At 59.7% G+C, this 213,557-nt stretch carries 182 protein-coding genes, 2 tRNA genes and 4 pseudogenes; 82 read left to right on the forward strand and 106 right to left on the reverse strand.

Going from position 1 to position 213,557, the window contains the following annotated elements:
• Positions 1-303: 303 nt before the first annotated feature.
• From QRN31_RS23465 to QRN31_RS23495, 7 genes are all read left to right on the forward strand, one after another.
• A complete protein-coding gene (locus QRN31_RS23465; RefSeq protein ID WP_285434834.1) occupies positions 304-1,284 on the forward strand; it encodes a quinone oxidoreductase family protein in 981 nt (326 codons plus the stop codon).
• Positions 1,285-1,298: 14 nt separating this feature from the next.
• Positions 1,299-2,147, forward strand: coding sequence for a TauD/TfdA dioxygenase family protein (locus QRN31_RS23470; RefSeq protein ID WP_285434836.1), 849 nt, complete (start codon positions 1,299-1,301; stop codon positions 2,145-2,147).
• Positions 2,148-2,233: 86 nt separating this feature from the next.
• A complete protein-coding gene (locus QRN31_RS23475) occupies positions 2,234-3,286 on the forward strand; it encodes a beta-keto acid cleavage family enzyme (RefSeq protein WP_285434837.1) in 1,053 nt (350 codons plus the stop codon).
• Positions 3,287-3,372: 86 nt separating this feature from the next.
• Positions 3,373-4,701 (forward strand): MFS transporter, encoded by a 1,329-nt coding sequence (locus QRN31_RS23480; RefSeq protein ID WP_285434838.1) that lies wholly within the window; start codon positions 3,373-3,375, stop codon positions 4,699-4,701.
• Positions 4,698-5,360 carry a DsbA family oxidoreductase gene (locus tag QRN31_RS23485; protein WP_285434840.1) on the forward strand — a complete coding sequence of 221 codons (663 nt, stop codon included), beginning with the start codon at positions 4,698-4,700 and terminating at the stop codon, positions 5,358-5,360. The genes QRN31_RS23480 and QRN31_RS23485 overlap by 4 nt, the downstream gene beginning before the upstream one ends.
• Positions 5,357-5,683, forward strand: a complete 327-nt coding sequence (locus QRN31_RS23490) for a Rieske (2Fe-2S) protein (RefSeq protein ID WP_285434842.1) — start codon at positions 5,357-5,359, stop codon at positions 5,681-5,683. Before QRN31_RS23485 ends, QRN31_RS23490 begins: the two co-directional genes overlap by 4 nt.
• The gene (locus tag QRN31_RS23495) at positions 5,680-6,690 is read left to right on the forward strand and encodes a YeiH family protein (RefSeq protein WP_222586599.1); all 1,011 of its coding nucleotides are present in this window, start codon (positions 5,680-5,682) and stop codon (positions 6,688-6,690) included. The genes QRN31_RS23490 and QRN31_RS23495 overlap by 4 nt, the downstream gene beginning before the upstream one ends.
• A 250-nt stretch (positions 6,691-6,940) precedes the next feature.
• On the opposite strand, the gene QRN31_RS23500 is transcribed toward QRN31_RS23495, so the two are convergent.
• On the reverse strand, positions 6,941-7,957 hold the full coding sequence (locus QRN31_RS23500) for an AraC family transcriptional regulator (protein ID WP_285434844.1): 1,017 nt from the start codon (positions 7,955-7,957) through the stop codon (positions 6,941-6,943).
• A gap of 258 nt (positions 7,958-8,215) precedes the next feature.
• Here QRN31_RS23500 and QRN31_RS23505 point away from each other — a divergent pair, with 258 nt between their 5' ends.
• The 8 genes from QRN31_RS23505 (at position 8,216) to ppk2 (ending at position 20,429) form a co-directional block, all read left to right on the forward strand.
• Positions 8,216-8,797 (forward strand): RBBP9/YdeN family alpha/beta hydrolase, encoded by a 582-nt coding sequence (locus QRN31_RS23505; RefSeq protein WP_285434845.1) that lies wholly within the window; start codon positions 8,216-8,218, stop codon positions 8,795-8,797.
• Positions 8,798-8,928: 131 nt separating this feature from the next.
• Positions 8,929-10,944: a DUF1302 domain-containing protein gene (locus QRN31_RS23510; RefSeq protein WP_285434847.1), complete on the forward strand. Its 2,016-nt coding sequence runs from the start codon at positions 8,929-8,931 to the stop codon at positions 10,942-10,944.
• 39 nt (positions 10,945-10,983) lie between these two features.
• Complete coding sequence (locus QRN31_RS23515; protein WP_285434848.1) at positions 10,984-12,342, forward strand: DUF1329 domain-containing protein; 1,359 nt, start codon at positions 10,984-10,986, stop codon at positions 12,340-12,342.
• Between the two features lie 68 nt (positions 12,343-12,410).
• Positions 12,411-13,481: a WD40/YVTN/BNR-like repeat-containing protein gene (locus QRN31_RS23520; RefSeq protein WP_285434849.1), complete on the forward strand. Its 1,071-nt coding sequence runs from the start codon at positions 12,411-12,413 to the stop codon at positions 13,479-13,481.
• 31 nt (positions 13,482-13,512) lie between these two features.
• Positions 13,513-16,005 (forward strand): efflux RND transporter permease subunit, encoded by a 2,493-nt coding sequence (locus tag QRN31_RS23525; protein WP_285434850.1) that lies wholly within the window; start codon positions 13,513-13,515, stop codon positions 16,003-16,005.
• Positions 16,006-16,071: 66 nt separating this feature from the next.
• Positions 16,072-17,850, forward strand: a complete 1,779-nt coding sequence (locus tag QRN31_RS23530) for an acyl-CoA dehydrogenase C-terminal domain-containing protein (protein WP_285434851.1) — start codon at positions 16,072-16,074, stop codon at positions 17,848-17,850.
• 37 nt (positions 17,851-17,887) lie between these two features.
• Complete coding sequence (locus tag QRN31_RS23535; RefSeq protein WP_285435048.1) at positions 17,888-19,552, forward strand: fatty acid--CoA ligase; 1,665 nt, start codon at positions 17,888-17,890, stop codon at positions 19,550-19,552.
• Between the two features lie 55 nt (positions 19,553-19,607).
• On the forward strand, positions 19,608-20,429 hold the full coding sequence (gene ppk2 / locus QRN31_RS23540) for a polyphosphate kinase 2 (protein ID WP_285434853.1): 822 nt from the start codon (positions 19,608-19,610) through the stop codon (positions 20,427-20,429).
• Between the two features lie 10 nt (positions 20,430-20,439).
• Here the strand turns inward: ppk2 and QRN31_RS23545 are convergent, their stop codons facing one another.
• The 4 genes from QRN31_RS23545 to QRN31_RS23560 form a co-directional block, all read right to left on the reverse strand.
• A complete protein-coding gene (locus QRN31_RS23545; RefSeq protein WP_285434855.1) occupies positions 20,440-21,087 on the reverse strand; it encodes an MliC family protein in 648 nt (215 codons plus the stop codon).
• 147 nt (positions 21,088-21,234) lie between these two features.
• A complete protein-coding gene (locus QRN31_RS23550) occupies positions 21,235-22,572 on the reverse strand; it encodes an NAD(P)/FAD-dependent oxidoreductase (protein ID WP_285434857.1) in 1,338 nt (445 codons plus the stop codon).
• Positions 22,573-22,647: 75 nt separating this feature from the next.
• Positions 22,648-23,595 carry a dihydrodipicolinate synthase family protein gene (locus QRN31_RS23555; protein ID WP_285434859.1) on the reverse strand — a complete coding sequence of 316 codons (948 nt, stop codon included), beginning with the start codon at positions 23,593-23,595 and terminating at the stop codon, positions 22,648-22,650.
• Positions 23,596-23,655: 60 nt separating this feature from the next.
• Positions 23,656-24,582: a 4-hydroxyproline epimerase gene (locus QRN31_RS23560; RefSeq protein WP_285434860.1), complete on the reverse strand. Its 927-nt coding sequence runs from the start codon at positions 24,580-24,582 to the stop codon at positions 23,656-23,658.
• A gap of 251 nt (positions 24,583-24,833) precedes the next feature.
• On the opposite strand from QRN31_RS23560, the gene QRN31_RS23565 reads away from it, so the two are divergent.
• From QRN31_RS23565 to QRN31_RS23590, 6 genes are all read left to right on the forward strand, one after another.
• Entirely contained in the window at positions 24,834-25,637 is an 804-nt protein-coding gene (locus QRN31_RS23565) for an AraC family transcriptional regulator (protein ID WP_285434862.1), read from the forward strand.
• Between the two features lie 43 nt (positions 25,638-25,680).
• Positions 25,681-26,607 carry a Gfo/Idh/MocA family protein gene (locus QRN31_RS23570; RefSeq protein ID WP_285434864.1) on the forward strand — a complete coding sequence of 309 codons (927 nt, stop codon included), beginning with the start codon at positions 25,681-25,683 and terminating at the stop codon, positions 26,605-26,607.
• Between the two features lie 133 nt (positions 26,608-26,740).
• Complete coding sequence (locus tag QRN31_RS23575; RefSeq protein WP_285434865.1) at positions 26,741-27,769, forward strand: chemotaxis protein CheB; 1,029 nt, start codon at positions 26,741-26,743, stop codon at positions 27,767-27,769.
• Between the two features lie 239 nt (positions 27,770-28,008).
• Positions 28,009-29,730 carry a type I secretion system permease/ATPase gene (locus QRN31_RS23580; RefSeq protein WP_222586632.1) on the forward strand — a complete coding sequence of 574 codons (1,722 nt, stop codon included), beginning with the start codon at positions 28,009-28,011 and terminating at the stop codon, positions 29,728-29,730.
• Positions 29,723-31,093 carry an HlyD family type I secretion periplasmic adaptor subunit gene (locus QRN31_RS23585; protein WP_285434868.1) on the forward strand — a complete coding sequence of 457 codons (1,371 nt, stop codon included), beginning with the start codon at positions 29,723-29,725 and terminating at the stop codon, positions 31,091-31,093. The genes QRN31_RS23580 and QRN31_RS23585 overlap by 8 nt, the downstream gene beginning before the upstream one ends.
• A 2-nt stretch (positions 31,094-31,095) precedes the next feature.
• Positions 31,096-32,445 (forward strand): TolC family outer membrane protein, encoded by a 1,350-nt coding sequence (locus QRN31_RS23590; protein WP_285434869.1) that lies wholly within the window; start codon positions 31,096-31,098, stop codon positions 32,443-32,445.
• A gap of 556 nt (positions 32,446-33,001) precedes the next feature.
• Here the strand turns inward: QRN31_RS23590 and QRN31_RS23595 are convergent.
• The 12 genes and pseudogenes from QRN31_RS23595 to QRN31_RS23650 all read right to left on the reverse strand — a co-directional run bounded on the left by QRN31_RS23595 (position 33,002) and on the right by QRN31_RS23650 (position 51,549).
• The gene (locus QRN31_RS23595) at positions 33,002-38,617 is read right to left on the reverse strand and encodes a putative Ig domain-containing protein (protein ID WP_285434871.1); all 5,616 of its coding nucleotides are present in this window, start codon (positions 38,615-38,617) and stop codon (positions 33,002-33,004) included.
• Positions 38,618-39,888: 1,271 nt separating this feature from the next.
• Entirely contained in the window at positions 39,889-42,177 is a 2,289-nt protein-coding gene (locus QRN31_RS23600; RefSeq protein ID WP_285434872.1) for a hypothetical protein, read from the reverse strand.
• Positions 42,178-42,232: 55 nt separating this feature from the next.
• Positions 42,233-42,307: transfer RNA gene (locus QRN31_RS23605), tRNA-Lys, on the reverse strand.
• Positions 42,308-42,900: 593 nt separating this feature from the next.
• On the reverse strand, positions 42,901-43,938 hold the full coding sequence (locus QRN31_RS23610; protein WP_285434874.1) for a GGDEF domain-containing protein: 1,038 nt from the start codon (positions 43,936-43,938) through the stop codon (positions 42,901-42,903).
• A gap of 135 nt (positions 43,939-44,073) precedes the next feature.
• Positions 44,074-44,211, reverse strand: a complete 138-nt coding sequence (locus tag QRN31_RS23615; RefSeq protein ID WP_285434875.1) for a hypothetical protein — start codon at positions 44,209-44,211, stop codon at positions 44,074-44,076.
• Positions 44,207-44,314 (reverse strand): annotated as a pseudogene (locus QRN31_RS23620) (transposase); the annotation flags it as partial. The gene QRN31_RS23615 and the pseudogene QRN31_RS23620, both read right to left, overlap by 5 nt.
• 266 nt (positions 44,315-44,580) lie before the next feature.
• Positions 44,581-45,966, reverse strand: a complete 1,386-nt coding sequence (locus tag QRN31_RS23625; protein WP_285434876.1) for a GntP family permease — start codon at positions 45,964-45,966, stop codon at positions 44,581-44,583.
• A 295-nt stretch (positions 45,967-46,261) separates the two neighbouring features.
• Entirely contained in the window at positions 46,262-47,107 is an 846-nt protein-coding gene (locus QRN31_RS23630) for an amidohydrolase family protein (RefSeq protein WP_285434877.1), read from the reverse strand.
• A gap of 28 nt (positions 47,108-47,135) precedes the next feature.
• Positions 47,136-48,425: an MFS transporter gene (locus tag QRN31_RS23635; RefSeq protein WP_285434878.1), complete on the reverse strand. Its 1,290-nt coding sequence runs from the start codon at positions 48,423-48,425 to the stop codon at positions 47,136-47,138.
• A gap of 135 nt (positions 48,426-48,560) precedes the next feature.
• A complete protein-coding gene (locus QRN31_RS23640) occupies positions 48,561-49,292 on the reverse strand; it encodes a GntR family transcriptional regulator (protein WP_285434879.1) in 732 nt (243 codons plus the stop codon).
• A gap of 218 nt (positions 49,293-49,510) precedes the next feature.
• Positions 49,511-50,881, reverse strand: a complete 1,371-nt coding sequence (locus QRN31_RS23645; protein WP_285435050.1) for a heavy metal sensor histidine kinase — start codon at positions 50,879-50,881, stop codon at positions 49,511-49,513.
• Positions 50,878-51,549: a heavy metal response regulator transcription factor gene (locus QRN31_RS23650; protein ID WP_285434881.1), complete on the reverse strand. Its 672-nt coding sequence runs from the start codon at positions 51,547-51,549 to the stop codon at positions 50,878-50,880. The genes QRN31_RS23645 and QRN31_RS23650 overlap by 4 nt, the downstream gene beginning before the upstream one ends.
• 150 nt (positions 51,550-51,699) lie before the next feature.
• Here QRN31_RS23650 and QRN31_RS23655 point away from each other — a divergent pair, with 150 nt between their 5' ends.
• From QRN31_RS23655 to QRN31_RS23665, 3 genes are read left to right on the forward strand one after another with little or no spacing between them, the layout of a single operon-like run.
• Positions 51,700-52,203 carry a GlcG/HbpS family heme-binding protein gene (locus QRN31_RS23655; protein ID WP_285434882.1) on the forward strand — a complete coding sequence of 168 codons (504 nt, stop codon included), beginning with the start codon at positions 51,700-51,702 and terminating at the stop codon, positions 52,201-52,203.
• Positions 52,204-52,213: 10 nt separating this feature from the next.
• Complete coding sequence (gene uraH / locus QRN31_RS23660; protein WP_285434884.1) at positions 52,214-52,624, forward strand: hydroxyisourate hydrolase; 411 nt, start codon at positions 52,214-52,216, stop codon at positions 52,622-52,624.
• A gap of 37 nt (positions 52,625-52,661) precedes the next feature.
• Entirely contained in the window at positions 52,662-52,892 is a 231-nt protein-coding gene (locus QRN31_RS23665; RefSeq protein WP_285434886.1) for a hypothetical protein, read from the forward strand.
• Between the two features lie 135 nt (positions 52,893-53,027).
• Here QRN31_RS23665 and QRN31_RS23670 read toward each other — a convergent pair whose 3' ends face one another.
• Positions 53,028-53,966: a LysR family transcriptional regulator gene (locus QRN31_RS23670; protein ID WP_285434887.1), complete on the reverse strand. Its 939-nt coding sequence runs from the start codon at positions 53,964-53,966 to the stop codon at positions 53,028-53,030.
• Positions 53,967-54,085: 119 nt separating this feature from the next.
• Here QRN31_RS23670 and QRN31_RS23675 point away from each other — a divergent pair, with 119 nt between their 5' ends.
• Positions 54,086-54,313, forward strand: a complete 228-nt coding sequence (locus tag QRN31_RS23675) for a DUF2790 domain-containing protein (RefSeq protein ID WP_285434888.1) — start codon at positions 54,086-54,088, stop codon at positions 54,311-54,313.
• A gap of 21 nt (positions 54,314-54,334) precedes the next feature.
• Here the strand turns inward: QRN31_RS23675 and QRN31_RS31675 are convergent.
• From QRN31_RS31675 to QRN31_RS23695, 4 genes and pseudogenes are all read right to left on the reverse strand, one after another.
• Positions 54,335-54,736, reverse strand: a pseudogene (locus QRN31_RS31675) (methyl-accepting chemotaxis protein); the annotation flags it as partial.
• Between the two features lie 485 nt (positions 54,737-55,221).
• The gene (locus QRN31_RS23685; protein WP_285434890.1) at positions 55,222-56,490 is read right to left on the reverse strand and encodes an OprD family porin; all 1,269 of its coding nucleotides are present in this window, start codon (positions 56,488-56,490) and stop codon (positions 55,222-55,224) included.
• A gap of 50 nt (positions 56,491-56,540) precedes the next feature.
• Entirely contained in the window at positions 56,541-57,749 is a 1,209-nt protein-coding gene (locus QRN31_RS23690; protein ID WP_285434892.1) for a benzoate/H(+) symporter BenE family transporter, read from the reverse strand.
• 19 nt (positions 57,750-57,768) lie between these two features.
• Positions 57,769-59,112 carry an aromatic acid/H+ symport family MFS transporter gene (locus tag QRN31_RS23695; protein ID WP_285434894.1) on the reverse strand — a complete coding sequence of 448 codons (1,344 nt, stop codon included), beginning with the start codon at positions 59,110-59,112 and terminating at the stop codon, positions 57,769-57,771.
• Between QRN31_RS23695 and QRN31_RS23700 the strand changes: the two genes are divergently transcribed.
• A complete protein-coding gene (locus QRN31_RS23700; RefSeq protein WP_285434896.1) occupies positions 59,111-59,356 on the forward strand; it encodes a hypothetical protein in 246 nt (81 codons plus the stop codon). The genes QRN31_RS23695 and QRN31_RS23700 overlap by 2 nt on opposite strands.
• A gap of 235 nt (positions 59,357-59,591) precedes the next feature.
• Here the strand turns inward: QRN31_RS23700 and QRN31_RS23705 are convergent, their stop codons facing one another.
• Entirely contained in the window at positions 59,592-59,831 is a 240-nt protein-coding gene (locus tag QRN31_RS23705; RefSeq protein WP_285434897.1) for a DUF3079 domain-containing protein, read from the reverse strand.
• Positions 59,832-59,981: 150 nt separating this feature from the next.
• On the opposite strand from QRN31_RS23705, the gene QRN31_RS23710 reads away from it, so the two are divergent.
• The 5 genes from QRN31_RS23710 to QRN31_RS23730 all read left to right on the forward strand — a co-directional run bounded on the left by QRN31_RS23710 (position 59,982) and on the right by QRN31_RS23730 (position 63,515).
• Positions 59,982-60,320: a hypothetical protein gene (locus QRN31_RS23710; protein ID WP_285434898.1), complete on the forward strand. Its 339-nt coding sequence runs from the start codon at positions 59,982-59,984 to the stop codon at positions 60,318-60,320.
• A gap of 87 nt (positions 60,321-60,407) precedes the next feature.
• A complete protein-coding gene (locus tag QRN31_RS23715) occupies positions 60,408-60,938 on the forward strand; it encodes an iron transporter (RefSeq protein WP_285434899.1) in 531 nt (176 codons plus the stop codon).
• Positions 60,939-61,271 carry a cupredoxin domain-containing protein gene (locus tag QRN31_RS23720; protein ID WP_285434901.1) on the forward strand — a complete coding sequence of 111 codons (333 nt, stop codon included), beginning with the start codon at positions 60,939-60,941 and terminating at the stop codon, positions 61,269-61,271.
• Positions 61,272-61,293: 22 nt separating this feature from the next.
• The gene (locus tag QRN31_RS23725) at positions 61,294-62,148 is read left to right on the forward strand and encodes an FTR1 family iron permease (RefSeq protein WP_285434903.1); all 855 of its coding nucleotides are present in this window, start codon (positions 61,294-61,296) and stop codon (positions 62,146-62,148) included.
• Positions 62,136-63,515 carry a 4Fe-4S binding protein gene (locus QRN31_RS23730; RefSeq protein ID WP_285434904.1) on the forward strand — a complete coding sequence of 460 codons (1,380 nt, stop codon included), beginning with the start codon at positions 62,136-62,138 and terminating at the stop codon, positions 63,513-63,515. Before QRN31_RS23725 ends, QRN31_RS23730 begins: the two co-directional genes overlap by 13 nt.
• A 32-nt stretch (positions 63,516-63,547) precedes the next feature.
• Here QRN31_RS23730 and QRN31_RS23735 read toward each other — a convergent pair whose 3' ends face one another.
• The 12 genes from QRN31_RS23735 to QRN31_RS23790 form a co-directional block, all read right to left on the reverse strand.
• The gene (locus QRN31_RS23735) at positions 63,548-65,167 is read right to left on the reverse strand and encodes a methyl-accepting chemotaxis protein (RefSeq protein WP_285434905.1); all 1,620 of its coding nucleotides are present in this window, start codon (positions 65,165-65,167) and stop codon (positions 63,548-63,550) included.
• 93 nt (positions 65,168-65,260) lie between these two features.
• Complete coding sequence (locus tag QRN31_RS23740) at positions 65,261-65,956, reverse strand: anaerobic ribonucleoside-triphosphate reductase activating protein (protein WP_285434906.1); 696 nt, start codon at positions 65,954-65,956, stop codon at positions 65,261-65,263.
• Entirely contained in the window at positions 65,953-66,120 is a 168-nt protein-coding gene (nrdD, locus tag QRN31_RS23745) for an anaerobic ribonucleoside-triphosphate reductase (protein WP_216744469.1), read from the reverse strand. The genes QRN31_RS23740 and nrdD overlap by 4 nt, the downstream gene beginning before the upstream one ends.
• Before the next feature lie 32 nt (positions 66,121-66,152).
• Positions 66,153-68,168 (reverse strand): ribonucleoside triphosphate reductase, encoded by a 2,016-nt coding sequence (locus QRN31_RS23750; RefSeq protein WP_285434907.1) that lies wholly within the window; start codon positions 68,166-68,168, stop codon positions 66,153-66,155.
• Between the two features lie 295 nt (positions 68,169-68,463).
• Entirely contained in the window at positions 68,464-69,456 is a 993-nt protein-coding gene (gene moaA / locus QRN31_RS23755) for a GTP 3',8-cyclase MoaA (protein WP_285434908.1), read from the reverse strand.
• A 24-nt stretch (positions 69,457-69,480) separates the two neighbouring features.
• Positions 69,481-70,440, reverse strand: coding sequence for a peptidylprolyl isomerase (locus tag QRN31_RS23760; protein WP_285434909.1), 960 nt, complete (start codon positions 70,438-70,440; stop codon positions 69,481-69,483).
• A 10-nt stretch (positions 70,441-70,450) separates the two neighbouring features.
• Complete coding sequence (narI, locus tag QRN31_RS23765) at positions 70,451-71,131, reverse strand: respiratory nitrate reductase subunit gamma (protein ID WP_285434910.1); 681 nt, start codon at positions 71,129-71,131, stop codon at positions 70,451-70,453.
• Positions 71,124-71,879: a nitrate reductase molybdenum cofactor assembly chaperone gene (gene narJ, locus QRN31_RS23770; protein ID WP_285434911.1), complete on the reverse strand. Its 756-nt coding sequence runs from the start codon at positions 71,877-71,879 to the stop codon at positions 71,124-71,126. Before narJ ends, narI begins: the two co-directional genes overlap by 8 nt.
• 2 nt (positions 71,880-71,881) lie before the next feature.
• Entirely contained in the window at positions 71,882-73,420 is a 1,539-nt protein-coding gene (gene narH / locus QRN31_RS23775) for a nitrate reductase subunit beta (protein ID WP_123366640.1), read from the reverse strand.
• A gap of 1 nt (position 73,421) precedes the next feature.
• Complete coding sequence (locus QRN31_RS23780; protein ID WP_285434912.1) at positions 73,422-77,195, reverse strand: nitrate reductase subunit alpha; 3,774 nt, start codon at positions 77,193-77,195, stop codon at positions 73,422-73,424.
• Positions 77,196-77,264: 69 nt separating this feature from the next.
• The gene (locus QRN31_RS23785) at positions 77,265-78,662 is read right to left on the reverse strand and encodes a NarK family nitrate/nitrite MFS transporter (protein WP_285434913.1); all 1,398 of its coding nucleotides are present in this window, start codon (positions 78,660-78,662) and stop codon (positions 77,265-77,267) included.
• A complete protein-coding gene (locus QRN31_RS23790) occupies positions 78,640-79,944 on the reverse strand; it encodes an MFS transporter (RefSeq protein ID WP_285434914.1) in 1,305 nt (434 codons plus the stop codon). Before QRN31_RS23790 ends, QRN31_RS23785 begins: the two co-directional genes overlap by 23 nt.
• A gap of 304 nt (positions 79,945-80,248) precedes the next feature.
• Between QRN31_RS23790 and QRN31_RS23795 the strand changes: the two genes are divergently transcribed.
• The 4 genes from QRN31_RS23795 (at position 80,249) to QRN31_RS23810 (ending at position 83,929) form a co-directional block, all read left to right on the forward strand.
• Positions 80,249-82,051, forward strand: a complete 1,803-nt coding sequence (locus tag QRN31_RS23795) for a HAMP domain-containing protein (RefSeq protein WP_285434915.1) — start codon at positions 80,249-80,251, stop codon at positions 82,049-82,051.
• On the forward strand, positions 82,048-82,695 hold the full coding sequence (narL, locus tag QRN31_RS23800) for a two-component system response regulator NarL (RefSeq protein ID WP_285434916.1): 648 nt from the start codon (positions 82,048-82,050) through the stop codon (positions 82,693-82,695). The genes QRN31_RS23795 and narL overlap by 4 nt, the downstream gene beginning before the upstream one ends.
• Positions 82,696-82,781: 86 nt before the next feature.
• Complete coding sequence (locus tag QRN31_RS23805) at positions 82,782-83,456, forward strand: Crp/Fnr family transcriptional regulator (RefSeq protein WP_017338877.1); 675 nt, start codon at positions 82,782-82,784, stop codon at positions 83,454-83,456.
• A gap of 74 nt (positions 83,457-83,530) precedes the next feature.
• Positions 83,531-83,929: a putative zinc-binding protein gene (locus tag QRN31_RS23810; protein WP_285434917.1), complete on the forward strand. Its 399-nt coding sequence runs from the start codon at positions 83,531-83,533 to the stop codon at positions 83,927-83,929.
• A 123-nt stretch (positions 83,930-84,052) separates the two neighbouring features.
• Here the strand turns inward: QRN31_RS23810 and ubiT are convergent, their stop codons facing one another.
• The 7 genes from ubiT to norR all read right to left on the reverse strand — a co-directional run bounded on the left by ubiT (position 84,053) and on the right by norR (position 90,703).
• Positions 84,053-84,523 carry a ubiquinone anaerobic biosynthesis accessory factor UbiT gene (gene ubiT, locus QRN31_RS23815; protein ID WP_285434918.1) on the reverse strand — a complete coding sequence of 157 codons (471 nt, stop codon included), beginning with the start codon at positions 84,521-84,523 and terminating at the stop codon, positions 84,053-84,055.
• Complete coding sequence (locus tag QRN31_RS23820) at positions 84,517-85,407, reverse strand: U32 family peptidase (protein ID WP_285434919.1); 891 nt, start codon at positions 85,405-85,407, stop codon at positions 84,517-84,519. The genes ubiT and QRN31_RS23820 overlap by 7 nt, the downstream gene beginning before the upstream one ends.
• 10 nt (positions 85,408-85,417) lie before the next feature.
• Positions 85,418-86,413 (reverse strand): ubiquinone anaerobic biosynthesis protein UbiU, encoded by a 996-nt coding sequence (ubiU, locus tag QRN31_RS23825; RefSeq protein WP_285434920.1) that lies wholly within the window; start codon positions 86,411-86,413, stop codon positions 85,418-85,420.
• Positions 86,414-86,535: 122 nt separating this feature from the next.
• A complete protein-coding gene (locus QRN31_RS23830; protein WP_285434921.1) occupies positions 86,536-87,771 on the reverse strand; it encodes a molybdopterin molybdotransferase MoeA in 1,236 nt (411 codons plus the stop codon).
• A complete protein-coding gene (gene moaB, locus QRN31_RS23835; RefSeq protein WP_285434922.1) occupies positions 87,768-88,322 on the reverse strand; it encodes a molybdenum cofactor biosynthesis protein B in 555 nt (184 codons plus the stop codon). The genes QRN31_RS23830 and moaB overlap by 4 nt, the downstream gene beginning before the upstream one ends.
• Before the next feature lie 115 nt (positions 88,323-88,437).
• Complete coding sequence (pdxH, locus tag QRN31_RS23840; RefSeq protein ID WP_285434923.1) at positions 88,438-89,085, reverse strand: pyridoxamine 5'-phosphate oxidase; 648 nt, start codon at positions 89,083-89,085, stop codon at positions 88,438-88,440.
• 88 nt (positions 89,086-89,173) lie between these two features.
• A complete protein-coding gene (gene norR, locus QRN31_RS23845) occupies positions 89,174-90,703 on the reverse strand; it encodes a nitric oxide reductase transcriptional regulator NorR (RefSeq protein WP_285434924.1) in 1,530 nt (509 codons plus the stop codon).
• Between the two features lie 155 nt (positions 90,704-90,858).
• Here norR and ytfE point away from each other — a divergent pair, with 155 nt between their 5' ends.
• Positions 90,859-91,533, forward strand: a complete 675-nt coding sequence (ytfE, locus tag QRN31_RS23850) for an iron-sulfur cluster repair protein YtfE (RefSeq protein WP_285434925.1) — start codon at positions 90,859-90,861, stop codon at positions 91,531-91,533.
• Positions 91,534-91,607: 74 nt separating this feature from the next.
• Here ytfE and QRN31_RS23855 read toward each other — a convergent pair whose 3' ends face one another.
• On the reverse strand, positions 91,608-92,045 hold the full coding sequence (locus QRN31_RS23855) for a hypothetical protein (RefSeq protein ID WP_140678151.1): 438 nt from the start codon (positions 92,043-92,045) through the stop codon (positions 91,608-91,610).
• A gap of 28 nt (positions 92,046-92,073) precedes the next feature.
• Entirely contained in the window at positions 92,074-93,264 is a 1,191-nt protein-coding gene (locus QRN31_RS23860; protein WP_285434926.1) for an NnrS family protein, read from the reverse strand.
• Positions 93,265-93,837: 573 nt separating this feature from the next.
• Between QRN31_RS23860 and QRN31_RS23865 the strand changes: the two genes are divergently transcribed.
• Positions 93,838-94,521, forward strand: coding sequence for a Crp/Fnr family transcriptional regulator (locus QRN31_RS23865; RefSeq protein ID WP_008156275.1), 684 nt, complete (start codon positions 93,838-93,840; stop codon positions 94,519-94,521).
• Between the two features lie 5 nt (positions 94,522-94,526).
• Complete coding sequence (locus QRN31_RS23870; protein WP_502942518.1) at positions 94,527-94,718, forward strand: protein DnrP; 192 nt, start codon at positions 94,527-94,529, stop codon at positions 94,716-94,718.
• 17 nt (positions 94,719-94,735) lie between these two features.
• Here the strand turns inward: QRN31_RS23870 and QRN31_RS23875 are convergent, their stop codons facing one another.
• The 6 genes from QRN31_RS23875 to QRN31_RS23900 form a co-directional block, all read right to left on the reverse strand.
• Positions 94,736-96,577, reverse strand: a complete 1,842-nt coding sequence (locus QRN31_RS23875) for a nitric oxide reductase activation protein NorD (RefSeq protein ID WP_285434928.1) — start codon at positions 96,575-96,577, stop codon at positions 94,736-94,738.
• A 79-nt stretch (positions 96,578-96,656) separates the two neighbouring features.
• Positions 96,657-98,084 (reverse strand): cbb3-type cytochrome c oxidase subunit I, encoded by a 1,428-nt coding sequence (locus QRN31_RS23880; RefSeq protein WP_285434929.1) that lies wholly within the window; start codon positions 98,082-98,084, stop codon positions 96,657-96,659.
• 3 nt (positions 98,085-98,087) lie between these two features.
• Positions 98,088-98,528 (reverse strand): c-type cytochrome, encoded by a 441-nt coding sequence (locus tag QRN31_RS23885; protein WP_010460184.1) that lies wholly within the window; start codon positions 98,526-98,528, stop codon positions 98,088-98,090.
• A 157-nt stretch (positions 98,529-98,685) separates the two neighbouring features.
• The gene (locus tag QRN31_RS23890) at positions 98,686-98,943 is read right to left on the reverse strand and encodes a cytochrome C oxidase subunit IV family protein (protein WP_285434930.1); all 258 of its coding nucleotides are present in this window, start codon (positions 98,941-98,943) and stop codon (positions 98,686-98,688) included.
• 10 nt (positions 98,944-98,953) lie between these two features.
• A complete protein-coding gene (locus QRN31_RS23895; protein ID WP_285434931.1) occupies positions 98,954-99,541 on the reverse strand; it encodes a cytochrome c oxidase subunit 3 family protein in 588 nt (195 codons plus the stop codon).
• Complete coding sequence (locus QRN31_RS23900; protein ID WP_285434932.1) at positions 99,525-100,328, reverse strand: CbbQ/NirQ/NorQ/GpvN family protein; 804 nt, start codon at positions 100,326-100,328, stop codon at positions 99,525-99,527. Before QRN31_RS23900 ends, QRN31_RS23895 begins: the two co-directional genes overlap by 17 nt.
• A gap of 199 nt (positions 100,329-100,527) precedes the next feature.
• On the opposite strand from QRN31_RS23900, the gene QRN31_RS23905 reads away from it, so the two are divergent.
• From QRN31_RS23905 to QRN31_RS23955, 11 genes are all read left to right on the forward strand, one after another.
• The gene (locus QRN31_RS23905; RefSeq protein WP_414922215.1) at positions 100,528-102,216 is read left to right on the forward strand and encodes a cytochrome D1 domain-containing protein; all 1,689 of its coding nucleotides are present in this window, start codon (positions 100,528-100,530) and stop codon (positions 102,214-102,216) included.
• A 24-nt stretch (positions 102,217-102,240) separates the two neighbouring features.
• Positions 102,241-102,555 (forward strand): c-type cytochrome, encoded by a 315-nt coding sequence (locus QRN31_RS23910; protein ID WP_285434934.1) that lies wholly within the window; start codon positions 102,241-102,243, stop codon positions 102,553-102,555.
• Between the two features lie 16 nt (positions 102,556-102,571).
• Positions 102,572-102,898, forward strand: coding sequence for a c-type cytochrome (locus QRN31_RS23915; protein WP_285434935.1), 327 nt, complete (start codon positions 102,572-102,574; stop codon positions 102,896-102,898).
• On the forward strand, positions 102,895-104,073 hold the full coding sequence (locus tag QRN31_RS23920; protein WP_285434936.1) for a cytochrome D1 domain-containing protein: 1,179 nt from the start codon (positions 102,895-102,897) through the stop codon (positions 104,071-104,073). Before QRN31_RS23915 ends, QRN31_RS23920 begins: the two co-directional genes overlap by 4 nt.
• 1 nt (position 104,074) lies before the next feature.
• Positions 104,075-104,530, forward strand: a complete 456-nt coding sequence (locus QRN31_RS23925) for an Lrp/AsnC family transcriptional regulator (RefSeq protein ID WP_285434937.1) — start codon at positions 104,075-104,077, stop codon at positions 104,528-104,530.
• The gene (gene ahbB / locus QRN31_RS23930; RefSeq protein WP_285434939.1) at positions 104,530-105,045 is read left to right on the forward strand and encodes a siroheme decarboxylase subunit beta; all 516 of its coding nucleotides are present in this window, start codon (positions 104,530-104,532) and stop codon (positions 105,043-105,045) included. The genes QRN31_RS23925 and ahbB (QRN31_RS23930) overlap by 1 nt, the downstream gene beginning before the upstream one ends.
• Positions 105,038-105,481 carry an Lrp/AsnC family transcriptional regulator gene (locus QRN31_RS23935; protein ID WP_285434940.1) on the forward strand — a complete coding sequence of 148 codons (444 nt, stop codon included), beginning with the start codon at positions 105,038-105,040 and terminating at the stop codon, positions 105,479-105,481. Before ahbB (QRN31_RS23930) ends, QRN31_RS23935 begins: the two co-directional genes overlap by 8 nt.
• The gene (gene ahbB / locus QRN31_RS23940; RefSeq protein ID WP_285434942.1) at positions 105,456-105,959 is read left to right on the forward strand and encodes a siroheme decarboxylase subunit beta; all 504 of its coding nucleotides are present in this window, start codon (positions 105,456-105,458) and stop codon (positions 105,957-105,959) included. The genes QRN31_RS23935 and ahbB (QRN31_RS23940) overlap by 26 nt, the downstream gene beginning before the upstream one ends.
• Before the next feature lie 26 nt (positions 105,960-105,985).
• Positions 105,986-107,164, forward strand: a complete 1,179-nt coding sequence (gene nirJ / locus QRN31_RS23945) for a heme d1 biosynthesis radical SAM protein NirJ (RefSeq protein ID WP_285434943.1) — start codon at positions 105,986-105,988, stop codon at positions 107,162-107,164.
• A gap of 70 nt (positions 107,165-107,234) precedes the next feature.
• A complete protein-coding gene (gene cobA, locus QRN31_RS23950; protein ID WP_285434944.1) occupies positions 107,235-108,062 on the forward strand; it encodes a uroporphyrinogen-III C-methyltransferase in 828 nt (275 codons plus the stop codon).
• Entirely contained in the window at positions 108,059-109,552 is a 1,494-nt protein-coding gene (locus QRN31_RS23955) for a nitrite reductase (protein ID WP_285434946.1), read from the forward strand. The genes cobA and QRN31_RS23955 overlap by 4 nt, the downstream gene beginning before the upstream one ends.
• A gap of 264 nt (positions 109,553-109,816) precedes the next feature.
• Here QRN31_RS23955 and QRN31_RS23960 read toward each other — a convergent pair whose 3' ends face one another.
• The 22 genes from QRN31_RS23960 to QRN31_RS24065 all read right to left on the reverse strand — a co-directional run bounded on the left by QRN31_RS23960 (position 109,817) and on the right by QRN31_RS24065 (position 135,083).
• Positions 109,817-110,560 carry an SDR family NAD(P)-dependent oxidoreductase gene (locus tag QRN31_RS23960; protein WP_285434947.1) on the reverse strand — a complete coding sequence of 248 codons (744 nt, stop codon included), beginning with the start codon at positions 110,558-110,560 and terminating at the stop codon, positions 109,817-109,819.
• Between the two features lie 110 nt (positions 110,561-110,670).
• Positions 110,671-111,174: a nitrous oxide reductase accessory protein NosL gene (locus tag QRN31_RS23965; protein ID WP_285434948.1), complete on the reverse strand. Its 504-nt coding sequence runs from the start codon at positions 111,172-111,174 to the stop codon at positions 110,671-110,673.
• A 33-nt stretch (positions 111,175-111,207) separates the two neighbouring features.
• Positions 111,208-112,038 carry an ABC transporter permease gene (locus QRN31_RS23970; protein ID WP_285434949.1) on the reverse strand — a complete coding sequence of 277 codons (831 nt, stop codon included), beginning with the start codon at positions 112,036-112,038 and terminating at the stop codon, positions 111,208-111,210.
• Entirely contained in the window at positions 112,035-112,958 is a 924-nt protein-coding gene (locus tag QRN31_RS23975; protein ID WP_285434950.1) for an ABC transporter ATP-binding protein, read from the reverse strand. The genes QRN31_RS23970 and QRN31_RS23975 overlap by 4 nt, the downstream gene beginning before the upstream one ends.
• Positions 112,955-114,244 (reverse strand): nitrous oxide reductase family maturation protein NosD, encoded by a 1,290-nt coding sequence (locus QRN31_RS23980; protein WP_285434951.1) that lies wholly within the window; start codon positions 114,242-114,244, stop codon positions 112,955-112,957. The genes QRN31_RS23975 and QRN31_RS23980 overlap by 4 nt, the downstream gene beginning before the upstream one ends.
• Before the next feature lie 27 nt (positions 114,245-114,271).
• Positions 114,272-116,194, reverse strand: a complete 1,923-nt coding sequence (gene nosZ / locus QRN31_RS23985) for a TAT-dependent nitrous-oxide reductase (protein ID WP_502942519.1) — start codon at positions 116,192-116,194, stop codon at positions 114,272-114,274.
• Between the two features lie 53 nt (positions 116,195-116,247).
• The gene (gene nosR / locus QRN31_RS23990) at positions 116,248-118,365 is read right to left on the reverse strand and encodes a transcriptional regulator NosR (RefSeq protein WP_502942520.1); all 2,118 of its coding nucleotides are present in this window, start codon (positions 118,363-118,365) and stop codon (positions 116,248-116,250) included.
• 175 nt (positions 118,366-118,540) lie between these two features.
• Positions 118,541-119,929, reverse strand: coding sequence for an oxygen-independent coproporphyrinogen III oxidase (hemN, locus tag QRN31_RS23995; protein ID WP_285434956.1), 1,389 nt, complete (start codon positions 119,927-119,929; stop codon positions 118,541-118,543).
• Positions 119,926-121,296 (reverse strand): oxygen-independent coproporphyrinogen III oxidase, encoded by a 1,371-nt coding sequence (locus QRN31_RS24000; protein ID WP_285435053.1) that lies wholly within the window; start codon positions 121,294-121,296, stop codon positions 119,926-119,928. Before QRN31_RS24000 ends, hemN begins: the two co-directional genes overlap by 4 nt.
• 116 nt (positions 121,297-121,412) lie before the next feature.
• Entirely contained in the window at positions 121,413-121,856 is a 444-nt protein-coding gene (locus QRN31_RS24005) for a CopD family copper resistance protein (RefSeq protein ID WP_285434957.1), read from the reverse strand.
• A gap of 262 nt (positions 121,857-122,118) precedes the next feature.
• The gene (locus tag QRN31_RS24010) at positions 122,119-123,729 is read right to left on the reverse strand and encodes a gamma-glutamyltransferase family protein (RefSeq protein WP_285434958.1); all 1,611 of its coding nucleotides are present in this window, start codon (positions 123,727-123,729) and stop codon (positions 122,119-122,121) included.
• A gap of 82 nt (positions 123,730-123,811) precedes the next feature.
• Entirely contained in the window at positions 123,812-124,591 is a 780-nt protein-coding gene (locus QRN31_RS24015) for an amino acid ABC transporter ATP-binding protein (RefSeq protein WP_056739793.1), read from the reverse strand.
• A 2-nt stretch (positions 124,592-124,593) separates the two neighbouring features.
• Positions 124,594-125,367, reverse strand: coding sequence for an amino acid ABC transporter permease (locus QRN31_RS24020; RefSeq protein ID WP_285434962.1), 774 nt, complete (start codon positions 125,365-125,367; stop codon positions 124,594-124,596).
• A gap of 12 nt (positions 125,368-125,379) precedes the next feature.
• Positions 125,380-126,186: an ABC transporter substrate-binding protein gene (locus tag QRN31_RS24025; protein WP_285434963.1), complete on the reverse strand. Its 807-nt coding sequence runs from the start codon at positions 126,184-126,186 to the stop codon at positions 125,380-125,382.
• A 74-nt stretch (positions 126,187-126,260) separates the two neighbouring features.
• Positions 126,261-126,929 carry a GntR family transcriptional regulator gene (locus tag QRN31_RS24030; RefSeq protein ID WP_285434964.1) on the reverse strand — a complete coding sequence of 223 codons (669 nt, stop codon included), beginning with the start codon at positions 126,927-126,929 and terminating at the stop codon, positions 126,261-126,263.
• Positions 126,930-127,173: 244 nt separating this feature from the next.
• Entirely contained in the window at positions 127,174-128,265 is a 1,092-nt protein-coding gene (gbdR, locus tag QRN31_RS24035; RefSeq protein WP_285434966.1) for a choline metabolism transcriptional regulator GbdR, read from the reverse strand.
• Between the two features lie 95 nt (positions 128,266-128,360).
• Positions 128,361-129,770, reverse strand: a complete 1,410-nt coding sequence (gene gabP / locus QRN31_RS24040; protein WP_285434967.1) for a GABA permease — start codon at positions 129,768-129,770, stop codon at positions 128,361-128,363.
• Between the two features lie 266 nt (positions 129,771-130,036).
• The gene (locus QRN31_RS24045) at positions 130,037-131,257 is read right to left on the reverse strand and encodes a multidrug effflux MFS transporter (RefSeq protein ID WP_285434968.1); all 1,221 of its coding nucleotides are present in this window, start codon (positions 131,255-131,257) and stop codon (positions 130,037-130,039) included.
• Positions 131,254-132,102: an alpha/beta fold hydrolase gene (locus QRN31_RS24050; RefSeq protein WP_285434970.1), complete on the reverse strand. Its 849-nt coding sequence runs from the start codon at positions 132,100-132,102 to the stop codon at positions 131,254-131,256. Before QRN31_RS24050 ends, QRN31_RS24045 begins: the two co-directional genes overlap by 4 nt.
• Positions 132,103-132,135: 33 nt before the next feature.
• Positions 132,136-133,428, reverse strand: a complete 1,293-nt coding sequence (locus QRN31_RS24055; RefSeq protein ID WP_285434972.1) for an NAD(P)/FAD-dependent oxidoreductase — start codon at positions 133,426-133,428, stop codon at positions 132,136-132,138.
• A 57-nt stretch (positions 133,429-133,485) separates the two neighbouring features.
• Positions 133,486-133,908, reverse strand: a complete 423-nt coding sequence (locus QRN31_RS24060) for a RidA family protein (protein ID WP_285434974.1) — start codon at positions 133,906-133,908, stop codon at positions 133,486-133,488.
• Positions 133,909-133,943: 35 nt separating this feature from the next.
• The gene (locus QRN31_RS24065) at positions 133,944-135,083 is read right to left on the reverse strand and encodes an ornithine cyclodeaminase family protein (RefSeq protein WP_285434975.1); all 1,140 of its coding nucleotides are present in this window, start codon (positions 135,081-135,083) and stop codon (positions 133,944-133,946) included.
• Between the two features lie 185 nt (positions 135,084-135,268).
• On the opposite strand from QRN31_RS24065, the gene QRN31_RS24070 reads away from it, so the two are divergent.
• A complete protein-coding gene (locus QRN31_RS24070) occupies positions 135,269-136,096 on the forward strand; it encodes an AraC family transcriptional regulator (RefSeq protein WP_285434977.1) in 828 nt (275 codons plus the stop codon).
• Between the two features lie 109 nt (positions 136,097-136,205).
• Here the strand turns inward: QRN31_RS24070 and QRN31_RS24075 are convergent, their stop codons facing one another.
• The 9 genes from QRN31_RS24075 to QRN31_RS24115 form a co-directional block, all read right to left on the reverse strand.
• Positions 136,206-137,147, reverse strand: a complete 942-nt coding sequence (locus tag QRN31_RS24075) for a helix-turn-helix domain-containing protein (RefSeq protein ID WP_285434978.1) — start codon at positions 137,145-137,147, stop codon at positions 136,206-136,208.
• 75 nt (positions 137,148-137,222) lie between these two features.
• The gene (locus QRN31_RS24080) at positions 137,223-138,002 is read right to left on the reverse strand and encodes a 2-keto-4-pentenoate hydratase (RefSeq protein ID WP_285434980.1); all 780 of its coding nucleotides are present in this window, start codon (positions 138,000-138,002) and stop codon (positions 137,223-137,225) included.
• Entirely contained in the window at positions 137,999-139,606 is a 1,608-nt protein-coding gene (locus tag QRN31_RS24085) for a bifunctional 3-(3-hydroxy-phenyl)propionate/3-hydroxycinnamic acid hydroxylase (RefSeq protein ID WP_285434982.1), read from the reverse strand. Before QRN31_RS24085 ends, QRN31_RS24080 begins: the two co-directional genes overlap by 4 nt.
• Before the next feature lie 62 nt (positions 139,607-139,668).
• Positions 139,669-140,271 carry an amino acid synthesis family protein gene (locus QRN31_RS24090; RefSeq protein ID WP_285434984.1) on the reverse strand — a complete coding sequence of 201 codons (603 nt, stop codon included), beginning with the start codon at positions 140,269-140,271 and terminating at the stop codon, positions 139,669-139,671.
• Positions 140,272-140,281: 10 nt separating this feature from the next.
• Positions 140,282-140,740, reverse strand: a complete 459-nt coding sequence (locus tag QRN31_RS24095; protein ID WP_018927858.1) for a VOC family protein — start codon at positions 140,738-140,740, stop codon at positions 140,282-140,284.
• 11 nt (positions 140,741-140,751) lie between these two features.
• A complete protein-coding gene (locus QRN31_RS24100; RefSeq protein WP_285434986.1) occupies positions 140,752-141,792 on the reverse strand; it encodes a YCF48-related protein in 1,041 nt (346 codons plus the stop codon).
• A 12-nt stretch (positions 141,793-141,804) separates the two neighbouring features.
• Positions 141,805-142,599, reverse strand: a complete 795-nt coding sequence (locus tag QRN31_RS24105) for an SDR family NAD(P)-dependent oxidoreductase (protein ID WP_019578593.1) — start codon at positions 142,597-142,599, stop codon at positions 141,805-141,807.
• A 26-nt stretch (positions 142,600-142,625) separates the two neighbouring features.
• On the reverse strand, positions 142,626-144,116 hold the full coding sequence (locus QRN31_RS24110; RefSeq protein WP_285434988.1) for an aldehyde dehydrogenase family protein: 1,491 nt from the start codon (positions 144,114-144,116) through the stop codon (positions 142,626-142,628).
• A gap of 11 nt (positions 144,117-144,127) precedes the next feature.
• Positions 144,128-145,669, reverse strand: a complete 1,542-nt coding sequence (locus QRN31_RS24115; protein ID WP_285434990.1) for an acetolactate synthase large subunit — start codon at positions 145,667-145,669, stop codon at positions 144,128-144,130.
• 248 nt (positions 145,670-145,917) lie between these two features.
• On the opposite strand from QRN31_RS24115, the gene QRN31_RS24120 reads away from it, so the two are divergent.
• The gene (locus QRN31_RS24120) at positions 145,918-146,676 is read left to right on the forward strand and encodes an IclR family transcriptional regulator (protein ID WP_285434991.1); all 759 of its coding nucleotides are present in this window, start codon (positions 145,918-145,920) and stop codon (positions 146,674-146,676) included.
• Between the two features lie 49 nt (positions 146,677-146,725).
• On the opposite strand, the gene QRN31_RS24125 is transcribed toward QRN31_RS24120, so the two are convergent.
• The 4 genes from QRN31_RS24125 to QRN31_RS24140 all read right to left on the reverse strand — a co-directional run bounded on the left by QRN31_RS24125 (position 146,726) and on the right by QRN31_RS24140 (position 152,463).
• Positions 146,726-148,051 (reverse strand): alginate export family protein, encoded by a 1,326-nt coding sequence (locus QRN31_RS24125; RefSeq protein ID WP_285434992.1) that lies wholly within the window; start codon positions 148,049-148,051, stop codon positions 146,726-146,728.
• A 91-nt stretch (positions 148,052-148,142) separates the two neighbouring features.
• Entirely contained in the window at positions 148,143-149,492 is a 1,350-nt protein-coding gene (locus QRN31_RS24130; protein ID WP_285434993.1) for an aminotransferase class III-fold pyridoxal phosphate-dependent enzyme, read from the reverse strand.
• Positions 149,493-149,494: 2 nt separating this feature from the next.
• Positions 149,495-150,925, reverse strand: a complete 1,431-nt coding sequence (locus QRN31_RS24135; protein WP_285434994.1) for an aldehyde dehydrogenase family protein — start codon at positions 150,923-150,925, stop codon at positions 149,495-149,497.
• Positions 150,926-151,014: 89 nt separating this feature from the next.
• A complete protein-coding gene (locus QRN31_RS24140) occupies positions 151,015-152,463 on the reverse strand; it encodes an APC family permease (protein WP_285434996.1) in 1,449 nt (482 codons plus the stop codon).
• Positions 152,464-152,808: 345 nt separating this feature from the next.
• On the opposite strand from QRN31_RS24140, the pseudogene QRN31_RS31680 reads away from it, so the two are divergent.
• The 3 genes and pseudogenes from QRN31_RS31680 to QRN31_RS24150 form a co-directional block, all read left to right on the forward strand.
• Positions 152,809-154,002, forward strand: a pseudogene (locus tag QRN31_RS31680) (PDC sensor domain-containing protein); the annotation flags it as partial.
• Positions 154,003-154,320: 318 nt separating this feature from the next.
• Positions 154,321-154,860: pseudogene (locus tag QRN31_RS31685) on the forward strand (methyl-accepting chemotaxis protein); the annotation flags it as partial.
• A gap of 98 nt (positions 154,861-154,958) precedes the next feature.
• Complete coding sequence (locus tag QRN31_RS24150) at positions 154,959-156,464, forward strand: MFS transporter (RefSeq protein WP_285434998.1); 1,506 nt, start codon at positions 154,959-154,961, stop codon at positions 156,462-156,464.
• A gap of 42 nt (positions 156,465-156,506) precedes the next feature.
• On the opposite strand, the gene QRN31_RS24155 is transcribed toward QRN31_RS24150, so the two are convergent.
• The 3 genes from QRN31_RS24155 to QRN31_RS24165 form a co-directional block, all read right to left on the reverse strand.
• Positions 156,507-157,955 carry an APC family permease gene (locus QRN31_RS24155; RefSeq protein ID WP_285435000.1) on the reverse strand — a complete coding sequence of 483 codons (1,449 nt, stop codon included), beginning with the start codon at positions 157,953-157,955 and terminating at the stop codon, positions 156,507-156,509.
• Positions 157,956-158,122: 167 nt separating this feature from the next.
• Entirely contained in the window at positions 158,123-158,863 is a 741-nt protein-coding gene (locus QRN31_RS24160; protein ID WP_285435001.1) for an IclR family transcriptional regulator, read from the reverse strand.
• Between the two features lie 60 nt (positions 158,864-158,923).
• The gene (locus QRN31_RS24165) at positions 158,924-159,898 is read right to left on the reverse strand and encodes a helix-turn-helix domain-containing protein (protein ID WP_285435002.1); all 975 of its coding nucleotides are present in this window, start codon (positions 159,896-159,898) and stop codon (positions 158,924-158,926) included.
• Between the two features lie 217 nt (positions 159,899-160,115).
• On the opposite strand from QRN31_RS24165, the gene QRN31_RS24170 reads away from it, so the two are divergent.
• From QRN31_RS24170 to QRN31_RS24185, 4 genes are all read left to right on the forward strand, one after another.
• Complete coding sequence (locus tag QRN31_RS24170; protein ID WP_285435003.1) at positions 160,116-161,492, forward strand: aspartate aminotransferase family protein; 1,377 nt, start codon at positions 160,116-160,118, stop codon at positions 161,490-161,492.
• A gap of 29 nt (positions 161,493-161,521) precedes the next feature.
• A complete protein-coding gene (locus QRN31_RS24175; protein WP_285435004.1) occupies positions 161,522-162,976 on the forward strand; it encodes an aldehyde dehydrogenase family protein in 1,455 nt (484 codons plus the stop codon).
• A 107-nt stretch (positions 162,977-163,083) separates the two neighbouring features.
• Complete coding sequence (locus QRN31_RS24180; RefSeq protein WP_285435005.1) at positions 163,084-163,647, forward strand: cytochrome b; 564 nt, start codon at positions 163,084-163,086, stop codon at positions 163,645-163,647.
• Between the two features lie 231 nt (positions 163,648-163,878).
• Positions 163,879-164,202 carry a DUF190 domain-containing protein gene (locus QRN31_RS24185; RefSeq protein ID WP_285435006.1) on the forward strand — a complete coding sequence of 108 codons (324 nt, stop codon included), beginning with the start codon at positions 163,879-163,881 and terminating at the stop codon, positions 164,200-164,202.
• A gap of 120 nt (positions 164,203-164,322) precedes the next feature.
• Here QRN31_RS24185 and QRN31_RS24190 read toward each other — a convergent pair whose 3' ends face one another.
• Entirely contained in the window at positions 164,323-165,660 is a 1,338-nt protein-coding gene (locus QRN31_RS24190; protein ID WP_285435007.1) for an alginate export family protein, read from the reverse strand.
• A 238-nt stretch (positions 165,661-165,898) separates the two neighbouring features.
• Here QRN31_RS24190 and QRN31_RS24195 point away from each other — a divergent pair, with 238 nt between their 5' ends.
• From QRN31_RS24195 to QRN31_RS24250, 12 genes are all read left to right on the forward strand, one after another.
• Positions 165,899-166,291 carry a DUF6152 family protein gene (locus tag QRN31_RS24195; RefSeq protein WP_285435008.1) on the forward strand — a complete coding sequence of 131 codons (393 nt, stop codon included), beginning with the start codon at positions 165,899-165,901 and terminating at the stop codon, positions 166,289-166,291.
• A gap of 67 nt (positions 166,292-166,358) precedes the next feature.
• Positions 166,359-167,141, forward strand: coding sequence for a hypothetical protein (locus tag QRN31_RS24200; protein WP_285435009.1), 783 nt, complete (start codon positions 166,359-166,361; stop codon positions 167,139-167,141).
• Positions 167,142-167,174: 33 nt separating this feature from the next.
• Positions 167,175-168,683, forward strand: coding sequence for an alpha/beta hydrolase domain-containing protein (locus QRN31_RS24205; protein WP_285435010.1), 1,509 nt, complete (start codon positions 167,175-167,177; stop codon positions 168,681-168,683).
• 21 nt (positions 168,684-168,704) lie between these two features.
• Positions 168,705-169,193 (forward strand): DUF6644 family protein, encoded by a 489-nt coding sequence (locus QRN31_RS24210; protein WP_285435011.1) that lies wholly within the window; start codon positions 168,705-168,707, stop codon positions 169,191-169,193.
• A 32-nt stretch (positions 169,194-169,225) separates the two neighbouring features.
• Positions 169,226-169,714, forward strand: a complete 489-nt coding sequence (locus QRN31_RS24215; RefSeq protein ID WP_285435012.1) for a DUF6644 family protein — start codon at positions 169,226-169,228, stop codon at positions 169,712-169,714.
• Between the two features lie 182 nt (positions 169,715-169,896).
• Positions 169,897-170,463, forward strand: coding sequence for a DUF6162 family protein (locus QRN31_RS24220; RefSeq protein WP_285435013.1), 567 nt, complete (start codon positions 169,897-169,899; stop codon positions 170,461-170,463).
• Positions 170,460-171,392 carry a metal ABC transporter solute-binding protein, Zn/Mn family gene (locus QRN31_RS24225; protein WP_285435014.1) on the forward strand — a complete coding sequence of 311 codons (933 nt, stop codon included), beginning with the start codon at positions 170,460-170,462 and terminating at the stop codon, positions 171,390-171,392. Before QRN31_RS24220 ends, QRN31_RS24225 begins: the two co-directional genes overlap by 4 nt.
• Entirely contained in the window at positions 171,389-172,093 is a 705-nt protein-coding gene (locus tag QRN31_RS24230; RefSeq protein WP_414922230.1) for a metal ABC transporter ATP-binding protein, read from the forward strand. The genes QRN31_RS24225 and QRN31_RS24230 overlap by 4 nt, the downstream gene beginning before the upstream one ends.
• The gene (locus QRN31_RS24235; RefSeq protein WP_285435016.1) at positions 172,093-172,998 is read left to right on the forward strand and encodes a metal ABC transporter permease; all 906 of its coding nucleotides are present in this window, start codon (positions 172,093-172,095) and stop codon (positions 172,996-172,998) included. Before QRN31_RS24230 ends, QRN31_RS24235 begins: the two co-directional genes overlap by 1 nt.
• A gap of 11 nt (positions 172,999-173,009) precedes the next feature.
• Positions 173,010-173,990 (forward strand): metal ABC transporter solute-binding protein, Zn/Mn family, encoded by a 981-nt coding sequence (locus tag QRN31_RS24240; RefSeq protein ID WP_285435017.1) that lies wholly within the window; start codon positions 173,010-173,012, stop codon positions 173,988-173,990.
• Positions 173,991-174,002: 12 nt separating this feature from the next.
• The gene (locus QRN31_RS24245) at positions 174,003-174,344 is read left to right on the forward strand and encodes a hypothetical protein (protein ID WP_285435018.1); all 342 of its coding nucleotides are present in this window, start codon (positions 174,003-174,005) and stop codon (positions 174,342-174,344) included.
• Positions 174,345-174,352: 8 nt separating this feature from the next.
• A complete protein-coding gene (locus QRN31_RS24250) occupies positions 174,353-175,177 on the forward strand; it encodes a DUF4198 domain-containing protein (RefSeq protein ID WP_285435019.1) in 825 nt (274 codons plus the stop codon).
• Between the two features lie 35 nt (positions 175,178-175,212).
• Here the strand turns inward: QRN31_RS24250 and QRN31_RS24255 are convergent, their stop codons facing one another.
• Complete coding sequence (locus tag QRN31_RS24255; protein WP_285435020.1) at positions 175,213-177,108, reverse strand: sigma-54-dependent Fis family transcriptional regulator; 1,896 nt, start codon at positions 177,106-177,108, stop codon at positions 175,213-175,215.
• Between the two features lie 243 nt (positions 177,109-177,351).
• Between QRN31_RS24255 and QRN31_RS24260 the strand changes: the two genes are divergently transcribed.
• Together QRN31_RS24260 and QRN31_RS24265 are read left to right on the forward strand one after the other, a co-directional pair.
• Complete coding sequence (locus QRN31_RS24260) at positions 177,352-179,175, forward strand: NAD(P)/FAD-dependent oxidoreductase (protein WP_285435021.1); 1,824 nt, start codon at positions 177,352-177,354, stop codon at positions 179,173-179,175.
• A gap of 328 nt (positions 179,176-179,503) precedes the next feature.
• A complete protein-coding gene (locus QRN31_RS24265) occupies positions 179,504-180,025 on the forward strand; it encodes a cupin (protein WP_285435022.1) in 522 nt (173 codons plus the stop codon).
• 341 nt (positions 180,026-180,366) lie between these two features.
• On the opposite strand, the gene QRN31_RS24270 is transcribed toward QRN31_RS24265, so the two are convergent.
• The 3 genes from QRN31_RS24270 to QRN31_RS24280 all read right to left on the reverse strand — a co-directional run bounded on the left by QRN31_RS24270 (position 180,367) and on the right by QRN31_RS24280 (position 183,079).
• Positions 180,367-180,996, reverse strand: coding sequence for a dTMP kinase (locus tag QRN31_RS24270; protein ID WP_285435023.1), 630 nt, complete (start codon positions 180,994-180,996; stop codon positions 180,367-180,369).
• 142 nt (positions 180,997-181,138) lie between these two features.
• Complete coding sequence (locus tag QRN31_RS24275; RefSeq protein WP_285435024.1) at positions 181,139-181,357, reverse strand: hypothetical protein; 219 nt, start codon at positions 181,355-181,357, stop codon at positions 181,139-181,141.
• 777 nt (positions 181,358-182,134) lie between these two features.
• Positions 182,135-183,079 (reverse strand): sensor domain-containing diguanylate cyclase, encoded by a 945-nt coding sequence (locus QRN31_RS24280; RefSeq protein WP_285435025.1) that lies wholly within the window; start codon positions 183,077-183,079, stop codon positions 182,135-182,137.
• Positions 183,080-183,655: 576 nt separating this feature from the next.
• Here QRN31_RS24280 and QRN31_RS24285 point away from each other — a divergent pair.
• Positions 183,656-187,042, forward strand: coding sequence for a bifunctional diguanylate cyclase/phosphodiesterase (locus QRN31_RS24285; protein WP_285435026.1), 3,387 nt, complete (start codon positions 183,656-183,658; stop codon positions 187,040-187,042).
• 40 nt (positions 187,043-187,082) lie between these two features.
• Here the strand turns inward: QRN31_RS24285 and QRN31_RS24290 are convergent, their stop codons facing one another.
• The 5 genes from QRN31_RS24290 to QRN31_RS24310 form a co-directional block, all read right to left on the reverse strand.
• Positions 187,083-188,273, reverse strand: a complete 1,191-nt coding sequence (locus QRN31_RS24290) for an MFS transporter (protein ID WP_285435027.1) — start codon at positions 188,271-188,273, stop codon at positions 187,083-187,085.
• 69 nt (positions 188,274-188,342) lie between these two features.
• Positions 188,343-190,625 (reverse strand): heavy metal translocating P-type ATPase, encoded by a 2,283-nt coding sequence (locus QRN31_RS24295; RefSeq protein WP_285435028.1) that lies wholly within the window; start codon positions 190,623-190,625, stop codon positions 188,343-188,345.
• A 211-nt stretch (positions 190,626-190,836) separates the two neighbouring features.
• Positions 190,837-192,213: an MBL fold metallo-hydrolase RNA specificity domain-containing protein gene (locus tag QRN31_RS24300; protein ID WP_285435030.1), complete on the reverse strand. Its 1,377-nt coding sequence runs from the start codon at positions 192,211-192,213 to the stop codon at positions 190,837-190,839.
• Positions 192,214-192,311: 98 nt separating this feature from the next.
• Positions 192,312-193,232: a universal stress protein gene (locus QRN31_RS24305; RefSeq protein ID WP_285435054.1), complete on the reverse strand. Its 921-nt coding sequence runs from the start codon at positions 193,230-193,232 to the stop codon at positions 192,312-192,314.
• 74 nt (positions 193,233-193,306) lie between these two features.
• A complete protein-coding gene (locus QRN31_RS24310) occupies positions 193,307-193,552 on the reverse strand; it encodes an Lpp/OprI family alanine-zipper lipoprotein (protein ID WP_285435031.1) in 246 nt (81 codons plus the stop codon).
• A 286-nt stretch (positions 193,553-193,838) separates the two neighbouring features.
• On the opposite strand from QRN31_RS24310, the gene QRN31_RS24315 reads away from it, so the two are divergent.
• From QRN31_RS24315 to QRN31_RS24345, 7 genes are all read left to right on the forward strand, one after another.
• Positions 193,839-194,585 carry a helix-turn-helix domain-containing protein gene (locus QRN31_RS24315; RefSeq protein WP_285435032.1) on the forward strand — a complete coding sequence of 249 codons (747 nt, stop codon included), beginning with the start codon at positions 193,839-193,841 and terminating at the stop codon, positions 194,583-194,585.
• 92 nt (positions 194,586-194,677) lie between these two features.
• Positions 194,678-195,646, forward strand: a complete 969-nt coding sequence (locus tag QRN31_RS24320; protein ID WP_285435033.1) for a ribose-phosphate diphosphokinase — start codon at positions 194,678-194,680, stop codon at positions 195,644-195,646.
• A gap of 1 nt (position 195,647) precedes the next feature.
• On the forward strand, positions 195,648-196,487 hold the full coding sequence (locus QRN31_RS24325) for a polysaccharide deacetylase family protein (RefSeq protein ID WP_285435034.1): 840 nt from the start codon (positions 195,648-195,650) through the stop codon (positions 196,485-196,487).
• Complete coding sequence (locus QRN31_RS24330; protein ID WP_285435035.1) at positions 196,484-197,755, forward strand: putative glycoside hydrolase; 1,272 nt, start codon at positions 196,484-196,486, stop codon at positions 197,753-197,755. The genes QRN31_RS24325 and QRN31_RS24330 overlap by 4 nt, the downstream gene beginning before the upstream one ends.
• Before the next feature lie 41 nt (positions 197,756-197,796).
• Positions 197,797-200,097 (forward strand): serine hydrolase, encoded by a 2,301-nt coding sequence (locus QRN31_RS24335; RefSeq protein ID WP_285435055.1) that lies wholly within the window; start codon positions 197,797-197,799, stop codon positions 200,095-200,097.
• Between the two features lie 106 nt (positions 200,098-200,203).
• Positions 200,204-200,857: a hydrolase gene (locus QRN31_RS24340; protein ID WP_017338794.1), complete on the forward strand. Its 654-nt coding sequence runs from the start codon at positions 200,204-200,206 to the stop codon at positions 200,855-200,857.
• A gap of 64 nt (positions 200,858-200,921) precedes the next feature.
• Entirely contained in the window at positions 200,922-202,244 is a 1,323-nt protein-coding gene (locus QRN31_RS24345; RefSeq protein WP_285435036.1) for an OprD family porin, read from the forward strand.
• Positions 202,245-202,252: 8 nt separating this feature from the next.
• Here QRN31_RS24345 and QRN31_RS24350 read toward each other — a convergent pair.
• The 7 genes from QRN31_RS24350 to fdnG form a co-directional block, all read right to left on the reverse strand.
• Positions 202,253-202,348, reverse strand: a tRNA-Sec gene (locus QRN31_RS24350).
• Positions 202,349-202,354: 6 nt separating this feature from the next.
• Positions 202,355-204,262 (reverse strand): selenocysteine-specific translation elongation factor, encoded by a 1,908-nt coding sequence (gene selB / locus QRN31_RS24355; RefSeq protein ID WP_285435037.1) that lies wholly within the window; start codon positions 204,260-204,262, stop codon positions 202,355-202,357.
• On the reverse strand, positions 204,259-205,680 hold the full coding sequence (gene selA, locus QRN31_RS24360) for an L-seryl-tRNA(Sec) selenium transferase (protein ID WP_285435038.1): 1,422 nt from the start codon (positions 205,678-205,680) through the stop codon (positions 204,259-204,261). The genes selB and selA overlap by 4 nt, the downstream gene beginning before the upstream one ends.
• A gap of 50 nt (positions 205,681-205,730) precedes the next feature.
• Positions 205,731-206,657, reverse strand: coding sequence for a formate dehydrogenase accessory protein FdhE (gene fdhE / locus QRN31_RS24365; protein ID WP_285435039.1), 927 nt, complete (start codon positions 206,655-206,657; stop codon positions 205,731-205,733).
• A gap of 4 nt (positions 206,658-206,661) precedes the next feature.
• A complete protein-coding gene (locus tag QRN31_RS24370; RefSeq protein ID WP_285435040.1) occupies positions 206,662-207,315 on the reverse strand; it encodes a formate dehydrogenase subunit gamma in 654 nt (217 codons plus the stop codon).
• A complete protein-coding gene (fdxH, locus tag QRN31_RS24375) occupies positions 207,312-208,247 on the reverse strand; it encodes a formate dehydrogenase subunit beta (protein WP_285435041.1) in 936 nt (311 codons plus the stop codon). Before fdxH ends, QRN31_RS24370 begins: the two co-directional genes overlap by 4 nt.
• Positions 208,248-211,313, reverse strand: a complete 3,066-nt coding sequence (fdnG, locus tag QRN31_RS24380) for a formate dehydrogenase-N subunit alpha (protein WP_285435042.1) — start codon at positions 211,311-211,313, stop codon at positions 208,248-208,250. It lies immediately after the preceding gene.
• Positions 211,314-211,667: 354 nt separating this feature from the next.
• Here fdnG and QRN31_RS24385 point away from each other — a divergent pair, with 354 nt between their 5' ends.
• Both QRN31_RS24385 and QRN31_RS24390 read left to right on the forward strand, forming a co-directional pair.
• On the forward strand, positions 211,668-212,822 hold the full coding sequence (locus tag QRN31_RS24385; RefSeq protein WP_285435043.1) for a MalY/PatB family protein: 1,155 nt from the start codon (positions 211,668-211,670) through the stop codon (positions 212,820-212,822).
• 296 nt (positions 212,823-213,118) lie between these two features.
• The gene (locus QRN31_RS24390; RefSeq protein ID WP_285435045.1) at positions 213,119-213,409 is read left to right on the forward strand and encodes a hypothetical protein; all 291 of its coding nucleotides are present in this window, start codon (positions 213,119-213,121) and stop codon (positions 213,407-213,409) included.
• Here the strand turns inward: QRN31_RS24390 and QRN31_RS24395 are convergent.
• Positions 213,373-213,557 (reverse strand): hypothetical protein (locus QRN31_RS24395; protein ID WP_285435047.1); only part of this gene is annotated, 185 nt, incomplete at its 5' end. The genes QRN31_RS24390 and QRN31_RS24395 overlap by 37 nt on opposite strands.

The following is a 213,557-nucleotide window of genomic DNA, read 5'->3' on the forward strand; positions in this document are numbered from 1 at the left end:
GAGCCTAGGCGAGGCACCGAACGTCAGGGGCAAAAGCGCTTGGTTACTTGGCGCTTTTCCAAGTAACCCGCTGTAAGAGCGGAACCAATAGCCGCCGTTACCGCAAAAACGGATATGTACCGAACCCCAACCCAACCCAACCCAACCCAAAAAGCACCAGCCCGAAAGCAGCCCCCCCTTTGTCATGAAATGAAAAGTCATTGTCGTCTGATGAGAAGCGGGTCATCAACCCGCGGCCTACAGTCCAATCAACGCAAATCGGCGCATTACGCTAATAAAAATGCAGATTGGAGAATAAAAGGCATGGCCAAAGCCATACGCTTCTACGAAACAGGTGGTCCCGACGTCCTGCGCTATGAAGACATCGAGGTCGGCGAACCTGGCCCGGGTCAAGTTCGTCTCCGCCAAGTGGCTGTCGGACTGAACTACGCCGACACCTACTTCCGCAATGGCACCTACCCGATCCCACTGGCAAACGGCATGGGCGTCGAAGCCTCAGGTGTGGTCCAGGCAGTCGGCGAGGGCGTGACCCAGTTTGAGGTCGGTGATCGCGTCACCTATACCGGCTTTCTCAACACCCTGGGCGCCTACAGCACCGAACGCCTGATCCCGGCCTCGGCATTGATCAAACTGCCGGAAACCATCAGCTTCGAGACCGCTGCCGCCATGACCATGCGCGGGCTGACCTCGGCCTACCTGATGCGACGCATTCATGCCTTCAAGGCCGGCGACACTATCCTGCTGCACGCTGCCGCCGGGGGCGTCGGCCTGATCGTTTCGCAGTGGGCCAGGCTGCTGGGGCTGACGGTCATTGGCACGGTATCCACCGAAGCCAAAGCTGAAATCGCCAAGGCGCATGGCTGTGACCACGTCATCAACTACAGCCACGAGGACGTTGCCGGGCGCGTTCGCGAACTGACTGACGGTGTTGGCGTCAACGTGGTGTTTGACAGCGTTGGCAAGAACACCTTCATGGGCTCGCTCGACTCGCTCAAGCGCCGTGGCCTGATGGTGTGCGTCGGCACCGCCTCCGGCCCGATTCCGGCCTTCGACCCGGTCCTTTTGGCAATGAAAGGCTCGCTGTTTCTGACACGTCCGGCGCTAGCCGACTACATCGCCGACCCTGCGGAAAAAGCAGCCTTGGCAGGTGAGCTGTTCGACCACGTCGGCAACGGTCGAATCAAGATCGAGATCAACCAGCATTACGCCTTGCAGGATGCCGTACAGGCGCACCGTGATCTGGAATCACGCAAGACCACCGGCTCGTCGATTTTCGTCATTTAAGGGAGCCTGCTGCCATGAAAGTCGAACAACTGACCAGCAACATCGGCGCGGAGCTGATCGGCGTCAACCTCGCCGACGCCATCCATGACGACGGTCTTTTTGCCGCGATCCGCGCCCAACTGCTGACGCATCGAGTGGTGTTTTTGCGCGACCAGGACCTCAGCCGTGCCGAGCACGTGGCGTTCGCCCGTCGTTTCGGCGAACTGGAGGACCACCCGGTGGCCGGCAGTGACCCGGATCATCGGGGGCTGGTGCGCATCTACAAAAAGCCCGACCAGCCGATGGACCGCTACGAAAACGCCTGGCACACCGACGCCACCTGGCGCGACGCGCCGCCCATGGGTTGTGTGCTGCGTTGCGTGGAATGCCCGCCGGTGGGGGGCGACACCATGTGGGCGAACATGGTCGAGGCTTACGAGCAGTTGCCTGACGATGTGAAGACAAAAATTGCCGACCTGCGTGCCCGGCACAGCATCGAGGCCAGCTTCGGCGCGGCCATGCCGATGGAAAAACGCCTGGCGCTCAAGGCCCTGTACCCGGATGCCGAACACCCGGTGGTGCGCACCCACCCGGAAACCGGCGAGAAAGTGCTGTTCGTCAACGCCTTCACCACCCACTTCAGCAACTACCACACCCCCGACAGGGTGCGTTTCGGCCAGGACGCCAACCCCGGCGCCAGCGAGCTGCTGCGCTACCTGATCAGCCAGGCGTACATCCCCGAGTATCAAGTGCGCTGGCGCTGGAAGCCCAACAGCATCGCCATCTGGGACAACCGCAGCACGCAACATTACGCCGTCATGGATTACCCGCCGTGCCATCGCAAGATGGAACGCGCCGGGATCATCGGCGACAAGACTTACTGATCGACCGTCTCTGCATTCGCACTCATCACTGCGCCCACCGGGCACGATCCCGGCTGGGCGGACAATCATAAAAACAGGAGTAACTCATGCAATTCTTCGACGATTCCCTGCACCCGGAAAACATGGAAAAGGTGGTCATCACCGTGGCCCCGTACGGCCCGGAATGGATGCCTGAAGACTTCCCCGAAGACATCCCGCTGACCATGGATGAGCAAGTGCAGAAGGCGGTCGATTGCTACGAGGCCGGTGCCACCGTGTTGCACCTGCACGTACGTGAACTGGATGGCAAAGGCTCCAAGCGCCTGTCCAAGTTCAACGAGTTGATCGCCGGTGTACGTGAAGCCGTGCCGGACATGATCATTCAGGTCGGTGGCTCGATTTCCTTCGCTCCGGAAAGCGATGGCGAAGCTGCCAAATGGTTGTCCGACGATACCCGCCACATGCTGGCAGAGCTGACGCCCAAGCCGGATCAGGTCACGGTGGCGATCAACACCACCCAAATGAACATCATGGAATTGCTCTACCCGGAATACCTGGAAGGCACGTCCCTGGCCAACCCGGCCTATCAGGCGGCCTACAGCGAGATGACCGTGCCGGCCGGCCCGGCCTGGGTTGCCGAGCACCTCAAGCGCTTGATGGACAACGGCATTCAGCCGCACTTCCAGCTGACCGGCATGCACGCCATGGAGACCCTTGAGCGCCTGGTGCGCAAAGGCGTCTACAAAGGCCCGTTGAACCTGACCTGGATCGGCATCGGTGGCGGCTTCGATGGCCCGAACCCGTTCAACTTCTTCAACTTCATCCATCGCGCGCCGGATGGCTGCACGCTGACCGCTGAATCGCTGCTCAAGAACGTGCTGCCATTCAACACCATGGCGTTGGCCATGGGGCTGCACCCGCGTGTGGGCATTGAAGACACTATCATTGATCACAAGGGTAAGCGGTTCAGCTCGGTGCAGCAGATCGAGCAAACCGTGCGCGTCGCCCATGAATTGGGTCGCGAGATCGCCACCGGCAAAGAAGCCCGTGAGATTTACCGCATTGGCGTGCAGTACCCGAGCATCGAAGCAACCCTGTTGGCCAATGGCATGGCCCCCAACCGCAAGGCTGGGCAGAAAGGTGTTCCGCAACGCGGTTGACCGGCAGCGCGGGCGGGAGCTGGCCTCCCGCTCGTTGCATTGCACAACGCTCGATAACAATAAAAACAACGTTTCGAGGAGGCTTCATGGCCTTTCACCCAATCGCTGCAGACGATGACGACGTTGCTGTCGGCGTTGCGCGGCCGTACGCCTGGATCGTCTTCGCCCTGACGTTCGGCCTGTTGATTTCCGATTACATGTCGCGCCAGGTGCTGAACGCGGTGTTCCCGATGCTCAAGGGCGAATGGGCCCTGAGCGACGGCCAGCTCGGCTTGCTCAGCGGCATTGTTGCGTTGATGGTCGGGCTGCTGACGTTTCCGCTGTCGTTGATGGCTGATCGCTTCGGTCGGGTCAAAAGCCTGGCGTTGATGGCGTTGCTGTGGAGTCTGGCCACACTGGGCTGCGCGTTGGCGCAGGATTATCCGCAGATGTTCATCGCCCGTTTCATGGTGGGCGTCGGCGAGGCCGCGTATGGCAGCGTCGGCATCGCGGTGGTGATTTCGGTCTTCCCCAAGCACATGCGCGCAACGTTGAGCAGTGCGTTCATGGCGGGCGGCATGTTCGGATCGGTCCTGGGCATGGCGCTGGGCGGTGCAATAGCGGCCAAGCTGGGCTGGCGCTGGTCGTTCGCCGGCATGTCGCTGTTCGGTCTGCTGCTGGCAGTGCTTTACCCGATCATCGTGAAAGAAGCGCGCATCGCGCCGCAGCGTGCGACCAATGCGATGAACAAGGTCGAGGTCAAGGTCAAGCACCCGTTGCGCACGCTGTTTTCCACCCGCTCGGTGATTGCCACCTATGTCGGCAGCGGCTTGCAGTTGTTCGTCGGCGGCACGGTGATTGTGTGGATGCCCAGTTACCTGAATCGTTACTACGACATGGGCACGGACAAAGCCGGAGGCATGGCGGCAATCATCGTGTTGTGCAGCGGGGTGGGGATGATCCTGTGCGGCATGCTCAGTGACCGTCTGTGTCGCCATTCCCCGGAGCGCAAGGTGGCCTTGGCCATCGCTTATTGCCTGGGCAGTTGCATGCTGTTGTCGGTGGCGTTCGCCATGCCGGCCGGGCCCGTGCAATTGGGACTGATCTGCCTGGGCATGCTGATCGCGGCAGGCACCACCGGTCCCGCCGGGGCAATGGTTGCCAACCTGACCCATTACTCGGTGCACGGCACGGCGTTCGCGACCTTGACCCTGGCCAACAACATGTTGGGGTTGGCGCCGGGGCCGTTCATCACCGGTCGCGTGTCCGATGTGATCGGTCTGCACGCCGCTTTCCAAATGGTGCCCCTGGTCAGCGTGCTGGCGGCGGGCGTGTTCTTTTATGCCATGTGCCATTACCACAAAGACATCGCTCGATTGAGGGATGAGCGCGTCAATGACGTGCCGGGCACAGCGGCGTGTGAGGTGAAGTTGTGAGTCGTCGTTTACAGATTGATGTGTTTTTCGATTTCATCTGCCCCTGGTGCCTGATCGGCAAGCGCCAACTGGAGCATGCGCAGGTACAGTTTCGCAATCGCTATCCGGATGTGCAGATCGCCACCGCGTGGCATGGGGTGCAGCTACTGCCCCAATTACCGGTAGAGGGTGAACCCTTCGCTGATTTCTATCGCAAGCGTCTGGGTAATGCCCACGCGGTAACCACGCGCCAGGCTCAGGTACAGCAGGCTGCCCGTGAGGTTGGACTGGCCATTGACCTCGGCCGCATCGCGACGATGCCCAACACCGCTGACGCCCATCGTTTGTTCGAGCGTGCCAGTGCGCTGGGTAATGCCATTCAGCGTGAAATGTTGCTCGAACGGCTGTTCGCCGCTTATTTCCGCAAAGGCGAAAACCTCGGTTGTCGTGAGACGTTACTCGCCATTGCCCACTCCTGCGGCATCGATACGGACAGGGTGCTCGATTGCCTGAAGGGTGACGGCACGCCCTTTGACGGATCTCCCGGCGCCACCAGTGGCGTGCCGGGCTTTCGGTTCGACGGCCGCGTGACCGTGGTCGGTGCACAACCCGCTCAGGCGCTGCTCGGGGCCATGAACGAAGCGCTCAAGGAAAGTGATCGCGAGCGGCAACCGGCATGATCAGGCGTATTCGCGTCCCTGCCGGCAAACACCCGCAGGTCGGTGCCCGTGCGCTGTTCGAGTTCGAAGACAAAAGTCTGGCGTTGTTCAACGTCGACGGGCAGTTGTTCGCCATCGACGACAGTTGCCCGCACCAGGGCGCCTCGCTCTGTGGCGGGCGCCTCGATGGACGACTGATTCAGTGCTGCGCCCATGGATTGCGCTTCGATCTGGCCAGCGGCTACTTGCTCAATTCCAACAAACTCAAGGTCGCCAACTACCCGGTCGAGGTAGTCGACGGCCACACCTTTATCGTCATCGCTCCCGAGGAGTCCGCGCCATGAGCGCTATTGCTCTCACCCGAATCCACAGTCGAACGCGCGAATTGGCGCCTGGGTTCATCGTCAGCCTGATCGTCGCGGCGGCCGCTTCCTTTTTGTCCGAGCATTACGGTGCGCCAGTGATGCTGTTCGCCTTGTTGCTGGGCATGGCGCTCAACTTTCTGGCGGCGGACGGCGCATGCAAGGCCGGCATCGAATTCACTGCCCGCAGCGTATTGCGCATCGGCGTGGCGTTGTTGGGCATGCGCATTACCTTGGAGCAGATGGTCGCGCTGGGCTGGAAACCGGTAGCCCTGGTGGTGATTTTGGTGGTCGTGACCATTGGCGTCTCGGTGATCGCAGCCAAGGCGCTGGGCTTTCAACGTTTGTTCGGCATGCTCACCGGTGGCGCCACGGCGATTTGTGGTGCTTCAGCGGCGTTGGCGCTGGCCGCTGCATTGCCCAATCATCCGCAGAAAGAGCGGGCCACGCTGTTCACGGTGATTGGTGTGTCGGCGCTATCGACCCTGGCAATGATCGTCTATCCGATGATTGCCAACTGGCTGTCGTTGTCGCCTCAAGTGGCTGGTGTGTTTCTGGGGGCGACCATCCACGATGTTGCCCAGGTCGTGGGCGCCGGTTACAGCATGTCCACCGAGACGGGCGATACGGCGACGGTGGTGAAGTTGATGCGCGTGGCCATGCTGCTGCCGGTGATCGTCAGCGCTGCCATGATTACCCGCCTGCAAGGCGCCGACCCGACAGGCAAACGGCCGCCGTTGTTGCCGTGGTTCGCGGTCGGTTTTCTGCTACTGGCCTGTATCAACAGCACCGGCTGGATTGCCCCGGTGGTGCAGGGTTCGGTCAATGAACTGTCGCGCTGGTGCCTGGTGGTGTCCATCAGTGCGCTGGGCATGAAAACCCGGCTCAAGGAACTGGCGTCAGTGGGCATCAAACCCATTCTGTTGATGGTGGGGGAGACCGTCTTCCTGGTTGTTCTGGTGCTGCTGTTGCTGCGCTGGGGGATGTAACACAGCCGCCGCATTGCGTTCACTCCGACGGACTGCGGCACTCGACCGGGGTCAAAAGCACCGGTTCTTTTGCGGCGACTGTACTAACAGTCGCCGTTTTTTTTACGTGAAGATCGTTCCCACGTCGAGGCGTCGAACCGTCCGCGTGGGAATGCAGCCCGTGACGCTCCGCGTCACTGGACGCGGAGCGTCCCTTGAGGCATTCCCACGCGGAGCGTGGGAACGATCAATCAACAGCTCCTAAAGACGTTCAGCGTTTTGTAGAGTCGGTCTTTTGCGTGCTGCGCCAGGTGGCCGGCGGCATGCCGAACTGGGAGATGAACCAGCGGGTGAACGAGCTCGCCATGGAATAGCCCAGCATGTCGGCGATGCGGCCCAGCGAGTAATTCGGGTTCTCCAGATAACGCAGCACCAGGTCACGGCGCACTTCATTGATCAGGTCGTTGAAGGCGCAGCCATCGTCTTTCAGGCGACGTTGCAGGGTGCGCACGTTCATGCCCTGGGTCTGGGCAATCTGTTCGATGGTGGCTCGGCCCATCGGCAGCAGCAGGTAAATGGCCTTGCGCACTTCGAACAGGATCGACGGCCCATCGTGGTTCTGCAGCGAATCGAGATAGCGCTGGGCATAACGCGCCATGGCCGGGTCGGCATGCGGATTGGTCATGTCGAGGCTGGCATCGGGGCAGACAATGCCATTGAACTCGCTGCCGAACTCCAGATTGCAGCCGAACAGGCGACGATGCAGTTGCAGGTTGTCGGGAGGCTGGTGTGTGAAGTTGACGCTGTAGGGGTGCCAGTGCGCGCCGAGCAGGGCGGCGCAAAGCCGGAACATCACGCCGATGGCCAGTTCGTTTGCCTGGCGACAGGGCATTGGCGACTCGGTCACCACTTCCTCGCGAATGATCACCATCTTGCCGGCTTCCTCAACGAAGATCGCCAGCGAATCGTTCATGAGGTGGCGGTAATGCACCAGCACCTGCAACGCATCGCGCAACGTTCGCTGGTGGGTAAGCAGCAGGCTGACGACCCCGAAGTCCGAGAGCTGACGTGACTCGGCCATGCTCAGGCCGAAGGTCTGACAGCCAGTGGCGACGGCTGAATCCTCCAGCAGACGCACGGCCGAATCGATCGGGATGCGTTGCTCGGGGGCTTGCAGTCGGGCCTTGCTCAGGCCGACGTTCGCCAGTAAATCGTGCGGGTTGAGCCCCAGGTAGTGGGCCACTTCCAGGTAGTTGGTCAAGACGGCGGCGCGAACAAGCTTTGGCATGCGAAGGTCTTCCCTGGTGTGGTCCCGGTGGAAATCAGCGGGGCGACTATAGCCAGCACACCATGAAATGCAAAGTTTTTGAAGCCGCCTTTTTGCCTTCCACATGACCGTCAATCCGGGGTCGTGGCGCTGTCATCAAAAGAAAAGTCGCTGTCGTCAAATGAAAAGCGCAGCGGTGGCGGGCTCTTTAATGTCGGACCAACAAAAAGATTCTGGCGAAACAGCCAGTCGAGTCATCGTGAAGGCGAAGGTGTTGAAGTGGACAAACTGCAAACTGCCGCAACCGTTCTGATCGTACCGGGTCTGCGTGACCACGTTGCCGAGCACTGGCAAACGCTGCTGGAAGCCCGGCTGAGCAACGTCCGTAGTGTCCCGCCACTGGAAACCGACAAGCTCGACTGCGCGGCCCGCGTCCGGGCGATCCAGCATGAGCTGGCGCAGATCGACGGGCCGGTGATTCTCGTTGCCCACAGCGCCGGTGTGCTGATGGTCGCGCACTGGGCTGCTCTACATGGCACGGCTCGGCACAGCGCCCCGATCAAGGGCGCGCTGCTGGCCGCGCCGCCTGACCTCGATGCCACCTGGCCGGCGGGTTACCCATCCCCTGAAACCCTTCAAACCCATGGCTGGGCTCCACTGCCTGCCGGCGCACTGCCTTTTCGCAGCATCCTCGCGGCCAGCAGCAATGATCACCTGGCCAGCCTCGAAGCCGTTACCTGCATGGCCCGCAACTGGGGCAGCGAGGTGGTCAATCTCGGCGAGGTCGGCCACCTCAATCCTGCATCGGGTTTTGGCCATTGGCCGCAAGCCGAGGCACTCATTCTGGAACTGGATCGCTAGTCAGGCACCTGGCCGGTCGGCACACGTCCGGCAATTGCTCTAACGCGTGAACACAACGCAAGCCCTCTCACCCGGGCCTGTGCAAGGAAAGCTGCGCTTAAAAACAAGTACAACATGGCGGAGACACCGTAATGCATAACAATAAGAGTCACGGCCACACACTTCCTTCACCTCGCAGTCTGCTGACGCTGGCGATCCTGGCGGCATCCATGCCGGCCGCCCACGCCGTCGAGCTGGACACCGGCAACCCTGACTGGGCCGTGCGTTTTGATAACACCGTCAAGTACAACTACGGGGTGCGCACCGAAAACGCCGACAAACGCATGCTCGGGACGCCGAACAACAACGACGGCGATTACAACTTTCGCAGGGCCGGCACCAACATCACCAACCGCGTCGACCTGCTGACCGAAATGGACGTGGTCTACAAGGACCACATGGGTGCCCGCGTCAGTGCCGCCAGCTGGTACGACAAGGCCTATGAAAACACCGGTTCCAATTCCAACCCGTTCGTCAACGGCAATGGCGATACCTCCGGGCTGGTCGCCAATGACCCGCGCCTGGCGGCGGTGACACGCGACAATGTCGGCAATGGCAGCCCGCATCTAAGCCACTACGCCCAGCGTTACTACACCGGTCCTTCCGGGGAAATCCTCGATGCCTTCGTGTTCTACAGCACCGAAGTGGGGGAGGAGTCGCTGTTCAGCATCAAGGCCGGGCAACACAACGTGTTCTGGGGTGAGACCATCCTCAACCCGGTGCATTCGATCAGCTACGGCCAGTCCGGCCTGGACCTGGCCAAACTGGCAGCGTCCCCCGGCACCGAAGCCAAGGAACTGTTCGTCCCGCGCAACCAGGTGTCGATGACCTTCACCATCAACCCCGAATTGACCGTCGGTGCACAGTATTTCCTCGATTGGGACGCCGCGCGTCTGCCTGAAGCAGGTACTTATTACGGCGGTTCCGATCTGGTGGGCTTCGGCGCGCAGTCGTTCCTGCTGGGCAACACCAACTCCATCACCCCCGGCAGCCCGTTGGGGTGCGGCCTGGCGCCGTGCAATGCATTGACCAACGTGCGCCGTGGCGATGACCTGACCCCGCGCAATTCAGGCGATTGGGGCGTCATGGCCAAGTGGTCGCCCGCGTGGCTGGATGGCACGCTCGGCGTCTACTACCGCCAGACCTCGGACATCTTGCCGCAAGCCTGGCTCGACGCCCGTGGACTGAGCTCGGCCAACCCCAACGGCACGCCGCCAGCGGGTCAGGTGCCGGCGGTCGTCAACACCCTGAACTCGTTGAGCACGGCCACTTATCAATTGGCGTATTCGGACAAGATCGATATCTACGGCCTGAGTTTGTCCAAGGACATTGGCGGCGTCAGCGTCGGCAGTGACCTGAACATCCGCCACAACATGCCATTGGCCAGTATCCCGGCGATCGTCAGCACCAACAGCCCATTGGGACTCGGTCAAGGCCTTGGCTTGCTGCCGCCGCGCACGGCGGCCACCGGCGTCATCTACGACACCCCGCACGATGGCGACAGCATGAGCGCCACCGGCGACACCTTGCACTGGACGCTCAACGGCCTGATGACCCTGCCCAAGACGCCGGTGTTCGACTCGGCGGTCCTGCTTGGTGAGCTGTATTACAGCAACCTGCTCAAGCTCGATGACAAGAACGCCGCGCTCTACAAGGGCAAGAGCACTTACCGCGGTGTCGATGCACCGACCCGCGACAACTGGGGCATTGCGGTCAACTTCACGCCGACCTGGTACCAGGTGTTCCCTGGCGTCGACATGAGCATGCCGATGTCCGTGAACGTCGGCCTCGACGGCGTTTCACCGGTTTCGGGCGGTGGCGCCAAAGACACCGGCAACTATGCGTTTGGCGTCGGTGCGGCGGTCTACAACAAGTACTTCGTCGACCTCAAGTACGTCGACTCTTTCGGCAAGGCTGACAAGTGCAACGTCAGTGGCAACAGCACCGGCGCGGCCAACGCCGGCAGTGGCGACGGCTCCACGCCGAACGCCTTCAGCGGTAACGAAAACTACGCGTGCTTCGCCGGTGGCTATTCAGCCTTCTCGGGCGGCGGTGCGACCACCGAAGACCGTGGCGCCCTGTACCTGACGCTGAAAACCACCTTCTGATTCACCCAATGCTTAAACACTAAGCAGGAGATTGATCCCATGAAATTCGTGCAAACTCTGCTCGCCGCTTCATTGGCCCTGGCCGCTGTCGCTCATGTTCAAGCCGCCGTGTCGGCGCAGGATGCGACCAAACTCGGTAGCAGCCTGACCCTGATCGGCGCCGAAAAAGCCGCCAACGCCGACGGTTCCATTCCCGCCTACGCTGGCGGTCTGACCACGGCCCCGGCCGGTTTCAAAGCGGGCGACAGCATGCGCCCGGACCCTTTTGCCAATGAAAAACCGCTGCTGGTCATCAATGGCAAAAACGTTGATCAGTACAAGAACCTACTCAGCGCTACCACGGTAGAACTGGCCAAGCGTTTCCCCAGCTACCGCGTCGATGTCTATCCGACCCATCGCACCGTGGCCTTGCCGCAAGCGGTGCTCGATAACAGCCTGAAGAACGCCAATGGCGCCAAATCCCTTGAAGGCGGATTGGCCATCGACAACGTCTTGCCCGGCGTGCCGTTTCCGATTCCGCAATCGGGCAGCGAGGCGATGTGGAACTTCCTGCTGCGTTACCAGGGCGTCAACATCAACTCCAAGTACGACTCCTGGAACGTCGACTCGGCCGGTGTGCCAAGCCTGGCCACCACGGGGCAGGCGTTCATTACCTACCCGATCTACGAAAACATGGCGCAGCCCATCAGCAGCGCCGACGTGTACTACCAGATGAAGCTGTATTACACCGGCCCCGCGCGCCGTGCTGGCGAGTCGATCATGCTCAAGGACGCCGCCAACCCGCTGGCGCAGCCACGCCGCGCCTGGCAATACCTGCCCGGCCAGCGCCGCGTCAAACTGGCCCCGAACCTGGCCTACGACACGCCGAATCCGGGAACCGCCGGTGCGGGCACTTACGATGATGTGTTCGTGTTCAACGGCGCACTGGATCGCTACGACTGGAAGCTGGTCGGCAAGCAAGAAATGATCGTGCCGTACAACACCTACAAACTGACCTACGCCCAGGATCCGAAAAGCCTGACCACCCCCAATCACCTGTCGCCCGACTTCGTGCGCTGGGAGAAACACCGCGTGTGGGTAGTGGAGGGCAACCTCAAGCCGGGCGCACGTCACGTCTACCAGAAACGTCGCTTCTACCTCGATGAAGACAGCTGGGCCGCACTGGCCTCCGACCAATACGACGCCCGTGGTCAGCTCTACCGTGGTTCCTTCGCGTTCCTCAGCCAGAGCTATGACAAGCAGGTGCCGGACTCCACGCCGTTCATGATCTACGACCTGGTCGGTGGCTCCTACAACATCAACGGCGTGGTGGGCCCTTACGGCGGCATCCGTTACATCGACTCTCTGTCCAAGGCGCAGTGGTCGCCGGAGTCCCTGGCGGGGGCCGGCATTCGCTGAAGCGCCGTGTTTCAACGCCGGGCTGCACACGATGTGCTCCCGGCGCAGCTTTTTCATGAGGACGCAGTATGTGTTCGTACAAAAAGTATCGGCAGTTGGCGCTGGGCCTGACCCTTGCCCTGTTGCACGGCTTTACCCAGGCGGCCAGTTACATCGACGTGCTAGACCTGCCAGCCAAGGCCAGTGTCTTGGCGGTACGCAGCCCCTTGCTGGGCGTGACTCGCGCAGGGGCGCGGCTGATCGCCGTCGGACAGCGTGGCCACATTCTCTATTCCGATAATGGCGGCAAAGACTGGCAGCAGGCCGCCGTGCCGGTGAGTGCCGACCTGAATGCCGTCAGTTTTCCTGTGGCGGCGCAAGGCTGGGCGGTCGGCAACGACGGCGTGGTGCTGCACTCCAGCGATGGCGGCCTGACATGGCGCAAACAACTGGACGGTCGCCAGATCGGCGAATTGCTGGTCAAGCACTATGGGGCGTTGGCCAGTGCCGAACCGGCCAATGAACAATGGGCCACCCGAGTCGAGGAGGGCCAGCGCCTGATCGAAGAGGGCGCCGACAAACCGCTGCTCGACGTGTGGTTCGCCAATGAAAAAACCGGTTACGTGGTGGGTGCATTCAACCTGATCCTGCGCACCGACGATGGCGGCCAGCACTGGATACCGTTCCAGGACCGCACCGATAACCCGCAAGGCTTGCACCTCAATGCCATCGCCGCCACAGGCGACGCGCTCTACATCGTTGGCGAGCAAGGCCTACTGCTCAAGTGGGATGAATCCGCGCAGCGTTTCGTGGCGCTCGATTCGCCCTATCAGGGCAGTTTTTTCGGGGTGATCGGCAAGCCTGGCGAAGTGTTGGTCTACGGCCTGCGCGGGCATGTGTTTCGCAGCATTGATGGCGGGTCCAGCTGGACGCCGCTCAACACCGGTCTGCAGGTCAGCATCACGGCTGCCACGATGGACGCCAAGGGTCGATATCTGCTGTTTAGCCAGGCAGGACAAATGCTGGTCGACGCAGGCGATTCGCGACTGACGTCAATACCTCAGCAAAATCCGGCCCCTTCGGCCGGCGCCGTCAGCACCCCTGACGGCACGCTGGTGTTGGTCGGCAGCCGTGGTGCCCGGGCACTGAACATCAAATAAGAACTGGACTCATTAGAGCGAGTACCCTGACATGGGCAACCTCAAGCAAGACACCATGCCGGTGATCCGCCACTTGCGTGACTTCGATCGGCGCTCGGGCAACCGGCTGGAGCGCTGGGTGTTCAATTACCGTCCGCTGTTCATGCTGTGCATGACGCTGGTCACGCTGCTGTTGGGCTATATGGCGGTCACCCGCCTGGAGCTGCGCCCCAGCTTCGAGAAGATGATTCCGCAGAGCCAGCCCTACATCCAGAATTTTCTGGAGAACCGCAAATCGTTGCGTGGCCTGGGCAGTTCGGTGCGAGTGGTGGTGGAGAACACCCAGGGCGATATCTTCGACCCCGATTACCTGGCCGTACTCAAACAGGTCAACGACGACTTGTTTCTCTCCGAAGGCGTTGATCGGGCCTGGATGAAGTCGTTGTGGAGCCCGGCGGTGCGCTGGAACGAGGTGACCGAGGAGGGCTTCCAGGGTGGCCCGGTGATGCCCGATGCATACCGCGGCACGTCCGAAGACATCGACCAATTGCGCCAGAATATCAATCGCGCTGGCATCGTCGGCAGCCTGGTGGCCAGCGATTTCAAATCGAGCATGTTGATTGTGCCGTTGCTGGACAAGGCTTCGGCCACCGGTCAGGGCATCGATTACTACGCCTTCGCGCAGCGGCTCGAAACGCAACTGCGTGACAAGATCGAATTTGCCGGCGACAGCCAGGCACGCAAGGCCGGGGAGGAGGGCAAGGGCAAGGGCAAGTACAGGGTCCGTGTGATCGGTTTCGCCAAGCTGATCGGCGACCTGATCGATGGCCTGATCCAGGTGATGATGTTTTTCGGCCTGGCGGTGGTCACCTCGTTCGTCATCATTTACCTCTACACCCGTTGCCTGCGCAGCACGCTGCTGGTGATTGTCTGTTCGCTGACCGCAGTGGTCTGGCAACTGGGCATCGTCGCCTGGCTGGGGTATGCCATCGATCCGTATTCGGTGCTGGTGCCGTTCCTGATCTTCGCGATCGGTGTGTCCCACGCGGCACAGAAGATGAACGGGATCATGCAGGACATCGCCCGTGGCACCCATAAACTGGTGGCGGCGCGGTACACCTTCCGGCGCCTGTTTATCGCGGGGGTCACTGCCTTGCTGGCCGATGCGGTGGGCTTTGCGGTGTTGATGCTGATCGACATTCCGGTGATCCAGGACCTGGCGATCACCGCCAGCATCGGCGTCGCCGTGTTGATCTTCACCTCACTGTTGCTGATGCCGGTGGCGCTGTCGTACATCGGCGTCGGGGCGAAGGCGGCTGAACGGGCGCTGAAGATCGACACACGCGCGGCGCAGAGCCGAGGCTTCGGCAAGCTCTGGGATTTTCTCGACCGCTTCACCACGCGCAAGTGGGCCACGGGCATCGTGCTCGGAGCCGTGGCGTTGGGCGTCGCAGGCTTCATGGTCAGCCAGCACCTGCAAATCGGCGACCTCGACAGTGGCGCCCCGGAGCTGCGTGCGGACTCGCGTTACAACCGTGATAACGCCTACATCACCAGCCACTATGCGCTGTCCAGCGACCTGTTCGCGGTGATGATCAAGACGCCGCCCGAAGGCTGCCTCAACTACCAGACACTGATCCTGGCCGACCGTCTGGCCTGGGAACTTCAGCAGTATCCGGGCGTGCAAGCGACTTCATCGCTGGTCAATGCCGTGCGCCAGATCACCGCCGGTTCGTTCGAAGGCAACCCCAAGCTCAACAGCATCCAGCGCAATCAGAACGTGCTGAACTACGCGGCACAACAAGCCTCGGTCAACGCACCGGAACTGTTCAATACCGACTGTTCGGTGATGCCGGTCATTGCCTTTCTCAAGGACCACAAAGCCCAGACGCTGGACGCCGTAGTGGCCATTGCGGACAAGTTCGCGAGGGACAACAGCACGGCCGATCGCCAGTTTCTGCTGGCCGCTGGCACCGCCGGCATTGAAGCCGCCACCAACATCGTGGTGCGTGAAGCCAACCACACGATGCTGCTTTACGTTTATGCGGCGGTGACGCTGTTCTGCCTGATCACCTTCCGCAGCTGGCGTGCCACGCTGGTGGCGCTGTTGCCACTGGTGCTGACCTCGATCCTGTGCGAGGCGTTGATGGTGATCATGGGGATTGGCGTGAAGGTGGCGACGTTGCCAGTGATCGCACTGGGGGTCGGGATCGGCGTCGATTACGCCTTGTATTTGCTCAGTGTGCAGCTGCATTACCAGCGCCAGGGCCTGCCATTGGCCCAGGCTTACCGCAATGCGGTGTCCTTCACCGGCCGGGTGGTGGGGCTGGTCGGCATCACCCTGGCGGCGGGCGTGGTGTGCTGGGCCTGGTCGCCGATCAAGTTCCAGGCCGACATGGGCATCCTGCTGACCTTCATGTTCCTCTGGAACATGCTCGGTGCGCTGATCCTGATCCCGGCGCTGTCGCATTTCCTGCTGCGCAACATTCTCCCCATTCCAACGATGTCCACCGAACGTACGGCGGAACTGATCGGCACTCCCTGAACCAGGGGCCACTTCCATTGACCAGGGCAAGTTGAATGCCCTGGCATTTGCCTGAGGATTTCAATCATGTCTGATTACAAAGCACCCTTGCGTGACATGCGTTTCGTACTCAACGAAGTGTTCAATGTTTCCCGATTGTGGTCCGCCATGCCGGGCCTGGCCGACGTGGTGGATGAAGACACCGCCAATGCGGTCCTTGAGGAAGCGGGCAAGATCAGCGCCGAGCTGATCGCACCGCTCAATCGCAGCGGCGACGAGCAGGGCTGCTCCTGGAACGACGGGGAGGTGATTACCCCAGACGGTTTCGGCGTCGCCTATCGGGCCTTTGCCGAAGGTGGCTGGGTGGGCGTGGGCGGTGATCCAGTCTATGGCGGCATGGGCATGCCCAAGGTGATCGGCGCTCAGGTCGAGGAGATGGTCAATGGCGCCAACCTGTCATTCGGCCTGTACCCGATGTTGACCGCCGGCGCCTGCCTGGCGATCAACGCCCACGCCAGCGACGAACTGAAAGCCAAGTACCTGCCCAATCTGTACGCCGGCCTCTGGACCGGGTCCATGTGCCTGACCGAGCCGCACGCCGGCACCGACCTTGGACTGATTCGCACCAAGGCCGAACCCCAGGCCGACGGTTCCTACAAGGTCAGCGGCACCAAGATTTTCATCACTGGCGGTGAGCATGACCTGACCGAGAACATCATCCACCTGGTCCTGGCCAGGCTGCCCGACGCGCCTGCAGGTCCCAAAGGTATTTCGTTGTTCCTGGTGCCCAAAGTCATGGTCAATGCCGATGGCAGCCTCGGGCAGAAAAACGCACTGTCCTGTGGCTCTATTGAACACAAGATGGGGATCAAGGCCTCGGCCACCTGCGTGATGAACTTCGACGGCGCCACGGGCTGGATCGTCGATGCGCCGAACAAGGGCTTGGCGGCGATGTTCACCATGATGAACTACGAGCGTCTGGGCGTCGGTATTCAGGGCCTGGCGACCGCTGAGCGCTCTTATCAAAATGCACTGGCCTACGCCCGTGACCGTTTGCAAAGTCGTTCGCCGAGCGGCCCGCAAGCGAGTGACAAGGTGGCCGATCCGATCATCGTCCACCCGGACGTGCGTCGCATGCTGCTGACCATGAAAGCCTGCAATGAAGGCGGCCGGGCCTTCTCCACGTACGTGGCAATGCAACTCGACATCGCCAAGTTCAGTGACAACCCGGACAAGCGCAAACGCGCCGAGGCGCTGGTGTCGTTGCTGACGCCGGTGGCCAAGGCGTTCCTCACCGATCTTGGGCTTGAATCCACCGTGCACGGCCAGCAAGTGTTTGGCGGCCACGGCTACATTCGCGAATGGGGCCAGGAACAACTGGTGCGCGATGTGCGGATCACCCAGATCTACGAAGGCACCAACGGCATTCAGGCGCTGGACCTCGTCGGACGCAAGATCGTCGGCAGTGGCGGGGCGCTCTACAAGCTGTTTGCCGACGAGATTCGCCACTTCAGCGCAAACGCCTGTGCCGACCTCGCGCCATTCACCCAACCACTCAATGCGGCCCTGGACAACCTCGACGAATTGACCGCCTGGGTGCTGGACCGCTGCACATCCAACCCCAATGAAATCGGCGCGGCGTCAGTCGAGTATCTGCACGCCTTCGGCTACACCGCTTATGCCTACATGTGGGCACGGATGGCCAAGGCCGCGGTTGGCAAGGAGGCGCAGGACGATTTTTACGCGAGCAAGATGGGCACCGCGCGTTTCTATTTCGCGCGCCTGCTGCCACGCGTCCAGTCATTGGCCGCGTCGGTCAAGGCGGGCAGCGATTCGCTTTACCTGCTCGATGAAACGCAATTCTGACGTGGCCGCCACTCAACAGACTCAGGAAGACCTCACAGTGGTAACGACAAAAATAATCGCTCCCGCGCCAGGCGCCTACGCCTATCCGCTGCTGATCAAGAGCCTGCTGCTCTCGGGGGCGCGGTACTCGCCCGATCAGGAAATCGTCTACGCAGACAAGCTGCGCTACAGCTACCGAACGCTGAATCAGCGCATCGAACAATTGGCCAACGCGCTGACCCAAGCGGGCGTCAAGGCCGGGGATACGGTGGCGCTGCTCGATTGGGACAGCCATCGGTACCTGGAGTGTTTTTTTGCCGTGCCCATGCTGGGTGCGGTGTTGCATACGGTCAACATCCGCCTTTCGGACGAGCAGATTCTCTACACCATGAACCACGCCGAGGATGACCTGGTGCTGGTGCATGATGATTTCCTGCCATTGATGGAGCGGATTCACGATCAGCTGACGACGGTCAAAGGCTACATCCAGCTCAGTGACACCGACACGCCAGCGACCGGGCTCCCGGTGCTGGGGGAATACGAAAACCTGTTGGCGCAGGTGGAGCCGCACTTCGAATTCCCGGACTTCGATGAACACTCGGTGGCGACCCTCTTCTACACAACCGGCACCACCGGTAATCCCAAGGGCGTTTACTTCAGTCACCGTCAGTTGGTGCTGCATACGCTCAATGCCGTCGGCACGTTGGGGGTGTATCAAGGCGCGCCGCTGTTACGTTCCGACGATGTCTACATGCCCATCACGCCGATGTTTCATGTGCATGCCTGGGGCGTGCCTTATGTCGCGACACTCATGGGCATCAAGCAGGTCTATCCGGGACGCTACGAGCCCAATCAGTTGGTCAGGCTGTACCGCGAAGAAAAGGTCAGCTTTTCCCATTGCGTGCCCACCATCCTGCAAATGATCCTGGGGTGCGACGAAGCGACCCGGACCGACTTCACCGGCTGGAAAATGCTCCTGGGCGGCAGCGCCTTGACCCAAGGGCTGGCGTCCCAAGCGACGGCGCGTGGGATGCGTGTCCATAGCGGTTACGGGATGTCGGAAACCTGTCCGTTGCTATGCGTGACCCACCTGCGTGACGCCGAACTTGAACAGCCAGCGCAAGCGCAGGTAGCGGCTCGCATCAAGACCGGCGTGGCGGTGCCGATGGTCGACCTGAAAATCATCGATGCCTGCGGCAATGAGGCACCTCAGGATGGCGAAGCGCTGGGGGAAATTGTGGTGCGGGCCCCCTGGCTGACCCAAGGCTACCTCAAGGATCCGGACCAGGGAGCGCAACTGTGGGAGGAGGGCTGGATGCATACCGGCGACATTGCCTCCATCGACGCCTTGGGCGTGATCGAGATCAAGGACCGGATCAAGGACGTCATCAAGACCGGCGGGGAGTGGATCAGCTCACTGGAACTGGAAAACCTTCTCAGCGAGCATCCCGCCGTGACCTCGGTGGCGGTCGTCGGCATTCCTGATGCGCAGTGGGGTGAACGGCCAATGGCGTTGGTGGTGTGTGCAGCGGGAGAGCGTATTACCCCGGACATGCTGGTGGCGCATCTGCATCAGTACGTTGAGCGCGGCTATATCAACAAGTGGGCCATTCCCAAGCAAATCAGGGTCGTGACCGATATTCCGAAAACCAGTGTGGGGAAAATCAACAAGCGCTTGATCCGGGAACTCGAACTGAGCCAGCAAGCACTGGACATTGGCTGATCTGGACTAGACTCATGCGATTAGGTCAGTGACTTACTCGCGTGAGGCCTTGGACATGGCAAAGGAAAAAAAGCGCAGCAAAAAAAGCGATACCGACGAATCCCCAAAGATGACTAACAAGGAGTACCTGAGCGAACTGCGACGCTTGCACGTCGAGCTCGTGAAGCTGCAGGAATGGGTGCAACACAAAGGCATCAAGGTTTGTATTGTCTTCGAGGGCCGCGATGGTGCCGGCAAGGGCGGGACCATCAAGGCGCTGACCGAACGGGTCAGCCCGCGCGTCTTTCGGGTCGTGGCGTTGCCTGCACCGACCGAGCGCGAAAAAAGCCAGATGTATGTGCAGCGTTACCTGCCACATCTGCCTGCAGCGGGCGAAATAGTGATTTTCGACCGCAGTTGGTACAACCGCGCCGGCGTCGAGCGAGTCATGGGCTTTTGCACAAAGGAGCAGGTCGACAGTTTCCTCAAGGCCATCCCCCTGGTGGAGCGCGCGATCGTCGATTCGGGGGTGATCCTGCTCAAGTATTGGCTGGAAGTGAGCCCCGAGGAGCAGACACGCCGGCTTGAAGAGCGCATCAAGGACGGACGTAAAATCTGGAAGTTGACGCCGATGGACCTGAAGTCTTACAGCCGTTGGTACGACTATTCGCGTGCCCGGGACGACATGTTCAAGGCGAGCGACACCGAACATGCTCCCTGGCTTGTGGCCAATTCCAACGACAAGCGCCGGGCTCGTCTGAACATCATTACCGACTTGCTCAGCCGGATTCCTTACAAGAAGGTGCCGCGAGAGAAAGTGACGCTGCCCCAACGGCAAAAACCCGGAAACTATCGCGAGCCGGATCATCCGTTGAGACGAGTGCCTGATAAATTCTGAGGGCCCGCGATCAGCCGGTTGGTTCGGCCGTACAACTCATCGTCCCTGAGCCAGGCTTCTGGAAAACTGCAGTATTGTCGGTTTGCCAGAAGCTGTAGCTCCCCAGTACATCCTTGCCGATGTAACGGGTGCCCACGTCACTTTGCACCTGGCTCAGGGTGATCGAGGTGTTTGCCCATTTCAGGTACACGGTACCGGGCTGGGTGATAAAGAAGGTGGCGGCCATCAACCCATTCAACCCGGTACATCGAAACGCCAGGGGGCCTTCGGTCAATCTGTCGGGGTCCTTGGTCCGCACAATGGCCGAACCCTGGCGCAGCTGGTGCGCGCGCTCTGCATAACTGCGGATGACGCATGTTTTTGGCACAGGGTCGGAGGCACACTGATTGCGGGCATCAAGCCAGAACTGCTGGTCGATGATGACTTTGTCTGGCGGCGGTGTTGAACGCTCATCCGTGAGCGCCAGACGATAAAGACGCATCATTTCAACGTCCATCTGCGCCAGCAGCGGGTCGCGACAGATCAGCTTTTCGACGGTTGCCTTTGCCGTGGCGCAATCGAAACTGGTTTTGAAGGACGCCGCGTTGGCACAGGTGCTCGTCGCCGCGCACAAACTGGCAGCGAGCAGACAGGTGAAAAGGGTCGCGACCGTTTTCATGCTGGCTTCACCCGAATCATTGCGTGATGCGCAGATTGCCGTGGGACCTCTCTGTGCGTTGAACAGTCATTCGTTCGCATAGGGTGTATCGCAGTGTAAGTCAGTGCTCGAAACTTGCCACTCCCGCCCGGCAGCGGGTGTTTTTTTTCAGAATCGATCCAGCTTGTAGGGGCCGATGGACGGCAACCCATGGGAAGGAGGCACAGCCGCAGGCAAGGCGAGCTGAGCGATCAGTTCGGCGGTCACCGCCGCCTGCGTCAGCCCAAGGTGCTGGTGACCGAAAGCCAGCAGGACCTTGCCGTCGCACACCCGGTCGATGATCGGCAGGGAGTCGGGCAAGGAGGGCCGAAACCCCATCCAGGGCGAGGCTGCCTGCGCATTCAAGTCCCGCGTAAACAGGCCGGCACTCAGGCGATGCAACTGCCAGGCGCGTTGCATGGCCGCAGGCCGCTCAAGACCGGCGAACTCGACGGTGCCGGCCAGTCTCAGCCCATCAGTCATCGGGGTCATGATGAACTTGCGCTCCAGCGAGGTGACGGCGAAAGGCAACCGCTCATGCTCATGAGGCAACATCAGGTGATACCCGCGCTCGGTGTCCAGCGGCACCTGTTTACCGGTCAACGCTGCCGTCAGCTTTGCCGAGTGGGCGCCGCAGGCGATCAGTACCCGATGCGCCGTCAGAGGGCCTTGATCGGTGATCAGCGAGACGCCGTCCGAAAGGAGGCGGGCGCCGAGGATCTGTTGCCTGAGAAAATGTACGCCGCTGGTTTTCGCAGCCTCCACCAGTTCGCAGACAACCCGGTAGGGGTCGAGAAAATGACCCGTTTGCGGAAAAAACAGTCCGCCCTGAATTCGTTCGCTGAGTTGCGGCGCTGTCTCGCGCACTCTCGTGGCGGTCCAGTAGTCGACCGGCACTGCTTGATGTTGCATCCGCGCCTGCAGCGCTTCGATTGCCTGGCGCGACTCGGGGCGTTCGAACACCAACAATGAACCGTCCTGGCGTAGCAGATCGGGGCGGGCAATGTCGTTCAGCAATCGGTGCCAGGCGCCAAGGCTGCTTTCGTTGAGGGCGCGCAGGCCGGACACGGTCCGTTGAAAGGGAGCCGCACGCAGATTCAACAGCAACCGCGTGAACCAGGGCAGGGCGCGCGGCAGGTATCTCCAGTCCAGGCGCAGCGGGCCCATCGGGTCGATGAGCATGCCGGGCAGGCGTTTGAGGATGGACAAGTCGGCGATGGGAAACACCTGTTCGGTCGCCAGGTGCCCGGCATTGCCGAACGAGGCGCCCCGGCCAGGGTCTTGCTGGTCGACGACCACCACCCGCAGGCCTTGGCGCGCCAGCCGAAGGGCGCAGGCGACACCGATGATGCCAGCGCCGACCACGGCAATGTCCGGGGTGTCGGTGGCGGGTCCGCTCGCCCGGGTCCCTTGGTGGCGAGCGGTGTTGGCGTGCTCACCGATCAACGTTTGGCCTGTCACAGTCATGGCGCTTTCCTGGCGATGAGGTTAGCCCCGGCGGCGAAGCCGGGGGATGACGCAGTGGACTCGGTCAGGGTGAACTCAGGCGACGTTGTGTTCTGCCGACCAGTGCTTGTACCACTGGCGAAACAACGCGTACTGGTTCTCGGCGTAATGCCGTTGGGCATCGCTCAACACATCGGTTTCGTTGAAATGCAGGGTGTATTCCTTGTCGCCATTGAGCACCATCAGGTGCTTGTAATAGAGCACCAGGTCGCAGCCCTCGTCGAAGGACGACAGCACGGCCAGCGCCGATTCCAGTTCGGTGGCCAGGCGGCGGGCCTTGGCGTCGCCCTTGGCCGCTTGCTTGCTCAATGTCACCAGTTGCAGCACTTCACGCGGTAGCGCATTGCCGATACCAGTGATCGCGCCAGTGGCGTTGCAGTTGACGAAACCATGGACCACCTGGGTGTCGACGCCGACCATCAGGGTGACGTTATCGTCCGCAGAGGTAATGTTCTCGGCGGCGTAGCGCAGGTCGGCAGCACCACCAAACTCTTTGAAGCCGATGAGGTTCGGGTGTTCGCGGCGCAATTCGAAAAACAGGTCTGCACGGGTGGCAAAGCCATAGTAAGGGCTGTTGTAGATCACCGACGGCAATTGCGGGGCCGCCTGCAGAATGGCTGAAAAGTGCGCTTTTTGTGCGGCAGGCGAAGCTCCACGGGAGAGCACGCGAGGGATCACCATCAGGCCATGGGCGCCGACGCTGGCCGCATGGGCCGCGTGGGAAATCGCTTCGCGGCTGTTGACGGCGCCGGTACCGACGATGGTCGGAACGCCTGCGGCGACCAGACGTGCCACGCCTTCCTGGCGCTCGGCTTCGGTCAGCAGCGGCCAATCGCCCATGGACCCGCAATACACCACCGCGCTCATGCCGATATCAACCAGTTCGCGCCCCTTGGCCACCAACGCATCAAAGTCGGGTTTGCGTTCGGCGGTGCAGGGGGTCATCAGCGCAGGAATGCAGCCAGTGAAAATGCTATCGCTCATTTGTTCAGCTCCTTGACGCGTTTATTCGAATGACGGAAAGGTGAAGTGTCGCGTGATCGCTCAAATGCCCCACGCGAAGGGATCCTGTTCGTCGATCAACAGTGTGCTGTCGGCGGTCATGAAAGCTTGGCCGGTAATGAACGGGCGGATGCGCTCGCCTTCCCATTCGTAACTGCCAACGAACTGGCTGCCGGTGATGCTGGCCTGGACCCAGCGCTCGCCGGCGGCCAGTTTTCCATCGGCGGCCAGGCAGGCCAGTTTGGCGCTGGTGCCGGTGCCGCAGGCCGAGCGGTCGTAGGCTTTGCCAGGGCACATGACGAAGTTGCGGCTGTCGGCGTGCTCGTCATCGGCAAACAGTTCGACATGGTCGATCAACGCGCCGCCTTCGCCGTGGATGCCTTGGGCCTCCAGCGCCTTGAGCATCGCCCAGGTGTATTCGGTGAGCGCCTCGACATTGTCCAGTTGCAACACTTGCCCGTGGTCGGACACCAGGTAGAACCAGTTCCCACCCCAGGCGATGTCGCCGAACACGCGGCCGTGTCCGGGAATATCGACCGGGACTTGCTGGCGGTAGCGGTAAGCGGGCACGTTGCGCAAGGTCACCGTGCCGTCTTCATGCAGCGTGGCGTCGACCGGGCCGACCGGCGTGTCGATCTTGTGCACACCGGGCGCAATGTGGCCCAGGTAGTGCAATGAGTTGACCAGGCCGATGGTGCCGTGACCGCACATGCCGAGGTAGCCGGCGTTGTTGAAGAAGATCACGCCACACGTGGCATCCGGCGAGACCGGTTCACAATACAGGGCGCCGACCAACACATCGCTGCCACGGGGCTCCAGCAGGCAGGCTCGACGCCATTGGTCGTGGTGATCGCGCAGGGCATCACGCTTCTCGACCATGGTCCGGCCGGGCAGTTGCGCAAAGCCTTTCATCACCAGACGGGTCGGTTCGCCGCCGGTGTGGGAATCAATGACGTGGATGCGTTTCATGAACGTGCCTTCGCCTGACATAGCGTCGCCTTTTTGTGAGTTGTTGGATCGGCCGGTGTGCATGCAATGGCCACAGCGTGAGCGTGTCAGGGCGTTTGTGATTGATGTTTTGCGCAGGTACGGATGACGAAATCGGCACAATGCGCCTGCTCGATGCAGCCAAATTGCGGGCACCTCGACACGGCATCCGCCTTGGGTCAATCTGCGCAGCGAAGGCTTTTGTCTACTCAGAGAAAGGGGGAACAGGATTCATGACGCAGAACGCCTTAGCGATCCTGTGCCAAGGGAGCGATCTGAATCGTCCCGACACCCTCGATGAATTGCTGGCGGGCGTGGCGTTTCTGTTACCGATGCTGGATGTGATCCCCAATGCCGCGATCTTTATCAAGGACCGTCAGGCGCGCTATGTCATGGCCAACCGCACGCTGGTCCAGCGCTGCGGCTTGAAGCAGTTGCAGCCGTTGCTGGGGAAAACCAGCGCCGAGGTGTTTCCTGCACAATTGGGGCCGGGTTACACCGAACAGGATCGCCGTGTTCTGGAGCAAGGCTTTGTCCTGGAAGACCAACTGGAGTTGCACTTGTACGGCAGTCGGGAGCCGGGTTGGTGCCTGACGCATAAACGACCGTTATACAACCGTAGCGGCGAAATCATTGGCCTGGCAGGGATTTCGGTCGACCTGCAATCCGCCAGCGATACCCACCCGGCGTACCAGCGACTGGCGGCGGTCGATCAATACATCCGCGCGCATTTCAATCGCCGTGTCACCTTGGGCGAACTCACGCGCATCGCCGGGATTTCAGTGGCGCAACTGGAAAGGTACTGCAAGCGAGTGTTCCACCTGACACCACGGCAGATGATCCAAAAGGTTCGCCTGGAGCATGCGCATCGTCTGTTGCACACCGATATTCCGATCACCGACGTGGCCTTGCAGTGCGGCTATACCGACCACAGTGCGTTCACCCGTCAGTTCAAGGCATCCACCGGGTTCACGCCGCGCCAGTATCGGCAGGCAACCCGGCACATCAGCGATGACTTCCCCGCTGTACAAACGTAATCTTCCCAATCCGCGTCCCTATAAGAAAAATCAGGAGTCATTGATGCAACCGATCCGTCTCGGTCTGGTGGGCTATGGCAAGATTGCCCAGGACCAACACGTTCCCGCCATCAACGCCAACCCCGCGTTTCAGTTGGTGTCTGTCGCCACCCAAGGGCAGCCCTGCGCCGGCGTCGAAAATTTTAAGTCTTTAAGCGAGCTGCTTGAAAACGGCCCGCCGGTTGATGCGATTGCCTTTTGCACTCCACCGCAAGGACGATTCGCGCTGGTGCAACAAGCCCTGGCCGCCGGCAAACACGTGCTGGTAGAAAAGCCGCCGTGCGCCACGATGGGTGAAGCGATGGCGTTGGTGAGTCAGGCGCAGGAGCAGGGCGTCAGCGGTTTGTTCGCCTGGCACTCACGTTACGCCCCCGGCATCGACGCCGCCCGTCACTGGCTGGCCACCCGCACCCTGCAAAGCGTACAGATCGACTGGAAGGAGGATGTGCGCAAGTGGCACCCTGGCCAGGCATGGATCTGGCAACCCGGCGGCCTGGGTGTCTTCGATCCCGGCATCAATGCCTTGTCGATAGCAACCCATCTGCTGGCGTTGCCGCTGTTTGTCGAGTCCGCTGAATTGCGCGTCCCCAGTAACTGCCAGTCGCCGATTGCCGCGTCCATCAAGATGTCTGACGCGCGTCACCTCGATGTCCGTGCGGAGTTCGATTTCGACCACGGCCATGATGAGCTCTGGAGCATCGAGATTCGCTGCACCGAAGGCACCTTGCGCCTGGACAACGGTGGCGCACTGTTGAGCATCGACGGCGTGCCTCAAGCCGTATCGGAGGAGGGCGAGTACGCCGCGGTGTATCGACATTTTCAACAGCTGATAGGCGATAAAGTCAGTGACCTGGACCTGCAACCGTTGCGCCTGGTTGCCGACAGCTTTTTTGTAGGCAGTCGCGTGTCGGTCGAGCCGTTTTACGATTAGCGGTTGCGCTTGTTAACTGCTCGCAGTCTCTAACTATTGGGTCGGTTGCTCAGAGGGCACCAGACGCAAGAGCTACTCTTGATTGTGTACGTTGCCAATGGCAGGCGGACTCATTTCGAGCGGGAGGCGCCTTGTGACTGATGAACTTGATGCCGGTGTGCGAAACATTGTCGTTATCGGCACGTCGGCGGGTGGTGTTCAGGCGTTGATCGCCTTGTTTGAAAATCTACCTGCCGACCTGCCCGCGGCCTTTCTTGTCGTGATGCATATTCCCGCTCATGAACCCAGTGTCCTGCATAGCATTCTTGCAAGGGTGACAAACATGCGGGTCGTGGCGGCCCAGGAGGGGCAGCGGATTGAAGCGCGCACAGTCTATGTCGCCATTGCGGATCGGCATCTGATGATTACGGAGGATGGGATACGCCTGACGCGTGGGCCCAAGGAGTGTCGTGCCCGGCCCGCTGTCGATGTGCTGTTCCGCTCAGCTGCGGTGAATTACGGCGCTCGGGTCATTGGCGTCATTCTGTCCGGCGCATTGGATGACGGCACGGCGGGAATGTGGGCGGTTAAGGATCGGGGTGGATTGACCTATGTGCAGGCCCCTGGCGAAGCCATGCAGAGCTCGATGCCCGACAGCGCAATTGCGCATGTGAACATTGATCTTGTCGGCCCGGCGGCAGTGCTCGCCACCGCACTCTGCAAAGCGATCGGTAGTCCGATAGCTGATCAGCAGACACACGAGGTAAAAACCCGTCATGTGATCGAAAGCGTTATCTCCTTGAAAGGAAATGGTCTCGAAGCAGGTGTCATGGGATTAGGTAAGGTTTCCCAATTCACCTGTCCTGATTGCCACGGCGTGTTGGTGCAAATCGAAGAAGGCACCATCGTCAGATTTCGTTGCCACACGGGTCATGCCTTCTCGATGAAGTCGTTGATTTGCGAGGCCAACGAAGCCATCGACACGGGACTGTGGGACACATTGAGGGCGGTGGAGGAAAGAATCCTGCTGCTGCGTCAAATGGCTGAACAGGCGGCAACTGTTGGCGCTGCCAATGACGCCGCCGAATGCACTCGACAAGCTGATCTGGCTGAAAAACGCCTGACGCGACTGCGTGAATGGGTGCTCGATCCCAAGCTCTTTGGTCACGATGACGATAAATAAGTTCTACCGCCAAGCGACCTTGGCACTGTGCAAAACTCCCGCCCGTCACTCGCCTGAATACCCAGCCTATAGAACCTGCACTAACCCGTAGATGCGTTGTCAGTTATTGGCGCCTGTAGCGACGAGGATCGTCTCTGATGGCGGCACGTCAGACTAAATTTAGTGTTTCGTCTCTTTTGGCAAAGCGCTCGCGATGGATTGCGTCCTGGACCGACTAATCCTTTTACGAGCGAGTTTCCATGGGTTTGCTTCTTGATCCGCGTCATGACATTGATGCCGCTTTACTCAGCTATCGCCGGGTGTTCTGGTCGTTGGCGCTGTTCAGCGGTGTGATCAACCTGCTGGTGCTGGTGCCTTCGCTCTACATGATGCAGGTGTACGACCGGGTTCTCACCAGCCGCAACGAAACCACCTTGTTCATGCTCACCCTGATCGCCCTCGGACTGTTCATGTTCAGCGCGCTGATCGAGTGGGTACGCGGCGAGGTGATGATCCGCATGAGCGCGGGGCTGGACGATGCCTTGGGCGAGCGGATTTTCGACGCTGCCTTCGCCCGTAGCCTGCGCGAGCACAACGCCAACCCGGCGCAGGTGCTGATCGATCTGGCGACGCTGCGGCAGTTGATCACCGGCCAAGGCCTGATTGCGTTGCTCGATGCGCCTTGGTTGCCGATCTTTCTGCTGGTGGCGTTCATTTTTCACCCCTGGTTCGGCGTGCTGACGCTGGTGCTGGCCCTGGTGCTGATCGGTCTGGCACTGTGGGGCGAACTGGCGACCCGGACGCGTCTGGGCGAAGCCAATCGACTGAGCGTGCAGTCGTCGATTTACGTCAACAGCACGTTCCAGAATGCCGAAGTCATCCAGGCCTTGGGCATGCTCGGACCATTGCGCCAGCGCTGGAGCCTGCTGCAGCAACGCATCGTTGCCGCCCAGGCCCATGCCAGCGACCGTAGCGCACGTATCACCTCGGCGACCCGTTTCGTGCGCATCTCCGGGCAATCGCTGGCCCTGGGCCTGGGCGCGTTGCTGGTGCTCGAAGGCCAGTTGTCAGCGGGCATGATGATCGCCATGTCGCTGCTGTTGGGGCGCGCCCTGGCCCCCGTGGAGATCGCCATCGGCTCGTGGAAGCAATTCAACTCTGGCCGCCAGAGTTATCAGCGCCTGAGCCAACTCCTTGCCCAGCACCCGCGCGACCGTCTGCGCATGCCGTTGCCGCCGCCCACCGGCGCGGTGCGTCTGGAGCAGGTGCATGTTGGGCCGCCCGGAGCCGTGCAACCGATCCTGCGGGGAATCAATTTCAGCCTGGTCAAAGGTGACGTGCTCGCCGTCGTCGGCCCCAGCGCCAGCGGCAAATCCACGCTGGCCAGGGCGCTGGTCGGGGTCTGGCCGGCCATGGGCGGATCGGTGCGCCTCGACGACGCCGAGATCAGTCAATGGTCTCACGACGCCTTGGGCCCGTACCTCGGCTATCTGCCGCAGGACATCGAACTGTTCGACGGCAGTGTGGCCGACAATATCGCCCGCTTCGGTGAGCAGGATGCCGACAAGATCATCGCCGCCGGCCGTCATGCGGGCATTCACGAGATGATCCTGAGGTTCCCCAAGGGATACGACACGCCGTTGGGCCCCGGTGGGCTTGGATTGTCCGGCGGGCAGAAGCAGCGCCTCGGCCTGGCTCGCGCACTCTATGGGCTCCCGTCGCTGATCGTGCTCGATGAGCCCAACTCTAATCTCGATGAAGCAGGCGAAGTGGCACTGGTTCAGGCCATCAGTGCGCTCAAGGCAGCTGGCAGCACTGTGGTGCTGATTACCCATCGGCCGAATGTGCTGGCGGTGGTCGATCACATTCTGGTGCTCAAGGACGGCACTCAACACGCATTCGGTCCACGGGACCGGGTGCTCAAGGCGTTGATCCCGGGGCCCAAACCGGCAGCAGTCAAGGAGACTGGCGAAGATGCATGATCTGACCCCCGGGAAACCAACGTACAGCGAGCAGAGGCCGAGCGTGCGTGGCAACGCAACACCGCCCGGCGCGAACACCGACGCGGTGAGCGCGGCACGTTATGGCGTGGGATTCCTGGTCCTGGCGCTCGGCGGTTTCCTGCTTTGGGCATGTCTGGCGCCGCTTGACCAAGGTGTAGTGGGTAGCGGCACCGTTGTGGTGGCGGGCGAACGCAAAGCGGTGCAGTCGTTGGTCGGCGGCGTGGTGGAAAAACTGCTGGTCAGCGACGGCGACCGCGTCACCCAAGGGCAGTTGCTGGTGCAGCTCAACACGGTGCAGGCGCAGTCACAACTGGACGTGACCCGGGGCAAGCTTCTCAACGACCGCAGCGTCGAGGCTCGGTTGATTGCCGAGCGCCTGGGTTCAGCCGAGATCCAATGGCCCGCCGAACTGCTGGAACATGCCGACGAGCCGCGGGTCAAGGCCGCCATGGCATTGCAGAGTCAGTTGTTTGCGACCCGTCGCGCAGAACTGGGCAGCCGCTTGCAGATCATCGAACACGAAGCCGCGGCATTGCAGCAGCAATTGCTCGGCTACGAAGGCGTCAAACGCAACTACGACACGCAGATGCGCTTCCAGCAGCAGGAGCTGGAAGGCCTGCGTGATTTGGCGCGTGAGGGCTACGTGCCGCGCAACAAACTCTTCGAGGCCGAGCGCAACGCCGCCCAATTGGCCGGGCAGATTGCCTCCGGGGTCGGCGATGTCGGCAGGACTCGCCAGTCGATCAATGAAAGTCGACTCAAGGCCTTGCAGGCACAGCAGGAATTTCGCCGCGATGCCGAAGTTCAGCTCAGCGAAGTCTCTGCCGAGGCGTCAGGTTTTGCTGACCAGATCCATGCTTTTCAGTTTGAAGTCGACAACGGCGCGATCCGTGCGCCAGCGTCCGGACAGGTCATGGACGTCAGCATTCATACGGTCGGCGGCGTTGCGCAGGCCGGTCAAACCCTGATGCAGGTGGTGCCGCTGGATGCGCCTATGGCGATTACCGCGCGTTTCGAGCCGTTGATGGCCAACAAGTTGCGCCCGGGGCTGCCGGTGCATGTGCATTTCACGGCGCTGCAACGGGTGGATACCCCGACCGTCATTGGCACTGTCACCACAGTGTCGGCAGATCAGTTGATCAATGAACAGACCCACCAGCCGTACTTTTCCGCCAAGGTCGAAATTCCCGCCGACACCGTGGCCTCGCTACAAGCCGCTGGCCTGCTGGTGCGTCCCGGCATGCTGGCTGATGTGACGGTGGTCACCGGGGAACGCACCTTGATGAACTACCTGATGAAACCCTTACGCGAACGCTTGCTCGCAGCCTTCAAAGAGGAATGAGCATGACCGTACGGTTCCGTTATAGCGCCCGCTTGTTGCTGAGTCTTTGTACCGGTTGGGGGGCGATCAGTTCTGCCGCGGCGACCCAGGAGGCGCTGAGCCTGACCGCCGCGTACGATGCCTCGCGCATCAACGACCCGACCGTGCAATCGGCCGCTCATGCCTATGATGCGTCGACGCATGAAGAGGCGATTGGCCGCGGCGGCCTCTATCCGCAAGTGTCGCTGACGTCGCGCTATGGCTACGGCGGTCGTACCGATGGCGGCAGCGACACCAGCTACGTCAACAGTAACGATTACCAAGCGAACAACGTCACCCTGGCGGCGCAACAACCGCTCTACGACAAAGGGCGCTGGGCCGCATATCAGGAGGGCAAGGCGCGGGGGCAGTTGGGTACGCAGCTATTCGACGTTGCCGGCCAGACCTTGTACGACAGGGTTGCCAAAGGCTATTTCGATGTCGCCCGGGCCGAGAACGAGATCAAGTTGATCGCCCAGCAAAAGACCGCCATCAATGGGTTGGTGACGCAAAGCAAAAAGCTTTACCAGGGCGGGCAGGGCGCGATCACCGACATTGATGAAGCCCAGGCGCGGCTCGATCTTGTCGAAGCCCAGGAGGCTGAAGCCCAGGCTCGCCGCGTGGCTGCGTTGCGGGCGTTGTCCGGTCGCGCCAGTGTGGCCATCGAAGACATCCAGTCGATGCGCGAAGAACTGCCCACCGGCAACCCGATTCCGCCGGAGCGGGATTTGCCGTACTGGACTGCAATTGCCCATGATGCCAACCCCGAGCTGGCAGCCCGGCTGGCGGCGGTGAAAGTCGCCGAAGCGCAGGCCGACAGCCAGCGCGCCGGGCATTATCCGACGTTGTCGCTGACCACCCAGCTCAGCCGCCAGGAAACCCGTCAGTATCAGGAGCAAGACCCGCGGCAGGATTCGTATTACGTGGGGGTTCAGCTGGAAATTCCGTTGTATCGCGGCGGTGCGGTACGCGCCTCGGTGGCGAAAGCCGAAGCGCAAGTGGCCGGCGCCCAGTCCGACTATGACGTACAACGCCAACAATTGGCCGAGGACATCGAGACCGATTATCTGGGCGTGGTGGCCGGATTCGCCAAAAGCAAGGCGATGCTGCGGGCGGTGGAGTCCAATCAGCGAGCACTGACTTCGACGGAAAAGGGTTTCCAGGGGGGAGTTCGGTCGACGGTGGATATTCTTGATGCACAGCAGAGGGTGTTCCAGGCGCGCCGAGATTTGCTCAACACCAAGCTCGACATGCTGCAAAGCTATGTCAGCCTGCACACCCACACTGGCCAGATGAACCGAGCGGTACTGGAACAGGTGCAAAATCTGTTCTGAGGAATGAAGCGGGGGGAGAGATTGACGCCGGTCTGCGACCCTAATCCTCTGAAAACGGGCTTGCTCACGAAGACGGTGGGTCAGCTTGTATCCACGCTGGATGTGCCGCCGTCATCGCGAGCAGGCTCACTCCCACATTTTGATCTGTGGTTGTCCTCGATTTCCCGAGCGCAGCAAACCCCTGTGGGAGCGAGCCTGCTGGCGATAGCGGTGGGTCAGCTTGCATCCACGCTGGATGTGCCGCCGTCATCGCGAGCAGGCTCACTCCCACATTTTGATTTGTGGCTGTCCTCGATTTTTCGAGCGCTGCAACCCCCTGTGGGAGCGGGCTTGCTCGCGATAGCGGTGGGTCAGCTTGTATCCATGCTGGATGTGCCGCCGTCATCGCGAGCAGGCTCACTCCCACATTTTGATCTGTGGTTGTCCTCGATTTCCCGAACGCTGCAACCCCCTGTGGGAGCGAGCTTGCTCGCGATAGCGGTGGGTCAGTCAGCATCCATGCTGGATTGGCCACCGTCATCGCGGGCCGGCTCGCTCCCTCCGGTTGTGGATTGACTCAGGCGGTGAAATCGCTGGCGTGCAGATCCTTGACGCCTACCAGTTGAATTTCGAACTCGGGGGTGGCGTCGGCGTTGACGCTGCCGTAGAGAATGCCGTCGGCAAAGCGCAGTTGGCCGGTGGCGTTGGCTGGGTCGAAGGCGTTGCTGCCGATGAAGGTAAAGGCGTCAACAGCGGCGGTCAGCGGGTTGGCGTCCAGTCCGGTGAAATCCAGATGGTCGCCCTCGATGCTCTTGAAGCCGTTGATCACATCGCGTGAAGCACCGACGCCCATGTCCGACAGCGCACCAAATGCATAGGTGTCCGCGCCAGTGCCGCCGGTGAGAGTGTCGGTGCCTGCACCGCCGATCAACCGGTCATCGCCCGAACCACCCACCAACGTATCGTTGCCCGCACCACCGTTCAGAACGTTCGCGGCGCTGTTGCCCAACAGATTGTCGGCGTAGGCACTTCCCGTCAGGTTTTCGAAGAACTTCAAGGTGTCGAGCCCGGAGCCCCCGGTGTCTTGTTGCGCTGACGTCGAGAGGCTGACGGTAACGCCAGACAGGGCGCGTTCAAAAGACACGGTGTCATTACCCTCGCGCCCGTCCAGCACATTGTTGCCGGCTCCGGCGAACAGCGTGTTGTCCAGCGCGTTGCCCGTGCCATTGGCGGCGCCGGGGCTATCGATGTACAGATTCTCGATGTTGGCGCCGAGGGTATAGGCCGCCAAGCTGCTGTGTACGCTGTCGATCCCTCCCGGCACTGCATTGCTGTTGGTCTCGATCACGGTGTCGTTGGCGTTGTCGACATAGTAAGTGTCGTTGCCATCGCCGCCACTCATGCTGTCGGCCCCTGCGGCACCATTGAGCACGTTGGCGGCGGCATTGCCGGTGATGAAGTTGCGCAGCTCATTGCCGGTGCCGTTGATGTCCGACACACCGGTGAGTACCAGATTTTCTAGATTGGCACCCAGGGTCCAGCTGACCGAGGCTTGCACCGTATCGATCTGCGAAGGCGAGGCGTTGGTTTCCACCACGCTGTCGGCCGCGTTGTCGACCACATAGATGTCGTTGCCATCGCCACCGGTCATGGAGTCGGCGCCCAGGTCGCCATCCAGTGTGTCGTTGCCCGAGCTGCCCACCAGGGTATCGGCCTGGTCGGTGCCGGAGATCATCCCGCCCTGGTTCTGAGCGTTGTCGAAAATATCCTGCACGCTGTTGTTGTCGTTGGCATTGCCTTGAAAACCAAGGTCACCGGCGATGTAGTCGGCCAGGCGCTGGCCAACGATTTCCGCCGATTCCTCGTGCAGGTGCCAGACGTCATCGGGATACACCAGCGGATCGACTTCATAACGCAAGGGCAGGTCGGTGTAGTCCACCGCCAGCTTGACGTCGGTGCGCTCGGCGGCGATCTCCTCCTGGACGGCGCGGACATAGCCAACCCCTTCGACGATCGAAGCAATCTTTTCTGCCGAATAACCCCGGGCACTCGCCGCATCCTCTTGGTAGTGGCCGGTTTCCATCATGTACACGCTGAAGTTGCCGAACTGGGCATGCAGGTAATCAAACACGTTCATGGTCGCGGCCTTGTAGGCTGCGGCTGCCGCTGTTTTGTCCGTGGCGCGGCCGATCTCCTGGGCGGCTTCCTCGCCCTGGCCCCAAATGATGCCCATGGTGACGTTATCGATCGATTTCAGTTCAGTGAGCTGGTCCCCCAGCAAGGCGACGGCACGCAACAGCGCAGGCCCGGGTTGGTTGGTGTCGGTCAACCACCAGCACAAATTGAGCTCCTCGGCGCCCATGGTCGACAGGCCGTTGACCGTGCTACCACCCACCGCGATGTCGATGCCATTGCCATCGGCATCGGTGAATTGGCTGCGCACGTCGTAGGTGGTGTAGCGGTCCAGGTCGTTGACCAGCATCGAGGTGCCGGACTGATTGTCGTCCTCCGTCATGCGCAGCAAGCGCGCGTTGGATTGGCCGAGGGTGGGCAGGTAGAGAATGTCTTGTTGCGCGCGCTCGCCGAACACGAAGTCGCTGGCGGTCAGGGTGTTGAGGTAGTTGCCGTTGAGGGCGATTTCAAAACGGTTGCCATCGGCATCCGCATCGGCTGACTTGACGTAGGTCTTGTCGCCGGCCGCATTGAGGGTCATGTACAGCGTGTGATTGCTGCCATCGCCGAGACCGAGAAAGCCCAGGCCCGACACATCGATCTTGTCGACGCCTGCGGTGAAGTCGTAAATCGTGTCGGTGGCCGTAATGCCGCCGGCGTCGTAGTCGCGATAGCTGTCGAGCGAGTTGCTGTAGCGGAAGGTATCGGCCCCGTCGCCGCCGTACAGCGAATCGCGACCGGCACCGCCGTCGATGATGTCCGCGCCGGCACCGGCCTTGATCGTGTCGTTGCCACCGAGGCCGAGGATCAGGTCCGCGCCCGCCGTGCCGTTAAGCGTATCGGCGTTACTGGTGCCGGCGATGGTGTTGGCCGGTGCATCGGCCACCGCCAGGGCGAAGCTGTCGCTGACCGAGGCGCCAGAAGGATCGGTGGCCTTGACCAGTACGTTGTAGTTGCCGGACGCCGTGCTGATCGGCGTTCCGGTGAACGTCAGGCTGGTGGCGTTGAAACTCAGCCAGCCGGGCAGGGCGCTGCCATCGGCGAGGGTCGCGGAATAGACCAACGTATCCTGATTGGCGTCGGTGAAGCTGTCATGGGTCACGGTGTAGTTGAACGGCGTGCTTTCGGTGGCGTTCTGGTCGAGCAGGGGAATGGCCACCACCGGCGCTGCGTTGCTCGGAGTGTTCTGGTCGGCGAAAACAAAATGACTCGCCGTCAGGCTGCTCACCAGGTTGCCCGCCAGCGACAATTCAAAACGGTTGCCGTTGGCGTCGGCGGTGAGGTCCTTGAGGTAGGTGCGGTTGCTCGATGCGCTGTAGGTGACTTGCAGCGTGCCGTTCAGGCCGTTGCCCAGGCCCGTGTAGCCGAGCGTCGATACATCGATCTTGTCCGCTGTCACGTCGAAATCGAGGATCTGGTCACTGACGCTGGTGGAGCTGGTGCGGTAACTGTCGAGTGTTGAGGTGTAGCGGAACACATCGGCACCCGCGCCGCCGGTGAGCTTATCCGCCCCGGCGCCACCGACCAGGATGTCGTTGCCCGCGCCGCCATTAAGCGTGTCGTTACCGGCGCCACCGAACAGTTGTTCGTTGGCAGCGGTGCCGGTCAGCGTGTCGTTGTTCGGCGTGCCATTGATCACCGTGGGTGAGGCGGGAACATCCTGCACGGCGAGGGTAAAGCTGTCGCTGACTGTGGCGTTGCTGCCGTCACTTGCAGTGACCTGGATGGAGTAAGTGCCCGATGCGGTGTCGCTGGGTGTGCCGCTGAGCGTGCGAGTGGCTGCGTCGAATGTCAGCCAGCCGGGCAGGGCGCTGCCATCGGCCAGTTTGGCGGTGTAGCTGAGGCTGTCGTTATCCGGATCGGTGAAGCTGGTGGCCGGTACTACGTAGCTGAATGGCGTGTTTTCGGTCGCGTTCTGATCCAGCAACGGTGCCGCCAGCACGGGTGCCTGATTGGTCGCAGACGCGGTGGCGAAGACGAAGTTGGCGCCGGTCAGCTTGTCGAGGTAGTTGCCGTCCAGCGTCACTTCGAAGCGATTGCCATCGGCGTCGGCATTCAGTGATTTGATGTACGTCTTGGTGCCGGCACTGTTGAGCGCCAGGTACACGGTGTTGTTCTTGCCATCCCCAAGGCCGGTAAAACCGATGGCCGAGAGGTCGATCTTGTCGGCGCTGATATCAAAATCGGTGATCACGTCGCTAAGGTTGGCGCCACCGGTGTTGTAGTTGCGGTAACTGTCCAGGCGACTGGAGAACACAAACGTGTCCGCTCCGGCGCCACCGGAAAGGCTGTCCATGCCGGCACCGCCGTCGAGCTTGTCATCGCCCGCGCCACCACTGAGGTTGTCGTTACCCGCCAGGGCAAGCAACGTGTCGGCCGAATCGCTGCCCAGCAATGAGTCGCTGGCGCTGGTGCCGGTGACTACCCGATTGAAGATGAAATTACTGGCGGTCAGGGTGCTGGTGAGGTTGCCCGAGAGAATCAACTCGAAGCGATTGCCGCTGGCGTCGGCGTCGTAGTCCTTGATGTAGGTGCGGTCGTTGCTGGCGCTGTAGCTGACCTGCAGGGTGCCGCCACGGCCATTGCCCAGTCCGGTGAAACCGAGACCGGCGAGGTCGATCTTGTCCTGGGTGACGTCGAAGTCTGTCACGGTGTCATCGAAGCTGGCGGTTGCGTTGCGGTAGCTGTCGGACTGAGCGGCAAAACGGAACGTATCGGCGCCGGTCCCACCGGTGAGTTTGTCGATGCCGGCACCGCCGACCAGAATGTCGCTACCGGCCCCGCCATTGATGATGTCGTTGCCGGCACCGCCGTAGAAAATCTCGCTGTCAGCACTGCCCAACAGGGTGTCGTTGCCAGCCGTGCCTTGCACGGTGGTCATCGGCACCGTGTCGCTGACGTAGCTGCCGTCGCCATAGACCAGCGTGGCACTCTTGCTGGTGTGACTGATGGTGTTACCGATGATGGCGTTGCGATCGGTGCCGTCTTCATTGCGCTCAGCAACACCGTAGGTCGACAGGTTGCTGCCGCTGATGATGTTGCCCTGGATGGTGTTGTCGCTGCCGTTGAAGTACTTGCCGGACACGCCCAGGGTGTCGTCGTAGGACTGGAGAATGATCTCCGGTACCGGGTTGCCCAGGGAGTTGTTGTTGAGCGTGTTGTCGATGATCTCGACGTGGTTGCTGCCGTAGATGCGGACACCGGCGCTGGCATTGTCATGAATGTCGAGGCCGCTGACGGTCACATCGCTCGACAGTTTGATCAGCACCCCTTCGGCGCCGTTGCCATACACCTCGCCACCGGTAATGGTGATGTTGCTGGGGGAGGGGATGTTCTCGCTACCACGTTGCACCACGATGCCATTGCCGCCGTTGTTGTAGGCGACGTTATTGGTCAGGGTAAAGTCGTGGGTGCTGGTGACGACGTTGAAACCATGCCGGTCGTTGTCGTAGGCGACGTTGTTTTCAAAGGTGCTGTCGCTCAGAAAGTCAGCGACGAAGCCGTCCAGGCCATTGCCGTGGGACACGCTGTTCTTGATGACCATGTTGACGGTCTGCTCGTGGGGATCGAAACCGTACCCGGAGCAATCCTTGATCTCGACACTGTCGAGGGTGACGTTGGAATCGTAGCCTTCTTTACCGGGAATAAAGCCATTGAACCAACCGTCGATCTTGCCCGTGGTGCTATCGCGGTTGCCATCGATGGTGAGGTTGCTGATGCCGAAATCGTGGGTTTCCTCGCCATAGGCAGAGCGGATAACCCCCGTGATTTTGGTGTCGGAGCCATCAGCCACCTTGACGTTGGTGGAACCCATACCGTCGCCGTACAGATAGACGTTGCTCTTGAGCATCAGGCAGCCGTCGGAGGGTTCCACACCTCCCGAAACGATATAGGTGCCGGTCGGCATATACACCTGTCCGCCGCCTGCGGCGGCGGCCGCATCAATTGCGTTTTGTATCGCCGCCGTGTCGTCTGTGAGGCCATCTCCTTTGGCGCCAAAATTTTGTACGTTAAAAATCATGAGCTTATCTCCGTATCAGGCTTAAATCGCAGCAGATGCCAATATTCCATCGACGACCACTGTGTTATGACCCAGAGACACGCAAAAGTTTTGACCGCGCATCGGAGAAGCGTCAAAAAACCAATATTACTGATCAGCGGTTGTGAAGTATTTTTACGCATTAACTTTATTTTGACGCTTTTTCAGTAAGCGGAATACGCTGAAACGAGGGCGACCGCGTGAGCTTTGACTTGAGTTCATAAAGCTATGAGGCAGTTCAAGGGGAGGGAGGATGGGAGATAGAGGCGGGCATACAAATCGGTGACAAGGTCTGATGTTGGTTTGCTTTGAAAGTATTAGAGCATTAGCTCTACTAAATGGAGGTTTAGTTGAGCTGTACTTTTTGAGCGATGAATTTGCGCCTTGGACAGATCTGAAGACTGATTTGCAATCAACGGCGTTGCTAAAATAGGCGTCATCGCAGGCAGTGGAGCTTGGAGCTATCTTGATTTCAAAGGCGTCGATCCCGAACATTCTGAAAATCAGTTTTCCGAATTGTTAATCACCGTGGATTTCACCGTGTTTTTGACCAAGGCCAATTCTTGAGCAGCGACATTGTCTTTTTGCATTAATCCATTCAAAGCGGAAACTGATAATGAATCCGTCGCAGCGGGGATTTTCGTGGCTGTTGCAAAATGATTGTCCGTGAAATCCCTGTACCAACGCCAAGTTGAACGCAGCAGATTTCACACAGCAGCGTGCGCGAAGACGGACCTGAGAGATTAGTAAAGCCACAAAGAACAGTCACTCACCAAAACATCTTTATTAAGCTAATGAAATAGCGAGTTCGGGTTTGGTGAACGACCACGTCAATAAGACTGACATTTGAAGCCTGCAAGGAAACGCGCCGGCTTGGTCAGTGAAGTTTTCATACCGGAACCAGAATGAACGGATGATGGAGCATCAACGCAGGCCAACCGTTCAGATTAGAGTACGAAAGCGCTTTATTGAGGTGGGGACGAAACCATCGTTCAACAGATTTATTCCCGAGCGCTTTGACAGGAAGATCTGCGCGCAACCGGGCTCAATTGGAAATATCATGTTACGTGTAATGTATATTATGTTAAATTATGTGTCTGTGCGGAACTTTCTATGCTTGTGCTTGAGGTCACGCGCCACCACTTTCCGATTTATGCATGAAAGTTTTGCCCCGTCAGTACAAGAAATCGAGCCGGATATACAGATATCGCTTTTGAGGCGTTCAAGCACGCCTCATCGATACAGCCGAGCGTTTAACTGATGTCATTCGTTTGCGGCGGTAACAACCAATGTCGTTCGGTGGTCCATCCGAGAAATACCTGAGCCCCCTCACTTATCTGGCGGTTGAGAGTCAACGGGAGTCCGGAAGCTGCCACGCGCAACCCCATAATTGCCGGTAGAAATCTCTCCTGGAATGCAATGGGTTGAGCCGCGAGATGAGCTTCGATGCTATCGATTGCGCAACGCCTCTCGGCGTCATCCAGCATGGATAAAAAAAACACCATCTGGCGCCAGGCATAAGCGGTATTTTTGAGCATCACCAAGCTTGAGTGATAGAACTTGATTTTCATCTGCTGCCGCATGCATATCCATTGGAAGCACTCCTGAGCAAGTGAACCCAAGCGATGATGTAGCAGCGCTTTCAAACCGAGATCACCAAATAGAAGCGAAAGGTTTTGCGTCGTCAAAATCTGTTGTTGCTCGATGATTCTGCCGTTGGTTGCTGAATGCCATCCATCCAAGGGTGCATTAGCCCGCTGTGCGCACAGGTTCGCCAATGCGTCACTGGTATCCAAGTCACGCTGAAAATAGTTTCTGCTCTTTGATTTCGGCTTATCGGGAAGGATCGCCAGTTGGTTCGTGTCGATGTCGTAATAATGGGCGTAAAGGGTGCCATCTATCAACGAGGCCGCTCGCCTGGCTGTTTCCACGAATTTATTCGAAAAGGTTCCCATGAAAATGTCCGCCGCGACCTCCTCCACAAAAGGAAGATCCAGCTTCGCCGTGACAGCAAGCGAACCAAACTCCTGAAGTAGCTTGTTCGGAAGGATTGCCTGAGGGAAAGCAGCGAGGGTTGTTGCCGAGGACTCGATCAAGGCTTGTCTGGCTCCCTCAACGGCGACAGTGTGTGCCTCTCGTTCACCTTCAACGGCCGCCACCCAAGGCAACTCACTGATTTTGACTTGGCTCTGTAGGTTGAGCAGCAGCAATGAACGGCGTCGCCGAAAAGCACGATACGTTGCGATAGACAACGTGCGCAGTGTAGTATCGCGAAATCCAGCACTGCAGATTTCGGCCGTCATCGCTGGCAGTACTCGCGCCACGGTATCCCCAGATGTGATCAATCCCTTGTCAATCAACTGACTGATGGTTCCCGTTCGACAGCGCTCGAGGCGTCGGCGAACTGCTGGTGGAATGGCGACACCTGCTTTCAGCGAGTATGCCTTCGCCTCCTCACTGGTAATCGGCTCCAACAGGGACGAAAAATCAGAGATGCCTTCCGAGCTCGTATAGCTGTTCAGACGCTCAGAAACCGCCTTGGCGATCAGATGATGCTCGGGTGCGTCCACCTGATGGCGCTGTATGGCTCGGCTTTGTAGATGATCTTCGGATTCGGGATGACCATGTTTGCACACGAAATCATTGACGATCCGCCGAATACGTCCGACTTGACGCCCTGTCAGCGAGGCTGGGTCACGGGAGCAGAGCCTTAGCAACGTGTACAACTCCCCTACCCGGCCCATGAAAGGTTCAACGTTGAGGATGTCATTGCTACCGGTGGCATCGAACTGACTACTTAACTCATTCGCATGCTCAAGCCAGCCTTCAGGATATTGCCGACAAGGCCAATCATCCTGGTACGTTAAGAGGAAGAGCGAGATAGCTGCATCGTAGAAAGGCAACCGAGTCACGACCACATGTTTTTGCACTGCCAGACGCTGCTGCGCAGGGAGTTTTGAAAGCAGCTTTTTGATATCGCCGACATCGAAGATCTGCACTTCCACCGCAGCGAGTGGTAGCCCGTCTGAAGCCATTGGAAAGAAACGCAGTTGCTCAAAAAAAGTTGCGATCGACTCAATCAGTCTGCGTGCTTCCTCCGTGCGCTGCTGTCCCAATAGCCAAGCCACGTACAGTAGCGCTGCCTCTTCTGGTACATCGATCCGATAGTCGCTGTTCACCAGTTGCTTTTGCAGTGCTTCGATCCCCTCATCCGTAAGGTGCCAGGTGTTGAGATCAAGTCGTTCAAAACCAGGGCGGATGCCTGGGATTGAGGCGGCCAGCCGCCGCTCGTACTCGGTCAGTGCACCACCGGCCAGATACTGTCCAGTGGCCAAACCACCCGTGACTACCTCCAGTGTGACCCATTCAGGCACATCCACGAGTGGTATACGCGAGCCATACAACGCGGTGCCCTGCACCATGTGTTCGACCACCTGCTGCCAGCGCTCAATCCGTTCGCGCGCTTTCTCAGTGTCTAGACCCGATGCGGTCAATGCTCGAGATAACTGAAAGACCGCATAACCGGCGTTTATGCCGGCCATTGCATCCGATTCCCTATCGTGCCTGGACATATGTCCTTCTGACCCTGCGATGTAGTGGGTCCGGGGGCTGGATTCGAACCAGCGCCCACCCGGTTAAGAGCCGAGTGTTCTACCGCTGAACTACCCCGGAACAGAGCGCACATTGTCTACTCGCAACGAACGAATGTGAAGATTGAAAACGTTGCCGTTCGTGACGCATATAGAGATTACTTCCCTTCGAAAATATTGGCGTAACTTCCTCCCTCCCCCCGCTGCAATGCCACAGGCAACTGGATTTGTGCAGATAACCGCTGTTTGCACCGCTGCGGTCTGAACAGTCGGTCATGAACAAGTTTTGGAGAGCACGCGTTGTTTTTCTAATCCAAACCCTTAATTTAAAAAGACTTATTGGAGCCATGAACATCTGACATCGCCCACTTGTTAAATGATGTATCTGAATAGAACATCGATGTTGTTCATTTTCACGATTCTGTGTCGGTTTTTTCACGTTAGCTTATGGTACTGCCAGCGTTACCTTGCTTGGATCGCCCACAGCTGGCCTCCAGCGCAAGCCAGTGAGTCTTATTACTTTGAGACCATACATATCTCGAGCGTCTTCTCAATTGGTGCTTCTCCGAAGGCTTGTCGCTATTGAGTCTGCGCGCTTGGGATCTACACCGTTATGGGGAGTTCTTTAGCGCTCCTAGCGCTTTTGCGCTTGCAGTAAGTGTCCGAACCCCAGTTTCAGTTCACTCGGTTGCGCCCGCTACGCTTGGCTCGATAGAGCGCATCATCAGCACGAGTTAAAAGGCTTTCCACATCGTCACCAGCTTTGGCGAGGGCGACACCAAAGGACGCAGTTACAGTGTCGAGCACCTTATCCGTGCCACGAGCCTTAATCCGCAGCGACTGAATTTTTAGGCGCAATTGCTCTGCAAATGTGTGAGCACTGGCGAGCTCAAAACATTCCTGCAGGACTACGCAGAACTCTTCACCACCATAGCGTGCCACCCGGGCCTGAGGTGGGAGCGAGTTCCGTAACACCTGACCAACATGCACAAGTACCCGGTCGCCCAAAGGGTGACCATACTGGTCATTGAACTGCTTGAAATGATCGATATCCAGCATGATCAACGCCACCCCTTGAGGTGCGTCTTTCAGCAATTGCTCCAACAGACGAGTGAAAGTGGATCGGTTCAACACCTTAGTCAGGCCATCCAGCGTCGCGTCCAATTGCGCTAGCTCCAGTTTTTCTCTTAGGCTCTTTATCTCCTTTTGTGCAGAGTGCAATTGAGAAAGAAATAGCGCTTGCTGATCCTGCATGAGCTGGGTGCTTTGTTGCAGTTCGTTGAGTATGGCCGGTAACCTCTTGTCAACCGGCTCTTCGAGCATTTCCAGGCAATGCCAAAGACTGGTTTGAAAGTTGACGCTGCCATTCATGCTACGCGAGACATCGCGCTCCATATTGTCGACCAGTTTGATCGCTTGTTGTTGCCCTGCCCGCGCCTCCTCCAATTCGTCACGAATGATGTAGTCGCGAAAAAGCTTCGTAGCGGATTCTGCAGGGAAACAGTCGAAGTCTTTGACCATCCTGTCCAGATGGCGATTAAGCTCTGGCTCCTGACCTTTGCTGTAGGTGTACCAGAGAGCATAGTGGACGGGATTTGGTGGAATGTTGTGACGCACCATTAGTGGTACGGCCTGCTTCAGCAGAGCCGCCGCCTCGCGGGAGTCCTCTGGATACAGCGCTAGGGCAGTCGCACGCGTCTCTGATTGGCTCATAACGTCACTATGGTTGGTTTTATTGGCATATATGAAGTCGGGCGCAGCATATCCTTACGCACACCAAGAGGCCATATACAATGTATGCCTACTTCCTGTTGGATTAGCTATAGACCGAACATCACATTGCAATTCTTATGCGTTCAAACCGATCCAGACATAGATACCCACGTAGACGCCAACACCAATGATCAGCGCGTTGGAAATCGAAAAGGGATCGTAGCTTCGTACTCCCCCGCTGCCTGCGTTCTTGTTGATTACGGAATCAGGCATAGAGGCTATGCGTCGACACGCCGAGACGTGCCGCTACATCAGCAACGGTTACTTGATTGACCGCTTGGATTTTGAGTTCTTCGGGGTAACGCGGGTTGCTCATGGCACCTCCTAATTGGCCTCAATTTAAGGCAAAGAGGTGTCTACGAAACCCGGGGCGATTCAGTGTGTGGTTTTTTGTAGACCTTCACTTGGCGTGGCTTACGGGTGCCAACACTTTAGGGTTATAGCCGAGTAAAACGCTCCATGCTTACCACCGAACACTGAGCATTCAAGTTCGATGGTAAAACACCCTGTAGAACGTAACTCTATCTCCCACCCTCGACTAACTCGCTCGGGCACGGTTGCTACCTGCGAACAGATCCTGACTCAAGTCACCTTGACAGCCGCATTCAACATCAACACCACAATCAAACCGACCACGGCTACGATGGATTGAACCACTGAAATGGTCTTGGTGGCTTCGCCCATAGTCATGCCGAAGGATTCCTTCACCATCCAGAAGCCCGCATGGTTCGCGTAGTTGAAGAACAGCGAGCCGCAGCCTATGGACAAGGCAAGCAGAGGCAGGTTGAGGCTGGGATCAGCACCTGCAAGCGGCGCCAGCAAGCCAGCAGCACCAACGATACCTACGGTGGCAGAACCGGTAGATACCGAGAGCAACATCGCGATCAACCAACCCAAGATCAGCGGAGGGAACGCAGACTGCTGAGTCAGGTGCACAATGGCATCGCCCACCTTGGCGCTGGTCAGCAGCTCCTGAAAGGCACCACCGCCGGCGATGATCATGATGATTGAGGCGATTGGCTTGAGGCTCTTGCCCAGGGAGTCGCGCAATTGCCCCGCATCGCCGCCCCGTGCGAGTACCAGACTTGCCCCTGCGAACAGCACGCCCAGGAGCATGGCTATCAGGGGATTGCCCAGGAAACTAGCTATTTTCAGGATCGCATTGTCCTTGGGTAATACCATCTCAGCGACGGCATGAATCAGCATCAGGATCGCCGGTAGCAAGGCTGCCAGCACGCCAAGGCATATGCTGGTGCTTGGTTGATCGTCGGCTTTTTCAGCCAGGGTGAACTGATCCAGCAAAACCTGATCGGGCCGAGTGCTCATGCGCGGCGAAATGAATGCGCCATAAAGCGGGCCGCCTAAAATCATTGCAGGAATAGCCGCAAGGAAGCCATAGAGCATTGTGGGCCCAACCGAGGTTTTGAGCGCGGCGATGGCCGTCAAGGGGCCAGGGTGTGGCGGTACCATCCCGTGCATGGCTGCGAGTGCCGCAATCACCGGAACACCCACATACACATACGCTGAACCTTTGAAGCGAGCCTGGCTTTCCAGCTTTCGCGCCACGCTGAATATCAGCGGCAGCATGATGACCAAGCCCACTTCGAAAAACATGGGAATGCCAATTACAAATGCCACCATCATCATGGCCCAAGGAATCATCCGATCCGATGTTCGCTTGAGGATGACCTCGGCGATCTGCTCTGTGACGCCTGCGTCAGCAAGAATTTTGCCTAGCATCGCTCCAAGCGCGATTACGACCCCTACTGCCCCCAGTGTCTTTCCGGCGCCGGTGATCAAGTGGGAGACGATGGTTTCTGGCTCCATACTGGTTGCAAAGCCAACGCCAACGGAAACTACTAGCAGGGCCAGGAGCGGGTGCATTTTGAGACGCGACACGATGAGCGCCACCAGCACCAGGACGCTCACCAATGCGGTCAGTAAGAGGTCTACATCTAAGGGAGTCATGAAAGGATCTCGGTTGGGCTGGCGCTCAAGCTGCACTCAGATTTGAAAGAGAAGTTTGAAACCGTAACGCCTGTCGGCGCACGCGATAAACCAAACATCGTTTGGGTGCTTTTAACTTCGGCATTGGATGACGTGTTCATGGAAACCACTCTCTTGTAATTGGAATAGCTGCTATTACGCAGAACTTCTCGATGCGGCACGAGAGGTTTGACTGCAACGTCGCACTTCGAACGCTCTGTATGTATTCGTTTAAATGGGTGAGATGAATGGTCATCTGCAAATGCAGGCGTAAGTTTCAGCTTTCGCCTTTTGCAAAACCGAATAACCTTCGAGGGGCTTGCACCAGCAACGAATAGCTAACCTGCGTCGAACACTCCAGGGCTTGCAACTGATCGACTACGGTGCTGAAACCGATGCTTTGCTCATGCTGCGTATGCGGCCAGTCGCTGCCCCACACCAACTGGCGAAGGCCGAAACTTTGTTCCAGCAGCGGTAATGCCATTCGAGCGAAATTGATGTTCTGTTGAGGCGTACCTCCCAAACGATAGATTCCCGATACCTTCATCCAGATCGAACCTTTCGATCCCAACTCCAGTAACTCGCAAAACCCGGGCTGATCGACGCCCGAATTGGCATCCGGCCGACCAAAGTGATCAATCACCAACTTCAAACCGAACGGCGTCAATTGATGGATCAGTCCCGGCAGATCCTTTACCTCCCGATGCAACTCGACATGCCAGTCAAGATCAGCAATGTGGCTGAAAAACTCTCTCCAGGCACTGTTACGAAAATCAGGTAACGCCTTACCCATCAGGTTCAAGCGAACCCCGACCACGCCCATCTGATCCATGTCATTCAACATGGCTCGACTGACGCCTGGCTCCAGCACAACCACGCCTCGCAACTGCTGCGGCGCTTGCTTCAACGCCGCCAGCAGGTAGCTGTTGTCGGTGCCGAGAAAGCTCGGTTGCACCAATACGCCATGACTCAGACCATGAGCGTGCAAGTGCGTCAGATACTGCTCAAGCGTGGCGTCGTAATCAGGGGTATAGCGCCGTGCACCGACCAGACATAGATCACGGCTAAACACATGAGCATGGGAGTCGATGCCGGTGATCGGCGTAGAACAGGTGTCAGTCATAGCGTTCATCTATAGAAGGTAAAGGGCATCAGGCCCGTGCACTCTCGTTGCCGTTGACCGTTGCTGGCACCGATGCACTCGAAGCTTCGAGGCTGCGTCCACGGGTTTCCGGCAGACAAAGTGCCGCGATCACCGCCACGCCATAGGCAATCCCGGCGTCGATACCAATCGCAGACCCAAGCGACATGGAGTCGCTCATGTGACCGACCAGGAACGGGAACACCGCGGAAAGCACTCGGCCAAAGTTGTAGCAGAAGCCCACACCGGCACCGCGTACATCCGCCGGGTACAGCTCGTTGAACAGTGCGCCAAGGCTCGCGGGAATACCGGCCGCGAAAAAGCCGAGCGGGAACCCCAGGAACAGCATCTGGGTATTGGTTAGCGGTAGGAACACATAACTCTGCACAGTGACGACACAGCAAAGCGCAAACAGCACGATGTTTTTGCGTCGGCCAATACGGTCAATCAAAAAACCGCTGACTACACACCCACACCAGAACGCGAAGATGATCACCGCCAGGTAGCCGCCCGAGTTCAGCACGGACAAGTTGCGCTCGGTCTTGAGGAACGTCGGCAGCCAGGTCATCACCGCGTGATAACCACCGTGTGCACCGAGCCCCAACAGACCACCGAACAGCGTTACGCGGATCAACTCGGGGCGGAAGATGCCTGCCAAGGATTTGAAGAAACTTTGCGGGATGGCGTTTTCTTTTTGCAGACGCTGGAAGCTGTCCGGTTCCTCGACGTTGCGACGAACCCAGATAATCAGGAACGACGGTAGCAGCCCGACCAGGAACATCACGCGCCACGCCATGTCCTGGGGCACGAAGGTGTAAATCAGCGTAAACACCCCGACCGCCAGCCCCCAACCCACGGCCCAAGCGCTTTGGACAGTGCCCATCACTTTGCCGCGATACTGCGGATTGATGGTTTCGGCCATCAAGACCGCACCGGCTGCCCACTCGCCGCCGATACCAAAACCCTGGAGCGCCTTGACGATCAAGAGCTGGTTAAAGCCGGTGACAAACGCGGAGAGAAAGGTAAAAAAGGAGAACCACAAAATCATCCACTGCAGCGTACGCACCCGGCCGTAGCGGTCGGACAACGTCCCCCCTACCCAGCCACCGATAGCTGAAGTGACCAGAGTCACTCCGCTGATCAGCCCCGCGTCTCCCTTGGTCAGAGCAAAGGCGGCGATCAACGCTGGAATCGCCAGGCCAAACATTTGTACTTCCAGTGCGTCGAGCGACCATCCGCCGAAGCAGGCCCAAAACGTTTTGCGCTCCCGAGGAGTGATTTGGCGATACCAGCTGAACATGATTCTTATCCTTATAAGTGGAACGGGAGGCAGCCGAGAACAAACCGCGCCGCTACGGGCCAGTCGTGGTAATCAAAACAATGAAATCAGCAACGACCGAGTCGTCGCTGAGCGATCCGCTATCCAGGCAAGGGCTTAGCGGATGTCCACGCTGTAGCGGAAATGCTCGGCATGTCCGCGAGAGCGTCGCCACTCCAGCGGAGTTCCGGCGTAATCACGCGCCAGGCGCTCAATTACTACTACAGGGCTGTTGATCGGGACTTGCAGCAATCGCGCGTGCACCTCATTCACCGATTCGGCGGTGAGCGTTTCTTCGGCAGACGCGACGACCTGGCCGCAAACTTCTTCGTAGATCGGATAAAGCAGTGGCCCTTTGCGGCTCAGGTCGATCTCCAGCAGCGGCTGGAAGCGGTTGCGCGGCAGCCAGATTTCTTCAGCAAGTACCGGCTTAACATCCAGCAGACGTACGCGAACAATGCGGATCACTGGTGCGTCGGCAGGCAAGCCTAACGCCTGGGCCACCGCCGAGGGCGCAGCGACCGGCTCGATCGACAGGATACGACTCTCCGGCACCTGGCGTTCGCCGGCAGCGGTCTGAAAACGGAAGAAGCGAAACAGCGAAGATTGAAACTGCGGCCGGCGAATGAAAGTGCCTCGGCCTTGCTGACGTTCCAGGATGCCCTCACTGACCAGCGCGTCGACCGCTTTGCGCACAGTGCCAGTGGACAGTTGGTATTCCGCGGAAAGCGTGGCTTCGGTGGGAATGGCTTCTCCCGGACGCCAGCGATTGTTGGCGATTTGCTCTGCCAAGTGGTCACGCAGGCGTTGGTAAAGCGGCAGGCGAACATCACTGGAGAGAGCATTCATAGACTTTATTCACCTTGTTATCTATTCATCTATATGAATCTTGTGGCGAGTATTTCCTCAGACGACTTGGCTGTCAAGAAGAGGCACGGCCTCTTGCTGACGAATGGTGAACCATCGCCCGGTAAGCCTACGTCAAGCCAGCTCTGTGATTCGCAATGTCGACTGTCCCAATCCCTTCAAAACCAAGCAGATTTTCCTGCGGTGAAATGCCATTAATTTCAGGCTTCTCTAATTAGAAACTCCAAGTGAAAGCTCGTACCGGCTTCAGTGCTATCAACGGATACGCTACCGCCATGCAGTAGCATAATTGAGCGGACAATAGCCAATCCCAAACCACCAGAGTCATCGGGCTGATTACGTGATGGGTCGCACCGGTAAAAGCGCTCAAACAATCTCGGCAGATGCTCTGCAGCAATTGGCTCGCACTGGTTGCGCACGGTGATTTCGAATCTGTCCTTCGAAATCTTGCTGGTGACCGTCACTGCAGACGCGGAATTGCCATAGCGCAGTGCATTCGCCAGCAGGTTAGCCAATGCTCGACGAATCAAGGCTGGATCACCCAGCAACTGACCTTGTGCCTGGTTTATCAGTTGCACATTTCGCTCTTGCGCCACCCCTTCGAAATACTCACATAGTTGCTCAATCAGATCGTGCAGGTTGATTGGCTCAAATTCCACGCGAGCGTTGGGTTGCTCGGTGCGAGCGAGAAACAACATGCTGTCTATCATTCGCGCCAACCTTTCATACTCTTCCTGATTGGAAACCAGCAAGTTCTGATAGTCCTCGATAGAGCGACTGCGCCTCAGGGTTTGCTGGGTATGTCCCATCAGGTTGCCGAGTGGGGTTCGCATCTCATGGGCGAGGTCTTCCGAGAAACGTGAAAGCTGGGCGAATCCGTCTTCAAGGCGTGCCAGCATCTGGTTGAGCGCACTACAGAGCAATTTCAGCTCATTCAGTTCATTGAATTCATCCAGCCGTAAATGCAGATTCTGCACATCAATCCCGGCAGCGCGCTTGGCCAACAGGCGCACGGGGCGCAAGCCTCGCTGACTCACCCACCAGCCTAATGCGAAAGCCAGCAGCGCGCCGACCGACATGGCCAGCCAGAGTTTGAGGCGGTAAGCCCCCATCATCTGGTCGCGCTCGCCCAATAACTTGCCGGCGATCAGGGTCAAGCGTCGATCACCCTGCACAACATTCCGCCAGGCGAGCCGCACTGACTCCGAAGGGTGACCATCACCGAGGCGAGGCTCTGGTGCAGCCGGCAAATTTGGCAAGGTCATATGCACTGGGTTGATTTCGATCAGCACCTTACGGTTGTCATCGACGATCCATAGCAGATTGTCGCGATTGCCCAGCATGTTTTCGTAAAGCTTGGGCCGACCTTGCAATTGCTCGATGCTATCGCTATCGCTGATCAACGCCTGCATTCGTTCCAGGCGCCCCAGCAATGCCTGGTCATCGCGCCAGGCAATCTCCCGCTGTAGCGATTGATAAAGGTAAAAACCAATGGAGCCCAATAACACTAAGCTGACCAGTGCGAACATGATGGCCAGGCGCAGGCTCAGGGTGCGCGGAAATAGTTTCAGGATTGCACCTCGAGCATGTAACCGATGCCACGCACTGTGTGAATCAACTTCAGCGCGTAAGGATCGTCAACCTTGGCCCGCAGTCGACGGATAGCGACATCCACCACATTGGTGTCACTGTCGAAGTTCATCTGCCAGATCTGGGAGGCAATCAACGAACGCGATAACACCTCCCCTTCACGACTGAGCAGCAGATGCAGTAACGCGAACTCCTTGTTGGTCAAGGTAAGGCGCTCGCCATTGCGCGTTACCTTGCGTCGCAGCAAATCCAGGCTCAGGTCACCAGCGACAAAATGCTCAACCTCGCGAGGCGGGCCACGGCGCAGCAAAGTGCGAACGCGTGCCAGCAACTCGGCATAGGAAAAGGGTTTCACCAGATAATCATCGGCCCCCAACTCCAGTCCTTTGACCCGATCATCCACCGAATCGCGTGCGGACAGGAACAGCACTGGGGTTTGCCACTTACGCCGGATGATTTGCAGCAATTGCCAGCCGTCCAACCCAGGCAGCATGACATCCAGAATGATCAGGTCGAACTCACTCTCCTGTGCCAAATGCTGGCCATCCAGCCCGTCAAGGGCGATCTCCACCACATAACCCGATTCAGTCAGGGCTTTGCGCAGGTAATCCGCCATTTTCGTTTCATCTTCAACCACCAGGATACGCATTCTTTCCTCCACGACTGGAGCACAGGCTAGCCCGCTTCGCTGATTTCTCACATTACATATTGGTAATCAGGCGGCAATCATCCTGACGGGGTGGGCTGGTCATGATGTCTGGCAATGACTCATACAGACTCAACTCACCAAGGAAACAGCATGCGTACAAGCCTATCGACTTCATTGCTGATGACACTCGCAATGAGTTCTGCGTTCGCCGTTGCAGGCCCGGATCAAGTTGCTCAGCGCAAGGACGTGTCACTTGCAATGGCCAACGATTTGCTGACTGCCGCGCTGACAGCCTGCCACGCCGATGGCCGCACAGCCGTTGCCGCAGTGGTTGACCGTGGCGGCAATCTGGTTGCCGTGCAACGCGATGACAATGTCGGCCCGCACAACACGTTAGCCGCGCAACGCAAAGCCTATACCGCCCTGTCGACGAAGACTTCGACGCGACTCTTGGCGGAGCGTGCGCGCAGTACTCCCGATGCTGAGAACCTCAATACCGTTGCGGAATTGTTGCTGCTGGGTGGAGGCGTGCCATTGAAGTTCGATGACCAGATCATCGGCGCCATCGGTGTGGCCGGTGCGGGTGGCGCTGCAAACGATGAAGGTTGTGCAGAGGTCGCCATCAACAAAGTTCTACCTGTCGTTAAAAACTAAGGACATCACCATGAATGTATTGAAAAGCTTATTCGCTGGCGCTGTATTGAGTGCCCTTTCAACTCTTGCATCAGCGGCCGCAAATCCATTGAGCGTGCATGTACTGAACTTGCAAGATGGCCTCCCCTCCCCTGGTGTCACTGTCACGTTGGAAAAACAGGATGGGAAAAACTGGGACATGCTCAACAGCGCGGCAACCAACGAGCAAGGTCGTATCCCCGGTCTGTATCCGGAAGGTCGTGGTCTGGAGAAAGGTACCTACCGTGTCACCTTCAAGACTGGTGAGTGGTTCAAGGCGCACAAAACGTCCAGTTTCTTTCCGGAGGTACCCGTCATTTTTGAGGTGGACGGTACCGTTCCTCACTATCACATCCCGCTGCTTCTCAGTCCTTACGGTTTCTCCACATACCGAGGGAATTGATGGGTAAGCAATATCAAATGGCGCCGGTGAAGGCCTGGTGGATCTGGAAAGCCTGAAAGCCAAAGCCGAGAACACCGGTAAACGCATGAAGCTGGGCGAGATCGGCGTGTTGTTTCCGCGGCCGCATGCGGCTCGCTCAGCACTGCGCGCAAGCCCCCTATTACTTAGGCTTGCTATGCCCAGTCGCTGGAAATACAGATGTGCATTCATCTGCTGCGCCAGTATGTACGGTGTGACCTCAGAGATAGCGATCAAGCGTCTCGCCTGACAAACCTCCAACGCGACCCGCTTCAGCAATACATCAATTCACGCCTGTCCTGCCCGATTTCGCTCAAGGACATTGCCGCCACCGTTGACCTGAGCCCGTCGTATTTTGTACGGGTGTTCGTGGAGCAAACTGGCGCTAGCCCACTCCCCAATACCGAACATCGTTCGCTATGACCTCATGTCCGGAAAAAAGCCCGGGCAGCTCTGCCTTGAGAAAGTCCACCCATGTCCTCACCTTGGCATCCAGAAAACGCTTGGAAGGATAGAGTGCATAGACGTTGCGCTCCCTGAGCCGGTGATCGCCCAGCAGGCGCAGCAACGTGCCCTCGCGCAGCGACCGGGTTGCGGTGTAGAACGGCAGCAGGCTGATGCCCATCCCGGCCTCCGACGCATTGACCATCGCCTCCGGAACGTTACTCTGGAAGGTCTTGCCGGGCACCACTGAATGCTCGCCCTGCTCGTTACGAAAGACCCATTCATCGCCGTACAACGGGTCGAGCATGCGCAGGCAGCTATGTTCATTCAGTTGTTCGGGATGGGTGGGCAGACCCCGACGCGCAATGTACGCAGGCGATGCGCAAGGCATGCTGAAGATGCGCCCTACCGCTTGGGCAACCAATTGTGAATCTGCCAATTCCTGGGCAATGCAAATGACCACGTCGTGCCCGTCTTCAAGGGGGTCGGGGTTGCGTTGCGACAAGGTCAGCTCAACCACAACGTCCGGATAGAGCTCGCAGTAGCGGGCAATGAGCGGCGTCATCAGTACCCCCAGCCCGGTCAAACAGTGCAGGCGCAACCGGCCATTGGGCTCCAGGTGAGCTCCACGCGCTTCTGCGGTAGCCTCGGCCATGTCGTCCAGTATTTGCCGCGCCCGCAACAGGAAACGTTCGCCAGCTTCGGTCAGGCTCAAACGTCGGGTGGTGCGCTGCAGCAGACGTGCCTGCACGTGCTGCTCAAGATCGGCCACCAGCCGAGACACTTGCGCCGTGGAAAAGTCCAGCGCCTGTGCGGCGGTGGTAAAGCTGCCTGCGTCGGCTACACGCACAAATACCCGCAGGCTGTTAAGCAAGTCCATGAATCCTCCAACGACAACGACTGTTGCATCTGACGTAACGCTGCATCAAGCACCGCCCTCTTTATCCCTATCTGTAGAAGAATAGAATTGACTCATCGAAACACGACGGAGAAAAAACCATGAAGACCTTGTTGAGCGTACTGTTGGCCCTGACCACAACCGCCGTTATGGCCGCCGAAAGCAACCCGGCCACAACACCTTCAAACCTGGATATCGCGAAAGTCATCTCGGTAACTGATACCTCGACCGCCTGCGAAGTTGTCCCGGCGACCATGGTTTACATCGACCATCAAGGTGAAACCCACAAGTTTTCCTACCAGGTGATGGGCAGTTGCTCGGGCGTTTGAGAGACAGCAAAAACACCTTTTTCAAACCGCTATCCGGGTTGCCTCAAGTGCCAACTCGTGCAAACTGGCCAAACGCTGCATGACGCGTTCAACCACTTCCAGTCTGGCGACCGCGCCACTGCGTAACTCCCCCATCGACTGCAACGCGACCTCGGTCTTGTCCAGGCCTGAACGCGTCGAAACGGTAAGCTGTTCAAGGCCCTGACGGGCATCCTGTGCTGTCTTCTCCAGGCCTGTGGCGATCTGCCGGATCTGCGCACTGGAGTCCGCTGCCTGGCGCGACAGATTGCGCACCTCGTCCGCCACTACAGCAAAACCTCGGCCATGATCACCGGCCCGCGCGGCCTCGATCGCGGCATTGAGCGCCAGCAGGTTGGTCTGCCGGGCGATGTCCTGAATGCTGCCCACAATCGCACCGATGCGAACCGACTGGCTGCCCAGCTCATCGAACACCTGATCCAGACGCTGCAGGTACTGATCAAGATCCCCCAGCACGGCAGCCGAAGACTGCATGCTCGCAGCACTTGCCTGTACCCGTTCGCCCGCGCCACGCGCCAACTGGTTGGCAAAGCGCATGTCCTCTTCAGTTTGCTGCACCACTTCAGTCAGGTGTTCAAGTGCCACCTTTACTTCAGCGCCCGGCCAAGCGGGCTCGACCACGGGCAATGACGGTAGCGGGACCGGCGCACCGGACACCACGAGATCCGGCTCCCGCTCCACGAGCACTTCAATCACCCGCACTGGCTGACGGTGAAAAAGCACCGCTGCCGCCAGCAGCAACAGGTTGATGATGCCGGCATACATCAGGTGCATGCCGTTACCGGCAGCGAGCAGCACCACAGCGCTGCCAGCTGCAAACAGGGTCAATCGCGCCCAGACTTTATTGCTCATGCTCGCCTCCAGGTCTTTCACAGCAACGTCCAGGTGTAACTCAGGATCAGCCGGTTCTCATCGATATCGGTGCGGTAATTGGAGCGCGCCATGGCATTGCGAACCCGAACGCCAAGCCCTGCGAAGGTGCCGCTCTGCACGACGTAACCGAGGTCAAGGTCGCGCTCGCGGTCCTTGCCTTCAAAGCCCTTGCCGGTGTCTACGTTGTTGCCGGTGATGTAGCGCACGGTACTGGTCAGGCCCGGGACGCCGAGGGCGGCGAAGTCAAAGTCGTAACGCGCCTGCCACGAGCGCTCATCGGTGGAGGCGAACTCATAGGTTGGCACTTCGTTGCCCAGCGGCGAGATGTTGGCAAATACCCGAGGAAACGCGCTTTCACCGTACATGCCCTGGTAGCCGACGTAGAAGGTATGGCCGCCGTACTTGGCCGACAACAGGGAGAAGAACGCCTGGTTGTCGATATTGCCCAACAGCTTCTTGCCATCCTCCCTGGCATCGAAATAGCCGAGGTTGGCGCCCAGGGTCCAACTGCCCAGGGGGTGGCTGTGTTTCAGGCCAAGGAAGCCTTGCTGGTAGATGTCTTCCAGTTGCCCGTACCAGGCGCTGATGCTGGTGTGTTTGTCGTTGAAGGCGTAATCGCCGCCACCATAGTTGAAGGCGTCACTGCTGGCCTGACGCTGAGGCAAGTAGCCGAGCATCGCCTGCATCTTCTCGTCGCCGGCCTCGTTGCGCAGGTGAGTGGAGCTCAGATGACCGCCTTGTAACGTAAGGCCATTGATCTCACCGGATGTGATGCTCGCCCCCTGGTAGCTGGGCGGCAGCAGGCGGATGTCACTGAAATACAGCACTGGCAAGTTGGGTTGGAGCTCGCCAACGCGCAGTTCGGTCTTCGAGTAACGCAGCTTCAGCGTGCCTTCCAGACGGCTGTAGTCATCGGCCGCGCGGCCATCGCTGTGCACCGGCAACAGGCCGGTGTTGACCCGGTCCGGACTGCTGTCGAGCTTGAGCCCGAGAAGGCCGATGACATCGACGCCAACACCGATCGGTCCTTGGGTGTAGCCGGACTTGGCATTGAGGATAAAACCCTGGGCCCATTCCTCCGCCTTCGACTGCCGGTTGGCGCCGACAATGTCCGAGTAGTCCCGACTGAAGTAGTAATTGCGTGCCTGCAAGGTGGCGGTGGCACCCTCGATAAATCCGCCCTCGGCGGCCATCAGTTGGCTTGAACACCCCAAGGCGACAGCCGTGGACAATAACGTACGAGTTGTATGAATGGTTTGCTTCATCGGTGTGCTCTTATTGTTGTTATGAATAGGTAAGGCGTGGCGAATACAAATCAGCGCGCCACCTCGCTGGTGCTGCTGGAGGATGCAAGGGGGGAGCGCCGCGTACTCGACAGCAGGTGCGCGGCCATGCCGAAAATCAGCCCCCAGAACGCGGCGGACAAACCAAACAGCGACATGCCCGAGGCGGTAGTCAGGAACGTCACCAGCGCCGCTTCGCGGTCATTGGGTACGGCCATGGCATTGGTCAGGGCTCCGGCAATTGCAGCGAACAGAGCCAGGCCCGCCAGGGCGGCGATCAGTTCTTTGGGGAAGGCGGCAAACAACGACACGAGAGTCGCACCAAAGATGCCCAAGACCAGGTAACAAAGGCCGCCGACCACACCGGCGACATAGCGTTTGCCCGGGTCTTCATGGGCCTCGCGGCCAGTGCAGATGGCGGCAGTGATCGCCGCCAGGTTGAGGCCGTGGCAGCCAAACGGCGCCAATAGCGCCGTGCCCAGCGCGCTGCTGGCGATGATAGGGCTGGCCGGCGTGGCGTAACCCGAGGCGCGCAACACCGCCATACCCGGAACAAACTGCCCGGTCAGGGCCACCATCACCAGTGGCAAGGCAACGTTCAAGGTTGCACCAAGGCTGAATTGCGGGCTGACCCAAACCGGCGTTGCCAAGCCAATTACCAGCGCTTCGCGGTGCAATTGGCCGGTCAACATGGCGATGACACAGCCCACCACCAGTACCGCCATCACCGCGTAACGCGGCATCAGCCGTTTGCACACCAGGTAGGTGGCGAACATTGCCAGCACCAACCCGGGTTTGCCTTGCAATGACACGAACAGCCCAGTGCCAAAACGCAACAGAATCCCCGCTAGCATTGCCGCCGCGATGGCCCCGGGCAGCTTGCTGATAACACGGTCGAAGGCGCCCGAGATGCCGACCAGGAAGATAATCACACTGCTCAACAGATAGGCGCCGACAGCCTCGTTCATCGAGATGCCCGGCAGCAACGCCACCAGCAGCGCCGAGCCGGGTGCCGACCATGCAATGATGATCGGCACGCGGTAACGCAGGCTCAGGCCGATACCCAGCAGCGCACTGCCAATGGAGATCGCCCAGACCCAGGACGACAGCAGTTCGCGAGACAGATGCGCGGCGTCCGCCGCCTGGAAAATAATCACCAAGGGCCCAGCATAGGAGATTATCGTGGCAATAAAGCCTGCAACCGCAGCAGACAGCGAAAAGTCGCGCATCAAGTCTTTCATCAAACAGCTCCTTGCAGACTCAGGCCTTGGCCGCCGACAGCGGCGCGGTAACGCTGGCGGCGTTTCGCTCACTGCTGATGGCATAGAAGGTCATGGCGAGGGCGGCTACCGCACCCGGCAGAGCGAATGCCATGAAGTTGAGTTGCAACGGCAAACTGATTCCCAGCAACGCGCCGCCCAACAACGGGCCGACAATCGCACCGTTACGACCGATCCCCGACGCCCAGCCAAGCCCCGTGGAGCGAATGGCCATGGAGTAGAACTGCGCGGCACAGGCATACAACAGGATTTGCGAACCGATGGTGGTAGCGCCAGCGATAGCGATCAGCAGGTACAACACAGGGGGCGGACTCTTGAAGCCGAGCAAGGTGATTGACACCGCGGCAATGGCGAAGAACACCGCCAGAACCCTTGGAAGGTTGAGCTTGTCGCCCAATACGCCACCGCCGACCGCACCGAAAATCGCGCCGAAGTTCAACACCAGCAAGAAGGACAGGCTTGAACCCAGGCTATAGCCGGCGTTGGCCATGAGTTTCGGCAGCCAGGAACTCAGGGCGTAGACCATCAACAAGCAGCAGAAAAACGCCAGCCAAAGCATCAGCGTGCGCAAGGCTCGGCCTTCGCGAAACAGCTGCAGTACCGGCGTGCCGGTGCCCTTCACTTCCGCCATGAGCAAGGTATCGCTGGCCTGGGCAACATAGGCCGGATCAACGCGCTGCAAGACAGCACGCGCTTGCTCGTTGCGGCCTTGGCGCAGCATGAAACCCACCGATTCTGGCAGGAAGTACATGATCAACGGCAGCAGCAATAACGGCAGCCCCGCCACATAGAACACTGCCTGCCAACCGAAGCTGGGAATAAGCACGATGCCCAGGCCCGCCGAGAGCATGCCGCCCACCGAATAACCGCTGAACATGATGGCGACCAAGGTGCTACGAATTTTCTTCGGCGCGTATTCGTTCATCAGCGCCACCACGTTGGGCATTACGCCGCCGATGCCAAGGCCAGCAATAAACCGGCAGATGCCAAAGGTCGTGGGGCTCGTGGCAAAGCCGTTGAGCACGGTGAAACCGCTGAAGAGCATCACGCAAAGGGTGATGGTTTTCTTGCGCCCGATCTTGTCGGATAGCGGGCCGAAAAACAGCGCGCCGAACATCATGCCAAACAGCGCATAACTCCCCAACGCCCCAGCTTCCAGCGGGCTCAACCCCCACTCTTTCATCAGCGTCGGCAAGACCACCCCGTAGATCACCAGGTCGTAGCCGTCGAAGATGATGATCAGGGCGCACCAGAACAACACCATCCAGTGAAAGCGGTTGAAGCGAGCGTTGTCGATAACCTCGTGCACATCGATTTTTCGCATGACATTGGTCTCTTGTTGTTTTTTTTTATTGTTCGTTCAGGCGTACCAGCGGGATGCCGCAGGCGGCACACGCAACGCTCCGCCGATGGCGGCCGCATTGTTACGTGCCATGCACAGGACTGTTACGCAGGATGCAAATGAAGGGTATTGGGACCGGCAGAATGGCAATATCCGCTTTGCGCAGATCGCTATCCGTTTTGTGCAGAAGGGGGATATCGGAGTGTTGCTTCTTACCGAGAACTGAAACTGATCGGCGTGTTCAACCACGCCAGCTCATTTTTTCGAGCCGACGCTCAGAGGCGTTTGCCCTGCCGCGAACCACTGACTTGAATTCGGCTTCGTCACGCGTCGGCTATATTCGACGCATCATTTTTACGACTAGAACATTTCATTCACGGGTCTGAAACTCATGGGGTGACTCCACCATCAATGCACCTCATCGTCGGCGTGCACGCCAACTGCACCGGACTGGCAACCCGCTACTCGCTCTGACTGCCAGTCCAGGTGTCCGCTACGTCATCTGACGGCTTGTCAGTAGTGTTGAGCTGATCAATGCCCCAGTCACCAGGCAGATGCCAATCCTCGCCGAAAAGTTCGGCCGGATGCATCGTACGGTCGGAGCCATTGCCGCAGGCCAGGGACTTCGCCGGGCAATACCGGTCGCATCCCCAACAGATCCGTTCGGGGTGCTTGGGGTTTATTGGGAAGTTCTTGGCCATGCCGATCTCCGGTCATTGGGAGGCGTTCTTCCAACCTACAGCCCTTACGCAAGGTCAGCCTTGATGCACATCAAGAATCGACGGTTGCGCTCACCTCCTCAGCAATCCTGGGACTAAGCTGACACCTCAATAGACTTGGAGACATCTCTCATGCTCAATAGAAACCCTTTCCCAAGCAGCCTATCGACGTGGGACGGTCAGGGCGCCGCAACATCCCTCGATGACGAAGCGTTTACCGCTCCGCCCGCCATGACGAACGCTGAACTGGTTCACCTGCGTGTCCGGGTGATTGCCCTGGAGAACCTGGTTATTGCCCTGCTGGCCGAAGGCACGGCACATCAGCTCGCGGTTGCTCGGGAGATGGCCACCTACATTTCCCCCAGACCCGGTTTTACCCAGCATCCGCTGACCATTCACGCAGCCGAACAGATGACCCACAGTGTCGAGCGCGCCCAGCGATTTCGCCAGCGTGACGAGCCACCGGTTTAATTGCTCGAAACTTGATAATAATCATTATTGTTTGCAGTAAAGCTTCCTAGACTCTGGCTCCTACTCGCCAATGCCCAGGAAGACATCATGCGTATCCCCTGTTCGCTGTCGCTTGCCCTGCTTTTGCTTACACCGCTGGCTCACGCCAAGGAATACCCAATCGGTGAACCACAGTTGTGCCCCGGGTTGGAAGTCGGGGCGGTGTACTTGCAGCCAATCGAGATGGAGCCTGCCGGAATGATGCGGGCCACCGCAGATTCCGATGTGCATCTGGAAGCCGACATTCGCGCCACGGCGGACAATCGACAGGGCTTTCAGGAAGGCAGTTTTGTGCCCTACCTCAGTGTCTCGTTCCAGCTGAAAAAACAGGGCAACGAGAACGAGCTCAAAGGCGATTTCCACGCCATGGTCGCCAATGACGGCCCGCACTATGGCGACAACGTAAAGCTGCTCGGTCCAGGCAAATATCAACTGACCTTCACCGTCCTGCCACCCGGCGGTCATGGATCCCTTGGCCGCCATACCGATAAGGAAACCGGCGTAGCGCCATGGTTTGAACGCTGCGAATTGCACTATGAGTTTGTCTACGCCGGTATCGGTAAAAAAGGCGGTTATTAAATGAAGCGCCTGCACATTGCCTGGCTGGTATTTGCCGGAGCAGTGTTGCCATTGACGGTTTATGCCGAGTTGCCCAGCTACGAGCTGAGCTTGCGCGATGGCCACTTCACTCCGGCCGTAATGGAGGTACCGGCCGGACAGCGCTTCAAGATCATCCTGAAAAATATCGGTCAAGGGCCAGCAGAGTTCGAGAGCACGCCATTGCGGGTTGAAAAAGTACTGTCGCCGGGAGTGACGACTTTCGTCGTCATACACCCCCTCGGGCCTGGCCACTACCCCTTCTTCGACGAGTTCAATCCGCAACTGCCCGAGGGCGGCATCCTCGCGAAATAGCCCGTTCAAACACGGAGTTCCCATGAATCAATCAATGTTCATTGTCTGGCGCGAAAGCGTCGAGGCGCTGCTGGTGATCGGCATTCTCCAGGCCTGGGTCAGCCAGCAGCCCAAGGGTGATCGACTGGCGAAATACTTGTGGGTAGGTGTGGTGCTGGGGTTGATGCTTTCGGGCCTGCTGGCAGTGTTGATTCTGTTTGCCGGTGAGGCTATGAGCGGCTCAGCCAGTGAATGGTTCCAGGCTGCACTGGCGCTAGTTGCCAGCCTGTTGATGGTGCAAATGGTCGGCTGGATGAATCGCCACGGACGCACGCTCAAACAGGATTTGCAACGCCACGCCGACAGCCATCTGGCCCGACAAGGCGGCTTGGGCCTGTTGCTGCTGGCCATGCTCGCCGTCAGCCGCGAAGGCAGTGAAACGGTGGTCTTTCTCTATGGCGCCGGGGCGCGTTTACGCGGGCCGCAACTCGGTTTGTTTACCATCGGCGGCGCAATGGGACTGGCGCTGTCGGCGCTGACCATTGCCCTGCTGCACAGCAGTCGCCGGTTCATTTCGTGGCAGCGATTCTTTGCCATCAGCGAAGCTGTTTTACTGCTACTCGGCGCGGCATTGCTGGTCAGCGGCACCGAGCGAATTGGCGGTCAATTACTCGCCATGGATTTACCGCAGGTGATGTACAGCCTCGTGGGTGATGCGCTTTGGGACAGCAGTGCCTTGCTCAGCGACAGCCATGGACTGGGTAGTTTTCTCGCAGGTTTTGCCGGCTATCGCGCGACGCCCAGCGGCTTGACGTTACTGGTGCTGGCCGGTTATTGGCTGACCGTCGGCGGTTGGCTGCATCAACGGGCTGCGGAAAAAGTCCCATGCCTGAGCTGAGTCGACACAATCGTTTACTCCAGCGACTGGGCGACGGCATGCGTCGCCATGCGCCCGTCATTCGTGCCGTGCAGTGGGCCGTTGTACTGTTCTATGCCTTGCTGTTGGTGTTACCGGCGCTGTTGCCGCTGCCGGACAGCCAGGCACGGATGCTCGATAACCTGACCATGCTCGCGCAGTTTTTGTTCTGGGGAATCTGGTGGCCGTTCGTGCTGCTGTCGATGGTGATGTTCGGCCGCCTCTGGTGTGGCGTACTGTGCCCGGAAGGTTCGCTCAGCGAATGGGCCAGCCATTATGGCCGAGGCATGGGTGTGCCGCGCTGGCTGCGCTGGGGCGGCTGGCCGACGTTGGCGTTCTGCCTGACGACCCTCTACGGCCAGTTGATCAGCGTCTACGACTACGCCCAGGCGGCGCTGCTGATTCTGGGCGGCTCGACCGTCGCCGCAGTCGTCGTCGGGTTCATGTTTGCCCGGGGCAAGCGGGTCTGGTGCCGTTACTTGTGCCCGGTCAGCGGCGTGTTCGCCCTGCTCGCCCGCCTGGCGCCCGTGCATTTTCAGGTCGATGAACAACGCTGGATGGAAAATGCCGCGCCGCGCCTGCCGCCGCCCAACTGCGCGCCCTTGCTCGATATCCGGCGTATGCGAGGCGCCAGTGACTGCCACGCCTGCGGACGCTGCAGCGGACAACGCGGCGCTGTTCAGTTGATCGCCCGCTCCAGCAACCAAGAGATTGTTCACGCCACGGCGCAGACGCTGTCACCGTGGGACGCGCGCTTACTGCTGTTCGGTGTGATCGGCCTGGCCATGGGCGCATTCCAGTGGACGGTCAGCCCCTGGTTCATCGCCCTCAAGCAAACTTTCGCCCAATGGCTGGTCGAGCACGACCAACTCTGGGCCCTGCAGGACAACGCGCCGTGGTGGCTGCTGACCCATTACCCGCAGCTCAACGACAGCTTCAGCTGGCTCGACGGTTTCAGCATCGTTGTTTACTTGAGTTTGAGTTCGCTGGTGTTCGGCACCGTGTTGATGACTCTCCTGCGCCTGGCAGCTCGACTGGCACAAGATCGCGCACTGTATTGGCCCCTGGCGCTGACACTCACGCCCCTGGGTGGTGCGGGGTTGTTTCTCGGGCTGTCGGCCACGACGGTAAAACTGCTGCGCTACGAAGGTCTGCTGCTGGAGTGGGTCCAACCAGTCAGAGCTTGTTTGTTAGTGGCCGCGATGGGCTGGAGCCTGCTGCTGGGCTGGAAACGCCTTAACCGCGAAGACCTTTCCCTGGCCCGGCGCGGCTTTGCCAGCGCTTGCCAGTTACTGGCCATCGGGACGGTTGGATGTGGCTGGTGGTTGCAATTCTGGGGCTGGGCCTGAGCCTCCTGAGTCACCACCACCCACCTTATTCACTAGACCTTAAAGCGAGCCACGGTCTGGTGCAGCGCACCGGCCATCTGCGCCAAATCGTGACCTGCGGTGTGGGTATGCTGAGCACCGAGCAAGACCTGCTCGGACAAGTTACGAATCCCCATCAGATTGCGATCCACCTCCCGCGCCACCAACGCCTGCTCTTCCGTGGCACTGGCAATCATCAGGTTGCGCTCGTTGATCTGCGAGATTGAGCGTGTGATCTCATCCAGCGCATCACCCGAGCGTTGCGCCACTTCCAGGGTAGCCCGCACCAGGTTGCTGCTGCTTTGCATGGCGGTCACCGCATGGCCGGTATCCAGGCGAATGTTGCCAATCATCTGCTCGATTTCCTGGGTGGACTCCTGGGTGCGATGCGCCAGGGCGCGCACTTCATCGGCGACCACGGCAAAACCGCGCCCGGCATCCCCCGCCCGCGCTGCTTCAATGGCCGCGTTTAGGGCCAGCAAATTGGTCTGCTCGGCGATGCTACGAATCACGTCCAGCACCTTGCTGATGTCCTGCACCCGTCCCGCCAGTTGCTCGATGCGTTGTGCGGTGTCGGTGACGCCATCGGCCAGTGCGCCAATTGAAACCACGGTTTCCTGAACCTGTTCGCGCCCGCGCTGTGCGGTTTGCTCGGACTGCCGCGAGGCCTCGGAGGTGCTCACCGCATTGCGCGCCACTTCATCGACCGCAGCGGTCATCTGGTTCACCGCGGTGGCCGCCTGCTCGATCTCCAGCCCCTGCAATTGCAGGTTGCTGCTGGTCTGGCTGCTGACCGCACTCAGCTCTTCGGAGGAACTGGCCACCTGGTCCACTGAGGTCGCGATGTGCCTGACCATGGCATTCAGACTTTGCTGCATCTGATGCATGTTCATCATCACGCTGTCGCCGACACTAGAGTTCACGGGCACCTGAATCGTCAGGTCGCCCTGAGCGATCTGACTCAAAAACCGTGCGGCATCATCCGGCTCGCCACCCAGTGGACGGGTCACACTGCGCGTGACGATCACCGCTGCAGCGATGACCAGCGCCACACAGAACAAAAACAACCCGAGCATGTTGCGCCGGGCATCGCCGTACAGTGCCTGCGCCGACTGTTCACGGTCGGCGAATATTTTGCCCTGCAGCGCCATCAACTGATCCAGGCTGCCATAAACCTCGCGTTCGGCCGGCACGACCTTTTGTTTCAGCTGTGCCATGGCGTCATCGAAGGCCCCTTGCCGGATCAACACCTGCACTTGAGTGAACGCCGCAACGTAGGCTTCGCGATTCTTTTTCAGCGCGGCGTAAGCGGCTTTACCCTCGGGCAAATAGAACAACGGTTCAAGCGTTTCGAGTGCCTGAGTGATCTGTTTCTTGGTGGTGTCAATTGACTGCTGCACTTGCTGATTGTCTTTGTCGATCAGTAGATCCCGTGTGTTCCTGGCGTTATCGCGCACGCCGGTGGCAATGACCATGATCGGATCGATCTTCGGCCAGTCCTGCTTGACGATCACCACCGCCTGCTCCTTGAGCGTTGCCAGATCGTGTAACGCGTAAAACGCCATGCCCATCAGCGCCAGCGGCGCGATGGCAAAGCCAATGACGATACGTTGTGCCGTCGTTAATTTGGCCATATCAAATGCTCCCCGTTTGATACCTGCCGATTGGCAGCGCATTTGAAAACCTAATGATGGATGTTCCTGTTAAACGTTTAACCTCAGCCTCGGTTACCCCCGTAACACGAAGGCTGGAAACAACTCGCGCAGGGCCTCCCATAAGTCAGGTAGCAAGGCTTGTGCCGAAATGCTCGGCAGCTGCGGATCGAACATCCGCTCGGTGCGAACCAGTTGCACGGCGAAGCGCTTGACGCCGAGTTCGCTCAAACGCTTGGCGAGGATCAGCAGGCGCGCCGGCTCGAACAGATGCCAGTGCACGGTGGTGCGACATTCGTAGTCGACACCGCTGCCCAACAGATGCTCAAGGCTGCGCCAATTCGCCGTTCCGCTGCCCTCGACCCGGGTGATGACCTGGCAATCCTCGGGTAATGCCTTGACATCGAAACCGACCCAATCGGCCCCGGTTAGTGCCTTGGCGAACGCCGCAGGTTTGATGCCGGCGCTGTGCAAACCGATGCGAAATCCCATCGCCCGCACTTCATCCATGGCGTCGAGCAAACCGTCCTGCAAGGTGGGCTCGCCGCCACTGAACACCACCGCATCGAGCAAGTCCTGGCGCCGTTGTAGAAATGCCAACACCCGCCGCCAATCCACTTCGTCTGTGCCACGAGGCGGAATCAGCTGCGGGTTATGGCAGTAACGACAACGCCAGGCGCATCCCTGGCAAAACAACACGCAGGCGAGCTGTCCCGGATAGTCGATAGTGGTCAGGGGCACCATGCCCCCGACCCGAAGCGTTCGACTCATTGGCGCCCGGCCAGCGCTGCGCTTTCAGTGAAGTGCACCCGCTCGCGGTGCTCCGACTGTTTGCCCGGATTGAACGCCGACACAGGGCGGTGATAGCCCATCACCCGGGTCCAGACTTCGCAGCGTTGACGTTGAGCCTGGGGCAATATTTGCGATGCAGTCATGGTGTAGCTCCTTGCAGTTGAGTGGATCGAAATCAATGAACGGTGCCGAGCTTCTGTTCTTGAAGCAGCAGTGCTTCGTCGCACTTGGGGCAGAACTCATGCTCGCCATCGAGGTAGCCGTGCACTGGGCAGATGGAGAATGTCGGGGTCACGGTCAGGTACGGCAGGCGAAAGCGGCTTAGGGCTTTGCGCACCAGTTGCTTGCACGCCTCGGTCGAAGAAATCCGTTCGGCCATGTACAGGTGCAAGACCGTGCCGCCGGTGTATTTGCACTGCAGCTCGTCTTGGAGTTCCAGCGCCTCGAAAGGGTCTTCGGTGTAGCCCACGGGCAGTTGCGAGGAGTTGGTGTAATACGGCGCCTGCGTGCTGCCGGCCTGGAGAATATCGGGATAGCGCTTGAGGTCTTCCTTGGCGAAACGGTAGGTCGTGCCCTCGGCGGGCGTCGCTTCCAGGTTGTACATGTGGCCGGTTTCCTCCTGGAAACGCAGCAACGTGGCGCGCACATGATCGAGCATCTTCAGGGCAAACTGCCGGCCGTACTCGGTGTGCATGCCCTCCTCGTCGCCGGAAAAATTGCGCAGCATTTCATGCATGCCATTGAGGCCGATGGTCGAGAAGTGGTTACGCAGGGTCCCGAGGTAGCGCTTGGTGTACGGGTACAAACCGGCATCCATGTGGTGCTGGATCACCTTGCGCTTGACCTCCAGGCTCTCCATCGCCAGCTCCATCAGCGTGTCCAGGCGCTTGAGCAGACCACTGGTATCGCCCTTGAACACATAGCCCAGACGGGCACAGTTGATGGTCACTACACCAAGCGATCCGGTTTGCTCCGCCGAGCCAAACAAACCGCCACCCCGCTTGAGCAACTCGCGGACATCCAGCTGCAATCGGCAGCACATGGAACGCACCTGATTGGGTTGCAGATCGGAATTGAGGAAGTTCTGGAAATACGGCAGGCCGTAACGCGCGGTCATCTCGAACAGCCGGTCGGCGTTTTCACTGTCCCACGGAAAGTCATGGGTGATGTTGTAGGTCGGGATCGGAAAGGTGAACACCCGCCCTTTTGCATCGCCGGCCTGCATTACCTCGATGTAGGCACGATTGAGCAAATCCATTTCGACTTGCAGGTCGCCATAGGCAAACGGCATTTCCTCACCACCGATGACGGGTATCTGCTCACGCAAATCCTGCGGGCAAACCCAGTCGAAGGTCAGATTGGTGAAAGGCGTCTGTGTGCCCCAGCGCGACGGTACGTTGAGGTTGTAGATGAACTCCTGGATCGCCTGGCGCACCTCCTGAAAACTCAGCTGGTCCTTGCGCACATAGGGCGCGAGGTAGGTGTCGAACGAGCTGAACGCCTGGGCGCCGGCCCATTCGTTTTGCAGGGTGCCGAGGAAATTGACCATCTGCCCCAGGGCACTGCTCAAGTGCTTCGGCGGACCGGCTTCGACTCGCCCTGGCACACCGTTGAGCCCTTCGTGCAACAGGGTGCGCAGCGACCAACCGGCGCAGTAACCGGCGAGCATGTCGAGGTCGTGCACATGCAAGTCCGCCTCGCGGTGGGCCTGGCCGATAGCTTCGCTGTACACCTCGTCCAGCCAGTAGTTGGCGGTGACCTTACCCGACACGTTCAACACCAGACCGCCCAGTGAATAACCCTGATTGGCGTTGGCCTGAACCCGCCAGTCTTCTCGATCCAGGTATTCGTTCATCGAGGTCGCCACTTCGACCATGGTCCGGCGGTCGCGGCGCAAACGCCCGTGCTGTTCGCGATAGACGATATAAGCACGCATGGCGAGGAAAAAACCGGCGTCCATCAGTACCCGTTCAACACGGTCCTGGATTTGCTCGACATGCAGCCTCGGCACCCCTTCGAGCCTTGCCAATACCGCGTTAAGCAAGGCTTCAACCTCAACCTCGCGGTACTCCCCCGTCGCCTTGCCGGCGGCGATCAATGCCTGACGGATTTTGTCGGCATCGAAGGCGACCTGACTGCCATCGCGTTTGTGCAAGCGGTTACTTCCTACGGCGATCAGCGTGCTCTGCATTTTGCCTCCAGACACTACATATAGACTTAATAAAACTTAAAACCACAATATGCAGTGAAGACTACGGACAAAGTGCTGATCTGCAATTGATCGACATCAAGATTTTCGGGTGAAAGAAACGCCCGAATGCAGGGTGGATAAAAAACACTTAGGCCAGCGAAGAACCAATGTGGGAGCGAGCTTGCTCGCGATGACTGCAGCACATTCAACAGTGATGTCGACTGGTCTACCGCTATCGCGAGCAAGCTCGCTCCCACATTTGATTTGCTGTGTTTTAGGGACCGTACAGGTCGGTTCAACCGCCGCTCATGTTCATGAACCTGACAATCTGCACCTCCCCGTCGGGACTGAAATCGTGACGCAGCGGCTTGCCGCGCAAGGCCTTCTGCACCGCATTGATCACCGGTTGATCATCCAGCGGATAGCGGCGCAGCAATCCACGCAAATCCAGAGAGTCTTCCTGGCCCAAGCACAGCAACAGCTTGCCTTCAACGGTCATCCGCACCCGGTTGCAGCTGCCGCAGAAGTTTTGGCTGTTGGGTGAAATGAAGCCGATCCGGGTCTCGGGATGGCGTTCCAGACGCACATAACGCGCCGGTCCGCCGCTGTTCTCGGTGCTGTCGAGCAACCGATGCTGGCTGGCGATGAGCGTGCGCACTTCGTCGCTGGAACAGAACGATTCGCCCCGGGAGCGACCGACGTCGCCCAAGGGCATTTCTTCGATGAAACTGATATCGATGCGCTGGTCGATGGCGTATTGCACCAACGCCGGGACTTCATCGAAGTTGCGTCCCTTCATCACCACGCAGTTGAGTTTGATCCGTTCAAACCCCGCATCCCGCGCCGCTTCAATGCCGCCCAGCACCCGATCGAGGTCGCCATTACGGGTGATCGCCCGAAATTTCTCCCCATCCAGACTATCGAGGCTGATGTTCATCCGTTTGACTCCGGCATCGACCAACGGCCGTGCCAGACGGCCCAGCTGCGAGCCGTTGCTGGTCATCACCAGTTCGCGCAAACCGGGCAACGCGGCGATGTTGCGGCACAGTTGGACAATGCCGGGGCGGATCAGCGGCTCTCCGCCGGTCAGACGGATTTTGCGTACCCCCAAGCCAACGAACAGTGTCGCCAAGCGTTGCAATTCTTCCAGGGTGAGCACCTGCTGACGCGGCAGGAACGTCATGTTTTTCGCCATGCAATACACACAGCGAAAATCACAGCGGTCCGTCACCGACATCCGCAGATAATCAATCTGCCGCCCAAAACCATCCTGCATCACAGCGTTCATCACATCTCCCGGATTGCCCAAGGCTCATTGCACCAGCGGTGAGTCGGCACCCTGTAAGTGGATGCCACGAATATCCGCCGCACCGATCAGGGTTTGCAGGTATTGCACCAGGGCTTTTTGCCAGACGCCTTGCTGTAACTGCGTGCGAATCGCCGTCGACACCACTTCATAGGGCAACGGCACGCCTTCGATGCGTTGATCGACGCTGATCACATGCCAGCCGTAGCGGCTTTCCAGCGGTTTACTGACCAGGCCCGGTGCCAGGGTAAACAACTGACGTTCCAGTTCAGGCACGGTCTGGCCCTTGCTGATCTGCCCTAAAGAACCGCCCTGAGCCTTCGACGGGCAGGCCGAATAATTCAGCGCCAGCTCGGCGAAACTGCCGGGAAATTCATCCAGTCGCTGCAGCAGGACTTCGGCCTGACCTTTGGCAAGTTCACGGGCTTCGACATCGTCCGGCGCGCACTCGAGCAAGATGTGCCGCACCGCCAGCAACGGTGCGCTGTGGAAGCGTCCGCGATTGTTTTCGTAGTAACGCAAGCTCGACTCCTCGTCGCACTGCGGCACCTTCACCTCGCGTTCGAGCAGCAAGCGCGTGGCTGCTTCTTCTTCGTTCTCACCGGCACCGATCTCCAGCGACACACCGAGCTCGGTGATGCGCTGTTGCAGCAACTCGCGGATCACCAGCGCCCGGGCGGCCAGGAAGACCGCCTCCTCGCGGCTTTCGGCCGGGTGATATTGCAACTCCTGCGCCATCGCCTCCGGGGTGATCGACACCTCGTTGACGCGGATGATCGGCCACTCCTGTTCGCTGCTGGCGATCAACTGCGCCGGGGCGTCATCAGCCGCCGCGGGCTCAACCGGCAGCGCTTCAAATTGCGCCTGAACGACCGGCGCGATGTCGACAGCGGCCTCCACTTTTTTTGAAGAGCCGCAGCCACCGCTGCCCCCGTTACCGCCACCACATCCGCATCCACCTGACATGACTGTCTCCTCAATACTTCTGACGAACGATTTGATAACGACGCCCCAGGTACCAGATCGGTGCGCTGATCATGTGTACGAGACGGGTGAAGGGGAACAACACAAACAGGGTCAAACCCAGAAATACATGCAACTTGTAGGTCAGCCCGACCGGCGCAATGGACGCCGCCGCTTCCATCGGACGCAACAGCACGGTGTTCTGCGCCCAATCGGCGAGCATCACCATCACCGAGCCATCCATGTGCTCGGTGGACGCGACGATGGTCAGCAGCCCGAGCAGCAATTGCGCCAGCAGCACCAACAAAATCAGGATGTCCGAAGGACTGGAAGTCGCACGAACCCGAGGGTCGCTGAGCCGCCGGTTGATCAGCATCAGCAGGCCAATCAGGCACAACAGGCCGAAAAGTCCGCCCGAGACCATCGCCAGCAATTGCTTGTTTTCAGTGCTGATCACATGGTGATAAACCGACGCGGGCGTCAGCAGGCCGACGAAATGCCCGGCCAGCACGAACAACACACCAATGTGGAAGAAGTTGCTCGCCACGCGCATGCCGCGCTGATTGAGCATCTGGCTCGAGCCGGCCTTCCAGGTGTACTGCGACAGATCGAAGCGCGCCCAGCTGCCAATCAGGCAAATCGCCAGGGCGACGTAGGGATAAACCCCGAACAACAACAGGTTCCATTTAGACATTGCCGACCTCCTTGGCCGGCACGGCGGCCGGCCCTTCATGCTGAAAATCCACCCAGTGCAACGGCACCGCGCTTTCTTCCCGGGCCTTGCCCGGTGCGCTTGGCAGCGAACTGCAACGGTCCTGCTGTTCGGCCTGGAGGAAGTCCACGGCCTCCTCCTCCCAGATCTTGTCGAGGGCTTCGAGAGAGTCGTCGCGAGGTTCCGCCGCGACCTGAGCCCGCAGGTCGGCGACCGCTTGATGCGGCTCGGCCCCGGCAATTTGCAGCAGCGCCCGGAAGCAGCTGGCATAGGCGCTTTCGCGCTCTTCCAGTCGCGCGGCGAGCAAGGCCAGCAAGTGCGAAACATCCGCCAGGCCCTCGCGGGCCTCGATGTCTTCGCGAGTGGACAGGAACTCCAGGTACAGCGGGATGAAATCGGGCAGCTCCTTGACGCCGATGGCAAAACCGGCGGCTTCGTATTGCGCCATCATGTCGACCATGGCCTGTCCACGGTCGCGGGATTCGCCGTGCACATGCTCGAACAACAGCAGTGACAACGAACGCCCCCGGCCGAACAGCGCACCGTAGTGCTCCTGCCCGTCCATCAGGTCATTGGTGCAGATCAGTTCGAGCAACTCGAATAACGCTCCGCGCTGCTTGGGGCTGATTTCCCGGGACTGGATAATCGCTTGCTCCAGTTCGTCGCGACCACCGATCAGCGTTTCGGTCGGGTAATCGAGCAGCAGCGAAATCACTTTAAGAATTTGCATGCTTATTCCTCCCACAACTGAACGGTTTTCAGGATGTCGCGACGATTGGCTTTCTTGGCACCGAACATGTTGGTGTCGGAGCTGCCGCTGCAACCGCTGCCGAAGCTGAAACCACAACCTGAGCGTTCGGCGAAGGCGTCACTCATGGCGTCTTCACGGTGCGCACTCGGCACAACGAAACGGTCTTCGTAGTTGGCGATCGCCAGGTAGCGATACATCTCTTCGACCTGGGCCACGCTCAAGCCGACATCCGCCAGCACTTGCAGGTCCTGCACACCATCGACTTGCTCGGAACGTTTGTAGGCGCGCATCGCCAGCAAACGTTTAAGTGCACGCTTGACCGGTTTTTCATCGCCCGCCGTCAGCAGGTTGGCCAGGTACTTCAGGGGAATACGCAGGCTGTCGACATCCGGGATCACCCCGTTCATGCCCACGGTGCCGGCAGTGGCGGCGTTCTGGATCGGCGACAGCGGCGGAACGTACCAAACCATCGGCAAGGTGCGGTATTCCGGGTGTAGCGGCAGCGCCAGTTTCCAGTCCACGGCCATTTTGTAGACCGGCGAACGTTGCGCGGAATCGATCACCGATTGCGGCACACCGTCTTCCAGAGCCTGGCGAATCACCGCCGGGTCATTCGGATCGAGGAAAATTTCCAGTTGCTTCTCGTACAGATCCTGTTCGTTGGCGGTGCTCGCCACTTCGCTGATGCGGTCGGCGTCATACAGCAACACACCGAGGTAGCGGATGCGCCCGACACAGGTTTCCGCGCACACAGTCGGCATCCCGGCTTCGATACGCGGGTAGCAGAAGATGCATTTCTCGGACTTGCCGCTTTTCCAGTTGAAATAGATCTTCTTGTACGGGCAGCCGCTGATGCACATCCGCCAGCCACGGCATTTCTCTTGGTCAATCAGGACGATGCCGTCTTCTTCTCGCTTGTAGATCGCCCCGCTCGGGCAGGCCGCGGCGCATGTCGGGTTGAGGCAGTGCTCGCACAGGCGCGGCAAATACATCATGAAGGTGTTTTCGTACTCGCCGTAAATGTCCGCCTGGATCTTGTCGAAGTTCTTGTCCTTGCGACGCTTGGCGAATTCGGTACCGAGGATTTCTTCCCAGTTTGGGCCCCACTCGATTTTCTCCATGCGTTTGCCCGAGATCAGTGAACGCGGACGCGCGGTGGGTTGATGCTCGCCCAACGGCGCGGTGTGCAGGTGCTGGTAATCGAAGTCGAACGGTTCGTAGTAGTCGTCCAGGCTCGGCAGGTCCGGGTTGGCGAAAATGTTCGCCAACACGCGGAATTTACCGCCAATGCGCGGGTTGATCGTGCCGTTGGCGTTGCGGATCCAGCCGCCCTTCCACTTGTCCTGGTTTTCCCATTCTTTCGGGTAGCCGATGCCGGGTTTCGATTCGACGTTATTGAACCAGGCGTATTCCATGCCTTCGCGGCTGGTCCAGACGTTTTTGCAAGTGATCGAACAGGTGTGGCAACCGATGCATTTGTCCAGGTTCAGAACCATGCCGATTTGTGAGCGAATCTTCATCTCAGTTCTCCTCGATATCGGTCGGCAGGGGACGCGGCAGGTCATCGCCGGATGAACCATCGAGCCAGTCGACTTTGGACATTTTGCGCACCACGACGAATTCGTCGCGGTTGCAACCGACGGTGCCGTAATAGTTGAAACCGTAAGCTTGCTGGGCGTAGCCGCCGATCATGTGGGTCGGCTTGAGCACCACGCGGGTGACCGAGTTGTGGTGGCCGCCACGAGTCTTGGTAGTTTCCGAACCAGGCACGTTCACGATCCTTTCCTGGGCGTGATACATCATCACCATGCCGTCCTTGACCCGTTGGCTGACCACCGCGCGAGCGGTCAGCGCACCGTTGATGTTGAAGCACTCGATCCAGTCGTTGTCTTCGATACCGGCGCTTTTCGCGTCGTTCTCCGAGAGCCAGACAATCGGCCCGCCACGGCTGAGGGTGAGCATCAGCAGGTTGTCGCTGTAGGTGCTGTGAATGCCCCATTTCTGGTGCGGGGTGATCCAGTTCAGGACGATTTCCTTGTGGCCGTTGCTGCGCTTGCCTTTCACCCCTTCGATGGTGCGGGTGTTGACTGGCGGCCGATAACTCATCAGTTGCTCGCCGAATGCCTGCATCCACGGGTGATCCTGGTAGAACTGCTGGCGACCGGTGATGGTGCGCCATGGGATGCCTTCGTGAACGTTGGTGTAACCGGCGTTGTAGCTGACGTGATCGTCTTCGAGCCCCGACCAGGTCGGGCTGGAAATGATCTTGCGCGGCTGAGCCTGAATGTCGCGGAAGCGTATCGCCTCGTGGGCCTTGGACAGCGCCAGGTGGCTGTGGTCGATGCCGGTGAATTCCGACAGCGCAGCCCAGGCCTTGACCGCCACTTGGCCGTTGGTTTCCGGTGCCAGGGACAGAATCACTTCAGCCGCATCGATGGCCGTGTCGATTTTCGGACGGCCCTGACTGATACCGGCATCGCCTTCTTTGTGATTGAGTTCACCGAGGAATTTCACTTCGTCTTCGGTGTTCCAGTTGATGCCTTTGCCGCCGTTGCCGTGTTTCTCCAGCAATGGCCCTAGGGACGAGAACTGCTTGTAGATGTTCGGGTAGTCACGCTCGACCACATGCAGGTTCGGCGCGTTCTTGCCTGGCTCCGGTGCCACTCCAGCGCTTTTCCAGTCGGTGCCGCCAAACGGTTGGGCCAGTTCGCCGACGCTGTCGTGCATCAACGGGATGGTCACCAAGTCCTTTTCAACGCCCAGATGCCCTTCGGACATGCTGGAAAACGCCTTGGCAATGCCTTTGTAGATTTCCCAGTCGGAACGCGATTCCCACGCCGGGTCGATGGCAGCCGACAACGGGTGAATGAACGGGTGCATGTCCGAGGTGTTCATGTCGTCTTTTTCGTACCAGGTGGCGGTCGGCAACACGATGTCGGAATAGACGCAGGTCGAAGACATGCGGAAGTCCAGTGTGGTGACCAGGTCGAGCTTGCCTATGGCGCCCTCGTCCACCCATTCGGCTTCTTCGGGTTTGCAATCGCCGACCTGACCGATGTCTTCGTTCATGACTCCGTTCTTGGTGCCCAGCAGATACTTGAGCATGTACTCGTGGCCCTTGCCCGAGGAGCCCAGCAGGTTGGAACGCCAGATGAACATGTTGCGCGGGAAGTTGACCGGGCTGTCCGGCTGTTCACAGGAGAAGCGCAGCGAACCGTCCTGCAGCGACTTGACCACGTAGTCTTTCGGGTCCATGCCGGCCGCAGCCGCGTCGCGGCAAATGTGCAAAGGGTTAGTGTTGAGTTGCGGTGCGCTGGGCAACCAGCCGGCGCGTTCGGCGCGGATGTTGTAATCCAGCGCATGCTCAGGGAATTGTGATTTATCAGCCAATGGCGAGAGCACGTCGTGCATGCTCATCTTCTCGTGCCGCCACTGCGAACTGTGGGCGTAGAAGAAGCTGGTGCCGTTCATTTGGCGAGGCGGACGGTTCCAGTCCAGGCCGAACGCCAATGGCAGCCAGCCGCATTGCGGACGGAGTTTTTCCTGACCGACGTAATGCGCCCAACCGCCACCGGTCTGACCGACACACCCGCAGAGCATGAGCATGTTGATCAGCCCGCGGTAGTTCATGTCCATGTGGTACCAGTGATTCATCGCCGCGCCGACGATGATCATCGAACGGCCCTTGGTCTTGTCGGCGTTGTCGGCAAACTCACGGGCAATCTGGATGGCTTTCTCACGGCTGACGCCAGTGATCTGCTCCTGCCACGCCGGGGTGCCAGGCACCGAGGCGTCGTCGTAATCCTTGGCCACATTATCGCCGCCCAGGCCACGATCAATGGCCAGGTTGGCGGCCGACAGGTCGAACACGGTGGCGACTTTGGCCACGCTGCCGTCCGCCAGCACCACGTTATGCACCGGCACGCGGCGGTATTGCACGGCATCGCCGGCCACGTGCTGGAAGTGCTCGTGGGACTCGCCGGCAAAATACGGGAACGCCACTTCGGCGACGTCATCGCCGATCAGGCTCAGTTTCAGATCGATTTCACGGCCTTCGCCGCCTTCACGAGGGAGGATGTTCCACTTGCCCTTCTCGCCCCAGCGATAACCGATGGAACCCTGAGGGGACACCAGTTCGCCGCTGACATCGAGGGCGATGGTTTTCCATTCCGGGTTGTTTTCCTGGCCGAGGTTGTCGGTCAGGTCGCTGGCACGCAGGAAGCGGTCCGGCTGATAACCGGCGCCCGGGGCCTTGTCGACCATTTGCTTGAGCAGCACCAGCACCGGCAAATCGGTGAAGCGCTTGGCGTAGTCGGTGAAATAGGCGCTCGGTTTGTCCAGGTGGAATTCTTTGAAGATCACATGGTTGAACGCCTGGGCCAGCGCCGCATCGGTGCCTTGTTTAGGGTTCAGCCACAGGTCGGTGAGCTTGGCGACTTCCGAGTAATCCGGGGTGATTGCCACCGTCTTGGTGCCTTTGTAACGGACTTCGGTAAAGAAGTGCGCGTCGGGGGTACGGGTCTGCGGGACGTTGGAGCCCCAGGCAATGATGTAGTTGGAGTTGTACCAGTCGGCCGATTCCGGCACGTCGGTCTGCTCGCCCCAAACCATCGGCGAGGCCGGTGGCAAGTCGCAGTACCAGTCGTAGAAGCTCAGGCAGGCGCCGCCAATCAGCGACAGGTAACGCGAACCTGCGGCGTAGCTGACCATCGACATGGCCGGGATCGGCGAGAAGCCGACGATCCGGTCAGGGCCGTATTGCTTGATCGTATAGACGTTGGCCGCGGCAATGATCTCGTTGACTTCCTCCCAGTTGGAACGAATGAAGCCACCCATGCCGCGTTTGCTTTTATAGGAGTCGGCCTTGGCCTTGTCCTCGACGATGCTGGCCCAGGCTTCGACCGGCGCCATGGTTTGCCGCGCATCGCGCCAAAGCTTGAGTAACGGCTTGCGGATTTTCGGGTACTTGAGCCGGTTGGCGCTGTAGATGTACCAGCTGTAACTGGCACCACGCGGGCAGCCACGGGGCTCATGGTTCGGCAGATCGTTACGGGTACGCGGGTAGTCGGTCTGCTGGGTTTCCCAGGTGATCAGGCCGTTCTTGACGTAAATTTTCCACGAGCAGGAACCGGTGCAGTTCACCCCGTGGGTGGAGCGCACGATCTTGTCGTACTGCCAGCGCGAACGGTAGACATTCTCCCAGTCGCGAGACTCTTTGCGAGTCTCACCATGACCGTCGGAAAACTCGTTTTGCTTGCGGTTGAAAAACCGCAATTGATCCAGTAAATGACTCACGGTGTAGTCCTCTCAGGCTTTGTCGCGGGGTCTGTGCCCCGCCCACGCAATGGTTGGATTCGGCTCGACTCAGCAGGGTGTCGCGGCGCCTTTGCGCGCGTAACACCACCACGTCACCACGATGCAGCTCAGGTAAAAGCCGACGAACATGTAGAAGGCCATCTCCGGGCTGCCGGTCAGGGCCATCGAAGTGCCGAAGGATTTGGGAATGAAGAACGCACCGAAGGCGCCCATGGCCGAACTGAAGCCCAGGACGGCGGCTGACTCTTTGCCGGCATTTTTCAGCGCTTGTTCGCGCACGGCGGCTGGTTTTCCGGCAGAGGCTTTTTCATGCTGGGTGCGGAAGATCACCGGGATCATGCGGAAGGTGGAGCCGTTGCCGACGCCCGTGGTGATGAACAGCAGCATGAACAGGCCGAGGAAGCCGTAGAAGTTGCCGCCCTGGCCGCTTTCAGGAAGGAAGTGCAGAACACCGAAGACCATCACGATCATCAGCACAAAGTTCCACAAGGTCACCTTCGCGCCGCCGAGCTTGTCCGCCAGCCAGCCACCCAATGGACGCACCAGGGCACCCACCAACGGGCCGAGGAAAGCGAATTTCAAGGCAATGACGTCAGGGAACGAGGTTTTGATCAGCAGCGGAAACGCGGCGGAGAAACCGATGAACGAACCGAAGGTCGCCAGGTACAACCAGCACATCAGCCAGTTGTGTTTGCGTTTGAAGATGACGGCCTGTTCGCTAAAGGAAGCGCGGGCACTGGACAAGTCATTCATGCCGAACCATGCCAGTACCGTCACCAGGATAATAAACGGCACCCAGATGAAGCCGGCGTTCTGCAACCACAACTGGCCGCCGTCCGGCAGTGCTTGCGGCGAGCCGCCCATGAAACCGAACACACCGAAGGTAATCACCAACGGCACACAGAACTGCATCACCGAGACGCCCAGGTTACCCAGCCCGGCATTGAGGCCAAGGGCCGTGCCCTGCTGCGACTTGGGATAGAAGAAACTGATGTTGGACATGCTCGACGCGAAGTTGCCGCCACCAAAACCGCAGAGCAAGGCAATCAACACGAATACGTTGTAGGAGGTGCTCGGGTCCTGCACGGCGAAGCCCATCCAGATCGATGGCAGCAGAAGCGACGCTGTGCTCAGGGCGGTCCAGCGACGGCCACCGAAGATCGGCACCATAAACGAATAGAAGACCCGCAAGGTCGCCCCGGACAGGCCCGGCAACGCCGCCAGCCAGAACAGCTGGTCGGTGGTGAAAGTGAAGCCGATGGCGTTCAAACGCACGATCACCGTGCTCCAGACCATCCACACCGCAAAGGCCAGCAGCAGCGCAGGAATGGAAATCCACAAGTTGCGCGTGGCGGTCTGTTTGCCGCTACTTCCCCAGAATGCGGGGTCCTCTGGGCGCCAGTCATGAATGACCGGGCCTTTGTCAGGCTTTTGCAGAACGGACATGTTCTTCTCCTAGGGCAATGCTGGAAATCGGGGACGGTGTCAGCAACGGCGCTTTACCCAGCACCGGGCTTTTGCGTATTTCGCTGAAGTACATCCAGGTGAGGGAGACCCAGACCACGCCGTACATCAACATGAAGCAGGAAGAGCGCACTCCGGTGAGGTCCACCAGGGCGCCGAACAGGATTGGCAACACGAAGCCGCCCAGGCCACCGGCAAGGCCGACGATGCCGGACACTGCGCCCATGTTTTTCGGGTAGTCGTTGGCGATGTATTTGAAGACCGAGGCTTTGCCGAACGCAAAGGCGGTGCCCATGATGAACAGCAGCACGGTGAACAGCGCGGGGCTAAGGCCGATGTGGAAATCCACCGGGCCGTTGAGGGTCTGCACTTGCAGTTGGGTTTGGGGATACGAGAGCAGGAACAGGCAGATCCAGCTGACCCACAACACCCACCAAGTCACGCTTTGTGCACCCCAACGATCCGACATCCAGCCGCCAACGGCACGCAGCACGCCACCGGGCAGGGAAAAACAGGCCGCCAGCAGCGCTGCGCTTTGCAGGCTGAAACCGTATTCCTGCACGTAGTATTTGGTCATCCACAGCGCGAGTGCGACATAACCACCGAAGACGATCGAGTAGTACTGGCAGTAGCGCCACACGGCCGGGTCCTTCAGCGAACTCAATTGCTCACGCAACGTGGCACCCGAGGCACTGCGGTGGTCCTTTTTTTCGGCGCTGAGGAACCAGAACAACAGCGCGGTAATAAAGAGGATTGCGCTGAAGACTTTGGGCACGAGCTGCCAGCTGCCGGCAGCAATCAGCGCCGGGGCGAGAAACTTGGTGACCGCAGCCCCGGCGTTACCCGCGCCGAAGATGCCCATCGCGAAGCCTTGATTTTCCTTGTCGAACCATTTGGCGACGTAGGCAATCCCCACCGAGAACGAGCCGCCGGCCAGGCCGACGAACAAGCCCAGCACCAGGAACTGCCAATAGGCGGTGGCGTGACTGATCAGGTACAGCGGCGCCACGCAGGCCAGCATCAGCAGAAAGAACACGCTGCGACCGCCAAAACGGTCGGTCAAAAGGCCCAGCGGCAAACGAACCAGCGAGCCGGTCAGCACGGGGGTCGCGGCCAGCAGGCCGAATTGGGTTTCGTTGAGCTGGAGCAGTTCCTTGATCGGCACCCCGAGCACGGCGAACATCATCCAGACCATGAAACACACAGTGAAGGCCAATGTGCTCATGCCCAGCACCAGGCCTTGTCGTACACGGGGTTCGGTCACAATGCTCTCCAGTCAGTTAGCCATGGCGGCAGACTAGAGAGGCGAACCCCGCAAAAACTTGATCCATGTCAACGAAGCCCATGGGGACACAGGCCTATGCTTGTGCGGTCTACCTCTAAGGAGGTAGTACAGGAAAACCCTAAAACCGTTTGTTTATCACCGTCTTAAGGTTTTCTGCCAAGGTTTTTGCTGACAAGGATCAGTCGACAACTCTTTAGAGGTAGCGCGCCCGGGATCGGCAGCCAAACCCTACCCTGGGGTTCCACATGCTCTGTTTTCCTGAATTTTTCCGGGACCTGCGCTGGTGATGCGCTGGTTGCGCAGCTCACTGCCCGCTCGCGCCGGGCTAGCCGTAATCCTGATCGCTGTGCTCGCCCTCGCCAGTTCGTTGAGTGCCGGACTGATCGCCTGGTTCAGCCAGGGCGATGCTGCCGCCATCAACACCGCAGGCTCGGTGCGCATGGAGACTTACCACCTGAGCTGGAAACTGGCGGCAGGTGCAACCGGCGAAGAAATCTTCGCCATCTCCGACAGCCTGCAAACCCGTCTCAACAGCCAGTCACTCAAGGCAGTGCTGGAAGATGGCCCGACCACTGCGCTGCAAATCAGCTACGGGCAAATTCAGCAACAATGGGGCAAGGATTTGCGTCCGGCACTGGAGCGTGGCGATGCCGCCTATTTTCAGGTCCAGGCCCTGCCCTTCATTGAGCAACTGAACCAGTTCGTCGACCTGTTGCAGCGCCAAAGCGAACAAAAGCAAGGCTGGCAACAAGTCATCCAGGGCCTGGCCCTGTTCACCACCCTGTTCGTCCTGCTGATCGGGCTGTACGAATTGCAGTACGGCGTCGTTACCCCCCTCAAAGAGTTGGTGGATGCTACCCAACGCTTTCGTCGCGGCGATTTCAAGGTGCGGGTCAACCATCAGTCCCAGGACGAACTGGGCGAGCTGGCCATGAGTTTCAACGCCATGGCCGAGACGATCGAAGATTCGCACCGCACCCTGGAGAGTCAAGTCCAGCAAAAAACCCTGAACCTGCAGCAAGCCAATGCCGCCCTCGAGTTGCTGTACCAGAGCAGTCGAAGCCTCGCCACTCGCCTGGCCAATGCCGAAGGGCTGGACGAGTTGATTCGGCGCTTCCAGCAACGTCTGCCCGGTTTACGCCTGTCGCTGTGTCTGCAAGGACAATTGCAGGCACCGGCCCAGCAATTGCTCGCTCTGCATGGTGCGAACATCCGTGAGGTCTGCGCCAGCAGCGACTGCGCCACGTGCCAGAAGCATCACAAAGCCAGCCCGCAGACCTTCAGCATCAGCAACCAGGGCAGTGAACTGGGGGAGCTCAAGGCGCATTTTGTCGACGGCCATCCGACGCAAGCCTGGGAAACCCAGTTGATCCAGGCCCTGGCCAACCTGATTGGCACCTCGCTTTCGCTCAAACGCCAACGGGAACAGGATCATCGTCTGCTGCTGCTCGAAGAGCGCACGATCATCGCCCGCGAGTTGCACGACTCGCTGGCCCAGGCCCTGTCGTACATGAAGCTGCAAGTCAGCCGCCTGCAAACCCTGATGCGCCGTGGCGAACCGATGGAAACCCTGGAAAACGTCACCGCCGAACTGCGCGAAGGGTTGAACAATGCCTACCGCCAGTTACGCGAACTGCTGACCACCTTTCGCTTGCAGATTCACGATGCAGGACTGGTGCAGGAGCTCAAGGACACCGCCGAGGAGTTCTCCCGGCGCGGCGAGTTCCAAGTGCACCTGCACGTCGATTCGTTGGCCTTTCAGTTATCGGCCAGCGAGCAGATCCACATTTTGCAGATCACCCGCGAAGCGCTCTCCAATTGCCTGCGCCACGCCCACGCGCAAAACGCCTGGCTGCAACTGCGACAGGACGGTGAAACCGTCAGGCTCATCGTCGAAGACGACGGGCGTGGCTTCAGCGGCCACGTCGACCAACGCGAACACCACGGCCTGAACATCATGGATGAGCGAGCTCGCAGCTTGCGCGGTCAACTCAAAATAGTGTCCCGGGAACCGCAAGGCACCCGCGTTCAACTGGAATTCCAACCGGAGTTTCTCGGACAGCAAACAGAAGGCAGCATCACATGACATCGTCCCTGCAACACACCATCCTGTTGGTCGACGACCATCCGATGATGCGTCACGGCATCCGCCAGATGCTCGAACTTGAAGATGATTTCCTGATCGTAGGTGAAGCCAACAACGGTGAAGAAGCCCTCGTTCTGATCGAGCCGCTGCAACCGGATCTGGTGTTACTCGACAACAACATGCCGGTGATGAATGGCATTGAAACCCTGCGCCAGTTACGAGCGATGCATTACACCGGTAAGGTGCTGCTGTTCACGGTGTCGGACGCCGAAGACGATATTCGCGACGCACTGCGCCTGGATGCCGACGGCTACCTGCTCAAGGACATGGAGCCGGAGTTGTTGATTCAGTACATCCGCAATGCCTTGGACGGCGAATTGGTGATCAGCCCAGGCCTGACCCAAGTCATGGCCCAGGCGCTGCGCTCACCGCAACGCCAGACCATGGTGGAACTGACCGAGCGTGAACGTCAGGTGCTGAAAACCATCGCCAGCGGCTTCAGCAACAAAGTCATCGGGCACAAGCTGGGCATCACCGAAGGGACGGTCAAGGTTCACGTGAAAAACCTGCTGCACAAACTTGGCTTGCGCTCGCGGGTAGAGGCCGCGGTGTGGGCCATGGAGCACCTGCGCAATGCAAGCTGAGGGGCATGCCTCTTTGGAGGTAGGCCGCTAGAGGCATAGGTCAGCGGGCCGACGCTCTCTACTATGAGCGTCAGCGGAGGTACGCCATGCTGACCCACCCTTCCATCGTTTTAACGTTGCGCCGTCACCATCTGTTCAGCCAGCTTCCGGAGAAAATCTTCGAGGAAGTCTGCGGCCTGGCGATGCTCAAGCGCCTGAGCTGTCACAGCACACTCATGCACCAAGGGGATCCGGCCAAGCGTTTTTTCCTGCTGGTCAGCGGCCAGATCAAGTTGTATCGGCTCACCGGCGAAGGCCAGGAGAACCTGGTGGAGATCATCCAGCCGGGCCAGACCTTTGCCGAAGCCTTGCTGTTCAGCCAGGCCCGTCTGTACCCGGTCAGCGCCACGGCGCTGAAAGACAGCGTGCTGGTGAGTATCGAGGGCAACCACTACCGCAACGCCCTGGAAGACCAGCCGAAAGTCTGCCTGGCGATACTGGCGAGCATGAGCGTTCACCTGCACCTGCGTCTGCGTGACATCGACACCTTGACCATGGCCAGTGCGAGCCGTCGGGTCATCAATTTCCTGTTCCAGGAACGCAACCCCGTCAGCGGCTTGATTGTCTTGCAGGTGTCCAAACGCCTGGTGGCTTCGAAGCTGGGCATTCAGCCGGAAACCTTTTCGCGGATTTTGCACCGCCTGGTGGACAGCGGCCTGATCGCGATGGAACGCCGCAATATCAGCATCCTCGCCGAAGAGGATCTCGCGGCCTTCCAATAGACGGAATTGACCGCAGTCAATGCGCAATGCCACCAGCCTTGCACACTGAAAGAGTCCATCCATGGAGAGCGCTCATGCCCCGTTCAACCCTGCCGCTGATTTATGCCTGCTCAGGCTGTTCCAACGTCGCCCAACTGGCCAATACCCTCGCCGTGCGGCTTGATCGCAGCGGCCTGGCTGAAATGTCCTGCATCGTCGGAGTCGGTGGGCACGTGTCCGCGTTGGTCAACAAGGCCCGCTCGGGACGGCGGATTTTTGCGCTGGATGGTTGCCCGTTGCAATGCGTTGAAAACTGCCTGAAGCAACATGGCTTGCACGCGGATGTGCACTTGATTCTTAGCCATTACGGGTTGCGTAAGCGTTATGGCGAGGACTGCACGCAGACAGAGAGTGATGAGTTGTTTGAAGAGATCAGGCAGTTGATTGCGAGTGATGCTCTCCAGCATGAAAGGCTGAAGGAAACGACGACCTGAAAAACAACCATTTTCTAATGTGGGAGCGAGCCTGCTCGCGAAGGCGGTTTGTCAGCCAACATCCATGTTAAATGGACTGGCCCCTTCGCGAGCAGGCTCGCTCCCACAATTGATCTGTAGGGGTCAAACCGCCGCCAAGCCCTTGCCTGCCCGCTCCAGATTGCGCCACAGCCACACAGGCAACACGTCGGGATCGAGGCTGTCGATCAGGTTCTTCAGCGCCAGCCCCAACTCCGTATCGCCCTCGATCACCAGGCGCCGGCGAAAGAACAGCGTGTCCGGATCTTCCTGACGGCTGGCCAGCAACAAAAACTCTCGCCAGTTACCGCTGATGGTTACATCCGCTGTGGCGTGTTCGGCAATTCGTAGCCCTTCACGGGTCAGTGTCAGGAACCACGACAATCCCAGGTCGGGGATCCGCAGGCACAGCCAGCGCCCGCGCAACACTTCAAACTCGCCATCGCGCAACGGCTCGGCGAGGCAGCGATTGAGCGCCTGCTGCAACGCCAGGCGCTGCACCACAAAGGGCACCCGACGTACCAGCGGCAGTAACCGGTCGGCACCTTTCAACAGCCATTTTTTTCGGTTCAACACAGGCCGACCTCCTCGACGCGCAACATGCCGGCCTGGCCATGCCAGTATCCATTACAACCGTCGACGAACACCGGTGGTGTCTCACCCAAACGCACCCGTTGATAGGCGGCAATGACTTCGGCCATGCCTTGAGCACGAGGGCTCAGGCGCAACAAATCAGCGCCGCAGGCCACCAGCCCCGCATAATCCGCCAGCAGATTGGTCACCTCGGCCGACATCGTTTGAATGCCGTTAATGGTGAACAGCGCCTGCCCTTCCTGACTGGTCAGCGGCAGGCCGTCGGGATAGTTGATGCAGCAAAACTGGCAGTCGTCCTTGGGCCGGTTTTCCGCCCGGGCGGTGAAGCAGCGTGCGGAATAGGCCAAGGGCAAATGTCCGTAGGCGAAGATCTCGACTTCCGGAACCGTACGGCCCAGCTCACGTACCTGTTCGATCACGTCACCGATCAATGCAGCCGAACACTCTACCGGCGGCACCCAACGGGTCATCCCGCCGTCCAGCAGTTGCGCGAGGGTATGGCCGTTGTACACGTTGAGCGCTGGCCCCCCCACAAACGGCAACTTGCGCTGGGCCAGAAACTGCACCGCCCCCATATCGTTGGCCTCCACCAACAACTGGCCGTTGTCGCACAACCGGCGCAGGCTGGAGAGCTCGGACGCCGCTTCGATCAGCGTCAGGCTGGAGATCACCAGCTGCGCCTGGCTGCATTCCTGCAATTCGCGCCCCACGCCCAACCATTGATCCAATGAAAAAGACCGGCGTTTCGAGCACACGGTTTCCCCCAGGTAAATCACGTCCAGCGGCAAGGCCGACATCTCGGCGTAGAAGTGACTGAGTTGTTCTTTGTCCCAATAGAACAGGACCGGTCCTAGGCTGAGCTTCATGTCGCCTCCCTCATTGCCATGATCGATGGTAAGCACCCAGAGTGGTCTGGCTGCCCTCGGACAAACCGGCGAGTACCCGACGCCATTCGTCCTTCACCCGAAAATTGCCCGGCGAGCCGCGGTGGGCATCCAGTGCCGCACGCCAGACGCGGGTCACTTGTTCGACATAGGCCGGGCTGCGTTGGCGGCCTTCGATTTTCACCGCTGCAACGCCGATGGCCGCCAATTCAGGCAGCAAATCCAGGGTGTCGAGGCTGGTGGGTTCTTCCAGCGCATGAAAGCGTTTACCACCGACCAGGAAGCGGCCTTTGCACAAGGTCGGGTAACCGGCGGGTTCGTCAGGGGTGTAGCGGTCGATCAACACTTCACTGAGCCGTGCGCTCAAGCCTTCGGCGTCATCGCTCCAGCGCACGGCCTTGGCCGGCGAGCAGACACCGCACAGGTTCGGCGACTCGCCGGTGATGTAGGAAGACAGATGGCAACGTCCTTCGGCCATGATGCACAAGCTGCCGAAGCCAAAGACTTCGATGGGCACCGGGCTGCTCGTGGCAACCTGACGCACCTGTGCCAACGACAACACCCGTGGCAGCACCGCGCGACGAATGCCATAGCGCTGCGCATAGAACTCCAATGCGGCGGCATGGGTTGCCGAGCCTTGGACCGACAGGTGCAACGCCAGTTGCGGATACCGCTGGCTGGCGTAGTTGAGCACGCCGGGGTCGGCGGCGATCAGCGCATCCACGCCGAAATCGGCAGCGCGATCAACCGCGCGTTGCCAGCGTTCCCAGCCTTTGGGTTGCGGGTACGTGTTGACCGCGACATAGAGTTTGCGTTGGTGCTGGCGGATGTGCGCGACGGCGGCGTCGAACTGTTTGTCGTCCATATTGAGCCCCGCGAAATGTCGGGCATTGGTGTCATCGCGAAAACCGACATAAACAGCATCGGCGCCTTGGCGCACCGCCGCTTTTAGCGCAGGCAGGTTCCCTGCCGGGCAGACCAGTTGCATGGGTAATCCTCATGGAAAAACGCGTCTGGACCCTCCCTCGATGCCTGTGGCGCAGCGATCGAAAAAGGCGCTGCCAGTCTAGCGAGACCGGCAGACACAGCCTTGACGGTAATCAATTGCCCTCAATGCATCAGTTCGGCAAAGGGCAGGAACATCACGTTGTCGTGCTTGCGTACTTGCTGTTCGCACTCGATCACTGCCAGCCCATCGGCCCAACACGCGGCGGTCAACATGGCAGAGCTTTGTTGAGGGTGCAGTTCGACGCTCAAGTGGCCGTTGGCATCAGGCGTGAGCCTTGCCCTCAGGTACTGCCGGCGCTTGTTGCGCTGCAACCAGTCGAACCCGGCCGGCACGCCCAATGGCACCGGCAGCACGTCACTCACGCCCTGAGCCCTGAGCAGGAACGGACGCACCACCACCAGCGCGGTAATCAGCGCCGCCGAAGGATTGCCCGGCATGCCGATCCAGGGTTTGCCGGCCACTTCGCCGAAGGCCAGTGGTTTTCCCGGCTGAATCGCCAGCCGCCAGAAATCCAGGCTGCCCAGTTCTTCGATCGCCTGTTTGAGATGGTCTTCCTCACCCACCGAAACGCCACCGGAACTCAACAGCAGGTCGCACTCCGAAGACGCCAGGCTCAAGGCATGCCGGCTCGCCGCCAGCTCATCGGCCATGACGCCATAGTCATGCACCTCGACGCCCCAACCGCTCAATAACGCTGCGAGGCAGTAACGGTTGCTGTTGTAAATCTGTCCGGGCGCCAACGGATCGCCCGGTTCACGCAGCTCGTTGCCGCTGCTGAGCAGGCACACCTGCAACGGCCGATAGACCTCGACCCGCGCAATACCAGCGCCGGCCAGCAACCCCACTTCCTGTGCACGCAAGCGCTTGCCGGCCTTGAGCAACAGATCGCCTCGACGGACTTCTTCGCCCTTCTTGCGCACGTGATCGCCAACCTTCACAGGAGGGAACCCGACGCGCTCGGCCTCGATCCGGCAGCGCTCTTGGGGCACCACCGTGTCGGCACCCGGAGGCAATGGCGCACCAGTAAAAATCTGCACCGCCTGCTGCGCGATCAAGGGCGAGTGTGCCGAATCGCCTGCCGCAATCCGCCCGCCAATCGACAAATAGCCACCCTGCGGCGGGAGGTCAGCGGCCCTGAGGGCAAAGCCGTCCATGGCGCTATTGTCCCAGGCCGGCAGGTTCACCGGGGAATGAATATCCGCCGCCAGCACCCGCCCTAAGGCTTGATCCAGACTGACCCTTTGCATCGAAGGCGGCGGCGGTGCCAGCTCCATCAAACGGCTGATGGCCTCGTCCACGGGCATCAGATGGCCAAGGTCGCACACCCGACCGGTCATGAACGTGGCTCGCAGAAGTCGATGGCCCGCGGCCCTTGCGGTTTCAAATGCGGGGCGAAATTGCAGGGGCCGGTGCGGCTGTCCAGTTGTTCGAGCAGGATCTGGTTCCAGGCGGTTCGGCAGGCACCCGGCGAGCCCGGTACGCAGCACACCAGCACGCCGTTGCTCATCCCCGCCAATGCCCGGGATTGCAGGCTGGACATGCCGATTTCCGCCAGGGACACCTGACGGAACAGTTCGCCGAAGCCTTCCACGTGTTTATCCAGCAACGGCAGGACCGCTTGTGGAGTGTTATCGCGTGCGGTGAAACCGGTGCCGCCGGTCATCAACACCACTTGCACCGAGGGGTCGGCGATCCAGTGGGAAACCTTGGCGCGGATCTGATAAATGTCGTCCTTGACCAGACCTCGATCGATCAGTACGTGCCCGGTGGTTTGCAGCAAATCGGTCAGGGTCTGTCCCGAGGTGTCGGTGTCAAAGGTGCGCGTATCGCTGATGGTCAGCACGGCAATGTTCAGGGGTTCAAACGTGCGTTGCGCCAAATGGGCCATATCCAAGCCTTCCCGTAAATGAGGGTATGGGACAAAGCCTGAACTGGAATTCCCAATGAGCCTATTCCTCAAAGGAGGTACCTCTACAGGTTCTGCATACGTGTGATCATGGATTTCAAGGCGCCAGGCGGCTGCGATGCCAAGTGCCGTCGCGCAACCGGTAATCGAGACGGTCATGCAAGCGGTCGGCACGGCCTTGCCAGAATTCCAGGCGATCAGGCTGCAAGCAGTAGCCGCCCCAATGCTCGGGCCGCGGCACGGTCTGGCCGGCAAACCGTTGGGTGGTTTGTATCAACAGCGATTCAAGCTCGGTCCGATTGGCCAGCGACCGACTTTGCGGTGAAGCCCAGGCGCCCAGACGACTGTCCTGCGAGCGGGAATCGAAGTACGCATCCGACAGCGCCGGGGCGAGCCTGGAGACCTGGCCTTCGATACGCACCTGACGCTCCAGTCCCGGCCAGAAAAAAGTCATGGCCGCATGCGGGTTGGCGGCCAGTTGCTGGCCCTTGTCACTCAGATAGTTGCCGAAAAACGTGAAGCCTTCATCGCTGAAGCCCTTGAGCAACAGGACCCGGCAGTGCGGGCGCCCTTCACTGTCGACGGTCGCCAACACCATACTGTTGGCTTCGACAGGCGCGCGCTCGGTGTCGCGGGCCAGTTTCATCCACTGTCGGAACATGGCCAGCGGGTCGTCCAGCGCAGCCTCGTCTTGCAGGCCAAAAAGGGTGTAGTTGCGGCGCATCTGTGCCAGGGAAAGGGGCATGACGGTGATCTCCAAAAAGGTTCTACCCAGTGTGCGAGACACCGCGCAACATCACCTTGACCACCATCAACACTGAGCATGCCCCGCCTTATTTGAGGCGCAGACGCCGCGCCAGTTTGTGCAGGTTGCTGGGATCGACTTCCAGGATCCGCGCGGCGCTGGCCCAGTTATCCCCGGACAGGCTCAAGGCCTGGAGAATTTTCTTGCGCTGGTAATCGTCGACCGCTTCCCCCAGGGGCTGGAACGGCGCCTCAACCGTTTCGTCCAGAGGACTTTCGACGACCGCGCCCTGCCCGCCCATGGCGCTGTCGAGGTCCAGAATCTCTGGTTCCAGCGTCATGATCAGGGTGCGACTCGTGCCGCGGCTGAGCTGCTTCAGCGCGGCTCGGCTGATCACATGTTCCAGCTCGCGCACGTTGCCTGGCCAACTGTAAGTCAGCAGCGCTCGCTCGGCAGCCGGCGACAGGCGCAAACCGCGCAAGCCAAGTCGCGCCCGATTCAGTTCAAGGAAGTGCCCGGCCAGCATCAACACATCGTTACCCCGTTCGCGCAGCGGCGGAATCGGCACCGGGTAGACCGAGAGCCGGTGATACAGATCGGCCCGAAACAAGCCGTCGCGGATGCTGTCCGGCAGGTGCCGGTTGGTCGCGGCGATGATGCGTACATCGACGTGCAACGGCTTGTCGGCGCCGAGGCGCTGGATCTCGCCGTTCTGCAGGGTGCGCAGCAGTTTCGCCTGCACCGCCAATGGCAATTCACCGACTTCATCGAGAAACAGCGTGCCTCCGTTGGCGGCATCGAAACGTCCGGCACGGTCACTGGTGGCGCCGGAAAACGCACCTTTGACATGGCCGAACAATTCACTCTCCGCCAGAGATTCCGGCAAAGCGGCGCAGTTGACCTGCACCAGCGGCTTATGACTGCGACGCGACAAGCGATGCAAACGCCGAGCGAACAGCTCTTTGCCGACGCCGGTCTCGCCCAGCAGCAACACCGGCAGCTCGGAATCGGCCAGTACATCCAGCTCATTGAGCAACTGGTGCAGCACTTCACTTTGCCCGAGGATTTCGCCTTCGTCCGTGGGCCTGCGTACGTCTTGAATATCGCTGCGGGACAAGCGCAGGCTGCGGTTTTCCTGTTCCAGTCGGGTGACTCGTACGGCGGCTTCGATCTGCAAGGTGCAACGCTTGAGCTCCTCCCGCGCATGGCTGTCGAAGGTCCCGGCGTGCAGCGCATCGAGGGTGATCGCGCCCCAGATGCGCCCCTCCACATACAGGCTCACGCCCATGCAGTCGTGCACTGGCATCGGTTCGCCGGCATGTTCGTCAAGCAAGCCGTCATAGGGATCCGGCAGGCGACTGTCGGGCTCGAACCAGGTGGGTTCGCGCGACGCCATGATCGCCGCCAGCCGCGGATGCTGGGCGATGACAAACCGGCGCCCCAACGCTTCATGCACCAGCCCGACCGTCGCGACGGGCCTGAGGCTGTCGTCATCCAGACGCAATAAACCCACGGCGCCACTGTTGAAGTACTCGCGCAGGGTCTGGACCAATCGTTGCAACCGCACGGCATTGGGCAACTCGACAATCAGGTCGGCCGCCAGGCTTTCACGCAGCATGGTAGTTATTACCCTCTATGGTTGGATTCACCCTAAAGCGTCCGGGTGTCTATCACCACAACTAAAAATTAAGCCATATTTTTCAATAGTTTATATATGGCATGCCGAATGCACTGAGCCTGGAGAACTGTTGAAATCAAAACAAGGAACCCCTGATGAGCCTGACTCTATTGGAACAAAGCCTCGGCCAGCTGGCCTGCGACATTCCCGGCGCCACGCGGATTTTTCACACCTTCAAACTCGACTTCTGTTGTGGCGGGCATAAAAGCCTGCGTGAAGCGGCTGCGGGCAAAGACCTCGACCCCGTCCCGATTGCCGATGCGCTGCACCGGCTGCAAGACACCGGCGAAACCCAGCACGACTGGCGAAACGAACCGTCAGAGCTGCTGATCGCCCACCTTCTGGCGCGCTACCACGCTCGCCACCGCGAACAACTGCCGGAACTGATTCGCCTGGCCCGCCGCGTCGAGCAGGTCCATGGTGCGCGCAGCAGCTGCCCCAACGGCCTGGCGGATCTGCTGACCGACATGCAACAGGAACTCGAAGGCCACATGCTCAAGGAAGAACAAGTGCTCTTCCCGATGCTGCAACAAGGCATTGGCCCTCAGGCTGCACCGCCGATCCAGGTGCTGCGCTTTGAACATGATCAACATGGCGAAGCATTGGAAAGGCTGCTCGCGCTGACCAACAACATCACTCCGCCGGCCGACGCCTGCAACACCTGGCGTGCCCTGTATCGCGGGCTGCTGGAGTTTCGTGATGACCTGATGCAACACATCCATCTGGAAAACAACGTGTTGTTCGTCAATGCCCTTAAACCTCGCCACTGATCGATTGCCGCTCACACCCGACCCGCGCCAACCCATCGGTTGACGCGGGTTTGTCTGTCAGGGATGTCGGGCGATCAACCGTGCCAATAGAACATGGCCTTGGCCAGGATCACGATCAAGACCATGTGCCCGAGGATGCTGCGGCGAATCCAAGTGGCGCGGGTCGTGGTAAGGCGTGCGCTTTTCAGCCAGTACGCCAGCAGGAAGTAATGGCCGATGATGCTCAAGGCCAGCAATATCTTCAGGCTCAGCAACGTGCCAAAACTGCTCGCCAGCGGTTGACTCAATACGCCACGGTGTTGCCACGCCAGGCTGATGCCGGCGCCATACAACAGCAACACCACGCCATGCAACACCTTACGCGAACGCACTGCAATCGCTTGATCGGCGCCCGTTTGCGCGCTAACCGCCACCTGCTGGCGGGCGTTATGCCAGATCACCACCTCGAAAAACAACGTGCCGATGAAGGCAATCGCCGCCAGCAAGTGAGTGACCAGTAAAAAGGGATACATCACTGGCAGCCTCCATCAGTTCACGTGGTTAGCCCGGATGACCGTCCACCCTGGACCGCAACAGCATCGGCCCATAACGCCAGGCATACAGTGCAAACGCCAGCGTCCAACACAGGCCGGCCAGCCACAACGCCGGCAAGGGGAAAAACAGGATCAACACGACCCGGCTCAAACAGGCCAGGTTGAGCAAAATGAACGCCAGCGTCATGCCCGACGGCGGTTCCAGCGCACGGCCGGTGTGGCCCAGGCTGACCCGCGCAATCATCGCCAGCACCAGGCCGCCTATTGCGCCTATCGTCAGGCAATGCACCGCCAGACTCGGGTTAATCGGCACACCGAAATGCCACAGCGCCATGCCTAGACAGGCCACCGCCAACCAGGCATAAGCCAGGTACAACGACCACAGCAACGGCACGCGCCACAGGGCACGATCATGCCAGCGAACCAGGCGTACCAGATGCCCAGCGGCCAACCCGGCGAACAACAGGCCCACCCAGAGATTGGGGTCGAGTGCAGGTCCCGCGGCATACAACAACGCCACCAGCGGTGAGCCAATCAACAGCAGCCAATCCAGCCACGGCCAGGGAGTCACACCATCGACCTTGCCGAGGCCGCGCTGGATGAAAAACGGAATGACGCGGCCGCCGATCAAACCCATCATCGCCGCCACCAGCCAGAGACCGGTCAACACGCCTTGACGCTGCCAGCCTTCATGACCTGCGACCAGGCCGAACAGGGACAAGCCGTCGGCCGCCGCTAACAACACCAGCACCACCACAATCGGGTAGTTACGTTTCTGCCGCACCTTCCACAAGGTGAAACCCATGAGCGCGGCCAGCGCCAGCGGGAACGCCAGTTCCAGCACCCCCAACACCGGCAACGGTGCATTGACCAGCCAGGCCACGCGCGCCAACAACCACAGCAACGCCAGCACGGCCAGCGGGTGCCCGCTGATGCCGGGGCGACCGGTCCAGGTCTGCACCGCCGTCAGCAGAAAGCCCGCGATGATCGCCAGGCCGAATCCGAACAGCAATTCGTGTCGATGCCAGCCCAGCCAGCCACCGGCCGGCTGCCAGTCGGAAAACACACCACTGAAGGCCGCCAGCCATAGCGGAATGACCAGCACCGCCAGCAGGCAGCCAGCGAGGAAAAATGGCCGAAAGGCCAAACGTAATAGCGGCGCGATAGCCATCGCTTTACGGCGGTCGAGCACTTGCATAAAGCCACTCCTTTACCTTGCTGCTGACCTGACGCCAACCCACAGGCGTCTAGGCAAGTCCGGGGGCAATCATCGGGTATTGACGATTGATTGCCTTTGTCGCAGATCAAGTGTGCAAAGGGCGTGCCCTGCAGCTTTCCCGTATTCCTGTGGCGAAGACCTTTGCCCTTGTGGGAGCGAGCCTGCTCGCGATGACAGCGGTACATTCAGCATCCATGTCGGCTGGCCCGCCGCTATCGCGAGCAGGCTCGCTCCCACAAGGGCGTTTGACTTAGGGTACAAATGACCGTTTTAGGGTTGTTTAAACCCTAAACCTCGTGGTCGTTTTTACCCTCCCATCTGACAAACCCAGTAAACAAAGGCCTCCGGGCATGGCCCGCGTCTTGCTCAATGGTTCAGGAATTAAGGAAACCTTGATCCTTCTCGATCCCCAGGAGTCGTCATGAAAAAAGTCATCCAGCCATTGGCCTGGTTTGTCGTGTTGACCTCGGTGCTGGCGTTGGCCAGCGGTGTCTCGCTGGGCCTCGTTTGACTAGATCGTCATCCCCTTCTCAAACTTCAGGATGAATTCTTATGGTGCTTCATCGCGTCCATCACCAGATTCTGCGCAGTCATCACTTATTCGAGCCGTTGAACGAAGAACAGCTGGATGAGTTGATGAGTACCAGCCATTTGCTGAGCATCGACAAAGGTGAACCGTTGTTTCGCCAGGGCGAGCCGGCAGACTCGTTCTATTTCGTGATTGCCGGCGCGGTGAAAATCTATCGCCTGACGCCCGACGGGCAGGAGAAAGTGTTTGAGGTGATTGGTGACCGGCAAACCTTCGCCGAAGCGATGATGCTGATGGACACCCCAAACTATGTGGCCTCGGCCGAAGCGATCTGTCCCACTCAGCTCTATCGGTTGTCCAACAACACCTACATGCGCCTGCTGCAAAGCAACAGCCGCCTGACCTTTGCGCTGCTCGGCAAGCTGTGCGTTCGTTTGCATCAACGGGTCAACGAAATCGAAACCCTGTCACTGAAAAACGCCACCCACAGGGTCGTGCGTTATCTGCTGACACAACTGGTGCGCCAGCAAACCGTTGACAGCCAATTCGAACTGCCAATGGCCAAGCAACTGATTGCCGGGCATCTGTCGATCCAGCCGGAAACCTTTTCGCGGATCATCCGTCGCCTGATCGATGAAAACATCATCACCCAGGACGGCCGCCAGATAGCCATTCTCGATCGCCTGCGCCTGGAACAGTTCGAGTGAGTGCCATGCCCGTCTGTTTGTATTGCCAACGCACCAACCCCGCACAAGAAACCGAGTGCCGCCAGTGCGGCATGCCCCTGCCGGCATTGGCCGCACGCGCTGCGCAACGTCGGCTGCGTCGGTTCATGTGGTTCTGCATCGGCCTGACGATCTTCTGCGTGACGATGTTTTTCTGGCTGCCACGCAGCATCAGTTGATGCTGCGTGCTCCCCCTTCAAGGTTGGGTCAACTGACGATACAACTGCGGCAAGCGCAGGGGTAATTGCTCGGGCTGGCGGATCAAGGTGTAGCCATTGGCGCCGAACATGTAAGGCAGGTAATCCCCGGCCTCGCGATCAATCGTGATGCAAAACGGTGTCAGCCCCTGGCGCCGCGCCTCCAGCACCGCTTCGCGGGTGTCTTCAACACCGTAACGCCCCTCATACAAGTCCAGATCATTCGGCTTGCCATCGGTGAGCAGCAGCAACAGTTTGCTGCGGCGCTTGCTCTTGCCCAGCAGTTGGGTGGCCTGGCGGATGGCGGCGCCCATGCGGGTGTAGTAACCCGGCTTCAGCCCCTGAATGCGGCCTCGGGTGTTGTCGTCATAACGCTGGGTGAACGACTTGAGTTCCTGCATGCGCACTTGCTGACGACGCAGTGAGGAAAACCCGTACAGGGCGAAGTCATCACCCAGCACCGACAAGGTTTCGCCGAACAGCAGCAGACTGTCGCGGATGACATCAATGACCCGGTGTTCATCGTTCAGGTGCGCATCGGTGGACATCGACACATCGGCCAGCAACAAGCACGCCAGGTCGCGGCGGGTCTGGCGTTGTTCCATGAACAGACCGCGCTCGGCGCACTGGCCATGCTCGCGTTCAACGTGAAAATCCAGCCAGGCCTGCATGTCCAGTTCAGACCCTTGAGGCTGCTGGCGTAACCATTGGCGATCGTTGCGCAGGTGTTCGAACTGACGCCGCAGGCGGTGCGCCGAGTTTTTCAGCCGTGGCGGCAATGGTTGCGCCTCACAGTCGCGGGGCACCATCATTTGTAGATTGACGAAACTGTCCTGCATTTGTTTTTTGCGATAGTCCCACTCCGGCAACTTGATGCCCTCGCCCAGGGGAATATCGTCGACATCAGCCGGCGGCAAATCCAGGTGCAACTTGAGGCCGCCGCCCTTGCGCAGACGGGTGCGCGACAGGCTCAGTTCGTCCAGGTCTTCGGCGACTCTGGCGGCGTCCGGATCTTCGCTATCGTCCGACCAGCGATCCAGGTCCACGTGTTCGGTCCAACTGAACAGGTTCTCCAGACGCACGATTAACAACCCACCATCGCGGTTGCCTTCATCGATCCGCTTGGCGCGTTTGCTTCCGCCTTTCTGTTCGCCGGGCGGGGTCGTCAGCGATTCTTCCGACTCATCACCCAAGTCAGCTGCCTGCGGGTTGGCGAGGTTTTGCGGCGGGTACAACCACAGCGGCAGCGGCCATGCGGCCCGTTCGCTGCGGGGGAAATGTTCGACACTCCCGGGCTCGCGCAACGCCTGGCATAACGCCCGTTCCAGGGCCGCTTCGCCACGACTCAATGTGGCCGGATCCGGACGCAATTGCAGGTGAGCATCGACCAGGCGTTTGTACCGGGCACGCAACGCGGGATAACGCCGCAACAGCAGTTGCGTCCAGCGTTGATTGTCCCGTCCCCAGTGCCGCATCTGACCGGCCTGCGCCGCGAGCAATGCGAGCCAACGATAGAGTTCCTCGTTCAGTGCGACTTCAGGAAACACCGCGAGGTTCGACGGCAGACGAAGGTTGCTTGCATCACACCACGCCAGGGGCACTTGCTTGCAGGTGCCGGCGATCTGTTGCAACACGTTGCGGCGCAACAGCAGATCGCGGTCGCTGGCGGCTTCCACACCAACACCGTTGGCGCCGCCCATGGCGCGGAACAACAGCGCCAGCGGGCGTTGCTGGCTGGTCAGTTCGACGCGCGCCTCGGGGAAATCCGGGCTGGCACGTCGGGTGATGAAGCGGTGCCAGACACTGCCTACCCATTCTTCCAGCTCGATGGTAAAGGCCATGACAGTTGCCCTTTTCTGTAAACCACAAAAACGGCCCGCTGTATCAGCCGGGCCGACCTTTTCTAGCCGTTACACCGGCTCATGAAGGAACCACCGCAGCCGGGGCGCGCAACGCTGCGCGGCCACGTTGCTTGAAGCTGAACAGGTAACAGAGCAGTCCCGCAAGGAAACCCAGACCGGCGCCGAAACGGGCCCAGAACAGCACCTGCAGATGTTCGACAGTGGCCATGAATGGCAACGCGACACCATCGACTTGCCAGCGTTGAAGGTAAACCTGAACAACTCCGGCTGCGGTGAGGAACAGCGTGATCATCACCATCGACAGGGTCATCAACCAGAAGCCCCGGATTTCGAGGGTCTGTGAGCGCTCATCGCCTGCTTCACCCAAGCCGCGCAGTCGTGGCATGGCGTAGCTGATCAAGGTCATCACGATCATCGCGTAGGCACCGTAGAAAGCCAGGTGGCCGTGCGCCGCTGTCAGTTGCGAACCGTGGGTGTAGAAGTTGACCGGAGCCAGGGTATGCAAGAAGCCCCAAACACCAGCGCCGAAGAACGCTGTGACGACGGTTCCCTTGGCCCACAGGGTGGCGGCACGGTTCGGGTGTTGCCGGCGACGCTTCTTAACCATGCTGAAGGCGAAGATCACCATGGCCAGGAAAGGCAGCGGTTCGAGTGCAGAGAAAATCGAGCCGACCCACAACCAGACCTCCGGCGCACCGATCCAGAAAAAGTGGTGACCGGTGCCGATGATCCCGGTAATCAGCGCCATGGCGATGATCACATAGAGCCATTTCTCCACGACTTCCCGGTCTACACCGGTGATCTTGATCAGCACGAACGCGAGCATCGAACCCATGATCAGTTCCCACACGCCTTCCACCCAAAGATGCACCACCCACCACCAGTAGAACTTGTCACGGGCCAGGTTGCCTGGGTTGTAGAAGGAGAACAGGAAGAACACCGCGAGCCCGATCAACCCGGTCATCATCACCATGCTGACGGTGGTCTTGCGACCTTTGAGCAGGGTCATGCCGATGTTGTAGAGGAAGCCCAGGCACACCACCACAATGCCCATCTTGGTGATGGTCGGTTGTTCCAGAAACTCCCGGCCCATGGTCGGCAGCAGTTCGTTGTGGGTCAGCCTGGCCAGGCCGGCATACGGCACCAGCAGATAGCCGAGGATCGTCAACACACCCGCGGCGGCAAAGACCCAGAACAGGATGATTGCCAGTTTCGGACTGTGCAGTTCGCGGTCGGCTTCTTCTGGAATCAGGTAATAGGCAGCACCCATGAACCCGAACAGCAGCCAGACGATCAGCAGGTTGGTGTGCACCATCCGCGCCACGTTGAAGGGAATGATCGGGAACAGAAAGTCCCCTATCACGTATTGCAGGCCCATGATCAAACCGAACAGCACCTGACCGAGAAACAGGATCAGAGCAAACACGAAGTACGGTTTGGCCACGGCTTGCGAGGCGAATTTCAGATGCGGATTAGCAATGCTCATCGCTTAGCCCTCCTTGTTTGGCGGCCAGCCATTGGTGTTGATGTTCGAGCTCCATTTGAGGAACTCGGCGATGTCATCCACCTCCTGGTCACTCAATTTGAACTGTGGCATCGCGCGCCGGCCCGGTACGCCCAGCGGCTGCATTTTCATCCAGGCATGCAGGAAGGGTTTGAACCCCGCCTCCCCGCCGCGACGCTGGAACACGTTGCCCAGTTCAGGCGCGAAGTAGGCGCCCTCGCCCAGCAGCGTGTGGCAGCCGATGCAATTGTTTTGCTCCCAGACCAACTTGCCGCGCACCACTGATTCGGTGAGCTGCGCTTCATTGCTGCGGGCCGGAAAGGTCTGTTCCGTGTGATAGGTCAAGGCCAGGAATATCAGGAAGAAGAAGATGCTTCCCCCGAAGTAGATATTCCTGGCCATGCCTTTGGTGAAGGTCTCTGACATGGTCGCTTCCTCTTTGCTTGGCCCGTCCATGATAGGAAGCGAAGGGTTGAAACCTGCTTGATGGCGATCAAGAAAGCCAGATGGTTTTGGTCGGGTATTGTCCACAACGCAGATCGAATGTGGGAGCGGGCTTGGTCGCTCCCACATGTGTATTCCTTCAGCGGAACGACAGCAGTGTCATCCCGATCACCGTCGCCAACACCAGCGCCCAGCTCAACATCAACCGGCGCCACAGTCGCGGCGCGTGGCGCATCTCCATGAAGCCGTCGGTGATCAGCCACGCCTTGCCCACCGCCACCAGCAAGATGGCCAACGTCAACAGCGATGTCGCGCCAACGTGGGCCAACGCCACCGTGCACACACTTAACGTGGCAAGCGCCGCCCAACAGACCAGCAATACCCTGGAAATAGACATGAGAACCTCGTCAACTCAGCACGTAGACCAGCGGAAACAGCATGATCCAGATCAGATCGACCATGTGCCAATAGAGCACGCCGGATTCAAACCCGCTGCGTTTGCTGGCGTCGTACAGGCCACGGCGGCAGCGCTCCGCGAGCCACCCGAGAATGACCATGCCGAGCAGTACGTGGAGAAAATGAAAGCCGGTGAGGATCCAGTAGAGGGTGAAAAAGGTGTTGTGCTCCATGCCCAGCCCCGAGGCGAGCAAGTGCCGGTATTCCTTGAGTTTCAGCACCACGTAGACACTGGCGACGAGCAACGCCATCAGCAGGAAGACCGCACCGTGGCGCGGCCGTGAGTGCCTGACGTGCTCTTGCGCCAGCGCGGCGAACAGGCCTGCGGTGAGCAAGCTCAGGGTCATCGCCAACCCGGTTGAGGTGTTCAGCAACAAACGGCTTTCGCTGAACATCTGCGGCTTGAGTGCCTGGGTCACGGCGAACGCCAGGATCAGGATGGCGAACACCGACAGCTCGGCCAGAATGAAAAACCACATCGCCAGATCGCCCGGCAATTGACGGCGAGAGACGCCCGCGGACTCAGCCAAAGTGGACATCAACCACGTCCATCAGCGCGGCAACGGTCAGCGGATCATCGCTCAGCGGCTCGGCCAGGCAGGCCATGCACGCCTCACGCGGGTTCATGCCGGAGCGGATCATGCGCGCGGTAAAAATCAGCAGCCGCGTTGAGGCGACCTCTTCCAGGTCATGTTGATCGAGCCGGCGTAGCGCCTGGCCCAATCGCACCACTTGCGCCGCCAGCGCGTTGTCCACCTGCGCCTCCCGGGCGACGATGCGTTCCTCGTCGGCCACCGGGGGATAGCCGAAACGCATCGCCACGAAACGTTGGCGGGTGCTGGGTTTCATGCCTTTTAGCAGGTTCTGGTAACCGGGGTTGTAGGAGACCACGAGCATGAATGACGGCGGCGCCTTCAGCACTTCGCCGGTGCGCTCCAGAAACAGCTCGCGGCGATCGTCAGCCAGGGGATGCAGTACGACCACGGTGTCCTGACGCGCCTCGACCACTTCGTCGAGGTAACAGATGCCACCTTCGCGCACCGCGCGGGTCAGCGGTCCGTCCTGCCACCAGGTGCCCTGGGCACCAATCAGATGGCGGCCGATCAGGTCGGCCGCGCTCAGGTCGTCATGGCAAGCCACGGTGTACAGCGGCAGTTTCAGCCGATGGGCCATGTGCTGGACGAAGCGGGTTTTGCCGCAGCCCGTCGGGCCCTTGATCAGCACCGGCATGCCATGACGCCAGGCTTGTTCGAACAGCGCCTCCTCATTATTGAGCGGTTGGTAGAAGGGTTCGATCGGGTGATCGCAAGACTGGATACGGTCCATGGGCTGCCTGTTCCAAAAGCGGATTCAAGGAACACGCTACGGTCCCCTGCGACAACCTGGCAAGTGAGATGGCCGGCAAACTTGATCGTCGTCAAGCGAACATTGGCCTGCTCGGGCATAGCCTTGCACGGCACTAAGAACCTGCGTTCTGCGCTGCCGTTTCAGCACATCGCAAAGGTCTTGCCTGAGGAGAAATGGAATGCTGATCAGCAATAGAAAAACGTTTGCCCTGACCCTCGCCACATTGTGTTCGTCACTGGCTCTGGCAGTGAGTCATGCCGCCAGCGCTGACGAACCCGCCGCCGCGACCAACCCGCCCATGGTCAAAACCGCCGGCGCTCCCGACATGAGCCAGACCGAGTTCGACTCATCCAAGGAAATCTACTTCCAGCGCTGCGCAGGCTGCCACGGCGTTTTGCGCAAAGGGGCCACGGGCAAACCGCTGACGCCGGACATTACCCAGAGCCGCGGGCAACCGTACCTGGAGGCCTTGATTACCTACGGGTCTCCGGCGGGCATGCCGAACTGGGGAACGTCCAATGCGCTGACCAAGGATCAGATCACGGTCATGGCCAAGTTCATTCAGCACACGCCGCCGACGCCACCGGAATGGGGCATGGCCGAGACGTTGAAAACCTGGAAAGTGCTGGTCAAACCCGAGGACCGTCCGAAGAAGCAGTTGAGCAAACTCAACCTGCCGAACCTGTTTTCAGTGACGTTGCGCGATGACGGCAAGATCGCCCTGATCGACGGTGACAGCAAGAAGATCGTCAAGCTGATCGAGACCGGTTACGCGGTGCACATCTCGCGCATTTCTGCTTCCGGTCGCTACCTGTTGGTGATTGGCCGGGACGCCCGGATCGACATGATCGACCTTTGGCCCGTGGAGCCGACCAAGGTCGCCGAAGTCAAAGTGGGCATCGAGGCGCGCTCGGTCGAGACCTCCAAGTTCAAAGGCTACGAAGACAAATACACCATCGCCGGTTCTTATTGGCCGCCGCAATTCACCATCATGGATGGCGAAACCCTTGAGCCCAAGCAGATCGTTTCGACCCGAGGCATGACCGTCGACAAACAGGAATATCACCCGGAGCCTCGGGTCGCGGCGATCATCGCCTCCCACGAATGGCCGGAGTTCATCGTCAACGTCAAGGAAACCGGCAAGGTGATGCTGGTCAATTACCAGGACATCAAAAACCTCACCGTCACCTACATCGATGCTGCACCCTTCCTGCATGACGGTGGTTGGGACAGCACGCACCGCTACTTCATGACCGCCGCCAACAACTCCAATAAGGTCGCCGTGATCGACTCCAAGGAGCGCAAGTTGACCGCGCTGGTGGACGTCGGCAAAACCCCTCACCCGGGTCGCGGCGCCAACTTCAACCACCCGACCTACGGCCCGGTCTGGGCCACCAGCCATCTGGGTGATGACGGCATCTCGCTGATCGGCACCGACCCGACCAAACACCCGCAATACGCCTGGAAGCAGGTCGCCTCGCTGAAGGGCCAGGGTGGCGGATCGCTGTTTATCAAAACCCACCCCAACTCTCGTCACCTGTACGTCGACACCACCCTCAACCCGGACGCCAAGCTCAGCCAATCGGTGGCGGTGTTCGACATCGACAAACTTGACGCCGGCTACACCGTGCTGCCCATCGCTGAATACGCGGGCATCAAGCAAGGCGCCATGCGCGTTGTGCAACCGGAATACAACAAGGCCGGCGATGAAGTCTGGTTCTCCGTGTGGAGCGGCCAGGCAGATGAGTCGGCGTTGGTGGTGATCGACGACAAAACACTGAAGCTCAAATCCGTCATCAAGGACAAACGACTGATCACACCCACCGGGAAGTTCAACGTCTACAACACCCAACACGACATCTATTGAGCTCCATCAATGCAAGGAAACACCATGAAAAACACTCTGTTTTCACTGTTCGCCCTGACCGCTGCGCTGAGTGTGCAGCCGGCCATGGCCCAAGACGCGCTGGAGTTGTTCAAGAGCAAACCCTGCGCAGCCTGTCACTCCATCGACACCAAAATTGTCGGCCCGGCGCTCAAGGATGTAGCGGCCAAGAACGCTGGCGTATCGGGGGCCGTGGACACCCTCGCGGGCCACATCAAGAACGGTACACAAGGCAATTGGGGCCCGATGCCCATGCCGGCAAACCCGGTCACTGAAGAAGAAGCAAAAATTCTCGCAACCTGGGTACTGACCCTCAAATAACCGCCTGGAGGGCGCCATGATGGTTTATCGACACGCAGTGATGCTGGCGGCCCTCCTACTCATTTGCGCCACCGCGGTTGCGGCGCCCGACGCCCAGCGTCAGGCGCAACTCGAACACCTGCTGACCCAGGACTGCGGCGCCTGCCATGGGCTGCACCTGACGGGCGGGCTGGGTCCCGAACTGACCCGCGCAGCGCTGGCCGGCCAGTCCAGGGACAGCCTGATTGCCACCGTCGCTCAAGGCCGGCCCGGCACCGCGATGCCCGGTTGGGCGCCATTGCTCAGCCCCGGCGACATCCGCTGGCTGGTCGATCTTCTTCTCCAGGGATATCCCGCACCATGATCCGTTCAATCCTGTTCTGCGCTGCAGCCGGGCTGTTGTTGTCCGCTTGCGTTCAGCCACCGTTGCGTGGCACTGGTGACCTGGGCGTGGTCGTGGAGCGCGCCACCGGCAGCGTACAAATCATCGAAAGCGATACCCGCACCGCGCTGGCGCGGCTCGAGGGTCTCGGCGACCTGTCCCATGCTTCAATGGTGTTTTCACGGGACCAGCGCTATGCCTATGTGTTCGGGCGTGACGGCGGCTTGAGCAAAATTGATTTACTGACCCGGCGCATTGATCATCGGGTCATCCAGGGTGGCAACAGTATCGGCGGCGCCATCAGCCAGGACGGCAAGCTGATCGCCGTGTCCAACTACGTGCCCGGCGGGGTCAAGGTGTTCGATGCCGACACCCTGCAACTGGTGGCCGATATTCCTGCCACGCCTCTGGCCGACGGCAGCAAACGCTCGCGGGTGGTCGGGCTGGTCGACGCGCCGGGGCAACGTTTTGTCTTCAGCCTGTTCGATACCGGCGAGATCTGGACCGCCGATTTCAGTCAGGGCAGCACCCCACGAATCAGCCGTTTCACCGGCATCGGTGAGCAACCCTACGACGCCCTGATAACTCCCGATGGGCGCTACTACATGGCCGGCCTGTTCGGTGAAGACGGCATGGCGCAACTCGACCTCTGGCATCCAGAGCGCGGTGTGCAACGGGTGCTCGGTGATTACGGTCGCGGCCAGGCGAAACTGCCGGTCTACAAGATGCCGCACCTGGAGGGCTGGGCCGTTGCCGACAACCAGGCGTTCGTGCCCGCCGTCGGCCGTCATCAAGTGTTGGTGATGGATTCACGCACCTGGCAGCAGACCGCTGCGATTCCGGTGGCCGGTCAACCGGTATTCGTCACCTCGCGCCCGGACGGTCGGCAGCTGTGGGTGAATTTCGCCTACCCGGACAACGACCGCGTGCAAGTCATCGACACCGAAACCCACGCCGTGGTCGCCGACCTGAAGCCGGGGCCGGCGATCCTGCACATGGAATTCACCGCACGTGGCGACCAACTGTGGCTGTCATTACGCGACGGCGACCAGGTTCAGGTGTGGGATCCGTACAGCCTGAAGCTGCTCAGCAGTCTGCCGGCCGCCGCGCCAAGCGGCATCTTCTTCAGCAGTCGCGCGCAGAAAATGGGGTATTGAATTGAACCTTGAACTGCTCAGCCGTCAACTGATCGACCGCTTCCAGCACGGCATGCCGCTGTGCCCGGCGCCGTACAAGGAGATGGCCAAGATTCTCGGTTGTCGAGAATCGCAAGTTATGGCTTGCCTGGAGGAAATGGACCGGGCCGGCACCCTCTCACGGATCGGCCCGGTGTTCGAACACAGCCGCGCCGGGGCCAGCACCCTCGCCGCCTTTGCCGTGCCCGCCGAACGCCTGCAACAAGTCGCCGAACGCGTCAGCCAATATCCCGAGGTCAATCACAACTACGCGCGGGAGCATTTCTACAACCTGTGGTTTGTGCTGACCGGCCCCAATCGTCAGCACATCGACCGCGTGCTCGAAGAACTAGAGAACGACACCGGCCTCATGCCGCTGGACCTGCCGATGTTGACCGCCTACCGCATCGACCTGGGCTTTGCCCTGGGAGAAAACTGATGAACCCGGGATTGAGCCCCAAACAGGCGCTGGCGCTGCGCCGACACCTTGAAGGTGGATTGCCGTTGGTATCGCGTCCTTATCAGGCCCTCGCAGAACGGATAAATGCTGACGAACACCAAGTGCTGGAACAAATGCATCAGTGGAGCGAACAAGGGCTGTTTCGCCGCATCGGTCTGGTGCTGCACCACCGCGCGCTGGGCTTTACCGCCAACGCCATGCTGGTCCTGGACGTTCCGGACGCGCTGATCGACGAAGTCGGCCAGCGGCTGGGGCGAGCGCCGGGCATCAACCTCTGCTATCAACGGCCCCGGCGCTTGCCGCAATGGCGGTACAACCTGTTTTGCATGGTGCATGGGCGTCAACGTGATCAGGTCCAGGCGCAGATCCAGGCATTGCTGGAAGAACATCTACTCAGCGACCTGCCCCATCAGCTGTTGTTCAGCACCCAAGTGTTCAAGCAGTGCGGCGGACGTTTTGCGCCCTCGCGAACAGGAGCGCCTAACCATGGATGACCTCGACCGTCGACTGATCAATCGGTTGCAATTGGGCCTGCCGCTGGTGCGCCACCCATGGCAAGTGCTGGCGGCCGAACTGGACAGCAGCGCCACCGAACTGCTCGACCGCCTCCATGTCCTGCTCGATGACGGGGTGCTCACGCGCTTCGGCCCGATGTTCGACATCGAACGACTGGGCGGCGCCTTCACTCTCGCCGCACTGGCGGTGCCGGAAGAGCGTTTCGACGAGGTCGCCGAGCAACTGCAAGCCCTGCCGCAAGTGGCGCACAACTACCGACGCGAACACGCCTGGAACATGTGGTTCGTCCTCGGTTGCGCCACTGAACAAGCGATCGCCGAAACCCTGCAGCACATCGAAACCCTGACCGCCCTGCCGTTGCTCAACCTGCCCAAAGAGGAGACCTACCATGTCGGTCTGTATTTCCCGGTCTGAAGACACCCTTGCACAGCGTCTGATCGTGTTGACCCAGGCCGGCCTGCCGTTGCTGGACGACCCTTGGGCCTGGCTTGCCGAACAACTGGGATTGAGCATCGAATCCACACTGGACCTGCTCAAGCGCTTGCAGGCTGAAGGCGCGATCCGGCGGATCGCCGCGGTGCCCAACCACTATCGACTGGGCTACCGTCACAACGGCATGACGGTCTGGGATGTGCGAGATGTGGACATGCCGCGCCTCGGTGCACTGATCGGCGCGCAACCCTTCGTCAGCCACTGCTACCGCCGCCCGCGCCGAACCGGCTGGCGCTACAACCTGTTCGCCATGGTCCACGGCCGCAGCGGCGATGAAATTGACAGTTACCGCGAGCACCTGCGCTATCTGCTGGGCGACGCGTGTGCCGCCGAAGAGATGCTGGTGAGCAGCCGCATCCTGAAGAAAACCGGCTTGCGTCTGCCCACCGCTTCGAACTGAATACGTCCCGACTCAAGGAGAGTTGCATGTTGAGGATCAGCCAATACCTGCGTGCGCTTGCCGGCCAGGCGCCTGCCCCCAGAACCAGTCCACCGGGCATACATCGGCCGCCGGTGGTGATCTGGAACTTGCTCCGGCGCTGCAACCTGACCTGCAAACACTGCTACGCCACGTCCGCCAACAGTGTCTTTCGTGACGAACTGGACACGGCCGCCGCGCTAACAGTGATCGACGACCTGCACGAGGCCGGCGTCAAGGTCCTGATTCTTTCCGGCGGCGAACCGCTGCTGCGCGAGGATCTGTTTGTGCTCAGCGCCTACGCCCGGGCCAAGGGCTTCTTTGTAGCCTTGTCCACCAACGGCACGCTGATCGACGAGCACAACATCGGGCAGATCAGCTCGGCGAACTTCGACTACGTCGGCATCAGCATCGATGGCCTGGAAGCCACCCATGACGCCTTTCGCCAACTCAAGGGCAGTTTTGCCCGTTCCATACAGGCGATCCGGCTCTGTCGCGAACAAGGGATTCGCGTCGGCCTGCGCACCACCCTGACCAGGGAGAACCACCCGCAATTGCCCCAACTGCTGGCGCTGATGCGCGAGTACGACGTGCAGAAGTTTTATCTGTCGCACCTCAATTACAGCGGTCGCGGCAAACGCAGTCGTCAACTCGACGCGCAAAAGCAGATGAGTCGGGACGCGATGACGCTGATCTTCGAGCGAGCCTGGGACGACATCCAACTGGGCCGCGACAGTGACTTTGTCAGTGGCAACAACGATGCCGACGCGATTCTGCTGCTGCAATGGGCCGCACAGCGTCTGCCGGAGCATTACCCGCGCCTGGAAAACATGCTACGCGCCTGGGGCGGCAACGCTTCGGGCAGTGGTATCGCCAATATCGACAACACCGGCGAAGTGCACCCGGACACCTATTGGTGGCAGCACTCGGTGGGTAATGTGCGGCACACGCCGTTCCGCGCGCTGTGGCTGGACCAGCCGGATGCTCTGCTGCTGCGATTGCGTGAGCATCCCCGCGCGGTCGGTGGCCGTTGCGCTCACTGCCGCTGGTTGCCCATCTGCAACGGAAATACCCGCACCCGCGCCTGGGCCGAGGGAGATCTGTGGGGCCAGGACCCCGGCTGCCATCTTAGCGATGACGAAATCGGCGCGCCGCCGCCCACGCCCCTCGCTTGCCTCAGCCACTGAATCGTCCGTCCGGCAAACCACCTGACCAAGGTTGGGGCCGGCGAACCTGATGAAGCCTCAAGGACGTCCCATGCACCCATCGATTATTTTACCGGCCGCGCTTATGTCCCCGTTCAGACCGGGCGAAGTCGCCCTGGTAGGCGCCGGTCCCGGCGATCCACGCCTGCTGACCCTGCGCGCCTGGAGCCTGTTGATGCAGGCCGATGCCGTGGTGTACGACCGTTTGATCAGCCCTGAACTGCTGACGTTGATCCCTCTGGCCTGCGCCAGGCATTACGTCGGCAAGGCCAGCGGCTGCCACAGCCTGCCCCAGGAACAGATCAACGAACTGCTCGCCGACCTTGCCGATCAAGGGCAGCGCGTGGTGCGGCTAAAGGGCGGCGACCCGTTCATCTTTGGTCGCGGCGCCGAGGAGCTTGAGTACCTTTTGCAACGCGGCGTTGATTGCCAGGTTGTCCCGGGCATCACCGCCGCTTCCGGTTGCAGCGCCTACGCGGGCATTCCGCTGACCCACCGGGACCTGGTCAACTCATGTCGATTCATCACCGGCCATTTGCAACGCGATGGCGAGTTGACGTTGCCCTGGAGCAGCCTCGCCGACGGCAGCCAGACCCTGGTGTTTTACATGGGGTTATCGAACCTGGCGATTATCGCCCGGCGCTTGATCGAAGCCGGAATGGCCGCCGACACACCGGCGGCACTGATCAGTAACGGCACCCGCCGCGACCAGCATGTCGCCCGTGGCCTGTTGCACCAACTGCCGACCCTGGCACTGGATTGCCCACCGGGCATCCCGACGCTGACGGTGATTGGAAAGGTGGTCGATCTGTTCGCGGCGCAGCACATGGAATACCCGGCGCGCCTCTACCCAAAACCTCCACGCAAGGTGGCGCTATGAGGCGCCTGGTGCTTGCCCAGTTGTTATGCATAAGTGCGGCGCAGGCTGGCGCAGCGGTTCCGGCACTCGAACAAGCGGCGCACGACTACCAACTACACTGCCAAAGCTGCCACGGCGCCAACCGTTTTGGCGCGGCGGGACCGGCGTTGCTACCGCAGAGTCTGAGCCGGATCAAACCGGACGAAATTCGCAGCGTGATCCAGAACGGTCGCCCCGCAAGCCAAATGGCCGGCTATGCCAACGTGTTCAGCCCGGCACGGATTGACGCGCTTGTGGACTACCTCCAGCAACCGCCCGCCACCGCGCCCACCTGGAGCAATGACGCCATTCTCGGCAGCCACTCGCTGCTCGCGGATGTCAGCAAGCTGCCCAACACGCCCCAGCATGGTGCCGACCCGCTGAACCTGTTCGTGGTGGTGGAGGCCGGCGATCATCACATCGACATCCTCGACGGTGATCGTTTCGAGGTGCTGGCGCGTTTTGCGTCGCACTTTGCCGTGCATGGCGGGCCGAAGTTCTCGCCGGATGGACGCTTCGTCTACTTCGCCTCGCGTGACGGCTGGATCAGCCTGTATGACTTGCACAACCTGAAGCTGATCGCCGAGGTCCGCGCCGGTCTCAATACCCGCAACCTGGCGGTGAGCAAGGATGGTCGCTGGGTGCTGGTGGGCAACTACCTGCCGGGCAACCTGGTGGTGCTGGATGCCCGCGATCTGTCACTGGTCAAAACCATCCCGGCGATCGGCGAGGACGGCACCGCGTCAAGGGTCAGTGCGGTGTACTCCGCCCCGACACGGGACAGCTTTATCGTCGCGCTCAAGGACGTGAAGGAAGTGTGGGAACTGTCCTGGGCCGGCACCCCGGATTTCGTGCCGCGACGGATCCACGCTGGGGATTTTCTCGACGATTTCTCCTTTTCCCCGGACTACAAACAGTTGCTGGCCACCTCGCGCAAGGCCCAGGGCGGTCAGGTGATCGACCTCGACAGTGGCAAGGTGATCACCGATATCGCGCTGCCGGGCATGCCGCATTTGGGCTCGGGGACCTATTGGAAACGTAACGGTGAGTGGGTGTTCGCCACGCCGAACATCAGCAAGGGGCTGATTTCGGTGATCGACATCAAGACGTGGACACTGATCAAGGAAATCCCGACCCTGGGGCCGGGCTTCTTCATGCGCAGTCACGTCAACTCACGGTATGCCTGGAGCGACGTGTTCTTCGGGCCGGACAACGATGCAATTCACCTGATCGACAAACAGACCCTGGAAATTGCCCACACCTTGCGCCCGATACCCGGAAAAACCGCGGCTCATGTTGAGTTCACCCGGGACGGCCGTTTCCTGCTGTTGAGCATTTGGGCCACCGACGGTGCGCTGATTGTTTACGACAGCAATACCCTGAAGGAGATCAAACGCATTCCGATGAACAAGCCTTCGGGCAAGTACAACGTGGGGAACAAGATTGAGTTTGCCGAGGGGACTTCGCATTAGGCCTTGGGGGTATATCCGTTTCTTTGGTAACGGCGTCTATCGGTTTCGCTTTTAGCGAGTCACTTTGGAAAAGCGTGTACGGACCGGACACAAACGCCCCAAAGTAACCAAATGTATGGTCAGCCCATCTTCTGCCACCCAGTACTGATGAACGGTAAATCGAGCTTGCGCTTAATGATTCCTGATCGTTCCCATGCTCTGCGTGGGAACGATCAACATCTACAGCATCGCGAGCAGGCTCGCTCCTGCATGTACTCCGCCCCTTCAGCCCAAGGTATAGCCGTTATCGACTTTCCAGTCCTGACCGTAGACACCCCGAGCACCCTGCGACAGCTGAAAGACAATCACATTGGCCACCGCCGCCGCATCGAGAAAATGGCCAGGCAACAGACGTTTACCAAGGGTGTCAGCGACGTCGCCGAGCTCCCCCTCGCTCAACCCAAGGTTGTCCCACATCGCCGTCGCGGTCGGCCCCGGGGAGACCAGATTGATTCGCACATCAAAACTCGCGAACTCAACGGCCAGTGTCCGCGCCTGAGCCACCAGTGCAGCCTTGCTGGCAATGCAGGCAGCCAACCCGGGAAAGCTCAAACCGGTGAGGAAGCTCCCGACAAACACCACCGAAGCAGGGTTCGCCAGTTGCCCACGCAACGCCGCCAGGGTATTCAGCGCACCGGCACCGTTGACCGCCCACTGTCGCTGGAAGGCCAACATGTCCAGACTGTCGGCCATTTCGGCGACTCCCGCGTTGGGCACCAGATAGTCCACGGGGCCCAGCGCCGCCGCACGCTCGGCCAGCTCGCCCAAGTCTTGCTGATTCGTGACATCCCCGGCAAACCACTGCAACCGATCGCCGTAGATGTGCTGCAAGGCCGGTAATTCACCGAGGGTCCGCGACATCGCCAGCACCTTCACGCCCCGTGGCAACAGCGCAGCACACAAGGCCAGGCCAATCCCGGAACTGGCCCCCGTGACCACCGCCAATCGATCCTGAAACTCGGTTTTCATCATGTTCTCCTGGGCATCGCGGATGCCAAGCACTGGGGACGTAGCGAGCCCCTATCTTTGAGCAGACAGAAAAAAACCGACTTGACGGCGATCAGGCTTTTTCGACAGCGTCAGGGTTGCTGCAGCAGCCCCGGAGTGATTTCGCTGAACCGCAACAAGCGACCACCCTGTTGCGCGATAAGCTTTTCAGCGGCCTCGCGACTGGAGAAGGACGCCAACACCACACCCATGGCGCCTTTGAGCTGGGTGCCGACCACGTAAAACGCATCTCTGGCATCGATCAGGTGGGCGTCATCCGGCGCGTTCCACGGACTGCGGCCCATGTCGTGGACATACAGTTTTGCATCGCCGTGATGGTTTTCCGGTTGCAGCCACCAACCGATCATTTCCGCCGTGGAGCAGAACTTCTTCACCCCGGCCCGCTCGACGACTTCGCCCTTGGGTCCTGGGAATCCGTTGATGATCATCCCGCAGACATGGCATTCATCACTGGGATGAAAGGCTGTGGCGGCGCTGCTGTAGGTGGCTTGCGCCGGATTGTCACAGGCCGTCAGCAACAGGCACATCATCAGGCCCGCCACCGCGCGCATTGTCGTCAGATAAAACGTACTCATCGTCAACTACTCCAAAACTATCAAAGTGAAAACTCATGTCGCCCGGCGACGAAACAACAGCCAGGCCGAGCCCAATGGCACCGCCACCCACAACGACAGGCACAGCCAGAGCATCGCGCCCGGCATCGGCAAATCGCTGCCCAGCGTCAGTACACCCGTGGTGCCCGCGCCGGGCTCAAAACCGGAGAGATTGATCAGGCGGTAGATGTCGGCCGGATTGAGCAGCAGTAACCAGGGCAGCACTTTCGGGTTGAACTGCCCTTCGCTGAGCACCAACAGCGCCAGCAGTGCCAGGTCGAACACCAGCACGAAGAAGAACCACACGCCCAGCGCCAACCCGGCGGCCGTGGATTTCTCGGCCGACACACTGCTCAGCACATAGGCCAGCCCCAGAAACCCCCAGCCCAGCAGCGTCGACGACGCAATGAACCGGCCAAAGGCCCAGAGCAGCAGGCTCAGTTCGACATCGTCCACCAGCACGGCGATGGCCAGCATGGCGCAGCCGAAACCAATCAGTGTCGCCAGCGCCAGGATCAACCCGTGGCCGACAAACTTGCCGAGCAGAATCTGCCCGCGACCCAACGGGTACGTCAGCAACAGCAGCAACGTGCCGCTTTCGTCCTCGCCGACGATGGCGTCATAGGCCAACAGCAACGCAATCAACGGCATCAAAAACGTTGCCAGACTGGCGAGGCTGGCGATGGTGGCCGGCACCGAGGTGAAACCCAATTGCCCGGAGGCCGCGGCGCCCAGCCAGGCGATGCCGATGGCCAATACCGCGAACAGCACACTGATCGCCAACAACCAGCGATTGCGCAAACCGTCGCTGAATTCCTTGCGGGCCATGTTCCAGACAGCGTTCATACGGCCTCCCCGATCGGCACCGCACCGGCCCGGCTCATGTAGTAGCGGTAAATGTCTTCCAGCGACGGCTGATGGATTTCCACGTCGGCCGGTTCGTCTTCATTGAGCAGTTGGCGCAACAGCCCGAGCTTGCTGCCATTGAGCGCGGCCACTTCAAGCCCTTCGACGCCCCAGCGCTCGGTGACGTGCCCGGCGTTGTTCCAGCGTTGCTGCAAGGGCCCGGCGTGCTTCAGGCCGTTGGCGCGAATCAGCGTCGGCAACCCCGCTTCCTCACGCAGACTGTGGAGACTGCCGAGAGCCAGCAGGCGTCCCTGGGTCAGAATCGCGGCGCGGTTGATGTGCGCCTCGACGCCCGGCAATACGTGGGAGCAGAGAATGATGCTGGTGCCCTGGCTGCGCAGACGATCGAGAAAGCGATAAAGGTCCTGGGTGGCAATGGGATCGAGGCCGACGGTCGGCTCGTCGAGCAGCAACAAACGCGGCTCGCCGAGCAGCGCTTGCGCCAGCCCCAATCGTTGACGCATGCCTTTGGAGTAGGTCTTGACCCGCCGATGCGCCACACCGGCCAAGCCGACTTCCTCCAGCAGTGCGTCCACTTGAGCGGACGCGGCACCTTTGAGTCGTGCGAAATGGCGCAAGGTCTCAACACCGCTCAGCTGTGGGTAAAAGGTCACGTTCTCCGGCAGATAACCGAGCAGGCGCCGCACGTGCGGATCACTGGGTAAACGGCCGAACACCCTGACCTGCCCTTCGCTGGCCTGGAGCAGGCCGAGCACCAGTTTCATGCTGGTGGTCTTGCCCGCACCGTTGTGCCCGAACAAGCCCAGCACTTCACCTTCCGCAAGGCTGAGGTTGAGCTGATGCAGCACGGTGGTGTGCCCGTAGCGCTGGCTGACGCCTTGGATGTCGACGACGTTCATGAGGTGGGCTCCTGGGTCAGGCTTGGCGTGGGTGACTTCATCAGAGGATGGCTGTCCAGGACACCCGGCGATTTCATCACCGCAAAGGCCCGTTGCACCCAACGCAGCAACTCGATGCCGGGGCTGTTCATCAACAGCCGCACCTGCGGGTACAGCCACAGCAGCCGGTCGACGTTGTCATTGGGTTCGTAGGCGATATCGCCCAGACCATCGCTGTTGCGATCCCAGCCCAGGTAATCGCTCCAGTAGTTGCCGCGGCCATCCGCCGACCATTCCTGCAAGCGGGTGGCGACATACTTGACCTGCCGTTGATTACCGACAAAAGCATTGTCGGCGATGCGGTTGTCTTCCGAGCCGGCGGTGAGGTGAATGCCCACGGCGCTGTGCTCAAAGTGGTTGTGTTCGATGCTGTTGAACAGTGAGTTGTAGATGAACAACGCCTTGCCCTCGGCACCGCTGATCATGCTGTCGCCGGTCGAGCCGTCGCGCACGTCAGTGACGAAGTTGTCACGCAAGGTTGAATAGGTGATGTAGTTCATCAGGATTCCGTAGTTCTGATCCTGTTCGGAGCGATTGCCAATCACCGTGAGCTTGCGGCTTTGCATCAGGGCGTAGCCGGTGCGGGTGCGACGGGTAGTGTTGCCGATCAGTTGGTTATCGTTGGCGAACATGTAATGCACGCCGTAACGCAGGTCTTCCAGGGTATTGCCCTGCAGCAGGTTGCCGTTGGAAGTGTCGATGTAGATGCCATCGCGGGTATCGCGCACCTGATTGTCAATGACCTTGGCGCCATGCACCGCATACAGATGAATGCCATTGCCGCGATCCTGGGAGCGCATCGCCGGATCCCCCTGAATACGGTTGTCGATCAGGCTCACATCCTGAGTGCCATCGACCCAGATACCGAACCCCTGGCCTTGCAGGCGATTGCCTTTGATTACCGCGCCATGGGCTTTGGGCTGGATAAACACCGCCGCATTCATTGCCGTGAGGTCGTGCCCCCAGTCCAGAAAGGTGCAGCCCTCGATGCCGACATCCGGCGCACTGATGATCAAACCGTTGCCCTGCCCCTCCCCCTGGAACACCGCGCCCGGCTCGCAAAGAATCTGCATTGGTTGATCGACGCTGAACGAACCACGGTATTCCCCCGCCGGCAGGTGCCAGCGTTGATCGGCGTCCACCTGAAACGGCAACGTGTTGATGGGTTGCACCGCCAGCGCGCTGCCGGACATCAGCAGGAGCGCAAGCGCAATGACCTCCACCGGGTTTCCCTTGCTCTGAGTCATTGCTTCGCTCCTGTCGACGGGCAACGGTCAGGCCTTCTCGACCTTCATGCGGCCGACCATTTCCATGTGCAGCGCATGACAGAACCAGCTGCAGTAGTACCAGTGCAGGCCGGCCTTGTCGGCGGTGAAGGTAATCGAAGACGTCTGCTGCGGGCTGATTTCCATGCTCACGCCATGGTTGGTCATGACAAAACCGTGGGTCACGTCTTCGATCTGGTCGATGTTGGTGATGGTCACGGTGACTTCGTTGCCCTGCTTGACGGTGAATTCCGACAGGCCATAGGCCGGGGCCATCGAAGTCATGTAGACGCGGACTTTGTTACCGTCGCGGATGACCTTGTTGTCGGTCTCCAGCTTGATCCCGTCCTTGGCGGCGATGGCCACGGTTTCGGCGAAAAACAGATCGTTGCGGTCCCAGATTTTCTTGGTCTTTATCTGGTCGCGGCGGGCCATGACGCAGTCGTGGGGTTCGGCGAAAGCCGGGCCGTCGTGCACCAGCTTCATTTCCTCGCCGGAGATATCGATCAACTGGTCGTTCTCTGGGTGCAGCGGTCCGGTCGGCAGGAAGCGGTCCTTGGAGAACTTACTCAGGACCATCAGCCATTGGCCGTCGGCGTCTCTGGTTTCCGTCAGCGAGGCATGGTTGTGGCCCGGCTGGTATTGCACGTCAAATTTCTGCTTGATGTAGTTGACCTTCTCGCCGGTGTACGCGCGAATGGCCTCCTCCACGTTCCACTTCACCACCTGGCTGTCGATAAACAGCGTGGTGTAGGCATTGCCGCGGCCATCGTAGGTAGTGTGGAGCGGGCCCAGACCCAGTTCCGGTTCGCCGACTACCACGTCGCGCGGGTCCTTGAATTTGTCGTCGAACAGATCATCCAGCTTCGCGGTGGCGATGATCGTGCAGGTAGGCGAAAGTTTGCCAGCGGCAATGAAGTACTTGCCATCGGGTGTCATGTTGATGCCGTGCGGGTTCTTCGGCACCGGGATGTAACGGGTGAACGCGCTGTCCTTGCCTTCGTCCTTGCGACCGTCGACCACTGGCACTTTTGAGCCGTCGAGGGTGATGAACTTGCCCGCCTTGATCGCGGCTTCGATGCGCGGGATGTTGAACACCACCACCCAGTCGCGCTCGTTGCGCATCATGCCGCCCAGGTCGTAGGCCTTCTCCGAGTTGTAACAGGTGGACGCTGCGTATTTGCCGGTGTAGTCGGCGTCGGTGTTGTCCAGGTTGCCGTCGACAATGACCTGGAAGGCCATCTCCATTTTCTCGGCATCGATGGCGTTAAACATCGTGTAGCTGTTCTTGTCCTGCAGGTCGAAGGTGCTGCCGTCATTGGGGTGTGGAATCACGAACTCGGCATTGGCGAACACGTATTTTGTGTGCGGCACTTTTTGCAGGCGCAGCCCGTGAACGGCCTGCACATTGGGCACGGTGAGCATCTTGTCGCACTTCATGATGTCCAGACGGATACGCGCAACGCGGCTGTTGGCCTTGTCGTTGATGAACAGGTATTTGCCGTCGTACTTGCCGTCGGTCATCGACAAATGCGGGTGGTGGCAGTCGCCATTCTTGAAATGAGCGCTGTCGCCCATGATCCGTTTGCTTTCGTTGGTCAGGCCCCAACCAGTGGCGGAGTCGACGTTGAACACCGGCACACGCAGCAACTCGCGCATCGACGGAATGCCCATGATCCGCACTTCACCCTGATGACCGCCACTCCAGAAACCGTAGTACTGGTCCAGCTCGCCCGGCCCGACGTGGGTTTTCAGTTGCGCGTCCTTGGCCGCTGCCGCCCAGGTCTCACGGGTAAACACCGCGCCACCGATGGCCGTGGCACCGGCCAGTACTGCGCCGGTCACCGCGCTGGTGCCCAGGAAGCCTCGACGACTGAGGCCGGTCGATTCCGGCACTTCAGTGGCTTTTTTGGATTCTGTGTCGTTCATCAGGTGTGTTCCTTGAAGGGATAAAAACGGTCACTGCGCACAGGTGCTCGCGGGGTTCACTCCAGAGCGTTCACTTCCACGACAGGTATCAGTTGCACAGGGGTGGGTGCCGGTTTGCCGCGCTTCTTGCGCTTGTTGATGAGCGGCGGGCATTTGTTCTCGTTGTGGTAAGTCATCTGGCAATCGAGGCAGTAGTGGCACTCGTTGGCATTGATCCGACCATCGGGATAGATCGCCTGGATCTCGCATTCCTTGGCGCACAGTTGGCAGGGTGTGCCGCAATCCTTGCGGCGTTTGAGCCAGTCGAACAGGCGCAATTTGGTCGGAATCGCCAGCGCCGCTCCCAACGGGCAGATGTAGCGGCAATAGACCTTGCGCGTGAAGACGTTGATGACCAGCAGCGCCACCGCGTAGGCCACGAACCACCACTGGCGGTCGAACCTGAGGGTGATGGCGGTTTTGAACGGTTCCACCTCGGCGAACAGTTCGGCGGTGGACATCGACTCCAGGGAGATGCCGAACAGCAGTAGCAAAATGATGTATTTGATCGCCCACAGCCGCTCATGGACCGCGAAGGGCAATTCGTATTGGGGGATTTTCAGCGTACGCGCGGCTTCGTTGATCAACTCTTGCAAGGCGCCAAACGGGCACAGCCAGCCGCAAAACACACCACGTCCCCACAGCAGAATGCTCGCAGCGGCGAAGACCCAGAGCATGAAGATCAGCGGGTCGGTGAGAAACAGCTCCCAGCGAAAGTGCTCGAACAGCGCATGCACAAAGGTCAGGACGTTGACCACCGACAGCTGCCCCAGCGCATACCAGCCGAGAAACACCACGGTAAAGGCCAGGTAACCCCGGCGCAGCCAATGCAGAAACCGTGGCCGGCGGGTGAAGGTGTCCTGCAGGAACAGGATCACCGTCAGCAGCAGTAACGCGGTCCCGAGCACGGTGATCTGAAAGGATTTCTGGTACCAGATGGTCAACCACATCGGCCGACCGGCTTCCTCGAGGGCGGCCAATTCTTCGGGGCTGGGCAGTGGCCGTTCAAGGTACAGCTCGGGCAGTTGATAAGGCAGTTCGAAGCTGCTGAACGTGCCACTGAGCGGCCCGGTTTGGCGACGCACCAGCAATTCCAGGGACCAGGGCGATCCCGGGTCGAACCGGGCTGGTTCGCGCACGATGAAAATCGACATTTCAGTGAATTCCGGCATGCCCTTGGCAAACACATCTGAGAGCCGCTGATGGTCCATGTCGCGAAAACTGATGACGTTGCCGAACTGGCGCAGTTGCACCCGATCGAAGATCCCGCCGCGCACATACCCCGAGCCTTTATAGGAAAACAGCCCGCGCCCCAGCACCGCGATGGCCTGCTCGCCGGGCTTGAGGTCTTGCATGAGGAAACGATATTGGTTGTCGCCCAGCAGTGCGCGGCCAATGGTCGGCGGGTTCAGGTCGGCGGTGTACAGCTCGATGAAGGTGTCATCCACTTGGTCGGAGGGGGCAGTGTCGACGCCTTCGGCTTCGGTGCCCTTGAAGGCGGCGTCGACCTGGCCACGGGTCAGGTTCAAGCGGCGGATGGCGCCATTGCCGGTCAGTTGTTCCCAGCTGGCGGGCTCGAAAAAGTCCTGGCGGATGGTGGCGGGCTTATTCACCACCCCGCCCTTGTCCTCGATTAGCTTGAGCGACACGGCCACTTCATGGGCGGCGCGCATGATGACTTCATTGACCACCATGGCGGTGACAGTTGCGCCAGCGATGGCATCGACGGTGACCGCGTTCGGGTCGCTGGAATGGCCGACGACAACCCGCTGGCTGACCTTGATGCCTTTGTACCTGGCGCTGAAACCGTGAAGTTTTGCCTCAGGAATGCCAATCAGCAGAATCGGTTCATGGTGCTCCAGCACATAGGCATCCTGAATCACGCCGGCCGTGTCGAGGATCACCTGGGTATTGATTGGCTTGCCCGAGTAGGCCGGAATATCCACCACGTCCAGGCTCTGGAACACATAACCGATGACTTTGCCGGCGGCGGACAGCGTGCGCACCTTGAACCGGCCTTCGGGGGCGGAAACGGAGTCGGTATGAGGGAAGGTTTTTTCGATGCGCTGCTGCTCGATGTCTCCGTATTGCTTGGCCTGCACCGCCTCGAAGGTAGCGAACATCACCACCAGCATGACCACCAGCGCGACGCCCCAGGCGCGTAGGTTGCCGTGTATCAAAGGCTGATGGGTTGTCATGGGTTCGCTGATTTAAAAGGGGCTTGCGGTCATGTTAGGGAGCGTTGCGCCCCCGGCCCTTGATTGAAATCAACTTGCGAAAATACCCCCCCGGATGGCACGCGCCAGGGGCTCAAACCGTACGCGAAAACTGGCCTTTTTGTTCACCCCCCAGATAGGCGTCGAACGCCATCGCGGCACTGCGCATCATCAAGTGCCCTTGCGGCAACAGCACCAGTTCGTCGTGGTGAATCTGCAGCAGCCCATCGCGAACGTGCTCGCCCAACTGCGCCAATGCCTCGGCAAAGTACTCGGTGAAGCAAATGCCGTGACGCGCCTCATACGGGCTGAACGCGATACGGCCATGGCACATCAAGTCGCTGATCACCTCACGGCGCAGCAGGTCGTCGGCATTCAAGCGGTAACCCCGATGCACCGGCAACAATCCTTGATCGATTCGCGCGTAGTACTGCGAAAGCTCCTTGACGCTTTGGCTGTAGCTGTCGCCGACCTTGCCGATCGACGACACTCCAAGGCCGATCAAATCGCAGTCGGCGTGGGTGGAGTAGCCCTGAAAGTTACGCTGCAGGGTGCCATTGGCGCGGGCCAGCGACAGCTCGTCGTCCGGCAAGGCGAAATGATCCATGCCGATATAGACGTAACCGGCCGCGGTCAGACGGCGGATGGTCAGTTCAAGCAATTCCAGCTTGCGCTCCGGTGGCGGCATGTCGGCGGGACGAATCAACCGTTGTGCGCGAACCATCTCCGGCAAATGTGCGTAGCTGTAGGCGGCAATCCGGTCCGGACGCAGCGCTATGATCTTGCTGAGGGTGACGTCGAAACTCTGCACGGTTTGCAGGGGCAGGCCGTAGATAAGGTCGACGCTGATCGACTTGAATTGCGCCTCGCGTGCCGCAGCAACCAGCGCATAAATCTGCTCTTCACTTTGCTGGCGATTGACCGCGGCCTGCACGTCCGGGTCGAAATCCTGCACGCCGAAGCTCAGGCGATTGAAGCCTAATTGGCGCAACGACCGAATTTGCTCGGTGCTGATGGTGCGCGGGTCGACCTCGATGGAAAACTCGTGATCATCGCTGTCATCCATGTTGAACGCTTGGTGCAGGCAGTCCATCAGGTCCGCCAGCTGTTCGCTGGTCAAGTAGGTCGGCGTGCCGCCCCCCAGGTGCAGCTGAGTCAGTTTGCGGGTGTTGTCGAACAAGGCCGACTGCATCGCGATTTCACGCTTGAGGTATGTCAGGTACTCGACGGCGCGATGGGTTTTCTGGGTAATGATTTTATTGCAGGCGCAGTAGTAACAAAGGCTTTTGCAGAACGGGATGTGGATGTACACCGACAGTGACTTTGGCGCGACCACCTGATTGCTGTCGCGGGCGGCACGCTGATAGTCGTCAACGGCAAACGCCTGATGAAACTGTGGCGCAGTGGGATAAGAGGTATAGCGCGGCCCCGGACGGTCGTATTTTTCGACCAGGGCGCGATTGAAATCAAAAGTCGTGTTCATGATTGATCAACTCGCAAGGGGGTTAATGCCTCGCACCCCAAATCCTTTTCAAACAGGTTGCAGATGGCATCCACTTCTGGCCGACCGGCGGGAAGAATGCTGATGAAACGGTCCGACAACTCAATCAACCCATCGCGACTCAATTGCTCCAGCAACGGCCAGACGGACGAGAAATACCTGGAAAAAACCAGCCCATAACGTCTTTCGATGGCGCGGATATCGAGTTCCAGATCACACGCCAGTCGCTCCATGACCATTTGCCTGATCTGCTCCCCTGCCTCGAAGCGCCAACCACGGCACGTCGGCAATTGCCCGCTGTCCAGTTGCTGCTGATAACTGTCAATCCCGTCGGTATTTTGCGTATACAAATCGTCGATCTGGCTGATGGCACCCAAACCGAAACCGATATGATCGCAATACCCGTGACGGGTGAAACCCTCACAACTGCGGCGTAACCGGCCTCGCTCCTGAGCTATCGCCAGATCATCGTCGGGCCGGACAAACTGGCCCAACCCGATGTAGTGATAACCCGCGCACATTAGTTGTTCAAAACAGATCTGACGCATCGCGCCTTTAGCGTCCTGGCTGCACATCGCTCTGGCGGTATCAGCGCTCACTGGCCGATAGCGTCTTGGTGGCCGTGCATAGTCGAACACCATCAACCTGTCCGGCTCCAGTGCGATTATCGTCGCCAGTTTCAGCGCGAAGCTTTCGGGTGTCTGCCACGCGTGCCCAAAACCCAGGTCGACGTTAATCGATCGATAGCCAAAAGTGCGCGCGGCATCGATGAGCGAGTGGATCGGCGCCGGGTTCTGGTAACACGCCACCGACCTTTCACAGTCGCTGTCAAAATCCGGAACGCCGATGCTGACATGATTGAAACCCTGGTCGCGCAGCACGCCCATGGTCGCCCAATCGGTTTGATAGAGATCGACCTCGACGCTGTAGTCGCCGCACTCATGGACGAGAAAGTTGAATCGGCCACGCAGATGACTCATCAGCCGCTCTATGTGAGCAATGGTGAGTGTTCCGCCGCCCAGATGAAACTGCTCCACCCGTTGCTGCGCATCCAGGTGGCAACCGACGAGGTCGATCTCCTGCTCCAGATGCTGGAGGTACTGCTCAATATTCTGGTGCTCGTCGGCGCTATCGCGAGGGGAACAAAAGGACAGCTTGAGGCTGGAGGGCAACTGCACGTTCAGGGACAACGGACGTCGCTTCTGGCGGCTGACGCGCAACGCGCGAAGCAGATCCAGTGAGCCGATACCCTCATGGAATTTTTGCGTGTCGGCATGACAGTTGGGGTCGAGTACGCCCTGATCGCACCGGGCGATCAGCGCGCCGGGGTTGTGAAAGAAATCGAGCATGACGAGTCTCCGAGACTGGCTGCGGATCATCAGTGTCGAGGTTCGACGACCCATGCGCCTTGATTTGCATCAAGCACAAGCAAAGTCCTGGAAGAACAGACCACCGATCAAAGCCATCACCAGGTCAGATAGAACATTCCCTTGGCCAGCAGCACGATAACGACCATGTGACAGAACAAGCTGCCGTGGATGAACTGCAGGTATCGCGGGCTCATTCGGCCACTTTTGAACAAAAACATAGCCACCAGGAAGTGCAGTAACACGCTCACGGCCAGCGCAATTTTCAAGGCCAGCAATGTGCCGAACGATGACGCCAATGGTGAGGCAAGGACTGGCAGGTAGCGCAGCCAGACCATGCCAAGCCCCGCACCGAACAATACCAGCAGCACCCACGGCATCAGCGTGCGCGCTCGCCGGCCGATGCCCTGCTCGACCAGCAGCATGACCCTGGCGGGTAGCTGTTTGCGGATGCTTTCAAGGAACAGGACTTCGAAGAACACCGTGCCGATAAAGATCAGCGCGGCAAACAGGTGCAACGTCAGAATCAGCGGATAGATCATAGAGGTTTCGCCTTGAGTCAAGGCAACCCGTTACGGTAAAAGTGCACGGGATGTCGGTCTCTGGAGACTACAGAGCCGTCCGATCCATGTGGTTGACATCGATCAAGAAAGCCACAAGTCCCACACTCATCGTGCTAGATCATTATCGAGCGTGCAGGAGCGACCGTTTTCCGTTGCTGTCGATACCGCACGATCAACGACGCAAAAATGTACTGGGCAAGGGACGCCAGGCCGGATAAGGCGCCTGGCCCCCAACACTCTGTTACCACACAGCAATATGGGAATCCGCTCTCGGCTCAGTACCGCCGCACAGCACACCAGTGTCCGGGTCCCGGATGATGATCTGCCCTCGCCCATAATTGATCAGGTCGCAATCGACCTGAATCCGGTGTCCGCGGCGCGCCAGCGAAGCCGCCAGATCCCGAGACGCTCCCTGTTCGATGCCGACCTTCATTTCCCCTAACCATTGCCACCGTGGCGCGTCCAGCGCGGCTTGGGGGTTAAGACCAAAATCCACCAGGTTCATGACCATCTGCACATGGCCTTGGGGCTGCATGTAGCCACCCATGACGCCGAACGGCCCCACCGGCACGTCGCCTTGACTGATGAATCCGGGAATGATGGTGTGAAAGGTTTTTTTGCCCGGTGCCAGGCAGTTGGCGTGGTCAGGGTCGAGACTGAATTCCTGTCCACGGTTCTGCAAGGCGATGCCGCTGTCTGGCAGCACCACACCGGAACCGAAGCCGTGGTAGTTGCTCTGGATGAAGGACACCATGTTGCCCTCGGCATCCGCCGTGGCCAGGTAAACCGTGCCGCTGGCATGGGGATCACCGGGATTGGGTTCACGCGCCTGATCAGTGATCTGTTCGCGACGATGGCTGCTATAGGCATCGCTGAGAAGATCAGCCACGGCCACACGCATATGCAGTGGATCGGTGATGTAATGCAGCCCGTCGCTGTAGGCCAGCTTCATGGCTTCCAGTTGACGGTGCCAGGTCTGCTGGCTGTCGCGGTGATCGAAGTCAAAGCCCTCAAGGATTTTCAGGGTCATCAGGGCGACCAATCCTTGTCCGCTTGGGGGGATTTCCCACACATCGTAGCCGCGATAGTTGATGCTGATCGGGTCCACCCATTGGGCGCGATAGTCTTGCAGGTCGCTGGCGCGCAGGTAACCGCCGGTGGCGCGGGAATGGGCATCCAGACGCTGAGCCAATGCACCGCGATAGAGGCTTTCACACGCGGTGTCAGCCAGCTCTTGCAGCGTTCGGGCTTGCGCCGGGTTGCAGAATACTTCACCGGCCTTGGGTGCACGGCCATCGATCAGGAACGTATCGAACCAGGCGTCGAGCACCGGGTCTCGATGGGGGCTGAATTCATCCAGAGCCGTCTGCCATTGTCGAGCAACCACCGGAGACAGTGGAAAGCCATCCCTGGCCAGACTGATGGCGGGCTGCAGCAAGTCGGCAAAGGGCAGCTTGCCGAACCGTTTGGAGAGCTCCGCCCAGGCCGATGGGCAACCGGGCACCGTGACCGGCGTCCAGCCATAAAGCGGCATCTGCTCGTGACCGCCCGCCTTGACTGCATCGATCGTCAGCGCTGCCGGCGCCTGTCCATTGCCGTTCAACCCATGCAATTGGCCTTTGCTCCAGACCAGAGCAAAGGCGTCGCCGCCCAAGCCGCAGCCGGTGGGCTCAACCACCGTCAGCGCTGCCGCCGTGGCGATCGCGGCATCAATGGCGTTACCGCCCTTGCGCATAATTTCGATGCCGGCCTCGGCGGCCAGGGGCTGCGAGGCCGCGACCATGCCACGCCGGGCAAACACACTCTGACGTTGCGAAGGATAGGGATATTCGTGGGCAGAAAATTTCAACATGGCAAAAGCTCTTCCAATCAAAGATTCATTGGCCGCAGGTATCCGGTTCCATGCCGGGTGAAAAAAGACCCGACTGAGAAGGTCACAGCACGCGGCTGAGAAAGGCCTGGGTTCGCGGGTGGGTCGGTCGACTGAAGATCTGCTCCGGCGGCCCCTGCTCGATCAATTCGCCCTGATCGAGGACCACCACGCGGTCGGCGACTTCTCGGGCAAACCCCATTTCATGGGTGACCACCACCATCGTCATGCCGTCATCGGCCAACTGCTTCATCACCTGCAGCACCTCGCCGACGGTTTCCGGATCGAGGGCGCTCGTGGGCTCGTCGAACAGCATGGCTTGAGGTTTCATTGCCAGCGCCCGGGCGATTGCCACGCGCTGCTGCTGCCCACCGGACAACATCGACGGGTAATGCATGGCCTTGTCCGCCAGACCGACCCGCGCGAGCAAGGCCCTGGCCTGTTCCAACGCTTCGGCGCGTGGCACGCCGAGGACCTGAATCGGCGCCTCAATAATGTTTTCCAGCGCGGTCATGTGGGGGAACAGATTGAATCGTTGAAAGACCATCCCGATGTCCCGACGCTGGCGAGCGATGTTGCGTTCGGAGTCGCGCACCAGGCTGCCATCGGCGCGCTCTCGATACCCCATGGCTCGGCCGTTGACGCGAATGCGCCCGCCCTGAATGTCCTCCAGCAGATTGATGCAGCGAATAAAGGTGGTCTTGCCTGAACCCGAGGCACCGATCAACACCACGACTTCACCGCGCCGCACCTGCAAGGAAATTCCCTTGAGAATCTCCAGGTCGCCGAAGGACTTATGAATGTCCAGCGCCTCGATGATCAGTTCTTCACTTTTGTGCGCCATGCTTAACGCCCCCTCAGCAATTTCAACGTGCCGCGGCCGAACATGCGACTACCAGCCGCCGGCGGTGCGGGTCGATCGGACTGCCCGAAACGCGCTTCCAGCCAACGCTGGAAGAAGCCCCAGAGGGTGGTCAGCAGCAGGAAATAAATCGCCACCACCAAGTACAGTTCGAAGACCCGGAATGTCGCCGACGTGACCATTTGCGTACTGAGCAGTAACTCCTGCACGCCAATCACGCTGACCAGTGTCGTGTTCTTGAGCATCACGTTGAATTCGTTGCCCAACGGCGGAACGATGACCCGAAACGCCTGAGGCAGAACGATACGCCGCATCAGTTTGGCGAAGGTCATGCCCAGCGAACGCCCCGCTTCGTACTGCCCCTTGTCCACCGCGCCGATCCCGGCACGAATGATCTCGGCCATGTAGGCACCCTCGTTCAGGCCCAAGGCGATGATCGCTGCCTGGATATTGCCCGGCACCACCAACCCCAACAGCGTCACGTCTTCGAAACGGAAGATGCCGCCCGCTGCCAATGCGGTATAGAGAAAAACGATTTGCACCAATAACGGCGTGCCGCGCATCAGCCATACATAAAACCGCACAGGCAGGTTGAGCAAAGGGTTACGCGACAGGCGCATCAACGCCGCCGCCAGACCCAGCACGCAGCCCAGCGTCATTGCCAGCACACTGATCAGGCAAGTCAGCCAAAGTCCGGTGAGGTACACCCCGCTGGGCTGCAACAGGTATTGCCAGAACACATCCCAATTGAAATTCATCGAGTGTTCGCCTCAGTCGAGTGTGTCGCTGGGAACATGCCATTTGCTCAGCAACTGCACGTAACTGCCGTCGCTGCGCATGTCACTGATGATCTGTTGCACCGCTGCGGTGAGCTGCGGATCATCCTTGCGAACGCCCAAACCGGTGAGTATCCGGCTGAACGCCGGCACCCCTTCCTCGAACAGATCGGGCGCCATGGCCGCGTAGTAACCGGCGGTTTCCACGGTCGTACCGTAGGCGTCCACCTGACTGATGCGCAGCGCCTGAAAGGCGTCGGTATCACTGTTGTAGACCACCAGTTTCATTGGGGGCTTGCCAGCCTTGGTCAGTTTTTCGTTCTCGGCGTCCAGCAAGGTTTTGATCGTCGAGCCGTTGAGCACGGCGACCTTGTGCCCGGACAGTCCATCCAGGGTCTTGATGCCCTTGGGATTGCCTTTGGGAACGACCACTGACTGGCTGGAATACATGTAGTTGACGATGTCGATCACTTCCCGGCGTTCGGGCTTGTCGAACAGCTGATCAACGATCATGTCGCACTGCTGGGCAAGCAATGCCGGCAGCAACCCGGAGAACGGAATGACCCGCCATTGCACCGGTTTGTCTCCCAGCCGTTTGGCGATTTCCAGCCCCAGGTCGACCGTCAGGCCCCGGGGCTTTTGCGCCTCATCGAAAGACACCAGGGGCGGTGAATCCATGCCCGAGCAATAGGTGAGTTTGTCAGCCTTTTGCAGTCGCTCCGGCACTTGTGGCGTAGCAAACGCCCACTGTGTACAGAGTCCGAGGGAGATGGCGGCGAGTAACATTTGGCGTTTATGCATGACGAGACACTCCAGTTGTTTAGTAACGGGGCAGTACTCAAAGTCAAAACACACTGTCGGGTTGATGCCCGATTCTATTTTTCCGATTGCAGAAACTGGATCAGCGCCGGCACCGTGCCCTCGATGTGCTCGCGCACCACCGCCTCGGCCCGGTCGACATCGCCTGAGCGGATGGCGTCGAGGATCACCGCGTGCTCCTGGCGAGCGCTCAAGGGTTTTTCGCTGTGTTGCAGCCACAGACGCATTGGCGCCTCGATCAACGAATACAGCGCCGATATCTGCTTCATCAGCCGAGGACGGCCGCTGAGGCTGCACAGGTGTTCATGGAAGGCACGATGAAGCCTGACCCACTCGGCGCTTTCGTCGCGGTAGTCATCCATCTCGTCCAGCATGCGTTCCAGAGCCGCCAGCTGACGCTCACCGATCCTGGACACGGCCACGCGGATGGCCAGGCCTTCGAGGGCACTGCGCATCTCGAATACTTCGTGTAATTCATCGAAATTCAGGCCACTGACGATGGCGCCACGGTTGGGCCTCAGGGTGACCAGGCCTTGCGCATCGAGACGGCGAAAGGCTTCGCGCACCGGCATCCGGCTCATGCCGATTTCGCTGGCAATGTCCTCCGCGATCAGCCGATCGCCCTTGCGGTAACGACCACCACAGATTGCTTCCAGCAAAAAGTTGTAAGCCTCCTCCTCGGCGGTCAGGGGCTGACGTTCAACGTAGGCGGGAGCGAATTGCATAAAGTCACCTTTTGCAGTTTTGTATCCAATTATCCATGGATTCAAAAAAGCAGAAACCGTGCCATTTCGCTTGATACGGCTTCAAGGTCTTCATTGGAAAGGAGTTTCGACTCAGGAACCGATGAGTCTTTGATCAGCGTGCGACTCGCCGTGTGCTACGAAATGGCTCAGCGCGCCCCAAATGGGTGAAAAATGGTAGCCAGGTAACAGATCATCTCGCCGAAAACCTGCCCACCCGGATGGCTCAGGATTTCACGATTTTGACACTTGCGAAGGTTGACTCATCACGCGCCTGATCGAGCAAACTCATCGACCTTGCCGGTGGCAATGCCTGCGCAATCGGGCTGGCTGTCACTTGGCGTTGCGTTTGCGTGACCGAGCGCTCCTCGCTGGGAGGAATGCCGAAACACTCGCGATAGCACTTTGAGAAATGGGGTGTGGACACAAAGCCACATACCACCGACAACTCCACGATGGAGATCGGTGTTTGCTTGAGCAACTGACGCGCGCGGATAAGGCGCAGCTTGAGGTAATACCTCGAAGGCGAGGAATGCAGGTATTTCTGAAACAACCGCTCGAGTTGTCGACGGGACAAACCGACATAATTTGCCAGTTCATCCAGTTCGATCGGTTCTTCCAGATTGGCCTCCATCAGCGCCACGATTTCCTGCAACTTTGGTTGATGGGTACCGAGCATGTGCTTGAGGGGGACTCGCTGGTGATCCTGCTCGTTGCGGATGCGCTCGTAGACAAACATTTCGGAGATGGCCGCCGACAGCTCATGACCATGATCGCGACTGATCAGGTGCAGCATCATGTCCATGGGAGCAGTTCCACCCGAGCAGGTGAAACGGTCACGGTCGAGGGTGAACAAACTGGAGCTGAGGTTCACTCGCGGAAAAGCTTCTTGCATGGCAGCCAGAAATTCCCAGTGCACGCTGCAGTCGAAACCATCGAGCAACCCAGCCTGGGCCAAGGCCCAGCTACCTGTGCACACGCCCCCGATCCGTTTCAAGCGCCGCGCCTGGGATCGCAGCCAGGTAACGTGCTCCCGGGTCACAGCGCTTTGAATGCCAATGCCACCGCAGACGATCACCGTATCAAGCGCCGGTGCACTATCAGTCGATGAATCCGGCGTGATCGGCATGCCGTCGCTTGCCCATACCCGCTCGCCTCCCAGACTGAAGGTGTGCCAGCGATACAGTTCCTGGCCGGTCAACTGATTAGCCATTCGCAGAGGCTCAACGGCAGACGCCAGAGAGATCAACGTGAATTGGTCCAGCAGCAAAAAACCGACGGTTTGGGGAGGCGCGGGCTTAGAGGTGTCGTATGCCATCGAAGTTACTCTCGCAGCGAACGGTAAGGACCCGCGGCGCAGGCGGTGTTAACCGCCCCGCCGCTGCTTGCGCACTGATGAGATCGCAAGCAGATTTACGCTGAACGTTGCGCCGACACCGCCCTCTGTGGTCGCCCATGGTGACGCGTGGTCACAAGGCCGATGAAGGAAATCACCAACGCCAGGCCGATGGTTGAAGACACCTCCAGACGGTGCTCTGGCGTCACCATCATCACCGCCAATGCTGCGCAGATGAAGGCGATGACCAACCAGGTGAGCCATGGAAACAACCACATCTTGAAGGTCAGCGTGACGTTCTGCCGACGCAGAATCCCGCGCATGCGCAATTGCGACACGGCGATAACCAGGTACACCAGCAACGCAATGGCGCCGGAGCTGGCGAGCAGAAACTGGAATAAACCGGCGGGCATGAAATAGCTGAACAAAGTGACACCGGCACCCAGTACCGTGCTGGCAATCACCGCAGCACGCGGCACGCCGGCAGACGACGTGACCTTCATCGGCTTCGGTGCATCACCGCGTTTGCCCAGGGAAAACAACATGCGCGAGGAAATATAGATCGACGAGTTCATGCAGCTGGCCACGGCAATCAACACCACCACATCCACCAGCATCTTGGCGTGCGCAATGTTCATCAGCTCCAGCGCGCGCTGGTAAGAGCCGACAGACGCCAGCAACGGATCATTCCAGGGCACCACGGAAATGACCACGAAAATGGACAGCAAGTAGAACACACCGATGCGCCAGATCACTGAACGTGTGGCTTTGGCGATGTTCTGCGCAGGGTTGCTGGATTCGGCGGCGGCGATGGTCACCGCCTCTGTGCCGATGAAGCTGAACATGATGGTGATGAATGCCCCGACGACCGCTGACAAGCCGTTGGGTGCAAATCCGCCATGTTCTGCCATGAGTCGACTCAAGCCGCTGGCTTGGTGGTCAGGAATCCAACCCATCAACACCGCAAAACCAAGGCCGATGAATCCGATGATTGCCACGACTTTGGCCATCGCAAACCAGAATTCGAACTCGCCATATTTGGACACGCTGAACAGATTGGTCACGACCAGCGCAATGATCGACAGTAACGCAAACAACCAGGTATCGATTTGTGGGAACCACTGGTTCAGTACGTGCCCTGCCGCGAGCGCCTCGATGGGTATCACCAGCACCCAAAACCACCAATAGAGCCAACCGATGGTGAAGCCCGCCCAACGCCCGATGGCCTGGTCGGCGTAAGTTGAGAACGATCCGGTGTCCGGGTTGGCAACCGCCATTTCACCCAGCATGCGCATGACAAATACAACCAACAGGCCGGAGAACAGATAAGCCAGCAATACCGCTGGCCCCGCGGCCGCGATGGCATGGCCGGAGCCAACAAATAAACCCGCGCCAATAATTCCCGCGATAGAAAGCATTGTGACGTGACGCGGTTTGAAACCCTGCGCCAACTGACCGTTCGAATCTTTGGAGTTGAGGCTATCCATTGTTTTTTTTGTTCTCTGGTGATCGACGTTAAAGCGTGCTGACTGAGGGTCAGGCGATCATCATTTTCCTGTTGCCCCTTATGGTAAGCGGCGAACCTCAGCGCTTCTAAGCATTCCCCATCAGTCTTCACAACTGCTCACTGATACGGAATGACGCGCCACCTTACGCGTCTCACCTTCAACGCAAGTAGCCTGAACGCGCCGCCTTCGAGTCTGATTTCGACATGCACCAATGCAGTGGGTCTTTGACGGGAGAAGGTTTGAAGTCAAGGTTGAAGCGGCACACTCACGTCATCGCGCGCAGCGACCGGACTGACAGGCGCGTAGATCGAGATGCCATACGCAACAAGACAACCAAGCCCACAGCTTCCCACCACCAGGCACAGGGGCCATGGCGTGCCATCGGCCAGGCGACTGACCCACAGACTGGCCAGCGCCCCGGTGGCGAATTGCACCGAGATACCCAGGGCGACACTCGCCCCCGCCTGCCTCGGGAACATGCTCATCAGGCTTGCCGTGCAATTGGCCCCAAGCAACCCGGTGACGCCCATGTACAACACCATGCAAAGGACGATGCTCCACAACCCGCCCCACTGCGTGTACCCCGCCACCATCAGTGCCAGCCCAGCCCCGCCGGCCAGCACGGCACCCACACCCAGCATGCGCTGCGGTCCGAAGCGAGTGACCCAGCGGGCATTGATAAAGGTCACCACGATGATGCCGAGGATGTTCAGGCCGAACAGCCAACTGAAGGTACGTGGCGAGACACCGAAGTACACGACGTACACAAAGGGGGCAGCGGTGATAAAAGCGAACATGCCACCAAACGCCAGCGCCATGCACAGGATCAGCGCCACCGCCCGAGGTTGTCGGACGACGCCCGGGTACGCGGCGAACGCGCCCTTCAGCGAGGTGCTGCGCGCCGGTGCCGGAAGGCTTTCGTTGAGCCCCAGGCTCACCATCAGCAGGCATAACCCGCAAAGGATGAACAACGCGGCGAATATCGTGCGCCAGCCGTCGATCAGCACCAGCCACGTACCGATCATTGGCGCGACCAACGTCGCCATCATCGTCAGCAGATGCATCCAGGACAGCACCTTGGCCGCCTGTGCCAGGCCGAACAGGTCTCTGGCGACGGCCCTCGCCAGGACCAGCGCGCCGGCCCCACCAAGGGCCTGGAGAAATCGCCATGCAGTCAGTTGCTCGATGCTGCCGGCAAACAAACAGCCCAGGGTCGCCAGGCCATAGAACATGAGACTGCCCAGCAACAGAGTCCGACGCCCATACCGGTCCGACAGTGGTCCGTAGAACAGCATGCCCAGGCACAGCCCGGCGAGAAAGGCACTGATCGTGTGCTGCACCTGGGTCGTACTGCTCGACAGGTCATTGGCAATTTGCGGAAGACTGGGCAGGTAAGTATCGATGGAAAACGGCACGAAGGCCGTCAGCGATGCCAACAGTGCAATCAGACGTGCCGTGGGTTTCATTGGGCGCGGATCGCAAGGCTCATGAGAAACCCCGAGACCAGCCGGTTGAACACCTCGCCTTGATCGTCATGCACATAGTGACTGGCACCCGCGACCTCCACGGTTTGAACCTGCGGGTTGCTGGCGCTCATCGCCTGCAGCATCGCGGGCGGAAGGAAGTCCGAGCGCCCGCCGCGAATGAACAAGGTCGGGCAATCCAGTGCGTGCACCGCCGGCCACAGGTCTGTCGGCTCGATACTCAGGCGCGCTTGCGCAATGCCCTGCTGATCGTGGCGCCAGGTGATCACGCCCTCGCTCTCTTTCATCGAATGAGCGAGCCGTGATGCCAGGCCCTGCTCCGACAACCCCGGACGCGAAGCCTGCCAGAATGCGCGGGCCGCTTCCCAGTTTTCGAACTGCAAGGGTGTCTGGCTCATCTCGCGGCGAATGCGCGCGGCGCCGTCGCCCTGGGTTGAAGAGCCGGGACCAATGTCCTCGATCATCAAGCCCATCAGCCGTCCCGGGTTTTGCCGCGCATATTCAAGAGCGTTGGCGCCGCCTAATGAGTGCCCCAGCAACACAAAACGCGATAGGCCAACATGGGCGACCAGGTCTTCAAGGTCCTCGACATACGACTGCGTGTGGTAACTGTCAGGCGAGGCCCAGTCACTCAGTCCTCGACCGCGCTGGTCAAGGGCATAGATGCAGTAGCCCGCACCCAGAGATTGCACCAGCGATTCCCAGGTTTGTGCGTAGGCCCGCAAACCATGCAATAGCACCAGGGGCACGCCGGTCGATTCGCCCCAGCGCAAAAAGTGCAGGCGCAAGCCCGAACGGTTGGTAAAGAAACAGCTGTCAGATGGCATCGGTGGTTTCCTTAATGCGTGGCTTCGACCGACCTAGAAACGATCGAACCGATAAGGGCTTGGATCAATGATCGGCGTATGACCGCTGACAAGATCCGCTGCGAGGTGACCGGCCGCCGGCGACGTGCCGAAACCGTGCCCCGAGAAGCCGGTGGCGACGGTCAGCCCCGGAATCTGGGCGACCGGCCCAATGACCGGATTGGAATCGGGCGTGACGTCGATAGTGCCTGCCCAGGCCTGGGCGATCCGCGCGTGTTCAAAGACCGGCCAGGCGGCAATGAGGTTGTTCATTGCGTCGTTATTGAGCCGCGGGTTGGCGGCCGGGTCCTGCACCCTGACGCGTTCGAACGGGCTGACGCTGTCGGATTGCCAACGTCGGGCAAGCGCCAGGTCATTAAAAAAAGGTTTGCCCAATGTCACGTTCAGGACGCTGCGTTGGGCCCGGAACTGCGGCATATATTGCTTGGCAAGCAACAGGTGATCGAGTGTCAGGAAGGCATCCAGTTTGCCGCGCTGGGTAATGATGTAGCCGCCGTCCTTGTGCTTGCGAAACGAAAAGTCAGGTGCGCCGACCGCAATTTCCGTCGGCCCTTCCATTGAGTGAGTGCGCAGCACCGAACAGGTCAAAGGCAAGGTCGGCAACGACACACCGAGGTTGCCCAGAAAGCGCCGAGACCACATCCCCCCTGCAAGCAGCACATGATCACAACGAATCTCACCTTTCTCCGTGACCACGCCACTGACCACCCCGGCGGACATCTGCAGCGTCCGGACCGCGCACTGCTCGATGATTACCACCCCCCTGTCCAGGGCGGCCTTGGCGATAGCGCTGCTTGCCAGCGTCGGTTCGGCACGGGCATCGGATGGCGTAAAGATGCCACCAGCCCAGTCACCCACGCCGCCTGGCACCAGCTCGCCAATTTCGCGTTTGCTGAGCATCCGCGAATCCAGTGACAAATGCTCCACCGACTTGAGCCATCCCTCATGCATTGCCATCTGCGCTGGGGTGCGGCCCACGAACATGATGCCCTCCTGGCGATACCCGACATCCGCCCCTACCCGCTCAGGCATCTTCGCCCACAAGCGGTCCGCGGCGAGGGCCAGGGGAATATCGGCCGCGTGGCGGCTGGTCTTGCGTACCCAGCCCAGGTTGCGTGACGACTGCTCACCGGCGATATGGCCTTTTTCCAGCACCACCACCGAGATATTGCGTTCGGCCAATGTCAATGCAGCGGTCAGGCCGATAATCCCGCCGCCAATGATGACGACGGAGGTTGTAGAGGGAAACGCGGTAGACGTTTTCACGGGCGCTATAGTCGGTGCCATGATCAAGACTCGGTCAGCGAATGAGGTAAGCCACGCCAGCGCGTGGCCGCGTGACGATCACTGCAACAGTCGAATGACTTCGACGTGTGCCTTCGACGCGTTGCGATACGCCGTCACTTCCAGCTCAACCTTGTAGACCGTCGACCCCAAGGGTGGACAGGTGACGGTGCTGGCCGGGTCAATGCCGCGAAACTTTTCACCGATCAGGGTCATCACGTCCGCTACGTCATTGGGGTCCTGGATAAACACCCGCGAACACACCACATCAGCCAGGGTCGCATCGACCGCTGCGAGCGCTGCCTCAATGTTGGCAAATACTTGATGCGTCTGTTCGAGGATGTCTTGCGGAATCAGCTTGGTCTTCGGGTTGCGGCCAGCGGTGTTGGACACGTAGATCCAGTTGTCCACGACCACCAGGCGCGAATAGCTGGCCTGGTCTTCAAACGGGGAGCCGGTCTTGAGCTTGATGATGTTTGTCATGTGCAATGCCTCTTTAAAAACAAGTGATGGATGGCTTAACGCAGAACCGGGGTTTCCCACAGGTTCAAGGTCACGCCGATGCCTTTTTCGATGGCGTTGCGGTACACCACCGTGCCCCAGGCCACGTCTTCCACGGGCATGCCGCCCACTGACATGATGATGATTTCTTCATCGTTCTTACGGCCTGGCGCAGCCCCGGCGATGATCTTGCCGATGTCCTCGACTTCATCGAGCTGCATCTTTCCTTCGGCAATCATGTCCATGAAGCGCACGCCAATGACCGGCACGCAGTGATGCGCAGGCTTGGGCAGTTCTTCAAACCACGCTTGGTAGAGACCGGTGTTGTCCAGCACCTTGCGTACGTCGCGCCGCTCCATCCCGTCGTCAAGCGAGCAAGAGGCCGGCATCGCCAGGAAGGCACCCGGCTTGACCCATTCGCGCTTCACGATTGGGTAGGTCGTGGGATCGCCCACCTCACCGGAGCTACAATAAGTAACAAGGTCCGAGTCGCGGACCACCGCTTCAAGACTGTCGACCACTTCGATCGTGGTCACTTGCGGGTAGGTGTCTTTGACCCAGGCGATAAAGTCATCGAGGCTCTTCTGGCCTCGACCTTTGATCTTTAGTGTGTCGATATGCGGGCATACCGCGATGAATGCCGCCAATGTGGTCTTGCCCATCACCCCTGGGCCGAGCAGGCCGACGACTTTCGAGTCCTTGCGTGCCAGGTGGCGCGCGCCCACGCCGGGAATCGCACCGGTGCGATAGGCGGACAGCAGGTTGGCCGACATATGGGCCAGCGGTGCGCCGGTGTCGGGGTCATTCAAGGTAAACATCAGAATGGAGCGCGGCAGGCCTTTTTCGCGGTTGGCGATATTGGAGCCGTACCACTTCACGCCTGCGGTGCAAAAGCTGCCGCCCAGGTAGGCAGGCATGGCCATCATGCGCCGATCAGCCGTGGGCTTGGGCATGTTCGGGAAAGGTGAATCCTGCGGAAAGATCACCATCGCGCCATGGGAGTCATTGTTCGGCCCGGCCATGCGATAGTCACCGGCATAGAGCAGGCCGAACATCTCCTCCATGGTATTCACGCACGCCGGCATGTCGGTCACGCCCGCGCGGATCATGTCCTGCTCGGAGAGGTAGATGAAGTCGATTTTTGTAGTTGTAGACATAGTTGTTCTCGGGCTGAAGGTGAGATCGCTGCGGTAGGCACAGCTCCACGCTGTCGACGTCGAGTATCAGGGCGCGTTTTTCGGCGGTATTGTAAATTTCGGACATGCCCGGTTAGCCGTCGCGCAATACTTGGCGTGGTTAATGCGTGATATCTTTCGTATCGCTGCTTATCGAAGGTGCAACCATGATCAAACAGTTCGCGCCGACTCCCCGGCACCACACTGCGAACGAACAGCCCTGGTTCGTGCTCAACTCTTCACGGTATTCGGTCATGCCTTCAGAGCACCCGGCGATCTCGCATTTCTATGCCTTCGACGTGGCTCAATCGGCCAATCTGCTGGCCGTGCCGGATGGTTGCGTGGACATTGTTTTCGACTGTGATGCAACACGCCCCAGCGCGCGGATCTGTGGCACGCCGCTGGCTGCCCAAGCGGTCGAGCTACACCAGAACCATCACTACTTTGGCGTGCGTTTTTCACCGGGCGTCATTCCCGGATTTATCAATGTGCTGGCCGAAGAATTGACCGAACGGGAACTCGACCTTCTGGAGGTCTCGGGGTTTGCCCAACGCATCTTCGAAAGCATCGTTCAAGCTCCGCTGCTGAGTGATCAGATGCGGCTGTTCAACGACTACCTTGCCCCTCGCCTGATGGGTAAAACGTCGACACTCACGGCGATGGTCATTCAGCAGGCGCTGCGCCACCGCGGTGATATTCGTATTCAGCAACTGGAAGACCTCAGCGGGTACACCAGTCGCACGCTGCATCGACAGTTCAGCCAGGACACCGGCATGTCACCCAAGACCTTTTGCCGAATCATCCGTTGCCAGGCGGCTCTGGACACTCTCAATACCCAACACGACGTATCGTTTTCGGAGCTGGCCCTCGACCTCGGCTTTTCCGATCAATCGCACTTCCTGCGCGACTTCAAGAAACTGGTTAGTACAACGCCCTGCGACTATCAACGCAAAATGGTCCAAAACGCCTATAGCGACCGCATCAACTACGCCTGACCCGCCCTTTCAGCTTCGCGTAGCGAAACCAACAATGTCATGAGCGCTTGAATATCAGCCTGAAAAAGGAAATCGGGTGGGAGAAAAGCGTCGACCGCACATGTGGTCTTTAGCGCATTGCCCTGAGCGTTTCGGAGGGTGACTCGCCAAACAATTGCCGGTAATGCGAGGCAAAGTGGCTCAGATGGAAAAAGCCCATTGCCATCGCGATGTCACCGATGTTGTGAGTGCACGCAGAGGTTGTGATCAAGCGCCGGCGCACCGCGTTGAGGCGCAGATTGCGCAGGTATTCGACCGGACGCATCCCGGTCACCGCCTGAAAACTGTTTTGCAGGGTCCGGCGACTCACCCGCAGGTGTTCGCACAGGTCGAGAATGCTCAGTGGCGTATCACCACTGGCATCGATCAACTCCTGGCAGCGCTTGACCAGATAGGCGCTCACGGCGAAATTACCGCGACGACAACGCACCTCATCGGTGGCGTGACTGAACAAATCGAGGAACGCACCGAGCAGTTCTTCCTCGAGCATTTTCTCGGTGGTGGAGTTGATAGCGTCCGTCTGCTCCAAAAGGTGACGAAACAAGGGGTGAATACGCTGGCGTATTCGCAGCAGCAACGCGTCATCGACGCTGAGTTGGGACGTGGTCTTCAGGCGCTTGAGTTGATCGCCAGACAATTCGAAGGCCGCCAGTTTGGCGAAGCGCACCGCGTCGACATTGAGCGCAAAGAAGTGCATGCCTTCAGGCGCGTGCAACACAAACTCCTCGCCGTCCCGCAACAACACCACACTGTGAGTGCCCACCTGTTGCCCCTGCACCACTGGCGGGCAGCCTAACGACATGGCCGCGCACAGTCGACCTTTCGGCGCATAACCGCGCTGCACCACGCGTTTATCCAGCACTTCCTGGAAGATTTGAAAGCGGTCGGCGGACAACTGCCGCAGCTCGCTCGTCAGACAGCCACGGCCAAGTTGGTCATACACTTGCTGCCAGCCCTGGATGGAGCCGGCGTGTTGTTGAGGGTCATTAAAGGTTCGAACTTCAGCGAGCATGGTCGTCGTTCCTCGGTGGCCCCGTTTTTTTATTGGCCTGAAAGGGACTCAGTCATCCGTGACCGCAGCTATCGTTCACACAGGGGCGGCGTGCGCGGTGAAACCCAAAGCCAGTTCCGTGCCAAGCATGCGCAGGCGGTAGGTGGCAGGCTGGATATTCATTGGCGGCAACAGCGCCCCGGACAGCACGATTTGCCCAGCCTCGACAGGTTGACCGTCGGCCAGCAGACGCCGAATCAGCCAGCACAGGTTGGCCGCAGGGCTGTCCTCCCGATCGCGTGTATCACCGTTGCCGCAGAGCTCGCCGTCGCACTCCAGACGATACTCCACGTTGACGTGGTGTACGGGATCGAACGGGATGCGCGGCCCGAGACAATAAAGCCCCGCCGCCGCGTTATCGGCCAGAAAAGCACCTACCCCGAAAGCCCAGCCCTGCCAACGACAGTCTGCGATCTCGAACGCGGGCGCCACGTCGCTGATGGCTGCCAGAATATCCTCGTCACGGTAGTCCCCCGGCAGCAGGGTACGCCCCAGCACAAATGCCAATTCGATCTCAAGCTTGGGCTGGATCAACCGCGAGAGCGCCACCGTCGTCTGCGGCTCGACGATCATGGTATCCGTCAGGGCGCCATACACCGGTTCGTCAAGACCAAAGCGTTTTTGCGCGGCGCTGCCGGCGAAGGCGACCTTCCACCCGCTCAGTTGCTCGCCTGCGACCTGGCGTCGGTCCAGCGCCTGACGCTGCAGCGCATACCCGGCAAGCCGACCTATCGCCTCGGGAGCCAATGGTGCAATGGCTTGCGCCGTGCGCGTCGCCTGATGCAACTGGCTCAGTAGCGCGTGTCCACTGCTCATGACAGTTGCTCCGCCAGCTTGCGCAGTACGCTATCAAGCCTCTCGGGTGTGGTAATGGCGGCCACAAAGCGGTCCGGCCGCACCACGACGATGCAGTCACGCACTTTGGAGAACCATTCACCCAGGCGATTATCCACGTCTTCCACGCTGATGGCGTCCAAGGCCGTCAACGGCTGGCCACGTCCGATGCCACTGCGCGAACGATTGACCTGAATAAAACGCATGTCCCAGCGCGCCCAATAAGCGGCCATGTCCTCGCTGAGTGGCTCGCGCGGGTTCACCCGATACCCAAGCACCGCATAGGAATTGCCCAGCACCTCATCCAGGCGACGACGCTGTCCCTGAGCGTCTTCGATATGTGGTTGGACAAATAGCTGTCCGACCAGATCGTCCTCGCGCAACTCGGCACGCTCGTGATGAACCAAACCCTTGGTGATGGTGGCCTTGGGTTTGAACTTGAACTCCAGCAGGTGCGAGCGCAGGTTGTCGACAGTGTTGACCGCCTGGAACAGCCAGTCACGCACGCCGGCCATCAGCGGGTTGGTCAACCCCAGCACGGCGCCCATGTTGTCAGCCAGGCCCACCAGTTCGGTAGCATGCCCACGGCGTTCCTGATCGTAGCTGACGAGGATCGAAGGCGAGGCGCGCCCCTGGATGATCGCCGCCAGTTTCCAGGCCACGTTGGCCACGTCCCGCAGTCCGGAATTGAGGCCCTGCCCGGCCCAGGGTGGAGAAATATGCGCGGCATCGCCCACCAGCGCCACACGCCCTTCGACGAACCGCACGGCGACCCGGGAGTGGTGGGTATAGGCGCGGATGCGGATGATGTTCAACTGATCGACCGCGTTGCCGATATGCCCACGGATCAAGTCGCGAATAGTGCCCTCGTCACACATCTTCGCCTCATCTTCGCCCTCCAGGAGCATGAACTCCCAGCGGCGTTGCTGGTACGGCAGATAGATGCACACGAAGGGCCGTTGCGGGTCGGCATGCAGTGCAGTGTAAGGCGCATCAAGGGTGTCATTGGCCGTATCGACCACCACCCATTTGCGTGCATGTGTCAGCCCCGACAGCTCGATGCCAAGCTTTTTACGCACAGTGGAGCGTCCGCCATCGGCGCCGATCACATAGTCAGCCCGCAGTTGATACGTATCGCCCTGAGCATCGCGCACCTGCAATGTCACGCCCTGCCCGTCCTGCTCAAGTTCGAGCATTTCATGGCCCTGGCGCAACACTACGCTGTCACGCTGCCCCAGGGTTTCGCGCAACGTGCCCTCCAGCAACTGCTGCATGAAAATATTGCGCATTGGCCAGCCGTAATGGGCGGTACTCGGCTTGACCTCAGCGAAGCACACACCGCGAGCGTTGTAATAGCGCAACGGCACATCGCAGATCATGTCGCGCACTGCGAGATCGGCGATGCCGATCCCCTGGAGTACGCGCAGTGCTTCATCATCCATCCCCACTGCACGCGGGTAAGGCAGTACGCCGTCGGCAAGTTCAAGGACGACGCAGTCGATACCGTACATCCCCATATAATGCGCGGCTGTGATCCCGTTAGGGCCGCCGCCGACTATGACAACCTGGGTCTTCTCCTGCTTCATCGCTATTCACCGCTTTCTTGTTGTGTTTTTAATCCGACGCCGCTAAAGCCATACGCCTGAAATCAGTGCAGCCCATCAATACCTTTAACGTCCGCTGCCTGCAGGCCGCCCAGTCGCGCATGCAAGCGCCCACGCGTGGCGAAGGCCCAGATCACGATGACCTCATCCGGTGCAGGGCCATCGCCAAACATCAAGGAGATACTGTCGTAATGGGAGCGTACATAAAGCGCATCCTTGTGGGCCAACGGCACATCAATGGTGGAACCCGGGCCACCCCGTTTGCCGGTGGACGGCACCCAGGATTTGCCCCCGCCCAACGCCAGGCGCACCGGATCGGCAGCCGGATTGGTCAGGAACGCATTGCCGTGCTCGTACTCACCCTGGCTGCCCACCATGCACGCTTTACCGTAGCTGACGATATCCCGCGAGCCGGCCAGCGCCTGAATACGCCGACCGAACTCTTCGCCCAACAACGGCGACGGTTCTATCAGTTCGGTCAGCGATTCGCTGTAGCGACCGGCATAGGGGTTGGCGATCACGGCGGCGACGGCATATTTGTACAGCGGCTCGCCATCGGCCAATTGGCCGCTTTCGTTGGCCAGGGTTTCTTCGACAAAGCTGTACCACTTGCGGATGTGATACGAAGCGAAATTTGCGGTTTTCATCAGGGTTGCCTCAAAGCGGGTCTAGTGGATCCAGATTGAAATGTCGACTTGGTGCGCCAGCGGCCTTGAACCGGGCCTTGCCGCGCGCATCGTCGTGTTCGGTCTCAAGGAAAAACTCCATGCGATTACCGTCAGGGTCGTTGAAATACACACCATGGCCGATTTCGTGATCGGTGATCTTCACCACCTCGACACCCTTGCCCAGCAACATGCCGTAGAGCTGGCGCAAGGTGGTCATGTCCCCGGCGATTTCCAATCCATAGTGTTGCAACCCCAGCCCGCCCTGATGGGCGCCGGGCTCTGCACGAAGCAAGGCGATGTCGTGATGTTTGGTGCCAAACGCCATCATGACCCAGCTTTCGCCCCGGGCACTTTCATGCATGCCCAGGATGTCGGCGTACCAGCGTGCCGACACATCAGGATCACTTACCGAGAGCGATAAGTGTGTACGAAGGATTTCGACTTTCATCGCCTGATACCTCAGCTTTTTTTGACCACGGATTGATGCCCTGCCTTGATCTGAGCCACTGCGGGGGTCCAGAGCACGTCAGCGATCTCACTGAATTCGCGCCACTGTTTCTGCCAGCCATCACCGCCATTGTCGGAGGTGAACAAATGCCCATACTTGGTTCCCGCAACGATCTGCCGCGGATTTTGCGGGTTGAAGGCAATGGCCCAGACGCAGGAATTGGGTTGTTGCGACAGGGGCAACACTTCCCAGCTGAGCGCGGCATCACGGGACACCAGGATCTTGCTGGTGGTACCGGGCGTGCCATCGGAAATGCTCAGGTACAGGTCGCTTTGCGTGCCCAACGGTGCGTTCATGGCGCGCATGTAATACAGGCCGAACACTTCTCGACCGATAATGCCGGTCCAGGTCAGCCCTTCATCCAGGCTGCGGTAGACGGCGTTGACGCAGACCACCACGATGACTTTCTGGCCATGATTGGGCAGAACCAGAATGTTGTGGACATCCGAGTTGTAGTCCCACAGCAGCCGATCATCGACGCGCGTCCAAGTGTCCCCACCGTCACGGGAATGGAATAACCCACCCTCTTCAAGACCGAACCATAGCTGGTTGCGATCAGTCGGGTCATAGGCGAAAGCCAGCAACCGTGGGCGGCTGACCCCGTCGCAGAACTCAGGAATCTCCACCGGCGCACGATCCCAACTGATACCACCGTCCAGCGTCCGCCACAGCACGGCACGCGAAGGCGCACCGGTGCCGACGAAAATCCGTTTCGCGTCCTGCGGATCGACGGCGACTTTCCAGACCGTCTGCCCGTTGAACGGCGAATCGACCCGCTGCCAATGGCCGCCGGTATCGCGACTGACACACAAACCAACGTCCGTGCCAGCGTAAATCACCTCAGGCTCGCCGGGGTGTACGCTCAAGGATCGAGTGATTGCGTCGAACTCCAGATCCTGGCCCAGGCCCAGGCGATGCCAGGTCCGACCCTCGTCGGCGCTGCGGATCACCGCCTGCCCTACCGTGGCCACTAACAGGGTTCCGTTACTCATCGCTGGTGCTCCTCAGATGTAGATACCGCGGGTCAAACCGCCGTCGATGCCGATGGATTCTCCAGTCACCGCGCCTGCCTTTGGCGAAGCCAGGAAACCAATCAGCCAGCCCATTTCAATCGGTGCCAGGGTGCGGCGAATCGGCGTCGCGTCGATGTAGGCCTGCTCAACCTGTTCCGAGGTCTTGCCTTGCTTGACCGCTTCGCGCTCGTACAGCTCCTGGATGTGCGGGGTGTCGACCACACCGGGGTGAATCAGGTTGACCGTGATGCCCGAAGGGCCCAACTGGTCGGAGAGGGTTTTGGTCATGTGGGCGATCGCCAGGTTGCGCATCCCCGAGAGGACTTTGCTGCTGCGCCCGGTGAGACCGCCGATGTTGATGATGCGACCGAAGCCGCCCGCCTTCATATGCGGGGTCACGGCCTTGGCGCAACGGAAGTAGCCGATCACCTTGGTGTTGAGGTCCGACAGCAGCTCGTCATCGCCGGCATGTTCGATGTCATTGCGCACCACCCCGGACGGCGCTGCGGCACCGTTGACCAGGATGTCGATGCGGCCGAAGTGTTTGTGCGCGGCTTCGACCATGTCCGACACGGCCGACATCTGATTGGTGTCACAGTACAGCGGCAGCACTTCGTTGCCGGTCTGAGCCGTGATCTCTTCGGCAGCCTGTTGGAGAAACTCCATGCGGCGTGCGCAGATCACCACCTTGCAGCCCTCTTCGGACAGAAAACGTGCGACTTCCTTGCCGATACCCATACCGCCGCCGGTGACGATGGCCACGCGACCTTTCAATTCCAGATCCATAGCATTTCCTCTTGTGATTATTCAGTTCAGGCCAGATCGACGAAGACGCTCTTGGTCTCGGTGTAGGCATCGATCACGTTTTTACCCATTTCCCGGCCCCAGCCGGATTGCTTGTAGCCGCCGAACGGCGAAGCCGCGTCGACCACGTTCCAGCAATTGATCCAGACCGAGCCTGCCTTGAGCTGCGCCGCCACGCGGTGCGCCGAGCGCAGGTCGCGGGTCCACAGGCCTGCCGCGAGGCCATAAGGCGAATCGTTGGCGCGCAGCACCAGGTCGTCGATTTCGGTCCAGCTCATGACGGTCAGCACCGGACCGAAGATCTCTTCGCGGGCGACGCAGGCACGCTCGGCGCGATCAAGGAACACGCTGGGCGCAATGAAGTGACCGCGTTCCAGGTGGTCGGGACGACCGCCACCGCAGATCAGTTCGGCGCCCTCCTCCTGGCCGCGTTGCAGGTAGCCTTTGACCGTGTTCAATTGGCGACCCGATACGAGTGGGCCCATGCTGGTGGCCGGGTCCAAACCATTGCCGAGCACGTGGGCGGTGGCATGTCGCTCAAGTTCTTCGAGCACCTGATCGAGCACACTGGCGTGTACGTATAAACGTGAAGCAGCCGTGCACACCTGGCCCTGATTGTAGAAGATGCCGTCGGCGGCCCCCTTGGCAGCGCGCACGATATCGGCGTCCGGCAAGATGATGTTCGGCGACTTGCCGCCCAGTTCCAGCGAGACCTTTTTCATGTTGCTGGTGGCCGCCTGAGCGATCAGCCGACCGACATGGGTCGAGCCGGTGAAGGCGATCTTGTCCACGTCAGGGTGCTGAGCCAGCGGCCCGCCCGTTTCAGCGCCAAGGCCGGTGATCAGGTTGACCACTCCCGCTGGAAACCCGGCGGCTTCGATCAACTGCACCAGTCGAATGGCGACCAGCGGCGTTTGCTCGGCGGGCTTGAGCACCGCGACACAGCCTGTCGCCAACGCCGGGCCAAGCTTCCACACGCACATGTTCAACGGGAAGTTCCACGGTACGATCAGCGCGCACACACCCACCGGTTCACGCAAGGTGTAGTTGAGCATCGGCGCACCGCTGGCCGGCGATACAGGCAGCGTGCTGCCTTCGATCTTGGTCGGCCAGCCAGCGAAGTAGCGAATAATGGTCGCCGCGCTGGCCGCCTCCCCTCGAGCGGCTGAGATGGGTTTGCCGTTCTCCAGCGTGATCAACTGCGCCAGCTCCTCGCGGTGCTGATCCAGCAGGTCCGCCAGCCGGAACAGCAGCAGGCCACGCTGGGCGGGAGACTGCAGTGCCCAGGCGCCGTTGAACGCGACGCGGGCTGCCGCAACGGCCGCATCCACATCGCGCGCGTCGCCTTGGGCCACTTCCGTCAGGGTCTCTTCAGTCGCCGGGTTTTCCACGGCAAACCGTCGACCAGCGGCGGCGTCCTGCCAACTGCCACCGATAAACAGGCGTCCGGGCTGAGACAAAAAATTTTGCACAGCGGGTAGCACTTCAAACTGATTCATCATCGACTCCTTCACAACGCCATTTCGATCAGGCAAGGACCGCTGTCGGCATTGGCATTGGCCAGCGCCTGTTGCAGTTCGGCATTGGTGTGCACCGTGCAGGCCGGAACGCCGTAACCCTTGGCCAGAGCCTTCCAGTCAATTCGTGGGCTATCGAGCACCGTCAGGCGCAGGGCTTCAGGCCCCATTTCAGTCATGCCGAAGCGGCGCAGTTCGTTCTGCAAAATGGCATAGCGATGGTTGGCGGCAATCAGGATGACCACCGGTAACTGCTCGCGAGCGATGCTCCACAGGGTTTGAATGGTGTACTGGGCACTGCCGTCGGATTGCAGGCAGAACACGCGATTGCCCCGCTCCGCCAGTGCGGCACCGAACCCCACCGGAATGCCCTGGCCAATCGCGCCACCGGTATTGGTCAACACCCGGTGCCGCGCGGCACCCGCGGAGGCGGTGAAAAATGGATAGCCGCAGGTGCCGCCTTCCACAGAAACGATGCAGTCGTGCGGCAACGATGCGGCCAACACCTGGCCGATGGACTGAGGGGTGAGCTCGGCATGACCGGGCGGCAGTTCAATGCCCAACGGCGTCGGCACGTAAGCCGGCGCATTGAGGGCATCGGCCAGCGCTGTCAGCGCGCCGGCTACATCGTCGCCGACGTCGGCCAACGCCAGCAGACGCTCGCGCTCGGCGAGGCGCGACGGAATGCCTTCGTAGCCGAAATAACTGATGGGCTCCGGCACTCCGGCACACACGACCTGGTCGTACTGCTCAAGGATTTCAATGGCCACTTCCGGGAAATACGGCAGGCGATCCAGGTTCGGCAAACCACCGCCACGGTAGCTGAGCCGTGGAAAGGTCTCGGCAAACATGCGCACGCCCGGCAGTTGGGCCAGACGCCCCGCTGCTTCCAGACCGGCGACCGACAACCCCTCATCGCCGACGATAAACACCAGGCGTTGCCCATCGCGCAGTGCCTGCGCCACCGTCTCGACCCGGTCACCGGCAAAGCGGCGAACCGGCGCCCGCATCGGGGCGAACACACCGTTGTGCGTCACTGCACTGGCTTGCAGGTCCATGGGCAGAATCAGGCTGGCGATCTGTCCTTTGGCCTGCCAGGCCGCCCGTACTGCTTCCTGCAAATCTTCGCCAATACCCGACGCCGTGCGCGAGGTGCGCACCCAACCGGAAACAGTCCCGGCCAAGGCCTGGATGTCACTGGCCAGCGGCGGATCGTAGTTGACATGCCAGGACGCGTGATCGCCGATCACGTTGACGATGGGGGTATTGGCACGACGCGCGTTGTGCAGGTTGGCGATGCCGTTGGCAAACCCTGGGCCCAAGTGCGTCAGGGTCATCGCTGGCTTGCCGGCAATCCGGCCATACCCATCCGCCGCCCCCGTGCACACCCCTTCGAACAACGACAACACCGGCTTCAGTGCTGGTGCGCTGGCCATGGCCGCCACCAATGGAATTTCGGTGGTTCCGGGGTTGGCGAAGCAGTATTCGATACCGCTTGCCGCTGCCGCATTCACTATCAGTTGCGCACCATTCATTTTCAGCCCTCTTGCTTGAGCATTTGCAGTGGTGAGATTTATCGCACGGCAAAACTCAATTAACAAGCATTTAAATCACATTAATCTCATTAAATGAGATTTACGCGATTTAAATCGACCAAGAAAGGCTTCCGAGATTGCGTTTTTCTCTCACTGAGGTAGTGTTGCGCCAGCGCTTGGCGTTCTTGCGGGATGCCTGGTCTACGCCGGGACGAAGCACGCGCCCTCCCCCCGTCTTTAGGAACAAAATGAGCAGCCTGAGCAAATTGCTGAGTGTCCTGGACCTGTTCGGTCCACAGACATTGAAGATCGACCCCGACACCATTGCCGAGCGCATGGGCCTGTCACGCGCGACCGTGTACCGCTACGTCAAGGATTTGTGCGACGCCGGCCTGCTGACCCGCGTGGATGCCGGCAACTACGGCCTGGGGCCGCGTGTCATCGAACTGGACTGGATGATGCGTCAGTACGACCCGATCCTCATTGCCGGACGAGAGTTGATGCACGAGCTGTCCGCGCAAACCGGCCTGGCCGTGTTTGCGAGCGTTTTTTATGACGGTCGCATCATCAACACCTACATCGCCGAACCCACCGACACCTACCACTTCGCGTTCGGGCGCGGGCAACCCCTGCCGTTTTTTCGCGGCGCGCAATCCAAGGTATTGATCGCCTTTCAGAAAGGTCGCCGCTTGCAGCGCTTGTTCGAAGAACATATGGCCAACGACCCAGACAGTCCTTATGACTGGGCAGAATTCTCCAAAGCCGCGAAAAAAATCCGCAAGGACGGTTACTGCCTCACCCACGATGAACTCAACCTGGGCCTGACCGGCATCGCCGCCCCCATCATCCAGGCAGACATCGACGAAGTGGTCGGCAGCCTGTCCGCTGTCGGCAGCACTCAAAGCTTCAAGCTGCTGCGTCAGGAAACCGTGATCGAAATGGTCATGGACACCACTCGGCGCATTGCCGAAAACATGCGTAATCAGTCGAACACCACCGCGCCCTAACCTATGGATAAGCCGCCGGTCCCTTACCGTGGACCCGGCGGATGTGTGGTCAGAACGGAACGGCCACCGACAATTGACTGTACACGTTGGTGCCATTGCCGCTCACTTGATTGCCTCCCGTGGTTGAGTCCTGATCGGGTTTGTAGAGGCCAATCAGCGGGGTAACGATCAAGTGCGGGTTAACTGCCCACTCGGCGTAGACATCCAGTTCGCGGGCATTGAGGTTCAGCGCATTGCTTTTACGCACCGTGTCGAAATCGAAATACAGCGCGCCCAAGGTCAGGTTCTCCAGCGGCGCGGCCTTCAATCCAACGTGCTGAATGCTGGTGTTGCTGTTGAACGGCCCGGCGTAGTTGCCGGCGACTTCCCCCTGAAACCAGGTGCCGTAGCCCATGCTCAAGCCAGTGAACAGCGGATCCCATTTCTGTGAATAGCGGGTATAGCGATAGGTCACCTTGGGCGCCCAGGCGGTATCGGCGAAGGTGTAGCCCGCTTCGCCATACCAGGCTTTCTCAGGCCCTGCGTCCTTGTCCTGCCAAGCGTATTCGAACGCCAGGCTGACGTTCTTGATGCCCGCATCGCCTTCACCTCGAACGCTGTAGACGTTCATGCCTTTGCGCTGGCGTTGAAGGTCGCTGGCCCATTGATCGTTCACGTCAATGCCATGTATCCAGGTCAATCCGATCGTACCCGGCTGGGTGGTGTAATCCAGGGTACCGGCGGCCAATTCGGTTTCGGCCTGGACACGGTTGTCGGATTTAAGCCACAGCAGACTGCCGTGCAGGCCGTCTTGGCCACCCAGGCGCAAAAGCGCGGTTTGATCGAACGCATGCCGTGCCGCCAGGTAATAAGCGCCCCCACGGTTCATCGTGCCATTGGCCGGGCCCTTGCCCAGGTTCAGTCCGTCATCGTTGATCAGGAACCCTCGGCCCAGCTTGACCACCTGGCGCCCACCGGAAATATCGACCCCATCCTTGCCCAATGCAGGAAACAGGTCACCGGAGCGCCAGCCCAGGTAGGCGTCTTCGATCTTTGTTGTGCGCTCGGTCCCCAGTGAATTGCCGCCTGGGTCGCCGTCGCCCCACGTGGCGGAGCTGACCAGCGCGAAAGCCCCATACGCGGTGCCATTACCTGCCAAGGCCTGGTCGCCGCTCAATCCGTACTTGATGAAACCTTCGCGCCAGGTAGACCCTCCCGACGTGCCGTCGTAGTTCTTGCGACTGTTGAACTGGCCGAACACGGCCGTCATGTCTGCGTTGAGGTGACGGCTCTCATCACTGTACAACTCATAGGCCAGGGCCTGATTGCTGGCGCAAAGCGCCAATGTGCACATAAGCGTGCTACCGAACACTGGACGACGTGATGGATACCGCATGGCTCAAACTCCTTGTGATGCGCCTTTAAAAAGCTGTCTCAGGTATGGGCGTGACACCGGTGCAGACGGGCTGCACCGGTGTCGCGAGGGACTAGCGGCAGGTGACAAGTGCCGCTTCAAGCGCAGAGACAATCAGGCCAGCCTCGTCCGACGTCAGGGTCAACGGCGGCGAGAGAATGATCTTGTTGCCTATCGGTCGTACCAGCACGCCGGCGCGCCGCACTTCGTCAGCGATGCGCAACGGTTGGCCGCCTGCAGGGTCGAGCGGTTGGCGCGTGGCTTTGTCGGCGACCAGGTCCACGGCAATCATCAAGCCCTTGCCGCGCACCTCGCCCACGATGTCGAAACGTTCGGTCAACGGTTGGAGATGCTCAAGCAATTGCGCGCCGACCCTGGCAGCGTTGCCCGGCAGATCTTCGGCTTCGACAATATCGAGTACCGCCAGGGCGGCCGCACACGCGGTCGGGTGCCCGCTGTAGGTGTAGCCGTGCATGATCATGCTGCTGAAGCCAGGGCCGTTCTCGATCCCATCGACAATACGTTGGTTGAACAGCGTGGCACCCATCGGGATATAACCGGCAGTGATGCCTTTGGCCAGACACAGGATGTCCGGCGCAACGCCCCAGCCGCGACTGCCGAGCATGCAGCCCGAGCGGCCGAAGCCGGTGACCACTTCGTCGGCGATCAACAGGATGCCGTGGCGATCACACACCTCACGCAGGCGCGGCCAGTAGTCGGCTGGCGGTACGATCACCCCGCCGGCGCCTTGCACTGGTTCGGCGATCAATGCCGCAATGGTCTGCGCACCCAGCAACGCGATCTGATCCTCCAGCTGACGAATACAGTGCGCGGTCAGCGCTTCGGGGTCGCGGCAATCCCAGGGATTGCGATACAACCAGGGCGTGTCGAGCAAATGGCAGCCCGCCAACAGTTGGCCGTGGTTGTAGTGGTAAACCCCATTCCCTCCCACCGATGTGCCGCCCATGTGCACACCGTGATAACCGTTACGCAGAGACAGGAAACGCGTACGCCCCGGATCGCCGCTGGCGATCCAGTATTGGCGCGCCATTTTCAGCGCGGTCTCCACCGCATCGGAGCCGCCGGAGCTGAACAGCACCCGCGTCATTCGCTCCTGGGCGAACATGGCGGTCAACCGTTCGGCCAGATCAAACACCCGAGGGTGGGCAATGCCGTCGAAGGTCTGGTAATACGCCAGCTCGTCCAATTGCGCGGCGATGGCGGCCTTGACGCTGGCGCGGTTGTGCCCAATGTTGACGTTCCATAGACCGCCCACACCATCAAGCATGCGATGGCCGTCGATGTCGGTGATGTAGTTGCCGTCACCACGGGCGATGATCAAGGTTTTTGAGCGATGCGCCGAGGTGCTGGAGCTCATGGGGTGCCAGAATTTCTTCTCGGCCGTCTTGTATTTTTCGTACATGGTCATGCTCCTTGTTCAGCATCACGTTTACGGACAAACAGCAGTTGCTGGCCAGTGAACTCCAGCAGCCCCTCAAGGCCGAACTCGACGCCGAACCCGGACATCTTGCTGCCGCCAAACGGCGTGTTCGGCTGGATCTGTGCGTGGCAGTTGACCCAGGCAACGCCGCTCTCCAGACGGCTGGCCAATGCCTGGGCCTGCTCGACATCCGGCCCCCAGACCGATCCGCCCAGCCCCATGTCGCTGGCATTGGCGCGTCGCAGCACATCCTCGACATCGCGGTACGCGATCAACGGCAACACGGGACCAAACTGTTCTTCGTCGACCAGGCGCTGGCCATCTGTCACGTCCGCGACCAGGGTCGGCGGGTAAAAGAAGCCGGGGCGATCCAGACGCGCGCCGCCGCACAGCACGCGTGCGCCTTGTGCCCGCGCGTCAGCAACCAGCGCGTCGACAAGCTCCAATTGCTCAAGGTTTTGCACCGGACCAAAGGTGACGCCAGCTTCCAGGCCATCGCCCACCACTTGGCGCGTCGCAATCAGGGTCAGCGCATCAGCAAAGGCCTGGTACTGCGATTCGTGGATATACAGACGCTTGAGGGCCGCGCAGGTCTGGCCCATGTTGAGAAACGCTGCCTGGAAAATCTCCTCGACCACGGCCTCAATCGGCGTACCTGGTAAAACGATTGCCGCGTCGTTACCGCCCAGCTCCAGGGTCAGGCGCTTGAGGTTGGTGGCGGCGCCGCGCATCACGCTTTGTCCGGTGGCGGTCGAGCCGGTAAATACAATCTTCTGAATGCCCGGGTGCGAAGTGATTGCGCTGCCGAAACCGTGCTCGCCCGTCAGGCAATTGATCACGCCATGCGGCACATGGCGGGCAATGATTTCCACCAGGCGCAAGGTGCTCAGCGGAGTCAGGCTCGACGGTTTGCTGATCACACAGTTGCCGGCTCGCAGCGCCGGCATGATGTGCCAGACGGCGATCATGAACGGCCAGTTCCACGGGGTGATAGACGCCACCACACCCAAAGGCTTGCGATGCAACTCGATCCGTTGAGTCGGGGTGTCTTCCACCAGCTCGACGGCAATTTCCTGCCCGGCCGCATAGCGGGTCCAGGCAGCGGAGCCCATGACTTCAGAGAACGCCAACTCCAAGGGTTTGCCTTGTTCTTGCACAATCAGACGGGCCAGTGTCTCGGCCTCCCGCTCAATATCCGCCGCGACCGCCAACAGGCGCTCGCAACGGTCTGCGTGAGTGCTGTGGCGCCAGCTTTTGAATGCCGCCTGAGCAGCGTCAACCGCTTGGTCGAGTTGCGCCAGCGAGCCGGCGGGACATTGGGCGAATGCAGCACCGGTGGCCGGGTTGATCACGTCGAACCGGCCCTGTTCACCGGCGACCTGAACCCCATTGATGAGCATCTTGTAGTTGTGCATTTGAAACCTTCCTTTCACACGCTGACGCGCCATGCCAAGCGATGGCAGGCTTGAGTTATCTGGTTAGTCGAGCTGTAACGAGTGCGGCCTTAAAGCTTGTGGCTGCCCAAGGCGAGAAACCGTTGCGGGGAGATCTTGCGCAATCTCGCGGCAAGAAAGACGCCAATGATCAGGGCCATGGGAATGATGGCGCAGAGTCCGTAGGACAACAGCTGGCTAGCCCCGGTCAGCACGTCGAAATGCACCACCGCCAGTACCAGTACGAGCACTAACGCCAGGGAGGAAAAAACCGGCAGGATGCGCCCGCGCCAGATTCCGACGTTCAGTTCGGGATGACGGTGAAAGTAGACACAGACCGCTACCGAAGTCAGCGCCATCAGTAAAATGACGCAAAGGGTGGCGAGGTTGGAGAACCAGGCGAACAGTTGCAGGATCGGGTCCGCATCCAATGCAGCAAAAATCAGCACCACCACGGCGGCAATCAGGCTCTGCAATGCCGAGCCCATATGCGGGCTCTGATGCACGCGGTGCGTGGTGCCCAACAGACTGTGCAACAGGCCGTCACGACCGATGGCGTAAAAATAACGCGCCGCGGCGTTATGAAAGGCCAGCAGGCCGGCATAGATACTGACCATGAACAGCACGCGAATGATCTGGGTCAGGTGCGGCCCGACAAAGTGATCGGACATGCCGTAGATAAATGTCGTGGGATCCTGCAAGGCCTGCAGCATCGGCACGATCTTGTCCGCGCCTACACCCACCACCATCGACCACACCGACAACGCATAGAACCCGCCGATCAGCAGCACCGAGCTGTAGGTGGCAATCGGAATGGTACGTTTAGGGTTGATGGCTTCTTCACCGTAAATGGTGGTGGCCTCAAAGCCGATGAATGCCGCGAAGCAAAACAGCAGGCCGATGGACGGGGTACCGCCGAGCACGTGGGCGCGGTCGAACGCATCAAGGTTGATGCCGCTGTCGCCGCCGGATTTGAGGATGGCAAAATCCAGGATCAGAATCGCCAGGTACTCGGCGATCACCACCACCGACAGCACCCGCGCCGACAGGTCAATCTTGCGATAGCCCAGAATCGCAATGCTCGCCATCGCCATCAGCGAGTAGGACCACCACGGCAACACCAGGCCGAATACGCTTTCCATGGTGCCGCTGACGACCCCACCGAACATGCCATACAAACCGACCTGAAGAATGTTATAGGCAAACATCGCCAACACCCCGGCCGCGCCGCCTGCCAGGCCACCCAGACCCCGTGAAGTGAACGCATAAAAGCCGCCCGCATTGGTCAGGTGCCGGGACATGGTGGTGTAGCCCACCGAGAACGCGAGCAGCACCAGTAACGCCAGGATCAGCAATGCCGGGGTACCGGCACCGTTACCCAACATGATGCCAATCGGGAAGCCACCGGCGATCACACTTAACGGGCTCGCCGCCGACACCACGAAGAAGATGATGAAGCCGACACCCAGGGCGCCACGCTTGAGCTCCGTGGAGCTATTGACCGAGATAGATACACTCATGCTTGTTGACCTTATTGTATGAGGCAGTCGCTGTTGGGGTGGCCCGATCGAATTCCATCGGCACCGATTAGCGTTTTGTTTTAGTTGCGCGCTGAGTTCGATCCTATGCCCGCCCCTGAACCGCTCGCTATCCCAAATCGGTAGCATCCGAGGCGCCGCCCCAAAACAGGTCGATGCGGCACTGCCAACCCCATAGCCATTGCCGATTTGGGATAACCGCTTGGCCGCCCCTCCCCGCATGCTAGCGTCACCCGCTCTATACCCAGATGCCGGCACCGATAATAAAAAGCGAGGGCCTGCACCTCAGCCCATCGCAGCCAAAGCCCTCTGCAGGAAACCTCAGTCATGCGCTTAGCTCACCTAACCATTCAATGGCGGATCACACTCCTGAGCGGACTGTGCCTGCTGGCTGTCGTCGGCGCGCTGGTAGGCGCCTCGGTGTACCAGAATCAACAAAGCGCAAAATTTCTGAAGGCGCAGAGCAGTCAGTTGCTCGGGCAGGCCGCCGTGGACCGATTGCAAGCCCAGGCCGCTGCCCATGGCCAACAGGTCGAACGCTTTTTCAACGAAACGGCGCTGTATGGCGAAGGGTTCGCGCAACAGGTTTTGCAACTGCGTGATCAAACGCTCAATGGACGGCTCACGCCTGGGCAATTGCGTGAAGCGCTGGTCAGCGTGACCCGTCAGACACTGCTCAAACGCGAAAAAGTGCTCGGCCTGTACGTCATCCTTCTGCCTGATGCGTTGGCGGGCGCAGACGCCGATTTCGTCGGGCAGCGTGCACTGGCGGGCAACGAAAAAGGCCGCTTTGCGCTGTATTGGTCACAGAGCCAGCCGGGACAATTGGTCCAGGACGTGCTCACCGAGGCGCAAATCTTCACCGACACTGCGCCGCCCGGCAGTGAACCGACAAACGTCTGGTACACCTGCCCTCAAGCGCAACGGCGTACGTGTGTGGTGGAGCCCTACACCAGTGAGGTGGAAGGAAAAAAAGTCCTGATGAGCAGCGTCTCCATCCCTCTGATCGCCAACGGCAAGGTCCTCGGCGTGGTTGGCATGGACATTGGCCTCGACACGCTGCAAAAGCTGGCTGCCGACCTCGGCCAGGACCTGTATCAAGGCAACAGCCAAGTAGCCATTGTGTCGCCCACCGGCCAGGTGGCGGGACGCAGCGGCGAAGTCTCGGGAAACACCCTCGATATACGCCAGGCGCTGCAAACCGTGGCCGGCAATCCACTCTGGCAACTGGAGATCAAGGTTCCCCAAGCCCTGGTGCAGGCACCCGCTCAGCAAATGCAAAGCGAACTGGACGACAAAAGCCGCGAGGCCAACTGGCTCAACCTTGGCCTGGGCGTACTGGCGAGCAGCCTGGGCATGTTGCTGATCTGGCTGGCCGCCTACGGGGTGACACGCCCGCTGCTGAAGGTAGCGAGTCTGCTCGATGCCATCGTCGAAGGCGATGGAGACCTCACCCAACGCCTGCCCGTGGGGCGACACGATGAATTGGGCCAGTTGGCCAATGGGTTCAACCGTTTCCTGGACAAGTTGCAGCCGATTATTCGCGACATTCAAGCCGCCTCCCTCGATACCCGCAACAGCGCCAATACGTCGTCGGGAATTGCCCGGGAAGTCAGCGCGGGGATGCAGCGCCAGTACCGCGAGGTGGAGTTGGCCGCGACCGCGCTGCACGAAATGAGCGCCAGCGCCCAGGAAGTGGCGCGTCACTCCCACGGCGCCGCCGACGCCGCGACAGCTGCCGAAAACGCGAGCCGATCAGGTCAAGCGGTGTTCTCCACCACCGAGCGCAGCATCGAAAGCCTCGATCAGCGTCTGGACACCACCCTCAAGCAAGTGCATGCCCTCGCCGATAGCAGCAACCAGATTGGCCAGGTGCTGGACGTCATCAGCACCATCGCGCAGCAGACCAACTTGTTGGCATTGAATGCGGCCATCGAAGCGGCCAGAGCGGGCGAACAGGGGCGCGGCTTCGCGGTGGTGGCCGATGAAGTCAGGCACCTGGCCAGCAACACCCAGAGTTCGGTCGAACAGGTCCGCACGGTAATAGAGATGCTGCAGCACTTGAGCCAGGAGGTGGTGCACAGCACCCAACTGAGCCGCGAACAAGCCAGCAGCAGCGTGATTCAGGTGCAACAGACCCGTACAGCGCTGGAGAATATTTCCCAGGCCGTGGATGTGATCGAACAGATGAACCAGCAGATTGCGAGCGCGGCCCTGGAGCAAAGCACGGTCGTGGAAGATATCAGCCATCGTGTCAGTGACATTCGCGGCATCAGCGAAACACTGACCAAGCGGATGAGCGATGCCTCAAGGGCCAGTGACTCGCTCCATGAAATGGCCAACCATCAACAACAGCTTGTAGGTCACTTCCGTGTGTAATCGGACACCGCCGGCTATCTGACAACTGCCTGCCGGTGCTGAAATCTTGAATGGATTGCAGTTGCCGGCTTCCTGCCATCCATTCTCGAGCCCCGCCCATGATTCCCCCGCGACGCTGGCTGATCCTGGCCGTTATTTCCAGCGCATTGCTGCTGATCGTCATTGATATGACGGTGCTGTACACCGCGCTGCCGACACTCACCCGTGAGCTCAATGCCTCGTCTTCGCAAAAGCTCTGGATCATCAACATCTATGCATTGATCGCTGCCGGGTTGCTGCTGGGCATGGGCACACTCGGTGACCGCCTCGGGCACAAACGCCTGTTTATCGGCGGACTGGGTGTGTTTGGCCTGTTCTCCTTGATCGCGGCCTTCTCGCCATCTGCCAGTGTATTGATCGGTGCCCGTGGCTTTCTGGCCGTCGGCGCGGCGATGATGATGCCGGCTACATTGGCCATCGTGCGGGTGACGTTTACCGACGAGCGCGAACAAGCCATGGCGTTTGGCATCTGGGCATCAGTTGCCTCAGGGGGTGCCGCGTTCGGCCCGGTGGTGGGCGGCCTGTTGCTGGAGCATTTCTGGTGGGGTTCGGTGTTTCTGATCAACGTGCCCATTGTGCTGGTGGCGTTGGCCCTTGGCGCGGTGTTGATTCCGAATCACCCGGGGGATGCGCAAAGACGATGGGATGGGTTGGGCTCGCTGCAAGTCATGATCGGGTTGATCAGCCTGGCGTATGCCGTCAAGGAACTCGGTAAACGGGCGCCCTCCTTCGATGGAATGCTGGTGGCTGTCGTCCTGGGTGCGCTATGCCTGACGCTGTTCATTCGACGCCAACGTCGTGCCGCACAGCCGATGCTCGATCTCGCGCTGTTCACAACACCGGGCTTCAGAAATGCCGTCATTTCAGCGGTCGTGTCGGCCGCTGCGCTGATCGGCATGGAGCTGGTGTTCAGCCAACGCCTGCAACTGGTACTCGGCATGTCACCGCTGGAGGCAGCACTGTTCATCCTCCCGCTGCCACTGGGTTCCTTTATCGCAGGTCCGCTTGCCGGCTACTACCTGCCGCGACTGGGCAACCAGCGGATGCTGTTCTGGACGTTGCTGCTTTCGTCGGTGGCGATGCTGGCCTATCTGTTGCTGTACAACGCGGCGGTGTCCCTGCAAATCGCCAGCCTTGCGCTGTTGGGCCTGACGATTGGCGCGGCCCTGACCGCCTCGTCCAGCACCATCATGCTCAGCGTGCCCGCCGATAAAGCCGGCATGGCCGCTTCCATCGAGGAAGTGTCCTTTGAACTGGGCGGTGCTGTGGGTGTAACCCTTGCGGGCAGCCTGTTATCGGCGATTTATGAGTATTCAACGGGCTTGGTGATTCCGTCGTGGCTGACCCGAAACCCCACGGCATTCGAGAGTCTCGACGACGCGCTGGTCGTCGCCGAGACGTTGTCACCCGAAGGCAGCGCGATGCTGACCGCTTTCGCCCGTGCGGCGTTCGATGCAGGCTTTGTTGCCGTGCTGGCAGTGTCGGCAGTCCTGCTGTTGATCGCATCGCTGCTGGTCATGCTGAGCAAACAAGCGCAACCGCGCGAGGTCACAGATCGTCCTTGATAAGCAAAGCGCGGTTTCAGTTGAACGGTTGCGCATGGAGCCTCAAAGCTTATGGCTACCCAATGCCCGATAGCGCTCCGGCGATGCCTTGCGAAGTCGAGCCGCCAGAAACACGCCACCCAGCAGGGCCGCGGGAATGATGGCGCACAGACCGTACGACAAAGCCTTGCTGGCGCCCGTCAACACATCGAAATGCACCACCGCGAGGACCAGGACCGCCAACAGGGCAACACAAGAAAAACCGGGGAAAATCCGCCCACGCCAGATCCCCACCTTGAGTTCCGGATGACCTCGAAAAAAGAACAACACCGCAGCGGAAGTCAGCGCCATCAGCAAAATCACACACAGCGTGGCCAAGTTGGACAGCCAGGCAAACAGCTGCAGGATCGGATCGGCATCCATGGCGGCGAACACCAGCACAACCACGGCAGAGATAAGGCTCTGCAACGCCGAGCCCATATGGGGACTTTGGTGAACGCGATGGGTTGTACCCAAGCGGTGCGGCAACAGGCCGTCACGCCCAATGGCGTAGAAGTAACGGGCCGCAGCGTTATGAAAGGCCAGCAGGCCGGCATAGATACTGACCATGAACAGCACGCGGATAATCTGCGTGAGGTAAGGGCCGACAAAGTGGTCGGACATGCCATAGATAAATGTCGTGGGATCCTGCAAGGCCTGCAGCATCGGCACGATCTTGTCCGCGCCTACACCCACCACCATCGACCACACCGACAGCGCGTAGAAACCACCGATCAGCAACACCGAGCAGTAGGTGGCAATCGGAATGGTACGCTGCGGGTTCTTGGCTTCTTCGCCGTAAATGGTCGTGGCCTCGAAGCCGATAAACGCCGCGAAGCAGAACAGCAAGCCGATTGACGGAGTGCCGCTAAACACATGACTGCGATCAAACGAGTCAAAATTGATGCCGCTGTCGCCGCCGGATTTGAGGATGGCAAAATCCAGGATCAGAATCGCCAGGTACTCGGCAATCACCATCACCGACAGTACCCGCGCCGACAGGTCAATCTTGCGATACCCCAGAATCGCGATGCTCGCCATCGCCATCAATGAGTAAGACCACCACGGCATCACCAGACCGAACATGCTTTCCATGGTGCCGCTGACGACCCCACCGAACATGCCATACAGCCCGACCTGAAGAATGTTATAGGCAAACATCGCCAACACCCCGGCTGCGCCACCTGCCAGGCCACCCAGACCGCGGGAGGTGAATGCATAAAAGCCGCCGGCATTGGTCAGGTGGCGGGACATGGTGGTGTAGCCCACTGAAAACGCCAGCAACACCAGCAACGCCAGGATCAGCAGCGCCGGCGTACCCGCGCCATTGCCCAGCATGATGCCAATCGGGAAGCCACCGGCGATGACACTTAACGGGCTCGCCGCCGACACCACGAAAAAGATGATGAAGCCGATACCCAAGGCACCACGTTTCAACTCCGTCGAACTGTTGATCGGGATAGATACACTCATGTTTTTGACCTTATTGTATGAGGCAGTCGCTGTAGGATCGGTGCAGACAGCCGCTCACCGTCACCGATAGATGTCGCACGCTGGATTCGATCCTATGCCTCACCGTGAACGCCCCGGTATCCCAAATCGGTAACCTGTTCCGCCATGACCTGACGCCCTCCCTGTCCTCACTGCAAGGCCAGACGCGCCGTTAGCTGCGACGCCGCACCGGTCACCAGGTCGCACAGATAGCGCTGCTGAAACGCATTGAACCGTTCACTGAGCCCAACGAGGGTCATGCTTCCGAGCACTCGACGCTTTTCGTCGAAAATCGGCGCCGCGACGCCACTGCGCCCCGGGTACAGCTCACTTTCGCTGATGCAGTAGCCTTGTTTGCGAATGGCAAGCAGGCTCTTGATGAACGGCTTCCACTCCAGCCCCAGACTCTGCAATTGGGATGGGTTCGCATGAGCGTCGTAGACGCGCCGGATCTGACGCGGTAGCAGATAAGCCAGTACGACGCGGGAGGTCGCACTGTGAAAAAGATCGATCGGCCTCCCCCTGCCGCCACCGGCCGGGCCGGCATCGGAGCCACGCTGGATCAGGACGTTGACCACAGAATCGCCATGCCACTCGCTGACCAGCGCATCCAGGCCGGTGTCGGCGACCAGCTTTTCGACCAGGTCACGGCTGCAGGCCAGCAACGGATCGTAGTTCGTCATCAGATGCTCGAGCGTGAAAATTCGCGGGCCGAGTGCGTAGCCGCGCGGCAATCGCTTCAACAGTCCCGCATCGCCGAGTTCGCGCAAATAACGATAGGCGGTGGCGGGCGTGTAGCCGAGCTCGCGGCAAATGATGTCCACATCAATGATCGGCTGTTCCGGGCGGAACAGGTCGAAGACCATGAGCAGACGGCGAAGGCTATTCATCTTTTCTACATCCTTGTGGAGCCGACAGTCGCCCCGCCACACAGTGCCGAGGGTGAATGTTCAGGCGCGAGCGCAGGCGGCGATGGCCGCGCGCGGGGTATGGGACGGCAACTCTGCGAACAGCTCCTGGTACTCCGCCGCAAAATGACTGAGGTGAAAGAAGCCCCATTGGGCAGCGGCATCGCCAATCGAAAGTTGCGAGGCGCGGGTGGACATCAAGGTGCGGCGTACACCGTTGAGCCTCACCGAGCGCAAGTAATTGAGTGGCGTCGTCTCGGCAACCGCGCGAAAGCTGTTCTGCACGGTACGACGACTGACCTGGAGTCGCTGGCACAACTCGATCACGCTGGGCACGTCGATCATCTCTGAGGTCGCCAGACGGTGGCATTTCTCGACAATGAAGCTTCGCGTGGAGCTTGTGGTGCGTTGTTGCTTGTCGCAGGCCGGGTCGGTCATGAGTTGCAGCAACTCGCCGAGCATCGCCTGCTCAAACGCCAGCTCCCGCTCCCGATCTCGCGTGCTGTCGAGTTCTTCGTACACCAGGGCCTGGGAGAACATCGCCAGCAATCGGCGACGTGCGTCTGCAAAGCGCGGCGCGGAAACCCTGATCACCGGCTGACGCAACAATTGGCTGACCTCTTTCGCCGAAGCCGTTTGCGCCAACGCCTGCTCGAACAACTCACGCTCGAAAGTGATGGACAGCAACTCCATGCCCATCGGCATATGGAACATGAACTCCTCGCCACCTTGAAGAAAAAACAGGCTGCTATCGTCCGCCTCTCGCCCTTGCATCCGAATCGAACCCGGGGTGGTGATCGGCACTGCAAAGCACATCTTGCCTCGGGGAGCCACGCCGTGCTGCACGACACGCTGGTTGATCTGCTCGAGAAAGACGTGGACACCCGCCGTCGACAACTGCATCAGCGAACTCTCGGTCGAGCCTGCGGTTAACTGACTGTAGTCCTGGTTCCACTCCTGGACGGTGGCCGCATGGGCATGGACGTCGCTGAAATGGCTGATAGTCTGATTTTTCATGATGTCGAAAGCCTCTGCCAATATTCTTGTTTTTAGATCGCCATCCCTTGCGATATTCGCACATAGTAAAAATTCTGCATATTTGTTTGTGGCATCTCAAATTCACTGCTGGAAGATGCGTTCAGGGCGGCTCACCCATGTGCCAATTCGGGCTACCGGCCCCAGGCACGCCACGGAGATGATCAGCACACTTAAATCGACATGCAGTGAGAACGTCATGAGTGAAGCCAAACTTGAATCCCTCCACTTCGCGGATGCCCCGCGGATTACCTCCACCGTACTTCCCGGCCCGAAAACCAGCGAGGCCCTGGCGCTGTCGGCGCGTACCGAGTCGATGGCACGCGGCGGCGGACGCATGCCCGTCGCGATGGACCGTGCCTTCGGCGCTACCTTCAAGGACCCGGATGGCAACACTTACATCGACCTGTCCGCCGGCGTGGGCGTCAGCAGCGTAGGCCGCTGCCATCCGAAGGTGGTGCAGGCGATCCGAGAACAGTCCGAAGTGCTGATGCATGCCCTGGAAGTCAACAGTACCCGGCGCACTGAACTGGCAGCCAAGCTCTCCGAGATCGCGCCCGACGGCTTGCGTGGCGACTGCATCACCTTCTTCACGCAAAGCGGCAGCGATGCGCTGGAAGCCGCCATCAAGTTTGCCAAGCGCATCACCGGGCGGCACCAGATCGTCGCCTTTCATGGAGGCTACCACGGCGTGTGGAACGCTTCGGGTTCTCTGACGACAGGTACGGCCTACCGCAAGGGCTACGGTGCGCAGATGGGCGGGGTCATTCACGCCCCCTACCCTTATGCTTACCGCTTCCCTTTCGACACCACGCACAAAAGCGCCGAGCAAATCGCCGGTGAATACGTGGACTACCTGTTGAACACCCCCTACACCGCCGCCGATGACGTGGCTGCCGTGATTGTGGAACCGGTGCAGGGCGAAGGCGGCTACGTGCCCCCCTCGGCAGAATTCCTGCAGCTGTTGCGCAAGGCATGCGACCGCAGCGGTACGCTGCTGATCGTCGATGAAGTGCAATCCGGCGCAGGGCGCACCGGCAAGATGTGGGCGGTCGAGCACTCAGGCGTCAAGCCAGACATGCTCACGTTCGGCAAGGGCATCGGCAGCGACCTGCCAATGGCGGGCCTGATCATGCGTTCAGACCTGGCGGCGGCGATTCCTGACGGATCGATGCCCAATACCTTCGCCGCCAACTCGTTGTCCGCCGCGGTGGCGCTGACCAACATCAGCATCCTGCAGGACCCGGAGCTCGATCTGATCAACCGCGCTCATACGCTGGGACTGGACGCTCAGGAATATATCCGTGGCTTCAACAGCCGGTTTGTCGCTGAAGTCCGCGGCCGCGGCCTGATGATCGGTATCGAGCTGGTCGAAGACCCCGTCACCAAGGCCCCCCTGGCGCCCGAAAAAATCGGCCAGCTCATGGGCTACCTGCTGAACCACGGCGTGCTGATGATTCCCTGCGGTCGCTACAGCAACGTGATGCGAGTCATGCCCTCGCTGACGATCTCGCGCGCGCTGTTCTTCAAGGCACTGGACATCTTCGGCGATGCCCTGGCTTCCCTTGAGGCGTGACCTGACCACATCACTTATGGACCACAAAAATGACTGAGCACTTGAATCACTTCATCGAAGGCGCGACCTTCGAAGCCTCCGACGGCCGTCGCATAGACCTCATCAACCCCGTGACAGAACAGGTGTACGGCAGCTCCGCACGGGGCACGGTTGAGGACGTGGACCGCGCGGTGGCGGCTGCGCACCGTCAACTTGAGGGTGGCGCCTGGAGCCAGCTCGACGGCGCCCAGCGCAGCCGACTGCTATCGAAACTCGCTGACCTGGTTGAACGCGACAGCGAATTGCTGGCCGATCTGGACGCCAACGCCATCGGGCGCTCCCCCATCGAGCCGCGCCGGATGGACTTACCCAACGCGATCGCCAATCTGCGCGCCGCTGCCGGCTGGGCCAACCAGTTGGAAGGTCGCACCATTCCCACAGGTGGCTACTTCGGCACCAAGACCCTTTCGTACACGGTACGCGAGCCCGTGGGTGTGGTCGGCGCCATCGTCCCCTGGAATTCGCCGCTGATGATCACCGTCTGGAAGCTTGCCGCGTTGCTGGCAGCAGGCTGCACCGTGGTCATCAAGCCTTCGGAAGAGACGCCGCAGTCTGCCCTGCACCTGGCAGCACTGGCTCAGGAAGCGGGCTTCCCGGACGGCGTGATCAACGTGGTCACCGGCTACGGCAATGAGGTGGGTCGCGCTTTGTGCGTACACCCGCACGTTGCCAAGATCAGCTTCACCGGCAGCCCCGAGGCCGGGCGCGAAATCCAGCGCACCGCCGGCGTGTTGTTTAAGCGCGTGGCATTGGAGCTGGGCGGCAAGAGTCCGCAGATTGTTTTCGACGACGCCTCTTTCGACGACGCACTGCGCGGCTGTGCACTTGGCCTGTTCGCCAACCAGGGCCAGGTCTGTGCCGCTGGCTCGCGCATCCTGGTCCACCGCAGCATCGCCGATCGCTTTGGCGCGGCGCTTGCCGATGCGGCGCAGTCAGTCAATGTGGGTGACCCTCGCCAGCCCGGCGTACAGATGGGACCGGTGGCCAAGAAAGCGCAATTCGATCGCGTTAACCGATATATCCAACTGGGGATCGACCAAGGCGCCTCGCTATTGGCCGGCGGTGTATCGACGCCTGAGCGTGGCTGGTTTGTGCGACCGACGATCTTCACCAACGCCAACAACACCATGGCGATCGCCCAGGACGAAATCTTCGGCCCCGTCGGCACGCTGATCACGTTCGACAGCGAAGAGGAAGCCATCGCACTGGCCAACGACTCCAGCTACGGCCTGGCGGCCACGGTCTGGACGACCGACCTGGTGCGAGCGCACCGGGTAGCCGCTGCGGTGAAGGCCGGTGCCGTGGGTATCAACTGCTGGAGCCCGCTGGACGCTAACCTGCCCTGGGGCGGCATAAAGACCAGCGGTATCGGCCGTGAAGGCGGGTTTGCCGGCGCGGTGGCCTACACCGAGGAGAAAGTCATCACCGTGCTGTTGCCTTCCTGAGCACAAAACCTGTCCTGACCGAACCACCCTCCGGGCCCCGTGCCGTGGAGGGTGACCGTTCAAAAGTGCATCCCTGATGCCGTTGAAAAATCACTGGAGAGACTGCGATGAACCCGATAGATCAACAGACAACCGATCGGTATCCGACGTCCCTGCGAATCTTGCACTGGGTGCGCGCCGCGCTCATCGCAGGCCTGCTCTGGGCAGGCTGGCATATGACCGGTCTGAATGACGAAGTGGCGAGCAAGTACGAGCTCTATTACCCGTGGCACAAATCCTTTGGCGTGTTGATGTTTCTGGTTGTCCTGACCCAGATCGCCCTGCGTTTTCGGACTCCCGTGCTTCCGCAGCCGCTGGAAACGCTGGCGAGCTATGAAAAGTTCCTGTCAAGGCTTACGCAGCGTGTCATGTATGCGCTTATCGTGATCGTGCCGTTGATGGGGTATTCAATGTCGAGCACCTACACGATGAGCGACGGGGTGTTCTTTTTTGGGGTCAACCTGCCGGAACTCCTTCCGAAAAATGACAATTGGTTCGTCGTCTTCCAATGGCTGCACAAAGTATTGGCCTACACCCTGCTCGGACTGATCCTGTTGCATGTCGCGGGCGCCCTGAAACACCGGTTTTTAGACCGCGACCCTCGAAACGATGTCCTGCGCCGCATGCTGTGACTTGATGAGGCGTGGGCGCAAGACGTCCACGCCTTGATGGATCTGACTTCCGGTAGCGCCACTTGCGCACGGGGTTCTTGAAGTCGTCAGTTCTGTTGTGCTTACCTGATACCCGTCTGGCCCAGGTCTGACGAGGTGATACCCTCACGCTGAAATCACTCGTTGTTATCACCGTTGGCGCTGCCGGGCTTCTGTCCTGCCAATTCATTGGCATGCGATGAGGAGATGAAAATGAAAGGCTTTCTCCTGATTTTCTTTACTCAACAGAACCGTCGTTATCAGGGAAAGATGCTTGGCGAATGGATCGTCGATGTGGCCAAAGAGATGGGGCTGCGAGGTGCGACTCTGTCGACAGCTATCGAGGGTTTTGGACACACCGGTCGACTGCACTCTTCGCATTTTTTTGAACTCGCGGATCAGCCTACGGAAATTCGCATGGCTATCACCGAGGATGAATCCGAAAAGTTGCTCAAGAGGCTGGATGCTGAGGAGATCTCTGTGTTTTACATAAAGACCCCCATCGAGATGGGCTTCGTCGGAAAAAAAGCCACTTGACGGGCCCCTCCTCGATCGCCTGTTGCCTGGCGACCTCACCTCCAGAGTGCGCCACCGCCGGTGGCGCCCCTGATCAAGATACCGACAACAAACCTTCGTTGTTACGGCGCAATCGGCGACTCAGAAAGCCACCCACACGATGAACTGGAAGTAAGTGTTGGTTGATGCGCTCCCGCTCTGCAGACCACCGTCCCCGAGCCACTTCTGGGGCGTATACAAGCCGATCAGCGGCGAGATTGTGACGTTATCCGTCACCATCCAATCCAGAAAAAGATCGACCTCGCGCGCAGTGAAGTCCTGCTCATGCGTACGGGAGAGCTGGTGGTAGTTGAAGGCCATGGCGTTAAGGGTCAATTTATCGGTCGGCTTGACTGAGAGGAGCACGTCGTTGATCGCCATGTTTGAGGTCACCGAACCTGCGTAATTGGCGGCGACTTCACCTTGGAATCGCTTGCGAAAACCTCCCTGGAACAGAAAGTCGTAACCTTCGGAATAGCGCGAATATCGATAGCTCACCGTCGGTTGCCATTGGGTGTCGGCAAAGGTGTAGCCCGCTTCGAAGAACATCGCCCGCTGTGAGCCTGAACGTTTTTCCTGACGTGCCACCTCAAACGCAAAGTCGGCATTCTCGATCCCGGCATTGCCCTGCCCACGAATGCTGTAGATGTTCATGCCCTTGCGCTCAAGCCGATCACCAAAGGCAAATCGCTCGTCAACATCGAGGCCGTGCACGTACGTCGAACCGATCGAGCCGATGGGCGTCGTGTAGTCGAGGGTGGCGCCAGCCACTTCAGTCTTCGACTGCCCGGGGTTGTCGGATTTGAGCCATATCAGGCTACTGTGAAGGCCCTGCGTACCACCCAGCTTCAAGACTGCCGTATGCGCGAACGCCAGCCGCGGTCCAAGGTAGAAGGCGCCGCCACGATTGAACCGGCCATCCGCAACGCCCGGGATAGGATTGAAACCCTTCCCGGGGGCGAACCCGTCATCGGTGATCAGGAAGCCGTCCACCGTAACGAGCTGTCGGCCAAAAGAGAAATCAACGCCGTCCTTGCCCAGTGCTGGAATCAGATCACCTGACTTCCAGCCCAGGTAGGCGTCTTCCACCGCCGTTCTTCTTTCATCCCCGACGGTGAGCCCTCCCGCGTCCCCATCGCCAAATGACCCCGTGCTGATCCAGCTGAGCCCGCCATAGATCGAGCCGGCAGTGATCTTATCGGTCGTGCCGTTGAGACCGTATTTGGCGAAGCCTTCTTGCCACCGCATCCTGCCGGGCTCCCTCTCAGGGTCGGCGATGTAGTTCTTCTCGCTGCCGAACCAGCCAAACGCCGCCGACAGGTCGGCATTCAGGACGGTTGCTCCATCGTCTTCGTTATAGAGCTGATAGGCGTGTGCCTGCGGCTCAAAGGTACAGAGTGCAACCAGCGAAAGTAATGGGGCGTAACTGAGGGTGCGCATGACGTCTCTCCTGTTTTTATATTTATGAGGCGAGCCGCGAGTGTTCAGGCTTGGGTTGCCCAAGCGGTAACCCAAATCAGCACTTTCAAGGGGCTGGCCGCCCGCCTCTTCGCGCGATATCTCCTGCACTGAAAAGCACCCTCCGGTGCCTTTAATGGTTGCCGTTTTGGGCTACGGCCTCTGAACGCAACGCCCCTATGCTGGGCCCATAAGAACCATAAGAACCGAGGCACCCGTCATGACCCCCTTGTCACACTCCCCGTTATTACGTCAGGGGCTTTGTCTTCTGACCCTCTTCGCCTGCAGTGCCCTGGCACCTATCGCCAGTGCCCACCATTCGTTCGCCCTTTTCGATCAGACCCAGACGGTCTCGATCAAGGGTGTCGTTGAGCGCTTTGCCTGGACCAATCCCCACATCACGATTTACGTCGATACACCCGGCCCACCCGCCCAGCGATTCAAGATCGAAACGGGCAGTGTCAACGCGTTACAGCGCACGGGCTGGACCGCTGAGTCGATCAAGGCCGGCGAGAGTGCCGAGGTGTCCTTCAAACCGTTGAAAAACGGTGAGCCGGGTGGGCTGCTCGTGGAAATCAAGATCGGAGACGTCGTACTCACGGGCGGCGGATAGGAAGCCCCTTCCCGGCATCCTGAAGACCTCACCGACCAGACCAGACCAGCAGCGTGGAGACGTTTCAATGAAACCGACACGAACCTTGAACACGGCAATGATCGTCCTGGGCATCGCCCTCGTGACGGTCGCCGGGATGTGCAACGCCGCGACACCTTCCAAACCTCTTAGCGACAAACACAGCGTCAGCGCGCGCCCCGACATCAGCGGCACCTGGGAACGAACCCCGGACGACTGGTTCGGTGAGAACCCGGACAACCCGGTGCACCCGGGCGGACCGATGGACCTGAAGGCGCCCTATGCCGACGAATACGTCGCGCTGAAGAAGAAAGAAGCCGTGGCGAACGAGGCCGGAACGCCGTTGGCCACAACGAGCTCCAGATGCCTGCCCGAGGGAATGCCGACGATGATGGCGGCGCTTTTTCCGATCCAGATCATTCACGACGACAAGCAAGTGATTGTTCTCGGTGAGTATCTCCAGCAGGTCCGCCGGATTCTCTTGAACCAAGCGATGCCTCCAAAAGAGACCCTGGACCCTAAATATCAAGGCCATTCACGCGGCCATTGGGAAGGCGACACGCTCGTCGTGGAAACACAACGGGTGCGAACGGACGTGAGTTTCTACGACGTTCCGCACGGCAAGGACATGAAGATCACCGAACGCATCAGGCTGACGGCGCCGGATCACCTGGAGAACCAGGTCGTGATCGAGGATCCGCAAGTGCTCAAGGCACCGTATCGCTTCACGTTCGACTACAAGCGGTCCAGCTACGCCATTCAAGAGTACGTCTGCGAGAACAACCAGATCGTGATCGACAGCGAGGGCAAGGCATCCCTCAGCCTCGAGTGACGGCCTCATCAATCGCCAACTGGAGCTGACCGAATGGAACGACTGACAACCCTCAGCCTCCTGCGGCCGACGCTGAAAAGCGTCCTGCTGTCGCTGCTCCTCTCGTCGAACTCATTCGCCGAGATGCCCCGCATGCCCACGGCCATTCCCGTGCCGCCTTCCGGCAAGCTACCGCTGTCGTCGGCCAAACGCCCGGGAACCGAATACAGCGACCTCGACAAGTACGGCTATATCGAGGAAGAGTTTTACCTGCAAGGCGTCGCCCCGGCCATTACCGCCTCGGGCAAAACCCTGTTGGAGGCGCCTTACACCACCCGCATTCTGGTGCGCAAACCGGCTGACCCCGCACGCTTCAATGGCACGGTCGTGATCGAGCCGTTCAGCTGGTTCGGCGAGCGCGCCGCGGGTTGGATCCTGACCCGCGACTACTTGCTACGTCGCGGCTATGCGTACGTCGGGTACACGCTCAATGTAAACAAGCCGCCAGTCGACCCCAAGTTCATCTCGGACACCCCGGCGGCCGAGGCCGATCAGATCGCTCAGTACGGACGGATCGTGAACTTCGAGTTCATGCGCCGCTTCGACTTTGCACGCTACGCGCCGCTGGGCAGCTATTACGACCCGCAACACTTCACCCGCGGCGAAGGTCCCGATCCGTTCGCTCCACAGTCCCAGGGCATCGGCGCGCAACTGGCGTTGTTGCTGAAAACCAAAGCGGCGCAAAGCCCGTTGGCAGGACTCGACGTGCAACGTGTCTATGTCAATAGCTGGGCCGTGACCGCGCAAGTCTGGATGGACTACCTCGACCAGGGCCGGCACCAGCAGTGGCGCATGCCCGACGCAAGGCCGCTGATCGATGCCTACATGACCGGCCGCATGGCCTACGGAGAGGTGGGCGGCGACGTCATCCGGCTGCCGCGCCAGACGCCCGACGGCGTGCCGTTCGTGACCGTCTACAGCCAGTCCGAACTGATGCATGACGTGATCGAAGGCATCAACCTGCCGCCGGACACCGACAGCCCGCAGGTTCGTTACTACGAAGTGACCGGCATGCCGCACCTGCGGCTGGCCGACCTCGGTACGGAACATACCGAACTGTTCGCTGCCGACGTCGGCAAAGGTGACGACCCACGGTGCCGGACGCTGTACGACGAACCGGCGGAGCTGGTCGTATCCTCGCTTCTGGATCGCATGGACCAATGGGTACGCAACGGCAAACCCATGCCGAATGCTCCGCGGGTCGCCCGCGATGGCAAGACCGCCGCGCGTGATCCCGTTAGCGGCAACTTGCAAGGGGGCGTACGTCCGCCGTGGATTCAGGTGCCCAGTGCGACCTACCTCACTGACCAGGAGACCGGTTGCGGCCTGATCTACGACACCAAGGTGCCTTACTCCAAGGAAGTACTTGCCCAGCGTTATGGAAGCTTCAGCAACTACGAACAGAGATTCGAAGACGCCAAAGCCCTTTCGATCAAGGAAGGGTACTTACTGCCAGAAGATGCGGCGGGCCTGCATCCGATCGCAACACCTCAAGACTTCTAACCCCATGTGGAAGAAAAGCAGATGTCATCATCACTGATCATTGGCTGGATCTATGCGTCACCTTTAAGCACAACCATCAGGGACATTCTCTGGGTCATACCCACCGTCCAGAGCATTCATATCCTGGCCATCACCGTGCTCTTCGGCTCTGCGGTGATCTCCGATCTTCGGCTGGCGGGTGTGTTCGCCACTGACGAGCCATTGCGCGGCGTCGTGCGCCGTTACTACCCGTGGATGCGCAATGCGCTCCTCGTCCTGCTCTTCACGGGACTGATCATGATCATCGCCGAGCCTGACCGCGTTCTCGTCAACTCGACCTTCTGGCTGAAGATGGCCCTGGTCGTGAGTGCGTTCACATTGACCTCGCTTTTACGGCGTCCCCTGCTGCGCCCTGCCGACGATGCCAAACGTGTTGGCGAGCCTCGTCTCGTCAAGGCGTTAGCCTGGCTGTCGATCGGTTTGTGGTGCGTCGTCATCATCTGCGGCCGCTGGATCGCCTACGCGATCTAAGCGTTTTCAACGAAAGCTCCCAGGTATTCGCCATGGACATTCAACCCCTGCTGCAAGCCCTACAGGACACCTCTGTCGCCACCTTCATCCGAGAGTCCGGCTCCGCTTTTCCAACCCTTGAATCGGTGCATGTGATCGGCATTGCCCTTGTGTTCGGCACCATCGCCGTCGTCGATTTGCGGCTGCTTGGCGTTGCCTCCCATCGCCGCAGTGCGCTACGGCTGATACAAGACCTGCTGCCGTTCACCTGGGTCGCGTTCGTGGCTTGCGTGATCACCGGCCTGCTCATGTTCGCCGCCAATGCCACGACCTATGCCGAGAACACTGCCTTCTTGTGCAAGATGGGCGTGTTAATGCTGGCGGGGCTCAACATGGGGGTATTCCATTTGGGCGTCTTTCGCCGCATTGCCGAATGGGACACGACGCGAGTGCCTCCCAGCCAGGCGCGTGTCGCGGGGTTCAGTTCGTTGGCATTGTGGGCGGGCGTGGTATTCCTCGGCCGCTGGATCGCGTTTCTCTGATGGCTCCTCTATCGCCACGTCGCGCATCCGGCGCAGATAGGCCCAGCGATCACGCAAAGGTCGTACGCCCGGTATCCGGCCGATGGGAATCGCTGGCACTGTTGCTCGCGGTCCTGGCAGTCATCGCCAGCGTGGCAGGATATATAACGCTGCGACCCCAGAAAGCCGGCCCACCGACACCCTTGAGCTGGCAAGTACGTTCCTTCGATGGCCTGGGTCAAGTCGATCAGGCCATCCACAGCGCGCTGCTGCCTGCCGGTGAAGAAATCATCTGGTTCAACAACGACACCGGCGGCTGGATCACGCTGGAGCGTGCGCAGAAAATTTTGCTGCCGCCTTTCTACCGTGACGCCTTCTGGAAGACCAATGGCGAGGTGCAGTGGCAATTGATTCTGCCCGGCACTCACCAGCCGCATGCCGCTTCCGGCGACGAGCACGCCGACGCGCCTGTCACCCCGCCGGACCAGACTGCCAACAAGGTGTCGCAAGCCACCCAGGGCCAGGGCGCTACGGTCTATTACGGCTCAGCCGGCCGCGCGCCGGGCCAGAGCGCCTACCTGCTCGTCATCGGTCACGCGCATGCCGGAGTCATGTGGGCCAACCAAGCGACGATCTGGATCCACCGCAACCCGAACGCGCCCTACCCTGGCATCGTCAAGCCCGAGTCGCTGGTCGGCGATGGCTGGCGCCAGGTCATCCCCTACGACGGTGCCAGCGAAGTCGAACGCGTAAAAGGAACTCAGCCATGACCGTTTCTACGAAACACCGCGCACTGTGGCGCCGATGCATCGCGCTATTGCTGCTGATACCCGCCATCGCACTTGCAGGCACCACACCCTCTTCAGGCAAGAAGCTAAAAATCGGCGTCACGCTGCATCCCTACTACAGCTTCGTGGCAAACATCGTCGGTGATCGGGCAGAGGTCGTTGCGCTCATTCCAGCCGAGGCCAATCCACACAACTATCAGCCGCAGCCCGATGACATCACCCGCGCGATGAACATCGATGTCCTGGTCGTCAACGGCATCGGACACGATGAATGGGCCTTTCAGATCATCAAGGCCGCCGGCCGTGGGGCGAACCTGCCGATTATCCAGGCCAATGCTTCGGTTGCGCTTATCCCTATCGGTGGTGACCAAGGCGACGCCAAGGTGGTCAATCCGCATACCTTCGTATCCACCACGGCAGCGATACAGCAGGTCTTCGAAATCACTCGCCGGCTGGGCGAACTGGACCCGGACAACGCTGCGGCGTATCGACAAAACGCTCTGGCGTATGCCGCGCGTATCCGCGAGCTGAGGGCTGGCTTCATGACCCGCTTCGCCGCGCTGGATTTGTCTTCGTTCCGGTGCGCGACAACGCACGCTGGCTACGACTACATGATGCAGGAGTTCGGCCTGTTCGTGAGCGCCGTGATCGAGCCGCGTCACGGCGTCGCGCCGACTGCGCGCCAGTTGGCCAACACCATCGACGCGATCAAGAAGGCCAATGTGCGTGTGCTTTTCGCCGAGAAGAATTTTTCCCTCGACCTCGCCAAGCCTATCGAGGCAGCCACCGGCGTGAAGGTTTTCGCGCTGTCTCACATCACCGGCGATACCTATAGCCCGGACGAATTCGAGGTGGCGATGCGCGAAAACCTCGAGACCTTGGCCGAAGCCGTCGAGTTTACGCAGCGATGAACGCGATGAAGGAGGAACAAGCGATGCGCGGCCCCGCCATTGTGTTCGACAACGTCTCCCTGCAATTGGGAGGCACCCAAGTGCTCGACAAGGTGAGTTTCCGAGTAGAAGCCGGTGCGCTGCACTGCCTGGTAGGCCCGAACGGCGGCGGCAAGACTTCACTGGTGCGCGCACTGCTGGGCCAGATGCCGCATTCGGGGACGGTCCGGTTCGAGGGCGAGGTCACGACGCCGATGGGGTATGTCCCGCAATTGCCGGACTTCGACCGCAACGTGCCGATGACGGTCAACGACATCATGGCCCTTCTCGGCCAACGCAGGCCGGCCTTCCTGGGCTCAAGCCGATCCGCCAAGGCGGCCAATGCCCAGGCGCTGGAGCGCACCGGCGTGGCCGGAATAGGCGCAAAACCGTTTGGCAGCCTGTCCGGTGGCCAGCGTCAGCGAGTGCTGCTGGCTCAGGCGATCAGCCCGGCGCCCTGGCTGCTGATCCTCGACGAACCCACCGCCGGCATCGACGAACCGGGCGTGCGCCTGGTGGAGGCACTGGTGGCGGAGCTGAACAGCCGCGGCGTCACCATCCTCTGGATCAACCATGACCTGGAACAGGTCAGGCGCATCGCGCAATCCATGACCGTTATCAACCGGCGGGTGCTGTTTCATGGCCCGCCCGACCAGGTCGCCTACCCGCTGGAGGGTAACTAATGAGCGCCCTGTATGAATTGATTCGCAACCAGCTGCAGGCGCTCGCCGCGAGTGGCATCTTGCCGCAGCCGTTCGAGTACGAGTTCGTGATCAATGCGCTGCTTTGCGCGCTGCTCATCGGGCCGCTGCTGGGTGTGCTGGGTTCGATGGTGATGATCAAGCGCATGGCATTCTTCAGTCAGTCCGTCGGCAATGCGGCGATGACCGGCGTGGCCATCGGCGTGCTGATCGGCGAGTCCTACACCTCCCCCTACTTCTCAATGTTCGGCTTCTGCCTGCTGTTCGCCCTGACGCTGAAGTACACGCAGCACCGCACCACGCTGGCTAATGACACGCTGATCGGTGTGTTCTTGTCCATCTCGCTGGCGGTCGGGGCGTCGTTGTTGCTGTTCGTGTCGGCGAAGATCAACACGCACGTGATGGAAAGCGTGCTGTTCGGTTCCATCCTGGCGGTCGACTACACCGACATGAACGTGCTGCTTGTGGTAACGGCGACGTGTGCTCTGCTCGGACTGCCGCTGTACAACGGCATGCTGCTGGCCAGCCTCAATCCGAGCCTGGCGCATGCTCGCGGTGTGCGCGTGCGAAGCGTCGAATACCTGTTTGTCGTATTGGTCACGCTGGTGACGGTCGCCTGCCTGAAGATCATCGGCGCCGTGCTCGTCGAAGCCCTTCTGCTCATTCCGGCGGCGGCGGCACGCAACATCAGCCGTTCGCTCCCGGGACTGGTCGTGCGCGCCATCCTGATTGCGACGTTTTCCTGCGTGGTCGGCATCCTGGCCCCCATGCAATTCCACATCCCCGTGCCAACGGGCGGCGCCATCGTGATCGTCGCTGCATTGGTGTTCCTCATCACCACCGTGATCCGCGCTACGGCGTCCCGGTTCAGAGGTGCCAGCGTATGAAAAGGCTTTGCATGTCACGTCGTTCCTGGCTAGCGATGGTGGTACTGCTGCTCGGCAACCCGCTGTGTGCCATCGCGGATATCGGCAGGCAGCAGGTGCTTGTCGCGCTGCCAGCGGTGTATGCGCTCACCTCGGCACTCAGCGACGGCACGACTATCGAGGTCGTCCGTCTTCCAGCGGACGCTGCCGTGCCGATGGAAAGCCAGGCGAACGCGCTGTCGCGCCTGGACGCCGCTGCATTCCAGCAGGCCGCAGCCGTGGTCACTCTGGGCAGTCTCTGGCGCGCGGATCCTCTGTACGCGACGGCCCGTCGCCACAATCTGCGAATCGTCGAGATCGATGCTTCGCACTCATGGGACACCATCAAACCGGGCGTGGCCGTGACCCGCGTGCCATCGAACGACGTTCCCTGGGCCACCGAGCGCGGCGTCGATGGTGGGCTTTCGCCGTACGCCTGGCTCGGCCCCGTCAATGCCATGCGCATGTCGGTGATTATCGCTACCGACCTGGCACGCCTGTCCCCTTCCGATGCGCCTCGGATAGCGCACAACCTCGCCGCACTCGAAGGGCGATTGCGCCAACTCAAGGCCAACTATGGAGCCCGGCTGGTGGCCGTGCCGGAGCTGCGGGTGCTGTCGCTGGCCAGTGAGTTCACTTACCTGTTCGGCGAGTTCGGCATTTTTGTCGACGGTTGGTTCGTCCGACAGGACATCGACTGGAGCGACGCCGACCGCACCGCACTGACCCGATACCTGCGTGAGCGTGACATCCATGTGGTGGTCCACAAGTGGGCACCGGACGCCAGGATCGCCAAGGCCATCGAGGACGGCGGCGCACGGTTGTTGATACTGGATGCGGGCAACCCGGGAATGCTCGCGGACTCGGCCAACGGGTACGAAGCACTCCTGAGTTCGAACCTGGATGCCTTGCTGGCAGCCTTCGCGCCACCTGGCGCCAATACGCGCGGCGATCACACACCGCCGCACCAATGATCAACCTCGACCGTGGAGATCGAAGACCTTATGAAACCCCTAGGTTCAGCACATCGAATACTGATAGCAGGCGCCCTGTTGTTCTGCCAGGCAGCCTTTGCTCATGGGCCCGTCTTCGACTGCTACATCGAGAGCGATGATCGGGTGAAGTGCGAGGCGGGTTACACCGACGGCAGCTCGGCCGCTGGCAGAAAAATCCATGTCCAGGACACCAGCAACAAGGTGTTGCTCGAAGGGATCGTGGGCACCGACAACACCTACGCATTCCAGCCCCCCGCCGAAAAATACTCCGTTGTGTTCATGGGCGGAGACAACCATGAAGCCACGATTCAGTCCTCCGACATTTCAAGGTGAAATCGACCATGCCGATCCAACGACGACTGCTACAGGCACTTGCCGCCGTTACGTTAGCCTGCCTGGCCGGCGCAGCACAGGCCCATTTCCAGATGCTCTACGTCGAGGAAACGGCGCTGCCGCGCTCGGATAAACTGGAGTTCGCGCTCGTGTTCACACACCCCTTCTCCGGCGGCCCGACCATGGCCATGGATGAACCTCGCGCCTTCAGCCACATCAGCTCCCACGGCGGGGAAAAAATCGATCTGCGCCAATATTTGCGCCCTGTCCAATGGCAGAGTCGCGATAACCGTACGACCGCCTATCGTGCGTCGATTCCACGCGAGTTGGTACGCTCACTGGGTGACCATATCTTCGTACTCGAACCCGAGCCTTACCTGGAAACCGAGGAAGGTGTCTACATCCAGCAGTTCACCAAACTCATCGTGAACGTGGGCGGCGTGCCCGGCAACTGGGCAGAACCGCAAGGGTTGCCGGTTGAAATCCAGCCACTCAGCAAGCCTTATGCAAACTGGACGGGCGGCGTGTTCCGCGCATTGGTGCTGGCCGACGGCAAGCCCGTTCCGTTCGCCGAAATCGAGATCGAATACATCAACCATTCAGTCGACATCGAGAAAAACAGCTTCGGCCAGCAAGACTACGTAACGGCACCTCAAGCATCATTCAAATCCCTGAGCACGTACGCGGATTCCTCGGGCGTCGTGACCATCGGCCTGCCCCGGGCCGGATGGTGGGGCATTGCAGCGCTCGACATCGGTACAACGAAAACCCATAAAGGCAAACCCCTGTCGCAAGACGCCGTGCTGTGGGTGCAGGCCAGAGACATGAAATGACACAAGCTCGCCAAGGGGTGGATGCCATTGCGCATTCAACCAGGTCGAGAAATACCGTGATGCCGCAGTTTGCGATAGAGCGTATTGCGGCTGATCCCCAACCGAGCGGCAACATGGGCGATATGCCAGTGTTCCGCCTCAATCAATGTGAGCAGTGTCTGCCGCTCGGACACGCCCAGCGGATTTTCGGCGGGCGCAACTGACGCTGGCGCTGCCGGCAGCAACTCCGCCAAATCGTCCAGGGTGACACGCCCCTCAAACGCCAACGCTATCAGCGTGCGCAGGCACGTACGCAGCTGCCGGACATTGCCTGGCCAAGGCTGCGTCAGCAGGCGCTCTCTGACGCCCGGCTCCAGCCGAATCCTGCCTCCTGCCCCCTCCTCGCGCAGCAACAGGTCGAGCAACAGCCCCTTGTCTGATCGTTCACGCAGCGGTGGAAGGTGCACGGCGAATCCAGCAACGCGGTAGAACAGATCCTCGCGCAAGCGCCCTTCGGCCACGCAGGCGTGCAGATCCTGGTGGCTGGCGCTGATGAGGCGAACATCGAGCGGGCGTGCCGTCGCGCCGCCCAAGGGCACCACCTGACGTTCCTCCAGCACGCGAAGCAAGCGAGTCTGTAGAGCCAGTGGCATATCGGCGATTTCATCAAGAAATAATATGCCGCCGTGGGCCTGTTCCAGCTTGCCGATCATCCCGTCTTTACGTGCACCGGTGAAGCTGCCGCCGCGATAGCCGAACAGCTCGCTTTCGATCAGCGTTTCTGGAATGGCTGCGCAATTGATCGCCACAAACGGCTGGTTGGCTCGGGAGCTAGCGCGGTGCAGCGCCGCAGCAAAAGCTTCTTTGCCCGTACCGGTCTCTCCCTGCAAAAACACCGGGACGTCACGTTCCAGAACACGTAATGCGCGAGCAAAGCCGCGTTGCAGGCGTGGGTCTTCAAGGCACACGTGCACGTCGTTGATTTTGGGTGTCGCGGGAATGACCAAGGGCGCCCGGTGCGCGGGTTCTCGCAGTTGCCCGTAGAACTGGCGGCCGTCCACCAGCCGCACTGGCCAACAGACACTCGGCTGAGCGCTGGCCTGGCTCATCATCTGCTCAATAGGGGTTTCCAACAGCCTTGTCAGAGACTGGCCGATCACTTGATCACGGCTGAGGCCCAGCAGTTCCAGCGCAGCATGGTTGACCGAGCAAATACGGGCATTCTCGTCAAAACTGATCAGGCCTTCACCCAGCATGCCAACGAAGCCTGCCTCAGGGTGCAAGCGCAGCAAATATCGTTGCGGATCATGCCCCAGGAAGAAACAACTCTCTATTAACTTGGCCGACAGGTTGGTCAATGCCATCGCCTGGAAATGCTGCTGAAGACTGAGGTCATCCCTGACGGAAGAGAGATTGAGCACGGCCAGCAACTCTCCACTCGCATCAAATATCGGGCTCGCCGAACAGGTCAGACCGACGTGCTTGCCACGGAAATGCTCATCACGACGGATGGTTACGTGCTTTCGCTCGACCAGGCAGGTGCCGACACCATTGGTGCCTTCGCAATCTTCACTCCATACCGAACCGAGCCACAGCCCGGAACGCTGAAATTCGGCCCGTTCGGATTCGTTAAACACACTGTCGATCGCCACACCGCGAGCATCGGTCAGCAGCACCACGTGGCCATCACGTCCGAGTTGTTGGTGCAAGTTGCTCATCTGCCAGTGCGCTACGGAGATGATGTGTTCCAGTGGCGCGCGATGATCCTGCAAGCGTGGATGCTCAACCACGTTAGGCGCACGGCGACTGGCAGGATCGAGCTGATATTGATCCAGGCACCGGCGCCAGGATCGAGTGATGGCCAGGTCAGCCATCGGGCCAAGGGGGGCGTGAGTGCCCTGCACGGCTTGCAGCACTTGTTGTGCATGGGCGTTGATCAAGGCCGGCTTCATTGTTCTTGTTCTCCGTTACGGTCAGGACACGGGTCTGTTTGCAGCTTATATGAAAAGACCGCAACCAGCGCTTTTTGCACCGAGTGACACTCTGTCATCCACTATTTCCAGAAACGTGACAGATCTGCGAATCCACGCCTGAGCAACACCTCCGCAGCCGCTCTGCAATGGGGCTTTCGCGAAGGTGGCCCGAGCCTTGCTCTAGGGCAAGTGGTACAAAAACAACAAGATCGGAGATGCCCCATGAACATCGCTGTTGAAACACCTGTGCACACGCCAACTGATCAGCTCGCGGCTTGGGTCGAAAACCTCGGTGAACGTCTCGCCCAACGTGATGTGGACGGCGTACTGGAACTGTTTGCCGACGAGTGTCACTGGCGTGACCTGCTACTTTTCAGCTGGAACCTGGTGACCCTGGAAGGCAAGCCTGCGATCCGAGACATGCTCGAAATACGCCTCGACCAGACTCGTCCCGAGCGATGGAAACTGGAAGGTGAGGCGACGCTCAATGACGGTGTGCTCGAAGGTTGGATCAGCCTGGAAACCGATGCAGCGCGAGGTAAAGGCTACGTGCGTCTAAAGGACGGTCTGTGCTGGACGCTGCTGACGACCATGCGCGAGCTCAAAGGCTTTGAAGAACCCAGCGGCCGCCGTCGTCCAATGGGCGCAACTCATGGTCACGCCCACGCTGACAAACGCAACTGGCTGGAACGCCGTCGCGATGAAGAAGCGGCGCTAGGCATTACCACCCAACCTTACTGCCTGATCGTGGGTGGCGGCCAGGGTGGACTGGGGCTCGCTGCGCGGCTCAAGCGAATGGGCGTGCCAACGCTGATCGTCGACAAGGCCGAGCGTCCTGGCGATCAGTGGCGCGGTCGCTACAAGTCGCTGTGCCTGCATGACCCTGTCTGGTACGACCATATGCCTTACCTGCCCTTCCCCGATCACTGGCCAGTCTTCACTCCAAAAGACCAGATTGGCGACTGGCTGGAAATGTACACCAAAGTCATGGAGCTCAATTATTGGCCGCGCACAGAATGCGTGAGCGCCAGTTTTGACGAGCAAAGTGGCACCTGGAAGGTTGAAGTGCAGCGCGACGGTGAGCGTTTGACGTTACAGCCGACCCAGTTGATCCTCGCCACCGGCATGTCCGGCGTACCCAATGTGCCCCGTTATCCGGGTGCCGAAGTTTTCAACGGCCAGCAGCATCACTCCAGCCGCCATCCCGGCGGAGACGCCTGGAGCGGCAAGAGTGCGGTGGTCATCGGGGCGAACAATTCGGCTCACGATATCTGCGCCGACCTGGTGGAAAACGGTGTCGAGGTCACCATGGTGCAACGCTCCAGCACCCACATCGTGCGTTCCGACAGTTTGATGGATCTCGTCTTCGGCGGGCTCTACTCTGAAGACGCCCTGGAGTCGGGTTTGACCACGGACAAGGCCGACATGCTGTTCGCCTCGATTCCCTACAAGGTAATGCCAAGCTTTCATAAACCTATCTTTGATGCGATCAAGGAGCGTGACAAGGAGTTCTACGAGGGCTTGTCCAAGGCCGGCTTCATGCTCGATTTCGGTGACGACGAGTCCGGCCTTTTCATGAAGTATGTACGCCGTGGTTCGGGTTATTACATCGACGTCGGCGCCTGTGAACTGATCGCCAACGGCACGATCAAGCTCAAGAGCGCGCCCGGCCTGGGCGTCGAACGCATCGAAGCAGATGCCGTCGTACTCAACGATGGCAGCCGGCTACCGGCAGATCTGATCGTCTACGCCACGGGCTATGGCTCAATGAATGGTTGGGCGGCGAAGCTGATTTCCCAGGAAGTCGCTGACAAGGTCGGTCGCTGCTGGGGCCTGGGCTCTGGAACCACGAATGATCCCGGCCCGTACGAGGGCGAATTGCGCAACATGTGGAAGCCAACTCAGCAGGAAAACCTTTGGTTCCACGGTGGCAACCTGCATCAGTCACGGCATTATTCGCTGTATCTGGCGCTGCAGTTAAAAGCGCGCTTCGAGGGCATCGCCACATCCGTCTATGGCCTTGCCAAGAGTCACCACACTGGTTGATTCGAATGGCGCCCAGCTGCGGTTGGGCGCCTCTTCACAATGCGCGGATGCGGCTGGTAGAACACTCTTCAATGACTGTGACACCCTGGCCGCCTTTCTCCCGAGGAGATCATCAGCGACCGAATGTCTCTGGGAACAATTCGACAGTATCCAAGTTGCCAAACCACTTGCTGAAAATTCGATCGACATCACTGGCCATTGCTTTGCGACCACCAAGGGAACGCTGCTGCCTGGATTTCTTGAACATTTGAAGAGCCTCAAATGTCCTTAATGGATCGGGCTTTAAAAGTTGTCTTCAAGACACTTACTCGAAAGCGGAGGACTTCTTATGGTCAGGTCACAGGTTGTCGATGCTCCCGTGCAAATGCTGCTCCTCGAACAAAACGGTTGGGTACCTAACAACCCTCGCCTTCCTGTGCTCGTTTACATCAAGGCGATTGCCATTCAAGGGAGCGACCCGGCGGCGCTGTTCGAGAGAACCTTCAGCACCAATGGCTGGCCGCCGCAATGGCGCTACGGGGTTTATGACTATCACCACTATCACACCGAAGGTCATGAAGTGCTCGGCGTCGCCGCTGGCTACGCTCGTTTGATGCTTGGCGGGCCGGGTGGGCGGATATTGGAGGTCAGCAGTGGGGATGTGTTGCTCTTGCCTGCCGGTACCGGTCACTGCAATGTCGATTCCAGCAGTGACTTTCTTGTTGTCGGTGCCTACCCCCCTGACCAGCACGCGGACATCTGTCGCGAAGCACCGACTTCAGAGCAATTGGCGAGCATTCAAAAGCTGCCATTTCCAGAGCAGGATCCCGTTCAGGGCTTGCATGGCGCGGTGAGTCGATATTGGGTTTGACACTGCTCGCGAGGTGTCGCTTGGCTGAATGCTCCCTTCAGTTTCATTCCTGATCAGCGAACAGCCCAAGCAATCTGTAGGCCCTTTACGGCAACCCAAGAGCTCTGCTGCGATTGCGCCGCCGTTGAGACCCGTTTGCGGAACGGAATGGCGAGTCAAGGTGTCGTCTGTATTAGACGACCTTGTTCGTCGTAATCCTGTTCATATATAGAGGTGGCATTCATGAACAATATTATCTACATCGTCGGCGCAGTTGTGATCGTCCTCGTTATTCTTTCGTTTGTCGGTCTTGTATAGCGTTAGCTGCCAAGCACGTCACACCGCATCGCGCATTCATGACGCTAGCAATGCTCCTGACGCCCGAGAAGGACTTTATAGATCTCGGAAATCACCTGCATCGTTGCGTCTTCGAGCGTTCCTTCATTACGGCATAACACCCAGCCGTGATCTGCAATCGCTCGCTCGAACGCTTTGGTACAAGCGACATGTTCTTCCAGCTTATGCATCACCGTACTGCTCAACCCACGCGATCGCGCCGCTGCCCTGGCCCATGAAATATCAGGGGCGGTGACAACCCCGACATGCAGGTCTGGCACTTGCACGTTTCGATCAATGTTCAGCTGCAAAATCTCTGCAAACGGGACTATCTGGCGAAACGCGGCATCAGACGGGTACCAGCGATCGATCAGGATAATGCTGTCGGGTGGCTGTTTAGCCAGTACGTGCCGGGAAATCCAGGTACGGCTGTCAGCAAGGCGCTCACAAACCCGCAACTCCAGATCCCGGGTGGGATTTCTGACGAGTTGGTTCACGAGGGTCATTGTTTCACCTCGATAGGGATCGCTTTTTTTCTCGCAAAGTCGGATCACCTTTTTGTTGTCGGCCCTCAGTACTTTTGTGACGGCCTCCAACAGTGTGGTTTTGCCGGCGCCCTTGGGCCCATCCAGAGAAACAAACAGCGCACGATTCATTCTTCACATAACGATTGATTGACGTTTTTTTTTGCCCTGTTCGTTCGCGGTAATCGCTCGGCGCGACTACGCGAATCAAGTGGAGAGCCCTTCTGAGCACTCTAACTTAGTTTCTGGCTAGCGGAACTCTAAAACCCGCTTTCTATTTGGAGGTCACCAGGTCACTCGGCGAAGGTCGGGATGATTCGTTGATGAACGAATTCCAGGCGGCATAGGCTTCACAATGCCGTTGGCTTGCCAGCGCCCAACGGTCGCCAGTCGTCTCGCGAATCGAAACCAACATCATCATTTCAGTGGTTGCCGCGTCGAGCTCTAGCAGGAATTGATGGGATTTGAATCGAAAATCATCGGTGCTGTGCATCTCGTTCCGCCAAGATGGGGCTGATTCGAAATTGCGAATCTTTATACCCATCTAAAACATCGACACCGCAGAGTCTGATTCGATCCATAGCCATGACGGTTGGCTGTGCGGCTTCATCGTAGGGTCGTTTGGTTTCCACGGGATCACAGCGATCAGCCACCCAGAAAGCGCGACTTATAACCCTGTCGCAGGCGTAATCACCTCGGAGCAACCAAGCGAGTAAAAATGCAAAATTTACTCGCCAAAACCTATACAAGAAACTAATGTTGTACAAAGTCTGTAGAGTTTTTGATTACCATGTCTCCTTCGGAAAGTCTTATCGCCTGGCACGGCACCTGGAGCCTTTCACGGGCTAGCGTCACTTGCAAGTCATGCAAGGCGACGCAATCCGAACTCGATAGAGAAAGCGATTTCCCCCATACCACAACGTGTTCCAGAGCAGCTTCAGCGAGGACACGCCCCTGGGACGAGCTCGATGAAATCCGCCATGCCCTCCCCCCTTACACCTGAGGTGTTACGCCTGACGAAGGCCTACGAATAACCAGGATCTATCGGCATGCGCTTGTCAGACCTCATCATCAAAAATCTTGAGCCGATACTGCAAGCTTGGGAGGATTTTGCAAGAACCATCGAGGTACCCGGCGAAGCTCTGCATTCCAAGGCGTTACGGGGGGTTGGGCCTGTACATCGCCTCCGAGATTGTGGCCGCACTTTGGATGTAACTTCCGACCGAGCGCGTGGAACCACGTTCCTGGTCAAAGTACCTGTCGGTAAATCTCAAAGTACGGGAGAAGCCACTTCTACCAATTTTTTCAGGCGCTTCTGCTCATACATCTCATGGTCAGCGAGCGTCATGGCCGAGCTGATATTGTTGGAAGCGTTAGCCATGGCTAAACCGACAGAAGCACTGACGCCCAACAGTTGAAGTGACTGATTGACCCTCTCGCGAAGCGCCTCGCCGCCAACTCTGTCGCAATTGACGCCGATGACTCCGAACTCATCTCCCCCCAGCCTTGCAACGATATCGCCGGATCTCGACGCGTGATTCAAGGCGTCAGCGGCACTCTTGAGCGCACTGTCACCCGCAGCATGACCTTTGCCATCATTGATGAGTTTCAAATCGTCTATATCAACAATCACAACCGCTGAGGCATGTCCGTAACGACGGTTTCGAATATCCTGAGCCGCAGCCAACTGATCCCAGCCGGCACGGTTATAAAGTCCCGTCAAGGCATCGTTAAGCGCCTGAGCTTCAAATCGCTCCGCTCTGCTCGCCTCTTCATCGGCCCTCAATTCCATTTGCAAAATCTTGCTGAGCACCTTGGCGACCATTTCAATGAGTGCTTGGTCTTCCCTGATTTTTTCAGGTTGAGTCGATGGATCAATGGCGCACAGCGTGCCGAACAAGGAGCCATCGGACAGGAGAAGTGGCACACCAATGTAGGAGTTGATGGTCAGCTGGCGACTGATGGGTGCCGCTGCATAGCAAGGTACCAGCCCGACATTCGGCGCTATTCGTGGCCCGAACCCCTTGACCATGTGACTGCAAAAAGAATCACTCCAATTGAGAATTTTGCCTGGCTGAATTTCATAGCCATGATCTTCGCAATGCAGAACAGTCCAGTCATCGCCGTCGGCCCGGGTAACCATCCACAAATCGAACCCTAGCCGTTGCCGCAAGAACGAAAGCACTTCACGCGCTGTATCTTCAAAATCACTCATCGGGTATTTCGACTCATAGGTTTGGCATGGGCAAAAAAGGTGGACACCATCACCGAAACGCCGAGTGGGCCTATGAAGGGTGAACGAGTGTATCCGGTCACCGCAGAGCAGAGTTCGAGCCCGTCAAGGAAGCCGACGAAACGTCTTATTTATTGCCATGCAACCTGCTGTACTCCAAGCAGATCGCCGTTTAAAAAACGACAGAGGGGGCCCATAAGGCCTATTTGCGATCCCAAGGCAGACAAAATTATGTTTTTTCTCTTTATTTCACGCGGTAAAACGCACCTTTCGACTTCTCTACCCTCAAAAGATTTAGAGCGTTAATGCGAAAGTTTTCCAGTAACCACCTACAGGAAGGGTTTTGCAAAAGTTTGCCCGAAGCCTATGACAGGAGTTTTATCTGACCGATGACTGAATGCCCTACTTTTTCCACCCCTTAGACATGATATTTATTTTGTATAGGTATTGATCCTGACCTTGAAAGGACATCGGCAACTATTTGCGAAACGGACGTCAGAAACATCAAGACCTGCCCATCACAAAATAACGGGGGCTTAAACATTGGAAGAATTACGGATGGCGAACCCAGGTTTGGCACCAGCTACGATCCTTTCGCACAACTGGTCGCTTCGATCCGTGTTGCTCCCTATTAGCATCTTGTTGTTAGGTACTTTGCTTTCAGTGACGCTTGGGCACCTGGAAGTCCAGCAAGAATCAAACAAGGACAGAGCACAAGTCACTTCTAAACTAACGGGCGTCCGAGCTCATTTAGAAGGCCAAATAAACGCTACGTTTGACGCAACGGAAGGTATTGTTCAGCTATTGAGGTTGGACGGCGGCATAACAACTGCGCATTTTGAGGGCATGGCAGAGCAGGCAATGGCTCTGCAATCACATATCCATCACATCGCGCTTGCTCCCAACGACGTCATTCGCAGTGTCTATCCCATCAAAGGTAATGAAGGCGTTTTAGGCGTTGATTATCGCAATCTGCCCGGTCAGTACGCTGCGGTATTGAGATCTCGGGAGTCAAGAGTCCCGGTGCTGGCAGGCCCTATTGACCTTTTCCAGGGAGGACGGGGGTTCGTCCATCGGCGCCCGGTGTTTGTCACCGCCGACGACGGTACTGATCGTTACTGGGGGGCCGCGTCGGTTGTGGCTGATGTTGATGCATTGCTTGAAGCCGGTGGCATCAATGCGCGTGGGACGCTTGAGCTGGCCTTACGAGGTGCGGATGGGTTAGGCAACAATGGAAAAATGATCTGGGGAAACCCTGCAATATTTACAGAAGATGCCATTACAACCTCTGTCGATGTGCCTGGCGGCACCTGGCAACTCGCGGCGATTCCTCGGGAAGGCTGGAGGAGCAACACACTCTTCACCTCACCTTTGTTTATTTTTGCGCTGACCTGCACTGGCTTTTTTACCTTTCTTGCGGCTCAACTCAGCCGAAGTCACCGCCTGATTCGCCAGCGTCATGCGCAGCTCGCCAAGGAAATTGAAGAGCGTGAGATTGCAGAGCTCTCTTTAGTGCAAAGTGAAGCACGCTTCCGCGCCCTGTTTGAGCGTTCGCCAGATCCGATCTGGATCCTGCGTCGTGGAGGCATTTGTAGTGATGCCAACACCGCAGCACTCAAGTTATTCGGTTATGAAGACTTGGAAACACTGCATGAAGTCAAAGCCACCGATATTTCTCCTCCTTTTCAAAGCGATGGTCAATGCACGACAAAGAAAGCACAAGTGATGTTGAACATGGCCATGGAAAAAGGTGTTCATCGTTTTGAATGGCTCCATAAAAGTGCAGACGGGGTGGTATTTCCAGCTGAAGTCACTCTCTCCACCGTCGCTTTGTCGGGCAAGTTGATGTTGTATGCGGTGGTTCGAGATATTTCCGACCGTAAAAAAGCTGAGCAGGCGTTACTCTCTCAAACGACCTTGCTTCAGGATGTAGTGGATAATGCACCGTCGCTGATTTATGTGTTCGATCTTCAGGGAAATCTTCAACTTTGCAATCTCATGTTTGAGCGTGCAGTAGGCTTATCATTTGCGCAGATGAACGGCAGGCCGCGTGAAAGCTTTCTGACCTCTGAAGAGGCTGGCACCCAACGTCAAAATGACGAACAGGTTCTCGCCACTGGAAGTGCCATGCGCTTTGAGGAAGCGATCGACAGAAATAACACTACTCATGTTTACCTTACAACCAAGTGTGTTCTTTACGACAATGATGGTCAGCAAACAGGCGTCCTCAGTATTTCTACTGACATCACTGAAATAAAACAACGTACCGAACAATTACGACTCGCGGGCGTTGTCTTGGAGAATACCGCCGACGGGGTGATTATCACTAATGCCCTAGGTCATATTGTATCGATCAATAAAGCATTCTCTGACATCACAGGATTCAGCGCAGAAGAATCTATAGGGTTGAAGCCCTCTATTCTTATTTCAGAGGAGCAAGATCTCGATTTCTACCGAGATATCCAGGCGACCCTCAAGGCGAATGGATTTTGGCGCGGTGAGCTCTGGAATCGTAGAAAAAATGGCACGCTTTATCCGAAGTGGATGACGATAAATACGGTGCTCGATGAATTCGGTCAGCCGATCAATTATGTGGCTGTTTTTTCAGATATGTCAGCTATCAATCAGTCGCAATCCGAGCTTGACCGCATGGCGCATTATGACCCGATTACCGGTCTGCCCAATCGCCTCCTCTTCCAGGAAAGACTCCAGCACTCCCTGGATCTTTCCTTAAGCTATGACCAGGCACTGGCAGTGCTTTTGGTCGATCTGGATGGCTTTAAAACGGTAAACGATAGCCTTGGCCACTCGATGGGAGACTTGCTACTGCAGCAAGCCGGTATTCGCTTTTCGCAGTGTATACGCCTTGAGGACACGATCTCTCGAATAGGCGGAGACGAGTTTGCGGTCATTTTGAACAACCTCAGCCAGCCAACCGATGCCATCGTCGTCGCGAAAAAACTACTGATGTCTCTCCAGGAGCCTTTTGATCTACGGGGAAACTCTACGCTGCTGACCGCCAGCATCGGGATTGCCGTGGCACCGCAAGATAGCGAAACGCCGGAACAATTGCTCCGTCAAGCGGATACAGCCATGTACGGCGCCAAAGAAGGAGGCCGCAACGACTACCGCTTCTATCAGCCTGAGATGACCCTGCGTGCGCAGGAACGTCTGATCCTGGAGCGCTCCCTGCGTCGTGCCGTAAAAAACCATGAGTTTGAAGTTTGGTACCAACCAAAAATCAACCTGATGAGCGATAAGGTTGAAGGCGCCGAGGCACTGGTTCGTTGGCGGGATCCGGTTCACGGCCTCATTTGCCCGGCAGACTTCATTCCCTTGGCAGAAAGTACGGGACTGATAATCCAGATCGGTGAGCAAGTTGTCGACAGGGTCTGCCGCGACATTCGGCACTGGATTGATAGTGATATTGCTTGCGGGGTCGTCGCTGTCAATGTGGCGGCTATACAAATCGACAGAACTGATTACGTCGAAACACTTCGAGCGGCGTTATATAAATATGATTTACCCGCGAGTGTCCTGGAGGTAGAAGTTACGGAGAGTTTGATGATGGCAAGTCCAGAGCACTCCAGAGAAGTCTTGAGTACGCTCCAAAGCCTGGGGATCACGACGGCGATCGATGACTTTGGTACAGGCTACTCATCCCTGGCTTATCTAAAGATGCTGCCCATCAACAGTCTGAAAATTGATCGCAGCTTTGTTTCCGATCTGCCTCACGACAAAAATGATGCGGCCATCACCAAAACCGTCGTTGAATTGGGACATGCCCTGGGCTTCAAGATTGTTGCGGAGGGCGTGGAGACCGCTGAGCAGAGTTCTTTTCTGAGAAGCATCGGATGCGACCAAGGACAGGGTTATCTCTACGCTCGCCCGATGCCCGCGATAGCGTTTGAATCCTGGTTGAAAAGTGATAAACATTTTGAGTGAAGCCTGCGGTGCTGACGCCTGGCTTGCTCTTACTGAAGAATCACTTTCTCTTCAGTAAGAGCAAGAGTAAAGCTGTCGCGGCAAACACTGCCCCCACGAAGAACGTGCTGCCTGATCCGAAGCTTTGCCATAACCCGCCCGCCAGGACACTGGCGATCAGCATGCACACGCCGCTGACCAGATTGAAAATGCCGAAGGCGGTGCCCTTGAGTTTTCCAGGCGCTGTATCGGCTACCAGCGAGGCAAGAATGCCTTGGCTGAATCCCATATGAAGTCCCCACAATGCGACGCCCAGCATCATCGCGATGACAGAACTGGACTGAGCCAGCACCAGATCCGCCAAAACAAGTAACCCCATCCCCACGCAGAGCAGCTTCGTACGGCTCATACGATCAGACAGCCAGCCGGCGGGATAAGCGGAAAACGTGTAGAAAATCGACATGACCACCATCACCAGCGGAATCCAGGTGACCGACAGACCAGTCTCCTGCGCACGCAATACCAAAAACGCCTCGCTGAAACGGGCCAGCGTAAACACCCCTCCCACAATCACGACCCACCAGTATCCAGTAGAGAACTCGTGAAGGACTCGCCAATGGATAGGCGATCGGAAGGTGTGTTCGCTGGAGACCTGTGTGGGTTCTTTTACGCCGGCGACAATCAGAGCCACCGCGATTGTTGCGGGGATCACCGCAAACCACAGGACAAGCTGGAGATCGGCAAACCAGAGCATCAGCAAGATGGCCAGCGCCGGGCCAAGAACAGCCCCTACGGTGTCCATTGATTGGCGCAAACCAAAACAGGCCCCACGGATTTCAGGCGGCGAAACATCGGCGACCAAAGCATCGCGAGGCGCACCACGAATGCCTTTGCCGATACGGTCCAGAAAACGTGCGGTAAAGACCACTTCAACCGAGTGCGCCAGAGGAAACAGGGGTTTGCTCAGCGCGGCCAAACCATATCCCAGCAACAGCAATCCTTTGCGCCGACCAATAAAGTCGCTGATAGCGCCAGAGAATATCTTGACGAGCATGGCGGTCGACTCGGCAACACCCTCGATCACGCCGACGGTCAATGCACTCGCACCCAATGTCGTGACCAAAAATACAGGCAACAAGCTGTGTACCAGCTCGGAAGACAGATCCATGAACAGGCTGACAAAGCCCAACGCCCAGATCGTGCGCGGAATGCGAAGACGCTCGGCTTTGGTGGCTGGACTTTCATGACTCATATTTTCTTCCTTAACATATGGGCACCGAGGAAAGACTGCGCAAAGGCGCTGTGTGCTGGAACAAGGCTTCTAACGCCCATCAAGAAAGCGGAACAACTCCTCCTCCTGATCAAAGTGCAGTCGCACCAGGGTATCCAGACGAATCAACTGATGCTGAATCTCGTCGGCGGACGTCGCTGCCGGATCAGCACAAAAATCACGGCTCATGCGCGCCAAAAGATGGATAAGACGAAAAATCTCGCGGTGAGCATGACTCATCGCTGACATCGGGTCTTCGCCGGGCATGCTTTGCGTCAGCAGCGGATACAGTGTTTTTTCATCATCGCGTTCATGGTCCGCCAATGAGGTTTGCAGCTTGTCGACCAGTTCCAGCAAGTCGGCCTGCGCTTGCTCAACCGGGCGCCAGGCAAAGTCACTGGCCATCTGGTGCAGCTCGCTCAGCACATTGGACAGTTGCTGGTGTTCATCTTGCAGGCGATCGATATGCTCCGCCGTCAGCTTTTGCTGCCGCCGCCCCCACAATGGCCCCAATGCGCGCAACGCGTTCATGATAATCAGCACATCGATGCCCTCCTGCACCACGGCGCCGATCAGTGGCGGCAGATAACCGAGGGCCGCCACCACCATGGCCAGCAGCGACATGCCCATGCCGGCCAGCACGCCAAGACGGGCAATGTGGCGGGTGCGTCGGGCGATGTCCAGCGCCTCGACGAGCCGATCCAGACGATCCACCAGCAGCACGACACCGGCGGCTTGCGCAGAAGCCGTCGCACCGCTGGCCCCCATCGCGACGCCGACGTTCGCCGCCGCCAATGCGGGGGCATCGTTGATGCCATCGCCGACCATCAGCGTGCTGGTGCGCAGGCAACCCTCCTGAACGGCACGCACTTTTTCCTCTGGGGTCAACCCGGCCCGCAGTTCGTCAATTCCAGCAGACAGGGCGATCATCTCGGCGGGTTCCAGACGATCCCCGGTGAGCATGACGATCCTCTCGATGCCTCGGTTGCGCAGTCGACGCAGCGTTTGCGGGGTTTCGCGCCGAACGTTGTCCGAGAACACCAGCAGGCCGGCAAGCTGTCCATCCACCTCGATGAAGCTTCCAGCGCACGCCAGATAGTCCATGTGGCGCAGCATGGCGGTGGCCCAATCTGACACGGGGGCGTCCCGGTGAGCAAAAGACAATGTGCCGAATCGCACCCGCCTGCCATCGATGAGCCCACAAAGACCCGAACCGGGACTTTCTTCCACCTCCTGCGGGACGCTGAGTGGCACCTGGCGCTGTTGCGCCGCCTCGACAATCGCCTGGGAAATCGGGTGCGTCGAGGCCTGTGCCAGCGACGCCGCCAGGCCAAGCAATTGCTGCGGATCGGCCACCCCGTTGACTTCGATCGACTGCAAACGGGCATGCCCGCTGGTCAGCGTGCCGGTCTTGTCGAAAAACATTTGCTTGATCCCGGCCAGCGCTTCCAGGGTCGCTCCGTCCTTGATCAGGATCCCGCGCCGCGCCGCCCTGGAAATCCCAGACAGGATCGAAATGGGCACCGCCAGGATCAATGGGCAAGGTGTCGCCACCACCAACACCGCCAGCGCTCGCAAGGGATCGCCACTGAGTTGCCAGGCCAATGCGGCGATCAGCAGCGTCAGAGGGATGAAGACCAGCGCATAGCGGTCGGCCAGACGCACGAAAGGCGCCCGCGAACGGCGTGCGGCCTCGGCCAGTCGCACGATTGCGGCGTAGGTGCTTTGCTCGGCCGTTCGCGTAGCGATCAGCAGGATGGGAGCGCCAACATTGGAGACGCCGCTGGGCAGTGGCTCTCCCTCTCGACGGGTCACTGGCAACGATTCACCGCTGAGCGCCGATTCGTCCAGAATGGCCGAAGGACTCAGCAGGCGACCATCCACCGGCACCACCTCCCCCAGGCGTACCAACAGTGTTTGATGTGGCTGGATCTGTTCAACGGGGATCTGCCGCAAACCGCCCTCCTCCTGCAGCCAGGCAAAACGCGGTGCCCTGTCGATCAGCGCACGGAGCTCGCGCTCGGCGCGTTGCCGGGTGAAAAACTCCAGGGTCCGTCCGGTCGCCAGCATCAAGGCAATCACCGCTGCGACCAGCGTCTGCTTAAACACCAGGGCGGCGGCGATCGACAGCAGCGCGATCAGGTCTACACCCGCCTCGCGCCGAGCCAGACGCCCGACGATCTCGACGAGCAGTACCAACGCCATCACCAGACTGCCCGCGGCCCAGCTCATCGAGGCCCAGTCGGATTTTTGCGCAACCTGCGCAGCGCCACCGGCCAGCAATGTCAGGGTCGTGAGCAGCAACAGGATGGGGTCCCGCCATTTACTGAGCATTGAAGTGGGCACCTCGAAAACACGGCCGTCCCTCGCGATAAATCATCTGCCGCTTTCGAGGTAGAGCTTAGGACTTGAACGTCTTACATGTTGATCAAGACGTAGCAACCGGGTTGTTCAGCCCGCGCGAAACGATTGCTGGATGATCTGGGGTCGCGACCACGGCGGTGCTCATTCTCTCTCCTGCCGTACAGGCGAGTGCAAACGTGCGTTACGGCGATGAATCGTTGCGGGTGAGTTCGACGTTTTCGCGATACTCCGGCACCGACACCGACCATCCCAATTCCACGCTGATACGTCGGCGCAGCACATCCGAGGCATTAGGCTCCCCATGCACGACGAAGGTGTGTTTGGGCGGTCGTTTGAAACCGCGCAACCACTGCATGATTTCGTCGGCATCCGCATGGGCAGACAGGGTTTCCATCGGCACCACCTCGGCGCGAATCGGCACGTCCTTGCCATGAATACGCACCGAAGGCGCGCCCGCGATAATGTGCGCGCCACGGGTACCGCCAGCCTGAAACCCGGGAATCAGCAAGGTGTTGATCGGGTTGGGGGCCAACGTCTTGAGGTGGTGGATCACCCGTCCACCGGTGGCCATGCCGCTCGCGGCGATAATCACCGCCGGGGTGCGCTGCTGGTCCAGCTCGATGGACTCACGGGTGGTTCGCACGAAATGCGCGACACTGCACATGCCTTCGCAATCCTGTGCTGACAATCGGTGCTCGCTGCCGAAGCGCTGGTACAAATGCGTGACGTCGGTGGCCATGGGGCTGTTGAGGTAGATCGGCACGTCGGGAATCGCGTGTTGTTGCTTGAGTCGATACAGGTGGTACATCAGCAACTGGGCACGGCCTACCGCGAACGATGGCACCAGGGTAATGCCGTGGCGCAGCGTGGTGCGGGTGATGACCTCGGCCAACTGCGCTTGCGGCGATTCCTGCGGATGTTTACGGTCGCCGTAGGTCGATTCCACCAGCAGATAATCCGCCTGTTCGACGGATTCCGGGGCGAACATCAGCGGATCTTCCGGACGCCCCAAATCCCCGGAACACAGCAGTGTGATGCCATCGGCGGTGACCTCCACCGTGGCCGCGCCGAGGATATGCCCGGCACCGCGTAGCAGGATGGCAACGTCAGGAAGAATGTTGACTCGATGATGCAATTCCACCGGCCGCAACAGTTTCAGTGCTCGCTCGGCATCTTTCTCGGTGTAAAGCGGCAATGCCGGCGTATGTTTGGAAAAGCCGTGCCGATTGGCAAACTCGGCTTCTTCTTCCTGCAGACGTCCACTGTCCAATAGCAGGATTGCCACCAGTTCACAGGTGGCGGGCGTGGCATACACCGGTCCGCGATAGCCATTGCGCACCAACACCGGCAGATAGCCGCTGTGATCCAGATGGGCATGGGTCAGTACGATGGCGTCGAGGTCGGAAACCGGAAGCTGAAACGGGTCCCAGTTGTGCAGTCGCAATTGCTTATAACCCTGAAACAAACCGCAATCGATCAGCACATGCCGACCACGGTGCTCCAGCAAGTATTTGCTACCTGTGACGGTGCCTGCGGCGCCGAGAAATGTCATTCGCATGCCCGTCTCCTGGATCGCTCGTGTAAACGTCATAGATCGCTCGTTACAGGCCGGCGGTCGTTGATATTTATCAAGCGCGGCCACGACGGAGCGCCGTTTCAGTCAAGCCACGGCAACGGCTTGACGATTACCAGGCTGCAGGGCGCGCGGTTCAACACACTTTCAGCGGTACTGCCGATGAACCGGTCGAGGCCACGGTGATACAGCGTGCCCAGCACCACCATGTCGAAAGCATTGTGCCGGGCGAACTGCTCGATGACTTTATAGGGGATGCCAGCCAACAGATGCCGATGTTGTTTCTCGACGCCAAAACGATCGGCAAGCACCTCGAAGGCTTCTTCCTGCGTATCAGTGACCGCGTCTCGCAAACTGTCCTGCAGGCTGGCCGTCGGCACGCTCGTGACCGAGTCATCCATCACCGACCAACTGCTGACATTGAGCAGGTGCAAGGCGGCGCCGCAGGAAGCCGCCAGCGTCGACGCCAGATCGAGTACCCGATCGTTCAGCCCCTGGGTCAGGTCCTCCAGGTGAGACAGATCGACGGCGGCGAGGATCTTCAATGGCTTGGGATTTCTGGCGTCGGTCACCAAGTGCAAGTGGGCCGGGCAGTTGCGCAGCAACCACCAGTCAAGGGGACGGTGGAACGCATGACCCAGCGCATGGACACACTGAGTGTCCTTGATCACCAGGTCCGCGTGGAAATCATTCACGTACTCCAGCGTGTGGGCCAGGGTCGGTTTTGCCCAGACCACTTCAGTGGTCACCGGCAAGCCGATACACCGTTGAAACCGGGCCTGTTGTTCCAGCCAGTGACGATGCACTTGCAAATAGCCTTCCCGCGCCTGGGCCATCGCATCGTGATCCACCAACCCGGCCAGTGCCAGCGCCTGGACATAGTCGAATGCAACGATGTGCAATAACGCCCCCATGGCGCAGGCGAGCGCCTCAGCGCGATCAAATGCCGGAGTTCGGGTCATGTCCGAGGGTGCGATCAACAAAATCCGTTTGAGTTTCAATATCTCGTACCTCGCCGCCACTGCTTACCTGCGCTGTTACAGCCCTGTGTTCCTGTCAGGGCTCGATGCTCGTTTCTTCATTTGCGTGGCGCTTTACCGGCCGTGCGGCTGTTGGCCTCATCGGCAGTCTGTTGTGCCTTTCGGGCTACTTCCGCAGCCAGTAACGCCCTGGTGTACGCCTGATCGGCCCGTAGCCGTGCCATCGCTGCTTTGTTTTCAGCTAACTCCAGGCGTGCACTCATTTCCTGGGCGTACTTATCGCTGCACCCGGCAGTGGTTGCCAGGAGAATGCCGAGCCAGGCAACAGGCAAACACTTTTTCATGATCGACTCCTTGGTGGCTACCGACCTGATAGGTCAGTCAAGCCAAGTATCCAAGTGTCATCGGCGGTGTCCTCTGATATTTATCAACAAACCACATGGCCAATAGCGGAGTGAAATACTGACCCCTTTTTGATGGGCTCAATGGGTGTAAGCCGCTCAGGCACATTGCTGTAACGCCATCGGACATGGATCCACTCGTCTAAAACCGCCTCGAATTGATGGTCGATGCCCCCCCGCAGCGTTCAGAAAACTATGCTTAAACAGTCGATATCAAGGAGCCTTCGACATGCCTGCCGCTCAACCCTATCCAGTGCATCATCCCAAGGCCGCCTGTTCCAACTGCAGCGTGTTGGATCTGTGCTTGCCGCCAGGCCTCTCCGGCCCGGAAATCGAGCAGTTGGATACGCTGATCGTGCAACGCGTCAAAGTCAAAAAAGGCGCCGCCCTCTATCGCGCAGGCGACCCATTGCGCTCGCTGTACGCCGTGCGTATCGGTTCGTTCAAGACCTGCGTGCTCTCGCAAGAGGGTCGAGAGCACGTCACCGGGTTCAAGATGCCCGGCGAAATGCTCGGCCTTGACGCCATCAGCACTGAACAGCACATCTGCGATGCCTACGCGCTGGAAGACAGCGAAGTGTGCCCCGTCCATTTCGCCAACCTGGAAAAACTGGCCCGCGAGCTGCCCTCACTGCAGCACAACCTGAACAAGATATTGAGCCGCGAAATCGTCCGCGATCACGACGTGCTGATGATGCTGGGCAGCATGAACTCCGATGAGCGCCTGGCCGCATTTCTGCTGAACCTGTCGCAACGGCTAAACCTGCGCGGGTATTCATCCCGCAACTTTGTCCTGAAAATGCGCCGCGAGGAGATCGGTTCCTACCTGGGCCTGCGCCTGGAAACCATCTGCCGGGGCATTGCGCACCTGCGGGACCAACGGTTAGTGGAAATATCGGGCCGTGACGTGAAAATCCTCGACCTGGAACAGCTCAAGCAGTTGAGCGCAGGCTGTCATCGCCCTCCTCTGGGCTGATGCCGGGAGTTTTGCATTGAAGTTGTGCGGCATGGCGCCGCCCGCTGACGGTAGATGATGCGCACTTGGCAACGGCTTCAAAGGAGTCCTGCATGCTCACCCTGCCCCCGCTTCTTTTTGCCCTGCAAGGCAGCGAGTTCTATGCCGCCCGCGTCGCGCAGCGGCTTGGCTGCTCGTTGGCGCGCCATGAGGAGCGTGATTATGAAGACGGCGAGCACAAATGCCGTCCACTGGATCCGGTAAACGGGCGCGAGGTCGTGGTGTTCCATGCCTTGTATGGGGATGAGCGGCAGAGCGCTAACGATAAGCTGTGTCGTCTGCTGTTTTTCTGCGCAGCCCTCAAGGATGCTGGCGCTCGCCAGGTGCAGGTGATGACACCCTACCTCTGTTACGGGCGCAAGGACCGCCGCAGCCAGCCTCAGGACCCAACCATCACGCGCTACGTGGCGGCATTTTTTGAAGCCTGTGGCGTGGATCGCCTGATCACCCTGGAAGTGCACAATCCGGCCGCGTTCGATAACGCGTTTCGCAGGCCGGCGTGGAGCCTGCAGTGCGCGGAACTGTTTGCCGAGCATTTCGCCCCGCACGTCGGCGACACTGAAGTGGTTGCCGTATCCCCGGATTCAGGTGGCACCAAGCGAGCCGAACAATTTCGTCAGGCGCTGGAGCGACAGCTGGGACGTTCGGTCGGCAGCGCGGTGATGGAAAAACACCGTGCCCATACCACGCTGACGGGCACCCTCTTGATCGGCGATGTGCGCGGCAAGACTGCGATTATTTACGACGACCTGATCAGCACGGGGGAAACGCTGAAACACGCTGGTCTTGCCTGCCAGAAGGCCGGTGCCACACGCTTGTTCGCGGCCGCCACTCATGGTTTGTTTACCGCAGGCAGTCAACTGTTCGACTCAGCGATCTTTGAACACATCGCGATCACAGACACCGTGCCGCCGTTTCGTCTGCCCGCTGATTGTGTGACGCGTCATCTGCAGATACTCGACAGTACTGCCCTGACTGCCGCCTTCCTGCGGGAAAATGGTGCATTCGATCGCGGGAGCTGACATGTACGGGAACATCCTGCCGTGGATCAAAGACCGCGTCGTGTCACGGGCTCTGCTGTTCGCCGTTTTACTGTGCGCCTGCGGATTGTCCTGGGGGGCGGCGCACCCCACCGAACCACTTGTCACGATCCTCGTGTACCACCGCTTCTCGGACACTGCGGACGACTCGATGACGGTGCGCATGAGCACGTTCGACAGTCAACTGGGGGTCTTGCGTTCGCATGGCTACCACTTCGTCACGCTGCGTGCGGTAGTCGACTGGCTGCGAAATCCCGATGCGACGTTACCGGACAAACCGGTCGCAATCACTGTCGATGACGGGCATCGTTCGGTATTCGACAAGCTGCTGCCGGTGATGCTGCGCGAGCATTTTCCAGTGACGCTGTTTGTCTACCCGTCGGCGATTTCCAATGCCGCCTATGCGTTGACCTGGGAGCAGCTGCGAACCTTGAAGCAAACTGGCCTCGTCGAGATCCAGTCGCACACTTATTGGCATCCCAATTTCAACATCGAGCGTCGGCGTCTTTCCCCGGCTGATTTCCGCCAGTTCGTTCACCAGCAACTGGACAAATCGCGGCGACGGATCGAATCGCAAACCGGTGGCACGGTCGACATGCTCGCCTGGCCGTTCGGCCTCTATGACGACGAGTTGATCGCACAAGCCGCCGACGAAGGCTACATCGCGGCTTTTACACTTGAGGAAAAAAAGGCTGACCGGCACGCGCGCCTGCTCGCCCTGCCGCGCTATCTGATGATCGACGCCTACGCAGCCAAGACCTTCGCCCGTCTGCTTGGCGAACCGGATACCCGGCCTCAGCCCACGGCAGGGAGCACACGATGACCTTCATCCGCGCCTTGAGGCGCCAGGCGACTCCAACGTTGCTGCTCATCGCCGCCTTGCTGTCTGATCAGGCCTTTGCCGTCAGCGGTGTCGTACTGGACGCCGACACCCAAAGGCCGATTGCCGGCGCAACGGTCACGACCTCGGGCGCCGTGATGCAAACCGACGAACTGGGGCACTTCGAAACCGACTCTGCGGACACAACCATCGCGGCCAGAGCCCCGGGCTACCTGCGCACCGAGGTGACGCTTGTGCCCGACGAAGCGCCCAGCGTGCTCACATTGACCCCGTTTCGCCCCAAAGCGGTCTATCTGTCGGTGTTCGGCGTCACCAGTTCGCTGTTACGTGACAAAGTCGTCAGCCTGGCCGACAGCACCGACGTCAATGCATTGGTCATCGACGTCAAGGGTGATCGCGGCTTGACGCCTTATCGCAGCGCGGCCCGCGAGGCGATTGGCGCAGCGGCCCACGCGAGTCGCCCCGCACCTCAATCACGAGACTTTCCCGGGCTGCTGGCAAAACTGCGTGCGCGGCACTTCTACCTGATCGCCCGCATCGTGGTGTTCAAGGACGATCCCCTCGCCGACGCGCACCCACAGTGGAGCGTGCATACCGCGGACGGCACGCCGTGGCGGGATCTTGAAAACCTGCAATGGATGGATCCGTTTTCCCACGAGGTCTGGCGACACAATCTTGATCTCGCCGAGGAGGCCGCACGCATGGGCTTCGATGAAATCCAGTTCGACTATGTGCGCTTTCCCGACAAGAGCGGGTTACGTTTTGCGCTCGCCAACACCCGGGCCAACCGGACGGCGGCAATCGTCGGGTTCCTGAAGGAGGCGCGTCAACGGCTCGCGCCCTACAACGTCTTCATCTCGGCGGATATCTTCGGCTACGTCTGCTGGAATCTCGACGACACTGCCATCGGCCAGCAAATCGAATTGCTCGGTGCGGCGCTCGACTACATTTCTCCGATGTTGTACCCCTCCAGCTTCACTTGGGGGCTACCGGGCCTGACCAACCCGACGGAGGATCCCGGCCAGATCGTCAGGCGCTCCCTGGCGGAGGCGAAGCACCGCACAAAACTGCCCGGCCTACGCTTTCGTCCCTGGTTACAGGCTTTTCGCGACTATGCGTTCGATCATCGGCTGTTTGACCAGGCGGCGATCAAGGCTCAGGTTGATGCCGCCGACGCGGCCGGTACTGATGGATGGATGTTATGGAACCCGCGCAATCACTACGAAGCCGCCGATCTGCCGCATCATTGATCGCAGCGTTTGAACGCTGGGCACTGTGGCTCTGTTTGGCAATGTCCGCCCAGTTTGCCGTCGCTATCGATCTGGATGCGCCGACGCGCCTGCAAGCCGCGCAGATTGTTGCAGCGCAGATCACTGCCGGGCGCCTGCCGGGGGCCGTTGTCCTGATCGGCGATGCCACGCACGTGTTCTATCGCCAAGCCTTTGGCCAACGCATGACGACGCCCTCCCCCGAACCGATGACGCTGGACACCGAGTTTGATCTCGCATCACTCACCAAGGTCATCGCCACCACCACGGCGATCATGCAACTGGCCGAAGCCGGCCGTATCGACCTGGATGCACCGGTTGCCCGCTACTGGCCAGCCTTTGCTTCGGATGGCAAAGAGGCGGTGACCGTGCGCCAACTGCTGGCGCACACCTCGGGACTGCGTCCGGGCTTGCCCGTGCGGCCTCCGTCGGGCGCACGCCAAGGCGTATTGAGCGCCATCGCAGCGCAGCCCCTGCTTGACGAACCCGGCGCACGGGTCATCTACAGTGACCTGAATTTCGTGGTCCTCGGCGAATTGGTCGAACGCATCACCCACCTTTCGCTTGACGTCTATTGCAGGACGCACATTTTTGCACCGCTCGGCATGCGTGACACACTCTTCGTGCCGGACGCAGGGCGAGTCGCGCGCAGTGCGCCGACCCTCGCCAACAAGGCCGGCCTGCTGCGCGGGCGAGTGCACGACCCATTGGCTCGGTGGATGCAGGGCGTCTCCGGGAATGCAGGGCTGTTTTCAACGGCGGATGACCTGTCACGCTTCGCGCAAATGCTCCTCAATGATGGCCGCGCCGGCGCCGCGCAGATACTCAGGCCCGCCAGTATCGCCGCGCTGGCGGCTGCGTCCTCGCCGTTCACAAGCGAACCCTGGCGCGGACTTGGCTGGGAGCTGAGTGCACCGCTGGTGCCCAACCATGACCGCCTCCCGCCCATTGGCGGCATCGGCCATACGGGTTACACCGGCACGGGCCTGTGGATCGACCTGGTGACACGCCAGTTCATCGTCATACTGACCAACCGTGTGTACCCGGACGATCGTGGCGACGCCCGCCCGCTTCGCGCTCAGTTGCTCGCGTTGCTGGCCAGTCACGGGGCGCCGGCGAGCGCCATGCAGATCGGCCAGGCGCTGCCGTCGGCGATGCCCGCGCTCCTGGCCGCCAAACGTCTGCCGATCTCCACGGGACCGGTTCAAACCGGCATCGACGTGCTCGAGGCGCAACAGTTCGCCCCGCTCGCCGGAAAGCGCATCGGGATGATCACCAACCGCAGCGGCTTCGATGCTGCGGGCCGGCGCACCATCGACGTGCTTGCCCACGCGCCAGGCGTCAGGCTGGTCACATTGTTCTCGCCTGAACACGGGCTCGACAGCGATGTGGACGAACGGGTCGGCGACACACGCGACGCCGCAACGGGACTGGTCGTGCACAGTCTCTACGGCGAAAAGCAGCGATTTCCGGCCGGCTCACTGCAAGGGCTCGATGCGCTGATCTTCGACATCCAGGATGCCGGCGTCCGCTTCTTTACCTATGAGACAACGCTTGGCTACGCCCTTGAGGCGGCTGCGGCGCATCACATTCCGTTGTTTGTCCTGGACCGGCCCGATCCGCTCGGTGCGCAGCGCTTTGGCGGCCCCCTGCTGGACAGTCAGCGCGAATCGTTCACCGGCTATTTCCCCGCGCCACTGCAACCGGGCATGACCGTCGGTGAGCTGGCAAACCTGTTCAATCGTCACAAGCACCTCGGGGCGGATCTGCGCGTGGTGCCGATGCAAGGCTACCGGCGCGACATGACCTTTACCGACACTGGCCTCGGTTGGGTGCCGCTATCGCCGAACCTGCGCACGCTGGCCCAACTCGACCTGTACCCGGATGTTGGCTTGCTGGAAGGTGCGAATGTCAGCGTGGGGCGCGGAACGCCGCACCCGTTCGAGTGGTTCGGAGCGCCGTGGATCGATGCGACGCGGTTGGCGAGCGCGCTGAATGCGCTACAGGCTGGCGCGCATTTCGCGCCGATCGATTTCGTCCCCACCGAATCGACCTGGCACGGGCAAGTGTGTCATGGCGTCAGCATCGTTCGCGACCAGACCGCTGATCGACGCCCCGTCGCCAGCCTGGGACTGTCGCTACTCGTCACCTTGCATGCGCTGTATCCCACTCAATTCAATCTCGTGGCAACCCGCGGTTCGATTGGCTCGACATCGGTGTGGCAAGCCATCCGCGACGGCGCCGCGCCGCAGGCCGCACAAGCCTTCGATGACGCGGCAATGGCGCGCTTTGCACAGATGCGAGAAGAGAGCCTGCGCTATTGAGCGCGTGTGCCAGCCCGGATTTGGCAAAAACACAGCACACCGATTCAATCCCGCCGCCTGGATTTGCGTAAACATGGCCTCCTCATTCACCCGTAAGGACATCGTCATGGCTATCGCAAAAGCTGTTCCTGGCAAAACCCTGCTGACCCCGACCGACCACACCCTGATCATGATCGATCACCAGTCGCAGATGTCGTTTGCGACCAAGTCGATCGACGCCGTTACCCTGCGCAACAACGCCGCGCTCGTGGCCAAGGCTGCCCGTGGTTTCAAGGTCTCGACCATCCTCACCACCGTTGCGGAAAAGAGCTTTTCCGGCCCGATTTTCGATGAAATCAAGTCGGTCTTCCCGGAACACAACGTCATCGACCGTACCAGCATGAACACTTGGGAAGACGAACGCATCGCCGTTGAAGTCAACAAGATCGGCAAACAGAAGATCGTCCTGGCCGGTCTCTGGACGTCCGTGTGCATCGTCGGCCCGGCGCTGTCGGCCATCGACCAAGGGTTTGAGGTGTACGTGATTGCCGATGCTTGCGGCGACGTCAGCACCGAAGCCCATGAAATGGCCATGCAGCGGATGATCCAGATCGGCGCTCGTCCGATGACCTCGCTGCAATACCTGCTCGAACTGCAGCGCGACTGGGCACGTACCGAAACCTACGATGAAACCGTGAAAACCTCGATTGCCAACGGTGGCTCGTACGGTCTGGGCCTGATCTACGCCAAAACCATGTTCGGCGCCTCCGAAGGCCATTAATCGGTTACATACAAAGCCAGCGGCTGCGGATGTTGCGCAGCCGCTGCACCGTGGTGATTGATCGATGAAATTTGGCAAGCAAGACTTTCGCGCCGGATTATCCTTCTGGATCCCGGCGCTGTTCGCCGGCGCAGCGCTGGCTGACGAACCCGCACAAGGCTTTCTCGACGGTGCAACGCTTGATGTGCTCAGTCGAAATTTCTATTTGAACAGTGATTACCGATCTCCCTCTTCTACCGGTAAAAGCTACAAACAGGAGTGGGCTCAAGGCTTTATCGGCTCTTTTGAATCCGGTTTCACACCGGGGATAATCGGGTTTGGGCTCGACGCCCATGCCTTTGCGGGCTTTAAACTGGATAGCGGCAAAGGGCATTCCGGGACAGGGTTGCTGCCCGTGGACGCTGAAGGTCGCAGCGAAGACAACTATTCCAGTGGCGGTGGCGCGCTTAAAATCAAGGCTTCGCGCACCACCCTGGCGTTCGGTGAAATGATGGTCGAAACCCCGGTGTTCGACACGGCGGACAAACGCCTGCAACCGGAATACGCCACCGGTTTTCTGCTCAATAGCCACGAAATCGATGGCGTCAATCTGGTCGCCGGTCATTTCACGGCGTTCAAGAACCAGGACAGCTCTTCCAGCAAGGGCAACTTCTTTGGTTACGGCGCCAACACCGAGGCCGGCGGTATTACCTTTGTCGGCACTGACCTGTTCACTCAGAGTCCTGTCGGCGGCGCGCTCTATGCGTCCGAACTCACCGACACCTGGCATCAGTACTACGCCAACCTGCACCTGAAGCAGCCTGGGGTGTTCCTCGACGCCAATCTCTACCACACGCGGGACACCGGCGAAGCGCTGGCCGGCGCAATCGACAACACCGCGTTCAGCCTGTCGGGCAAATACACGGTCGATGCGCACGCCTTTACCCTCGCCTATCAGAAAATCAACGGCGACACCCCCTTCGATTTCGTTGGCGGCGATTCGATCTACCTGGCCAACTCGATCAAGTACGCCGACTTCAACGGTGCCCACGAGCAATCGTGGCAAGCACGCTACGACTTCGATTTCAGCACCTTCGGGATTCCGGGCCTGAAGTTCATGACGCGGTATGTCACGGGCAGCCAGATTGACGGCACCCACGCCCCACAGGGCGGCGCCTACAACCCGTTTGATGCGTCGACCGGTGAATACGTGCCGCAACAAGGCGACGGCGGACGTCATTGGGAACGCGACATCGACCTGCACTACATCGTGCAATCCGGTGCGGCCAAGGGGTTGTCCCTGCAACTGTCCCATGTGTCGCATCGGGCCAACGCGGCCCAGGCGGGCGATGATATCGACAGGGTGTATGTGGTCATCGAGTACCCGCTGAACCTGGGGCATCTCTGAGCGAAAATTGGCGGAAGGCAGCCGGAGTCGAACCGGCCCGGGAACGGATGCCGTCCCCAACCGGGTTTGAAGCCCGGCCGCGCCACCGGGCGCGATTGCCTTCCTTGACTTCAGTGATCGTTGTGTTGAGCCAAGGCGTTGTCCAGGCGTATATGGCGCTGGTCGCCCATGCGACGGGTCAGGCCGAGCCGGTCGAAATACTCGAGAATCTGAATGCTGCGCTTGCGTCCCAGGCCCACGGCATCGCGAAACGCCGTGACCTGAATCACCGGGTTCTGCGCCGCCAGTTGCACAAGCATAGCCGCCAATCGGCGCAGGACTGCATCGGTGTAAAACAGGTCGCGAACGACTTGATGCACCAACCCCAACCTGGCCATTTTGCGCAATAACAGGCGCACCGCCGCTTCGTCATGGCCCAGGTCGCGCACCCATGGCGCATCGAAACCGGCCTGTTCGAACCGCGGCTGCAGGCGTTGCCAGAGGGCTTGATCCGCTTCGCTCAAGCGCACCTGATGTTGCGGTAAATGCAGCCAAGGACCACTGGCCTGGATGACGCCACTGGCCAGCAACTCGTCGACCAGTCGGATGAACGTCGGTCGGTCCAGCGCTGTTCCAGAGAAGCGCCGCAGTCGGTCGCGGTCTGGTCCCATTTGATCCGGTTCGAGTTGATGAAAGCGCGCCAGATGCTCCAGCAGCGCGGCTTTCGAGGCATCCCAGCGCGCTACGCTAAACAACAACGACCCTTGGCGCGTATCGATCAAGCGGATATCGGCCGGCAAAATCCAGGTGTCGCGCGCACGGTTGAACTGACGCTCAAGGCGCTGCGGATCGAGCCCGGTATCGCTGTTCACCAACAATGCAGGCAGAACGTCTTCCAGTTCGCTGCATGTCGCGAGCGCCTGAAGCTGCGCCAATCGCTCAGGACTGCGGCGATGGCGGGTCGGCGCGAACGGGTCGAGCACCCGGCCACCACCGAGGGTGCGCTGGGCGCTTTGGTCGCGCAGAATCAAAGAATCGCCCTTCACCGCTTGCACCGGCGCATTCAACAGGACCTGCGCAAACATTCGCTCACCGGGCGCCAGGCTCGAACCCTCCAGCAACGCCACTCGCCCGGTGACATCCTGGGTGCCCAGGTGAACATGCACCGGCTGAAAATGCTCGAAGGCCTTGGCTTCGCTGGCCAGCAAACGCAGGTCGATATCCAGGCGCTGGGTCGGTGCGTATAGCCATTCGGCCACCAGCCAGTGGCCACGGTGAATGTGCTCCAGCGCCAACCGCTCGGCGCTCAGGTTCAAGGCGACACGCTGGCCCGCCACCGCCGTGTCTGCCGTTTGATTTTGCGCATGCAGCCCCCGCACCCGCACCGCTTTGCCCAACGGACCGAGTGTCAGCGTGTCGCCCACGGCAACCTGTCCGGATAACGCGGTGCCGGTCACCACGATGCCGGCGCCGGCCACGCTGAACGCACGGTCAATCGCCAGCCGAAAACCACCGAGGGGGCTGCGCTGATGGACCTCACGTTGTGCATACAGCAAGGCCGCACGCAGGGCTTCGACGCCTTCGCCGGTCACGCTCGACAGCGCAATGTGCGGCGCATCGGCAAAAGGTCCCGGCGCCAATAACGTTTGGATTTGTTCACGCACCGTCTGCACCCGGGCCGGATCGACGCGGTCGCATTTGCTGATGGCCACCAGCGCCCGTGGAATGCCAAGTAGTTCGACAATCGCCAAATGTTCGCGGGTCTGCGGCATGACGCCGTCATCGGCGGCGACCACCAGCAACACGAGGTCTATCCCCTGGGCCCCGGCCAGCATATTGTGGGTGAAACGCTCGTGACCGGGCACGTCGATAAACCCGGTCAGTGCCGCGCCCGGTTCCAATGCTGCGTAAAGATAGCCGAGGTCGATGGTCATGCCGCGTTCGCGCTCTTCGCGTCGCCGGTCACCAGCCTGGCCGGTCAATGCCTGGAGCAACGCCGTTTTGCCGTGGTCGATGTGCCCGGCCGTGCCGACAATCATTCTTGCACCTGCAATTGATCGAGTTGCGCCAGCCACGCGGCTTCGTCGTCCAGTTGCCGCAGGTCCAGCCACAACGCGTCATCGTCAATCCGGCCCAGCACCGGAATGCTCAATTGGCGAAACGCTGCCTCAAGCGCCAGCAATTGCCGACCGCGCAGGCGTTTGCTGACGAGCGGGCGCAGGCATAACGCCGCGCTGGGCAATCGCGCCACCGGTTGGCTGCCGCTGCCGATCATGCCCAGTGCCGGCACCGCGCTGACGTTCCAGCCGTCTCCCACCGCCTGCGCCAGGGACGGTTGCAAGCGCTCAGCCTGGGCGAGGATGTCGGCCTGCGCTCGGGTCAGCAGGCGCAGACTCGGCAGCCGCTCGGCCAAGCGATCCGGATTGCGGTACAAACCCAACACCGCTTCCAGCGCCGCCAGGGTCAGTTTGTCAACGCGCAATGCGCGCTTGAGCGGGTTCTTCTTGATCCTGGCGATCAGGTCTTTGCGGCCAACGATCAAACCGGCCTGGGGACCGCCGAGTAACTTGTCGCCGCTGAAGGTGACGATGTCCGCACCATCGATCAGCGCCTGGCGCACCGTGGGTTCGGCGGGCAAGCCCCAGCGAGTCAGGTCCAGCAAACTGCCACTGCCGAGGTCTTCGAGCAGCGGCAACCCGTGTTTATGCGCCAGCGCCGCCAGTTCGGCGGTCGGCACGCGTGCGGTGAAACCTTCGATGTTGTAGTTGCTGGCGTGCACGCGCATCACCAGACCACTGCGCGGACCGATGGCCGCTTCGTAATCGCGGGCATGGGTGCGATTGGTGGTGCCGACTTCATGCAGCCTGACACCGGCCCGGGCCATGATGTCGGGAATGCGGAACGCGCCGCCGATTTCGATCAGTTCGCCCCGGGAAATAATGCCTTCCTTGCGCGCGCCCAGGCTGTTGAGCGTCAGCAACACGGCGGCCGCGTTGTTGTTGACCACCGTCACCGCCTCGGCGCCGGTCAGCTCTCGGATCAGGCCTTCGATCAGGTCATCGCGGTCGCCGCGCTTGCCGCTGTGCAGATCGAATTCCAGGTTGAGCGGATAGCGTGCGGCCATTTGCACCGCGTTGATGGCTTCCTCCGGCAACAGCGCGCGACCGAGGTTGGTGTGCAGGACCGTGCCGGTCAGGTTGAACACCCGGCGCACATGACTGCGCTGCTGGATCGCCAGGCGTTCGCCGGTTCTGCCGGCCAGGACCTCAGGGGTGATTTCGACGGCGTCGAGTTGCCCTGAAAGCACTTGCTCGCGCAGGTCATCAAGCAGTTGCCGCAGACTGGCCAGCAACGCATCCCGCCCGTAGCGCTCGGCCAATGGCTGACACGCCGGATGACGCAGCAAGCTGTCGATGGAAGGCAGCCGCAAGGCTGGGCTGGCGGATCTGGCAGACATCAGGCGCTCCCGCAAACGTTGACCGTCGCGCCTGAGTGTAGTCGTTGTGCTTAATCGCCTCCCGGAGCGAGTAGAAGATTCGGTGCTGCGCGCAAGTAGCCTTCCTGCTCCAGGCGCATGTCCAGAATCAGGCTGGTGAGGTCAGCCGAAAGCGCTTCTGCCTCGGCGTCGTTTTCCAGGTACAACAGTTTCAGGTAGTGGTGGCAGCCGGGACAGGTTTCGGCGCGCAAGGGGGCTTGATTGGCGGCATGGCGATCGTCATCGAGGCTGACGTATTCCAGGCCTTTGCTGTGCTCGCAATACACGCACTTGACCCGCACCACATGCCATTCGCAGGCACATAACGAGCACACCAGATAACGCAACCCGTTGTATTTGCCGCGATGGCGAATCACCCCGGCCATGGCCGGCGACCCACAGGCCGGGCACTGGCTGAGGCTGTCGCCGGGTTTCAACACCAGGTCGGGCGTGCTCAGCAGCCAATGACTCCAGGCAGCCTGCAACGTAGCGCCGAGAAACGGCACCAGCGCTGCCGGTAGCAATGAATATTGACCGCTGACCAAGGCGTTCGCCCAGGCCTTGCGTTGTCCAGTAGTGGCGTTGCGCAACGCAGCGACGGCTTGTTCCACAGCGGACTTGGCCGGCGGTTGATAGCGCTGCAACAAGGCATCGAGGTACGGCAACCAGGCGTCCTCGCGCGCCAGGCTGTCGGCGGCGAACGGCGGCAATCCGTGTTGTTGGCAGATGTGCAGGCGCTCGGGATCGAGCGGCGCGGTGTCGGGTGGATCGTCCAACAGGTCTTGCTGGACGCGGCACAGGTCGGTCACCAATCGCAGGTAATCGGCGAGTGGATGCCCGTCAGCGAGTTTTTCCAGACGTTGCGCCCGCAAGGCGAACAGGTTGATCGGTGGCAGGTGCAAAAACGGCGGTGAAGTCGCCGCCGCTTCGATCTCGCCAGGCTGAAGAATGGTCGCCAAGGGCTTATCCTTTTTTGCTGATCGGCCGGTCGGGGTGCTCGTCTCGGGTCACTTCCCGATACCAGAGTTCATGGTGTTTCTTCGCCCAGGCGCGGCTGACCCAGCCATGTGCCATGGCGCTGACCGACCCCTTGATCCAGATGCCGGCATAGATGTGCACGATGATGCTCAGCACCAGCACAAAACCCGCCAACGCGTGCAGCAGCATCGCCCAGCGAATGGCCGTGATGCCGAAGTACGCGCTGAAGTAGGCGCGCCAGATCACCAGCCCGCTGAACAGCAACACCAGCATGCACAGCAGCAGTGTCCAGAACAGCAGTTTCTGCCCCGGGTTGTACTTGCCGATGGGGGGCACGCCCTCCTCTTCATTGCGGATCACCCGCCCGACGCGCTTGAGCCACAAGCGGTCATTGCTGATAAAGAAGTTCGCCCGAAAGAACTGAATCACCAGACCGAGGAACAACACAAACATCACCACGCCCATGAACGGGTGCAGGATGCGTGTCCACGGCCCGCCGCCGAACAGGTTGCTGAGCCAGAACAGTGCCGGGTGGAACAACGCCAGGCCGGACAGCGCCGCCATGAAAAACAGGATCGCCACCAGCCAGTGATTGGTCCGCTGGTTGGCGGTGTAGCGAAGGATCTGTTTGCGGATCATGGCCGGTCCTCCCGTTTCGGATCATAGGTATGCACCGATGGATCGACTTCATGCACCGCAGGGTCTTTGAGCGGCGGCAGTTCATCCTCCTCTACCACTTGCGGGCCGATGCGCACGTAATGGAAGAATCCGGCGAGCACCGCCAGGCCCATGGCCAACAAACCCAAGGGTTTGCTCACGCCTTTCCACAATTGCACCAACGGACTGATCGTCGGGCTCGCCGGCAAACCGGCGTAGAGCGTCGGCGTGTCCGCGTGGTGCAGCACATACATCACATGCGTGCCGCCAACACCTTCGGGATCGTACAGGCCGGCGTGGTCGAAGCCGCGGCTTTTCAGGTCGACGATGCGTTCGGCGGCGTGTTCCTTCATGTCTTCCTTGCTGCCGAACACGATGGCGCCGGTCGGGCAGGTTTTCACGCAGGCCGGTTCCAGTCCGACTTCCACCCGGTCCGAGCACAAGGTGCATTTGTACGCCTTGTGATCTTTCTGCGAGATCCGCGGAATGTTGAACGGGCAGCCGGTGATGCAATAGCCGCAGCCGATGCAATGATCCTGATCGAAATCGACGATGCCATTGGCGTGCTTGATGATCGCGCCGGGGCTGGGGCACGCCGCCAGGCAACCGGGCTCGGCGCAGTGCATGCAGCCGTCCTTGCGGATCAGCCATTCCAGGTTGCCGGCATCGGTTTCATGCTCGGTGAAGCGCATCAAGGTCCAGGTGTCGGCGCTGAGGTCCTGAGGGTTGTCGTAGGTGCCGAGGTTATGGCCGACGTCGTCGCGCAGCTCGTTCCATTCCGAGCAGGCGACCTGGCAAGCCTTGCAGCCGATGCACTTGGTGGTGTCGATCAGCTTGGCCACTTCCTCCTGATTGCGCACCGAGGACGGCACGGTGGTAGTGGCCGAACGGGCGATGATGTCTTGGCTGGCCATTTAGACTTTCTCCACGTTGACCAGGAATGACTTGGATTCCGGGGTCTGAGTGTTGCCATCGCCGAGGAACGGCACCAGGGTGTTGGTCAGGTAGCCGTGGCGCGTGAGGCCGGTAAAGCCCCAGTGCAGCGGGATACCGATCTGGTGCACGACCTGGCCGTTGACTTGCAGCGGCCGGATTCGCTTGGTCACCACCGCCACCGCTTCGATATGGCCACGTTTGGAACTGACCCGAACCCGGTCGCCAGCGACGATGCCTTTTTCCTTGGCCAGCACTTCACCGATCTCGACGAATTGCTCGGGCTGGGCAATCGCATTGAGCTTGCAGTGCTTGCTCCAGAAGTGGAAATGCTCGGTCAGCCGGTAGCTCGTCGCCGCATACGGATAGTCCTTGGCCACGCCGAGCGAATCCCACACCGAATCGAAGATCCGCGCCGCCGGGTTGCTGGTGGCTTTCTTGTTTTGCGGGTGCAGCGGGTTGATGCCGATGGGCGTCTCGAACGGCTCGTAGTGCTCGGGGAATGGGCCCTCGTTCATCTTGTCGACGGCGAAGAATCGCGCCACGCCTTCGGGGTTCATGATGAACGGATTCATCCCCGCTTCCGGCGCCACGTCGACCTTGTAGTCGGGCACATCGGTGCCGCCCCAGACTTTGCCGTTCCACCACACCAGGCGTTTTTTCTCGTCCCACGGTTTGCCTTGCGGGTCGGCCGAGGCGCGGTTGTAAAGAATCCGCCGGTTCGCCGGCCACGCCCAGGCCCAGCCCTGATGTTGATGCATGCCGTAAGGGTCGCTGTTGTCGCGGCGGGCCATCTGATTGCCCGTCTCGGTCCAGCTGCCGCAGAAAATCCAGCAGCCTGACGCCGTGCTGCCGTCGTCCTTGAGCTGGGCGAATCCGGCGAGTTGCGCGTTGCCCTTGATCGCCGCGCCCGTGGCGTCGGTGAAGTCGCTGACCGCATAGCCGTTGATTTCCTTCGCCAGTTCTTCCGGCGACGGCTCTTCGGGCATCTTGTAGAGCCAGGACAGTTTGAGGATGGGCTCGGCGTAAGCACCGCCTTTGGCTTGATAGCGCTGGCGCAGGCGGATGAACAACTCGGCCATGATGCGGATATCGGTGCGTGCTTCGCCCGGGCCTTCGGCGCCTTTCCAGTGCCATTGCAGCCAGCGGCTGCTGTTGACCAGCGAGCCGTCCTCCTCGGCGAAACAGGTGGTGGGCAGGCGAATCACTTCGGTCTGGATGTCGGCGCTCTTCACATCGTTGTATGGCCCGACATTGCGCCAGAACTCCGAGGTTTCCGTCGACAGCGGGTCCATCACCACCAGCCATTTCAACTTGGCCAGCGCCGCCATCACCCGGTTCTTGTCGGGCAGCGCGGCGATAGGGTTGAAGCCTTGGCACAGGTAGCCGTTGACCTTGCCCTGCCCCATCAGGTCGAACACTTTGAGGATGTCGTAGTTGGGAATGTCCAGCTTCGGCAAATAGTCGTAGGCCCAATTGTTCTCTGCCGTAGCGTTGTCGCGGTACCAGGCTTTCATCAGGCTGACGTGGAATTTGCTGTAGTTCTGCCAATAGGACAGTTGCCCCGGGCGTAATGGTTTCTGCGTGCGTTTGGTGATGTAGCCGGCGTAGTCCTGCTCCGCATCGTTTGGCAGGGTGAGGTAACCCGGCAACGAGTTGGACAGCAAACCGAGGTCGGTCAGGCCCTGGATGTTGGAGTGCCCGCGCAGGGCATTCACGCCCCCGCCCGGCATGCCGACGTTGCCCAACAGCAATTGCACCATCGCGGCGCTGCGGATGATTTGCGAGCCGATCGAGTGCTGTGTCCAGCCCAGCGCATAGAGAATCGTCATGGTCTTGCCTGGTTGCGCGCACGTGGCGATCTCGTCCCAGATTTTTTGCATGGCGTCGACCGGCATGCCACAGATCTGGCTCGCCAGTTCAATGGTGTAGCGGCTGTAATGCTGCTTCATCAGTTGGTAGACGCAGCGCGGATCCTGCAAGGTCGGGTCGACTTTGACGAAGCCGTCCTCACCGAGTTCATAGGCCCAGCCGGACTTGTCGGTATAGCTGCGCTTGGCGACGTCGTAACCGCTGAAGATGCCGTCCTCGAAGCCATAGCCGGCTTTGACGATGAACGACACGTCGGTGTAATTGCGCACGTATTCGTGCTGGATCTTGTCCTGGGTCAGCAGGTAATTGATCAGCCCGCCCATGAAGGCGATGTCGGTGCCGGTGCGGATCGGCGCGTAATAGTCGGCCACCGAGGCTGTGCGGGTAAACCGTGGGTCGACCACGATCAATCGCGCCTTGTTGTGCGCCTTGGCTTCGGTCACCCACTTGAAGCCGCAGGGGTGCGCTTCTGCTGCGTTGCCGCCCATCACCAGGACCAGGTTCGCGTTGGCGATGTCGGTCCAGGTATTGGTCATGGCACCACGGCCGTACGTCGGGGCAAGACTTGCCACCGTCGGGCCGTGTCAGACACGCGCCTGGTTATCAAACCCCAGCATGCCGAGACTGCGAATGACCTTGTGAGTGATGTAGCCCGCTTCGTTGGACGCCGCCGATGCCGCCAGGAACCCCGTGGTCAGCCAGCGGTTCACCGTTTGGCCCTGGGCATTCTTCTCGATGAAGTTGGCGTCGCGGTCGGCCTTCATCAGGTCGGCGACCCGGTCCAGCGCTTCATCCCAGGAGATACGCGTCCATTCTGTGCTGCCAGGCTTGCGCACCTGGGGATATTGCAGGCGGCCAGGGCTGTGAATGAAGTCCAGCAGGCCGGCACCTTTGGGGCACAGGGTGCCACGGTTGACGGGGTGGTCGGCATCGCCTTCGATGTGGATGATGCTTTGCGCGACGTTTTTGGCGGTATCGCCCTGGCTATACATGATCACGCCGCAGCCCACCGAGCAATACGGGCAGGTGTTGCGGGTTTCATGGGTGTGGGCGAGTTTGAAATGGCGTACCTGCTCGGCGAAGGCTGTCGCGGGGAGCATGCCCAGCGCGCCGAGGCTCGAGCCCGCAAGGCCGATACCAGCGACCTTGAAGAACTGACGACGGTTGAGGTCCATCGTGCACTCCTGATCAGGTGGAAACCCGGTATTTTTGCCGGGTTTTTCTGGACGATCACGGTGGCGGCAGCGTGGCTACCGACATCTGAAACTTTAGCCAATGGGAGAACTGACTGCCTGAAAACCGACCATCGGGCAGTGCGGGATGTCAGTCATCACACATAACCCTGTGGGAGCGAGCCTGCTCGCGATGGCGGTGTGTCATTGAGCATTGTTGTCGGCGGCTCCACCGCTATCGCGGGCAAGCCCGCTCCCACAGGTTTTGTGTTGTTCGCACCATTAGCGTCTCGCTCCCACAGGGGCTTGGCGTTTATCATTGCGCCACGTTCAACCACGCTTTCTATGAGACTGAGCATGACCTTCGATTTTGATCAGGTGTTCGACCGCCACGACACCGGCAGTACCAAGTGGAGCCGCTACCCGGCCGATGTATTGCCAATGTGGGTCGCCGACATGGACTTCGCCGCGCCGCCGGTGATTGTTGAAGCCCTGCGCAAACGCCTGGAACACCCGATGGTCGGCTACAGCGTGCCTCAGGATGATCTGCGCGCCGCCGTCATTGCTGACCTCTGGAACAAATACGCCTGGCGCGTATTGCCGGAAGAGCTGATCTTCCTGCCGGGTGTGGAATCGGGTTTCAACATGGCCCTGAAGGCGCTGGTCGAGCCGCAGCAGAACGTGGTGGTCCAGGTCCCGAATTACCCGCCGCTGCGCCATGCACCGGGTCACTGGGGTTTGCACAAGGTTGAACTGGAATTCGATGCATTGGCCGACGGCACTTATGCCACGCAACTCGACGCCTTGAGCCAGGCACTCAAGGGTGGCGGCGCGCTGCTGCTGAGCAACCCGCATAACCCAATGGGCAAGGTCTTCCCCCGGGAAGAACTGCAAGCGCTCGCCGACATCTGCCTGGAGCAGAACGCCTGGATCATCTCCGATGAAATCCACGCCGAGCTGTGTTTCGACGGGCGTGTGCACATTCCGACCGCTTCGTTAAGCCCGCAGATCGCTCAGCGCACCATCACCCTGATGTCGGCGAGCAAGGCTTACAACATCGCCGGTTTGAAAACCTCCTTCATGATCATTCAGGACGCTGCGGTACGCGCTCGGGTCAATCATGCCCGCTGCGGCATGGTCGACAGCGTCAACCCGTTGGGCATGGAAGCGACACGCGTCGCGTACAGCGAAGGCGGCCCGTGGCTGGCCGGGTTGAAGGCGTATCTGCAAAGCAATCGTGATTATCTGGTGGACGCGGTTCGCACCCGACTGCCGGGCGTGACGATGAACATCCCCCAAGGGACGTACCTGGCGTGGCTCGATTGCACGGCCTTGGGACTGGACAATCCGCAGCAGTTCTTCCTCGACACGGCCAAGGTGGGCCTGAGCCCGGGTCTGGATTTCGGCGATAACGCCCAACAGTTCGTGCGCTTGAATTTCGGCTGCCCGCGGGCGTTGCTCGAAGAAGGCTTGGCGCGAATGGAACGCAGCCTGCTCGACCTCAAGGCCTGACGTTCCCCACTTGATCGTTCCGACCCTCTGCGTCTGCTCTTGGGACGCAGAGCGTCCCGGGCTGCATTCCCACGCAGAGCGAGGGAACGATCGAAACAGTATTTTTGATTTTTAGTCTGCGTACTTATTTATCGACCTATCGAATTTTCATCTTTAAAAAGTTGAAATCCCCGTGAAACCCGACAGTCACAACGTTAAACCCGCCTCGGTTTTGCAGGCAGGAGACGACAGTGTTCGGTTCCACTGTGGCAACGATGCCGTTCAAAGGGACCTCGGATAAGAAGAAGGTGCCTGTCATGACTCAATGTTCCTCTCCCGATCAAATCAAGGCCTGCCGCACGTTCGCCCTAGAACGCAATCGACAGATGTTCGAAGAAGCCCAGCTGCTGAGTCGCTGTGCCTTTGAAATGCTTGAGGGCGGGGATCTGGACGTGGAGCTGTTTGAGCGCTATCGGGTGTTGCGCAGAAAAGCTGATCAGAAGTTTCAGGAGGCGATCGAGCACTTGCGATTGCTCAATGAAGATTTTCCGCCGATTCCGGTGTCTGCCAATCATTCCCAGCGGTTGCGTGAGCAGCTTGAGCTTTGAGCTTTGAGCTTGAACATGAAAAGGCCGGTCTGGTTGGGGTTGGGGTTGGGGTTGGGGTTGGGTACATATCCATTTTTGCGGTAATGGCGGCTATTGGTTCCGCTTTTACAGCGGGTCACTTGGAGAAGCGCCAAGTAACCAAGCGCTT

This window comes from Pseudomonas sp. fls2-241-R2A-110, from assembly GCF_030209165.1.
GTDB lineage: Bacteria > Pseudomonadota > Gammaproteobacteria > Pseudomonadales > Pseudomonadaceae > Aquipseudomonas.

Coding starts and splice junctions, on each gene's coding strand:
- norR (WP_285434924.1), bottom strand. CDS start 90,703: ATGCTGCGTGAAAGCCTGGCGGCCGACCTGATTGTCGAGTTGCCCAAT.
- QRN31_RS23960 (WP_285434947.1), bottom strand. CDS start 110,560: ATGAAAACCGAGTTTCAGGATCGATTGGCGGTGGTCACGGGGGCCAGT.
- QRN31_RS24070 (WP_285434977.1), top strand. CDS start 135,269: ATGATCAAACAGTTCGCGCCGACTCCCCGGCACCACACTGCGAACGAA.
- QRN31_RS23805 (WP_017338877.1), top strand. CDS start 82,782: ATGCTGACCCACCCTTCCATCGTTTTAACGTTGCGCCGTCACCATCTG.
- QRN31_RS23590 (WP_285434869.1), top strand. CDS start 31,096: ATGACCGTACGGTTCCGTTATAGCGCCCGCTTGTTGCTGAGTCTTTGT.
- QRN31_RS23615 (WP_285434875.1), bottom strand. CDS start 44,211: ATGCCTGATTCCGTAATCAACAAGAACGCAGGCAGCGGGGGAGTACGA.
- QRN31_RS23915 (WP_285434935.1), top strand. CDS start 102,572: ATGATGGTTTATCGACACGCAGTGATGCTGGCGGCCCTCCTACTCATT.
- nosR (WP_502942520.1), bottom strand. CDS start 118,365: ATGCTGGTGGTGATGTTCGCTACCTTCGAGGCGGTGCAGGCCAAGCAA.
- QRN31_RS24310 (WP_285435031.1), bottom strand. CDS start 193,552: ATGAAAAAGTGTTTGCCTGTTGCCTGGCTCGGCATTCTCCTGGCAACC.
- QRN31_RS24285 (WP_285435026.1), top strand. CDS start 183,656: ATGGCGAACCCAGGTTTGGCACCAGCTACGATCCTTTCGCACAACTGG.
- QRN31_RS24075 (WP_285434978.1), bottom strand. CDS start 137,147: ATGCTCGCTGAAGTTCGAACCTTTAATGACCCTCAACAACACGCCGGC.
- QRN31_RS24090 (WP_285434984.1), bottom strand. CDS start 140,271: ATGAAAACCGCAAATTTCGCTTCGTATCACATCCGCAAGTGGTACAGC.
- QRN31_RS24005 (WP_285434957.1), bottom strand. CDS start 121,856: ATGATCTATCCGCTGATTCTGACGTTGCACCTGTTTGCCGCGCTGATC.
- QRN31_RS24165 (WP_285435002.1), bottom strand. CDS start 159,898: ATGAAAAATCAGACTATCAGCCATTTCAGCGACGTCCATGCCCATGCG.
- ubiU (WP_285434920.1), bottom strand. CDS start 86,413: ATGCAACTGGTCTGCCCGGCAGGGAACCTGCCTGCGCTAAAAGCGGCG.
- QRN31_RS24170 (WP_285435003.1), top strand. CDS start 160,116: ATGAGTGAAGCCAAACTTGAATCCCTCCACTTCGCGGATGCCCCGCGG.
- QRN31_RS23675 (WP_285434888.1), top strand. CDS start 54,086: ATGAAGACCTTGTTGAGCGTACTGTTGGCCCTGACCACAACCGCCGTT.
- QRN31_RS23855 (WP_140678151.1), bottom strand. CDS start 92,045: ATGTATCCCTTTTTACTGGTCACTCACTTGCTGGCGGCGATTGCCTTC.
- QRN31_RS23860 (WP_285434926.1), bottom strand. CDS start 93,264: ATGCAAGTGCTCGACCGCCGTAAAGCGATGGCTATCGCGCCGCTATTA.
- QRN31_RS23890 (WP_285434930.1), bottom strand. CDS start 98,943: ATGTCTATTTCCAGGGTATTGCTGGTCTGTTGGGCGGCGCTTGCCACG.
- QRN31_RS24185 (WP_285435006.1), top strand. CDS start 163,879: ATGAAAGGCTTTCTCCTGATTTTCTTTACTCAACAGAACCGTCGTTAT.
- moaB (WP_285434922.1), bottom strand. CDS start 88,322: ATGGCCCATTTGGCGCAACGCACGTTTGAACCCCTGAACATTGCCGTG.
- QRN31_RS23935 (WP_285434940.1), top strand. CDS start 105,038: ATGGATGACCTCGACCGTCGACTGATCAATCGGTTGCAATTGGGCCTG.
- QRN31_RS24105 (WP_019578593.1), bottom strand. CDS start 142,599: ATGGATCTGGAATTGAAAGGTCGCGTGGCCATCGTCACCGGCGGCGGT.
- QRN31_RS24275 (WP_285435024.1), bottom strand. CDS start 181,357: ATGCACAGCACCGATGATTTTCGATTCAAATCCCATCAATTCCTGCTA.
- QRN31_RS24155 (WP_285435000.1), bottom strand. CDS start 157,955: ATGAGTGTATCTATCCCGATCAACAGTTCGACGGAGTTGAAACGTGGT.
- QRN31_RS24130 (WP_285434993.1), bottom strand. CDS start 149,492: ATGTACGAAAAATACAAGACGGCCGAGAAGAAATTCTGGCACCCCATG.
- QRN31_RS23580 (WP_222586632.1), top strand. CDS start 28,009: ATGGGTTTGCTTCTTGATCCGCGTCATGACATTGATGCCGCTTTACTC.
- ppk2 (WP_285434853.1), top strand. CDS start 19,608: ATGGCAAAGGAAAAAAAGCGCAGCAAAAAAAGCGATACCGACGAATCC.
- QRN31_RS23560 (WP_285434860.1), bottom strand. CDS start 24,582: ATGAAACGCATCCACGTCATTGATTCCCACACCGGCGGCGAACCGACC.
- QRN31_RS24335 (WP_285435055.1), top strand. CDS start 197,797: ATGTCCGCCCAGTTTGCCGTCGCTATCGATCTGGATGCGCCGACGCGC.
- fdxH (WP_285435041.1), bottom strand. CDS start 208,247: ATGGCCAGCCAAGACATCATCGCCCGTTCGGCCACTACCACCGTGCCG.
- QRN31_RS24340 (WP_017338794.1), top strand. CDS start 200,204: ATGGCTATCGCAAAAGCTGTTCCTGGCAAAACCCTGCTGACCCCGACC.
- QRN31_RS24110 (WP_285434988.1), bottom strand. CDS start 144,116: ATGAATCAGTTTGAAGTGCTACCCGCTGTGCAAAATTTTTTGTCTCAG.
- QRN31_RS23810 (WP_285434917.1), top strand. CDS start 83,531: ATGCCCCGTTCAACCCTGCCGCTGATTTATGCCTGCTCAGGCTGTTCC.
- QRN31_RS23875 (WP_285434928.1), bottom strand. CDS start 96,577: ATGGCCTTTACCATCGAGCTGGAAGAATGGGTAGGCAGTGTCTGGCAC.
- QRN31_RS24020 (WP_285434962.1), bottom strand. CDS start 125,367: ATGAATTTCAATTGGGATGTGTTCTGGCAATACCTGTTGCAGCCCAGC.
- gbdR (WP_285434966.1), bottom strand. CDS start 128,265: ATGGCATACGACACCTCTAAGCCCGCGCCTCCCCAAACCGTCGGTTTT.
- QRN31_RS24000 (WP_285435053.1), bottom strand. CDS start 121,296: ATGCTCGATTTCTTTCACAACCCCGGCGCGCTGATCGCCCGGTGCGAT.
- QRN31_RS24300 (WP_285435030.1), bottom strand. CDS start 192,213: ATGCGAATGACATTTCTCGGCGCCGCAGGCACCGTCACAGGTAGCAAA.
- QRN31_RS23490 (WP_285434842.1), top strand. CDS start 5,357: ATGATCAGGCGTATTCGCGTCCCTGCCGGCAAACACCCGCAGGTCGGT.
- QRN31_RS23750 (WP_285434907.1), bottom strand. CDS start 68,168: ATGCAGAGCACGCTGATCGCCGTAGGAAGTAACCGCTTGCACAAACGC.
- QRN31_RS24150 (WP_285434998.1), top strand. CDS start 154,959: ATGATTCCCCCGCGACGCTGGCTGATCCTGGCCGTTATTTCCAGCGCA.
- ytfE (WP_285434925.1), top strand. CDS start 90,859: ATGAGCCTGACTCTATTGGAACAAAGCCTCGGCCAGCTGGCCTGCGAC.
- QRN31_RS23955 (WP_285434946.1), top strand. CDS start 108,059: ATGAGGCGCCTGGTGCTTGCCCAGTTGTTATGCATAAGTGCGGCGCAG.
- QRN31_RS24195 (WP_285435008.1), top strand. CDS start 165,899: ATGACCCCCTTGTCACACTCCCCGTTATTACGTCAGGGGCTTTGTCTT.
- QRN31_RS24320 (WP_285435033.1), top strand. CDS start 194,678: ATGCTCACCCTGCCCCCGCTTCTTTTTGCCCTGCAAGGCAGCGAGTTC.
- QRN31_RS23700 (WP_285434896.1), top strand. CDS start 59,111: ATGACATTGGTCTCTTGTTGTTTTTTTTTATTGTTCGTTCAGGCGTAC.
- QRN31_RS24160 (WP_285435001.1), bottom strand. CDS start 158,863: ATGAATAGCCTTCGCCGTCTGCTCATGGTCTTCGACCTGTTCCGCCCG.
- QRN31_RS24390 (WP_285435045.1), top strand. CDS start 213,119: ATGACTCAATGTTCCTCTCCCGATCAAATCAAGGCCTGCCGCACGTTC.
- QRN31_RS24235 (WP_285435016.1), top strand. CDS start 172,093: ATGAGCGCCCTGTATGAATTGATTCGCAACCAGCTGCAGGCGCTCGCC.
- narI (WP_285434910.1), bottom strand. CDS start 71,131: ATGTCTAAATGGAACCTGTTGTTGTTCGGGGTTTATCCCTACGTCGCC.
- QRN31_RS24385 (WP_285435043.1), top strand. CDS start 211,668: ATGACCTTCGATTTTGATCAGGTGTTCGACCGCCACGACACCGGCAGT.
- uraH (WP_285434884.1), top strand. CDS start 52,214: ATGAATGTATTGAAAAGCTTATTCGCTGGCGCTGTATTGAGTGCCCTT.
- QRN31_RS23515 (WP_285434848.1), top strand. CDS start 10,984: ATGAAATTCGTGCAAACTCTGCTCGCCGCTTCATTGGCCCTGGCCGCT.
- QRN31_RS24230 (WP_414922230.1), top strand. CDS start 171,389: ATGAACGCGATGAAGGAGGAACAAGCGATGCGCGGCCCCGCCATTGTG.
- QRN31_RS23820 (WP_285434919.1), bottom strand. CDS start 85,407: ATGAAGCTCAGCCTAGGACCGGTCCTGTTCTATTGGGACAAAGAACAA.
- QRN31_RS23895 (WP_285434931.1), bottom strand. CDS start 99,541: ATGTCCACTTTGGCTGAGTCCGCGGGCGTCTCTCGCCGTCAATTGCCG.
- QRN31_RS23625 (WP_285434876.1), bottom strand. CDS start 45,966: ATGACTCCCTTAGATGTAGACCTCTTACTGACCGCATTGGTGAGCGTC.
- QRN31_RS24065 (WP_285434975.1), bottom strand. CDS start 135,083: ATGTCTACAACTACAAAAATCGACTTCATCTACCTCTCCGAGCAGGAC.
- QRN31_RS23565 (WP_285434862.1), top strand. CDS start 24,834: ATGACGCAGAACGCCTTAGCGATCCTGTGCCAAGGGAGCGATCTGAAT.
- QRN31_RS24050 (WP_285434970.1), bottom strand. CDS start 132,102: ATGCCATCTGACAGCTGTTTCTTTACCAACCGTTCGGGCTTGCGCCTG.
- pdxH (WP_285434923.1), bottom strand. CDS start 89,085: ATGCCCCTTTCCCTGGCACAGATGCGCCGCAACTACACCCTTTTTGGC.
- QRN31_RS24210 (WP_285435011.1), top strand. CDS start 168,705: ATGTCATCATCACTGATCATTGGCTGGATCTATGCGTCACCTTTAAGC.
- QRN31_RS23530 (WP_285434851.1), top strand. CDS start 16,072: ATGTCTGATTACAAAGCACCCTTGCGTGACATGCGTTTCGTACTCAAC.
- selA (WP_285435038.1), bottom strand. CDS start 205,680: ATGTCTGCCAGATCCGCCAGCCCAGCCTTGCGGCTGCCTTCCATCGAC.
- narH (WP_123366640.1), bottom strand. CDS start 73,420: ATGAAGATTCGCTCACAAATCGGCATGGTTCTGAACCTGGACAAATGC.
- QRN31_RS23695 (WP_285434894.1), bottom strand. CDS start 59,112: ATGCGAAAAATCGATGTGCACGAGGTTATCGACAACGCTCGCTTCAAC.
- QRN31_RS24370 (WP_285435040.1), bottom strand. CDS start 207,315: ATGATCCGCAAACAGATCCTTCGCTACACCGCCAACCAGCGGACCAAT.
- QRN31_RS23965 (WP_285434948.1), bottom strand. CDS start 111,174: ATGAGTACGTTTTATCTGACGACAATGCGCGCGGTGGCGGGCCTGATG.
- QRN31_RS23475 (WP_285434837.1), top strand. CDS start 2,234: ATGCAATTCTTCGACGATTCCCTGCACCCGGAAAACATGGAAAAGGTG.
- QRN31_RS24125 (WP_285434992.1), bottom strand. CDS start 148,051: ATGCGGTATCCATCACGTCGTCCAGTGTTCGGTAGCACGCTTATGTGC.
- nrdD (WP_216744469.1), bottom strand. CDS start 66,120: ATGACTGCATCGCAAATATTGCCCCAGGCTCAACGTCAACGCTGCGAA.
- QRN31_RS24330 (WP_285435035.1), top strand. CDS start 196,484: ATGACCTTCATCCGCGCCTTGAGGCGCCAGGCGACTCCAACGTTGCTG.
- QRN31_RS23740 (WP_285434906.1), bottom strand. CDS start 65,956: ATGAGTCGAACGCTTCGGGTCGGGGGCATGGTGCCCCTGACCACTATC.
- QRN31_RS23640 (WP_285434879.1), bottom strand. CDS start 49,292: ATGAATGCTCTCTCCAGTGATGTTCGCCTGCCGCTTTACCAACGCCTG.
- QRN31_RS23555 (WP_285434859.1), bottom strand. CDS start 23,595: ATGAGCGATAGCATTTTCACTGGCTGCATTCCTGCGCTGATGACCCCC.
- QRN31_RS24325 (WP_285435034.1), top strand. CDS start 195,648: ATGTACGGGAACATCCTGCCGTGGATCAAAGACCGCGTCGTGTCACGG.
- QRN31_RS24135 (WP_285434994.1), bottom strand. CDS start 150,925: ATGCACAACTACAAGATGCTCATCAATGGGGTTCAGGTCGCCGGTGAA.
- QRN31_RS24225 (WP_285435014.1), top strand. CDS start 170,460: ATGACCGTTTCTACGAAACACCGCGCACTGTGGCGCCGATGCATCGCG.
- selB (WP_285435037.1), bottom strand. CDS start 204,262: ATGATTGTCGGCACGGCCGGGCACATCGACCACGGCAAAACGGCGTTG.
- QRN31_RS24055 (WP_285434972.1), bottom strand. CDS start 133,428: ATGGCACCGACTATAGCGCCCGTGAAAACGTCTACCGCGTTTCCCTCT.
- narJ (WP_285434911.1), bottom strand. CDS start 71,879: ATGCAAATTCTTAAAGTGATTTCGCTGCTGCTCGATTACCCGACCGAA.
- QRN31_RS24010 (WP_285434958.1), bottom strand. CDS start 123,729: ATGTTGAAATTTTCTGCCCACGAATATCCCTATCCTTCGCAACGTCAG.
- narL (WP_285434916.1), top strand. CDS start 82,048: ATGACATCGTCCCTGCAACACACCATCCTGTTGGTCGACGACCATCCG.
- QRN31_RS24290 (WP_285435027.1), bottom strand. CDS start 188,273: ATGAGTCATGAAAGTCCAGCCACCAAAGCCGAGCGTCTTCGCATTCCG.
- QRN31_RS23480 (WP_285434838.1), top strand. CDS start 3,373: ATGGCCTTTCACCCAATCGCTGCAGACGATGACGACGTTGCTGTCGGC.
- QRN31_RS24095 (WP_018927858.1), bottom strand. CDS start 140,740: ATGAAAGTCGAAATCCTTCGTACACACTTATCGCTCTCGGTAAGTGAT.
- QRN31_RS23655 (WP_285434882.1), top strand. CDS start 51,700: ATGCGTACAAGCCTATCGACTTCATTGCTGATGACACTCGCAATGAGT.
- QRN31_RS23785 (WP_285434913.1), bottom strand. CDS start 78,662: ATGTCCGTTCTGCAAAAGCCTGACAAAGGCCCGGTCATTCATGACTGG.
- QRN31_RS24240 (WP_285435017.1), top strand. CDS start 173,010: ATGTCACGTCGTTCCTGGCTAGCGATGGTGGTACTGCTGCTCGGCAAC.
- QRN31_RS24250 (WP_285435019.1), top strand. CDS start 174,353: ATGCCGATCCAACGACGACTGCTACAGGCACTTGCCGCCGTTACGTTA.
- QRN31_RS23710 (WP_285434898.1), top strand. CDS start 59,982: ATGCTCAATAGAAACCCTTTCCCAAGCAGCCTATCGACGTGGGACGGT.
- QRN31_RS23570 (WP_285434864.1), top strand. CDS start 25,681: ATGCAACCGATCCGTCTCGGTCTGGTGGGCTATGGCAAGATTGCCCAG.
- QRN31_RS23910 (WP_285434934.1), top strand. CDS start 102,241: ATGAAAAACACTCTGTTTTCACTGTTCGCCCTGACCGCTGCGCTGAGT.
- QRN31_RS23730 (WP_285434904.1), top strand. CDS start 62,136: ATGCCTGAGCTGAGTCGACACAATCGTTTACTCCAGCGACTGGGCGAC.
- QRN31_RS23975 (WP_285434950.1), bottom strand. CDS start 112,958: ATGAACGTCGTCGACATCCAAGGCGTCAGCCAGCGCTACGGGCACACC.
- QRN31_RS24045 (WP_285434968.1), bottom strand. CDS start 131,257: ATGAAACCCACGGCACGTCTGATTGCACTGTTGGCATCGCTGACGGCC.
- QRN31_RS24200 (WP_285435009.1), top strand. CDS start 166,359: ATGAAACCGACACGAACCTTGAACACGGCAATGATCGTCCTGGGCATC.
- QRN31_RS24260 (WP_285435021.1), top strand. CDS start 177,352: ATGAACATCGCTGTTGAAACACCTGTGCACACGCCAACTGATCAGCTC.
- QRN31_RS24100 (WP_285434986.1), bottom strand. CDS start 141,792: ATGAGTAACGGAACCCTGTTAGTGGCCACGGTAGGGCAGGCGGTGATC.
- QRN31_RS23550 (WP_285434857.1), bottom strand. CDS start 22,572: ATGACTGTGACAGGCCAAACGTTGATCGGTGAGCACGCCAACACCGCT.
- QRN31_RS23500 (WP_285434844.1), bottom strand. CDS start 7,957: ATGCCAAAGCTTGTTCGCGCCGCCGTCTTGACCAACTACCTGGAAGTG.
- QRN31_RS23600 (WP_285434872.1), bottom strand. CDS start 42,177: ATGGCCGGCATAAACGCCGGTTATGCGGTCTTTCAGTTATCTCGAGCA.
- QRN31_RS23865 (WP_008156275.1), top strand. CDS start 93,838: ATGGTGCTTCATCGCGTCCATCACCAGATTCTGCGCAGTCATCACTTA.
- QRN31_RS23715 (WP_285434899.1), top strand. CDS start 60,408: ATGCGTATCCCCTGTTCGCTGTCGCTTGCCCTGCTTTTGCTTACACCG.
- QRN31_RS23520 (WP_285434849.1), top strand. CDS start 12,411: ATGTGTTCGTACAAAAAGTATCGGCAGTTGGCGCTGGGCCTGACCCTT.
- QRN31_RS23760 (WP_285434909.1), bottom strand. CDS start 70,440: ATGTCAGGTGGATGCGGATGTGGTGGCGGTAACGGGGGCAGCGGTGGC.
- QRN31_RS24295 (WP_285435028.1), bottom strand. CDS start 190,625: ATGCTCAGTAAATGGCGGGACCCCATCCTGTTGCTGCTCACGACCCTG.
- QRN31_RS23725 (WP_285434903.1), top strand. CDS start 61,294: ATGAATCAATCAATGTTCATTGTCTGGCGCGAAAGCGTCGAGGCGCTG.
- QRN31_RS23920 (WP_285434936.1), top strand. CDS start 102,895: ATGATCCGTTCAATCCTGTTCTGCGCTGCAGCCGGGCTGTTGTTGTCC.
- QRN31_RS24115 (WP_285434990.1), bottom strand. CDS start 145,669: ATGAATGGTGCGCAACTGATAGTGAATGCGGCAGCGGCAAGCGGTATC.
- QRN31_RS24120 (WP_285434991.1), top strand. CDS start 145,918: ATGAGCAGCCTGAGCAAATTGCTGAGTGTCCTGGACCTGTTCGGTCCA.
- QRN31_RS24270 (WP_285435023.1), bottom strand. CDS start 180,996: ATGAATCGTGCGCTGTTTGTTTCTCTGGATGGGCCCAAGGGCGCCGGC.
- QRN31_RS24085 (WP_285434982.1), bottom strand. CDS start 139,606: ATGAAGCAGGAGAAGACCCAGGTTGTCATAGTCGGCGGCGGCCCTAAC.
- QRN31_RS24140 (WP_285434996.1), bottom strand. CDS start 152,463: ATGAGTGTATCTATCTCGGTCAATAGCTCCACGGAGCTCAAGCGTGGC.
- QRN31_RS23720 (WP_285434901.1), top strand. CDS start 60,939: ATGAAGCGCCTGCACATTGCCTGGCTGGTATTTGCCGGAGCAGTGTTG.
- QRN31_RS23905 (WP_414922215.1), top strand. CDS start 100,528: ATGCTGATCAGCAATAGAAAAACGTTTGCCCTGACCCTCGCCACATTG.
- QRN31_RS23610 (WP_285434874.1), bottom strand. CDS start 43,938: ATGAGCCAATCAGAGACGCGTGCGACTGCCCTAGCGCTGTATCCAGAG.
- QRN31_RS24080 (WP_285434980.1), bottom strand. CDS start 138,002: ATGAGCAGTGGACACGCGCTACTGAGCCAGTTGCATCAGGCGACGCGC.
- QRN31_RS23705 (WP_285434897.1), bottom strand. CDS start 59,831: ATGGCCAAGAACTTCCCAATAAACCCCAAGCACCCCGAACGGATCTGT.
- QRN31_RS23735 (WP_285434905.1), bottom strand. CDS start 65,167: ATGGCCAAATTAACGACGGCACAACGTATCGTCATTGGCTTTGCCATC.
- QRN31_RS24060 (WP_285434974.1), bottom strand. CDS start 133,908: ATGACAAACATCATCAAGCTCAAGACCGGCTCCCCGTTTGAAGACCAG.
- QRN31_RS24175 (WP_285435004.1), top strand. CDS start 161,522: ATGACTGAGCACTTGAATCACTTCATCGAAGGCGCGACCTTCGAAGCC.
- QRN31_RS23685 (WP_285434890.1), bottom strand. CDS start 56,490: ATGAAGCAAACCATTCATACAACTCGTACGTTATTGTCCACGGCTGTC.
- QRN31_RS23650 (WP_285434881.1), bottom strand. CDS start 51,549: ATGCGTATCCTGGTGGTTGAAGATGAAACGAAAATGGCGGATTACCTG.
- QRN31_RS23630 (WP_285434877.1), bottom strand. CDS start 47,107: ATGACTGACACCTGTTCTACGCCGATCACCGGCATCGACTCCCATGCT.
- QRN31_RS24180 (WP_285435005.1), top strand. CDS start 163,084: ATGAACCCGATAGATCAACAGACAACCGATCGGTATCCGACGTCCCTG.
- QRN31_RS24030 (WP_285434964.1), bottom strand. CDS start 126,929: ATGCAATTCGCTCCCGCCTACGTTGAACGTCAGCCCCTGACCGCCGAG.
- QRN31_RS23980 (WP_285434951.1), bottom strand. CDS start 114,244: ATGACTCAGAGCAAGGGAAACCCGGTGGAGGTCATTGCGCTTGCGCTC.
- moaA (WP_285434908.1), bottom strand. CDS start 69,456: ATGAACGCTGTGATGCAGGATGGTTTTGGGCGGCAGATTGATTATCTG.
- QRN31_RS23670 (WP_285434887.1), bottom strand. CDS start 53,966: ATGGACTTGCTTAACAGCCTGCGGGTATTTGTGCGTGTAGCCGACGCA.
- QRN31_RS23690 (WP_285434892.1), bottom strand. CDS start 57,749: ATGAAAGACTTGATGCGCGACTTTTCGCTGTCTGCTGCGGTTGCAGGC.
- QRN31_RS24190 (WP_285435007.1), bottom strand. CDS start 165,660: ATGCGCACCCTCAGTTACGCCCCATTACTTTCGCTGGTTGCACTCTGT.
- QRN31_RS23595 (WP_285434871.1), bottom strand. CDS start 38,617: ATGATTTTTAACGTACAAAATTTTGGCGCCAAAGGAGATGGCCTCACA.
- QRN31_RS23900 (WP_285434932.1), bottom strand. CDS start 100,328: ATGGACCGTATCCAGTCTTGCGATCACCCGATCGAACCCTTCTACCAA.
- QRN31_RS23470 (WP_285434836.1), top strand. CDS start 1,299: ATGAAAGTCGAACAACTGACCAGCAACATCGGCGCGGAGCTGATCGGC.
- QRN31_RS23525 (WP_285434850.1), top strand. CDS start 13,513: ATGGGCAACCTCAAGCAAGACACCATGCCGGTGATCCGCCACTTGCGT.
- QRN31_RS23585 (WP_285434868.1), top strand. CDS start 29,723: ATGCATGATCTGACCCCCGGGAAACCAACGTACAGCGAGCAGAGGCCG.
- QRN31_RS23830 (WP_285434921.1), bottom strand. CDS start 87,771: ATGACCGGTCGGGTGTGCGACCTTGGCCATCTGATGCCCGTGGACGAG.
- hemN (WP_285434956.1), bottom strand. CDS start 119,929: ATGAACACGACTTTTGATTTCAATCGCGCCCTGGTCGAAAAATACGAC.
- QRN31_RS23635 (WP_285434878.1), bottom strand. CDS start 48,425: ATGTTCAGCTGGTATCGCCAAATCACTCCTCGGGAGCGCAAAACGTTT.
- nirJ (WP_285434943.1), top strand. CDS start 105,986: ATGTTGAGGATCAGCCAATACCTGCGTGCGCTTGCCGGCCAGGCGCCT.
- cobA (WP_285434944.1), top strand. CDS start 107,235: ATGCACCCATCGATTATTTTACCGGCCGCGCTTATGTCCCCGTTCAGA.
- ahbB (WP_285434942.1), top strand. CDS start 105,456: ATGTCGGTCTGTATTTCCCGGTCTGAAGACACCCTTGCACAGCGTCTG.
- QRN31_RS23465 (WP_285434834.1), top strand. CDS start 304: ATGGCCAAAGCCATACGCTTCTACGAAACAGGTGGTCCCGACGTCCTG.
- QRN31_RS23880 (WP_285434929.1), bottom strand. CDS start 98,084: ATGAGCATTGCTAATCCGCATCTGAAATTCGCCTCGCAAGCCGTGGCC.
- QRN31_RS24265 (WP_285435022.1), top strand. CDS start 179,504: ATGGTCAGGTCACAGGTTGTCGATGCTCCCGTGCAAATGCTGCTCCTC.
- QRN31_RS24280 (WP_285435025.1), bottom strand. CDS start 183,079: ATGAGTGATTTTGAAGATACAGCGCGTGAAGTGCTTTCGTTCTTGCGG.
- QRN31_RS24255 (WP_285435020.1), bottom strand. CDS start 177,108: ATGAAGCCGGCCTTGATCAACGCCCATGCACAACAAGTGCTGCAAGCC.
- QRN31_RS24205 (WP_285435010.1), top strand. CDS start 167,175: ATGGAACGACTGACAACCCTCAGCCTCCTGCGGCCGACGCTGAAAAGC.
- gabP (WP_285434967.1), bottom strand. CDS start 129,770: ATGGATAGCCTCAACTCCAAAGATTCGAACGGTCAGTTGGCGCAGGGT.
- QRN31_RS23870 (WP_502942518.1), top strand. CDS start 94,527: ATGCCCGTCTGTTTGTATTGCCAACGCACCAACCCCGCACAAGAAACC.
- QRN31_RS24025 (WP_285434963.1), bottom strand. CDS start 126,186: ATGCATAAACGCCAAATGTTACTCGCCGCCATCTCCCTCGGACTCTGT.
- QRN31_RS24015 (WP_056739793.1), bottom strand. CDS start 124,591: ATGGCGCACAAAAGTGAAGAACTGATCATCGAGGCGCTGGACATTCAT.
- QRN31_RS23495 (WP_222586599.1), top strand. CDS start 5,680: ATGAGCGCTATTGCTCTCACCCGAATCCACAGTCGAACGCGCGAATTG.
- QRN31_RS23970 (WP_285434949.1), bottom strand. CDS start 112,038: ATGAACGCTGTCTGGAACATGGCCCGCAAGGAATTCAGCGACGGTTTG.
- ahbB (WP_285434939.1), top strand. CDS start 104,530: ATGAACCCGGGATTGAGCCCCAAACAGGCGCTGGCGCTGCGCCGACAC.
- QRN31_RS24215 (WP_285435012.1), top strand. CDS start 169,226: ATGGACATTCAACCCCTGCTGCAAGCCCTACAGGACACCTCTGTCGCC.
- QRN31_RS23510 (WP_285434847.1), top strand. CDS start 8,929: ATGCATAACAATAAGAGTCACGGCCACACACTTCCTTCACCTCGCAGT.
- QRN31_RS23885 (WP_010460184.1), bottom strand. CDS start 98,528: ATGTCAGAGACCTTCACCAAAGGCATGGCCAGGAATATCTACTTCGGG.
- QRN31_RS23545 (WP_285434855.1), bottom strand. CDS start 21,087: ATGAAAACGGTCGCGACCCTTTTCACCTGTCTGCTCGCTGCCAGTTTG.
- QRN31_RS24345 (WP_285435036.1), top strand. CDS start 200,922: ATGAAATTTGGCAAGCAAGACTTTCGCGCCGGATTATCCTTCTGGATC.
- QRN31_RS24315 (WP_285435032.1), top strand. CDS start 193,839: ATGCCTGCCGCTCAACCCTATCCAGTGCATCATCCCAAGGCCGCCTGT.